Raw genomic sequence first — 168,910 nt, forward strand, 5'->3', positions numbered from 1 at the left:
TGGTTTATTACGTTCAAACTTAGCCTTAGCCATGAGTTTTTCCTTTATAAACTGCTCATGAGGATCTCTCATGAGCGCTTGGTTTTTTAACTAAAAATTAGTTTGGGCTTATAGTAATCGAAAGATTACTCATCGTCACCTTTTTTACCGCCTGACTGGAACTTAGAAATAATGCCTTCAGCCACGTTACGTGGTGTTTCAGCATATTTAGCAAATTCCATTGAGTATGTCGCACGACCTTGAGACATAGAACGCATTTGAGTTGCGTAACCAAACATCTCAGCAAGTGGAACTTCTGCTTTAATTGCTTTTGTTCCGCCAGGAAGGTCATCCATACCCTGAACCATACCACGACGACGGTTTAAGTCACCCATGATATCGCCCATGTAGTCTTCTGGAGTTTCTACTTCAACTTTCATGATCGGTTCAAGCAAAATAGGATCTGCTTTCATGAAACCATCACGGAAGGCATAAGAACCAGCCATTTTGAACGACAATTCGTCAGAGTCAACGTCATGGTAAGAACCGTCGAATAATGTCGCTTTAATGCCTACAACTGGGTAACCAGCCAAGACACCATTCTTCATACGTTCTTGAATACCTTTGTCAACTGCGCCAAAGAATTCTTTTGGTACAACACCACCAACAACTTCTTCAACGAATTGGTATTCTTTACCAGCTTCTTCAACATCAAGCGGTTCAAGACGGACATATACGTGACCGAACTTACCTTTACCACCAGTTTGACGTACGAACTTACCTTCTTGTTCAACTGACTTTTTGATTGTTTCACGGTATGCAACCATTGGTTTACCAATGTTTGCTTCAACACCGAATTCACGTTTCATACGGTCAACGATGATGTCAAGGTGAAGCTCACCCATACCCGCAATAATCGTTTGACCAGATTCTTCATCTGTACGAACGCGGAATGATGGATCTTCTTTCGCCAAACGACCTAAAGCAATTGACATTTTTTCTTGGTCAGCTTTAGTTTTTGGTTCAACAGCCAATGAAATTACTGGCTCTGGGAATTCCATACGTTCAAGAGTAATGATGTTTTTCTCATCACACAATGTATCACCAGTGGTTACGTCTTTAAGACCTACACACGCTGCGATATCACCTGCACGGATTTCATCAAGATCTTGACGCTCATTCGCATGCATTTGCACGATACGACCAATACGTTCACGCTTAGACTTAACTGGGTTATATACTGGGTCACCTTGTTTAAGGACACCAGAATAAACACGTACGAAAGTCAAGTTACCTACGAATTTGTCATTCATGATTTTGAATGCAAGTGCAGAGAACGGAGCTTCGTCAGATGCTTCACGAGATGCTTTAGTTTCAGCTTTGTCGTCAAGGATACCTTCAATCGCTTTCACTTCTGTTGGAGAAGGTAAGAATTGAATAACAGCATCCAACATACGTTGAACACCTTTGTTCTTGAATGCAGAACCACAAAGCATAACCTGAATTTCTGATGCCAATGTACGTGCACGAAGACCTGCAATGATCTCTTCTTTAGAAAGATCACCTTCTTCTAGGTACTTGTCCATTAACTCTTCAGAAGCTTCAGCAGCTGCTTCTACCATGTTGGTACGCCATTCGTTTGCAATATCAACAAGATCAGCTGGAATTTCACCGTATTCAAACTTCATACCTTGAGATGGTTCATCCCAGATAATCGCTTTCATTTCGATTAAGTCAACAACACCTGCAAAGGTGTCTTCTGCACCGATTGGCACAACGATTGGCACAGGATTACCGCCTAAACGGGTTTTAACTTGTTCAACAGCACGGAAGAAGTTAGCACCAGTACGGTCCATCTTGTTTACAAACGCCAAACGAGGCACTTTATATTTATTTGCCTGACGCCATACAGTTTCAGACTGAGGTTGTACACCACCAACTGCACAGTAAACCATGCACGCGCCGTCAAGGACACGCATAGAACGCTCAACTTCGATTGTGAAGTCAACGTGTCCTGGGGTGTCAATTACGTTAATACGGTGTTGGTCAAACTGATTTGCCATACCAGACCAGAAACAAGTCGTAGCAGCAGAAGTAATGGTAATACCACGTTCTTGCTCTTGTTCCATCCAGTCCATTGTTGCTGCACCGTCATGTACTTCACCAATTTTGTGAGATACACCTGTGTAGAACAAAATACGTTCAGTTGTTGTAGTTTTACCTGCATCGATGTGAGCAGAAATACCGATGTTACGGTAACGGGTAATCGGGGTTTGACGAGCCATGATGACTTACATTCCTAAATATTATGTTTAAAACAGGACGCACCAATACAGGATTGATGCGCGCGAATACTCACAGTGGGGGCAACTTAAATACCCGCAAATCCCCCGCTAGGGTAAAGTGCGATGTTAAATCGAGATGCGGTACGCATGAGTATTCTCCTGATAAGGGACTGTTTTATCCGCTTAGAAACGGTAATGAGAGAAGGCTTTGTTCGCTTCAGCCATACGGTGCACGTCTTCACGTTTTTTGATTGCAGCACCTTTGCCTTCAGCTGCATCAAGCAACTCGCCAGCAAGACGTAAAGCCATAGTTTTTTCAGAACGCTTTGCAGCAGCGTCTACTAACCAACGCATCGCTAGGGCAGTACGACGGGATGGGCGTACTTCCATAGGGACTTGATAAGTAGCACCACCAACACGGCGTGCTTTTACTTCGACCATAGGACGAACTTTTTCAAGCGTAGCTTCAAAAAACTCAACTGGGTCTACTTTATTTTTTTCTTGAACGCGGTCTAAAGCACCGTAAACGATACTTTCTGCAATCGATTTTTTACCGTCTTGCATAACGTGGTTCATAAATTTAGCGATTGTTTGGCTGCTGAATTTTGGATCTGGAAGGATCTCACGAGCAGCGACTACGCGACGTCTTGGCATTTTAAAACTACCTATAAATATGACACTTCAGGCTGATCCAGCAGATTGTGCAAGTGTCATGCACGCTACGCTGGCCTTACTATACGTCGCTTGAATTTCAATTTGAAATCTGGACAAGCGAAACGCTAAAGGATTGCAGCATTAAACGACTTAAGAATTACTTCTTAGGACGTTTCGCGCCGTATTTAGAACGAGACTGGTTACGATCTTTCACACCAGCACAGTCTAAAGAACCGCGAACGGTATGGTAACGTACACCTGGTAAGTCTTTAACACGACCACCACGGATAAGAACAACACTGTGCTCTTGTAGGTTATGACCTTCACCACCGATGTAGCTAGAAACTTCAAAACCAGAAGTTAAGCGAACACGGCAAACCTTACGCATTGCTGAGTTAGGTTTTTTAGGTGTAGTGGTATAAACACGTGTACATACACCACGACGTTGTGGACAAGCCTTCAACGCAGGAACTTTGGATTTTTCAACCAAAGTTGTGCGACCCTTACGGATCAACTGATTTGTTGTTGCCATATGGCAATTCTCCCGTTAATAAAAAACCTCAAAAAGAAAACACCTCTTTTTGAGGGCATACAATTGTAAGCCAAGATATAAAAATGGTCAACATTGGCAGTGTTCGCAAATGTTGACCATTTCTTGCATTGCTATGCTTTTTATTGTTCAGCACCCTAACAAGGTTTGTTTAAGTTTTGATGACAAAAATAAAGTTACTCAGCTTTAGGCTTAACCGTACGTTTGCGTTTTGGTTTAGTCGCTGCGACCTGTACTTTTTCATCAGTTTCTATAGCATCTAATTCTGCTACAACCGCAGTTTTTTCAGTCAATGCGGGTTGCTGTTCCGTTTGTTCATGCGGTTCGACATATTGTTCAGCCAACGAATGAATACCTTCTTCAACCTTTTGCGCTGCATCCTGTTGTGTTTTTGCTGTACGAGGTTTCCGCGGTTTAACTGTCACCTTTTTTATACTTTCTGAAGTTATTGGTACAACAACTTCTTCTTTTATTGCTTTGGTTTTAGATTCATCTAAATGTTGCGAAATAGTCTGAGTATTTGGGCTGATCAACGATGGTTTTGCTTGCCCAATTTGCTGTTCTAAAGCCAGATACGCATTGAGTGGTGAAATTTGTGCATGTGGATGTTGCAGTAGATAATGGCGAGCGCCACCAAAGATCGCCTGAGATTTTTGTCCTGCATCTTCAATTAAACGCCAACTATAAATCGCACTGACAGCTGCCCCTGCCACAGGACTTAATTTTCCAATCACAGAGAATTTGGAAAACCCATTTAACCATTTGTATTTAAACTGTCCCTGATCATCAACCAACCATTGCTTTAAGAACTCGGTATCATTACTTGAGCCTAATAGTTGCTGAAATTGGGATAAATCATGGGTTTGTAGCATATTTTTTAAAGTCTTGATTGCCATAAGCAATGTTTGCTTTTCTGCAACCAATCCCAAATCAATTTCTTTAAAAATAAATTCAACAATGTCCTGCTCTTGTTGTTGATTCAGTTCAAATCCATGCGCCCGCCCAGTCTGATAGATCGTTCTTAAAGCCAGTGCAAGCGAAAAAGGCACATCTACAGCAGCGCCGACTATACCTGTTGCACCACTGACTGCACCCTGAGCAACAGCTAAAATTTTATTTTGTTCAATCAAAGCCTGACTAATACGTTGCGAACGATCAGGATTTTTGCTCAGCTCTTCAAGACTTTTCGCACCTGCTTCTTCTAAAACTTTTTTTGTAGAACTGGTTTGCTCTGTAAAATCATTTAAACGATCAAATAAATAATCTGAAATTTTTTCATTAATATCTGGAGATAAAAAACTAGCGACACTATAAACTCGGTTGTAATGACGACCCAAAAGCTGCTGCGACACTTTAGGTAAGTGCTGACGCATCATTTGCTGTGGATTTTCGTATTGTTCAACTTCCAATGGGTTCTTTACTCGTGCATTACCCTCTATTGTTCGTGTCGCATCAATGGTCGTATTTATCTTGGAAACAGTGCCGGGTGCAACATGACTTAATGCATTTAAACCACTGGAACTGAGCTTTTTAGCCACTCCAAAAGCAGTACCAAGCAAACTTTGCGATTGATTATTATTAGAATTTGTCATCAAGTACCTCTATGTTTTGATTCTTGCATTTAGTTATAAATACTAGGTGTAGTGTGGACTTATCTCAACTTTAATCTGTTTCTTTTGGTAAAGCATTGTCTCAAATAACCTACATACCATATGATTTTTGTCTTTGTGTAATGCGCATAAAATTTGCCATAAGAATTGAAAATTCTTTCTGTTATCATGATATCAATCTCAAACATGAGTGACGCAATTCTTCGGGCTTTAATCTCCCATCAATCAATAATGTCGAATTTCGTTGAACTCAAAACCATCACCATATAAGGGATCTGTAGATGAAACGTGTTGTAATCACTGGCATGGGGATTAACTCATGCATCGGTAACTCCTTGGAAGAGGTCACTCATTCACTTCAAAATGGAATCTCTGGGACACGTTTTAACCCATCTTATGCTGAACTAAACTTTAAGAGTCATGTTAGTGCGGCAGCGGAACAAAACTTTGATCATATTGATCGTAAAATTAAACGGTTTATGGGCGTATGCGCCATGTACGCATACAATGCAGCTGTAGACGCTGTTCAACATGCTGGCTTAAAAGTCGAAGATTTAGCAGGTAATCCGCGTTATGGTATCGCGGGTGGTAGTGGTGGCAACTCAACCCATTCAGTCGTTGAAATGGTTGAACTGCTTGAAGAAAAAGGTGCGCGTAAAATCGGACCATTCTTTGTACCACGTAATATGAGTAACACCATCACTGCAAACGTGGGCGTTGCTTTTAAATTGCAAGGTGTTGCTCACTCTATTACCAGTGCTTGCGCAACTTCTGCCGATGCGATTGGTTATGCATTTAACCTGATTCAACTTGGCAAACAAGATTTAATGCTTGCGGGTGGTGGTGAAGAAGACCACTGGTCACAAAGTTTATTGTTTGATGCCATGGGCGCATTATGTTCAAAATACAATGATACGCCTGAAACTGCTTCTCGCCCCTATTCAGCAGATCGTGATGGTTTTGTCATTGCCGGTGGTGGCGGTTTCGTAGTTCTTGAATCACTTGAACACGCTCAAGCACGCGGTGCAAACATTCTTGCTGAAGTTGTAGCATATGCAGCGAACTCTGACGGAGCAGACATGGTTGCACCAAGCGGTGAAGGTGCAACACGTTGTATTCTTATGGCGCTTGATGAAGCCAAACAGCATGGTGTCGAGAAGATTGACTATGTAAATACACATGGTACTTCTACACCAGCAGGTGATGTTACCGAGCTTAAAGCAATGGAACGCGCGTTTGGTGAAGGTCAAGTTCCAGCGATCAGCTCAACTAAATCTATGACAGGTCATAGCTTAGGCGCAGCAGGTGTACAGGAAGCTATTTATTCTGTCCTAATGATGCAAAATGACTTTATCGCACCGAACATTAACGTGACTGAACTAGATGAAGGCGCCAAAGGCTTTGATATCGTACTTGAAAAACGTGATGCAAAACTGAATACTGTGATGAGTAACAGTTTTGGTTTTGGCGGCGTAAATGCCTGCCTCATTTTCAAGAAGTGGGATGTTTGATATCCCACTAGGGATAATCGATGGATGCACCTTCTGATGCTTTCCTCTGGGTAAAAGCATTACATATTATTGCTGTCGTTTGTTGGTTCGCGGCATTGTTCTATTTGCCGCGCCTATATGTCTATCATGCCATGAGCGAAGATACGATTAGTCATCAACGCTTTGAAGTGATGGAGCGCAAACTGTATCGTGGAATTATGTGGCCATCCATGATTGCCACTTTAATTACTGCACATTTTTTGGTGGATTGGGGTGATGCCACTCGACATTATCACCAAGCTTTGTGGTTTTATCTCAAGGTTGCTTTAGTTGCGCTTTTAGTGATTTATCATTTTGTCTGTGGCTACTATCGCAAAAAACTAATTGGCAATGCGCATTATAAATCACACAAATTCTGGCGTTTTTTTAATGAAATGCCAACCCTGATTTTATTTGCTGTTGTCATTTTGGTTGTTGTTAAACCGCAATTTTAAAATAGACTATACACATCGAAAGCCTCAGTTGATCTGAGGCTTTTTTGTGATCCATTTCTGTCTAATCCTCTCATTTAAAGGCGTAGAATAATATTTTTCAATTAACCAACTGAGCGCAAATGTGGTCACTAAAAAGATCACCAGTAACATAATTTTCTGATCGGGTAATGTCATTTTAGGAATATACAAAACCTTGATCAATCCCAAAATAATCAGATGAAATAAATACATTTCGTAGCTGCGTTGTCCAATCCAAACCATGATTTTTGAAAAAATCGAAGTTGCTGGGGCTTGTGGACATTGAGCAAAACAGAAAATCAAGATTGCTGTTAATAATGCAAATACAGTCACACTCCATGTACTCACCTCTTTAATTGGTGCATAGAGGTATAAAATGCTCATCAATAACACTAAAACAGGTATCACCCATTTTACTTTTGTAAGTTTGATCGAAAATTTCTGGGCAAATAAAGCCGTCAAACAGCCTAGTGCAATACCATCAAAACTGGAGAAATAATGATAAAGATATGCCCCACTTTCTTCACCAAAATGTAGTGAACGGAAATATGGTGCATAGGCAATCATCAATACAAGAAATAAAACAAAGGCTTTGCCTCTAGCCAATGTTAAACATAACAAAGGGAATGCGAGATAAAAAACCTCTTCAACCGACAATGACCACAACACACCTAACGCATAGTTCACCCAGCCATATTCAATAATCAGAATATTCATCCAGAAGGTAAAAGCTGCAAATATCGTTAAACCATAAGACACTTCAAGTCCATTCGGTGCTTGATTTAAAAATGGCTTGAGTCCTAAGTACCCCAAGATGGTCACCATTGCAACCAAAAGTACCAAACAGGGAATAATCCGTGCTACACGTCGAATATAGAAATTTTTAAGCTGGATTTGTGTAAGACTACCGTTTCTTTGTAAGGTATGTTGGGTAATTAAAAAACCCGAAATGACAAAAAACATCGTCACACCATAATTACCATTTCGAGCAATTAAAGTGCTCAATGGCTCTCCAAAAACAGAAATTCCAAACCATGTATCATATAATTTATAAGGAATATTAAAATGATGCAGTAACACCAAAAGAATAGAAACACCTCTTAAAATGTCAATTTTATAATTACGCATAAGCTTCAAGTTGTTTCAATTAAACGCAGTAAATGTCTTTTCAATTTATTCAAAAAATATTAATTCACTCAAAGTTTTTTTATGGCGCTTGATAGATAACAAAACCAATCGCTTGTGCCTGAGCTAATTGTTTTTGATCAATACTAAAAATTGCAATTTTTCCATCTGGCGCTCCACACATCTGAGGTCGCATCATGCCATCATGTCCAACAGATTCGGCATAGACGTGGATATGTTTTGTCTGCAATTGTTGTTTCAATATCGAAATATCTAAACCTTGCTGTTCGCACTGTTTACCTTGAAGTGATTTAGCAACCTGCACACGTTCAACCGAATTAGTCGTCGGAAATGCATGGCAAGCCGCCAAACCCAACACGAGCACACCACTTGAGGCCATTTTTTTTAACATAAGAAGCTCCATCACATTTATGATTTCTTATGGCGATCATCATAAAACAATGTCTGGAGGCATGCTGTTCGGGTTTGGTATCACTAAATTTAAAGTAATATATCAAGTACCTGATTAAAACTTTTGATTTTATACTTTGGCGCTGCCAAATTAAGTTCTTGCTCAGAGCCATAACCATATTCAACTGCAATGGTTTCAATACCATTACGACGCGCACCCAAAATATCATGCTCACGATCACCCACCATAATACATTCGTCGGGATTCAATCGTTCTGTTTCGAGTATGTATGCGATCAAATCGCCTTTATTAGTACGCTCACCTGTCAACTCACTTCCATAAGGATGAGTAAAATATTGCAGCAACTCAAAATGTTCTAAAATACGAACTGCATAGACATGTGGCTTTGCTGTTGCCAGATATAATTGATAGCCACTTTTTTTAAGTGCATCCAAAGTATTCGCTACATCGGGATATAATTCATTTTCAAATAAACCCGTGTCTGCAAAACGCTCGCGATATCCTAATAAAGCTTGTTCAGCCAAATCATGAGTTACATCGACATTCATAATTTTAGCGAGTGAAGCTTTCAAAGGTGGCCCAATGATCCAGTCAATATTTTCATGATCAGCAATAGGGTAACCCACTTTATTTAAACCATAACGGGCTGAAGTAGTAATCCCTACTTTCGGGTCAGTCAAAGTTCCATCCAGATCAATCAAAATATGTTTTACTTCGTTCACAGATTACACTCAAATCAAAAACAGTTAAGACCCATAAAACTCTATTAAAAATAGGGTCGAGACTTTGCTCAAACTTGCCTATACTAACCCAAGTTGAACACTTTAAGGATACTAACTGTGCGCCCAACCGTACTTTGTTTCTCTGGTCTTGATCCTTCAGGCGGAGCTGGATTACAAGCCGATATTGAAGCCATTGGACAAAGTGGTGCACATGCCGCGATCGCCTGCACAGCACTGACCATTCAGAACTCACAACAAGTTTTTGGCTTTGAAGCCACATCCAAAGAATTGTTACTCGCTCAGGCGAATGCTGTTGTTAAAGATTTACCAATTAAATGCGTCAAATCTGGCATGTTAGGCACAACAAATAATATCGCGGCACTTGCTCAATTTTTACGTGAGCACCCAGATTATCTTTATGTACTTGATCCTGTTTTAGTCGCCAACAGTGGTGGTTCTTTAGGAGATCAGGCTACTTTGGTCAAAGCATTTGTTGAGCTTATTCCACTTGCCACAATTTTGACACCAAATACAGTGGAACTACGTGCGTTAACAGGACTGGATGACTTAGAAGCAGCGACCCAAAAATTATTTGAAATGGGTGCAAAAGCTGTTTTAGTCAAAGGTGGGCATGAAGCCACACCAGACTATATTCGCAATATTTTATATATTAATGGTGAACGTGTAGCTGAAAGCACTTGCCCCCGATTGGAAGGTGAATATCATGGTTCAGGTTGTTCTCTGGCAAGTTATATTGCAGGTCGTCTAGCTTTGGGTGATGATTTAAAAATTGCAGTACAACATGCCGAAGTATGGCTATTTGGCGTGTTAAAAAATGCAGAGAGTCCCATTCCCGATGGGCAAAAGATTCCAAAACGATTTTAAAATTTAGATAAAAAAACAGCGCATCTTAATGATATGCGCTGTTTTTTTATTCAGATCATTCGCTTATTGCGGAATACGCAACACCTGACCTGGAAAAATATCATCTGCATCTTTTAGTAGCGGCTTATTGGCTTCAAAAATTTTATTGTATTGGTTTGGATCACCATAATATTCTTTTGAAATTTTCGATAAATTATCACCAGATTTAACCGTATAAAATTTACTTTCAGGTTCTGGCGTTTCAACCGTCATTTGATCATCCACTTTCGCAACGTGATCAATATTACCCACTGCTAATACAATTTTTTCTTTATCGGCCTGACTTTTAACCTTACCTTGGATCGTAGCCAAATCTGTAGTGCTATTATAATTCACCACCAAACCTTCAACAGGTAAACCTAAACTTTTAATATGCGCCAAAAGCTGATTTGCAACCTCTTGAGCTGTAGGTTCAGCGGGCGTTGCGGCGGGTTGTTCTGTTTTCGCCTGATTTTTTTTACCAATGCCTTTTACAAAATCAAAAAGACCCATGATTGTCTCCTATAATGATTATTTTCATCATGAAATAAATTTAAAGCCCTTATAGTTATACTCAAAAAATGAATGATTTATGGTGTCAGTTCGCTTCAATCAAGTAACGATATGTAATTTATTTGATCGTATTTTTATTACAGACGTCATTTTTATAGCCGACATAAAAAAACCACCTTACGGTGGTTTTTTTCAACAATGATCAATTAACCAAGTTTTTTGGTTACATAATCAATTGCTGATTGAACAGTTGTGATTTCGTTAGAATCTTCATCAGGAATCGTGATGTCGAAGTCATTTTCGAAAGACATAACAAGTTCAACTAGATCAAGAGAGTCAGCACCCAAATCATCCATGAAAGATGCTTCGTTTTTGATCTCTTCAACTTTCATACCGAGTTGTTCTGCAACAGCTTGCTTAACACGTTGTTCGATATCGCTCACAGGAATTCTCCTCATTGCTTGTGGCGTTTTTAATTGCCGTTAGTTTAATTGAATATTGAATATTTTAAAAGTTTATCCATCAGCCTTAGGCCATGTATAAACCACCATTTACATGTAATACCGTACCAGTAATGTAACTTGCTTTATCTGAAGCGAGGAAACTTACTGCATTTGCGATATCTTGTGGTTCGCCAAGACGACCTAGCGCAACCTGATCACTCATTTTTTTGCGAAGATCTTCGCTGAGTGTATCTGTCATTTCAGTTGCAATAAAACCGGGTGCAACACTGTTTACCGTAATCTGGCGACTACCCATTTCCTTGGCAAGACTGCGACTAAATGCCTCAATACCTGCTTTGGCTGCTGAGTAGTTGGCTTGACCTGGATTCGCAAAATGCGCAACCACTGAACTCACATTGATAATACGTCCAAAACGGGCTTTGGTCATGCCTTTTAGCACACGTTTCGATAAACGATAAACCGCTTTTAAATGAATATTTAAAATGTCGTCCCAGTCATCTTCAGACATACGCAGTAATAAATTATCGCGCGTAATACCTGCGTTATTGACCAGTACCAAGACAGGACCATAGTTCTGCTCAATGTTTGAGACAACTGCTTCAATTTGATCCAGATGACGAACATCGAGTGCCAACCCTATGCCCTGCTCTGCAAATTGTGCTGTTAATTTTTGAGCACCTGATTCACTTGTTGCCGTGCCCACTACAAAAAAACCGTCTTGAAGAAGTTGCTGTGCAATTGCCGCGCCGATACCACGGCTCGCACCTGTCACCAAAGCAACTTTACGTTGTTGTGTCATGCAATTTTTCCTTCAGCCACTAAAACTGCGCTTAGGGCATCTTCCATACGACCTTTGGTATCGATCGCAAATGCTTTTTCAATATTTGGCAAACGTTTCGCAAGGTTACTCAGCACTGTACCCGGACCACATTCCACCACATACTGAACCCCGTGATCTTGCAGGTATTGCATGGTGCGTGTCCATTGTACTGACTGATACAATTGAGCCGTTAATGCCTGACGCAATTGAGCAACATCGGTCGCGATTGCCGCGTTGACATTTTGTATTACAGGTATATGAGGTAGCTCAATGGCAGTTTGTTCCAATGCTGCTGCGAATTGTTCTGCCGCAGGTTTCATTAATGAACAATGTGATGGTACAGACACAGGTAAAGCAATGGCTTTACCAGATTGTTCTTTTGCAAGCGCCATAACATCATTGACCAATGCAGTCGAACCCGCGATGACCACTTGACCTTGTGCATTGTAATTTGCGGCTTCAACCGAACCCTGTCCAGACGCAGATACGGTTTGGCATAACTCAATGACATTTTCATCAGGCAGCCCCAAAATTGCAGCCATTGCGCCTTGTCCTTGAGGTACAGCACTTTGCATCAGCTTGCCACGTAGGTTGACCAGTTTTACAGCATCAGCAAGGCTTAGAGCTTCTGCTGCAACTAATGCACTGTATTCACCCAGTGAATGTCCTGCCAGATATTTAGGTGCAATACCGCCTAGATCTAGCCAAACACGCCACAAAGCAATACTTGCAGTAAGCAATACAGGCTGAGTATTTTCAGTTTGATCTAAACCTTCACCGCTTTGTGCAATTTGCCACAAATCGAAACCAATCGCTTGTGAAGCCTCAGCAAAAGTCTCTTGCACACCGCTAAACTGTTCAGCAAGTTCAGCGAGCATGCCGACTTTTTGCGACCCTTGACCAGGGAACAAAAATGCAGTTTTGGTTGCTTGAGCCACTTGCTCGAGTCGTTTAGCAGACATATAAAAATCCTTTATTTCGTCTTAGCTCGTTTACGAGGCGGAAATTTAACACTTATTGAGTCGTTTGATAATTGCGAAAAGCAACAAAAAAAGGGAGCTTTCGCTCCCATTTTTTCTACACTAAGCATCACGCTTTAATGCAAATTCACTAAATTATTCAGCATCAGCTGCTTTAGCGAATAATTGACGACCACGATAAAAACCATCTTTAGTCACGTGGTGACGACGATGAGTTTCACCTGTAGTTTGGTCTACAGTTAATGCATTCTCGGTTAAAGCGTCATGTGAACGGCGCATGTCACGGCGAGAGCGACTTTTACGGTTTTGCTGAACGGCCATGATGGCTCCTTACAAAGATCGAAAAAATGGATCAGAACAAATTTAGTTGTCTTAACTCAACATAATAACACAAATTGTGTTATGAATTAAGTTTGCCTTTCAAACCTGCCAAAACGTCAAATGGATTATCACGTTTTTCTTCGACAATGTTTTCAATGGCTGGTTGATGCTTATGCTCACAAGACACATGCTTAGGAGACAAAGGCATCAACAATAACAATTCATCCTCTATTAGAGAAAGTAAATCAACAATGGCAGGAGTGGCAAAATCACCCTTTGTTGAAGATTCACTTTCGCCCAAGACGATGAAATCAGCATCCTCATCCAAGCGCTCTATCAGTGACTCATCATCGACCAGTGCTAGATGGAAATCTGAAACAAGAGAAATCTCCACAGGTTCCAGACAACGCTGACATTCCAATGGAACTTTTGTTTCGGCATGACCATCAAACCAGACAACGCGATGATACGCATCCATTGATAGCTTACAGTCTATAGAGATCAATTGATGATCAATTGATCCAACAGCTTCACGAGCAATACGAACAAAGCGAGACAATGGCAGTGTTCCTGACCATGTAAAACCTTGTTCAGCCCATTTAAACGGCTCAATCTGTGCCGGAAAGGTATTTGCTGACATAATTAAGGCGGCAATTCTACAAATTCATCGGTACTCTGTCAAAGATTAAGATACAATTTTGTACTAATTTAGACAGAACTCATGGTAACACAGCAATGCACCTGTTGCAGCCGCAACCTGAAGTAACAACTTCATCACTTGTTAGCACCCACTCAACCCATCAGTCTGCCCTGTCGTCTAATACAGTGCAACTCTCACCGTGGCAAAGCCTACAAACAGAACACGATCAGGTTGAGTGGCTTATTTTACACTTTAATCACTGGTTTTCCCATCAAAATGTGACGTTAGTCAAAGGAGATTTTGAACCAGAATATTTTCCTGCGCAAAATCAAGCACCAGCCAGAATTCAGTTTGCACATGGTTTTTTTAATAGCGCATTACATGAAATTAGTCATTGGACGATTGCAGGGGCAAAACGGCGCTTATTACCCGACTTGGGCTATTGGTATGCACCGGATGGTCGCACACTTGAACAACAGCATCTTTTTGAGCAGGTCGAAATTAAACCTCAAGCGATTGAATGGTTATTTTCAACAGCTTTTGGTCGAAAATTTCGAGTATCGTTAGATAATCTAACAGGTCATAGTGGAAATGGAGCTGTGTTCAAAGATCATGTTTTTACGCAGGTACAACATTTTTTTTCAGGTGAGTCAAAACTACCAAAGGATGCGGCTTATTTTATTCAATCTATCTGTTCATGTACCCGTGATGGAAAAGTTTTGCAATTAAATGAATTCACACGTGAATTAATTGATTAAACCTGCATTCAATTACACAACCTCAACTTGTATTAACCTATTGAATATCTTCAATGTGTTTAAATAGAATGTGTAATTGAATAAAACTGTCACTTTACAACAATAACATTTTATTCAGGAGGATCCAGACATGTTGCATTTGCATATTCATCCAGAAAATCCGCAAGCTCGATTGATTCATCAAGCAGTTGAACGTATACGCGCAGGCGATGTTGTGGTTTATCCAACTGATGCAGCGTATGCGATTGGTTGTCAAATTGGTAATAAATCTGCCATGGAACGTATTGCTCAAATTCGTGGTCTTGGACCAAAGCATCAATACGCGATTATGTGTTGTGATTTATCAGATATTGCAACTTATGCTAAAGTTGATAATGCCATGTATCGCTTGCTTAAAGCCAATACTCCCTCAATTACCACTTATATTTTGCCTGCTACCAGCGAAGTTCCAAAACGTTTGATGCATCCAAAAAAGAAAACCATTGGACTACGTATTCCCACCAATCCAATCTGTCAGGCATTGTTACAAGAACTTGGCGAACCCATTTTGACGAGTACCTTGATTTTACCTGGTCAGGAAGATCCACTTGATGATCCATATGACATTGAAAATCAGTTGAGCAAACGCATTGATGTGTTTATCGATGGTGGATTCGGTACACTGACAACCACCAGTATTGTGGATTTGTCAGGAGATAATCCTGAAGTTATTCGTCAGGGGGCTGGGGATGTAAGTGCGTTTGAATAAACAAAATACCTGCTCCAAAATCAATGCCAACGCATCATCGAATATGCTATTCATGATGCCTAGCTCCCCTATCTTGCTCTAAAATCGGCAAGTCGTTGTTTTTGTTTACCATATGTATCGAAGTTAACTGGGCTTAACCACGCCTCATAAGCAGATTTCAATTCAGTCCATTCTTCATCAATGATTGAAAACCATGCCGTATTACGGTTACGTCCCTTTGTTACTCGATCTTGGCGAAACAATCCTTCAAAACAAAAACCAAAGCGTAAAGCAGCACCTTTGGATGGCTCATTGAAATCGTCACACTTCCATTCTACTCGCCGAAAATTCTGATCAAAACAATGTTTAAGCAGTAGAAATACTGCTTCTGTTGATGCAGTTGTATGCTTCAAGCGGTGTGAAAAATACACATTGCCAATTTCAATTGCAGCATATGCCAAACGTGGATTTAGCAATGCAATCCAACCAACGATTGTATGATTCATCTTAACCAGATAATGGTATGAAGGATGAAAGCCAAAAAGATTTTGTAATGCAAATTTCAACTGATCACGACTGTTAAAACCTTCGTAGGGTAGATAAGTCCAACAACGCGCATCTGGTTCAGTAACCATTGTTTGCCAAAGTTGTTCTAATTCCAAGTCTTTAGGACTGCTATCTATAATTGGAATAAGTTCAACGAATTGCCCTATTAAATTTTCATGGCGGTAGTTTACAGGTAAGAACTGATCGACCAGATCGCCAACAGGTTGCTGAAAAACATTGAATCCTGATTTCGAATCATCTTTCATATTTATTTTTACACCTAACGCTTCATATTTATAAGGTGATATTTCTATTCAAAATACCACTATCATATAAACCACAACCTATTTAGACATAAAATAGTGCTTATTTATTTATGGTTTTACTACTTTTAACAATTTATTAAACTCTGAATTTCAATTAGAATGGAGTACATTCTGATCTCCTTCTCTTTATGGCATTTGTGCTCACTATGCCTAAAGTAACTCATGCTTTTGAAAATTCGCGTGGCCTATAACTGTAATGAACCAAGCTTTGAATCATTCCACGGAAGCCTTGCCGCAGATTCGTGTATTAGACGAATGGCAAGATGTTATCCCTGAAGATTTATACATTCCGCCTGCTGCTTTTGAAATTTTACTCGAACATTTCGAGGGACCACTCGACTTTCTCATTTACCTCATTCAAAAAAACGGTTTTGATTTACTACAACTCGATATTGCACCTATTGCAACCCAATATCTCTCTTATATGGATGCAATGAAATCTCTCAATATTGAGCTCACCGCTGACTATATGGTGATGGCAGCATTATTAGCAGATCTCAAATCACGTTTGCTCCTTCCTAAACCTGCGTCCATCACCCTTGAAAAAGACCCTAAGCAAGAATTAATTGATCGTCTGGAAACCTATTTACGCATTAAACAAGCTGCTGAACGTTTAGGTCAATTCCCTGTACTAGATCGAGACACTTTTAGCCCCAATGTTGGTTTAGGTCATACTGCGCCTGTTTATGAAGGGTATGATGTCGAAAGTTTACGCGATGCACTGTTTTGTGTATTTAATCGCCCCGAACCTGTAATGCATACAGTGGAACAGGAGGCTGTACTGCTTGAAGAACGTATTGCTTTTATTCAGCAAAAAATTGAATCTGGAAATGTTTTAGCATTCCATGAGTTATTAAATCCTGTACAGGGTCGTATGGGAATGGTTGTCACATTTATGGCTGTTCTAGAACTGACGCGCCAACAAATAATTAGAATTGTTAGCGCAGGTATTGAAGCTCCTTTGACTATTCAGGGAGCGCATGTATGACTCTCGATCAACAACTGGCAATGTCACCTGAAGACATGCATCATGATGTGTTATTGCAAATTGAAGCGATTTTATTTGCCAGTGATGCTCCTGTTTCGCTTGCCAGATTAAAAGAAGCCTTTCAAGATCAATATAACAAATCCCAATTACGTCAATTTTTACAACAGCTTGCAGTATTACAGCACGGGCGTTCAATCGAATTAATTGAAACAGCCCAAGGCTTTCGGTTTCAGGTTCGCTCAAAATATCGTAATATAATCACACAAGTTTGGCCCGAACGTCCAACCAAGCTCTCACCTTCACTGCTCGAAACCGTTGCGGTGATTGCGTACCATCAGCCCGTTACACGCGCGGATATTGAACAGATCCGTGGTGTTTCAAATAATAGCCAGATATTACGCACATTATTTGACTGGAACTGGATTAAAGAATCGGGATTTAGAGATTTACCCGGAAGACCTGCGTTGTTAATTACAACGCCCCAATTTTTGAACGCTTTTGGCCTAGCATCTTTAGGTCAATTGCCTCCCCTACAGGATGCCAAGGAAGCTTTCATGACACTGGATGCAAATGCAGCCAAGTCTTGAATAGGTGAACTGTTGACAATTATTTCTAAGGTTGTGCTGTCATGAGTGAAAAGTTACAAAAAGTATTAGCGCGAATCGGTCTCGGTTCTCGTCGATATATGGAAGAGGTTATTGCCGCAGGTCGCGTCAGTGTAAATGGCCAGATTGCGCAGGTCGGCGAACGCATCGAACCAGGTGATGAATTACGTATTGATGGTCGTAAAGTTCAATTTCAGGTCGAAGATGAAATTCGTCGCCGCGTCTTAATTTACTATAAACCTGAAGGCGAAATCTGTTCTCGCAACGACCCTGAACAACGTCCAACCGTGTTTGACCATTTGCCACAAATTGCGAATGATCGTTGGGTCATGGTGGGTCGCTTAGACATTAACAGTACAGGGCTTTTGCTTTTCACAAACGATGGTGAACTTGCGAATCGTTTAATGCATCCTTCCAATGAAGTTGAACGTGAATATGCCGTTCGTGTCATGGGTGAAGTTACGCCACAAATTCGTCAAACACTATTAAGAGGCGTGGTTCTGGATGATGGCCCAGCCAAATTTGAGTCTTTCTCAGAACTAGGTGGAGATGGGATTAACCGTTGGTATCAAGTCGTAGTTAAAGAAGGTCGTAACCGTGAAGTACGTCGTTTATTTGAATCACAAGGATTAAAGGTCAGTCGTTTGTTACGTACCCGTTATGGTACTGTAATTTTGCCACGTGAACTACGTACTGGCCGCTGGATGGAACTAGATAAAGCAGATATTGACAATCTGACTAAACTGGTTGAACTCAAACCACGTCAAGGTACTGGTCTGTATGGTATGGCAAAACGTCGTACTGAACGTATGGTAGAAAAACCTCTGGCTGCACGTCGTGGAGGCTATTTACGCCAACAAAAGCGTGATACGGACGATCAAACTGAGAGCCAATCTAAACCATTTTCTCCACGCAAAAGCTTTGGTCAGAATAAAACGTTTAAAAAGTTTTAATCACTAACACTTAACTAGATTGAAGAGTCCATATATGGGCTCTTTTTTTTCATTTAATGCTAATTTTTTTGTGAATTTTACTATTTTATAGATAGACAGTTTTGTATATAATCCACACAAAATGAAACAATCCAACAACAATAGGTTCATGATGATGAAAAAAATATCTTATTTAGCAATCGCAGTATCTTTAGCGACTTTAGCAGGCTGTGGGGGTGGTGGATCAAGTGATTCTGGAATGACTTCTGGATCAAATAATTCCAATACTGGAAATAACAATTCATCTGGTAATACTGAATTAAAATGTGATCGTGGTATTTTACTTAACTCCAATTTAACAGCTAAATCTATTTTTGATGATTCTCTGTATAGCATCGATTATTTGAACATCATGCAAAGAGATTCATCTGGATTTATGGAGACCAAAAAAAATGGAATCTATGCGGAGAAAATTTCTCTTAGTGGACAAATGTTATATTCAGAATATCTTCCAATTTATAATCTTAGTCTTACAGAAATTGAAACTGATGAACAAAGTAAACCCGTTGATTATAATTTAAATTCATCAGGTCTCTATACCACTAAAACATATCAAAAACAAAATAATGGCTGGCCTCTGGGTTATCTTACTACATCAAATAACTTAAAATTATCACTAGCATCATTTAATGACAAATGCAATTTCTCTGTAGATAAGTTAGATTATACGTTTGAGAGCATTGATTTATCTGGTAAAAAAATTAAAGACATTTTACCAAATAATATTTTAACTAACTATCCAAAAACAGTTGAATATACCTATATTAATGATCAAGTTGGGAATATTCTAAAGCGTGAAGATAAGGCTTTAAATAATCTAATTAACAGTACTGATACCTTCCCACAAGGTTCAATTATTTATCTGCCAAAATCTGCCATTTATGATGACAATCAATTTAGTTTTTCCGAAGATAATGCAACTAAGTTTCAAACTCTAGATGAATGGTTTAATGCACTTTATGGAAAATCACCATATAAATATAAACACGATAAAGTAGGCGGCTTAAATGTAATTTATAGCGTTGATAGCAATGGTAATGCAGTATTTAGCTTTGGCGCGGATCCAGCAATTGAAAAAGATGGCAAAATTTATGATGGGGAGTGGAATATTAAAGGTGATGTTCTTTCATCAAATTATGGTATACCAGCGATTAATGGATTTGCAAACAATGATTCTTCTGGCGAACATACTCTCTTTAATAAAACTGCCTATGAGTTTATCTCTGCACAAATCCAAACCTACTATAAATAATTTGATCTAAATTATTTATCAAAAAAGGCTTTATCTTGTAGATAAAGCCTTTTTTCTTTGATTAAAACTTCTGTTATAACTTAGGAATATCGATCCATTTTGCTTCTGAAAAATATTGTTTTAAATAATTTTTTAAATACCGTGCTGTATCTTTTGAAATGATTTCATCCTGAGATTCATCATTAAGATTATAAGCCAAAGCAAACAAAGATAAACCACGTTGTTTTAAAGCTTCCAGACTTAGTAAAGTATGATTAATACTACCCAAGCGTCCTGAACTTACCAAAATTACAGGCAACTTTTTTTGTGCGATATAATCTATGGTTAGTAGTTCTGTCGTTAAGGGAACCATTAACCCACCTGCCCCTTCTAATAACACCACATCAAAGCGTTGTTGCAAGATTTCAGTCGCTTTTTCAATCTTTTCAAAATCAATGTCTCGACCATCAAGTTGCGTAGCCAAATGAGGAGACGCGGGATAACTAAAAATCTCAGGCATAGTCAGTTTTTCAAGATCTTCTGGCAACCAACCTGTTCCCATAATTTCACGATGTTTTTCAATATCTTCAGACTCATCTACATTTCCAGTCTGAATCAACTTTTGGGTAATTGTAGACTTCCCTTGTGTATTCCATAACTTTGCCAGATAGCCCGTGGCATAAGTTTTACCAATCCCTGTATCAATCCCACTGACAAAATAAACTGAAGCACTCATTCTTTTCTCCGCGCGATACAATAAACTGGATGGTAAGTTAAAGTGTATTGATCATTTTCCAACTTAAAATTTTGATAATTTTCATAAAAATCTATGAGGGATTGTTTTGTCCAGCGTTGTTGCTGTACAGATGCTCCTGTCACACCCGTCGCTTTAAGATGTTTGAGTACTGCTTTTGGTGATTCAAATTGCATGCTTAAATGTTGCTGTTCGAGCAAAATTACATCGAAACCCAACTGCTCAAGCTGTTGTCGCCAGTCATTTATAGACCAGTACTCTAAACCTTGCCCAGTAAGCTGTTTAATCTCGGTAAAATTATCAATCCCAAAAGTCGAAAAACATAACCAGCCTTGCTTCTTTAAAGCAGCATGACAGCGCGTTAATAATGCAGGTAAATCATTAATCCACTGAAGGGCTGAACTCGAAACAATTGCATTTAAGTCCAATGGTAAATCGAGTGTTTCAATATCACCAATCATCCATTGACTTGGTAAATTACCTTGAAAGTGCTGTTGAACTTGTGGATATAAGTCATTTAAATACCATTGTTCAACTTGAAAATTCGATGCCAATTGTTGAGTTAAATTTCCAGATCCACAACCAATTTCTAAAATATGTGGCAAATGTTCAGGACAATAGCCTTGCATCAATTGGCACAAATGTTGACTGATTTGCTTTTGAATAATCGCTTGCTCTGTATAACTTTGACCTGCTTTGGCAAAGCGTTGGGCAATCAGGGATTTATTTAAATTCACAAACACGCTACCAATCGTTGTAGATCATCGGGTTGAATAAGAGAGGTTAATGAAACTCTTAAGCGTGCGCTATGCTGTGGCACTGTTGGGGGACGAACGGGCATAGCATAAAAACCTTGTTGCTGTACGCTATGAGATTTTTCCACCGCTTTTTGACTTTCCCCGATCATGATCGGCACAATATGACTGGTCGAAGGACTACTATAACCTTTTGCCACAATCTCAGATTGTAGATATTTGCTAATCTTGTGCAGATGTAAGCGCTCAGTATTGGCTGCCATGACTTTTTTAAAGATAAAATCAGACCATGCAATATTCATTGGCGGCAAAGCGGTACTAAAAATCAAAGGCCGCATGGTATTGATTAAATAGCTGCGAATGATCGGATCACAAATTAAATACCCTCCCACCGAAGCACAGGCTTTACCCAAAGTCCCGACTAGAAAATCAATATCCTTAATCACGTTGTATTGCTCTGCACAGCCCAAGCCTTGCTCACCTCGAACACCGATCGCATGGGCCTCATCGACGTAGAGCATAACTTTGTTAAAATACTGTTTGATCTGAACCAATTTAGTGAGATTCGTTTCATCTCCATCCATACTAAAGATACTTTCTGTCACCACAATAATTCTTTCAATATCAGTATCATCATGATATTTTTCGAGCAATTGAGTTAAATGCTGTAAATCGTTATGTCGATAACGTATATATTTAGCAGACGATAAACGAATTCCATCGATCATACTGGCATGTACCAATTTATCTGCCAGAATCAGTGTTTTACTGTCGCTTAAAGCAGGTAAAATTCCGATATTCATATGATAGCCGCTATTAAAAAGCAGTGCCGCACGACCTAAAAATACTTGACTTAAACTGGCTTCAAATTGTTCATATTCTGCACAATTGCCTGTCAGCAAGCGCGATGAAGATGAACTAAAATAACTGCGCTGAATGGGTTGCTGATCTAAAAATTCCTCACGTAGCTGAACATTTGCAGCCAAGCCCAAGTAATCATTTGAAGAAAGATTCAGCATATTTCTTCCAGCGATTTTAATATAAGCGCCTTGCTGCTCATTGGCGGTAAACTGGCGCAAATTTCCAGTCTGTTTAAGCTGATCAAGTTGCTGTTGATAATGATCAAGCAATGCCATGTTGCACCTCAGCTTGCATCTGTTGTACCACGCCAATCAATTGTTTAATCAAGAAATTGAGTTCATCTTTGGAAATGACATACGGTGGCATCAGATAAACCAATTTACCAAAAGGGCGCACCCAAATGCCGCGTTCAACAAATTGTTGTTGCAGGGTTTTCATATCCACATTGAACTTGAGCTCCACCACACCAATCGCCCCCAAAATTCGTACATCGGCAACATATTCTAATTCGGACAATATTTGTAGTTGTTGTAATTGTTCAGAAATCCGTTGAATATTCTCCTGCCAATCCTGTTCAAGTAAAAGTTGCGTACTTCTGAGTGCTACCGCGCAGGCCAAAGGATTTGCCATAAAGGTTGGGCCATGCATAAATACTCCTGCTTCCCCACGACTAATGGTTTCTGCAACTTGTTTAGTCGTGAGCGTAGCTGATAGCGTCATATAGCCGCCTGTCAGTCCTTTACCAATACACATAATGTCAGGTTCAACCTGTGCATGTTCCCATGCAAATAGCTTACCTGTACGTCCAAAACCCGTCGCAATTTCATCAAAAATCAGCAGTAATTGGTATTTGTCACACAGTGCACGTAATTGTCTTAAATATTCAGGGTGATAAAAGCGCATTCCACCTGCACCCTGTACAATCGGTTCAATAATAAATGCAGCTAATTCTTGATGATGTTGTTGTAAAAGTTGTTCAACTTCATCAAGTTCATGCGAATTCCATTCTCTACCAAAACAACTTTGCGGTGCTGATACAAAAATACGTTGCGCTAAACTACGCCCAAAAATCTGGTGCATGCCTGTCACAGGATCACAGACCGACATTGCATTCCATGTATCGCCGTGATAACCCGAACGTGTCGTAATAAAATTAGTCTTTTGTTTGAGGCTTGTGTCCGATTCGGCTTTTGAAGACCCCGCTCTTGAAGACCAATACTGAACCGCCATTTTTAAGGCGACTTCCACCGCAACTGAACCTGAATCTGCATAAAAAATTTTATCCAGACTAGGTGGCGTGATTTTGAGTAGTAATTTTCCAAGTTCAATTGCAGGATCATGGGTGAGACCACCAAACATGATATGTGCCATATTGTCTAATTGACGCTTCACAGCAAGATCAAGTTCAGGATGATGATAACCATGAATCGCACACCACCATGAAGACATGCCATCAATAAGCTGTCGACCATCCTCAAGTTCAATGGTTGCACTATAGGCACGTTTAACTTTAAAAGTCGGCAATGGATGTAACATCGAAGTGTAAGGATGCCAGATATGCTCCAAATCAAACTGATCACTCATCCATTTACTCCATTGTCTAGGCTTTTCGACATTGTGCTACATGTTAAACTTGTAGGCTTTTAAAATAAATTGCGATAAACACCATTCCGTTTAAAGCTTAAACATCCAAGTTGATAAAATTTACGATTTCCTTGCACGTTTTCTCAACCTGAATAAAAGGGAAACTGTGTGCCGTATTTTCAAGTTCCACTATTTTAATAGATTTTGCACGTATCTTTTGCATATCTTCAACAATTCGGTAAGGAACAAGTGCATCATGATCAGCAAATAGATGAAGCTGTCGACCTGTATAATTTTTAAGAATATCAACTAAATTAAATTGTTCAAGTATCTCCAATCCTTGTTTTAGCAATGATACTGGCTGTGCTTTAAGCATCATCTGCATGGTATTAAAATCGGTTTTTGCTGTTTCAACGCCTTTAGTCACTAGTAAACCAAAACGTTTTAGAGTTGTGATGGCATCCTGTTCAAATGATTGTTTGAACAGGGCAAAATCATCAGCAGACATAGCATGTGACCAATCATCATGTGCCACAAAACTCGGATTAGAAGCCATCGTGATAAGTGTCTTAGCCTGACCTGTTTTCTCTGCCACTTCATATGCCAAACGCATTGCTAACTCGCCACCTAATGACCATCCTGCAATCACATCAAATTTTATTGCTCGATCAATCTGTTGTTCCAAGACTTGCTGATCTAATGCATTGAAAATATTACTCAGCTCAACATCATAATCCTGTTGCTCAAGTGCTTGCTTAAGTGGGTTCAATAATTTTTCACCACCGCCCCATCCTGTAATAAGGAGAATACTTTGTTTCAATGTCTTGTCCTGTTTATTTCACCTGAAAAAAGTATACCCAGTTTTATTCAGCGTTTGGATTGCTAGGCTGCTCATTGTTTTTAAGATCAAGGCTTATCTGATCTCCATTATCCAGATCAAGCAATAATGTCGCAGGGATGACTTTATCCCAACTGTCACGTTTAAACTGTTGGTGAACTTGATCAATTTCAAAAGGACTGGACTTTGCAATCTGCTGAGCTTTGGCTAAATCGACTGCACGCATATAAGCAATTAAATAGTCTTGCGCTTCGATCTGGACATGAAACCATGATTCAACTGTAACACCTTCGGCTTGAAGCGTTTCAATCGCTTCAACTTTGCGCTGCTCAAGCTGTTGTTGCCATTTTTCAACCTTTGACCATGTATGGGGTTTTAATTTAATCAGTGCTGCACCTACATCCATTTTGTTCACTTTGTATCATTTTGAATTTACTTAATATGAATATAAAGGATCACAAAAGCAAAGCAATTTCTTCACACATTTCAAAGTTGATTTTGTTAAACTAAAACTTAGGCTTTTTACAAATAGGCTTTTAGATCATGATGAAAATTTTGCGAACAATAACAATATTAAGAGCGGGTTTAGTGAGTCTCAGTTTGGCAACAGGACTTACCCATCTAGCTCATGCTGAAACTGATGCCTTTTCAAAATCGAGTGCTGATCAGAAACAGTGGGTAGGTCAACCCGCACCAGCTTTTCGTCTGCAAGATCAAAATGGAATTTGGCATCAGCTAAAAGACTTCCAAGGCAAATGGCTCGTTTTATATTTTTATCCAAAAGATGACTCTCCTGGCTGTACTCAAGAAGCGAATCGTTTTAAAGCCCTTTCTTCCCAGTTTACTCAATCCAATACCGTTGTGATGGGCGTTAGTCTGGATGACGTTGCTTCTCATAAAAAATTCTCGGATAAATTAGGACTAACTTTCCCAATTCTGGCAGATAGTGATCATCAACTGGCAGAAAAATTTGGAATTGTGCGTAATATGGGGATTATGAAAATCGCAAAAAGAGAAAGTTTTTTAATTGATCCCAAAGGTACAGTGGTCTATCACTATAGCAGTGTGAACACTCAAACCCATGCCGATGAAGTGCTTAAAGATGTGAAACGCTTACAGCAAAAACCATGAGTATAAAAAAACTCAGCCTAAGCTGAGTTTTTTGAATCTTACATTTGTGATTGAATATAGTTTTGTAAGCCCATCAACTCAATCAAGCGCAATTGTTTTTCTAACCAATAGGTGTGGTCTTCTTCTGTATCTGACATTTGTGCGCGAAGCATATCACGGCTGACATAATCAGCTTTCTCTTCACACAATTTTACACCTGTAGCCAGTTTTTGACGAACTTCATATTCCAGTGCCAAATCAGCTTTTAAGCAAGATACAACATCTTCACCTGTGACAATATCGTCACGATCCATATTCGGCGTACCTTCAAGGAATAGAACACGACGAATAATCGCATCAGCATGAGAGGCTTCTTCTTGCATTTCATGGTCGATGCGTTCGTAAATTTTGCTTAAACCCCAATCTTCATACATACGTGAATGGATCAGGTATTGGTCACGGGCAGCCAGTTCGCCACCGATCAACATATTTAAATAGTCTATGACTTCTGGATTGCCGCGCATTTGAAATTCTCCTCTCGAATGCCTTTATTATGGTCAAATTTAAAAATGATTGCAAAGTAAAAATACCGTAAGTTTATGATTTTTATAAAATTAAAATGAGAAACATACGCATTTACAGTTTTAATTGGAAAAATTTATTCAAAAAAAATAAATGCTTGGATGCTTTTCACTTAAATAAATATTCCGAATACATATATTTTTTTGTTTTTTTTATTTTGTAACTAAAGACAATGCTTCTTATTTCATTCATTGTTCTAAAAATAGATGAAGCTGTCATTGTATATATTTGAGAAAATCCGTTAAATAAAGGACAGTTAAAAATACCATCAGGCGGGAATATGAATAAGAACACACCGATTCTGGTTACTGGCGCGACAGGCTACGTGGCTGGCTGGATTATTGAACGATTACTTATGCAAGGCTACATCGTGCATGCAACTGTTCGTGATCCTGCAAAAACTGAAAAACTCAAACACTTAAATCAAATTGCCGAAAAATCATCAGGGCAAATTCATTTCTTTAAAGCGGATTTACTTACTCCAAATGCCTTCGACCAAGCAATGCAAGGATGTGAAATTGTCATTCATACAGCTTCCCCTTTTGTCATTTCCAATTACAAAGATGCAGTGAAAGAGATTATTGAACCTGCGGTCAATGGCACAATCAATGTGCTTGATTCAGTCAATCGCACTACGTCTGTGAAACGCGTCATTGTCACCTCTAGTATTGCTGCAATTTGTGGAGATGCGATTGAAATCGAAGACACACCCAATCATGAATTTGATGAAAGTCATTGGAATAATAGCAGTAGCACCACACACCAGCCCTATTCTTACTCGAAAGTTGCAGCAGAGCGCAAAGCTTGGGAAATGGCACAGCAGCAGGATCGTTGGTCATTGGTCTGCATCAACCCTGCTTTAGTCATGGGACCCTCCCTAACGGCATCCAGTCAGTCTGGTAGCATTGAACTCCTTGAACAGTTTGCAAACGGTACGATGTTGTTAGGTGTGCCTGCTATCTGGATGGGAATTGTTGATGTTCGCGATGTGGCGGATGCGCATGTGGCTGCGGCATTTTCTGCACATGCAACCGGACGTTATATCGTGTCTGGTGGAACATTGAGTTTATTAGAAATCGGTCAGACTTTAACGCAACGCTTTGGTTATCGTTACCCATTCCCACACTTTACAGTTCCAAAGAGCATTTTTTCATTGGCCGCACCTTTGTTTGGTCAGTCACGTCAATTTGTAAGTAAAAATGTGGGTTATCCTATTTATTTTAATGCAACGCGTAGTCAGGAAGATCTAGGCATTCACTATCGGGATATCCGTGAAAGTGTAAGTGAGCATTTTCAGCAATTACTCGATGATGGTTTAATTAAAAAACGCGGATAAGCTTTGGCATTTTGAATGACGTTCATTTGAAATCAAATGAACGTCGACTTTTTAGATTTAGGCTTCGTACTGTGCTAAAAATTCTAGAAACTCTTGTTCATTCATGACACGAATTTCAAGTTTTTCGGCTTTATCCAGTTTACTTCCTGCTTTTTCGCCAGCCACCACACATTTAGTTTTCGTGGAAACACTACCACTGACACGCGCCCCCAAAGCTTGTAAACGCTGTGTCGCTTCATCACGACCCATGGTAGAAAGTGTGCCTGTCACGACCCAACTTTCACCATTTAAAGGCTGACGGGTTGGTGCTATGGGTGCATCCCAATGGATTCCAGCAGCCAAAAGTCGATCAAGTACTTCAATATTATGTGTCGCCAAAAAGAAATCAAAAATCCATTCAGCGGTAATCTCACCGACATCTGGCGTTTTTTTCAAAGCTTCTATATCGGCATTCTTTAATGCTTCAAAAGTCTGAAATGTATTGGCGAGCATTCGAGCTGTCGTCTCACCCACGCCACGTATTCCAAGTGCATAGATAAAACGTGCAAGCGTGGTTTTTTTACTGGTTTCTATCGCATCCATCAAATTCTGGACAGATTTTTCACCCATTTTTTCAATGCCCAGTAAAGTGTCACGATGTTCATGCAAATGGTAAATATCAGCGACATCTTTAAGAAGGTTCAAATGCAATAAAGATTCAACCCAGCGATCCCCCAAGCCATCTATATCCATCGCTTTACGGGATACAAAATGCCGAATCGCTTCAATACGTTGCGCAGCACAATATAATCCACCAGAACAACGTGCCAGAGCCTCACCTTCTGGCATCACTACAGGAGATGAACACACTGGACAGTTTTCTGGTAATTGAACGATTTGTGCATCGCTCGGGCGAAACTCAGGCCAGACTCTTTCAACTTTTGGAATGACGTCACCACTACGATATACACTGACCTGATCCCCCACTCGGACATCAAGACGGTGAATTTCTCCAATATTATGTAAAGTCACATTCGACACAGTCACACCGCCAACTAAAACAGGCTGCAAACGTGCTACAGGAGTCAATGTTCCAGTTCGACCAACTTGCCAATCAATATTTTCAACTGTCGTACGGGCAATTTCAGCAGGAAATTTATAAGCCGTCGCCCAACGTGGTTCACGGCTTAAAAAACCAAGTTGCTGTTGTTGTTTCAGATCATCGACTTTGATGACCATACCATCAATTTCAACAGTCAGATTCGGACGTTCGTGTTGGATTTGCTCATAACGCTGCTGAACTTCTTCAATCGAGGAACATAAAAATTGGCGTTCAGCAATTTCAAAACCTAACTGGGTTAACCAATGCAAGCTTTCATGCATGCTTGCCAAACCATGATGCGGCTCACATTGCGCAATACCATAAGCATAAAAGGCCAATGGACGAGATGCTGCAATATTTGGGTCAAGCTGTCTTAGGCTTCCCGCTGCGGCATTACGCGGATTGGCAAAGGTTTTTTCGCCTTTCGCTTCATTGGCTGCATTTAAACGCTCAAAACCCTGTTTTGGCATCAGCACTTCACCACGAACCTCCAGCAAACGTGGAATTTCAACGGGATTATGGCTTAAAAATTTAGGCAAATTACGAATGGTTTTGACATTTTGACTGATGTCCTCACCTGTTTCACCATCACCACGAGTCACGCCTCGAATCAATACGCCATTTTCATACCACAATGAAATCGCCAAGCCATCCAATTTAAGCTCTACATCATATTCAATTTGCTGATTGGGTAAGCGTTCTTCAATACGTCGTGCAAAAGCAAACAGATCTTCTTGATTAAAGACATTTCCTAATGACAGCATCGGAACTGCGTGAGTGACTGTTTCAAATTTACTTAACGCCTGACCGCCGACTTTATTGGTTGGGGTATCGGGTTGTAATAGATCAGGATATTGTTGTTCCAAGTCTTTTAACTGATGAAATAGCTGATCGTATTCATTGTCACGAATGATAGGTTGATCCATCACATAATACGCATGATTATGTTTTGCAATCAGTTGAATCAATTGACGCATTTGCGCAATGACGTCGCTATTATTCACCATAAAAATTCACCATGTAAAAGGGCGGAAAATCCGCCCTGAGTTGCGATGATTATGCATCGCAATAAAGCACTAAAAATAGTTAAGCTGTTTCCTGTGTCGAACGATAGTCAATCACATGATGACGCCAATGTTCCTTCAGCTGAGGGGTAAATTCAAGATTGTTTTCATCAAAAACTTTTCCATCCACTTCACGTGCGATCAGCCCTGCAATACTGGTCATCATATCGAAACCTTTTAAAGCATCCTGATGTGGTAATGCAAGGAAAAATGCCAAACCCTGTACCTGTTCGCTTGATAAAGTCTCAAGATCAAAGCCCGCAGGCCCATTGTCAGTCATGCGTAATACTGAAAACATCAATGGACTTGGCTCATCGGTTTTCTCATAACGATGAAAACATGCCATTTCACCAAAACGCAAACCATATTTGAGCAACACTTTGAGTGTTTTATCGCCAGATAAAGCACGACGTGGATTGGGATAAACATTCAATGCGACAATTTCCAGTGCAGTCGCCAAAGCACTTTCATCATCAAAACGCTGTTGCTCGTGTAAATGTACATCTAGCAGACTGCTTTCGCCATCGAACTCTGCAATGGTTGCCGCTTCTACATCAGGATTAAGCTGAAACTCATCAATTTTTTTTGAGTGTTCAGTTGGAGTGCTTTCATCAAGCTGCACCATAGTTGTCGCTTTGACAGTATCAGCATCTTGTTTATATGCTGTTTCAACAACATTAGCCACAGCCGTTTGCGGTTCTATAGGTTGTTCAATCGATGGCTGTGCCTGTACAGGTTCAATGTCTACCGAGGCAACTTCTTTATCTAACTTATCTTCATCCAACTCAGGCGATGTCAAAGTTTGAGTCGACTGATCGTCTAATGTTTCTGGAATATCCTGTAAAGCAGGTTCTCGACGTTCAAGCTCTTTTGATTGCGTTTCGGCAGGCAATTGATCACGCACATGCCGTGGAATAATTGGTTTATTACTCTCAGGATCGATATGTAATTCACTGTCTAATGAGGGTTCGGTCGGAGTTGGTTTTCTAAGCACCATCCTTAACCCGATAATCATGGCAATAATAGCAACAATAATGCCGATGATGGTTGAAACTTCCATACTATGACTCCGTGACTAACCCATATTCTTTTGCTTGTTCCAAATTAACAGTGACCAGTTTTGAGGTGCCGGGTTCTGGCATGGTTACCCCTAATAAATCGGTCGCCATCGTCATTGCAAGTTTATTATGTGTAATGTAAATGAATTGCACCTGTTCAGAAAGCTCTTTTACCAAATTACAAAACCGCTGCACATTGGCATCATCCAGTGGTGCATCAACTTCATCCAATACACAAAATGGCGCTGGATTGAGTCTAAAAATCGCAAACACCAAAGCCAGTGCGGTCAACGCCTTTTCACCACCAGATAACAGCGCTAATGAGCTATTACGTTTTCCCGGTGGTCGTGCCATTAGTTTTACACCTGATTGCCAGTCATCTTCAAGACTTAAACTTGCTTCTCCACCACTAAATACTTTAGGAAATAATTCCTGAAGCTCAGTATTGACCTGATCAAAGGTTGTCATAAACAACTTTCTGGTTTCTTGGTCGATACTTTTCATCGCATCTTTGAGTTGAGATACCGTATTTTCCAAATCCTGAATCTGGTGACTAAGTTCTTCAAAGCGTTTTGAAACTTCTTCATATTCTTCAGATGCCGCCAAATTAACAGCACCAAGTTTTTCAAATTGACGTTGTGCTTTTTCCAGAGCTTGCTGATGTTCCGTTAAATTCAGTTTTAAATCCTTTACCAGATCACTCCCCAAATCTTTGATTTGCTCCTGAAAATGCTCCAGATCAGATTTGGCAGATTGCCAACTCAAACGCTTTTGTTCCAGTTGCTCTCGCAATTGTTCATCACGTTGTTGGGTTTGATGACGCTGTTCAGTAAATAGTTGCTGCTTTTCCTGTACATTATTCAGTTCAATTTGCCATTCATTCCAACTTTTTTTGAGTTGTTCAGTTTGCTGAAATTGTTGCGAAAATTCGGACTCAAGGGATGGTAGTTCAAGCTGAATCGGATCGACAAACTTTTTTGCCTGCTCCATTTGCTCAATAATCTGACGATATTGAGTTTTTAAAAAAGATAAATCTTTTTCTAGCAGTTCAATTTGCTGCTGAGTTTGCGAAACTAGGCGGCGTGTATTTTCACGTTCTTGTTGCTGCTGTTGCAATTGCTGCTGCTGATTGTCCAATTGCTCTGCAAGAGTTTCGAGCTGAAATTGTTGAGTTTTATAATCTGGTAAGCTCACTTCAAGTTTTAAATTCAAAGCGTGTAAATCAATATCCAGATCATCACGCTGCATTGCATCATCTTCAAGCTGGGCTTCGAGTTGTTTCAGTTGTTCTTGTAACTGTTGTTTTTGCACCACAAAAGCTTGAGCTGCGCTTTGGTGTTTCGTGATCGTTAATTCTAGTTGTTGCTGTTGCTGTTGCTGTTGTTTTAACTGATGTTTGTATTGTTGAGTTTGCTCAAACTGTATATTTAGTTGCTGTTGTTGTGCTGTACTTTTTAATTCTAGTTGTTCTAGTTCAGGTTCTAATCTTAAAAGAAGCTGTGCAATTTCGTCCAGACGAATGCGATGACTTAACACACCACTATTTTGGCTATCTTCGTCATAATCAAGTGCAATCACCCAATCTGGCCCGACATGGTAAGCATCTATTGTCACAATGCTTTGCCCAGATTGAAGCTGCGCCTGCAAAGCCAATGCTTGATCCAGATCATCTGCCAGCCAAATATTTTGCCATATGGATAACTGCGGCGTTTCAACCCACTTTGCTATAGGCGATAAACCCAATTGAGGTGCCGACATATTGATATTTGATAATTTAATCTGTCGTGGAATCTGTGCTTCAAAATCAACGTCACTGTCCAGATAATGTGCATCCATCCATTGACTCAGTAATTTTTCGATCAGGCTAGCATGCGCTTTGCCCGATTCAGTTAACTGCAATATTGACATCAAACGCACAGCATCTGATTGTTTTGGCGTTTGTTTCGCCACCAACTGATTCAGATTTTTTTGTTCGGCCTGTAATACCTGTATCTGGTTTTTGTGATGCTGAATTTCACTTTTTAATTGATTCTGTTGTTGCTGCTGTATCTGTAAATGTTGTTCAAGCTGTTCAATCTGCTGTTCAAGTGCACATATTTCTGGTTTCAGTTGCAGTAATTGTTGCTCTAAACTTTGTAACTCGTCATCCTGAACCTGTGCTGCAATTTGCGATGTTTGAGCTTCCAATGTCTGTTTCTGCTGCGTAATACGCTCTATGCTTTTGGATAATTGTTCAAGTTGCAGCGACATCTGGTTTTTCTGTTGTTGTTGCTTTTCAACCTGCTGCTTAATGCTGTCAAACTGTTGCAGTGCTTGTTTATGTTGAGACTGTAAATCCTGATAACTGCTTTCGCTATGCTGAGTATTTTTCTCAAAATTATTGAGATGTTCGGTTTGCTCATCCAATTGCGTCAATAAATTTTCAAGCTGTAATTCACTCAGTTGCAATCGTTCTTTGGTCTGAGATTTTTGTTGTTCTAGCTGTGTCAAAGTTGTACTGTTTTGTTGATACAAACTTTGTTTTTGCTCTAGTGTCATTTTCAGTTCGGCTAGTTTTTTCTCAGCCTGTTGCCATTCATTTTGTAGTGGTGTCGACTGTTGAATTAGCTTTTGAAATAATGAACTACTGGCTTCAAGCTCATGTTCAATGGTATTTAATTCAGAGCGAACCAACTTAAACTCTTCGCCTAAAGCAGTCATTTGCACTGTATATTCTTGTTGAAGCTGACTCGACTGCTCCGACTGAAATGATAAAATTTCAATTTTTAGGGTTCTAATCTGTTGCTCAAATTGTTTGTAATGAATCGCAGCTTCAGACTGGCGTTTGAGTGTTTTAAGCTGTGATTTAAGCTCCTGTGCAATGTCTTCCAGACGCGACAAATTCTGTTCAGTATGTTCCAGATGTTGCAAGGTTTCACGACGACGCGCCTGATAACGCGATACCCCTGCTGCTTCTTCAATAAACACCCGCATTTCTTCAGGTTTGGCATCGACCAGTCGGTTAATCATGCCCTGTTCAATAATCGCGTAAGAACGTGGGCCTAAACCCGTTCCCAGAAAAATATCAGTAATATCACGACGGCGACAACGCGTTCCATTTAAAAAATATTCAGATTTTCCATCACGATTGACCTGACGGCGTACCGCCAATTCATTATAGGCATTATAAGCCCCGCCGAGCTTGCCATAGGTATTGTCAAAGCGCAGTTCAACACTGGCAACACTGACAGGTTTACGTTTTGCAGTTCCCGTAAAAATAACATCCTGCATACTGCCACCACGTAACTGACGTGCGCTGGATTCGCCCATGACCCAACGAATGGCATCAATCACATTGGATTTGCCACAACCGTTCGGGCCAACAACCGCAGTACGATTCGCCTTAAATTGTAGGGTGGATGAGTCAGCAAATGACTTAAAGCCTGCTAGTTTTAAACTGCTTAAACGCATAATGTCCTGATCAAAAGTTTTTTATTATTTGCCCATCTATTTCAATTTGACAGGCACAATAGGATATCAATAGCGGCTTATTTTAAAATGAATGTCGTTGAATAGGGGCTTTTTTTAAGATCAAGTTGAACAATTTTATCCAGAAATAAGGCGATCAGTTAAAATATCGCCAAACTTTCAGGTTATTTCAGCTTAAGGATATTTTTCCGTAGCGAATCTATCCATATTAACGACGTGAACGACGCGCCCAAGCCAACTCAATTTGCTTCATTCGAGTTAATGAATCGAGAACCAGATTACGTAAATGTCGGCAAAAGTCTTCCATGAACAATGTCGCCTGATGTGATTTTCGGATCAAAATAGCATCTGCCACCAGTTTAAATAATGCCAGAGATTCTTGTAATTCACGACGTGAAGTATTCAGAGTTAAAAAGTAACTCCGTTGCAATGAAGGCAATAACTCTTTATAGAACTTCATCAGGTATGGATTTGACACCATATCATGTTGTAAAGCCAGATATTGAAAAACACCATCATAAAATTTTTCGGTATCGCCTATTTTCACCTGCTCAGCTAAATGCTCCATTAACTGTTGCAGTTGTTCAGCTTCATGCACACGCCATGTTTCACTAATACGCTGCACAATATAACCCAGTATCAATACACTGGTATCAAACAAAGCCTTGACTTGTTGAGATGACATTTCCGAAACAATCGCACCACGACGTGGATAAATATGAATCAAGTGGGTTCGTTCAAGTAATAGTAATGCTTCGCGTACTGAACCACGACTGACATCCAGTTCTTTGGCAATACGTAATTCCTGAATACGTTCACCTTCTACAAGTTCACCCGTAATAATCTGATCGCTAATATGTTTTGCGATTTGCTCCGACAGGCTTTCTGTCTCTTCAAGTTTCATGAATCACCTGTTTTGATTTTTACTTTAGCGTTCCACTGCTATTTATTTTGATTGTTTTAACTGATTTTATTGATTGTTGACTATGTCATTGTCTAACAATTTTATTGCATTTTGAGCCAATTCGACATTCAGACTATCGGAAATGTCATCTTATTTTTCTGCCCTTTCAATCGCTAAAACATATGTTTTAATCTTCATTTTAGCGATTTAGGATTTATTATTTTATAGCGTTTTTTATTTACTAAGACCCTGATAAATAAAATAAGTTCCAACCACAGTCAATAAACAGGCAAAACATTTTTTTAACATCGCAGGTGATAACATATGCGCAACTTTGGCACCAAGTTTTGCAGTGACAAAACTCATGATACTAATCCCGATAAATGCATAAATATGGATATAACCAATTGCATTGGGCACGTGTACATGCTGTTTTACACCAAACCACATAAAGCCAATCGCACCAGCAACCGCTATCGGTAAACCACATGCAGCCGAAGTGGCGACTGCTTTTTGCATCACCACACCATTACGGTTTAAGTAAGGCACAGTCAAGCTACCGCCTCCAATCCCAAAGATTGCAGAAGCAATGCCAATACCACCGCCTGCTAACATTTGCATAGGCGCAGATGGTAAATGTCGGCTTTCATCCACAGTGACATTTGCACCTTTGAACATGCGATAAGCAACCCATATTGCAAATATACCAATAATAATTTGCAAGTTCTGCCCAGATAAGAGATCGGCTACTCCTGCTCCCAAAAATGAACCAATCACCAAACCCGGAGCCAGATTACGAAACACATGCCATAACACAGCACCGCGTTTATGATGTGCCATCACCGAACTGATTGAGGTCACAATAATGGTCGCCAGAGAAGTTCCCAAAGCCATATGCATAATAACAGCGGGATCATAATGAAGCTGGGTAAATACGATATAGAGAATTGGGACAATAATTAATCCGCCACCCACGCCAAACAAGCCCGCAGCGAATCCAGCGATTGCGCCGATAGCTAAATATATGATTAACTCCATACCTGATTTTCCAACTTTATAAAATTGAACATGGATGCAGAAACTCGTCAACTAAGACAACGCTTAAGCGATGCTGGACAAGTTCCTGACATTGTTATTTTGAAACAAACGACGACATCGACCAATGACGATGTTCGCGAATTGGCTCAACAGAATATTGCATCCATTTTGATCTGTAGCGAAACCCAGACACAAGGGCGTGGTCAACATCAACGCCAATGGATTTCCCCAAAAGGCAATATTTATTTCAGCACTTTGATCAATTCCCGCACACCACTAGATGGTCGCTTAGCACTTGAAGTTGCACTGAATATCTTGCAAATGCCAAAACTACAGGGTCTAAATCTGCAAGTCAAATGGCCGAATGATTTATATAGCCAACAAGGTAAATGGGGGGGGATTCTGGTTGAACCCTTATCACCGCATCAGGCTATTGTGGGTGTAGGGATTAATTTGTTCACACCCGAATCACAAGATCCATTACAACCGATCAGTTCGCTCCACGATTTTGGCTTGAACAATCTTGATCGTATAGAAGTTATTGCACAACTTTATCTCGCAATTCAGCAAGCTGCTCAATGGTTTGAGCATGGTTGTTATAATCTTGCAGATCGTTTTAATCATCATGCTGCGTTTATACAGCAACAGGTTCAGTTCGAGTACCATCAGGGTATTCTAACTGGCCGTTTTGATGGCATTAATCAAGACGGCGCTGTACTTATTTCAAGCAGTGGACAACAACAGGCATTTTATCAAGGTCGGATGCGCCGCAACACAGCAGAGGATAGTCAAGCATGAAACAACTTTGGCTGGATGTTGGAAATACCCGTCTTAAATACTGGATTACAGATTCAGATCAAATCATTGAACATGCTGCGGAATTACATTTACAGTCGCCTGCTGATTTATTATTGGGTTTAATCCAACATTTTAAAAGTCAAAAATTACAACAGGTTGGACTTTCTTCAGTACAGGATAAAATCAGTAATACTCGAATTCAGACGATTCTGAGTCTACTCAATGTGCCCATTGTCTTTGCTCAGGTTCATCATGAATATGCAGGCTTACGTTGTGGTTATGATCATCCAGAACAACTGGGAATCGATCGTTGGTTACAAGTGTTAGCATTGGCAGAACCAGAGCGAAATTTTTGTATTATTGGCTGTGGTACAGCACTCACGATTGATTTAAGTACAGGATTGGAACATTTGGGCGGCTATATTTTGCCTAATCTGTATTTGCAACGTGATGCCCTCATTCAAAATACTAAAGGCATTAAAATCCCCGACTCAGCTTTTGATAACCTTGAACCGGGAAAAAATACAGTGGATGCTGTACATCACGGTATTTTATTGGGTTTATTGAGCAGTATTGAACATATTTTAAAACAATCTTCAAGACAACTGGTACTTACAGGCGGAGATGCTCCACTTTTTGCCAAGTTTTTGCAGGATTACCACCCCCGAGTTGAAGAAGATTTATTACTTAAAGGGTTACAACGATATGTCGCTCAAGACTCCATCACTAATGGACGCAGCACATCCCAAAGCTGAGGAAACGCGGCATAACCATCTTCTTGCATAAAATGCCCTGCTTGTTTAATTTCTAATATCTGTGCATTCAGTCGCTGCCCCAAACGAATCGTCAACGGCGGTGGTACTAGAGGGTCATTACTCGATAAAAGAACATAACGGCGCAGAATCTTTTGGCGTAGCAATTTATCATCAAGTGTTTGTGCTTCAATAAAATCATCTAATTCAGGAATGGCTTTGAGTTTTTCGGTAAATCCTGATACAAAAATTCCTGCTGCTATTGTTGTGTTCTGCAAGGCTTTACTCAAGAAGCTTAAACTCGATATGCAACCTAAACTATGTGCCACGATAATTGTATTTTCAGTCAGTACGCTACACTGCGCGCTTAAACATGCTTGCCAGACTTCTGGATCTGGATACGCAGAATCTGCTAGAAAAACCCGCTCTGCTGTGGCTCCTGCTTGCTGAATATGTTGCTCTAGCCACTCAAACCAATGATCTTCAGGCACCGCCTTAAAACCATGAATAATATATACATGCTTCATTGTAATTATGTTCCCCAATACAGGATGATTCTTATTTATTACATTCAGTTTAAAGTACACATCACCTGAAAAAAGTAGTGATTTTGTTGTGATAAAAAAAGGCGCATCAAGCGCCTTTAGTTGTATGGAAAAAGTCCATTACTTCTTATCATCATTGCCGCCAAAAAGTGGTCCCATACCGCCACCACCGCCGCCAAATTGTTTCTGCATACCGCTTAATGAACGTAACATTTTGCTCATCCCAGATGGATTGGCAAATTTTTTCATCATCTTGGCCATTTGGCTATGTTGTTTCAGCAGTTTGTTAATCTCTGAAACATCCATGCCACAGCCTGCTGCAATACGTTTTTTACGGCTTGGGTTAATGATGTGTGGATTTTTACGCTCTTTAGGCGTCATCGACTGGATAATCGCTTCCATCTTTTTGACTTGCTTTTCAGGATTTGCTTGCTCAATCGCCTGCTGAATGCCTGAATTACTCATTCCTGGAAGTTTATCCAGAAAGCCCATCATGCCGCCCATTTTTTTCATTTGCTCAAATTGCATTAGCATGTCTTCCAGATTGAAAGACCCGCCTTTTTGCAATTTTTTCGCCATTTTTTCGGCTTTATCTCGGTCGATTTTACGTTCGACTTCTTCGACAAGCGAGAGTACATCCCCCATGCCCAAGATACGCTGTGCTACACGTTCAGGATGAAATGGCTCAAGTGCATCTAGCTTTTCGCCCATCCCCAAGAACTTGATCGGCTTGCCCGTAATCGCACGAACTGAAAGCGCAGCACCACCACGCGCATCACCATCAGTTTTGGTCAAAATAACGCCTGTTAAAGACAAGGCATCATTAAATGCTTTAGCAGTATTGGCTGCATCCTGACCTGTCATGGCATCAACGACAAACAGCGTTTCAGTTGGTTTTACTGCTGCATGTAGTTCTTTAATTTCGCCCATCATGTCTTCATCGACATGCAAACGACCTGCTGTATCGACAATCAATACATCAGCAAATTGAATTTTTGCCTGTTCAATCGCACGATTGACAATGTCAATCGGCTTTTCTGAAGCATCGGACGGAATAAAGTCGGCTCCGACTTCAGCGGATACCGTTTGTAACTGTTTAATCGCTGCTGGACGATACACATCCGCAGAAACGGTCATTACTTTTTTCTTTTGACGTTCTTTTAAAAATCGCGCCAGTTTTGCCGCAGTTGTGGTTTTCCCTGCACCTTGTAAACCTGCAAGTAATACAACAACTGGAGGTTTGGCAGATAGATCAAGACTTTCATTCGCCTCGCCCATCATCTTGGTCAATTCGTCATAAACGATTTTGACAAAGGCCTGACCCGGGGAAAGCTGAGTCATGACTTCCTGACCCAATGCCTGTTCCTTAACTTTCGCGATAAATTCACGAGTTACAGGTAACGCAACATCAGCCTCAAGAAGGGCCATACGCACTTCGCGCAAGGTGTCTTTAATATTGTCTTCGGTCAGCTGCCCTGAGCCAGTAACATTTCTTAAACTCTGCGTGAGTCGTTCTGTTAAGGTATCAAACATTGCAAAATCCGCTAAAAATGGCCAGTTGCAAAAAAATCTTTCTCAAAATAGAAAATTTATGCATAGATGCTATAGGATACTGTAGTTCGCCGCGAATTTATATCTTATGTAGATGAATTTTAGGGTCTGATGATATTCATTTATAATTAACACTGAATGATCAAATGAAGCTCCAACTCCTGAATAAAGGTTTGACATGATTAGTCTCCCATTGGTTTACACCATTTTGGCACTCATCGCATATACCACTGCGTTTTGGTATCTGTTTATGAACCTGATGTCAAAACGTGAACCAAACCATTGGTTTTTAGGCTTAATACTGGCTTTAGGTCTGATCCTGCATGCAGGTGTGCTATCTCAGGATATGCTGACACCACTGGGGATTAATTATGATGTATTTAACCTCATGTCATTTACTTCGGGTTTAATGTTGGTCTTAAGTTTGATCTTCAGCACATTCCGTCCGACACTTGCACTCAACCTGATTGGTATTCCTGTAGCTGCCACAGGTCTGATTCTTGGATTCGCCTTTAGTCAGCCTAATCAATTTATAGAGCAACATTCATTAGGTCTAGATTTACATATTATTTTGTCACTATCTGCCTATGCTGTTTTACTCATGGCAACCATTCATGCCATCTTGATGTGGCTTCAAAATCAGGAACTTAGAAAGAAACAAAAAAGTCGTTTTTGGGTCAATTTACTACCCTCATTTCAAGCGATGGAATCTTTATTGTTTGATTTGCTCAGGACTGGCTTTGTACTACTCACCATTGCTTTACTGTTTGGTTTCTTTACCATCGATGACTTTTTTGGTCAGCATCTGGCCCATAAAACTGCATTTAGTATTATTTCATGGTTCATCTATGGGGCTTTATTACTGGGTCACACCAAGTTTGGCTGGCGTGGACAAAAAGCCATTCGTTTCACTCTGATTGGGTTTATTCTCTTGGCAATCGGGTTTATTGGCAGTAAATTTGTGCTAGAAATGATTCTACATCGGTAATTTTTTAAATTTACAGCACACACTAGACAGCGTTATACAGATGCCGTATAAACGCTGTTTTTATTTTCAGGTAATGTTGCCGTGAAGCTAGTTCTTGCACCAATGGAAGGATTAACCGATCCAATTATGCGAGATGTGCTCACACATACAGGTCATTTTGACTGGTGTGTGACGGAGTTTATTCGTGTCACAGAAAGTATTTTACCTGATCATGTCTACTATAATTATTGTCCAGAACTTCTCACCGATGGCAAAACAGCCGCAGGTACACCTGTCCATGTACAGTTTTTGGGAAATCATCCTGAAATGTTGGCTGCCAATGCCGCCAAAGTCGTAGAGTTAGGAGCACCTGCCATCGACTTAAACTTCGGTTGTCCTGCTAAAACGGTCAATCGCCATCGTGGTGGTTCGATTTTATTAGATGAACCTGATGTCGTTCATCTACTCGTCAAAGCTGTTCGAGATGCGGTCCCTGCACATATTCCTGTTTCCGCCAAAATGCGTTTGGGTTATCTGGATGAACACCATACGCTAGACAATGCACACGCGATTGAAGATGCAGGCGCAAACTGGCTTACAGTACATGCACGTACCAAAGCAGATGGTTATACCCCACCTGCATATTGGGAAAAAATTCAGCCCATTCAGGAAGCATTAAAAATCAATGTCATTGCCAATGGTGAAATCTGGAACAATGCAGATGCCAAAGCTTGCCAGCAGCAATCTGCCTGTCAGGATTTGATGATTGGTCGTGGTGCTGTGACAACACCAGATTTAACCTTATGTATTCGTCAAAATAGGGATGAAGCACTGCTCTCTTGGCAGGAACTGGTCGAATTACAACTACGCTTTGTCAACGGTGCATTTAAGACTGAAATTGGAATGGTCGGACGTTATAAGCAATGGCTTGGAATGATGAGCAAAGCTTATCCTGAAGCCAAAGCCCTTTGGAATGAGATAAAACGGTTAAAAACACTTGAAGAAATTGTAGGAAAATTACAATCGAATTGATAAAAGTCTCACTTTTTCAAGATCAAGAAACTGAACGGGTTATCGAAACGTAGGTTGGTAATTGCCATGCGCCTTTAGGAAAACCTTTACAAAGTCCCGTTGTAGCCAAATAACTGACAACAAATTTCTGCCCATTCCACGCCCACTCTTTAATCGATTCACAATCATTTCTACTTTGAGGTGAATGTCTTGCAAAAATATGGCCTTCACTATAGCTAGAACCCGACAGCGTCACTAACTGCTGGATCGATGTAAATTGAGCATCCATCACCCAGTAAACCAACTCGGACTGATTTTGATGCTTACATGGACTTTCCACCAGAACTTGATTTTGAGTAATGGGATAAATCGATATTCGGGTATTTTCTGGAAAATGAGTCTGTAATAATAAAGGGCAATCCTGCGCAGAAATTACTTTTTTTAGCTGCCCCAAAAGTTGTTGCGATTGAGAGCTTTCAATCGGAAAATGTTGGGTCGGTTTTCGTATAAAACCATACATCACTATTTCTGGAATTTGCCCTCGAAGATTAGATTCAATGCGGTTTTGAGGTTGCTTATTTTGAAGCATCGCTGAAGATGAATAGCTTTCTTCATGTTGGATTTCATTCATTTTTTGCAGAACCTGATCCCCACCTCTGCTCGATAATTCCCATTGTTTTTGAGCCATCTTAAACTTGATCTTTTGCTTCAATTTCACCGCTTTTATCATCGCATTGGTTTGCGATAGAGTTAAACGCCCAGTTTGTGGAATAGAGTCTTGAGCAATCGTTCCGTAGTTTTTGTTTTGGATATACAACGTGACTTTACGATCAGAAAATGCCTGACTTAATCCTCCTGATAAATCTTGATCAAGGATTTTAATTTGTGCAATCGAAGCTGTATCACGCCCCAAATATCGTGTGAATAAAATAGAAACTGCATAGTGGCTTGCATCATTTTGATACCCTGCCATTCGACAGGTTTTCGTATTATCACATGCAAGCACCCAGTCACCCGACTCAAGATAGTTTCCAGACTGAGGAGCAGCATAAGTATTGGATAAAACAATACAACCCAACATACTCATCAGCAGAATTTTTTTCATCAATATCCTTAGGTCAATAGAGTGAACTCAATGCGATTGTGGTTTAGAGCTTCGATCTTCCAAATAGCATTTTGAAAAGATCAATCGCAATGCATACACGATTGCCATTAGAAAAACGCCTAAACCAATATTTGGAGAAATTGCAGGAATACAAAAAATAATCAGCGCTGTAATCGGATATAACCAGCGTCTGAATCCGGACAAATAGGCAAACTCATTCAATAGCCAAAGACTAGTGGTATAACCCAGTAAAGTGACAGCAACCGTATATTGCATAAATTGAGGACTAATTTCTGAACGACCTAAAGCCACATCTACCGCAGCGGCCAATGCAGCACCTACTGCCGCAACACTGATAAAAATAAAATAATGTCCATATCCCCATAAAATGCATGTTTACTACTTTTGAGTAAATGGTGGGCATCTCGATCAAAATAAGCCCACCACATGGTAAACATCATCATCAGACCACCTACCATTAATAAAATGATATCTGGATGAACAATATGAGTGGCTAAATCATCTTGAATGGCTTTATAGCAAGCGACAACAGACTCACCCAATACAATAATAGTCAGTAATGAATAACGCTCTGCGATATGATGAGGATGCCATGAGGTCGGATTTCCCCATTCTGCAAAAATCGGAACACTTAACTCAAGCACGAGCAATAATAAAAATAGCTCAAAAGTAAAATTGATAGGTGAAAAATGAAAAAACAGCCAACCAATTTGAACAAAAATAATGCCAAAGCCATAACGTAGAGCCACAGTACGATGTGCAGGATCATGCCGTGCTGCACGAAACCATTGACTCACCAAAGCCAAACGCATAATGACATAACCAATAATAATGATATCAAAATCATGATGATGAAAGACATCAGGGATACCTGCCGCCATCACCAAAGAACCCACAATCTGCACAAAAGTCATGAGTCGATAAAACATATCATCATTGTCATAGGCGGAAGCGAACCAAGTAAAATTCATCCATGCCCACCACAGAGCGAAAAAAACCATAAAGTAATATGGCAATGCGCTCCATAGATGATTTTCAATAATCGCATGATGTAGTTGCTGACCCGCCTCAGCAATTGCGACCACAAAAATCAAGTCAAATAATAATTCAAGCGGCGTTGCCACTCGGTGATTCTCATGAGGATCACGTGCAGCCACTGGACGTAATGCCAAATGTTTAAATGTTTCGAATAAGCTCATTATTTACGTTTCTTTTGTTTTTTGTGACTTAAGCTGAATATTCTAAGTGAAATGAGATTGAAGTTTTAACTATTTTCATCATCGCTATTTCAAGTTTTATCTGGTTGAATCAAGGCTCAGCCAAAATGTAGAGCGGTTGTTGTTTTTCACAATCATAAGGCATTGAAATATGTTCGTGTACCACTTTCCATTTTTCTGATTCTTTATAAAAGCCCACAGTCGTACGACACCACGGTATATCATCAGCCGAAGTTTGGGCATCCCCTAATACTTTGGAATAACAATGTAAAAAAACAATATTGTCATCAGCATAGATTTTGAGTCTGCGTCGCTGAACTTGAATATTGTCTCCAAAATAAGGAAAACACTGTTGCCAAAGTTTACGATAAGCCTGTATATCATCTACTTGTAAAGCAACATCAAAAACACTGACTTTGTCTGAATAGTCCTGAGTCATGGCGTGAAGATCATGCTCCTGTAAGCCTTGATCCCATATTTGTATAAGAGCCAAAATTTCTTCAGCACGGTCTTTATTCCCAATAATTTCGAACTCCACTGACTTCCCCTTTATTGTTCTTATAACCGAATTAGCTTGGCAAAAAATGGGGGAATCCACCAGTTAAAATTTGTGCAATTCAGGTAAATTACATCTTTCTATCAAAAAAATGGGACAGAAAAACCATCGCAAGGATGGTTTGATTTATATGCTGAATTTACTAAGCGTCAGTTGTCGTTAAATCTTTGACAGTAGTGGTCGCACCATTGGTTTTCACTGAATCAATGCCTTTATCTCTTGACTGTTCAGAAGCGTAAAACTGGCTTGTTCCAATAACCTGATGATTTGCAGCTTTAAGATTAAAATAAGGTTTATCATTTTTTGCAGTTAATTTTTCATAGCGAGCATCATCGCTACTATTGTTTTGCACCGAAGTAATACCATTTTCAGCAGAAGCTTTAGCTTTGTAAAGCTCACTGGTTAAAATAATCTCACCATTGCCTGCCTTGAGTACAAAACGAAACTGACCATCTTTTGCCTTGCTCAACTCATACCATCCCGCCATGACGCACCTCTTGTTGTGTTTTGTTTTATGCTTTATTTTTAAAATCTCATTATGAAATATAGATGATTTTTCGTTCAAAATCAGCTTATTTTTTATTCTTTTTGTAGTTTAACGATGCCCATTCATAAAAAAACTAGAGTGATTAAAACTTTCTAAATACAACATCCCCACTAAAATTCAGGCTGTCTTGAACACGTTGTTTTTGAATAGGGCTTAATTCATCTAACTCAAAAAAAGCGTATTGTGAATGTTCATCACTTAGTTGAATCTGGGCATAATCATCAGGCAAATGACAGCGAAAAATACTGACATGAGCATTAATATCTCTATGCAAATAAATTCCAGATAAATAATCTACACAAACGACCAAGCCCAATTCTTCTTCGCATTCCCGTTGCAATCCCTGCAATATAGTTTCGTCAGGATCTATACCACCACCTGGCAAACCCCACGCAAAATTTCCGTAATTGGCTTTGAGCAATAGAACTTTTTTATCTGCATTGGTAATGACAGCATGCGCCCCAACCCGATACAGATCAGAAAAAGCCATAAACTGCTCCATCAAAACTATCTATCAAAACTATCTATCAAATAAAAGGGAGAACTTATCTCCCTTCGTTCACTGATCATTATGCTTTTTTTACAAACTCAGATTTAAGTTTCATTTGACCAAAGCCTTCAATTTTACAATCAATATTGTGACCATCTGCTGCATCTGGAACCAGTCGGATTGTTTTTACTTTTGTTCCAACTTTAACTACAGAGGATGATCCTTTCACCTTTAAGTCCTTGATGACTGTAACGCTATCACCATCAACCAAAACATTACCATTGGCGTCCTTAATAATAGTACTCGCATCGTCCTGATGGGTTTCACCTTCTTTCCACTCATTCGCACATTCTGGACAAATTAACAGGTCGCCATCTTGATAAGTATATTCTGATTGGCATTTTGGACAATGAGGTAAAGACATAAAAAAACTCTAAAAGCCTTATTATGACGTGATTTCAGCTAAAGATCAAAAAACCATGTTTTTTGTAAGGGTAAACATCTAGCCGATTTACCTATCTATCCTAGTACTTAAATTGCCGATCTATACTCTGTAGATCAAACAACCTATTAAAAGAATGATGATTTACCTAAACTACAAAGCTTACAGAGGAGTTACGATTAGCAATTCCTCTTAAAATTATATTCATCTGATTAACTTTCTAGATGTTCATCATCTTCATATTCATACAAATAGCTCATACACCCCCAACCATCGTACTCACCATTAAATTCTTGTGCAATGCGGTTAAACCACTCTTCAAGATCCTGTATGTCTTCGTACTCTGGAATCATGGTCACATGAATATTTAATATCCAAAGATCGGAACCATCGATATGTTGGTCTTCCTGAAAAAAAGAAACTTTTTGTTCCTGATGCAGTAAATGCAAAGCGCATTTTTCAATCTGTTCCTGCGTTTTAAATACAATGCTGAATTCGAATTCATGTGGCTCAGTAAGATCGTTGCCATCTTCAATCATTTGCCAAAGTACATTGCCATTATCATCGTCTGGAAAAAGTTCGTAATTGCGGCTCATTGTCGTTATCCATTGTTATGATTGTGATAGCTCAATAGCTTAACCCAGTTTTATGTCAGTTTGGAGTTAATTTATACGCATTTTGTTGATCAATTTTAAAAACTATTTAACCGAAATAGCAGCCTAAAAAGGGACACTAATCTCAAGGTTTAGCTCAATCCCAGAGAAAGGCTGTGTAAAACTAAGACAAGCTGCATGTAAAGCCATGCGCGGCAAATAAAATGCCAATGGATCTGGATGATACAGCTTGTCCCCCATAATCGGATGTCCAAGATGTTGCATATGCAGCCTTAGCTGATGAGAGCGTCCAGTTACTGGTTCCAATAAAACCCGACTATATTGATGCTCAGGATCATAGCCTAATAATTGATACAAAGTTTTAGCCGGCTTACCTTGTTCAAAATCTACTTTTTGTTTGGGACGATTGGGCCAGTCTGTAATTAGCGGAACCTCTACACAACCTGTATCAGCAATTTCCCCTTGTACCAATGCGATATAATATTTTTTAATTTTCCGAGTCTGAAAAACTTTACTCATTGCGATTTCAGCTTGGCGATGCTTGGCAAATAACAACAAACCAGAAGTTGCCATATCTAAACGATGCGTGACTTTCGCATGTGGATACTGCTTTAAAACACGTAAATAGGCACTGTCCTGATGTTGTGGTAAACGTCCCATCACCGACAATAAACCTGCGGGTTTATTCACGACAATCAAATCAGCATCTTCATAAACCGTCTCCAAAGGCTCAAGCGGCGGTTGATAAATGAAATGATGTGAAGACATACGAATCACAAAACAATAAAAATTTCGCGCAAGATATCAATGCCAATTTAGCCTGTCAAGATTGATTAGCGCAGACCAAAGCATATAAAAAGCTGCCCGAAAGCAGCTATAAAAAATCATCTATTTAGCTATAGCTCTATTGTAATTGTAACTTCTGTTGACGCATTGCAAAGGCAGTTTCGATGTCACCAATTTTCTTCATGGCTGCGGTTTCACCTGAATAAATCGTGTTTTCACGTTCCTTCACATCAAAAATATGAGCTTTTTCATGCAATTCAGGCTGAATCACAATATCAGCATGTTTCAATTCTTCTGTGGCCAACCGATTCTGCATAATATTAATATTTTGATTGAATAAACCCCAGATATTAGAAGTCGGTGTATATGCAGGCTGCGCTAAAATATCAACAGCAATGACAATATCTGCACCCAACTGACGAGCAACATCAACAGGAACAGGGCTAACTAAACCACCGTCGACATACTCTTTATGATCGATTTCAGTCGGGACAAACATGCTTGGAATTGAAATTGAAGCACGAACTGCTTGTCCCGTATTACCATAGTTAAACACTGTTTTTTTGCCATTTTTTAACTCGGTCGCCACCACATACATCGGGATTTTAAGTTTTTCAAGCGGCGTATCATTCACCTGCTGATTAACAAAATCCTCAACTTTTTGGCCATCAAAAAAACCTTTCCGATCAAACGTAATCTCACGCACATCGCCGACTTTCATATTTAAAGCGATCTGCTTTAGTTCTTGCGCATTTTTACCGCTAGCATAGATTGCACCCACAATACTTCCAGCACTGGTTCCCACAATAAAATCAGGATGAATCCCATGCTGTTCCAACACCTCAATCACCCCAATATGCGCATAACCACGTGCTCCTCCACTACCCAACACTAAAGCAATTTTAGGATGTTGCTTTTGTTCTGTTTGCATTGGTGGCATAAACAGTGCAGATTCCTGCGCATTTTTTAAAGCTTGTACGGCATTCGTTGTTTGAGAAGATGCTGGCATATGCTGACAACCAACCAACAGACAACTTAAGCCCAAAATCCATGTATTGAGATACTTCATTTCACGATAAGACCACAATTTTTCTGGATAGATTTTATGCCGATCTTTTTTTAAAAGCTGTATCAAATTATTTAAAACGTCATATTTATATGTTAATCATTGAATATTTTAACTTTTTTATTATCTTCACTTTCATCTTGATTAACAGCACATAGTACATCTTGAGCAATCTTAGTCTGATAAAGAACAACAGTACCCACCAAAAAACCAATAAACCATTGAATTTAAATTTTAAAATATATACTTTAGCTTAAAATTTTTTCTATTTATAAAACTTAAAGCCGCCAGACAAGCCCTAGCCTGCCTAGCACAGCATGTGATTCAATTCAGAAATTACCAAATATCGGAATCAACTTTTTTCTTCATCTCAGGATGCTGATCTATTTTGAATTCTGGCTGTTTGATGCCTTTTTTCAATTGAAGGGTATAATCTTTTAATAAGGATCGAACAAACGGCGTTAATAATAAAATCGCAGTTAAGTTAATGGTGGCCATAATACCCATAAATAAATCAGCCATTGACCAAACTAACGGCACACTACTAATCGCCCCGAAATACACCATCACCAAAACAAACACCCTAAAGATAAACATCACTTTAGGATTATTATTAATAAACTGCATATTCCCTTCAGCATACGCATAATTACCCAGTACAGCCGAATAACAGAATAAAAATAATAAAATTGCAAGGAAGTCTCCACCCCAACTGCCTAGTTCATTTTCTAAGGCACGTTGCGTCATTTCTACCCCTATCGCACCCCCATCATGATAGACACCTGAAATCAGAATAATCATAGCGGTGGAGGTACATACAATAAACGTATCTACAAACACCCCTAACATCTGTACCAAACCCTGATCTACAGGATGTTTTACATCAGATGCAGCTGCGGCATTTGGTGCTGAACCCATCCCCGCTTCATTGGAAAATAAACCGCGCTTAATTCCCTGCATCATTGCCATCGAAATCATGCCACCAAAGAAACCACCTGCCGCTGCTTTAAATGCAAATGCCTCAGTAAAAATCAGCTTGAATACTTCAGGCACAACTTCATAATTAATGAGAGCAATATACAAAGCGGCAGCCAGATAAAGACCCGCCTTGATGGGTACAAACATCTCAGCAAATTTAGCAATTCGTTTGATTCCACCAAAAATGGCAATTGCAACCAATACAACCAGCGCCAGACCAACCCAAGAAATTTCTAGATCAAGTCCACCTAAAGGTAACATGAGATTGGCTTTGTCCCATCCCCATGAATGTGATGTTGCATTGGCAATCGCATTAATCTGGACTGAATTAAAAACAAAACCGTAAGTAAAGATTAATGAAATGGCAAATACCATTCCAAACAACTTACTCTTTAAGCCCTGCGTAATATAATAAGCTGGGCCACCGCGAAATTGCTTGGTTTCGCTGTCTCGAACCTTGAAGAGTTGCGCAAGTGTCGATTCGGTAAAAGCAGAACTCATGCCTAAAAGTGCAGTGACCCACATCCAGAACACAGCGCCTGGTCCACCAATCGCAATTGCAATCGCAACCCCTGCAATATTTCCAACCCCAACACGACTCGCTAGGCCTGTAACAAAAGCCTGAAATGGGGTAATACCATGTTCATCATCGCCTTCTTTACGACTACCTTTCATGACCCTGACACTTTGCCAGAACATGCGAATTTGTACTGCTTTGGTGGCGATAGTATAAAACGTACCAGCAGCGAGTAAGAAGATAACGAGAAAATCCCACAAAGGATCATTAAAAAAACTGACCCATGACATTAGGGTTGTAGTTAACTGTTCATTCATATTCGAAGCACTTTATTGTTGTCATATAACGATGACATCTATCCTAAAAAACACTTAACAAACAAAAAAGCCTCTAAGCATAGAGACTTTGTTGTTAAAAATTTGCGAATTAAACATATCTTAAATCAGTTTGAAGTATTACACAAAAAACTTAAGAATGACTTGAATGACAGTCGCATTAATTAAATCTACAAAAAAAGCACCACAAAGCGGTACAATTAAAAAGGCTTTATGTGATGGACCATACATGTTGGTAATGGCTTGCATATTGGCAACGGCGGTTGGTGTAGCGCCCATTCCAAAGCCACAATGACCCGCAGCAAGCACCGCAGCATCATAATCTTTACCCATTACTCGGAAAGTCACAAATGCCGCATATAAGGCCATCGTAAGTGTTTGCGCTGCAAGAATAATCACCAAAGGGCCAGCAAGATCTACGAGTTGCCATAACTTTAGCGACAATAATGCCATAGCAAGATAAAGTGATAAGGATGCATTTCCAAACACATCAATGGCTCGATCAAAAATATCTACTCGGAATACGCTTTCCAGTACATTTCTTAAAATTACACCACCACCCAATGCCCAAACAAAAGTTGGTAATTCAAACCACGTACCTTTGCTATAGCCCGTCATAAATTCAGCAAAAGCCAGACAAGCCGCAAACATCCCCAAAGTGGTAATCGCATTATCTGCGGTAATTAAACGAACCTGATGCGGATTTTCAAATGGAGCCAAATCATCTGGATGGGCATCAAGATGAGTGTCACGGTCTTTTATTTCAGCATCAGTTTTGGCATAAGATAACTGGTAACGATTAATTAGAACCTTAGCTAGAGGGCCGCCAATCACGCCTCCAATAATCAAACCAAATGTAGCACTTGCCATACCCAGAGCTAATGCGCCCTGAATACCATGTTGGGTTTCTAAAATTTCTCCCCATGCTCCTGCTGTACCATGTCCACCCGTTAAGGTAATCGAACCTGCAATCAATCCAATTAAAGGATCTAAACCAAGTAACTTAGCCAAACTCATACCAACTACATCTTGGACAACAATAAAGGAAGCCACACATAGAAGAAAAATAACTAAACCAACGCCACCTTCTTTAAGTTTAGCAAAATGCGCACTTAACCCTATAGATGCAAAGAAAATCAGCATAAAACTTGTTTGTAATTCGCCACTAAAAACAATGCTGTATCCCCAGATGGAGTGGACAATTAAAGAAACTATAGCTGCAACCAGACCACCAGCAACAGGTTCAGGAATGTTGTAGCGTTTTAAAAAATCAATGTGATTAACGAGAAATCGCCCTAACAGTAAAACAATGACTGCTGCAATAAGCGTATAAAATGCATTGAACGTAAATTCCATATTTTTCCCTTTTCATATTCAGTCAGTTGGCGAAATGCTCAGCACCTCTAACTTTTGTAAGGAACATATCGAAGTAGATGTAGCCCTTTAAAAAACTTTTACTTTAAGTATGTATAAGTAAAAAATAAAAACAGATAAACCACCTAAAGCTTGCCTGATCTGAAACTAAATCAAAATTTAGAAATTGTAACGAAATGCCATAACAGTATGATTTTTATTTTTTTACTTATAAAAAAACCACAGAACGGATTGATCTGTGGTTTTTAAAATCAAATATGAATGATCAATACATTAGAAACTATAACGAGTTAAGAAGTTAATACGAGAAAGATCACCTTTGTCACCCGCAAATGTTTCACGCTGACCGTAAGTGTACTCTGCTCCAAGATCTACGTTTTTAACAGGCGTGTAGATGATGTTAGCAATCGCATTGTAAAGTGTCTTGTTATAACCTTGATTATTTTCAGCATAGGTATTGTCATCTTTAAACCACATGCCTGCTAAAGAAAATGCAGAACGTAGTTTTGGAGACCAATTGCGCTGATATCCGATTTGAGCCGTATCAAACTCATTATTGTGAATATCATAATCAATCGTCTTACCATCTCCAGTAGTCGTATACGCAGTGTTAGTTTGACCACTATAAAGGATATAACGTGAGTCGCCTTTGACATGGTAATAGTTTGCCATGATGGCATCTTTTGGCGTGAATTGATACTTACCACCTACACCAAGACCCCAACCCCATTTTTCTTCGTCATTAGAATCATTGGTTGATACACGATTTTCATGTGCTAAACCATGAACTTGTAATAGACCTTTAGAGTCACTGGTTTTAATGTCATATCGTGCGGTCAAAGCAGGGAAACGACCACCACCAGCTGTTTTACCATTTTCTACATCGCCGCCCTCAAGTGCGACTAACACTTTCTGATTTGCATCAATCGGCTGAGTATAACGAACTTGAACATTACGTTGAGTACCACCACCCATTGGGCCTGTGAAGTCAATAAGATCAGGTGATGTATCTGTATTCACAAATGGAGAGGTCGTTTGACCTGCCAACCACTTTCCTAACGACGCGTAAGCATGACGGATACGAAGTTTCCCATCGCCGTTTGATGTGCCATCACCCCAAAAATCTGCTTCAATTTTACCTGTCAATTCGCCCAAATTGGTTTGACGTGCAATATCAAGCCCTATACGTGTAGGAGCAGCAGAAACATTTAAAGAATCTTCAGTTGGATTATCTTTGTTTAAAGGAACCTGACCTGTTTTATTGTTGATACCGCCTGTAGTCCCTTTAAAGTCATAGGCCGCATCAACACGTACGTTTCCATACAACTTCACTTGTGTTTGCCCATCCGGCAAAGTTAACCAACCTGGTTTTGCATTGGCAGGCGCTGGTGCAGCTTGTGCTATAACAGGTGCTGGTGGCGGAGTAGCAATAACTGGTCGAGCCTTTTGCTCTGCCACGATTTGTTTTTGGGTAACTGCCTGTTGTTGAATCAATGCGCGAAGTTCTGCGACTTCTGCACGTAATTGTTGTATCTCTTGCTGCTCACTTGTCCCCGCATAAGCTGTAGATGCCATAATTGAAGCGGTTGCAACTGCAAGACCGTGCTTAATAAACTGTTTTCTGATGAGGGGTAAACTCATGTACGAACTTCCTTCATTGTTATTGGTTGGTTAATCATGAACCGTTTTTTCATCCTGTGGAGCATGAGATTTCTATCATCTCTTTCTCCCATCACGAGTATGGAGATTTCGTCACAATTAAAAAAGAGGCGCATTATGCAAAAAAATGATGTTTTTTATTTATTTTCTACTATCAAATTGCATAAAATATTAAAAAAACGTCTTAATTAATAATTTTAATAATTAAAAATCAATAGTTTGTAAATTTTCAAAGAAAGCTAATTCATATAAAAACACAAATATGATATTAGACTAATTGATTAATTTTTTTTGGAAATACTATGAAGGAAATTTAATCATTCGTTCAATTTAATTGCGAATGATAAGCAAATATGCTTTTCTAGGCCGTTTTAAAATCCTTAAGACCGCGATACAAGCTCTAAGAAAGCAAATATATCGGTCGTATTTTTTATCAAATAATCAATTTGGCAGAAAATATATTAAAAAATACATCTGCATCCTTTATAGTCTGTACATGTTTTATGACTTAATGAGAAAGGAACTCCTATGAATCCCGAGCAAGTTCAACTCGTGGACAACGCCATTCGTTCAAGACATTCTGTTCGCGCTTTTTTACCAACATCGATTGACTCACAAACCATCAAGGATATTTTAGAGGTTTCATGCCGCGCGCCTTCTGGAACCAATACTCAGCCGTGGAAGGTCTATGTCGTTACAGGCAAAAAACGTGACGAAATGATTAATCAGGTTTGTGAAGCTCAACTTGCGATCTATGCCAACCCAGAGAAAGCAGCCGAATATCAGGAAACCTTTCCTTATTATCCTGAAAAATGGATTTCTCCCTTTATTGACCGTCGTCGTGAGAACGGTTGGGGACTATATGGATTACTAAATATCCAAAAGGGCGAAAAGGAAAAAATGGCGGCGCAACAATTGCGTAATTACAAACTGTTTGATGCACCTGTCGGGCTATATTTTACTGTCAACAAAGCCATGGGAATTGGTTCAAAAATGGACATTTCCATGATGATTCAGAATGTCATGGTTGCAGCCAAAGCTCGTGGACTTGATACCTGCCCACAAGCAGCATGGAATCATTTTCATCCGATCGTACTCGATGTACTGGGTGCTTCTGAAGATGAAGAGTTAGTCTGTACAATTGCACTCGGTTATGCCGATCCAGATGATATTGTAAATACGTTTATTACACCACGTGAACCCGTTGAGAGTTTTGCCGTATTTCTTAATGAATAAATCTGAATGGATATAAAAATAGACCTGTTATTAGGTCTATTTTTTTCTTTCACGATGCTCGAACTTGATCTTGATTAATTTGTTTAGCAATCGTCGCAATTGCCCACAATCCTGCCCCCGTAAAGATTACCATCATAATTCCCATATTTAACAAGGAATTCCAGAGCAAAAAATTCAGCAGTAAACCACCAAACAAACCTACAGCAAATTGCATACTTCCCATAATTGCACTGGCAGTTCCTGCCCTCGCGCCTTGCTCTGACATTGCAAGTGCCATCGCATTGGGGCCAGTAAAACCTAAACCAGATACTGTGAAAAATAAGCCAACCATCACTATTGTTAATGGTGCATGTGACAACAAACCACTTGCTAGCACGATCACTGCACCTGAAAACTGAATTGTTCCACCCAGTTTGAGTCGCTGAATCGTACTGAGTCTGGTAACTAAACGTTTATTGATTGATGAGAAAATAATAATTCCCATCGCATTAAAGCCAAAGGCATATGCAAATTGTTGCTGATTTAAACCATACATATCCATAAAAACTGGAGAAGCTGAACTGATATAGCTAAATAAAGCGCCACCAGTGAGACAGCCTGCAAACATAGGAAATCGGAAACTTTTGTCTTTTAAAATAGCGGCGTATAAGGTTAAAACCTGATCGAAACTTAGTTTCAAGCGGCGTGATGGCTGTAATGTTTCCTTAAAGAAAAAGTGTACGCAAAGCAAACTGATACAACCGATTATTGATAAGCAAATAAACACCGCATGCCAGTTAAAGAAATATAGAATCCATGCACCAAGTGTCGGTGCTGCAATCGGTGCAATTCCCATCACGATCATCATACTGGAAAATGCCTGAGCCGATCCTTGTACATCTAAACGATCACGGATCGCTGCTCGAGCAATCACCACGCCAACGCAGCCCCCCAATGCCTGTACAACACGTAAGACGATCAGGCTCCACTCACTGCTAGCAAAGATACAAAGTAGACTTGCAATGGCATATAAACTCAATCCCACATAAAGTGGTTTTTTACGTCCAATTCGATCACTAATTGGACCGTAAAGTAACTGACCGATTGCCAAACCAAAAAAATAAGCAGGAAGTGTATTTGCCATCATTTGGGTACTAACCCCAAAATCATTTGCCATTTGTGGTAAAGCAGGCAAATACATATCAATCGATAACGGCCCTAGTGCAGTCAATAAAGCCAGCAGCATGATCCAAGCGGATGAATATTGCTGCCGTGATCCATTTTCAGACATATCTATATTTCAATTTTAAATAGTGGGTGTAAAGACAAGCCAACACTGTCCATAGTATGATTCAGGCTATAGAACAAGTATTTTCCAAACGTAATTGCTGGGGCTTGCCTAACTTTAAGCCCGTTTTACATTTGTTACAAAGGATTCGCTTTGAAACCCTTATTCGCGCATGTCAGAAGAGCCACCTATAATACGACATTAATGTATAACCTGCGCATGTTAATTGCGTTTACAGGTACAGCATTTGTTCCCTATTTTTTGAATTTTCAGCTCGCCACTATTCCTTTGACTTTAGGCGTTGTCGCTGCTGGCTTAAGTGATATTGATGACCGCTTTTCTGTGCGGATAATGAATCTGGTGTATACCTATATTGGATTTTTTATTACGGCGGCATCTGTTCAGCTACTTTTTCCTTATCCATTTTTGTTTGCAATTGGACTGATTGCCTCGTGTATCGGTTGGATTTTGTTAGGCTCTTTAGGGCGGCGCTATGCCACCATCTCTTATGGATGTCTGGTCGTTTCAGTTTACTCCATGCTAGGTGTACACTTATTTGATGAATGGTACATGCAGCCACTGTTATTGGTCGTTGGTGCAGCATGGTATGGTTTGATTTCAACTATTAGTTTTCTGCTTTTCCCTGTACGACCATTACAGGACAAACTGAGTGCCTGCTATGCGTCATTAGGCGATTTTCTATTTGCCAAGTCCAATTTATTTGATGTGGATATGACCCCTGAAAGCTATCAACAGAGCATGATTGATCTTTCACTGGAAAATGGCAAACTGATCGGAATATTCAACGATACTAAAACTGCGCTACTTACACGCCTTAAAGGTGATCGTGGTCAAAAAGATACCCGTCGTAGCTTGCATTATTATTTTGTGGTTCAAGATATTCATGAACGTGCAGATTCAGCACACATCAATTATCAGGAACTATCCAAAGTATTCCAACACAGTGATATTTTATTTCGCTTCCAACGTATTTTATCGATTCAGGGCAAAGCCTGTCAGGATTTGAGCCAAAGTATTCTTAAACGCCAACCTTATATTCATAACAAACGTTTCAAACATGCTTTTGAAAATTTAAAACTTTCCCTCGAAAAACTACAAAAAGAACAGTTTTATGATCAAGTCTGGGTTAATGCCTTATATGCCTTGTACCAAAACTTAAAATCGATTGATGCACAACTACGTAATTTAGAAACAGAACGCAACACCAGTCTTGAAAAAAGTAAGCAATTTGAACAACAGTTAAAAGATGATGATTTAAAAGGTTGGAATGATATTGTTACGCGAATCAGACAAAATCTGACCCCAGAATCTGTTTTATTTCGTCATGCCATTCGACTATCAATTGTGTTATTAATTGCCTACATTTTAGTGCAGATTACTGGTATTAAATATGGTTACTGGATCCTGCTCACTGCTTTGTTTGTCAGCCAACCAAATTTCAATGCCACTAAAAGACGATTAAGACTCAGAGTCGTTGGAACGCTTGTCGGTATTGTGTGCGGTCTCGCTATTTTATATTTCGTACCATCATTAGAAGGACAATTGCTTCTATTGGTGATTAGCGGTGTCTTATTCTTTGAGTTGCGTAGTAAACAATATGCTCAGGCGACTGCTTTTATTACTATTTTGGCTTTAATTAACTTTAATCTGGACAGTTCAGGTTTCTCTGCGGGCTTCCCTCGCCTGATCGATACTCTGATAGGTTGTGCTTTGGCTTGGTTTGGTGTCAGTTTTATCTGGCCAGACTGGAGGTTTCGTCGCCTGCCCCGCACCATTCAACGTTCTTTACAAGCACAGTGTAATTATTTAAAAGATGTCGTACGCCAGTATCATGAAGGCCGTGATAACGGACTAAACTATCGAGTGGCTCGTCGTGCAGCACACAATACCGATGCAGAAGTAGCATCTCTTATTTCTACCCTAGCCACTGAACCCGATTTTGATGCTTATCAAAAAAGTCTGGCATTTGAGTTTTTATGCCTAAATCACACCTTTCTTAGCTACATTGCTGCATTGGGTGCGCATCGTGAGCAAAGTCAGGATCAGGATATTTTAAATTTACTCGATCAAGCATTAGATGATATTCAAGGCGCTTTATTACGTGATGAAGTTCCAGACCTCAGCTCACAAAATATGTTACAGACCATTCGGCAGCGTTTAAAACAAAATAGTCAGGAAGATCAAACATCTTTAATTATTTTGCAGCAGTTGTCATTAATGCTAAGCATTTTAAATCAATTGAGTCGACTTAAACAAAGTCTAAGTCACGATCGTGATAATGATGCCACTGAGTTAGGATCCTTATAATTCCCTGTAAAATGGCAGAATATATTCACGAGATTGGCTAAATTAATGCTAAACTTCAACCAGTTTGAAACTCACTATTTGCACTATGACCGCGAAATCTCTATACGCTTATACATTACAGCCTGTTAACTACGAAGTTTCTGAAGCTGAGCAACGCAATGTCCAACTGATGATTTGGCGTAGCACCAATAAAATCAGTACCAAAGCATGGATCATTATGGCTGCCGTTGTCGCACTATCTCTTGCTGGTATTATTTTATTAAAAAACTATTCCACTATATTTTGCTGGGTCGCCATCGTCTGTGTGGTGCTCTACTTTTTAATCCGTAAATACGGTCTTGAATGGTATGTAAAACGCAAAATGAATGAGTTTCCTGTTCAGGAAATTAAAGGAATTCGCTTAGGTGTACAACCTCATGGAATTGTTATGCGTCAGCAAATGGGTGGACAAGAAGGCGTAGGCACAATTGGCTGGAAAGATATTTATGAATGGTATAACACACCAGATTTTATCTTGATGAACTTCAAGGTAAAAGGTCAACAAGGTGCATATATTTTACCTAAACGTATGGATTCTAGAAACTTTTCATTTAATACTATTCGCAAACATTTAACTGAAAGTGTAGGCGAGCCGAAAACAATTTAAAGCTCAATCTTAATTAAAACCTCCTGCACGGAGGTTTTTTTAACCCAATTAATAAATGATAATGAAAATTAATATTATCTACAAAATCCATATTATCTTCGCATTGTTCCGTTATAATTTGCTAACTTTTGCCTCTTAAAATATTTTCTATCATCATGTTTAAAAAAACGTTTTTCCAGATTCACTGGTTTTTAGGGATTACAGCAGGGCTTATTCTTTCTCTAATGGGTGTAACAGGAGCCATTTACTCCTACGAACAACAAATTTTAAAATGGATCAATCAAGACAGTTATATCGTACAGGCACAACCGCAGGCCAAACTCACCCCTGTTCAGCTTTATCAGCATTTTTCCAATCAAGATCCCAACATAAAAATTAATAGCATTACCATTGCCAAAGATCCAACTGCTTCATCGACCGTGAATATTGCCAAGGAAGGCGAACGTCGCGGCTATAATATGATGATCAATCCTTATACCGCTCAAGTACTCCCTGAAATCAAAGGACGAGACTTTTTCCAGTTTGTACAACAACTTCATCGCACTCTCACCTTTGGCCCTGTGGGTAAACAGATTACAGGTGCATGTACCCTCATGCTCATTTTCTTTGTGCTGAGTGGTCTGTATTTACGTTGGCCAAAAAAGCATTCTCTGCGCCAATGGCTCTTTGTAAAACCCAAACTTAAAGGACGTAATTTTATTTGGGATTTACACGCAGTCGTCGGAACGTGGGTGGTGGTGTTTTATCTTATTTTGGCATGTACGGGGTTATATTGGTCATATGACTGGTGGCGCAGTGGCATGTTTAAAGTCATGGGCGTTGAGCAACCTAAACCACAAATGCAGGAAGGCAATAGAGAGCGTACGGGCCCTCAACGTAATCAAGAACAAAATGGTCGACCACAGTCTGCAAATGACAAAGCTCAAACAATGCAACAAAATCATCGTCAAACGAATACCCAAAGAACTGGCGATAGACAAACAGATCGAGAGCAATCAGCGTTATCCCCTGTTCAAATACAGCAGGCACTTCAGCAGACTTGGACAGACTTTAATCAAAAAATCGGTCGTGATTATTCAACCTTAACCATTAACTTACCAAAAAAGCCAGACGGTTCAATTGAACTCAGTTTTGTCGATCCTGTTGCACAACATGAACGCGCCCGTAATAGTGCAACTTATAATTATCAAACGCACAAAATTGAAAAACTAGAACTTTACGAAGATAAAAAGCTGAATGAAAAAATCATGAGCAGCATGTTACCTGTGCATCGTGGTAGTTTCTTTGGTCCTGTTTATCAATTTTTTGCCATGTTGGCGTCATTGGCAATGCCTTTATTTTTTGTGACAGGCTGGATGTTATATCTAAAACGCCGTAAGCAAAAACGCCTCACTCAAGCAGCACGTAATCAACTCGCAGATCACTATATTGACCCAAATGCAACACCATGGCTTATTACCTATGCTTCTCAGACAGGTGTATCCGAGCAACTGGCGTGGCGAACAGCCACCAGTTTACAAGAAGCGCATCAACCCGTAACGGTTAAACCTGTACAACAATTGACTGAGGATGATCTTAAAAACGCATCACAAACTTTATTTGTTGTTAGTACCTACGGCACTGGTGAAGCCCCTGATTTGGCTAGCAGTTTTGAGAAAAAGTTTTTAAGCTCAAATCTGGACTTAACTCATATGCATTATGCCGTATTGGCTTTAGGTTCAGATGAATATCCAGACACTTATTGTAGTTTCGGGCATCGAGTAGATCACTGGTTGAAACAATGTGGGGCACAAGCTTTATTTGACTTGATTGAGGTCAACAACGCCAACAATGAAGATGTGCAACGATGGAATAACGCCTTAGCCAAAGCAAGCAAGTTAGAACTTCAATCTATGAGTATTGAAAAGACATTTGATACATGGACACTAGATAAACGTACACTTCTTAATCCGCAAAGTCTCGGAGCACCTGCTTACAATATTGAGTTAACACCTAAACACGAAGTACATTGGCAGGCGGGTGATATTGCAGAAATTCAACCTGGCAATAGTTCAGCCCGTATCGAACAATTTTTGCAAAAATATCAAGTACATCCTGAAACTCTGGTCGATTCTTTATCTATTTCTATTCAACAAGCACTTTGGGATAAAGACTTGACTGTAGAGATAGAACCTTTCGCCAATATGGAACATTTACTTGAACAACTTCCAACATTACCAACACGTGAATATTCCATAGCCAGCATTCCAACCCAGTTATTTTTAAGACTTACAGTTCGTCAACAATATGATCATCAAGGTCAACTTGGGCTTGGTTCAGGATGGCTTACCGAACATACTCAAATCAATGATACACTTGCTTTACGGATTCGCACCAATGAATCTTTCCATTTGATTGATGATAATCGCCCAATTATCTGTATTGGAAATGGCACAGGTATCGCAGGTCTAATGAGCTTATTACATGCGCGTACCCGTCAGGATTACGCAGAAAACTGGTTAATCTTTGGAGAGCGACAACATCATTGTGATTTCTTCTACCAGACGACAATTGAGGCATGGCACAACATGGGCATGCTCAAACGACTAGATTTAGCCTTCTCACGTGATCAGGAACAACGAATTTATGTGCAGGACATCTTAAGACAACAAGCTGATGAACTGAAAGCATGGATTGATCGTGACGCTGTAATCTATGTCTGTGGCAGTATTGATGGTATGGCGAGCGGAGTCGATCAGGTACTCAATGAAATTTTGGGTGAGACCAAGATGGATGAATTACGTTTAGATGGACGTTACCGTCGAGATGTTTACTAAGTTTAATCGCTAACTATCGCAATGAAAAAAGGATATTCCAAATCACTGGAATATCCTTTTTTATTCGACTCAAACACATGAAATTGATACAGTTCATTATGATTATTGATGCACTCACCCTATATAAGAACATTTGATATGTCCGCTAGTCTTTTTATTCGTCTCAGCTTGTTTGTGATTGGTTTGATTTTATCTGCTGATGCGGTATTACTTTTATCCTATCGAAAAATTCATTTAGGAATAATATTACCTCTCCTCATAGGCTTTGTTTTCTGCATATATGCCTTGTTTTATGTTCAAATTCAACAATGGCTCAATCAACATATCAAAATAAAAAAACTCTGGCGCTGTGGATGGGCAATATTCGTTGTCTGGTTAATGACGCTTTTTGCTTTTTTTGCTTTTTTAATCTTACAAATCAAAGATAATCAATCCATACCTCCTGTAAAATCAATTATTGTACTGGGTAGCGGTATCGAAAATGGACAACCTTCAGCTGCTCTGGCTAAACGCTTGGATACAGCTGCGCCTATTGCCAAGGCACAACCAGACGCGTTGCTCATCCTTACTGGTGGATTGGACTTTGGAGAAACACATACCGAAGCCGCCATCATGGCGAATTATTTACAGCAGCATTATTCGCTACCATCTACACAAATGATGCTAGAAAATCAAAGTACCAGTACGGAACTTAATTTAAAAAATAGTCAGATCATTCTCAAGCAGCATCAAATCCATTTGAATAACCCGATTGTAATTGTCACCAGTGACTTTCATACTCTTCGAGCTAAAGCCATTGCACAAAAACAAGGCTATTCTCATGTATATATGGTCTCAGCACCCACCCCATTGCTAATCCGTTACAATGCATGGTTAAGGGAATATTTTGCCTACTTAAGTGGATGGATTTTGAATGAATATTAATTCAATTTAGCCGAATCGAACGCGGTAAAGGTAATTTTAAATCGGCAAAGATTTCGGGCTTTTGCAAATAAAGTTGATACAGAAAACTTTTAATATCTGCCAAAAAACTTTCAGGTTTGACCAGTAAATTCTGCCCTTCTGGCGTTAGGTCTAAAGAAAGTAGAGTATTTTGTTCGCGTAAATAAGGAATAAGTTTCTGTACGAGAGTTACAAGCGAAATTTCTTGGAGCTCATAACTTTGCCAACTTCCTTTTTGTAGAAGCGTTGCCAAACTCTTACTGTGCCAGAGAGCGAAAGCTTGCTGCCCAGTTGGCGTTGCACATAAAGCCCAACCATCATCATACAAACCGATCACATGATTTTGAAAAACAATCGTTTCAATAAATTGTTTATATACGTTTTTTGGATCATTCTTCAGATGAGATGACGTAGATATAACAGAACGTCGATAGGGATTTCGCATATTGTAGTAATAATAAAGCAGAATGAAACTAAAGCTTAGAAAAATCAAAGAAAAAAAGCAAGATAAAGGAGATATGGTGGGCGCTGACGGGATCGAACCGCCGACATTCTGCTTGTAAGGCAGACGCTCTACCAACTGAGCTAAGCGCCCTGAGTGAGGATTAGAAAAGCATTGCTTTTCCCGAACGCAAGAGAAAAATCCATGATTTTTCTGACAAGTTTCGACTCAATTTTACGATACAAGACAAACGCAATACGAAAATCTTGAACAAATATTTTCTTAAATAGAAGATTAAGAAAATGGCGCAGCGGACGGGGCTCGAACCCGCGACCCCCGGCGTGACAGGCCGGTATTCTAACCAACTGAACTACCGCTGCACATAATACTTTAAAAAAGTATAGGTCACAAATGTGGTGGGCGCTGACGGGATCGAACCGCCGACATTCTGCTTGTAAGGCAGACGCTCTACCAACTGAGCTAAGCGCCCGCAAAAGTGTTTGTTAAAAGTGGCGCAGCGGACGGGGCTCGAACCCGCGACCCCCGGCGTGACAGGCCGGTATTCTAACCAACTGAACTACCGCTGCACTTTCACAAAGTCACTATTGTGGCAAACGATATTAAAACTTAAGTGGCGCAGCGGACGGGGCTCGAACCCGCGACCCCCGGCGTGACAGGCCGGTATTCTAACCAACTGAACTACCGCTGCACTAAAGTCTTAACGTAAAGGCTTGGTGGGCGCTGACGGGATCGAACCGCCGACATTCTGCTTGTAAGGCAGACGCTCTACCAACTGAGCTAAGCGCCCTTAACGTCTTCATCGTTTGTGAGGTGCATTATAGAGAATCTAATCAGCGTGTCAAACGCTTTTCCCGTTCTTTTCTTAAAATCCAGTGTGAATGATTAAAAAATAAGTAATTCGATAGAAAAACCTGAAAATTCTGTGTTTTATTTAAACATTATATGTTTATTTCTCACCTTTAGAAGCCACTTGGTCACCCGATTTTAAAACAAAAATACACTCTTAAAACCTATGAATCTGCATGTAGAGGAATAAATGTGTCAATTTTAGTTTCAGATAAATAAACTAAAGCGCCTTGTTGCATTAAATCAAATACCTCTACAACATCTTGATTACGCATCCGAATACAACCATGCGAAACTGGTATTCCCATAGGTTCAATATCAGGCGTTCCGTGAATATAGATATATCTTTGCTTACTATCACAGCCCTGCCCATGATTAAAACCCTGCTCCAGACCTTCTAACCAGAGGATTCTGGATAAAATCCAATCGCGTTGTGGATGCTGTAATGCCAACGATGGAGAATAAATTTCACCTGTAGGCTGCCGCGCAATAAAAACCGTATTCATAGACAAATTTTCACCAAATTTTTCAGCAATTTGATGCCAACCGCGCGGTGTTTTACCCGAGTTTTCCTGCTCTCCAACTCCATTTTTACCCGAAGAAATCAAATATAATTTATTATGCTTGGGTAAATATAAAAGTTGTTGTTCTAAATCAATCAGAATATCTGCCTGTTCTAACGTATAAGACATTTCACTTCTCTATTTTGAATATTCGAAATTGAGGAATAATTTCTTAAATTTTTGTTCACATAAACAACATTAAAAGAGATGTATTAAGTTTTTTAACGGTTTCACTCGAGCATAGCCCTCACCTTGCGCACCTAAAAAACCTTAAAGCGATACTTTAAGTTTTTTTAACGGTTTCACTCGGGCATAGCCCTCGCCTTGCGCACCTAAAAAGCCTTAAAGCGATGCTTTAAGTTTTTTTAACGGTGCTCAGGACGTAGCCATAACCACACAGCAACAATCAACATAATGCTATCAGTAAAAACTTTTACCCAAAATGGTGCATTGGTAAACAACATAATAATGCCACTAATCAGCATCATTATACTGGCAATCCATTTAGCTCTACGAGGAACTGTGCCATGTTCACGCCAATTACGTAAGGTCGGACCATATTTAGGATGATTGAGCAACCATGCATCCATTTGCGGCCATCCCTTTGATGCAGCCCATGCCGCTAGGATTAAAAATACTGTTGTTGGCATACCTGGCAAAATTGCACCAATAATACCAAGTGTGATAAATATCACCACAAGGCTTCGCCAAAACAACGTTTTCATACTGAATCCTAAAATTGCTTATGCGCGCCTAGTATAAAAGTTTTATAGGCTGTTTGCTTACTCTTACTTTAAATTATTAAATCAGGTTGTTATGCCCCATCCTCTTTTCATGACAGAATATTTTGAACCCTGGTTGCAGTTTAAACAGCCAAGTGTACGTCAACTGGCCTTTTGTTTAGCCAGTCCAAATATTATTAAAAGTATCCCAGAACAATTGAATATCAAGCATGAATTTGATCTACATACTCCGCATTTCTGGCAAACGCAATTTATCGCTTATCAGCAACGCTTGCTAAAGCTGGATCAGCATCCAGAACCTCTATTCGATTTTCTAAATCAATTGAAAAGCACACGTTTAGGTTTACGATTTGAATATTTACTCTGGTTTTGGCTACAAGACTATGAGTATCACTCTTACCAACTTCTAGGCCACAGTATCCAGAAAATACAAGGTGCAAAAACATTAGGCGAACTTGATTTCGTTGTTTTAAATACAGATACAAGCGAAATTGAGCATTGGGAAGTTGCTTTAAAATATTATTTGGGGGAAGCAGATTTCTCCTTACCTTATTGGTTTGGATTAAATCGTGACGATACTTTATCTAAAAAACTGAATCATTTTACCCAACGACAATTCCAGTTTAAACAAATAGAGCATTATCTCATTCACAAACGTTATGCTGTGCTTAAAGGACAGCTTTATTTACCTGAAACGGCATCAGCAACAGATCCAAATTTGAACTGGATTCAACCCCAAAGGCGAGTTGGCACATGGGGAAATCAAATCAAGAAAGGTTATTATCGATTAACGCGTCATGAATGGATCTGCCCTAATTATTTTGCAAGCTCAGCAGAAGCAAGATGGTGGACAAATGGTTTATACAGGAGACATGATCAACCGATGAGATTCTATATGTATCGTCAACACTTACTGACCTATAAATAACTTATTTACAAGAATAATTCTCTATTGAAACATTTTTTAACACATTTACTATCAAACACCCATGTTCATTTTTACGATTAGTTTTTAATCTTTTAAGTACATCAGAATTAAATCTAAAGTGGAGATAGATGATGAAAAAAATCTTAGTTGCATCAGTAATGGTTGCTTTTGTTTTAACGGGTTGTAATACTTTTAAAGGTATGGGACAAGATGTGTCTAAAGCAGGTGATGCTGTAACAAACACTGCTGAAAAAACACAAAATAAAATGTAAGCTGCTGGTTTACACTTTGAAACCTTATCAATTGATAAGGTTTTTTCATTTATACATACCCAGATAAAGCCGTTTAGCCTATTATAACAATCAGTTTTTCATTGCCAATATTTTTTCATATATGACTTCTTCAGATACCTTAGATCTTAGTTTAGAGCTTCTTCGTCAGCCTTCTGTCACTCCGATTGATCATAATTGTCAAAATATTATGGCCGACCGTCTTGCTCAAGCGGGTTTCCAAATCGAACATATGCGTTTTGAAGATGTTGATAATTTATGGGCACGTCGTGGCACACAAGCGCCCGTCTTCTGTTTTGCAGGTCATACAGATGTTGTGCCAACGGGTAACTTACAAGCTTGGGAAACAGATCCCTTTCAACCCCAAATTCGTGATGGAAAACTTTATGGACGTGGTGCGGCAGACATGAAAACTGCTTTAGCGGCAATGGTGATAGCCACTGAGCGTTTTGTAAAAAAACATCCAGATCATAAAGGTTCAATTGCTTATCTGATTACTTCTGATGAAGAAGGCCCTTCCATTAATGGAACGGTTAAAGTAATTGAAACACTTGAAGCGCGTCATGAGAAAATAACATGGTGCTTAGTGGGTGAACCCTCAAGTACGCATCAATTAGGCGATATTATCAAAAATGGGCGTCGGGGGTCACTCAATGCCATTTTAACAGTTCAAGGCAAACAAGGTCATGTAGCTTATCCGCATCTGGCTCGTAATCCTATTCATTTAGCTGCCGCTGCTATTCATGAACTGTGTGAAACTGTCTGGGACGAAGGTAATCAATATTTTCCAGCGACCACTTTCCAAATCTCTAATATTCATTCAGGAACAGGAGCAACTAATGTTGTACCTGGCACACTTGAAGTTACCTTTAATTTTAGATATTCCACAGAAGTTACAGCAGACGTTTTAAAGCAGCGTGTTACAGATTTGCTTAATCGACACGGGCTTGAATATAGCATCGACTGGACATTATCGGGTTTACCCTTCTTAACCCCAGTTGGAGAATTGGTCAATGCTGCGAAGCATGCAATTAAAAAAATCACAGGCACCGAAACTCAGCTCTCTACCACTGGAGGCACCTCAGATGGACGCTTTATTGCTCCAACTGGCGCACAAGTTTTAGAGTTAGGCGTATTAAATGCTTCAATCCATCAGATCAATGAAAATGTGAATGTCTCAGATTTAGAACCCTTGGCTGAGATTTATGAAGAAATGCTGATACAACTCCTCACCTAATCCAACCTAATGATAAAAATGCACTCTTTTGAGTGCTTTTTTATCGTATATAGCAAATACAAATAAAAAAAAGCAGCTCGAAAGCTGCTCTTTTTACTGTCAAAGACTCAGATTATTGAGCTTGTTGACCAGGTTGAGCTACTACGGTACGGCTACCAGTAATTGTAGCAAATACACGACGGTTCATTGCACGACCTTCTTTAGTGCTGTTGTCAGCAATCGGTTGATCCCATGCAAAACCTTGAGTAGATAAACGAGATGCATCGATGTTGTATTCGTTTACAAGAGCTGATTTAACAGAGTTAGCACGAGCTAAAGATAAACGTTCGTTCAACTTACGAGGACCAGTATTATCTGTGTGACCATCAATACGTGCAGTTGCGTTAGGGTATTCAACTAACTTCTCAGCAACTTTAGCAATTTCTGGTTTGTATTGGTCTTTGATATTTGATTTGTTAGTATCAAAGAACACACGAAGTTCCATGTTAAGATCTTCAGTCAACTCTTGAGGTTGAGGCTGAACTGGAACTGGCTCAACTGGAGCAACTTCAACAACTGGCGCAGCTGGTTTCAAATGACCACCAAGAACTACGTTTAAACCAGCAAGAGCAGTATAGCTCCAGAATTTTTCGTCAAAGTCATAAGTACCACGAGCTTCAGTACGAAGTGACAATGCATCATTTAGACGCCAGAAAGCACCTACACCAGCGTTACCGATAGTGTCTTTCTTATCAGCTAAACCATCCATTTCGTATTTTGCTTGACCAGCACCAAGTAATACGTAAGGCTTGATTTTGCTATCGTAGTTTTTAGTAATAAGGTCAGAAGTAGCGTAGAAGTTACCAACAATGTTTTGTTGTTTGTATTCTGCACCAGGATTACCAGGAATACCGTCAAGATCACCCTTAACTTGAGAGTATTCAGCTTCAAAACCTAACCAAGGAGTTAACTCTACACCCAATCCAGCACCAACGAATAAATCGTCTTGTAGTTCAGGACCAGCAGTAAGCTTGTCATTGTTGTGGTCTGTATCATACCAAGTATAACCCAACAATAACGGAGTAACGGTTACGCCAGCATTTGCAGCAGCGAATGGTGCAGCAACAAGCATAGTAGCAAGTGCAATACGACTCAATTTCATGGATATCCTCCAGAGATAAACAAATTGTTTGTTGTTCAAGCTCAGCCTAAAATTTTTATGGCCCTGAGATAACTTTTTATATACCCCAGTATTATTTTTAAGCTACTCACGTTGAATCATACAAACACTTAAACTGATTTCCAAGTGCTTGATAACTTTAATCAAGTAAATTATTGACAAAATTACTTACAATTTCCGTTGTAATTAGGTAACTTTCTACTCAATTTATTATTGTGAATAGCTTATCTTCACGCTTTCTTTATTTTAACAGCATTCAAACGCTTAAAGTAATAAATATTTCAACTCAAACTTTTTTTCAATCTTTTTTGCTTAATCTGCTGTTAAAAAACAAAAAAAGTTACATAAGACGGACGTATCTTTAACATGAAAAACAAAAATATTGGCTTTTCGTTAATGGAAATAAGTATTGTATTAACGATCATGGCAGTCATTGCTTCTTTTGCTATCCCATCCTACCATCAGTACATGGCTTCACAAGAGGCAAAAAAAGTACCTCAAATACTCACACTTCATATACAAAAAGCCAAGCATGAATCTTTGCTCTCCAAGCAAAACATTATTTTATGTGCAAGCAGTACATTTAAGGAGTGCGATAATAATTGGACGAATGGTTATATTTTGTTTGTCGATCAAAATAAGAATCGCAACTATGATCCGAATGAAACGGTATTAGCTGTAGAACCCTTACAGTTAAAGTACGGTTCATTATCTTGGCAAGGATTTGGTAATAAAAAAATCATTTTTGAAAGTACTTCAGGGCTTCCCTTAGCTTCAAATGGCACTTTTCGTTATTGTTCAGCGCAATACTCTCATCATCGCAAGCTTACACTCAGTAGAATGGGACATGCGCGTAATGAATCTTTAAAGACTTGCTAGGAAAACTGATCAGTCGAAGTTGTGGTCTTTTAAGTCACTTTTATCAATCCATTTTTTTATTATACTGCTTTAAAAATGTAATTCTTAAGTAATTTCAGGAGAAATGATTGTGACCGATATTGTTATTGTGAATGGTGCACGCACAGCAATGGGCGGTTTTCAAGGTGCTTTGTCGTCTTCTACCGCGCCTGAACTTGGTGCAGTGACCATCCGTGAAGCAGTCCAACGAGCAGGCTTAGCGCCTACTGATGTTGAAGAAGTGATTATGGGCTGCGTGTTGCCTGCGGGTCTTAAGCAAGGCCCTGCCCGTCAAGCGATGCGTAAAGCAGGTCTACCCGATTCTACTGGTGCTGTGACTATTAACAAGCTATGTGGTTCTGGAATGAAAGCCGTAATGCAAGCCACAGACATGATTAAGGCTGGTAGTGCAGGTATTGTCGTTGCTGGCGGTATGGAATCGATGACCAATGCACCTTATATTTTACCCAAAGCTCGTGCAGGTTATCGTATGGGCCACGGCGAAATTAAAGATCATATGTTTTTTGACGGTCTTGAAGATGCGGAAACTGGTCGTTTAATGGGTTCTTTTGCTCAGGATATGGCAAATACTCGTGGTTATACTCGTGAACAAATGGACGAGTTTGCCATCCGTTCGCTTAAGCGCGCTCAAACAGCGATTACATCAGGCTATTTTAAAGATGAAATCGTATCTGTGACTGTTTCATCACGTAAAGGCGACGTTATTATTGATCAGGATGAGCAACCTTTAAATGCCAAAATTGACAAGATTGCTTCTTTAAAACCCGCTTTTGCTAAAGACGGTACAATTACAGCAGCCAATGCAAGTTCAATTTCGGATGGTGCTTCAGCCTTAGTTTTAACTTCTAGCGAGATTGCAGCACAACGTGGTTTACAACCATTAGCCAAAATAGTAGCCACTGCATCAAACTCTCAACACCCATCAGAGTTCACAATTGCACCTGTTGGTGCGATTGACAAAGTCCTGAAAAAAGCAGGCTGGGATGCTCAGGACGTTGATCTGTGGGAAATCAATGAAGCATTTGCAATGGTTACCATGTGTGCAATTGATGATTTCAAACTTGACCCTGAAAAAGTTAATATCAATGGTGGTGCTTGTGCTTTAGGACATCCGGTTGGTTCAACGGGCTCACGTATTATTTTGACATTGATTCATGCTTTAAAACGCACAGGTGGCAAAAAGGGCGTTGCTGCCTTATGTATTGGCGGTGGTGAAGCAACCGCAGTAGCCATTGAACTACTTTAAAATTATTAAACTTATACTTAATCCCGTCGCTTTGGCGGGATTTTCTATGCTAAATAGATACAAAATTAGACTGTATTTTATTTAACTCTAAATTAAAGTGATGAAGTAACAATAAAAATAATCAGGACAATTATTATGCAACTTAATCATTACCTCAACTTCAATGGTGAAACCGAATCAGCATTTAACTTTTATCAGTCTGTTTTTGGTGGTGAGTTTTCCATGTTGACCCGATATAAAGATCTCCCAACAGAAGATGGTGTATTTTTATCGGAATCACAAAGAAGTCTGATATTGCATGTCTCACTACCTATTAATGAGTTTACCGTCCTGATGGGTTCAGATGTACATGAACAGTTTTGCAGCCCTGCAAATGCTGTATTAAATAAAGGTAATAATCACTATATTTCAATTAACTTGGAACATGATGAAACAGAAACCCGTCGTCTATTTAATCTTTTATCGATGGGAGGCTTAGTCGAAATGCCGCTACAAAAAACCTTTTGGGGAGCATTATATGGTGCTTTTACTGATCAGTTTGGAATTAAGTGGATGGTCAATTGTCAGCTAGAAAATGAGTAAAAGTTTTCTTTTTATGTATTACTCAATTCAAATTTCAATAAGAGGTCTTTGATAGCTCCTACTCAATAAAGCCTTTTTTGCCTCTTCAACCCCCTCTTATTTCTCACAACTAAAAAACAAAAATAATAAAGCTTAAATTAAACTTAAATTAAAAGTGTAAAAAACAATCTATTCTTCAATTTATTGGACATTAAAAATACAAATAGAAATTTTTATTCTAATAAAAAACCAAAAATCTTTGACTATCGCGTCTACTTTTTTAGAAAAAAAGACAATTTTCAAATTTGATAAAATTAATTAAGTTATTAATATATATAAATTTATTAATAATTTTAATTTTAAATACCTCTTAAAAAATAGTATCAAATAATTACTAACCTTATTTTTTTCACATTTACAGCCTTATAGAGCATTTACTCTTGTTTAAATTGTGTTATTTTTGTTGCATGGAGTGAAGATGAATACAGATACATTAAAACTCATTTCTCCAAAACTAAAAATGTAAATGCTTGGAAATAAGCAATAAATTATTTTGTTGTTCAAGGAAAGATTTAAATGAAATTAAAACATTTAACAACCGCTATGATCTTGGCATCACTACCTGCAACAGGGGCTTTTGCGGCAGCACTCGATCGCTCTGGACAATCAATGTCTGCTTTTTTGCAACCAGGTAATTATTTTGAGGCAGGCATCTCATTTCTAGATCCAAATGTCTCAGGTCAAGAAGCTGGCACCAGTGAAACTCGACGCAACATTGGCGACATGGCTGAAGATTATTACTTTCCAAATGGTGCCATCAAACTACAATTAACAGATAATTTTTCTTTTGGTCTTCTTTATGATCAACCTTTTGGAGCAAAGGCAGAATATTCAGGGAGTAACGTATTTGTATCTAATCCTGCAACAGATACGATCTTGCCGGCAGAACGTTTAAATGCAATCCGTGATAATACAATTAACACAACATTTAATGCATTGAGTTCAGAACAACGAGTAGGCCTAGCTCTACAGGCACAAGGTGTTGATCTTTCGACTCAACAAGGTCAGGCCGTCTATCAGCAAACACTTAATGCCTACAACAATGTTCCAGCTGTAAAAACTCAAATCGATACAGGTGTAAAGCAAGGTATTACAGATAAAGTCAATGCGGGTATTGATGCTGTAAACAATACCTTGGGTAAAGGCAATACCAAAGTTGAAGTAGATACTCAAAATTTATCAATGGTTTTTGGTTTCCAACCGAATCAAAACTGGAACATCTATGGTGGCCCAGTTTATCAAACCGTTAAAGGAAATGTCAGCCTACGTGGTCAAGCTTACAGTCTTTACAATGGTTACGATGCAAATATTAAAGAAACGAGTGGTGTGGGCTGGTTAGCAGGTTTAGCATTTCAAATTCCAGAAATTGCTTTAAAAGCATCGTTAACTTATCGTTCTGAAATTGATCACGACGTCAACATTAACGAAAATATTCCGACCTTACCGGCACTTGCACTATTAGGAGCTAGCGGTGCTGCAGCAGCTCAAAACATTGCAGCGGCGTCTGGTAAAACTAAAATTACAACCCCGCAATCTGTTAACCTTGATTTCCAGACTGGTATCATGGCAAATACAGTTGCGTTTGCAAATGTACGCTGGGTGAACTGGAAAGATTTCTCAATTCAGCCATATAAATTTGGTTTAATCTCAGAAGCGATTGGGCCTTTAGTAAATCGTCCAAATGGTTTCAATCTGGTTCAATATTCTGATGATCAATGGTCTGCAAATGTCGGTGTGGGTCGTAAACTAACTGAGAAATGGGCAGGGAATGTTTCTGTTGGTTGGGATTCTGGCTCAGGTAATCCAGTTACGACTCTAGGCCCAACTGAGGGTTACTGGAACGTTGGTTTAGGCGTTCAGTTTAGTCCAGCGCCTAATTACTTTATTGCAGGCGGTGTAAAATATTTCTGGTTGGGTGATGCTAAAGCTCAAACAGGTGCTCAAGCTGGTGGTGGTGAATATGTTGCAGAATTTAAAGACAATGATGCACTTGCTTATGGTTTAAAAATCGGCTATCGCTTCTAAATATTCAGCAAAAATAAAACTTAAAATAAAAGGCGCTTTAAGCGCCTTTTATTTTATAAATTAAATATTTAAGCAGGAATATTACGCTGAGAAACTGAACGGATTGCTTCTTTTAATGCAGCATAGCCATGAATCGCTGGAAATTGAGGGAATTCAGCAATCACGTTGTCAGGTGCATCAAATAAGAAACCATGATCCGCCTCTCCTAACATGGTTGTATCATTATAAGAATCGCCCGCTGCGATCACACGAAAATTCAAACCATGTAAAGCTTTAACTGCTTCACGTTTTTGATCTGGTTGACGAAGTTTATAAGCAGTGATCATGCCTTTTTCATCTGTCTCTAACTTGTGACAGAATATGGTTGGCCAACCTAATTGTTGCATTAGTGGATGTGCAAATTCATAAAATGTATCTGACAGAATGATCAACTGAAAATGTGTACGCACCCATTCAACAAACTCTTTCGCCCCCGGTAATGGCCCCATATCTGCGATTACAGCTTGAATATCGTTTAAACCTAAACCATGCTGTTTTAAAATATTTAAACGCTGTGTCATTAATACATCATAATCTGGAATATCGCGTGTGGTGGCTTCAAGCTCTTTGATCCCCGTTTTTTTTGCGAAATTAATCCAGATTTCAGGAACCAAAACACCTTCCAAGTCTAAACAAACGATTTCCATACTCACTCCAGCAGATTTTTAAATTTGCATTAGTTTAACATGTAGATTTTCCATCACACATGATCTTTTAGGTTCAAATTGAATGATTATTCAGGTTGACGCTGCGAAATAGATTATAATAATCTGCGAAATGAGTTGATATCTAATAAGGTAACACGAGAATGAGTTTAGATTTAGATCGTATCAATGCAGAGTTAGGCAATGATGCTGAAAAGTTGATTGAATGGGCACTGAGCCTAAATGAAAAAGCCATTGTCACCACCAATTTTCGTCCGTTTGAAGCGGTGATTTTGCATATGCTCACACGTGTTAAACCAGACATCCAAGTCGTATGGATGGATAATGGCTACAACACCGAAACAACCTATAAATATGTTGATGAAATTACTCAATTACTCAACCTAAATCTACTCACCTATCTACCGAAACGTTCTCGTGCCCATCGTGAAGCTTTGGAGGGAACAGTACCTGCACTGGATGATCCAAAGCATGAAGCATTTACTGCTGAAGTTAAATTAGAACCATTTGAACGTGCGCTACGTGAAACTGCACCTAAAGTTTGGTTCACTGCATTACGTGCAACAGATACCGCAGTTCGCGCCGAGATGGATGCGGTCAGCATCAATCCTGATGGTCTTATAAAAGTTGCTCCTTTACTTAAATGGACAGCGAAAGACCTTTGGGAATATATGCAAAAGCATAATCTGCCTGATAATGAGGATTATTTTGATCCGACCAAAGGTGAAGAACACCGTGAATGCGGTTTGCACCTCAGTCACTAATTTGACAACAACAATACTTCACACCTCGAAACAGTCATTCAAATGGCTGTTTTTTTGCAACATAATGAAATTAAAAATAAATTTTTATTTTTTGTGTCAATAAAAAGTCTATTAAATAACATCTAAAATTATAAAAAAAGATAGATTTTTTTATAACCCTGCCATTTCTCACATTTTATTGGCTTTATGCACATTTTTGCTTATATACTAGTCATACACTTATATTAGACATGTGTTCTATAATTCTAAAAACGTAGCTCATCAAGGGTTATTGATATAATTGCAGTGAGGCAATCCAAGCTATGCGCCCATTACATCCCATCGACTTTATTTTCTTATCACTTGAAAAAAGACAACAACCTATGCACGTAGGTGGCTTATTTTTATTTGAAATTCCAGAAAATGCGCCAGACACATTTATGCAAGATCTGGTCGATGATATTCGTAAATCTAAATCAATTCCTGTTCCACCATTTAATAATCGCTTAAGCGGTCTTTTTTGGGATGAAGATGAGGAGTTTGATCTGGATCATCATTTTCGGCATGTTTCTTTACCTCAACCGGGACGGATCCGCGAGTTATTAGTTTATTTTTCTCAAGAACATAGTACGCTTATAGATCGTGCGAAACCACTCTGGACGTGTAATATTATTGAAGGGATTGAAGGTAATCGTTTTGCCATGTACTTCAAAATTCATCATGCAATGGTGGATGGCGTTGCAGGTATGCGTTTAATTGAGAAATCTCTATCTCATGATCCAACTGAAAAAAGTATCGTTCCACCGTGGTGCGTTGAGGGAAAACGAGCAAAACGTTTAAAAGAGCCTAAAACAAGTCGCATTAAAAAAATTATGACTGGTTTTAAAGGACAATTGGAAGCTGCACCACGTGTTATGCAAGAACTATCTCAAACGTTATTGAAAGACTTTGGTCGCAATCCAGATTATGTTTCAAGTTTTCAGGCACCTAGCTCAATGCTGAATCAGCGAGTGAGTTCTTCGCGACGTTTTGCTGCGCAATCGTTTGAATTGGATCGCTTTCGCAATATTGCCAAAGCACTCGATGTCACTATCAATGACATTGTTTTAGCTGTTTGTTCTGGTGCTTTACGTGAATATCTTATTAGTCATCAAAATTTGCCAAATAAACCTTTAATTGCAATGGTTCCTGCTTCATTACGCAGTGATGATTCTGATGTAAGCAATCGTATTACCATGATTTTGGCAAATTTGGCGACACATAAGGATGACCCTTTAGAGCGCCTTGAGATCATTCGTCGTAGCGTCCAAAATGCTAAACAACGCTTTAAACGTATGACCAGTGATCAGATTTTAAATTATAGTGCTGTGGTATACGGTCCTGCTGGACTCAATATCCTCTCAGGTATGATGCCAAAGCATCAGGCGTTTAATCTGGTCATTTCCAATGTTCCTGGCCCACGTGAACCACTTTACTGGAATGGTGCCAAATTGGATGCACTTTACCCTGCTTCTATTGTCCTTGATGGACAGGCGCTGAACATCACCATGACCAGTTATCTTGATAAACTTGAGGTCGGCTTAACCGCTTGTCGTAACGCGCTGCCGCGTATGCAAAATTTATTGACGCATCTAGAAGATGAAATTCTTCGTTTTGAACAACTGATTGCAGAAAAAGAAAGTATGCAACAACGGGAAAAAGAAATGACGGCAACGGGATAATTTTATAGAAAACCGAATAAGATAAGGGGCTTATAGACGCCCCTTATTTATTTTTTAATAGTACGACATTGTTTGAGTAATTGATGACACACTGAGCGAATCATCGCGGTGGTAATTTGTACTTCTTTACCTTGATCGTCCACCATATAACATGTATTTACAACATGGCTGCTGTCTATCACATGCTTCAAACCTTGACCAAGTAATCTTTCACTTACATTCATGCTAGAGAACCTCTACTTGCTAAGACTTCTAAAAGGGAGAATTTGTCTTTGGCTACTGGATGTGTCTAGTATTTAAAATTTGCAGGCGAAAGTAAAATTTCAGTTGTAACAAGGATTAAGCGAAATCCTGTTACAATTTCAACTTAAAATGATGTCATATTGCTCTTGCGTATATAAATTTTCGACTTGAAATTTTATGACACGATTCACGAAATGTTCTAAATCCGCGACAGCAGTAGCTTCTGCAGTTAATAACCGATCAATCACTGCTGGATGGGCAACAACAGTAAAGCCACTCTTGGATTCAAAGGCGCGAGTATATCTTAAAATTTCTCGAAATATCTCGTAACACACTGTTTCTGCTGTCTTCACATAACCCCGCCCCTGACAGGTCGGACAGGACTCACAAAGTAAATGCTCAAGAGATTCACGAGTACGCTTACGAGTCATTTCCACTAAACCAAGCTCAGAAACCTGAGTAATCTTGGTCTTGGCATGATCACGCTCCAGCATTTTTTCTAGCTGACGCATGACTTCTTCACGATGTGTTATTTCCTGCATGTCAATAAAATCAATAATAATAATGCCACCCAGATTGCGTAGGCGTAATTGACGTGCAATGACCTGAGTAGATTCCATATTGGTTTTAAAAACCGTGTCTTCCAGACTACGACCACCCACATAAGAGCCTGTATTGACATCAATAGTGGTCATCGCCTCAGTCTGATCAATCATCAAATAACCGCCAGACTTAAGCGCAACCCGAGTCTGTAAGGCTTTTTGAATATCTTCTTCGACATTATATAAATCGAATAATGGACGCTCACCAGGATAATGAATTAGTCGATCTTTGATATTGGGTACAAATTCTTCAATAAACTCAACTAGTTTTGCATGAATCTCACGCGAATCTACATAAACTTTTGAGGTTTCTTCATTGGCTAAGTCTCGGATTACACGTTGTGGTAAAGGTAATTCTTCAAAAATTAGATTTGGAACGACCCCACCTTTTTGCTTACGTTGAATAAACTCCCATAGCTTTGCCAGATAACACATATCTTGCGCAATAGAAGCTTCATCAATACCATCAGCCGCAGTTCGAACAATCACGCTCCCTGGTAAATTGTGTTCTTTTTGGATACGCTCAATCATGCTACGAAGGCGGTCGCGTTCTTCTTCGGACTCAATTCGTTGTGAAACACCAATATGATTTCCATAAGGCATGAGAACCAGATAGCGTGAAGGAATGGACAGATCCGTACTCAGACGCGCACCTTTGGTTCCTAGCATATCTTTCATCACTTGAACCGTGAGAATTTGTCCGGGATGCAAAAGTTCAAAAACATTGGGAGTAGGTTGTGAACGTGGCCAAACCATATCATTGATATGTAAAAATGCTGTACGAGATAATCCAATATCCACAAAGGCGGCCTGCATTCCTGGTAAAACCCGAACGACTTTTCCCGTATAGATATTACCCACCAAGCCACGCTTTACTGTCCGTTCAACAAATAATTCATTGACCGTTCCGTTCTGAATTAATGCCACCCGACACTCCATAGGCGTGACATTAATAAGTAGTTCTTCCGACATACTAAAACTCAAATGTTATAAAAATTCTTGTTCCAGAGTTAAAGGAGATGATGTGTCTAATCAAATAGATGCTCAAAGCCACTATTCTTCCCCTATGACTTTAACTCTTTTTAATAACTGTACTGTCTCGTATAAAGGCAAGCCAACCACATTGCTATAGCTTCCTTCAATTCGAGGAATAAATTGGGCAGCTATTCCCTGTATGGCATATGCACCAGCCTTACCGACAGGCTCCCCTGTTGCCCAATAATTTTCCATATCTGTTTGTGTTAAATGTTGAAATTCAACTCGGGTCTGTACAACTTCACTGAAAAAATCGGTCGCGGTTGCTACACAAATTCCAGAAAAAACATCATGCTGGCGACCTGACAATGCTTTCCAAATTTCAAAAGCATGTGTTTTTGACTCTGGCTTTCCAATGATCTTACCATCAAGTCCCAAGCTAGTATCGGCAGCCAGTATAACCGCATCTGGAAATTTTGTGAGAATCAGTTTGGCTTTTTCTTGCGCCAGTCGCTCAACATAACGAGAAACTGACTCATGTTCCTGTTGTGATTCATCAATATCAGGACAAACAACATCGAACTGCAAACCCAGTTGTTGAAGTAGTTGTTGTCGTCTAAGCGAGCTTGACGCTAAAATCAAATTCGCCATTTATGTAAACAATAATAAATAATGGGCCAACATAAAATACTGCTGATCAATGGCTGCCAATGACGTGCAATGGAAAAGTGAAAACCACCCATAATCAACGCCATCCAGATAAAAAACAAATGGGCAATCAATGCTAATACAACTATCGTCCACAAATTCATAAACGTTAAAATCCGTCTTTCACGGGTAAAATAACGCACAATGAAAGTGATCAACACAAAACTGAGCGCATTAAGCCCCAATGGCGAATCAATCAGCAAATCGGTAAATAATCCAATCGCAAAAGCGAACCAGATACCACACCAAGTAGGTTGACACAATACCCAAAACAGCATAACCATGAACATAATCAATGGTCGCCATCCTGAAACATCATAAGACAATGGATAAACCATCAAAACCGAACTGATCACAATTGAAATAATAATGATGATCAGCGGGTCTTTACGTTTTTCAAACTTTAATTTAGCGATCGGCATAGGGTTGCTCCATCGCTAATGATTCAGAAAACAACACCACAACATGATGTCCACTGGCTAACTGTGCTGCTGGAGTCACATCAATCTCAGAAAACTCACCAGAATTATGTCGGCGTACCTGGGAAACCGTTCCAACCAGATAACCTGCTGGAAAATGCTCACCTAAACCTGAACTATAGACCTTGTCGCCAATTTTCACATTCGCACTGGTTGGGACATATTCCATTTTCAAACGCCCCAGATCACCTGTTCCTGACACGATAGCGCGCATGCCTGTACGTTCTAAACGCACAGAAAGTGAATGTTCTTTATCAGAGAGCAGCATGACTCGTGAACTATGCGGATAGACATTAATAATCTGCCCCATAATCCCCTTATCATCCAGTACAGTTTGACCCACTTTGATCTGATTGGTTGCGCCGCGATTAATAATAATGATATGACGTAATGGATCAGCATCCGTTCCAATCACTTCAGCAATTTCCATACGCCCATCTATAATTAAAGGCGTATCTAAAAGCCCTCTTAAACGGGTATTTTCCGCAGAGAGTTCTGATAACTTTTGTAACCGGACCTGTGCCTGAAGCAATTCAGCCTGCATCGCTGTATTTTCACGACGTAACTGAGTTTCAGACTTGGTTTGTTGGTTTAGCCATTCGCGCGACAGTACTGGATAACTGGCTAGTGCATATATAGGATTATATGCAGCATAGATCACATCCCTCGCAGGCTTAATTACATAAGGCATGCGCCAGTTCACAAATAGCACTACCAGACAAGCAATAACCGCGATAACAAACGAGCGAAAAGATGGCGGTTGTCTTGAAAAAAGATTCGGTTGCACCGCCTCGTCCTTAAAAAGTATTAACCAACAAAAAGCATGTCATGATTCGGATTATCAAAGAACTCAAGCACTTTGCCGCCACCACGTGTGACACAAGTCAGTGGATCTTCTGCAACAACAACAGGTAAACCTGTTTCCTGAGCCAATAATTTGTCCAGATTCCGCAGTAAAGCACCGCCACCTGTCAAGACGATACCGCGCTCAGCAATATCGGAAGATAATTCAGGTGGTGTTTGTTCAAGTGCTGATTTTACTGCACTCACGATGCTTTGTAATGGATCAGAAATGGCTTGCATGACTTCATCTGAAGTGACCGTAATCGAACGAGGCACACCTTCTGCAAGGTTACGACCACGAACTTCAATTTCTAAGGTCTGACCATCAGAAACCGCCATACCCACTTCTTTTTTGATAATTTCAGCCGTCGTTTCACCAATCACACAGCCATGCGCCTTACGCACATAATGAATAATCTGTTCATCGAACACATCACCACCAATACGTAGTGAATCGGCATATACACAGCCTTGTAACGAAATGATGGCAATTTCAGTTGTACCACCACCGACATCAACAACCATTGAACCACAAGCCTGCTCAACTGGCATACCTGCACCAATAGCAGCAGCCATAGGCTCTTCGATTAAGCGCACATCACGCGCACCAGCATTAAATACGGCTTCACGGATGGCACGGCGCTCGACCAGTGTCGATTTACACGGTACACACACCACAACTCGTGGCGCTGGCGGGAATAAGCGTTTTTCATGTACTTTACCAATAAATTGGTTCAACATGGTTTCGGTTACTTCAAAGTCGGCGATTACACCGTCTTTCATTGGGCGAATCGCGGAAATATTGGCTGGCGTACGACCTAACATTTGTTTAGCATCGAGACCTACAGCAGCAACAATTTTCTGCGAACCACTGTGACGAATCGCCACAACGGTCGGTTCATTTAATATAATGCCTCGGCCTGGTGCATAAATAAGTGTATTTGCTGTACCTAAATCAATGGCTAGATCTGGCGAAAACAAGCCAATTAGTCGTTTTAGAATCACGGGTCGTTCTCAGTTAAACTATATATGGACGCAAGTTGGCAACTTTAACTAAATGTGATGCTTTGAACAAGTCAATCGCTTATTATAAGCCATATTATTTGCAAATTTTTAATACAGACTTAGGTGATGTTATGTCTACATCGGATGCACAGCATTCAGATTTAAATGCACAAACCGTATCGCAAATTGCCAATCTTGCTCGATTGTCGCTTAATGATACGCAATCTAGCGACTATGCTCAAAGTCTAAATAAAATTTTAGACATGATGGAAAGCCTAAAAAGCATTGATACTGATGGTGTTGAACCCCTAAAAAGTCCATTTGACAATCCGCAACCTTTACGTGTTGATGTGGTGACTGAAAGTAACCATCGTGATCAATATCAGGCAGTTGCACCTGAAACGCAAGATGGACTTTACTTAGTTCCACGCGTCATTGAATAGTTAAAACAGATGAATCCTCTTTTATTCATCTCCTTATATTTTAGAATTTGACGATAAAGAATTTTTACCTATGACTGATTTACACCGCTTATCCGTTCGTGAACTTTCCGAAGGTCTAAGCCAGACGAAATTTTCTTCACGCGAATTGACTCAACATTATCTTGATCGTATTGCCAAACTTGATGCCCAGATTCAAAGTTATGTGACTGTCACGCCTGAACAAGCACTGGCTGAGGCAGATGCAGCCGATACAGCACTAAAATCAGGCAATGCCACAGTATTAACAGGCATTCCGTTAGCACATAAAGATATTTTTTGTACCCAAGGCATTAAAACTACTGCTGGTTCAAAAATGCTAGATAATTTTATCTCACCTTATGATGCCACCGTGGTCGCTAAAGCCAAAGCTGCGGGTCTTGTGACTTTGGGCAAAGTGAATATGGATGAGTTCGCTATGGGCTCAACCTCAGAAAGCTCCTATTTTGGTGCGACTAAAAATCCGTGGGCCTTAGATCGTGTACCAGGGGGTTCATCGGGCGGTTCAGCGGCGGCAGTTGCGGCTGATCTTGCACCTTTTGCAACAGGAACAGATACAGGCGGCTCAATTCGTCAGCCTGCCTCATTTTGTGGTTTAACGGGTTTAAAACCGACTTATGGACGAGTATCTCGCTTTGGTATGATCGCCTATGCATCATCGCTCGATCAAGGTGGCCCAATGGCACGTTCAGCCGAAGATTGTGCTTACTTGATGAATGTCATGGCAGGTCATGATGCAAAAGATTCAACTTCGGTCGATAAAGAAGTCGATGACTATGTGGCAAACTTAAATGCAACAGCGCTGAAAGGCTTACGCATTGGGATTCCAAAACAATACTTCAATGTGGCAGGCTTAGATGCTAACGTCAAAGCACGTGTTGAAGAATCTTTGAAAAAGCTTGAAGACATGGGGGCGATTTTAGTTGAGATTGACCTCAGCATGACTGAAAGCTATGTGCCTACCTATTATTTGATTGCCCCTGCTGAAGCATCTTCGAACCTATCACGTTATGATGGTGTACGTTATGGCTACCGCTGTGAAAATCCAGTCGATTTGATGGATTTATACAAGCGTTCACGTTCTGAAGGTTTTGGTGCTGAAGTACAACGTCGTATCCTCATCGGGACTTATGCCCTTTCTGCTGGTTATTACGATGCCTATTACGTTAAAGCACAAAAAGTACGTCGTTTGATCCAACAAGACTTCTTAAAAGCATTTGAAACAGTCGATGTGATTGCAGCACCATCTGCACCAACGACTGCGTACAAGATTGGAGCTGATTTAACCCCTGTTGAAATGTATTTGGGCGATATTTATACCCTTGCAGTGAACTTGGCAGGTTTACCCGCGATCAACGCACCTGTGGGTTTAGACAATAACAACTTGCCAGTGGGCTTACAATTGATTGGAAATTATTGGTCAGAATCACAATTGCTCTCAATTGTGCATCAATACCAACAAGATACAAACTTCCACACTCAACGTGCGGCAATTGCTGAGGAGACTGCATAATGAACGATACTTCTAAAGCAGCTCAAAAGTTAAAGCTGATTGACGGTTGGGAAGTCGTAATTGGAATTGAGATTCACACGCAACTTGCAACCCAATCTAAAATTTTCTCAGGTTCATCGACTGAATTTGGTCAAGACCCAAATACACAAGCGAGTCTTGTCGATTTGGCTATGCCAGGCGTGCTGCCAGTGCTGAATGCCGAAGTGGTGAATCTTGCCATTCGTTTTGGTTTGGGCATTGATGCCTATATCGATCAAGCTTCAGTCTTTGCGCGTAAAAACTACTTTTACCCAGACTCCCCTAAAGGCTATCAGATTAGCCAGATGGACAATCCAATTGTTGGCTTGGGTCATATCGATATTCAGCTTGAAGATGGTGAAGTTAAGCGTATTGGCGTGACACGTGCGCATCTTGAAGAAGATGCCGGCAAGTCAATACATGACCAGTTTGAAGGTCAGTCGGGAATTGACTTAAACCGCGCTGGTACACCATTACTCGAAATTGTATCTGAACCAGATATGCGTTCAGTTGATGAAGCAGTCGCATATATTAAATCGATTCATACGCTTGTACGTTGGCTTGGTATTTCGGATGGCAACATGGCGGAAGGTTCGTTCCGTGCGGACTGTAATGTGTCACTGCGTCGTCCGGGTCAGCCGTTTGGAACACGTTGTGAGTTGAAAAACCTCAACTCATTCCGTTTCATTGAGCAAGCGATCAATGTTGAAATTGAACGCCAAATGGAAATTTTGGAATACGGCGGTTCGATTGATCAGGAAACCCGTTTGTTTGATCCAAACAAAATGGAAACCCGTTCAATGCGTTCTAAAGAAGAAGCAAACGATTACCGCTACTTCCCAGATCCAGATTTGTTGCCTGTGATTATCGCCGATGAGCAAATTGAAGCCATTAAGGCCACCATGCCAGAATTACCTGCTGCACGTCGTGAGCGTTTTATCGCTGATTTTGCTGTGACTGAATATGATGCGCATGTGCTCACGCTTTCACGCGAAATGGCAGATTTCTATGAAGCAGTGGTTGCAGCTTCTGGCGGTGCTGCACAAGGTAAGATTGCAGCAAACTGGGTGATGGGTGAATTCTCGGGCGCTTTAAACAAAGCGGGATTAGAATTGGCTGAATCTCCTGTATCCGCTGAGCAATTGGGCGGCATGATTGCGCGTATTGTGGATAACACCATTAATGGCAAAATCGCGAAGCAAGTATTTGGCTTTATGTGGGAAGCAGAAGGTAAATCTGCCGATGACATTATTAGCGAAAAAGGCTTAAAGCAAGAAACCGATACAGGTGCGATTGAAGCGATTATCAAAGACGTACTTGCAGCCAATGAAAAAATGGTTGAAGAGTACAAGTCTGGTAAGGAAAAAGCCTTTAACGGTCTTGTTGGTCAAGTCATGAAAGCTGCAAAAGGTAAAGCCAACCCAGCCCAAGTGAATGAATTGATGAAGAAATTGATTGGTTAGGCTGATCTAATTTCAAAAGAAAACCCGCTTTAGAGCGGGTTTTTTTATTAAGAGAATTTCTTCATACTATCTCTAAGAATTTCCAAAAATATATGATTGCGATTTTTTGCATCATTTACGATTGCATCAAAAGACATAATAAAAGTTGGTGTAGGTACTAAATGACCATTTGATTTTTCTGTTTTAAACTCTTGATAGAAAACTTTACCTCTAGAATATAATGGAGACCAATTTTGCTGACGTAATCCGATTGCCATCTCATCATTCACTTGAATCACAGCATAGAACCAAACTCTTTGGATTTTCGGACAAAATTCTACTAGTTTCCTAGCACGTTTCATCAGCTGATTAACAGCATATTGATTTTCTTTTTCATCATCAGTTTTCTTCTTGATTTCAACGACCACAACATCAACCGCTTCTACGTCTAATGGATCAGCTGAGAAGATCATTGTTATATCTGGACGTCCATTATCATTTACTTTTTCGTCATCTAAACGAATAGCATTTATAACCTTGTCCATTCTTTTTTCACTAAGAATAGTTCTAAACACCATGAACTTATCATCTAAAAGCCAAGCATTATTTTGATAGACATTTGAGCTAACGTCATTTCCACAATACTCACTAAATTTTGGCACAATGAGATCATGAATTTCAGATTCTTTATTTTCTTCTGAAAATTCTGTCATTTTATCAATTATTTTTTCACGATATAAAATGTACTCCGTTAAAGTTCTTGATGATAACTCTAAAGCTTTTTCATAATTTCTATCACTCAAATGTTCACTCTGTAAAACTTCTTTCTGTTTTTGAAAAAACTTTTGTTGCGCAGTATTAAGAGCAGAATCTTTATCTATAAGACCTATTGTATCTGTCTCAAAAAAACCTAAAAGATGGGGAAACTTAGCTTCAAACTCTTTTTGAGTATTCTTATTAAGTTCATTAATATGAGGAATTTTTTCAGATAAAATTTTACCTATTTCCCCTCTAAGAATTTGATATAGTTTTTTTTCATCAATATGATCAGGAAAAATTATTTTTTGACGAGAGCTATCTGAATGTGAATTAAATAATTCTGACTCGAATAGAAATATACAATGATGATCAGAAGGAAATGAAGAGGGAGGGATTAAATTATTGATAGGAATTGTGCGCCCATCAATACTGAATGCTACTAATGAAGTACCCTTAGCTTTAGCATCTAAGTTTACGTGGTAATAAATTTTAATATCTGAGTGAAGATCCAGTCCATGATCTTCAACAATAAGCTCACTCATTCGAGGTAAATCATCTGCAGTTATTATCTCCTCATGAGAGAAAAATCCTCTCTCAAAATTTTTATCTTGCGTATTTAATTTTACAGTAATTCTGAAATCTCTTTTTTGGTTTTTGAACGAAATCAAAGTAGGTAAAAAATGATTTATTATTTCTGACTTTAATACTGAAGGTCTTAAGTCATCATAAGATTTAATTTTTTTATTTGAAAAACCAGTAAAAAATAGTGTTGTTTTATTTTCTTGAGAAAAGTTTAAAGTTGTTAAAGTTGATGCACCATCAAAACCATCTTTAAAAATAAATTCTCTTCGAAATTTATCCCATGTACTAACAATTTCTACTTTCTTGAAGTATTTCAAAAAAACTAAACGACCTAATCCCTTATGTAGATCATCACGAGGTTTCAATAGAGTTTTAAATCTAATAAAATTTTCTTCATTAAATCCTATTCCATTATCTATAATTTTTATACTCAATCTTTCAGCTGATTTAAATAATGGTATATCCACTTCAACTTGAACTTCAGTTGCATCAGCATCTAAAGAATTAGCAAGTGCTTCAAAGTAAATCAATTGTAAGGAGGAGTTGTGGAAAAACAATCTAATGGCACTACTTGTTTCGATTTCCATAAACAATTTCTCCATAAAGTTAAAAAGCTATCACTAAGTTTTTTATAATAATTCAATATTGACAAAATTATCATATGTTAAAATTTGGAACGATAATCTATGACGCTTAATTTTTTCAGATATAGATATTACCAACCTATTTTTAAAACTAAGTGATTACATCAAAGATGCTTTTAGAAGACAATGCCAACAGAATAGAAACCACATCAATCCATAAAAAAACCTAAGCTATTGAATATTAAACATAAAAATCCTCTGTTTTTTACAATCACTCCCCTCTTAACACACCCAACTTACCCAAGACATCAGGCGTCAAAAACGTCATCGCAATCTTATTTAAATCAATATAACGAAGCGTTCCTTGTAACTGCTGATTCACCGCAGGGTCTTTAATAATGCTTTCCCCTGCATCACGCCCTAACTGCTGAAAACTCTGTCCAACCGCCTGCAATCCTTCAGTCTGAATCACCGCTTTGGTCTGTGCCGAACATTGTTCAACAATGATTCGCTGTAAAACTTGAGCAAGTTTCTGATCAAGCTGATCTTTTTGTGTAGGCGTAATATTACTAAACGCTTTTAAATCTGGATGTACCGATAATGCTGCATAAGTCCACTGTAATACAGTCGTTTTATCTGTAGCAGTCGTCGATTTGACCAAACAATCACTCAATTGATCGACAGCGGGACCAGCACTCGCGATTTGAGTTCCACCCAAACTACTTAACAGAACAAGTGAAGTTCCAAGAATAGAATATTTACGGCGAATCACAGCATATAGGCGAGACATTCATCTAACTCCAATCAACAATTTCCTATTTCTATCATAGTTAGATTCCTTGCATCTGTAACTTGGCTGTAAATAAGTGCTTATCCTTGCCCTGCATAATTCCAATCATCTGGAATATTTGGCTGGTGTGGAGCCTGATTTAAATCAATATTTAGATTACGACTGCCTTTATAAGACTTCTCACCCGAATCTGATACAGGTGAGACATCTAAATGGTAGTGATAACGAAATTGCCACAACATCGGTTTTATCGGGCGAATATCCAGACTTAAACCATCCTCATCATGACAATTTCCTTTTGAAGTTGCATAATCCTGTTCTGATAAACAAGCACGAATCATTCGACTAAAACTAAAAGGATAATCTGTGATAAAGCGTTGTGTTTTTCCATGCTCAAGCAACTCATAAAAACTAGCGCGCTCAATGCTCGCGCCCCCACCTGAATACATTTCTGAAAAAGGTGAAATGATCGCAATGGCATAGCGCGTTGGTGTCATTAGAAAAAGTTTAGGGAATATAAATGATGGGTCATCATCATTTGTATCTTCTACAGCAAGCGGAAGCTGCCATTGACCATCAAGCTTTAAACCTGATTGAGATGAATGAAAGACAGCAATGCGATCATTCTTAAGCAACCACAACTTATGATCGGGTGTTTTAAGACTACGTAATTGTTCAGTCTGATCACAAAGTGGTTTTAGTTGTGTACAAATTTGCGTTTGTTCAATTGTATTTAACTGATTTTTCTTAAACTCAAGAATATTTAATGGAGCTGCTGAAGTTGAAATTGTGATAGCACTTGTCAATATTGCCCAAATACATTGTTTTGAAGTTTTATTATTATAATTCATATTTTATACACTCTTTTAGTTCACATTTTCTTGACGCAAGATTTAAGCAACATTCAGTCATATTATCTTTATGACTTTTTTTAGAAAGACAAAATAACGCAATAGCATTCGACTAAAGAGACAAGAGGAATAACTTAAAGCATCAAGGCGGTTATGCTATGGTTGATACACGCTTGATATCAATTTTTATGCTTTTTTTCTTGGCAATAAACACAACAAAAGAGGATTAACGCATGTCCAAACAAATTTTAATGCTCGTCGGCGATTATGCTGAAGATTATGAAACGATGGTCCCTTTTCAATTTCTGACCGGCTTAGGATATATCGTACATGCGGTTTGTCCTGAAAAGAAGGCGGGTGATCATATTGCAACCGCAATTCATGATTTTGAGGGTGATCAAACCTATAGTGAGAAACGTGGCCATAACTTTGCCATTAATTATGATTTTAACGCCGTTAATACACAAGATTATGTCGGGCTTGTGATCCCTGGTGGGCGTGCGCCAGAATATTTACGAATGAATGAACGCGTGGTCGCCATTGTCCGTGAATTTGACAGCGCACAAAAACCGATTGCAGCTGTTTGTCATGGTGCTCAGTTATTGGCCGCAGCAGATGTAATTCGTGGTCGTTTATGCTCAGCTTATCCTGCATGTGCAGCCGAAGTAAAATTGGCGGGTGGTCAATATGCAGATATTGCGGTCACAGAAGCCGTAACCGATGGACATTTCATCACTGCCCCTGCTTGGCCTGCACATCCCGCATGGCTTTCTCAGTTTGTCAAAGTGCTTGGAGCCAAAATTACCCTGTAGAACGGCGATAAGTATCATTGAATATCGCTTTTTCGTTTGAGTTTGGCATATGGCAAATACAACAAACTCAAACGAAGCCTCCTGAGCCTTTGAAAATTATTGAATCTGTTTCAACATATTTTTTGCACCTGCATGATTCTGGTTATGAGCCAAATTTTGTAAAATCCCAATGGCTTTTTCTTTAGAATTGCTAAAACGGCTTTTGTAAGCAGATACATGGGTTAGGCATTTTGCAACCAATACGCCAGATTCAGCATATACATTACTTCCATTGGTATTATACAACTTGCCATAACTATAGGCTTTTTCTGCATTATTGCAGGCAACAATCTGGTTTTTCCCCTTGCTCAAATCTTTACGTGCAGCGACATAGTATTTTAATTGTTCTGATTGAGGTGTTTCCGTCACTTTTTCTGGTGTCTTGGTTGAAGCGATTGGTGCAGGCTTCGTCTCTTTTTTTGCATCTATTTCTTTTTTAAGATCAGCTTCTTTTTTAGCTTCAATCTCTTTGTCGACCTGATGTTTCATATTTTTGGTCGAAGACAGGTTAATCACTGCTTTTTTAGGTGAAATAGCAGAAACAGGATTGGCTTTACTATAAAAAGTTTTACTTTCTTCAAGCGTCATTATTCGAGTTTGTAAACTCACGACACTGGTTGCATTTTGATCTAGACTTTTACGTTGTGCAGTCGGTTCAATCGAAACAATCCAGCTTTTTTCAGTCCCATAATCACATTGATAAGCTCCTATTCCCTGCTTCACATTTGGATGAGATGCCAATATTTTTTTAGTTGAATGATCTTTAATTAAACTCAGATTGCTATGACGCAATACAGAAAATTTCCCGCCATTGGCATGACAATATTGACTTAAATATTTCCGTGGATAAAGTGATTCTGGTTCAATATTGGGTTGTTGTTGTCCCCAGTCATAGATATATTCACGTGAAATTCCTGTTGCACCATTCAATTGTTTTTGGTCAATCAAATCTTGAGGAGATGCAAAAAGCTGCATTGAATCAGCATGATTTTTAGGTGTAGATGCACATCCGTGCAACAACAATACATTCAACCCGATCCATATCCATAATTTAGATTTCACGTTACTTTTTCTCAGTTCTTTTTTTATCGCTAAAATATAGCAAAAAATATAATTAAATAAATCTAATGATTTGATTTTTATTAAAATATAAGTAAAACCAAATTTGATGACGTATTCAAAATTGGGACTAAAATGCCAACCTTTTTCTATTCATCCCATAAACAATGAAATATGTATCACTCAGATAGATGAAGTTTTTATAGAAGTAATTGATCGTGTAGTAAGTTTATTCGCTTTAATGCGACTTGTAATGATCGATTGTTTGAATCCTACATAACAGATGAGTTACTTAAGCACTGTCATATTGCGGGCTAATTTCACCCTTTCACTTAAACCTTATTACTTACCATACGAAGCTTGAAGTAAGGATAAAATATGCTGAACCCGAATATTCATCTGGTCTGCACGGTAGATAGCATAGATCGGTGCAATACACGGTTTTTTGGCTTCAAGTACTTTATAAATAATCTGCTTGTTCCAGAAATCTTGAATCGATGCAGGCACAATAGACAAACCAATGCCTGCCGCAATCAAGTTTAAACTGGAAGTCAAGCGAGGGGCTTCCTGTACCACGTGAGGACTAAATCCAGCTTGATAACAACTTGCCATAATATTATCAAATAAATCCTGCCCGCCTAAACGCCGATAAAGAACAAACTCGTAAGGTTCCAAGTCAGATAACTGAATAACGCTATCAGTTTGAGCTAAACGATGATTATTGGGTAAAGCCACCATTAAGGGCTCATTCAATACATGTTGACTATGCAATTTTCGCTGCATTGGAGCAGGTTTACGTAAAAATACAATATCTAGTTTTTCATTAATGACCGCATCAATTAAGGCACTACTACTTTCTTCTTCCAGATAAATAGAGACTTGAGGAAATTGATCACGAAATGCTCTTAACACCGTAGGCAAAAAGGGATGCAATCCAACAGAATGAGTAAACCCCACATTCAGTTGCCCCTCTTTGCCCTGAGCAATATTTTGAACGCGTCTAGGGATTGACTGTGCATGAGCTAAAATAGTAACCGCCTCTTGATAAAGCACTTTACCTGCTTCTGTCGCTTCCACCCCACGTGGCAATCTTTTTAAGAGCTGCGTATCAAGTTCCTGTTCCAAACTTTGCATCAATCTGGTCAAAGGAGGCTGCTGCATATGCAGCCTAACCGCAGCTTTAGATATATTACTTTCTTCAACCACAGCAACAAAAGCATTCAGTTTATGTACATCAATCATAGCTATACTTTTTGAGTATGTTTCATGCCAAAAATAGCATTGGTAAATATATCATAATCGGCTCATGCTATGCCCATCAGCTTAGACGATAAAAGGTGACGCAGTGAAGATTCAAGCCATGCCAATAGCGAGTGAACAATCGATAACTCCTGATTGCAAGGCTTTATTTAGCGGATTTATGAAGTTGGGTTTGATGGGTTTTGGTGGCGTGTTACCGCTGGCACATCGTATGATTGTGGAGCAACAAAAATGGTTGGATGAAAGCCAATTTACCAACTTACTGGGCATTTGCCAGTTATTGCCTGGTGGCAATATCATTAATATGTCAGTGGCAATTGGCATGCAGTTTCAAGGCATTAAAGGCGCCATCAGTTCGGTATTAGGACTGATTTTTGCTCCAACTGTAATCGTCTTAATGATCTATCAGGTATATGAACATTTTCAATACTTAACGGTAGTAAGACATCTTATTCAAGGATTAGCCGCTGCGGCAGCAGGACTTTTGTTCGCCACAGGCTTTAAAATGCTTCGTCCTATATTAAAAAGCAAACTCACCCTTCTGACGATTACGCTGACATTTATCTTTATGCTGTTATTTAAGCTACCACTGGCGTTGACCCTACTTATTCTACTCACCATTAACTTTTTGATTCTGGGAGTAAAAAAATCATGATCTTGGTACTCATAACTCTAGCCTTAGTCTTTACTCAACTGTCTGTTTTGGCCTTTGGAGGTGGCAACGCCATTCTTCCCGAAATGCAGCATCAGGTGGTAAATATTCATCACTGGATGAGCGCTGAACAATTTAGCTCATTGTTTGCAATGGCACAGGCTGCTCCAGGGCCAAATATGATGATTGTTCCTCTTATTGGCTGGCATGTCGCAGGCCCTGCTGGATTGTTGGTAACTTCTATCGCTAAATTTGGCCCGTCATCGATAATTACAGTCTATGCACTCAAATTTTGGCAACGTTTTAAGGATCATCCTTTTAGAAGCCGCTTTGAGCAAGCGTTAAAGCCAATTACCGTAGGTTTAGTACTTGTCAGCGCATGGATGATTGCCCATGCATCTGCCCAAAATACGATACTGGTCATGATTGTTATCTTAACTACACTTTTGGGTTTATTTAAAAGAATCCATCCTCTTTGGGTCATGTTGCTTGGTGCAGGTTTGGGTATTGTGCTGCTATAAATCAGAACAGACATAAAAAAACCCGCTTCTGCGGGTTTAAGTTTTTATTTATCCAAAATTGACTCAAAGGCTTTTAAACGCTTATGAATGGAGAGTAATTCAATAATCGTTTTCCAAGAATTAATCAAATATTGAAAAGAATCACGGACTTTACCAAATACTCCGCCTATTTGATTAATCAGACCTAGAGTTAACTTTCCTGCGGCAATCGATGGAAATAAGACCACCAAATTGTAGAGAACATCCAGTTGCCCATACCATGTTGCCGTTAAATTAAAATAAGCATAATGAAAATAAAGTCGAAAATAGTTTTTGCGTACTCGGCTAAATAATTCTTTTAAGGTTGCTGGTTGCGCACGATCTGCATGATCTTCTCCATAGACCAATTCTTTCCGATACGCCGCTTCAACTTTTTGATTATTAAATTGTAGACCAGGTAATTTAATCCCAACGACCATTAATAATATTGTACCAAATACTGCCCAGACAATCGCTGCCCAAACCAATGAGTGATTCAACTCTCCAACAATAGGAATAACAGGAACATATTTTGAAAGTTGAAATAAGAGAGGTAGAAATGCAATCAAGGTCATCATGGCCTTCACCAGTTCGACACCCAAATCTTCCATAATCGTGGCAAAACGCATGGTATCTTCCTGTACACGTTGCGAAGCACCCTCGATATGTCTGAGTTGATCCCAATTGGCCGTATAATATTCGTTCATTGCGGTACGCCAGCGGAATACATAATGACTGGTAAAAAAGGCATTGATCACCGCAAGCGTTACTCCAACCATAGCAATATAAAGAAAAACCATCGTTTCTTTATATAAATCCATTATGTTTCCGCCACCATTAGTCAACATATTTTGAATTAAATCCCAAAAAGGCACATACCAAGCATTTACCGCAACACTCACCTGCACCCCAAACCAGATATTAAATAAAATAAAGGCAGATCCCCAGACTGACCACCGCTGCCAGCGATTATCTGAAAATACTCGCCAGAACCCTGCAAATAAAGCAGTTGCCACAAAAAACCATAAATAAAACCATAAAAATGCAGGTGACCAAAAGCGACTCACGCCTACAGGAAGTTCAGCATCGGCATATCCTTTTGGAAAACCCAAAAATTCGCCCCACTCTTTGCCGCCTGAATACCAAAGCGCGATATTGACAATAAACCAAAATATCAGTGACCAAAAAAACCATTTTGGTTTTGGAAAAAATGACTTGAACATGAAGTTGCGATATTCCTTTTTCTACGCACTATCGTTGGGATAGAAATTAAGATAGAAATCTTAACTTCAGCCTAAATAACTGTTTGTTCTTTGTTATTTATATAGCTCTATATAGCGCTTTTTATTGCGATGATACAAGTCACCTCAGACATTCATAAAAATGAATTTGAGTTTTCAAGGATAGGATTTGGTCAGTTTGTGTTTAACTAAGCGTTCTGTTGTTAAAAGCCAAGCGATCTTTCTATCTTAAAAAATTTCTCAAATAAAATAAAAATACAAGATTAAGGATAATATATGAATGATTTGTTGGTTTTAATAATGTTCCCTATATCTCTTTAAAAATTATGGTATTAAATTTGCTGACTGAGTACAAAAAAATTAATTTTTTCGTCGAACTTAACGCATTAATCATTATATTTTGCTATACAATAATTACAGTATAAATGCATAAAAATTGGGACATATCCTTATGGATTTAAAAGCAATTGAACTGATCGAAACCATTACTTTACATAAAGATAATTTTGAACCTAAGATTTTTGAAAAAGGGACTGTACTCAAAGTCATTATGCCAACGCCGACTTCTTTACTTGTATCTGATGATGATGGTTTTTCGTTCACAGTGGCTTTAGATCAGGAAGATAAGACATGGCATAAACTCTAAATGTGTGATTGATCTTAACTTGAAGTTTTTTAAATTTTTATCTGTTGCTGCGTAATTTGTATTATTCAGAAATTTAATTTTTTAGGTTAAGGGGTTTACTTCAACACTCATGACTTTGTAAGCCACAACCTTTGCCTATAAACTTTTGATCTATAGCGTCCTAAGCCGAATCGAGACCTTTTGGGTGGGTACACACTCGCGTTGTACGCTTTGGTGCATGCTACTCTTTTCGATCCCCTGTGGAACTTTTGTTCCTAACCTTGTAAAACAGTTTAGATAACATAGAGAGAGATTGTTTCCCGAATTTTCATTTTTCTTCATTGTAATTGGAAATATATATCGAAATATGACAAATTTCAGAGAAAAATTTTCTTATTTATTTATGTTTATCATTTTTTTAATCTAAATTCTGCGCAATATCGAAAATTATTCAAATATTTAAAATGTAATTTTTTAGTTTAAAGTAACCACACCAATGCTCTCACCTGTTCTGGTTGAATCAAATTTTTAGCTGAGATTCATTTTCATTTAGTCACCAAATCCTGAGTCAATAAAGCTGATTTTTTTTCTGAAATGGCGCAGAATATAAGGCATTCTTGGTATTAGATTATGGGCTGTAAATCATCTTATGAGCAATTTAGCTTTCTTCTCATTTTCGTTAAATGGTATTGATGCACAAAAATTTTTACAAGGTCAAGTCACGGTCAATGTAGAAGCTTTACCAGAAAATAGCACCCGTTATACTGCTATTTGTGATTTGAAAGGTCGCATACATTTTGGATTATGGTTAAAAAAACAATCTACCGAAAGCTTTCAAATTGTAACGACGCAAGATCAAAGCGAGGAGTTTGCTAAACATATTCGTAAATACGGCGCTTTTTCTAAAATGAAGCTAGAGGATGCAGGAATTGTATTTCCAACTCTAGTAGAGAAAAGCAGCGAATTTTCAACGACTGAAACAGATATTAATGCTTGGCAGTTACAAGCCATCGAAACAGGTCAGGCATGGATTGCTCAAAGCACTGAACATGAGTTTCAACCCCAAGAACTCCGTTTACATCAACGTGAAGGTGTTCACTACGACAAAGGCTGTTATTTAGGTCAGGAAATCATTGCTCGTCTGTGGTTTAAAGCAAAACCTAAACATTGGCTACATTTGGTACTGGGTCAAGGCGAAGTTCCTGCACCTGCAACAAAATTAAGTCATGATGTTGAAGTGGTCAATAGTATTGCGGTTGATGGTGGCTATAAAGCATTGGTTGTCGGCAAACCCGTAGCAATCGAAGAATTAAACTTAACCGTACTGGATTTACCTGAATATTTAAGCGGCGATGTTGCAAGACCACAATAACTAGCTATGAATGCCCTATTTATTTGTAGTAGAAATCAATGGCGTAGCCCAACAGCAGAACGTGTATTTTCAAAACACATGAATACGCGTTCTGCGGGAACGAGTAAGCAAGCCAAACGGGTGGTTTCAGCACGAGATATCGTATGGGCAGATCATATTTTTGTGATGGAATATCACCATAAACAAAGATTGGTTGAACAATTCAATAAGAATCTGCGAAATAAAAAAATTACCGTCTTAGAAATCCCAGATGAATATCATTTTATGCATCCAAACTTGGTTGAATTGTTAAGCCAAGCCATGCAGCCTTATTTATAACTAAACACATTTCTTCACTATTGTTTTTCATCATTTTTTGGCATGATCAAACGGCTTTTTATCGTGGAATAGATCATGAAGTTTTTATTGAGCGCACTTACGCTAAGTTTATTTAGTATCTCCCTGACTCATGCCAATATTGCAACTGTTCAGCAGAACCTAAAAAAGAATTTCCCAGATATCGCTGTGCAATCCGTACAAACTACACCGCTAAAAGATATTTATGAAGTCTATATGGGGGGACAAATTGTCTATACCAATGATGATGCAACTTACTTTTTCATCGGCAATCTAATTGACAATAAAAACCAAAAGAACTTAACCGAAGATAGTTTGCAAAAACTTGAAAAAATTGATGTTTCTACGCTACCACTTGATCAAGCCATTAAACATGTTAAAGGCAATGGACAGCGTACACTTTACTTATTTAGTGATCCAGATTGTCCTTATTGCCAACGCTTAGAAAAGCAAATGACATCGGTCGATAATGTCACGATTTATTTATTTTTATATCCTCTTAAAAGCTTGCATCCTAATGCAGAAAATATTGCCACCCAAATCTGGTGTGCCAAAGACCAATATGCTGCTTGGGAAAATTATCTGCTAAACAAAAAAGCACCCGTAAGTGCTGCGAGCTGCCAAACACCTATTCAGAAGAATCTGGAATTAGGCAAACGCTTAAAAATCAGTGGCACGCCCACTATGTTCCTCAAAAACGGCAACAGAATCACAGGTGCGATGGATGCCGATGAATTAAATCAGCTTTTAGATAAAACCAAATAAATTTTTAGGGCGGTTTAAAATATTTAAGCCGCCCTCTTTTAATAAACTATTAAGAAAATTTCGGTAAAAATTTAAACACTCAATCGCAATTTTTATATTTACATTCCTCATAAAGCTTTTATGATAATTATTCACCGCGTAATACCATATTGCGCATCAATGGAATGATGTGAGTATGACAACAGGATTTAAAATGAAAAAACTTCTTCTTACTAGCCTAATTGTTTTATCTTCAACTGTTTTTGCTGCGGAAACTGCACCGCAAGCCAATTCAGCAAATAACCCTTTTGCCAAAGCGGAGCAGCTTTATAAAGATAAAAATTATAATGCGGCTTATCAAGAAATGGATCGTTTAGCAAAAACAGGCAATGCTCAGGCGATTTACAATCAGGGATTTATGAGTGAATTGGGTCAAGGTACTGCTCAGGATTCCAAAAAAGCATTATCCGCTTATGAAGAAGCCTCCAATAAAGGTTATCCAGTCGCCACTTATCGTCTTGCTCAAATTTATATGGCAGGTGAGCTAGGCGTCACTAAAGATGAGAAAAAAGGACGCGAATATCTGGAAAAAGCATCAAATGCAGGTTTGGATGAAGCAACTGTAGAACTTGCAGTCTTGTTGTTTGCCGAAAACAAAGATGCATCAAATAAACTTGCCTTACAAAAACTTCAGCCCTTAATTAACAAAAATAATTATCGTGCCATACACCTAAAAGCAATTTATGACATTAGTAATGGTTTTAAAACCAAGAATGAAGCCGCAGTTAAAGTCGGTTTAGCCAGTATCGAGAGTTTGGCTAAAAAAGGTTATATCCCTGCGCTAATGGCAGTTGGAAATATGATGACCAATGGCAATATTGTGCCGCAAAATCTGCCTGAAGCACGAAAAATCTTTGCTGCTTTAGCACAGGATAATGTTCCTCAGGCCAAAGAGTCACTGGCTGCGGTAGATAAACTGATCGCGGAAAAAGCGAAAGCACCGACCACCAAAGCAAAAAGCTAGATCAATCAACATATGATTTTGCCTCACTCCCTGAGGCAAAATTATTTACCACCAAAGCATGATTAAACCACTAATGCCAGCAAAACCCAAAATCGTACTTAGCATTAAGGGAGTTAAAGCACGTTCATTTAGACCATAAGCCTGTCCAAAAATTCCAAAGGCAATCGGCATCGGTAATGCAGCTAGAATGGTTCCCGCATATAACATTTCTTGGCTCACATCTGGCAAAATCCGCAGTAAGCAATAGATCATTAAAGGCATCAGGATAACTTTAAAAGCCACTAACAAACCACTTTGCAGATTCAAAGCACTCATACCCATTCCAACCAAACTTCCACCAATCACAAATAATGCTAAAGGCGATGCTGTTTTCCCTAATAAGGCTAAAGATTGATCAACTAAAGTAGGCAAGCGGATATCTAACAAGATACAACTCATCCCCAAAATAATGGCAATAATCACAGGATTTTTAAGCAGGCTTTTCACTGTTTTCTGCATCAGCGCCCATACTTTTTGTTGTTCTTGTTGCCCTGCTTCTGCTAATGCCAGAACCAAAGTCAATATCAATAAATTTTCCAGAATAAGTGTCAATGAAATATAAATCGCAGCATGTGACCCCATCAACAAACTCAATACAGCCGTTCCAATAAAACCTGTGTTTGACATTGATGCACCCATTGCCAAAACAGCAGTTGGTGTCAGGTCATATGAAAAGCAATAACGATAACAATAAAATGCCAATCCAAAGATAATTAAAGAACCGCCACCATAGGCGATAAAATAAGAAGGATGCCAAATATCATTTAGGCTTTTATTGGACAATGCATACAATAGAAAAGCAGGTAAGGCAATTTTGATAATAAATGCACTCAATGCTTTGATCTGATCAGGTGTAATCAGCCGAATTGAAACACTCAAGTAACCTGCCAACAATAATAGAAAAATTGGTACGATGACCTGTACAACCACATTGGCATCCTTTTTATCAAAACAAAAAGACGCAACCAAGTGCGCCTTTTGCTAAAAAAATTAGTGGTTAAATGGTTTGAATAATTCTTTTAAGCCATGCGGTTGGCAACGCAAATATTGTGGTGAAATCTCAATTTCAGCACCTAATGCAGCAGCTGCATGCCAAGGCCAGCGTGGATCGTATTGAATAGCTCTTGCCAGTGCAATCGCGTCAGCCTGATCGTTTTGCAAAATAGCTTCAGCTTGTTCTGGCTCTGTGATCAAACCCACTGCAATCACAGGAATTGAAACTTTAGATTTAATCTGCTGGGCAAAAGGCACCTGATAGTTGGCACCAATTTTAATGTCCTGAAGCTCATGTAAACCGCCACTGGAAACATGAATATATACAGCACCTAATTGCTGCAAAGCCAAAGATAAACCAATGCTGGACTCTACATCCCAACCATGCGCAGGCTGCATCCAGTCTGTCGCAGAAATACGGATACCCACGGGAAAATCCTGAGGAACTGCGGTTTTAATCGCTTGCAGAACTTCTAGTGTCATCCGAATCCGATTTTCAAATGCCCCCCCATATTCATCCGTACGCTGATTCGACAACGGCGATAAAAACTGATGTAACAAATAACCATGTGCCGCATGAACTTCGATGAGTTGAAAACCTGCTTCCACAGCACGAACTGCCGCAGCAGCAAAGTCTGCCTGAATCTGTTTGATCTCATCAATACTTAATGAATGCGGGAGCAAGTCATGAGCACCAAATGCAATTTCACTCGGTGCAACCGTTTGCCAACCATGTACATGATCTGGAGCAATTTGTCCTTTACCTAACCACGGTTTATCGGTAGACGCCTTACGCCCTGCATGAGCCAGTTGTATACCAAATGGAACTGGGGACAGTTGCTGGATTTTCTCCAGTAACGCCTTGATTTTGTCTCGTTGATTATCATTCCAAAGTCCGACATCGGCATAACTGATTCGCCCTTGAGATTGAACGGCAGAGGCTTCAATAATACAAAGGCCTGCTCCTGACAATGCATAACTCGCCCATTGCTGCTCATGCCAATAGGTAATTTCACCATGATCAGTTGCAGAATATTGGCACATCGGTGCAATCACAATTTTATTGCTAAGTTGCAATGAACCAAACGCGATACTTTCAAATAATTTTGCCACTTGTCACCTCTATGCATATTGATTTTGATCAAAATTGTTTACTTACTCGTAATCCTGCACTCCAGTTACGTCCATCCGCAGGTTCAAAAAAGCGTGAGTTACCGTCATTCACAATGACAGATCCGACATAGTCTTTGTCCAATAAATTATCGACACGGCTGAAAATATTGACTTTCCAGTCCTGTAACTGCCATGCATAACCCGCATACGCTGCTAACACTGTATAGCTTGGTGCTGTATCTGTATTTTGGTCATCGACATAGATTTTATCGTTGTATTGGGCATCGACCCCGCCATAAAAACCAGTTTGCGGCTTCCATGACAATGCGAGATAGGCCTGATTTTTGGCAATACCTGGAATGTAAGCATCTTTATCAATCGCTTTTGCTACAACTTTGCCATTTTTGTCATAGATTGCTGCAGTGTTGCTATCAAATTTTGCATCCAGATAAGCATAACTTGCAGTCGCAATCAGATCACGCCAGAGCTGTTTATTCCAAGAAAATTCGATACCTTCACGTAGGGTCTGATCTGCATTACGAAAAGTAGAACGTCCATCAACACTACCCGCTGAAACAATGTCATCTTTGGTTTTGGTCTGAAAAACAGCCAAAGTAAAATCACCGAGCAGATTTTGTGACTTTAAGCCTGCCTCGTAGGTATCACTATTGGATGGTTTTAGATCAAAGTTAAAACCTGAAATGCTTACATCCGTGTTATAGGCCATTTCGGTAAAGGTTGGTGTTTCAAACCCTTTGGCGTAACTGACATAAGCCAAAAGTTCAGGAATGATTTGCCAACTTAAAGCCGCCGAAGGTAAAACCTTAGAATAATCTGTCTTACCACTGTCATCTGGATTGCTTACAGTGATGTAATTATCATCCGATTTATAATGGACATTACTATAACGCACGCCTGTATCTAAACGCCATGTAGGTAAAAACTGCCATGACGCCTGTAAATAAGGATCAATATTCCATAATGTATTGTCTTCATCACGGCGTAAAGTACCTTTAACCCCATAACTCGGCTGATTGTTTATTAAGGTAAAATTTTCATAACCTTGACGATCCTCATCCATCGCATCTAAGGCCACGCCTGCACTCACGGTGATATTTGGAAGAAGTTCTTTGCCAGTCCAGCGTAGATCTGCGCCATAATAATTACGTTCAAAATCAATCACACCACCTGCATGACGTGGATTGGTTTGTGCAGATCTAGGAATAGATTGATACTGTGTCACTTCACGATGACCAAAGTAAGCCATCGCATACAATTCATTTTTATCATTTAATGGCTTTAACCAAGTCAATCCTGTTTGTGTCTGTTCAATTTCTTTGCGCACATCGTAGCTATTATTGGCATCATTGACTTGTTTTGGATTGGCCTTCCATTGGTCACGTGTCAATCCTTGCGGATCATCAGCATTAATTTTTAAATAATTGGTAATCCAGTTAATTTTAGAACCATCTTCAAGATTCCACGTGAGTTTGGCATTATTCAAAACCTTATTGGCAGCGCTATGATCTCGGTAACCATCGGTATCGAAGTATGATGAACTAATCACATAGCTCGGTTGATTGGCTTGTTTTTCACCGCCCTGCAACACTATTCCTGCACGATTTTTATCATGACTTCCCCCCGAATAACTCAGTTCAACAGAGTCTTTGCCTTGACCTTCTTTGGTGGTTGTCAACAAAGTACCACCTGATGAATTACCATATATTGAAGAAAAAGGCCCTGTTAAAACTTCAATATGATCCAAACTGCTCAAATCGATATTGGACGTTTGCCCCTGACCATCTGGCATCGTAGCAGGAATACCGTCCACATATAAACGAATACCACGCACACCAAAAGTTGAACGCGCACCAAAACCACGCATGGAAAGTTGTAAATCCTGTGCATAATTCTCACGATTATGTAGTTGCAAACTTGGAATACCTTTGACAACTTCTGTCAAATTGACCTGTGAGCTTTCATCCTGCTTGGGCGCATCAATGCGAAAAACCGAAGCAGGAGTTTGCAAATACGTTGTATCAGTACGAGTTGCTTCTACTTTAATGGTCGGCAATGCAACTGGTTCTTGCACTTGTGCCCACGCAGAACCGCTAATACTGAAACCAGAAAGTAAAAACATGGAAGAATATAATGTATTGAATTGCATAAAGCGCATTCAGTTATCCTTTAATATCTATGATGAGCCAAAAAATATTTGTTATATAATTTAGTATCTAAAGTTTAACATATCGACAAAAAGCGATTTTAATCAATCACGCTCATTTTCAATATATCAATTTGGTTATTTTGATTGATCGGTCAAAATTTTAGCGGCTTAAACTGGGATGATCTTTCCAGCAATAGCGTTCCAACCAGTCTTTTGCTTCCTCGGCATAGTCGATTCCAATCCGTTTTTCTCGAACGACTTCTGGCTGAAGGGTCTTATTTTCCACCCATAACCCTGTTTCGACACCTAATGTTTTGCCTTTAAATCTGTCTGAAATACCTAATCGTTTAGTCAATTTTCCAGGACCAGATAAATGCTTGAAGTCTGTTTTAGAAACGGCATCTTCGAAAAAAGCAGCTCTAAGCATCACTCCCTCAGGTTCACGTTCAGTCTGCGTAATTAAATTAAGCATATGATGAATACCATAGATAAGATAGACATAAATATGCCCGCCAGATCGATACATCACCTCGGTTCGGGCAGTATGTCGTCCACCGTAGTTATGACTGGCTTTATCGCGAATTCCTAAATAAGCTTCTGTTTCACTGATGATACAACGTAGAATTTCACCATTGTCCTGACGTACACAAAGCTGACAGCCAATTAATTGTTCAGCCACAATCGATGTATCACGTTGAAACCATGTTAATGGTAAAATTTCTGACATCTCAGTTCCAAAAGTGAATTAAATGAAAGGAAATGACACAATATTTATAGATGACACAACCGCTCAGGTTTGTCATTGATGTAATCATCCCCATATTAACACCGAATGATTTTATCGAGCCGTAAATGCCAGAATTACCTGAAGTTGAAACGACAAAAACCAGTTTATTGCCCTTATTAGAGCAACGTGTACTAAACGTTGAAGTTAGAGAGTCACGATTACGCTGGCCAATTCCAGAAGATATTTCTCGGCTGAAAGGACAGCGTTTATTGGGTTTAAAAAGACGTTCCAAATATATTCTGGCTGAGTTTGAGCAAGATCAGATGCTATGGCATCTGGGCATGTCGGGCGGTTTTCGTCTGGCTACAGCTCAGGATGAATTACGCAAACATGATCATTTGATGATAAGTTTTGAGGATGGTACGCAATTACGTTATCACGATCCACGTCGTTTTGGCTGTATTTTATGGCTCAATGATGAGTCCCAAACCAAACTACTGAATCCACTTGGCCCAGAACCGTTAAGTGATGATTTTAATGCTGATTATCTTTATCAAAAGCTTAAAAGCAAACAAGTCGGCATAAAAATTGCAATTATGGATAATCACGTAGTGGTGGGTGTAGGTAATATTTACGCGACTGAAAGTCTGTTTAACTTAGGCATTCATCCCGCTCAACCCGCGCATAGTTTAAGCAAAAAGCAGATGAGCCAATTGGTCATTGAAATCAAGCGCATTTTAACCTCAGCCATTCAGCTAGGTGGTTCAACTTTGCGTGACTTTACCAATGCAGTCGGTGAAAATGGCTATTTTCAGCAAACTTTATTGGCGTATGGTCGTGCAGGAGAAATGTGCGTAAACTGTGAAACAGCACTGGAAAATCTCAAACTTGGGCAACGCGCCAGTGTGTTTTGCCCCCAATGCCAACCTCTAAAACGTGTCAAAGTTTAAAATTTGTCCTCAACAGATTCGGGAGCCTTGCCCATGCAAACTGCAATTGTTCGACATATTCTGGTTAAAGACAAAGATCTTGCGGAACAGCTAAAAAAGAAAATTTTATCTGGTGCTGATTTTTCAAAAATCGCAAAACAGTATTCAACCTGTAACTCTGCCAAACGTGGCGGAGAACTTGGCGAAGTTAAAAAGGGTCAATTGGTCCCTGTGATTGACAAACTTGTGTTTACTGCTGCCGAACGAATCTTGCATGGCCCAATCAAAAGTCAGTTTGGCTTTCATCTGGTCGAAGTTAAATTTAGAACTGAATTTGCTTAGTCTGTGTTTTAGCAGGGCTTAAAACTTAAGTCCTGCCCTGTGTTTGCTCTTTTTTTGCATGCGGATTCATTTGGTATGTCCAGCTTTCAATCATTTCACCTGTCTCTAGCTCAACCATTACCTTGACTCGCTGATATTGAAAACCTTCAAACTCATCTAGCATTGCCCAATGATCGGCCAGTTTATCGGTACTAAAAACTAATCCCGATACTTTAGGTGAATTTTCATCCAGAACAAGTGCTGGCAAGCCCTGATCTGGTCCCCAATCCAGTGTATGAACAACACCTGAGACCGAAGCCTTACGCCATTCTCCTCCAATATCTCTCAGAATATGTGCATTTTCACGATCTGGACATAAGGTTCCATAGGCAAAAAGTCGGTTCATGTCGGAGTAATCCTATTGTTAGCGCATGTTTCAGTCGCTTTATTTTAAGGATTCTGATAGAAAGCTCAAGTCACTGACATAACTAGAATGTTAATTGACATGCTCATCTATAAAGCATAAAAAAACGGCATAAAATTATGCCGTTTTAAAAACTGATCCAAATTAAGATTGTGGACGTTGTTTTAACTCATCACGAATTTCACGCAACAATTGAATATCCTCAGGTGTAGCAGCAGGAGCTTCTTCTTCCTTGCGGCGCATACGATTAATCAATTTCACCATCAGAAACACGACCCATGCCAAAATCAGGAAGTTAATTAAAATGGTCAGGAAATTACCGTAGGTCAACACATTGACACCTGCTTTTTGCAAAGCATCCAATGATTGTAAATTATTAGGATTTGCACCAAGCACAATATATTTCTGGGTAAAATCTACACCACCACCTGTAATCACACTAATCAAAGGCATAATGATGTCTTTCACTAATGAATCAACAATTTTACCAAATGCTCCACCGATGATGACACCGACAGCTAAATCAATCATATTGCCTTTGACAGCAAATTCTTTGAATTCTTGAATAATACTCATGTCAATTTTCTCCAGACGGGAACCGCTATTCCCTTAATTTTTGTTTTCATTACGGCTGATTAACGCTGTTAATGAATGATGTACTAATGAATGTTAATTTAATGTTTTTCCAAAAAAAAGAAAGTTATTTCACACTTTAACAACATTTTTTATTTGAATGAAAATATGAACTTAAGCATGCTTAACAAAACATTTTATTGCAAATAAAAAACCGCTAAACGAATTTAGCGGTTTACTTACTGATCTTAGATCAAAATCAAATTATTTATCGCGATTACGTTTACGTTCATTTTCAGTCAAATAACGCTTACGGATACGAATTGATTTAGGAGTAACTTCAACTAACTCATCATCTTCAATGAATTCAAGTGCTTGTTCAAGCGTGTATTCAATTGCAGGTGTTAAAGTTAACGCATCGTCTGTACCAGAGGCACGAACGTTAGTCAGTTGTTTTGCTTTAGTTGGGTTTACTACCATATCATCTGAACGAGAGTTAATCCCGACGATCATACCTTCATAAACTTCTAACTGTGGTTTAGCGAACAAACGACCACGGTCTTGCAAGCTGAACAATGCATAGCCCAAGCAAGTCCCTTGAACCATTGAAATCAATACACCGTTTTGACGTTTCGCAACAGTACCTTGTTTAACAGGACCATAATGCGAGAAGCTTGATGTCATAATCCCTGTACCAGAAGTCATGGTTAAGAATTCTGAACGGAAACCAATCAAACCACGTGAAGGAACAGTCGCTTCAATACGGATACGGCCTTTACCGTCCACTTCCATATTGGTCATTTCGCCTTTACGATGACCCATTTGCTCCATGACTGCACCTTGATGTTGTTCTTCAACATCAAAAGTCACGTTTTCGTATGGCTCTTGTTTTTCACCATCAACTTCTTTGATGATGACTTGTGGACGTGAAACGCCCATCTCAAAGCCTTCACGACGCATGTTTTCAATCAAAACAGAAAGGTGAAGTTCACCACGACCAGATACTTTGAAACGGTCTGGACTGTCTGTATCTTCTACACGTAACGCAACGTTATGAATCAATTCGCGATCAAGACGTTCACGAATATTACGTGAAGTGACAAATTTACCTTCTTTACCCGCAAACGGTGAGTTGTTGACTTGGAATGTCATCGATACCGTTGGTTCATCTACAGATAATGGAGGTAATGCTTCAACATTTTTCGGATCACAAATAGTGTCAGAAATGTTTAATGCATCGATACCTGTAATACATACGATGTCACCCGCAGATGCTTCTTCAACATCAATACGCTCTAAACCGTGGTAACCCATGATTTTTAAGATACGACCATTACGTGTCTTACCTTCTTTATCAATCACAGTCACAGGAGTATTCGTTTTAACTGAACCACGTTGAATACGACCAACACCGATCACGCCAACGAAGCTGTTATAGTCAAGCGATGAAATTTGCATCTGGAAAGGACCATCAGCATCAACTGCTGGCGGCTCAACGATATCAACAATCGTTTCAAACAACGGAGTCATGTCTTCAGCCAATTCTTCTGGCGCTGGACCTGCAACACCACGTAAGCCTGAAGCATAAACAATTGGGAAATCTAACTGTTCGTCAGTCGCACCCAAGTTATCAAATAGATCAAAAACTTGATCGATCACCCAGTCTGGACGAGCGCTCGGTTTATCTACTTTATTGATAATCACGATTGGTTTAAGACCACGTGCAAAGGCTTTTTGTGTCACAAAACGTGTTTGTGGCATTGGGCCTTCCTGAGCATCTACCAGAAGCAATACGCAGTCTACCATTGAAAGTACACGTTCTACTTCACCACCAAAGTCGGCGTGTCCCGGGGTATCCACGATATTGATACGGTAAGTAATATCAGTACGTTTATCTAACCAAGTGATCGAAGTATTCTTTGCAAGAATAGTAATACCACGTTCACTTTCAAGTGCGTTCGAGTCCATGACACGCTCAATCTCGCCTGCACGATCACCTAAAGCACCTGATTGTTGTAGAAGTTTATCGACAAGCGTGGTTTTACCATGGTCGACGTGTGCAATAATTGCAATATTGCGGAGATTTTTGATATCTGACATGAAAATTCGATAAGCCTAAAACTTGAGGGCAAATTATACAGAAAAATCCTACATAAAAGTAGTGACAGTTTATTGACATCTGCTCGTTTTTTTCATGTCTTTGTCTTTTTCTCTTGGGTTAAAGAGATTATCTCGATTAGAATAGCGCCAATTTGAAGTTTAAGATTTCTCTTCCCATGGCTGATTTACAAGACTCTACGCCCAAATTAGGTGACAAACTTGACCTAATTTATGGACTAAATGACCGACCTACTCCATTTGTCTCTTTTCTTGCAGCCCTGCAACATCTTTTAGCAATTATTGTCCCTATTGTTACACCAGGGCTACTGATTTGTCTGGCACTGGGTGTTTCTCGCGAAGAAACCAACATGATTTTATCCATGTCTTTGGTTATTTCGGGGATTGCGACTTTTTTACAATGTAAGAAAGTGGGACCTTTTGGCGCAGGCTTACTCATTGTTCAAGGCACCAGTTTTAACTTTATCGGCCCGATTATTGGAATTGGTAGCGCGATGGTGGCCGCAGGAACGCCTGTCAATCAAGTTATGGCAGCAATTTTTGGGGTGGTCATTGCGGGATCATTCATTGAAATGGGTGTATCTCGTATTCTACCGTGGGTAAAGAGACTGATCACACCACTGGTCACAGGAATTGTGGTACTTCTGATTGGCTTAACCTTAATCAAGGAAGGCTTGATCAGTATGGGCGGTGGTTATCAGGCGATGCAAAACCAAACCTTTGCGAGTACAGATAACCTGATTATGTCTTGTACAGTACTTGGCTTGATCATCCTGCTGAATCGTATTCAGATTATCTGGATTAAAAGTTCTGCAATTCTGATTGCACTCATTGCAGGTTATGTTCTGGCAGGTTTCATGGGACATCTGGATTTTTCAGGTTTACACGAAACACCCATCATACAGATTCCAACGCCAATGCACTTTGGTTTAAGCTTTTCTTGGAGCTTATTCATCCCCATGGCTTTTATTTATCTGGTGACTTCTTTGGAAGCAATTGGTGATATTACTGCAACCAGTAAACTCTCCAATGAACCTGTAAATGGCCCAAAATGGATGGAGCGTATTAAAGGTGGCGTACTGGTTAATGGTGCAAATTCTCTGCTTGCAGGTTTATTTAATACTTTCCCAAGTTCAGTTTTTGCACAGAATAATGGTGTTATCCAACTCACGGGTGTAGCCAGTCGCTATGTCGGTATCTGGATTGCTATTTTATTGATCATACTCGGTTTATTTCCGATTGTTTCTGGTGTAATTCAAGCCGTACCTCAAGCAGTATTAGGTGGTGCTGTCATGGTCATGTTTGGAGCTGTTGCTGCTTCAGGTATCAATATCTTGTCTAGTATTCATCTGGATCGTCGTGCGCTACTGATTATTGCGATTTCATTGGCATTAGGACTCGGTGTTGCACAAGTACCGCAAATTCTTGAACACTTACCAGAGTTATTTAAAAATATTTTTAGTTCAGGTGTAGCGACAGGTGGTATTGCGGCACTCATTTTAAATATTGTATTACCTGAGCATAACCAATCTGAACAACAACCATAGATTGGGCAATTTGATACATTTGCCCAGTTTAACTGGGCTTTATTATTCTTGAGAGATGAACATGGATCCACGTAGTGAAGTGGTACTTCGTCAGCAACAATTTCTATCAGGCAAGCTGTTACTGATCAATGCACCTGCTGATCATTTGAGTCATGAATTATCTAAAAATTTAGATGTTTCGATCTGGACATGGAACTTTGCTGATCATCAATATTTCGAGCAGCAGCAGTTTGATACGCATTTTTCAGTTGAATTTCCAAAGACCGATATCGATCAAGTCATCATCTTTGTACCAAAATCAAAAGAGTTACTCAGCTATATTTTGCATGTTGTTGCGAGTCATCTTAAGCAAGGTCAATCGATTTTTCTGGTGGGTGAGAAAAAAGGCGGTGTGGAACGTGCTGCCAAACAACTACAACCGTTAGGTAAAAATCTTAAACTCGATAGCGCACGTCATTGTCAACTTTGGCAATGTATTTTGGAAAAAACAGACACACTAAAGCCGCTACAAAATTGGGTAAAAACCTATACCTTACACATCAATCAAACCGAACTTCATATCTGTGCCCTACCGGGTGTATTTAGCCAAAATCATCTTGATGTTGGTACAGCCATTCTTTTACCTTATCTAAATAATATAAAATCAGGTAAACTTGCCGACTTTGGTTGCGGTGCAGGCGTAATAAGCGCATATCTGGCGAAATTAAATAGCAAAAATGAAATTTATGCGCTAGATGTCGATGCCTTTGCCCTATGCTCTACCGAAATGACATTTCATCGAAATGGACTTAATTTAGAACAGCTTCATATTCAGGCAGTCACGGGGATTCATGACGCGCCACAACAATTGGATGCGATTGTCAGTAACCCTCCTTTTCATCAAGGGATTCATACAGACTATGCCGCCAGTGAAGGGCTATGTAAGCAAGCCAAAAAGCACTTAACCCTCAATGGGGAGTTGTGGATCGTGGCAAACCGTTTCTTAAATTATGCTCTTTTGATCGAACAACAATTTGGTTGCTGCAACGTCCTTGCGGATCAACAAGGATTCAAAGTGCTCTATGCCCAAGCGTCTTAATGACGAAGGAATTTTCATGACTGAAACGATTCAACCTGAAAAGCTTCAGCGTAAGCTCGGTGCTCGTCATTTAAATATGATCGCGATTGGCGGTTCGATCGGCACAGGCTTATTTCTTGCCTCAGGTTCAACCATTGCCAATGCTGGCCCGGGTGGAGCATTGCTTGCCTATGCCTTGATTGGCATCATGATTTACTTTCTGATGACCAGTTTGGGGGAGCTCGCCACCCACAATCCAACTTCTGGCGCCTTTTTTACTTATGGTAGCCGTTACGTCGAAGATGGTTTTGGTTTTGCATTAGGCTGGAACTATTGGTACAACTGGGCGATTACGGTTGCCTTTGAGTTGGTTGCGGTTCAGCTCATCATGAAATTCTGGTTTCCAGACTTGCCAGGTTTCTACTGGAGTGGCATTTTTCTGGTGGTGATCTTTGCCATCAATGCTATGACAGTCAAAGGTTTTGGTGAAAGTGAATTTTGGTTTTCTATGGTCAAAGTCGTCGCAATCATTGCCTTTATTATTATTGGATTTTCCATGATCATCAAAATTATGATGACACCAGGAATGGCGACTTTTGGTAATTGGACCTATAAAGACGCACCTTTTGTCGGCGGATTACAAGCGATGATTGGCGTAGCAATGATTGCAGGATTCTCTTTTCAGGGGACTGAAATGGTCGGCGTTGCCGCAGGTGAATCCAAAGATCCGAAACGCACTATACCGCTTGCCATCAAACAGATTTTCTGGCGAATTTTACTGTTTTATATTGTGTGTATTTTTATCATCGGCACTTTAATTTCCTATGATGATCCGCGTTTATTACAAGCGGCATCTAGTAGTGATATTGCCTTATCTCCATTTACCTTACTCTATGAAAAAGTCGGTTTTGCATTTGCCGCCAGTCTAATGAATGCCGTGATTTTAACTGCTATTTTATCAGCAGGTAATTCAGGCATGTACTCTTCAACTCGTATGCTATTTGACATGGCTCGTGAAGGTCGTGCACCGAAGTGGTTTTCAAAACTAGATACGCGTGGCGTACCAATGAATGCACTTTATGCCACGACAGCCATTGCAGCATTATGTTTCCTGACCACCTTTATCGGAGAGCAAGCCGTTTTTAACTGGTTGCTCAATATGTCAGGCATGTGTGGTTTTATTGTTTGGCTCGGCATTGCCATTTCGCACTATCGTTTTCGCAAAGGCTATCTGGCTCAAGGTCATAAACTGGAAGATCTGGCGTACCGTGCCAAGTTTTTCCCTTTTGCACCGTGGTTTGCATTTATTTTATGTTCAATCATTATTTTGGGACAAAACTACCAAGCAGTTTTAGGTGGTAAAGTTGACTGGATGGGCTTACTTTCTACCTATATCAGTATTCCATTATTTTTAGTGATTTGGTTAAGCTATAAATGGAAATATAAAACCAAATTAGTGCCTTATCATGAGATGAATATCAAACCAGATCAGGAATAATTTTTGAATTTAATAATGATTGTCCATTCCTTGACTTTTAAAGCGAAAGGATTATGATGACGATCAATATTCAATCATCTATGCAGTTCTTCAAAGAATTGCAATTTTATAGGAGTCACAACGTGCCAACTTTACAGGATCATCCTTACTAATTATTGGCATGTTGTCAGCTCACGGACAAATGTCAATCATCATTTGTCCGAATGCATATCAAACCTAGCATTCGCTAGGTTTTTTTATACCTCTATAAGTTTGTTGATTGTAAAAAGAGCGACATAGACAAATGAATATCATCCGATTATTCACTGATGTTTAAAACGTAAAATACGAGGATTACTTCATGAAACTTAAACAGACATCACAAATCAAAGTTAGAAATCAGGTGGCTCTATCACCGTTGCTGCATAAGGGTGGAATGCATGAAACTGAAAAGCCTCAAGCACAGCATCGACGCAACCGCAAACAAACCAAACAATGGTTAAAATCTTCTGCGTGGGATTAACCGATTCATATCAAAATATGATCAGGAGTACAGTATGAAAAAACGAATACATGATGATCGTCATTGGGTCTTAACTAGCCAAGACCAAGACAAAAAACAAACCCCAGTTATTTCAACTGGGGTTTGTTTTTTTAGAGCAATTCAAACTATAAAATGCCTAGACTTTTCTGAATATTTTCCAGATGAGGCACATGAAAATGCTGATCTGCGATTTTCACCCATTTAAAAACCATTGGATCAGATTCAATCATTTCTTCATCTACCACTTCTGAAATACGTAAACGAATTGACTGCGGCATCGTGTTACACATCAATGCAAAACGCTGTGCAACATCCTCCGCTTCTATAACCAATGCCACGCCTTGAATTGTTGTAGGATCGTTTACAGCATATACAGGCAATTTTAGATCATGCCACTCAATCGTTTGTGCATCGACTTGAGTATCTAATGCAGACAAGACAATATTTTGTGGTAATAGCATCGGCACCCGATCATGACACTCAATAATATAAGCATCGATAAATCCAGTTGAAACTGTAATTAAATGTTGAAGTTCCTGTTGATCAATTTGTGGTACTGCGGTGTTATCTGTATTCATCAGTAACTCCCTAAACGTGTATCAAGTAAGGCTTCAATATTGGCAAGCAGTTCTGCTTCTTGGAAAGGTTTACCCATATAATGACTCACACCAAGTGACAATGCTCGTTCACGGTGCTTTTCACCTGTACGTGAAGTAATCATAATAATTGGCATGTCTTGATGTAATTCATGATGGCGCACCAAATTCGTGACCTCAAAACCATCCATACGAGGCATTTCGATATCTAGCAACATCAAATCTGGTTTGACATTTTCAAGCTGCTCCATCGCATCGACACCATCTTTGGCAGTGACCACATCAAAGCCTTGACGCTCTAATAAACGCGAAGTGACTTTACGTACAGTCACAGAGTCATCCACGATCATCACTAAACGACGTTCATCGGTATGACGCGTTTTTTCCCTGCCATCAATAGATTGTTTATTACGTTGTGTTGCCTGAATCTGTCTGGCAATATTTTGTCCATCCAAGATTAGACAAACATGACCATCCCCCAGAATTGTGGCACCCGCCACTGTTCCAATACTTGCAAATTGCTGACCAATAGGTTTAACCACGATTTGCGCACGTGAACCTACCAATTGATCTACCAATAGCGCAATGGTCTGACCATGCGCGCCTTTTACCAGTAACACAGGTAATGAATGTGCTACCCCTGATAATTTTGGAATAGGCTGATTGGCTACAAATTCAGCTAGATAACGTAACCGATAAGATGTGTTGTCGATATTAAAATAGTCTTCCTGACTATTAAAATATTGCTCTAAAGTTGAAGGTGCAATTCGTACGATCCGATCAATCTGTGCCAAAGGCAATGCAAATTGCTGATCGCCAACTTTCACCATAAGGGCATCACTTACAGCGACGGTCGTTGGAACACGAATAGTAAAGGTTGTTCCTGAGCCAAGTTTAGACTCGACTGTGACATGACCACCCAGTGTTTTGATGCCACTTTGCACCACATCAAGTCCGACTCCACGACCCGAAATTTGGGTTACAGCCGTAGCTGTACTAAATCCAGGATGGAAAATGTATTGTAGAATTTCCTGTGCATCAAGTTTTTGATCGGAAGTCATTAGACCATTTTGTAAGGCTTTGGCTTTAATTCGCTCAACATCAATACCTTTACCATCATCGCTAAAACTCACCAGAACATCCGTTCCCTGACGGCTGATATTCAGTTCAATACGCCCTGTTTCAGGTTTACCCAGTTTCAAACGTTCTTCACGATCTTCTAAACCATGATCGACTGCATTACGCAACATATGCTCAAGTGGCGTAACCAAACGTTCTAGAATATTACGATCCAGTTCACCTTCGGTATTCTGAACAATTAACTCTGCAGGACGATTGAGTGTGGTTGCAGTCTGACGCACAATCCGTTGTAAACGTGGCAATAATCGTGAAAAAGGTACCAGTCGGGTACGCATCAAACTTTCCTGAATCTCGGCCTGAATGCGCGACTGTTGCAATAATAAACCTTCGGTATCACGAATCTTGTCTGATAATGTCGTTTTAAAGTCCACCAGATCCGACGCAGATTCGGCAAGCGATTTTGACAATTGATTCAGAGATGAATATTGATCCATTTCTAACGGGTCAAAATCGGTATAACGCGAATTTTCCGTGCCATGTTTGGCAATGATCTGACTTTCTAGCTCACCTTCCATACGACGTAACTGATCTGCCAGACGTTGGATAGCAAGTTCCATTTCCACCAGTGTATTGCCCAATTGTCCCAAATCCATTTCGATACGGGAACGGTTAATGGCATTTTCACCAGACAGGTTAATCATTTTTTCAATCAGATCGGCAGAAACACGAATCATCTCATTTGAATCATCGACCTGTGTCGTATTATCCCATTCACCTAGCATAGAGGGTGGTTCTGTACCATCACCCTGTACAAACTCCATCACCTGTTCTTGCAAAAATAAATCTGCACGAGCGAGTTTACTCGGAATTTGAGCATTGGTATCGACAAACTCAAGTCGTTCCAAGGTATGCTTTAGACCATCATAGTTATTATATGAACGTTCAAAAATCGCCTGTTTTAACCATGTAAATGCTGTTAACAATAAATGGTCATAGACATTTGAATTAAAGTTTTTCACAGCAAACTGTTCAAACGCATTTTCAAGATGTGAAGCAATGACAGCAACAGGTTCTAGTTCTGCCATACGTGCACCGCCTTTCAGACTATGCACTGCACGTTGTAACTGAAGAAGTAGACTACGGTTTGAACGATCATCAAACCAGCGAAGAAGCAACTGATTCGCCGTTTCAAGTAATTCTTCGGCTTCTTCATAAAATGTTGCTTCAACTAGAGATTGCACATCATCTAGCTCAGATTGCTGATCATATTTATCAGCTGCTATTGTGGTCTCAGACTCTTCAATAACCGCTGGCTCACTGATGGATTCAGGCTCAATAAAATCAATAGCTGTTTCACTGACAGAATCTTTATTCTGTGCATCAATGATGTCATCTGGCAATACAGTTTCGGCAGGTTCATTCTGACTTGAGATATCAGGCTGAGACTGCTGAGATACACCTTGTAAAACTTGTTCAATATTTTTAAGTATTTCAATTACCTGTGTTGCAGGATAATCGATTGCCTGATCACGCAAAGTTTGGATACGATCGGCAATATCATCTTGCACCAGACGAATAATCTGGATGAGATTTGCAGAGGAATGTATTTGCCCATGGATTAAACGTTCATAGATCGTTTCTAACTCATGTGCGATCAAGCCCATGTACGTTGCCTGAACCATATTCGCACCACCTTTTAAGGTATGCAAATAACGCATCAGATTATTCAACGCTGAAGTATTAGTTTGTTGCTGCGACCAAGTATTTAAATCTGCATCAATACCCGCCAGTAGTTCATCCGCTTCTTCCAAAAAGATATCAAGAAGATCCGCATCAAAATTACGATTGGCTTGTTCAGCTTCAATATGCTGATGATCCTGTTGAATGCGTGCAGAAATTTGCGATAAATCAAACTGTGGGCTTGCTGGTTCAGACGCAGGCACGACTTGCTCAATTCGCGTATTTTGCTGTTCCACCGTTGAAGTTGACGGCTCAACAATAGATGTTTCAATATCTTGTTGAACAAAATCCTGCAATTCATTCAGAATATTTTGTTGCTCTTGTCCAAGATTGACACGTTGGCCTGCTGCTAGCGTATCGAATAAATGAATGACCTGTTGATGTGCTTGCCCAAAAATATCAAAAGCGAAATCGATATGCAGTAATTCTGGTTTTTGCAGTAGTGATTCATATGCGGGTTTTAATTGCAATAAATAATCATGCACACCCTGCGAAGCACGATTATGAGTATGTTCAATTAAAGACATTGCCTCTTGAATCAACTGCTGAATATAAGCAGGAAATTCATGTTTGGCACGCTTTTCAAACTCATAATCGGCATTTAGCAGGTTGTCGATTTCTAGCTGTAATAACGATGTAACCACGCCTTGCGGGTGTTGCGCTTCATGTGCAATTTCTTCGATATTAAAGCCATAATTTTCCCACGCCTGATTGAATTTTTGATCAATTTTATCAAGCTGTTGCTGAGACCCTTGCTGATGCAAGGTATGCAAATAATCACGAACGAATTCAGCATAATGAGTCAGTAAAGCGGTTTCATTGGATGTAGATTCCAATTCATCCTGCATCAATGTCTTAAATAGCGTTTCAACTTTACTACTGGCATCAAACACTTGCTGAATATGAGCCATCGATGAACTGCCGCGTAAAGTATGCAAAGCACGAATCAATTGATTATAGCTTTGATCGGTTGGCTCATCTTGTTGTAAGAAAGCATCCACAGTTTGTAAATGCTCTTCTGCTTCTTCAAGGAAAATTGCCAGTGTTTCCTCAATTAAACCTTTATCTTGGGTATTTACAGATTCAACACTCAAATCAGCAATCGCTCTAGACTCAAGTTCAATTGGCTTTTCAGTTTCAGTAAACTGTTCTTCCTGAATTTCAAGACCTGTATTTACAGAGGTAGCGTTCAACCGTTCAGCTAAAATGAGCAACTCCTCCAAAGCAGGCTCTACACTTTGCTGTTGTTGAAGTTGTTGTCCTAATAAAATCAAAGGACGAATATCTAACGCATGTGCCTGAATTTGTTTAAAATCGTCATAAAATTTAAAGCGATACAAATTAAATACAGCGTGTACATAGCGCTGTAAATCCAGAGTCAATGGTAATGTTTTCGCAATAATTCGATTCAGTGTTTCTTCAACTGTCCAAGCCAACTCACTAGATGACTTGGCTCCCACCATACGCCCAGACCCTTTTAGCGTATGAAAATGGCGGCGGACTTCCACCAAAGACTGGTGTTCATCTGGCTGAGCCATCCATTGCGGAATAAGTTGATTCAGTTCTTGAAAAATTTCTTCTAGTTCTTCAATAAAAATTTCAAGAATTTCTGGATCCTGATCAAGATAACTGTCTTCAGGTAAGTTTATTGTTTCAACAAGATGTTTTAATATTTCTTTCATAACGAAGGCTTCTTTCGTTTATCCACCTTTGATGGTGAAACATGATCTACCACCATCACGCAAGTGACTTCCCTCTCAAGAAGTCATCTTGACGATGCATTTTTTATTTGGGACAGCTCAAAGTCTATCCCAAAGTATAACTCAAAGTTTAATCAGGTAGTTTAAAGTCTGATACAGACTCACGTAATGACTCCGCCATATTCGCCAGTTCAGAAACCGAACGTGCCGTATCAAAGGTTGCCGTCGTGGTTTGTGAGGTAATTTCCTGTACGACATTCATCGTATTGGCAATATGGCTGGCCGATGCAGACTGAAGTTTTGCAGCATTGGAAATGTTTGCAATCAGTTTTGCCAAGTTATTCGATACGCTTTGAATTTCATCAAGTGCAACACCCGCATCTTTCGCCAAATTAGCACCACGCACAACCTCAGACGTCGTTTGTTCCATTGAAATTACTGCTTCATTGGTATCTGTCTGAATGGTTTTAACCAAGCCTTCAATCTGTTTGGTTGCAGAAGCCGAACGCTCTGCAAGGCGCTGTACTTCATCGGCAACCACGGCGAAACCACGTCCTGCTTCCCCTGCCATCGATGCCTGAATCGCGGCATTCAATGCCAGAATGTTAGTTTGGTCAGCAATATCGTTAATCAAAGAGACAATGTTTCCAATTTCCTGAGAAGACTCACCCAAACGTTTAATACGCTTAGACGTTTCCTGAATCTGTTCACGAATGGTATCCATCCCGACAATAGAACGGTTTACAACGTCTGCACCATTAGATGCAATTTTTACTGAACGCTCGGCAACCTCAGCAGATTCGGCAGCATTGGCAGATACCTGATCGATCGAAACCGCCATTTCGTTAATTGCAGCAGATGCACCCGCAATTTCCTGTGCCTGATGCTCAGATGCCTCAGCTAACTGATTGGTAATGGTCTGGGTATCTTGCGTATAACGTGCCACTTCCTGAGACGTATCGGTAATACGAGAAACCAGATCACGTAACTGATCAATCGCAAAGTTAATCGAGTCAGCAATTGCTCCTGTAAAGTCTTCCGATACTGTTGCATACGAACGCAAGTCACCGTCTGCCAAATCTGCAATTTCATCCAGTAAACGTAAAATTGCATTCTGGTTACGGTCATACTCATCTTGTAAGCGAGTTACACGCGTTTTATCCATTGCACTACGCAAAGATAAAAGTTTGAGGATGGTATATGTAAAACCACCAAGGAATAACAGTAATAAAACCGCTGGAATAATACTTGACCAACCAGAATCGGCTTTATCTGAAAGATTATTCAATGATTTGAGCATGTCATCAGATTGAGAAAAAATCTGAGAAGATGCTTGACGGACTTTTACAATCTGGTTGGCATTTTTAAATACTGTAGATGCTGCTGTTTTTAGTACTTCATCATATTCAGATTTAATACTTTCTACAGATTCACGTAAGGTTGAATCACCAATACGCTCTACACCCAAATCTGTACTGCCGTTTAACTGAGCATTGAGATAAGCACCAAAAGTTTCAATATCGGCACTAAAATCATCTGCCGATGCACGAGCATTTTCTGTGCCAACCAATACCGAGCCAATCGAACGAAGAATACGCTCTGCAATGAATACTTGGTTTTTAGCAATCACCACCTGACTACTTGGCATATTTAAACGTGCCATTTGGTCAACCATCAGGTTGTATTCAGCCTGAATCCCTGGAATTGATTCGCCAATCGCAATATTGGTGTCATAGAGTTGATTAATAAGTTTTTGTTGCGAAGTAATCAAATCTACATTGGTCGAAACATTTTTCCAGAGTTCGTCTACTTTTTTATACTCATCTGAAGATGTTCCATAAATATCTTGGACATTTTCCAGATTTTGCGCAAATTGCTCTTGTGATTTTTTCAGGTTCGCAATCATTTCAGGTGAACCAGAGGCAGTTGCATCTGTAGCCTGACGTGGAATGGTCTGTGACAATAGGCGTAATTGTCCCAGACTCCGTGTCAATTCGTTGTTACGTGGTACGCTATAGAACAAGTAAATCAGCGTTAGGATTGCCAAAAATAAAAAGATAATGGCCGCATAAATGATCGGTTTAGATTTTTCACTTTCCCCAAACAGTCGTGAAAATTGATCAATCTGAGCCTGTATTTTGGCAAAAAATGCAGAACCGTCTTTTTTAACCGCACTTTCAGCTGTGTTTTTCTTTTTTAGTTTAAAGCCCATGCAGCTTTTCTCCTGAATACGCTTGATTGACTTGATTGCGTAGGAATTTAATTTATAAATCTTGCTGAAGCATTCATATACTGTGGATTTTTCAGTAGCTGACTAAATAAAAAAACATGCCAACGCTGGTTATGTTGATAAAAATAACCCTGACAATAATCTTTTAATTTTTGATCTAGCTCATCACTTTTAGAAAAAAAACTGCGTTTATTAAAGTGCTGAATCCCCAGAACCTGATCTACAACCAAACCGACATAATGGTCATTGTGACTGATACATAATACTTTTTGTGTAGGTGAAAACTGAGACCGTTGCCCAGATACAAAATGTGTTAAATCAGACACCGAGAGTAGTCTCCCCCGAATATTCGCCAGTCCCCTTACCCATACTTGAGCATTGGGTACTGGTGTATATTTTGGAGGATAAATCACTTCTGTGACTTCCCCCAACGGCGCAACAAAATATTGCCCCATCATCTCAAAGGCAATACCTGACCATCGGTTTACTTCGTTTTGATTGGAAGCGTAGCTTCGATTGCCACGTTTTGCCAATCGAAGCAATTCGATAAATCCATTTGCTGCCATAGTGACTATCCTAGATTGAGATTTTGCTGAATCACTTCAATCAATTTATTTTCATCAATCGGTTTGGTCAGATAATCTCGAGCGCCCTGACGTTTCCCCCAGACACGATCCGTTGCCTGATCTTTGGTACTCACAATTACAACTGGAATATGTTTGGTATTCTCACCACGACTGATTTCACGAGTCGCCTGAAAACCATTTACGCCAGGCATAACTACATCCATGAGCACCAAATCTGGCTGCTCTGCTTGAGCCATGGTCACACCATCCGCCCCATTAGATGCTTCTATGACTTCAAAACCATGTTTTGTTAATATTTCTCTAAAGCGAAATGTTTCAGTTGGTGAGTCATCTACAATTAAAATACGTGCCATTTTATTCCCCAACGTTTTCTTTAATTTATGTATTTACGTGATTTCGAATAGCGTTTAATAGTTCATCTTTACTAAAAGGTTTGGTCAAATATTCATCCGACCCCACAATACGGCCTTTGGCTTGATCAAATAACCCATCTTTACTAGACAGCATGATGACTGGAATATTTTGATAGTTCTGTGAGTTCTTGATCAACGCACAGGTTTGATAGCCATCTAGACGCGGCATCATGATATCAACAAAGACAATATCAGGATTGGTTTCGGCAATTTTTGAGAGCGCTTCAAAGCCATCAACTGCGGTAATAACCTCACAACCTTCACGTTGCAGTAAAGTTTCGGCCGTACGACGAATGGTTTTTGAATCATCAATTACCATGACTTTAAGATTTTGAAATTTATCTTCCATTTAACGACCCTTTTCCCCATTTATTTAATACAGACAATAATTAAAAATGATTATAGTCGATCATCGGGGCTTTCATTGTTTTTACAGATTATGACCTTTTTTAACATATAATTACTTGCGTTTTCAATGAAGGTTTTTTGATGTTTAAACACACTTTTAATAAATATCTCCAAACCAATCACACTTTATAGCAACTTATGATTTTTTTTTGAGTTATTCCTATTTTTAATTGGATAATTTACAACTAATATAAAGATATTATTATTTAAAAATAAGTAAATTAGTCACTTTTAAATTGGGGAAAAGGATGAACAATGGGGTGAGATGTCAAAAGCTTCTGGAACAATCCAAACAGATGACTCGTCGTTCCATTATTGCATTTGGACTATTTTTGTGGATGCCTATTGCGAATGCGAGTAGTGAACAGCCTCATGCTGTTTGGTATCGTTATTATGATCAAAAAGGTATTGCCAATATTAGCAGCTCTGTAACACCTGCGCATATCCGTTATGGCTATGAAGCTTTAGATCGCAATATGCAGGTCATTCGCCGTAATAAACCTTATAATGCTGAAGCAGATTTGCGTCAGTCCCGCCAAAGAGAAGCACTGGCTCGTCAGCGGGAGCAAGATTTAAAACTCAAACGTGCCTATGGAAATGTAGCCATTGCAACCGAAAAGCAAAATCAGGCTTTATCAGGTATTAAAAAACAAATCATGTCACAACAAGATCAGCTTAAACAATTACAAAGTGACCGAATTACGTTTAAACGTCAGGAAATGGAGTACTTGCGCAAGGGAGAAAGTAGCATTCCTCAACGCTTAAAAGATCAACTCGATCAGAATGATCAGAACATGGCGAATCTGAAAAAAAATATCTCAAGCCTGCAAAATAGTTACCGTACAACGCAAGAACATTATTCCAACATTATAGACCGCTTAAAAACCTTGGAATAATCGTTATAATCCTGACACCAAATAAAACAATGAATGTCATTTATTTAAGGATGGGTAGGCATGCGGAAAGTGTCACGCACTACATTTTATATCCCTGTACTCTGTTTAATTAGCTTCAGCGTTATTCTAACTGGCTGTAATCGCTCTACATCTACAGACACCTCGAAAGCTCACGCGCCTGAAACAGTCGAGATGATCCCACAAGATCTAACACAGGTTTCTACAGGTACACTGGAACGTAAAACAGCTTTTACAGGAACAATTCGAGCCATCCAACAAAGCTCAATTCAGGCACAAGTTTCTGCAACAGCGACACAGGTCAATGCCGATGTCGGACAACAAGTCAAAAAAGATCAGGTTCTTGTCCGTTTAAATAATCAGGATAATGCTGCTCGTTTAGCTCAAGCGCAGGCAAACCTTGCATCCGCTCAGGCTCAGGCTGAACTTTCATATAATTTGATGCAACGTAAAAAAAGACTTTTAGATCAGGGTTTTGTTTCACGTGTTGATTATGAACAAAGTCAAGTCGACTACAAAGCTCAACTTGAAACAGCGAATGCACAAAAAGCGAATCTGGAAATTGCACGTAAAGCAGATCAGGACGGTATTATCCGAAGCCCTCTTACAGGTGTCATTACCAAACGCAATGTCGAACCCGGTCAAACCGTTTCAGCAGGACAAACTCTATTTGAAATAGTGAATCCTGAACAACTGGAAATTCAGGCTAAATTACCATTAGAACAACAATCTGCGCTACAAATCGGCCAAAAGATTCAATACACAATTCAAGGCAATTCAACTCCATTAAATGCAGTTTTAACACGTGTTTCACCTGTAGCTGATCAAGTAAGTCGGCAAATCGAGTTTTTTGCGAAACCTATTGAAAGGATTAATTCACTGAGTATCGGTGCTTTTGTCGAAGGTTTTATCTTAAATAAGGATCAAATTCAGGGTCAAATTATTCCTTTGGATGCTATTCAAAGTATCGATCATGCCCCTTATGTTTGGGTCGTTCGCCAACAAAAATTGCGTAAAATTCCTGTTCAGGTTGTTGAAAAACGTTTTGCCGAAAACAAAGCCATTATTTCAGGATTACAAACAACCGATGCCGTGAGTCGAGTTAAATTTGATAATCAGGATGAAAATAAATCTGTTGTATTTTCAAACTCAGCTCAAGTTACGTCAAACAAAGATAAATAAAAGAACGATTTTCAGGATTAAGTTTATGTGGTTTACCCGAATTAGTGTCAAATACCCAGTCTTTACCATCATGATGATGTTTTGTCTGATGGTTTTGGGTTTGGCATCATGGCAACGCATGGGGGTAGAAGAATTTCCTGATGTCGATTTTCCTTTTGTTGTGGTCTATACCAATTATCCTGGCGCATCTCCTGAAGCAGTCGAATCTGAAATCACTAAAAAACTCGAAGACCAGATCAATACAATTTCAGGCTTAAAACAGATTACCTCACAGTCCAGTGAAGGGCTGTCGATGATCATTGCCGAATTTAATCTGGAAGTTCCATCCAGTGTCGCTGCGCAAGATGTCCGTGATAAAATTGCAGTGGTTAAGTCAGATTTTCGAGATGAAATAGAAGATCCTGTCGTAGAACGTTATGACCCCGCCAGTAATGCCATTATGTCGGTGGTATTTGAATCAGGTTCGATGTCTTTGCGCGATTTTAGCTCTTATCTGGATCAGCGAATTTTACCTCAACTTAGAACCGTTCCGGGTGTAGGAACCGTGAATTTACTGGGGGATGCTAAACGCCAGATTCGTATTGAAGTCAATCCTCAACAACTACAAAGTTATGGCATTGGGATTGATCAAGTCATTAGTACTTTAAAAAATGAAAATATCGAAATTCCAGGCGGCTCACTAAAACAATCCGATTCTGAATTAGTCATCGAAATTCAATCTAAAGTGATCTATCCACATGGTTTTGGTGATTTAGTCGTTGCCAATAAAAATGGTGTACCAATTTATCTTAAACAGATTGCTAAGGTTGAAGACAGTCAGGCAGAGCTTGAAACTGGTGCATATTTAAATGGGAAAGCAGCCGTTGCGGTTGATATTTTACGTAGTTCAGATGCCAATGTGATTCAAGTGGTGGATAACACCTATAAAGTGCTAGATAAAATCAAGACCCAACTCCCTGAAGGGGCTAGTTTAAATGTCGTTGTCGATAGCTCAAAAGGGATTCGCGCCTCGATTAAAGATGTAGCGCGTACCATTATTGAAGGTGCATTACTGGCTGTTCTGATTGTTTTACTATTTTTAGGCTCTTTCCGTTCAACCATCATCACAGGTTTAACTCTTCCCATTGCCCTACTTGGAACCTTAACTTTTATCTGGGCATTTGGTTTTAGCATCAACATGATGACGCTTTTAGCATTATCACTTTGTATTGGTTTACTCATTGATGATGCAATCGTAGTACGTGAAAACATTGTTCGCCATAGTGAAATGGGCAAAGATCATGTCACTGCGGCACTGGACGGAACGAAGGAAATTGGGTTGGCTGTTTTGGCAACCACACTGACCATTGTCGCGGTTTTTTTACCTGTCGCGTTTATGGGTGGCATTATTGGGCGTTTTTTCTATCAGTTTGGGGTGACGGTCAGTACTGCTGTTCTCATCTCTATGTTTGTTAGTTTTACCCTTGACCCAATGCTATCAGCACATTGGCAAGAGAAAAAAACCAATAAACCACCAAGTCGGATTAAACGCTTCTTTAATTGGATTTCTCAAAAGCTCGACAACTTAAGTCATGTTTATGAGCATTTACTCAAACTTGCCTTACGATTTCGTTTTATCACGATTTTAATTGCAATTGCATCGTTAATTGGGGCATTAGGATTATCCAAGCTTATTGGAACCGAATTTGTACCAACGCCAGATAAAGGCGAGATTCGCATTAAATTTGAAACCCCAGTAGATGCCTCCTTGCAATATACCCAAGCAAAGCTTGATCAGGTCAATCAGATTATTCGCCAACATCCACAGGTCAAATCAACCTATGGCGTAATCAATGGGATTACAGATCAGGGTAAAAACCATGCCAGCCTAAGAGTAACCGTGACGCCAAGGCAGCAACGTAGTCAAACCTTAACTGAATTAAATAATGAGTTTCGTGAGCGGTTAAAACGTGTAGCAGGCATTAGCGTCACTTCTGTTGCCTCGGCGGATGAAACCGTATCTGGTGGTCAAAAACCCATTATGATTTCAATCAAGGGACCAGATCTAAATGAATTACAAACTATTTCAGATCGCTTTATAGCTGAAATGGAAAAAATAAAAGGTGTGGTCGATCTAGAAAGTTCATTAAAAGAGCCAAAACCGACCTTATCGATTCAAATTAATCGTGTTTTGGCGAGTGATCTGGGTTTATCAGTCAATCAAATTGGCAATATCATACGTCCTTTGGTTGCGGGCGATGATGTCACGACTTGGCAAGATGAACGCGGCGAAACCTATGATGTCAATTTACGGCTTGCAGAACATAGCCGTGCCTTACCTAGCGATCTGGAAAATCTTTACCTTACTTCCTCTAAAACTGATACCAATGGTCAATCTATTCTGGTTCCGTTTGCTACGGTTGCAAAGTTTGAACAAACCTTAGGGGCATCACAGATTAATCGGCGTGATCTGGCTCGCGAAGTGTTGGTCGAAGCCAATACTTCTGGTCGTCCAGCAGGTGATATTGGTAAAGATATTGAACAGTTACAGAAGAACTTTAAGCTTCCAGCAGGTTATAGTTTTGATACACAGGGTGCAAATGCAGACATGGCTGAATCGGCGGGTTATGCACTGACGGCCATTACTCTATCAATCGTGTTTATATATATTGTACTCGGTTCACAATTTAACAGTTTTATCCACCCTGCCGCGATTATGGCATCCTTACCCTTATCTTTGATTGGGGTATTTCTGGCGTTATTTTTATTTCAAAGTACCATGAATCTGTTTTCTATTATTGGCATCATCATGCTCATGGGTCTGGTCACCAAAAATGCAATCTTACTCATTGATTTCATAAAAAAAGCAATGGAACGTGGTGAAACTCGTTATGATGCAATTATTCAGGCAGGTAAAACCCGTTTGCGCCCCATCTTGATGACCACCAGTGCGATGGTCATGGGCATGATTCCATTGGCTTTAGGGCTAGGCGAAGGCGGCGAACAAAGTGCGCCGATGGCACATGCAGTGATTGGTGGTGTGATTACCTCTACCCTGCTGACTCTTGTGGTGGTGCCTGTGATTTTTACTTATTTGGATGATCTGAAAAATTTCTTGTTGCGTCAAACCCGTAAATTAATGTCATAATCTGGTCTTTGTTGAATGAGATGAAATATTCATCTCATTTTTTATCGTATAATCTTGTGTTTTTATCGTGCTCTGTTAAAGAGCCCACTTTTAGGACAGTTTCCATGCGCGCAAGCCGCTTTTTATTTGCAACGTTAAGAGAAACCCCAAATGATGCAGAAGTGATTTCGCATCAGCTCATGCTTAGAGCTGGGATGATTCGTAAATTGGCTTCAGGTTTATACACTTGGCTGCCGATGGGTGTACGTGTGTTAAATAAAGTTGAAGCGATTGTTCGTGAAGAAATGAACCGTTCAGGCGCACTTGAAGTGTTTATGCCCGTGACTCAACCTGCAAGTCTATGGGAAGAATCAGGTCGTTATGTGCAATATGGCCCAGAACTTTTACGCTTTAAAGATCGTCATGATAATCCGTTCGTACTTGGTCCAACGCATGAAGAAGTGATTACCGATCTGGCACGTAACGAACTCAAAAGTTATAAACAATTACCTATTAACTTCTATCAGATTCAGACCAAATTCCGTGACGAAATCCGTCCACGTTTTGGGGTGATGCGTTCACGTGAATTTATTATGAAAGATGCCTACTCTTTCCATGTTGATCAGGCATCGCTACAAGAAACTTATGACAATATGTATGACACCTATTGCCGTATTTTCACCCGTTTAGGACTCAATTTCCGTCCTGTTCAGGCAGATACTGGCTCCATTGGTGGTTCAGGTTCGCACGAGTTTCACGTACTAGCAGACAGTGGTGAAGACGATATCGTATTTTCAAGCGAATCAGATTATGCAGCCAATGTAGAAAAAGCCGAAGCGGTACTTGTCGGTGAGCGTGCTGTACCAACTCAAACATTGACGATTGTTGACACGCCAAATCAGAAAACCATTGCTGATGTCTGCGCATTTTTAAAGGCAGATGCAAAGCAATCTGTTAAAGCATTGTTAGTACAGGGCAATCCAGATGCTGCTGGCAAAGTGCCTGTGATTGCGCTATTTTTGCGTGGTGATCATGAACTAAATGAAATTAAAGCGGAACATCACCCATTGATTGCCGCACCTTTAACCTTTGCCACTGAAACGCAACTCCAAGAACTAGGCTTAACTGCTGGCTATGTTGGCCCTCAAGGCTTAGTTGAAAAAGGCGTGACTGTAATTGTAGATCGCGCTGCATCTGTATTATCAGACTTTATTGCAGGCGCAAATGAAACTGATAAACATGCCACAGGTGTGAACTGGCAACGCGATGCACAGTTCAGCGAAGTTTATGATCTGCGTAATGTGGTCGATGGTGATCCATCTCCAGATGGTAAAGGTGTATTGCAAATTAAACGCGGTATCGAAGTTGGACATATTTTCCAATTGGGTCAGAAATACTCAGAAGCATTGAACTGCACTGTTTTGGGCGATGATGGCAAGCCAGTCACGGTAACCATGGGCTGTTATGGTATTGGCGTGACTCGTGTTGTGGCATCTGCAATTGAACAAAACTATGATGATAAAGGGATTATCTGGCCTTCTGCTATTGCCCCGTTTGAAGTGGCAATTGTCCCGATGAATGCACACAAATCACCAAAAACCCTTGAAGCGGCAGAAGCACTCTATTCTGAATTACAGGCTCAGGGCTATGATGTGCTGCTTGATGATCGTAATGAACGTCCTGGGGTTAAATTCTCTGACCTTGAATTGACAGGTATTCCACATCGTATCGTCATTGGTGAAAAAGGCTTGGATGCAGGAACGTTTGAATATAAAGGACGTACCGATGCAGAATCGATCAACCTCAGTAAAGAAGAATTACTGGCGAAGTTAAAAGCTTAATCTTCACCAGTAAAATCAACCGTATTCTTTTGAGAGTACGGTTTTTTTATTACCTCAAAAATAGCCCAAACAAAAAAAGCCAAACCGAAGTTTAGCTTTTCCATCAAATCCTACCGATTTAATTATGCGCCAGTTTGATATTCCGCTTGTACCACCGCAGTTGAAGCCTGATACGGATGTTTAAAATCATTTAAACCTGCCGCAGCCTCATGAATATCCTTACCTTCTTTCACCACAAAACTATCAAAGCCAGAGCGCTTTAAATAATTCAGGACATCTTTAAAAATGTCACCTACTGCACGCAATTCGCCTTGATAACCTTGACGGCGTAACAGCGCAGCAAAGGAATAACCACGACCATCATTGAAACCCGCAAACTCGATAAAAATGGTATCAAAATCATTGAGCGGAAATTCGTGTGTTTCAGGAGAATCATCAACGGTGATATACAGCGCTTTTTTACCCTGAATATTTTCCAGTTGATCGAGTTGCGCTGTGGTCACAACAACATCGCCTTGAGGAATAGTGCCATCCTCACCAATCAACTGATAGGTATTATCTACGATCGTGCCATCTTTAAGCAGCACCTGTAAGGCTGGATTAAGCATATGCACGCTCCTTAAATGGTTGAATGCCGACACGACGATAAGTATCAATAAAGCGTTCTTCGCCAGTACGCAAATCGAGATAGGTATTCAAAATTTCTTCGATCACATCAGGCACTGCTTCTGCTGCAAATGATGGTCCTAAAATGTCACCAATTGAAGCATCATGATCTGAGTTTCCACCTAACGTGATTTGATAGAATTCAGCACCTTTTTTATCGACACCCAAAATCCCGATATTCCCCACGTGATGATGACCACATGCATTCATACAACCTGAGATATTTAAATCTAGTTGACCTAGATTATAAATGGTATCTAAATCTTCAAAACGACGCGTAATCGCTTCTGAAATTGGAATCGATTTAGCGTTGGCTAATGAACAGAAATCACCCCCTGGGCAGCAAATAATATCGGTCAGAAAACCAATATGCGCGCGCGCCATGTTGTTCTGCTCAAGGGTTTGCCATAATTCAAATAAATCTTTTTGTGGAACATCGACTAAAGAAATATTTTGTTCGTGCGTAGTACGAAACTCGCCAAACGTATATTTGTCTGCCAGATCAGCAATCAAATTCATCTCTTCTGTGGTCATGTCACCTGGCGCAACCCCTGCACGTTTTAAGCTAATCGTCACAATACGATAGCCTTTGACTTTATGTGCATTGGTATTGACATTAAACCACTGCTTAAACTTTGGATATTCAGCAAATAATGTTGTGAAATCCTGATCATCAAGATTCTGATAATCAAAAGGTGTAAACACCTCATCCAGTTTTTTCAAAATGTCTGGCTGAATTTTTAGAGGCTCGCGAGTATGTGCAAATTCTGCTTCTACTTTTTCAGCAAACACTTGGGGGGTCAACGCTTTCACCAAAATCTTGATTCGCGCTTTATATTTATTATCACGGCGACCATGCAAGTTATACACACGCAATACCGCTTCCAAATACGCAATGAGATCTTCACGTGGCAAAAATTCACGAATAAAGCTACCGATGACTGGGGTACGACCTAAACCACCACCCACTTTGATTTTATAACCAATTTCGCCTGCATCATTTTTGACAATATATACGCCAATATCATGAAACGAGGTTGCTGCGCGGTCTTTTTCTTCCAATGCAGACACTGCGATCTTGAATTTACGTGGTAAAAACGCAAACTCAGGATGGAAAGTACTCCACTGACGAATCAACTCACACGTTGGGCGTGGATCTGCAATTTCTCCCGCGACCACGCCTGCGTATTGGTCAGTAGTGGTGTTACGAATACAGTTACCACTGGTTTGAATGGCATGCATCTGTACGGTTGCCAATTCAGCTAGAATATCAGGTACATCTTCTAGCGCAGGCCAGTTCAATTGAATATTCTGACGTGTTGATACGTGTGCATAGCCACGGTCATATTCCGTCGAAATCTCGGCAATTTTACGTAATTGTTTTGAGTTCATTAAGCCATACGGCACAGCAATACGAAGCATTGGTGCGTAACGTTGTACATAAAGACCGTTTTGCAGACGCAATGGGCGGTATTCATCTTCAGTAAGCTTTCCAGCAAGATAGCGTTCTGTTTGATCACGGAACTGAGCAACACGTTCATTGACCAGTTGTTGATCGAAATCAGTATATAAATACATGGCGTATGGCTAGTAGATTCATTGTAAAGGCGGATAGCATAACGAGCTTTGATTCATCAACAAAATGCTTTTTTTGGATATTTAATAACGATTTTATTGATAAGACATTTTATGAGTTGATTTCAATGAAAAAGCCCAGATTCAATCTGAGCTTTTTCATTTATTTTGGTATAAGAATGATTACTTTGTATCAGGTAAAGCATAAGCCACTAGATAGTCGCCCATCTTGGTGCCAAATGAACCATGACCACCCGCCATAATCACCACATATTGTTTACCATTAATCTCATATGTCATTGGTGTTGCCTGTCCGCCTGCTGGCAAACGTGCTTCCCAGAGTTTCTTACCATTACTCACATTAAATGCACGTAAATAGTTATCCTGAGTTGCACCCACAAACATGACATTTCCTGCTGTGGAAATCGAACCACCTAGACCCGGCACACCAATTTTAACTGCTGGTAACTGGAACAGATTTGGCAAGCTGTCACGGATCGTTCCAATCCGTTTTTTCCATACCACTTGATGGGTGTTTAAATCCACACCAGCCACATAGCCCCAAGCAGGTTGTTTACACGGCAAACCAATTGGAGAAAGGAACGCACTGATTTCAACACCATATGGAACACCATACATGGGTTGAACACCTTGTTCAGTTCCCGCACCTTTGGCTGTTTCCGCACGGCTTGGATCCTCTGGAATTAGACGACTCACAAATGGCAAGCCAATTGGATTCATGACCGCAACCTGACGGTCAGGGTTCACTGAAATACCACCCCATTCAAACACGCCAAGATTACCTGGGAATACCAACGTACCATTTTCAGATGGCGGTGTGTAAATACCATCATAATTTAAGCGTTTAAATTGAATACGGCAGACCAGTTGATCAAACATCGTACCACCCCACATATCTTTATCTGTGAGCTTGTTTTGTGGTGCTAAATCTAGATCAGAGAAAGGCTGTGTTGCCGAATAATGTTCGCCTTTGGTTTGAGGTCCACGTTTTACGGTTTGTGGTACAGGACGTTCAGTAATCGGTACGATCGCCTTACCATCACGGCGATCCAGTACAAAGACATTACCTGTTTTGGTGGTGACATATACCGCAGGCACCATTTGACCTGATTTATCTTTTACATCAGCCAATGTTGGTTGTGATGGTACATCCATATCCCACAAATCATGATGTGTGGTTTGGAAATGCCAAATTAATTTCCCAGTCGAAGCATTTATGGCCAACACAGAGTTGGCATAACGCTCTTTCAGCGCAGTACGATCACCGCCCCAGATATCAGGCGTACCCACACCTGTTGGAACAAAAACCACATCTGCTTTGGCATCATAAGCAAGCGGTGCCCACGCATTTGGAGAGTTATGTACAAAAGTCTGACCTGGTGCAGGAATTGCATTTGGATCTTCTGCACCTGTATCAAATACCCAAAGCAGTTTGCCTGTATTGACATCATAACCACGAATTACGCCAGACGGCTCTTTGCTTGAGTAGTTATCGGTGACAGAACCCGCAATAACAATTGTTGTTCCTGTGACAACTGGTGGAGAAGTTGGGTTATAACCACCTGGATAGGCATAAGGCATATCTTTTTGAAGATCAACCTGACCATTCGTACCGAAGTCAGAACATGCTTTACCCGTGTCTGCATTGACAGCAACCAAACGACCATCATTGACTGGTAAAATGATCTTACGTGGACATTCAGTTGAACTCGATGTTTTGTTTTGCAAACTGGTCGCAAAACCATCGGTATTTGCTGCATCAAAATAAGAAACGCCACGACAAGTTAAATGCTGGTAGCTTTTATCTGCTTTAAGTTTTGGATCAAAGCGCCATTTTTCTTTACCTGTTGCAGGATCTAAAGCAATCAACCATTGATGTGTCGTACACATATACATGTCATTGCCAATTTTGATTGGCGTGACCTGATTGGTCGTTTCTCCAGAGTCATTGCCACTTTTTAAATCGCCAGTACGGAATGTCCAAGCAACTTTTAAATCTTTAACATTTTGTTCATTAATTTGATTGAGTGGTGAATAACGAACACCTGCTTGGGTACGCCCATAAGCTGGCCAGTCTTGTTCAGCCACACCATCCACTTTTTGAGCAGTTGCAGGTTGTTGATTTTGAATGACACCATTAATTTCCTGTGGATCATTAAAAATCGAATACACCATCACCGCAATGGCAATGACCAGTGTTGAAGACAATACAATCTTGCTTGGCGCAACATTGACCATACCGCGGGTAATGGCTGGAATAAGCAACCACAAACCGAATAACCCTAAAATATCTAAACGTGGTGCAAGTGCCCAGAAGTCTGTTCCGACTTCCCATATCGCCCAGATAGTTGTACCCAGCATGAGTGCTGCATATAACCAGATTGCTGAAACAGAACGCTTGCCAAGCAAAATTGCAAAGGCAATAAACAATAGTCCTATTACTACATAATAGAAAGACCCACCTAAAAAGGTAAGCCAGAGACCTCCAGCGAGCAGGACAAGCCCAAATACCATTGCAATAATAACGGTAAAGGTTCTGAGCCCTGAGTGTGAAGATGGTTGAGTCATAATACCACCCTATTCATTTGTGTTTTTTATATAGAAATTAAAAAGCTGTTTGCAATTTAATGCCGCCAACCCATGTGTTATCGCCATTTTTATAGGCACCTACATGGCGTACGTATTGAATATTTGGACGAATTGTTAACCAATTATTGGCATGAATACCGTAATAAAGCTCAGTATTATATTCTTCATCCTGATTGGTATCTAAATCACCGTTCACCTCAATACGCGCAAAACCAATTGCGACATCATCTTGTGGACGTTGCTCAAATGGCCCTTTATAAACGAGGCCGATATTTTGCATATTTTTAACCGTATTGGTATCCGAATCATGCAGCGTTAGGTTAATAAAACCGCTGAGACCGCGATCTGATTGATCATTCACTCGAGTAAGCTGTTGTTTGGCAACCAACCAGCCACCCTGTTTATGTGAAGTTTGTTGCGGATTATTAATTTCTGCGGCATCCGCAGTACTGTAATAATAGCCCAGACGGTATTCTCCATTGAGTGCTTGTGTACCCAATTTAGGAGACCAAACCACCTCAGCAGGAATAATCGCGCCATGTGAACCATCGGTACTCAGGTTAAAACCTTTACCGCGCTCCAAATTTTCTGGATTATATTCATATACCCCAATTTGAGTATATAAATCGGGCTGCCAATTGTATTTAACGCGTAATGCCCACTGACTCACTGGCCAGTTATACCATTGATCGCCGACCCAGTTACCCACTTGCGAACCACATAAAGCAAGGTTTTGAAAATCGCAGTCGAAACTATTAAAGTCTTCGCCCTCACCAAAACGACCAACTTTGATATCCAACGCCTGATCAAAAAATTTCTTTTTAATCCAGAGGTCGGTTAAACGCCAAGTTTGACCACGTCCCCAAATTTCTTGTGTTGAACTTAGATGACCATCTAAAGCCGACGAAGTTTGAGAAAGTGAATGTCCATTACGTTCAGTTATGGTGATTTGTGCTTCAGTATCATCCCAACCCGCTATTTTACTTAAGTCAAGATGAGTGCCCAACGAAAACTGATCGGCATATTCTGTACCGTGATTCGAGGTTTTTTTTGAATCCAGAACATTTGCCAATTCGCCCGTATAACCAAAACTAAAGTCATATCCTTGTTGCTGTAACTCAGTACGTTTTCCATTCCAGTCACCAAACATCCACGGACTTGAAGAATCAAAAGCGGAAGCAGCATGCGAGGTTTGGAAAATACTTAATGTTAAGACAGATAAACAAGAAACAACTAAAGATGAATTAATTGTCATGTTTACGTAACCTTTTTTTAAGTTTGTACTTAAAAGGTTACGCTAAATTAAATCATAAGAATTTATTCAAAATGTTAATTTATTGATTAAAATCACATTTATAAATAATAGTGCTGCTTAATTCCTCACCATTGACCCTGACCTAACCCTTGTCCAATAAAATCGTAGCGCAGTTTTGATCTTGAAAACTTAATCGGACAGCCCAATTGAGGCTCGGTTTTATCAAGTTGTTCGGACAATGGAACATCGACAACCCAACCACGCTCGACCGCAAGTGGAGTATGTAATGCCTCTTCTAAACTTAGGACAGGTTCAACACAGACATCTAGCCCAGCAAATACATGATGCCAATGCGCATAATCTTGGGTTTTAAATTGATCTGCCAATGCTTGTTTAACCAATTGTCGATCTTCTGGATGAAATGAAGCACCTTTTTCTAATAAAATTGGTAAATCTAGTGCCGCCGCAAGTCCTGTCATAAATTGTGGTTCAAGACTGCCTACCGAAACATAGCGTCCATCTTTGGTGAGATAATAATCATAAAAACTGCCGCCATTTAAAGTACTCTGTTCAGGCTGCTGTGCGACATCTGCTGCAAGACTCGCCGAAGCTGCCATACTATTGAGTCCAACCACGCAATCCGTCATGGAAATATCAATATATTGCCCTTGTCCACTTTGACTTCGCTCTACCACAGCTGCCAAAATACCAATCACTGCATGTAACGAACCGCCTGCAACATCGGCAATCTGAATGCCCAAAGGCGGTGGCCCGCTCTGTAACCGCCCACTATGCCCCATAATGCCTGACAGTGCTAAATAGTTAATGTCATGACCAGCCCGATCTTTATAACTACCCGTTTGTCCATAACCTGTAATGGAGCAATAGATCAAACGGGGGTTGATTGCTGACAGAGTGGCATAATCCAAACCAAGACGTTGCATCACACTAGGGCGAAACTGTTCAACCACGATATCAAATTCTGAAATACGAGATTTGATCAATTCAATACTGGCAGGATCTTTCAGGTCTAGTGCAATAGACTGTTTATTACGATTGAGATAGCTATGCGATGTCGCCTGACCATTAGCATAAGGTGGCATAATCCGAACCAGATCGGGACGGGTTGGTGATTCGACATGAATCACTTCTGCCCCCATATCTGCCAGATACATCGTAGCAAATGGCCCAGGTAACAATGTTGAAAAATCCAGTATTTTCAGTCCGTTTAATGCCGTTGTCATCGTTATTTTCATCCTAAAACTATTGTGTTTTTAGTCATCTTAGGGATATAAAAGAATCAAAACAATGTCATGTTCAGCCATTTACCTTGATCATTTCGGCAATTTAACATGTAAAAAGTGATTTACAGTTGTTGTAAATCGCCAATTGAACATTTTTTAGAGTCATTTAGGTCAATCAAAAGTGAACATAAAAGAGACTGAAGGATTTAACATGAGTCGCGATACCATTAGTATCCATTTCGTGAATGCGGCTTTGACTGGTGTTAAACGCCTAGGCATGGATGTCGAAACCCTGCTTTCTCACGTTGGAATTGAAGCAGAATTGTTACGTCAACCCAAAGCGCGTATTTCGCCAGAACAATATACACGTTTCATCAAAATGCTCTGGATGGTCACTCAGGATGAACATGTTGGCTTTGATGTTCAACCACGCCGTTTAGGCACTTTTGCCATTATGTGTCAGTTGATTATTCATGCAAAGACATTGGGCGAAGCGCTAGATTTATCTTCTCAATTTTATAAACTTTTTGGTGATGAGTGGTCTGTAACTTTAGAACGCGACAAACATGAAGCGCGCTTGGTTCCGATGATTCCTAAAAGCCTTGATCCCGATCATTTTATTACCGAAAGCATGCTGATGATTTGGCATGGTTTGGCTTCATGGTTGATCGAACGTCGTCTGCCACTTGAACGTGTTCATTTTGGTTATCCTCGACCTGCACATGCAGATGAATACGACGCATTATTTTTCGCCCCTGTCATGCAATTTGATATGCCACGTACCGAAATTACCTTTGCAGCAGATTATCTCGATTTACCTATTCGCCAAAATGAAAATACCTTGGAAGAATTCTTAAAAGCTGCACCTGCACAGCTTTTAGTGAAATTTAAAAATACCAACTCACTCACCTCACGTATTCGTGATGTCCTTAAAAGTCAGATTGGTGAGGAAATGCCAACATTGAATGATGTTGCCTCTATGCTGTACCTCTCACCACAAACCTTACGTCGTCGTCTAGCTGCGGAAGGTAAGAGTTACCAAGGTGTCAAAGATGCATTGCGTCGTGATGCCGCCATTCACTTGTTACTGAACCCAGACCTGACCCTTGAAGATGTTGCGCAGCAAGTCGGTTTTAGTGAAACCAGTACCTTCCACCGTGCATTTAAAAAATGGACTGGGGTTACGCCAGGCTTATATCGTCAGTTGCACGGATATCATTAAGGTTTAGAATTCTAATAATAAATAGACAGTCTAAAGATTAGGCTGTCTATTTACTCACAGCCATTGCTCTATTCCTTTTGGATAGACAGGATATTGTTCCGAAGCAAGCTGCTGTAAAGTCATCCATTGAGCAATATAAGTTGAACCATCCGTTTCATACCCGCGTATTTCAGTCTGGCTATATAATGTTGGATCAACAAACTCTGCTTCATACACAAAAACAACTTCATGCCCTTGCTGACCATTAAAACTAAATAAATTTTCCAATACGCCTAAAAGTTTTGGATGGATAATTTGTTGATTAATTTCTTCAAGCACTTCTCTTTCTATTGCTTGTAAGGAGGTTTCTCCAAATTCAATACCACCTCCAATCGGTCTTAGATAATGCTTATTTATGCTTGGATCATATCCAAAAGAAAGCAAAGATTTATTCTCATATCGGAAAATACACAAGGCTTTTGCTTTAATATTAGCCATTACATAACCCTACTCGGTTTAAGAATTCTTTTGTCTGCTGAGGCGAAGTGAGTCGAATAAATTGAATATGTTGATAGTCAGGGTTTTGCATCATGGCGAGATATCTTCGTTTATTTTGAGGATATTTTTGCAACATCCATAGGAAAATTGATTTTTTAGAAAACATTATTTTCCAACTTTCTTTGTTATTGGAGTTTTCCCATAATGTTTTTCGACTGATCGCACGCCATAAGGTACGTTTAGTCAGCCTGAAAAAATTAATATGAAATGCATAATCTAGCCAAATAACCGTATCGGCTTGTGTCAAAATCATATCAATACTTCGGGTATAAAGATTATCAATCACCCAGCCTTCTGAAGCCGCATTTATACTCGATTTTAATTTGCAAAAAAATTCCTCATTGGAGGATTCTTGCCAATTATCTAGCCAAAGTAAATTATCCAATTCAATATAATGTAATTTTCGTTTTTGAGCCAATTTTCGGGCAAGTGTAGATTTACCTGAACCTGTCGTGCCAATAATATTAATAAATTTCATACAAATAGATTGTTTTTTTATGGCTGCATAGTTTACGCATCAAGCGATACTTGATCAAGTTTCTATAGCAGACAAAGCATTGGCAAAAATCATCATCCACCAGATGACCTTATCGTCATTGTGTTGGGTCTAAAATCAATTACACTCAATTTATAAAAATATTTAAGGTCATAAAAGGAAGAATGATGAGCGAGGCTTATATCATCGATGCCATTCGTACTCCACGCGGGAAAGGGAAAAAGGATGGCTCACTCTACGAAGTCAAACCCATTACTTTGGTCACGACATTACTTCATGAGCTACAACAGCGTCATCAATTTGATACCTCAAAAGTTGATGATATTGTTTTGGGCTGCGTGACCCCTATAGGCGATCAGGGTGGTGATATTGCAAAAACCGCAGCAATTGCCGCAGGCTGGAATGATGATGTTGCAGGGGTTCAAATCAATCGTTTCTGCGCCTCAGGCTTAGAAGCAGTAAATTTAGCAGCTCAAAAAGTCCGTTCAGGTTGGGAAGATTTGGTCGTTGCTGGTGGGGTTGAATCCATGTCACGCATCCCGATGGGATCTGATGGCGGTCCATGGGCGCTTGATCCTGAGACCAATTTAAAATCCTCCTTTGTACCGCAAGGCGTGGGTGCAGACTTGATTGCAACTTTAGATGGGTATAGTCGAGCAGATGTAGATGCTTTTGCTGTCAGTTCACAACAAAAAGCTGCGACTGCACAAATAAAGGGTTACTTTGATCAATCAGTTGTCCCTGTCAAAGATCATTCAGGTGTCATGATTTTAGAAAAAGATGAATTTATTAGAGGTTCTACCACAGTTGAAGGCTTGGCAAAACTTAATGCCAGCTTTGAAATGATGGGACAAATGGGTTTCGATGCGGTTGCTTTACAGAAATATCCAGAGGCTCAAAAAATTAATCACGTTCACCATGCAGGCAACTCATCAGGGATTGTTGATGGTGCTGCTGTGGTGTTATTGGCCTCTGAAAAAGCAGTCAAAGAACAAGGCCTAAAACCACGTGCCAAAGTGCTTGCAACAGCATTGGTCGGTACAGATCCAACCATCATGCTCACAGGTCCTGCGCCTGCTGCACGTAAAGCATTGGAAAAAGCAGGCTTAACCATTGATGACATCGACCTATTTGAAGTCAATGAAGCTTTTGCTGCCGTAGTAATGCGTTTTATCAATGAACTGAACGTTCCAAGCGATAAAGTCAACGTCAACGGCGGCGCAATTGCGATGGGACATCCATTGGGTGCAACGGGTGCCATGATTTTAGGCACTTTGCTAGACGAGTTAGAGCGTCAAGGCAAGAAACGCGGTTTAGCCACATTATGTGTGGGTGGTGGGATGGGGATTGCCACCATCATTGAGTTGGTATAAAAACTGGCTGCATTGATCTTGCTACGTTGGAAACACTTTCAAAAATGCTCATTTACACATCGTAAACTGCGCTTTTTTCAAATATTTCTGCCTCGCAAGCTCTGCTTCGCCAGCGTTTTTAAGAAATAAATTTAGGACGATGATGTATGAGCGCTATTAAATACGAAAAAAACGCTGACAATATTGTAATTCTTACCCTTGATTCATCGGGTCAATCTGCGAATACCATGAATGCAGAATTTCGTGATTCACTAGATGAAGTCAGCCAAAAGCTCAAAGCTGAAACTGATCTCAAAGGTATTATTTTCCGCTCAGCCAAGAAAACGTTTTTTGCAGGCGGTGATTTGGACGAACTTATTCAGGTTCAACCTGAACATGCCACTGAATTTTTCAAGATGATTGAAAAACTCAAAGGTGACCTACGCACGATTGAGACATTAGGCGTTCCTGTTGTAGCTGCGCTGAATGGTACTGCATTAGGCGGTGGTTGGGAAATTGCTTTAGGTTGCCATTACCGCATTGCAATCAACGACCCTAAAACCAAGTTTGGTTTACCTGAAGTCACTTTAGGTCTGCTACCAGGTGGTGGTGGTATCGTTCGTATGGTACGTCTGCTCGGTTTACAAAATGCATTTCCATTCTTAATGGAAGGTAAGCAATTTGGCGTGGATAAGGCAAAATCTCTTGGTTTGGTGCATGACACGGCTGAAAATGACCAAGAGCTATTAGATAAAGCCATTGCATGGGTGAAAGCCAATCCAAAAAGCCAGCAACCTTTTGATGTCAAAGGCTACAAGATTCCGGGGGGTGATCCGAAAACCCCTGCGGTGGCACAAGTGCTTGCGATTGCACCAGCGATGTTGCGCGACAAAACCAAAGGTTGCTACCCTGCCCCTGAAGCAATTATGGCTGCGGCAGTTGAAGGTGCACAGGTGGATGTGGATACGGCTTTGCGTATCGAATCACGCTATTTCACGCAACTGACCGTGGGTCAGATTTCCAAGAATATGATTGGTACATTCTGGCATGGTCTTAATGCTATTAAGTCAGGTGCAAGTCGCCCTGACGATATTGCAAAATGGCAAGCAACCAAAGTTGGCGTTTTAGGTGCAGGAATGATGGGTGCAGGTATTGCCTATTCAACTGCGATCAAAGGCATTCCTGTCGTCCTTAAAGATGTATCAGTTGAAAATGCGGAAAAAGGCAAAGCTTATTCGCAAAAGTTACTCGACAAACGTGTTTCACAAGGCCGCATGACCGCTGAAAAACGTGATCAAATCCTGTCTTTAATTACCGCAACGGCCAATGCAACTGATCTACAAGGCTGTGATCTAATCATTGAAGCGGTATTTGAGAATCAAGAACTTAAAGCCAAAGTTACACAAGAAGCTGAACAATATTTGGCTCAAGGTGGAATCTTTGCATCAAATACTTCGACTTTACCCATCACTGGCCTTGCGACAGCCAGTAAAGATGCCAAAAATTTCATTGGTTTACATTTTTTTAGCCCAGTCGATAAAATGCAATTGGTTGAAATCATTAAAGGCAAACAAACCTCTGCTGAGACCTTAGCAAAGGCTTACGATTTTGTTCAGCAAATTGCCAAAACCCCAATTGTGGTGAATGACAGTCGCGGCTTCTTTACTAGCCGTGTATTTGGCACATTTATTCAGGAAGGCATGCGTTTACTTGCTGAAGGTGTGCATCCAGCCAAAATTGAAATGGCAGCATTGAAAGCAGGTATGCCCGTTGGCCCACTGGCGATTCAAGATGAAGTATCTCTAAGCTTAACTGAACATGTTGCCAGTGAAACACGCAAAGCGTTACAAGCTGAAGGCAAAGATCTGCCAAAAACTCCTGTGGATGAGGTCGTGTATAGCATGATTCATGAGCTCAATCGTAAAGGCAAAGCGGCAGGTGCAGGTTTTTATGAATATCCTGAAAATGGAAAAAAACATTTATGGGATGGACTCAGCCGTTGGGCCAAAGACCATGATATTTCTGAGCAGGACATGATTGATCGCTTCCTGTTTGTTCAAGCATTAGATACTTTGCGCTGTTATGAAGAAGGCGTTTTAGAGTCTGTTGTTGATGCCAATGTCGGTTCAATTTTTGGCATTGGTTTTGCTCCGTGGACAGGTGGTGCGATTCAATTCCTTAATCAAAACGGACTTGAAAAGTCACTACAACGTGCCGAACAACTCGCTGAAAAATATGGTGAACGTTTCAATCCACCGCAGTTATTGAAAGACAAAGCACAAAAGAGTGACATCATTCACTAAACATATGCTTGCTCATCACAACGCACACCAGATTTAAATCTGGTGTGCGTTTTTTATATTATTGTATTTATTATACTTTATATTTAAATTCTCTCTTTTTTTGAATTTTATGCTATAACAACCACTTATTTTTCTTTGTTTATTTTGACGGTTGGACTCATTTATGAGTAAATCATCTTCTGGCAATGATTCGGAATCAACAGCTTTAGGCTGGAAATTTATTATCATTGTGGCAGCGATTACCACGATTTTTTTTACTTTTTTATATTTAGCCATGTCTAGTGAACCTGACTATATGCCCAATCAGGAAGCTAAAAAAGGCCATTACCAGCTCAAAACAACACCTCAGCAAGCGCCTGAAAATCAGCAAGACCATGAAGCAACGACTCAACAGTCAGCGCAGGCGGATGAACATTCGCAACATCAACAACATAGTCAATAAGTCTGGAAAATGTCATGTCACAAATGCAACGTAATGCATTAATCGTTGAAGGCGGTGGTATGCGCGGTGCTTTTACCGCAGGTGTCCTCGATGCCTTTCTGGAACAACAATTTAATCCTTTTGATCTATATGTTGGTGTTTCATCAGGTTCAACCAATCTTGCTAATTATTTAGCAGGTCAAAAAGGTCGTACACTCAATTTTTATCTTGATCATTCTTTGCGTCCAGAATTTATTAGTTATAAACGCTTTTTGAAGGGCGGTGATTTACTTGATTTAGAATGGATGTGGCAAATTGGGGAAGCGGAACATCCTATTGATCAACAGAAACTATTTGCACAAAATCCAGATTTTTATATGGTCTTGACTCATGCGCTCAGTGGTCGTGCAGAATATTTACGAGCAGGTCAAGACAATCTACTGGATGCTTTACGTGCATCGAGTACTATTCCTGTATTGACTCGTCATCCTGTCCAAATTATGGGTGAGCCTTATTTTGACGGCGGTGTAGCAGATGCGTTGCCTGTGCAGTGGGCAGCTCAACAAGCAGACGTCACCAAACTCATGGTGATTCGCACTCGCCCACAGCAGTATTTTAAAGCCAGCAGTAAAGGCGATCAGTTTTTGGCAAAGTATATTGTCAGGAATAATCAAGGCTTTGCATTGAGTCTAAAAGAACGCTGTAATCGTTATAATGATTCAGTCAGTTTTTTACGTCAGTCACCTTCGCATCCAAATCCAAAACAGATTCTGGAAGTGTGCTTACCAGATAAAAAGGGTCTGGCGAATCGTCTGTGTAAAGACCGAAAAAAATTACAGTACACCTATCAAGTCGGTCTAGAAACAGGATTTGCAGCCATTGAACAATGGAAAACCATGCCCTAACTGATTTAAAGATCAGGCGGTTTCTGCCTGATCTTTCCAAAACACTAGACGATTTAAAAATGGATCATTGATCGATAATTCCAAATTTCCCCACGGTACAGTTTCGATCTGTGGTTTGGCAAATCGGGCATTTTTATCTGTAAGCTGTTGAGCAAATTGTTCTAAATTCCCTGAATGTAAACGTACCAATGCACCTGGACTGCAATCTCCATAATGCTCTGTTAAATGCAGGCAATATTGATCTTTAGAAATTTGCATATAAAGCGGAAAGTTGTCTTCAAATTGATGCGTCCAATCCAGTTGAAAACCCAGAAAATCAAGATAAAAGTCTTTCGCTTTTTCCACATCAAAAATACGTAAGACTGGAATAATATTTTGGTTTTGATTCATTTTTTCTCAAACTCGTTTTTATTGTGAATACAATTATCCTCAACTTCAGTCAAATGTTTATTCACTTAAAGATAAAAACATTTCAATATGAGGAATACCACAGTCATCATAGATTTCGCCACGTTGCTGAAAACCTAATCGCGCATAAAAACCTGTTGCATACACCTGTGCAGACAATTTTAAATCAGGCAAATCTTGTTGTTTGGCATAATCAATAATGGCTTGCATCATCTTATTCCCAATATTTAGCCCTCGATAAGGCTTTAAAACCGCAACCCGACCAATACTTCGATTTTGCAGTAAGCGTGCTGTGGCGATTGGTTGAGCATCATGATACATCATGAAATGCTGTGAGATTGCATCATGAGCATCCCATTCTTCTGTCTCAGGAATTTGTTGTTCCTCAACAAAGACCTGTGCCCGAATCAATTTAGCATCTTGTTGTAAACTGTTCCAGTCACCTATTTCGATATTAAACGTAGCATTCTCAATCATTTAACATTTACATCCTACATTCTCAATCGCAATTTGATCGTTCAATAATAATTCGAGTGTTTGTTTTTCGATCCCATACATCTGTTTTAATGCCTGAATCTGCCCCAGAATTTGTGCATCAGGTTGATCGATATCTTTACGCTTTGTGGCCAAAATCATTTTATTTTTACTGGTATGCTCCAGTGATACAAATTCAAAAACCTTAACTTCATAACCATACGCTTTAAGTAATAAAGCACGTAAAGAATCGGTCAGCATTTCAGCTTGTTGTCCTGCATGAATACCAAACTGTAACATCGGTTTTAACACTGATGGACTTTGCAACTGTGGTCTTAATTCTTTATGACAACACGGCGCGCACATGATCATCGAAGCATTTAAACGAATGCCTGTATGAATCGCAAAATCTGTTGCAATATCACAAGCATGCAAAGCGATCATGACATCAAGCTGCTCGGTCTGATAAGTTCTGACATCCCCTTCAAAAAAATCAAGATGATGAAAACCTGACCGTTTAGCAACATCCTCACAAAACTCAACCAGATTAGAGCGCAATTCAACGCCTGTGACTACAGGCTGAGTCGCTGTTTGCTGCTGCAAATAATCGTATAAAGCAAATGTCAGATAACCCTTGCCTGAACCAAAATCGACAATATTAATCTGATCTTTTTTTACCTCAATTTGATCATAAGCATGAGAAAAAATTTCAATAAATTTATTAATCTGTTTCCACTTACGCGCCATCGCAGGAATAATTTTTCCACTGGCCTCTGTAATTCCTAAATACTGTAAAAATGGACTGGCCTGATCAACATAGCGCTCTTTTTCACGATTATGTTGCTGAGTCGGTTTCGAATGCTCCACACTCGGTTTCGTTTGTTGTTGAATATTCAAAACAGCTTTCTTCTTGTTCATTTTGAGTTGAGCTTCAACATTGTGCGCAAATAAATTAGCTTGCTTGCATAAATGTACAAGTTTCTCAATCACATCAAGTGATTCTTTTAACTCATAATTTTTTGTCACAACTTTAGTTTTGTAATGATATAAGGCACTCAGTTTAGCTTGTTGCTGTAACTCCACTACCCGAAAAGTTATTTTTTCAAGCTCCGCTTCTTCACCTTTATATTGACTCAAGATCAGTCGTTCAAATTGCTGACTTTGAATGGTTTGTTGTATCAATTCAATAAATTGCTGCTCTTGAGGAGAATCGATTACCAAAGCGGACATAGTAAAAACCTTATTTATTTGCAGCTACAGTTTAAAACGTCTTACTTTAAAAACAAAATTGAATTACTATACAAATGTATTTTTAATAAAACTTATAACCAAATGTCTCAAAGCTCTGTGTTTGATTATGATCCTCTGGAAGAACAGCTCAATGCATGGAGCCATGCGGCTGGTGCTGTTTTAGCAATAATTGCATCTATTTTTCTCTTGATCAAAGGACATGATCTCTCTCGCGGTCAATGGATTGGGCTGTGGGCATATTGTTTAAGCCTGATTTTAGTGTTTAGTAGTTCTGCGCTTTACCATTTTGCAAAAACCAAAGAAAAACGCCATTGGTATAAAAAACTGGATCATACTGCTATTACTATCTCATCGCAGGGACTTATACCCCCTTTCTCAGCATTGCCATTCCAACCGCAAAAGCACATTACTTACTGATTGCTCTTTGGTTAATTGCTTTTATTGGTACACTTTTCAAATTAATTTTCATACATCGATTTCAAAAGATTTCGCTTATCGCATATTTATTGATGGGTTGGGCCGCTGTATTACTTATTCATGATATGCAACGATATTTAAGCAAAGATGCACTCATTTTTTTAGTGACAGGCGGCTTAGCTTATACCATCGGGGCATTGTTTTATGCGCTAAAAAAGGTAAGATATACCCATGCAATCTGGCATGTTTTTGTATTGATGGGCGCGGGATTACAATTCCTTGCGATCTATTGGTACGTGATCTAGTTTATTTTTAATACTATTATCAGCGACCCTGATCAGTATTGAATATTTGGACTACTCTCGTTATTTTTTTAAGAAATTACGCCTTTTTTAAAAAGATTACGCTTTTAAAAACAAATTTTTTTATTTTTACGAAGTGTAAGGTTCCTTTATGGCGTCATCCTCTACCTCTGCAACCACAGCACCCGCTGTTGCCACTAACTCAAAATTCCGTGTCTTAACTGCGAGTCTCGTTGGAACAACGATCGAGTTTTTTGACTTTTATATTTATGCCACAGCGGCAGTCCTTATTTTTCCACATCTGTTTTTCCCTGCAAGTAGTGGCAGTGCTGCAATGTTACAGTCACTAGCCACATTTGCGATTGCCTTTATTGCCCGCCCGATTGGTGCTGCATTATTTGGACATTTAGGTGATCGTATTGGCCGCAAAGCAACTCTTGTTGCTGCCTTACTGACAATGGGAATTTCAACTGTCTGTATCGGCTTATTACCTACTTACGCTCAAATTGGCATTGTTGCGCCCCTATTGCTTGCATTATGTCGTTTGGGTCAGGGCTTAGGATTAGGCGGTGAATGGAGTGGCGCTGTACTCTTGGCAACTGAAAATGCCCCAGAAGGTAAACGTGCTTGGTATGGCATGTTTCCACAGCTTGGCGCACCCATTGGTTTTATTTTAGCGGCAGGTTCATTTCTAACGCTTGGCGCGTTGATGCCAGATGAAGCATTTATGCAGTGGGGATGGCGTATTCCATTTATTGCCAGTGCAATTTTAGTGTTAGTCGGTTTATATATCCGTTTAAAATTGCATGAAACTCCTGCTTTTCAGAAAGTATTAGATAAGCAGAAAGAAGTTAATATTCCATTTACCGAAGTCGTCACCAAGCACACCAAACAACTGGTACTGGGAACTATCGGTGCGGTATGTACCTTTGTTGTTTTCTACTTAACCACTGTATTTGCCTTGAACTGGGGAACCACCCATCTTGGTTATGCACGTGGACAATTTCTGGAAATGCAATTATTCGCGACTTTATGTTTTGCCGCATTTATTCCCCTTTCCGCTATTTTTGCTGAAAAATTTGGTCGTAAAGCAACATCGATTGGGGTTTGTATCGCTGCTGCTATCTTTGGTTTATTCTTTTCTGATCTACTTGCATCTGGCAATACCCTAGTCGTATTTTTGTTCCTGTGCATTGGTTTGTCTATTATGGGACTAACCTATGGCCCAATTGGAACTGTGCTTTCAGAGTTATTCCCAACTTCGGTACGTTATACAGGTTCAGCATTAACCTTTAACCTTGCTGGTATTCTAGGAGCATCTTTTGCACCGCTAATTGCCACCAAATTAGCTGAAACTTATGGCTTACAGGCAGTCGGTTATTATTTAACAGCCGCTTCAATTTTATCGCTGATTGCATTTTTGCTCATCCGTGAAACTAAAAATGACGATGTAAATAACCAGATTTAATCGAATCCAATAAAAAAACCAGCAATTGCTGGTTTTTTATTTTTAATGTCTGTCTTACAAGAAATAAGAAGAAAATTATTCTTCTTCCATCATTGATGCACTCATACCGACTGTATTGAAACCTGCATCAACATACATAATTTCACCTGTAATCCCCGAAGCCCATGGTGAACACAGAAATAATGCAGCATTGCCAACTTCTTCAATGGTGACATTACGTTTTAGTGGAGAAATTTTTTCATTTGCATCTAACATCTTACGAAATGATTTAATACCTGATGCAGCCAAAGTACGGATTGGGCCTGCTGAAATCGCATTGACACGAATACCGTCTGCACCCAAACTCGATGCTAAATAACGCACACCCGCTTCAAGTGAGGCTTTTGCCATTCCCATGACGTTGTAATTTGGCATCACACGTTCAGAACCTTGATAAGTCAAAGTCAGTAAACAGCCCTGACGAGCCTGTAACAAAGGTTTCGCAGCACGTGCCATTGCTACAAAGCTATAAGCACTGATGTCATGCGCAATACGGAAACCGTCACGATCTGTTACATCGGTAAAATCACCATCTAATGTATGTGCTGGTGCAAAACCAATTGAATGAACAACGCCATCCAGACCATCCCAGTGTTTAGCCAGCTCTACAAAAGCATTATCAATTTCAGCGTCTACAGCAACATCACAAGGAAATACCAGTGATGAACCAAATTGTGCGGCAAAATCATCTACACGTTTTTTTAATTTTTCATTCGGATAGGTAAATGCCAATTCTGCGCCTTCACGATGCAAAGCTTGCGCAATACCAAAAGCGATTGATAATTTACTCGCAATACCAGCAATCAAAAAACGTTTACCAGCTAATAGTCCTTGTGCCATGGGTAACTCACCTGAAAAAATTTATATGCATAATGCCAAGCTTCTGACATTTACGAAATTGCATAATGCACCTTTTTTATATCTTCATAAAAAAATCGCTCTATTGGGAGCGATTTCCTAACAACACAAAATTCAAACGCAGTTCTTTAGTCATTCGACAAAATACCAATTAAACGTAAGAACGAAATATACATCCAGACTAAGGTAGACAACAAAGCAATACCACAAACCCATTCAAAAGCTTTAGGTGCATGTTGTGCAGCCGCAGATTCAATTAAATCAAAATCTAAAATCAGATTGAGCGATGCAATCACAGCGACAAAAGCAGCAAATCCAATTCCAAGCCAATTACTTTCAAAAATATAAGGAATGGCAGAAGAAAAAGCCAAACTCATGACCAGCTGTACCAAAAATACGATGGCAATTGCGATAGTTGCAGACATCACTACAGCTTTAAATTTTTCAGTAGCACGGATAATTTGAAACTTATACAAGCCAAACATCACCAGTGTGGTTACAAAGGTTGCCAGTAAAGCTTGCAAAGGCGCACCTGGAAATTTCGCCTGAAACATAAACGAAATACCACCTAAAAATGCACCTTCAAATAAAGCATAAGGAATCGCGAGTGTTGGTGCTGTATTGGGTTTAAATGTCGCAACCAAAGCGAGAATAAGACCACCAATTGCCCCCACCCACGTTGCAGCAGAAGCAAGCGCAAAATTTAAGCTAAAAGCGCAATAGAAAAACACGGCAAGACCTGTAATAGCAGCAACAATCGTCAATCCAATCGATTTTTGTACAGCGCCAGCGACTGACATAGACTGACTAAAGTCACTGTAGGTTTCAACCCGAGTTAAAATAGGGTTATTACTTTGCATAGTTATCTCATTGTTTTAATAAAATTAATCATATAAATATTGTAAGGGCGTTTTATAAAAAACCAATGTCACAAAAATGTGTTTTTGTAACTTTATTTAGTCAAAAGAGATAAAAGTAATACTCCACTCTTTTGACGAATTGAAAATAATTAAGGCGTCGTTTTCGTTTTAGTTCTTAATGAAAAAGTATTCACGATAATATTTAAGTTCAACAATCGAATCTCGAATATCATCCATCGCCAAATGCGAGGCATTTTTCTTCAAACCGCTCATGATTTCTGGACGCCAACGTTTAGCCAATTCTTTAACACTAGAAACGTCTAAGTTACGATAATGAAAAAATTGCTCAAGCTCAGGCATAAGACGATGCAAGAAACGACGATCTTGACAGATAGAGTTTCCACACATAGGCGAGCTTTTTGGATTGACCCATTTTTTTAGAAATTCAAGCGTTTGCTGCTCTGCATCCTGAGCTGTTAACTTGCTACGGCGCACACGCTCAATCAAACCAGATTGTCCATGTTGGCGAGTGTTCCATTCATCCATAGCATTTAAAATACGATCTGGCTGGTGAACTGCCAAAACAGGGCCTTCTGCCAAGATATTTAAATGATCATCTGTAATAATTGTAGCAACTTCAATAATCTGGTCATTATCTGTATCTAAACCAGTCATTTCAAGGTCAATCCAGATTAACCGTGTATCTAATGTGCTGCTCATGAATATGAAATCTTAAAGGCTTGAAAAACATCAATAGTAGCAAATTTATTGCATCTTGGCTGTAATTCCATAGTCAGTTCATGCTATTTTTGCCACCTCAATCAGTGGGTTTTAAAAATGAATGGCTCTAATTCGTAAACGTCGTTTAACCGAGCAACAACAACGCCGTATAGACAAACAGCATAAGGCGCGACAGGAAGATATCGATACATCTCATGATCTCGAAGGTCTGGTCGTGCAGCATTATGGTCGGCAACTTGAAGTTCAGGCTTTATCTGTTCCCAAAACCCATCCAGAAAAACCAGTCGTTGCTGAAGGTGAGCCAGAACCTTTTTGGAAACCCATTGAAATTGGGAGTGTCTGGCGTTGTCATACGCGGACTAATCTTGAGCTTTTAGTCACAGGAGATCGAGTGAAGTGGCAGGCCGATCCCAATACAGGCTTAGGCATTATCACTGCGATTCACCCACGACAATCGTTATTAACGCGTCCAGATCGTTATCATAAGGTCAAACCTGTAGCGGCTAATATTAGTTTGATTGTAATTGTATTCGCCCCATTACCAGAACCAGCCCCTAGCCTGATTGATCGCTATTTAGTGGCTTGTGCAGATGCCAATATCCCTGCACTTTTGGTTCTTAATAAATCTGATTTACTCAAAGACAATGATCCAATTTTGACTTTATTGGATGAATATAATGCACTGGGTTATGAAAGCCTGATCTGTCACGCCAAGGGAGATTTATCGACCTTACGAGAGCGTTTAGATGATGAAACAGTGGCATTTGTAGGGCAGTCTGGTGTGGGTAAAAGCTCACTCATTAATGCTATCGTGCCAGATGCTGAACAGAAGACCAATATCATTTCAGAAAACTCTGCTTTGGGACAACATACCACGACTTCAACACGTTTGATCAGTTTTGGTCAAAATGGTGCATTGATTGACTCGCCAGGAATTCGTGAATTTGGGTTATGGCATTTAAATGCCGATAAAATCCGTGAAGGTTTTCCAGAAATTGCCGCACATTTGGGGCATTGCCAATTTCGCAATTGCACGCATACCCATGAAAAACAGTGTGCACTCAAAGCTGCGGTTGCAACAGGTGAAATTTTACCGCGTCGTCTGGAAAGTTATTTACGTTTAAATGAAGAAATTCAGGATGCACAACAAAAAAGTTAATTTTCTCGCAAAATTACCCTTGAACTGGTGATTTTGATCACCATGTATATGAGCTATACTCTACGTCAATTTTGAGCTTAATTAGGTGACATGTGGAACGCTGGTTAGAGTTTATGGGGAATCACCCCTTTTTGTTTGGAATACTTGCCGTCTTAATCGTACTGTTCTTTGTTTTTGAAGGGCAACGGAATGGTCGCAAGATTTCTCCACAATCACTTGGGATTTTGGTAAAAGCTAAAAATGCCCAATTGATCGATCTACGTGATGCGGGTGATTTTCGCGAAGGTCATATCAGCGGTAGCCGTAATATCCCTTATAGCCAACTGACAAGCCATGTTGATGAATTAAAATCAAGTGATCGCCCATTGGTATTCATTTGTAATTTAGGTCAAGTTGCAGGTAGCGCCCTGCAAAAAGTAGGTCATGCTGACAGTTATCGTCTTGATGGCGGTATTAGTAACTGGAAAGCACAAGGTCTACCACTGGTAAAAAGCAAAGCCAAAGCTTAAGGAGAAATATATGTCTGCAAATATCACGATTTACTCGACCACAATGTGTCCGTATTGTGTCCGTGCAAAACAGCTTCTTGAGCGTAAAGGCGTTGAGTATAAAGAAATTAATTTGTCCAATGAAGCACCTGAAGTACGTGTTGAGCTGATGCAACGCACTAAGCAACGTACTGTGCCTCAAATTTTTATTAATGATCAGTTTATTGGTGGTTTTGACCAACTTTATGCTTTAGAGCGTGATGGTAAACTCGACCCGTTACTGGCCTAAATCTGCTTAAATAGTGAAGGAAAAAAGAATGAGTGAAGAACAACAAACTCAACCACAACTCGCTTTAGAACGTCTTTATACCAAAGACATTTCATTTGAAGTTCCTGGGGCACAAGTATTTACTAAACAATGGCAACCAGAGTTGAATATTAATCTTTCATCTGCTGCTGAGAAAGTTGATCCAACTCACTTTGAAGTGTCATTAAAAGTTGTGGTTCAAGCCAATAATGATGGTGAGACTGCGTTTATAGTAGATGTTACTCAAGCAGGTATTTTCCTGATTGAAAATATTGAAGAAGAACGTCTTCCTTACATTTTAGGCGCTTACTGCCCAAATATTTTGTTCCCATTCTTGCGCGAAGCAGTCAATGATATGGTTACAAAAGGCAGCTTCCCTCAATTGTTGTTAACTCCTATCAATTTTGATGCGGAGTTTGAAGCCAATATGGAACGTGCTCAGGCAACCGTTGCTGAAGGTCAGGCTTAACTGCTCAAATAAAAAACCACCGTTTGGTGGTTTTTTTATGTCTAATATTCGGTCAGGCTTCATTTAAATTTCTTATGATTTTCATTACGAATATCTAACAAGTGTTTACCTTCAACTTTTGCCTGAGCCAATTGATTGGCCTTGACCAAACCAGACGTTTTATCAATCTCGGCAACCAATTGATCAAGTCCAGCCTGATAGGCTTTAACATCAGCGCTATTATCTGGCTGATTTTTTAATTTATTGGGTTTCGATGTTTTAGAATCAAGCGCAGCCATTCGCATTTTTGTCAGTGCAGAATTAGCATCGCTGGCATTAGTCGATTTATTAAAATCTGCATAAGCAGTTGCAATTGTTACCATGTTGTCATGTAAAGTGGCTGCCGTCGCAAGGTGGCTAAATCCAAAACAACTTAGAAACAATGCACTGAACCATACTTTCTTCATCGGTGCATTCCCTGTTTAGTCAATCATTTGACTGCTCAAACATAACCAAGTTTCAAAAAAAGAAAAAGCGCCTTTTGTTGGAGCTTTGTCTCAAATTTAGCTGTATAAACACAGGCGGTTTAAATTTTACGTTTTAAAGCATCTGCAATGGCTTCGACCAATTGCTGCGAAATTTCCTGTTTAGAGGCTTTTTCAAGCTCACGTTTCTTCATATGATAGCTTTGTGCAAAAAACACCGTCATGGCATTTTCATCTGAAGCAAAACCAATATCTTTACGTGAGACATCGTTACAAGCAATCATATCCAGTTTTTTTGCAACCAGTTTACCTGCTGCATATTCTTCAACATTTTGCGTTTCTGCGGCAAAACCCACCATAAATGGGCGTTGTTCTTGCTGCGCAATCGTCGCGACAATATCTGGATTTTTAATCAGGGAAACTGCCAACTCATCGCCTGCTTTTTTAATTTTTTGATCTGCCACTTGTGCTACACGATAATCGGCCACCGCAGCTGTTGCGATGAAAATATCACAACCTTCATCTAGCGTTTGCATACTCGCATCTAACATTTGTATAGCTGAAGCAACATTGACACGTTGCACCCCATTTGGTGTATCTAGTGTCACAGGCCCTGCAATTAAGGTCACTTTCGCGCCTGCTGCATAGCAAGCCGCCGCAAGCGAAAACCCCATTTTGCCTGTACTATGATTGGAAATATAACGCACAGGATCAATCGCTTCGCGTGTTGGTCCAGCGGTAATCACCACATGCTTACCTGCCAATAATCCAAATTTTTCTGCGATGGCACGTTGGGCTTTATGAAAATATTCGCGCACCTGATAAGCCAATTGTTCAGGCTCAGGCATACGCCCCAGACCAACATCTCCACAAGCTTGCGAACCTGCATCAGGCATGATCACATGCACACCATCTTCTACCAATATTTGTAAATTGCGCTGCGTGGCTTTTGCCGCCCACATTTGCTGATTCATGGCAGGTGCGACCCAAACAGGCGCTTTAGTCGCAAGATACAGTGTACTCAGTAAATCATCCGCTAAGCCATGCGCAAATTTAGCTAAAGTATCGCAACTTGCAGGTGCAACTAAAACCAAATCGGCCCAACGAGCCAACTCGATATGCCCCATTCCCGCTTCTGCTTCAGGATCCAACAATTCAGTATGTACAGGATTACCCGAAAGTGCCTGAAAAGTGAGAGGAGTAATAAATGCCTGTGCGCCATGTGTCATGACCACACGAACATTAAATCCATAATCTTTTAGACGGCGAACAATAATGGCACTTTTATAAGCAGCGATGCCGCCAGTAACCGCTAAAATAATGTTTTTATGAGGAATAACACTTAGATCAAAGCTCACGAACAGCTTACCTTTCTGTTGCAGTGGCGCTCACAATATCATTAAATACGCGCATACCCAAGTCATTGGTTATGAAAAATCAGAACTAAAACAATGGATATAAGTGACTTTTATAATGAATCAATCAATTAAACAATCTATCAAAGCTTGGCCACAACAAGAACGTCCTCGTGAACGCTTACTAGAACAAGGGGCAACCAGTTTATCTGATGCCGAACTGTTGGCAATTTTTTTACGTTCAGGTTCCAAACAACATTCAGCAGTTGAACTAGCAAGACTACTCATTCAGCATTTTGGTGGTCTTAATCCTGTATTTGATGCTTCACAAGAAGAAATTTGTCAATTTCACGGGATGGGCGCCACCAAATATTCACAGTTGATGGCGGTGAAAGAATTAGGCAGACGCTATCTCAATAATTATTTTCATCAAGACAGCCTAAATCTGGATTCTTCACAACTTGTATTGGACTATCTTCGTTATGAACTACAAGGTGAAGCTCAGGAAGTCTTTGCAGTCCTGTGTCTGGATAGCCAGTTACGCAAATTACATTTTAGAAAATTGTTTTTTGGTTCAACTAATTTTTGTAGCGTTTCGATCAAACAGACCTTACGTTATGCCATTCAACAGCATGCCAGTTGCATTGTGATTGCACATAATCATCCTTTTGGAGAAGTTCAGCCCTCGACTACAGATATTGAAATGACCGCGCAATTAAAAAATGCCTGTGAATGTGTCGAGATTAAACTTATTGACCATATTATTATTGCCAAGCATGCGACATTTTCATTTGCTGAACAACAACTGCTCAATTTATAAAATCAGACTGCAATGATATTGACAAAGCTTAACCAAGTGGTAAAGATCAGTAAAAAATTAATGCCTGCTGAACCATGATTGTACGCGACCAAACCGATATCATAAAACTACTGTTTTCTTGGCGCGGAACCATTTTACCTAAAATTTTACCTGCGTTAGGCGTAGTCATGCTGCTCTCAGCAATTGTTGGTGGGCTTGAATATACTCAGATTTATCATTTTCCAGACTTACCTTTAGTCGGTTTTACTCTGATTGGTGTGGTGCTTTCGATCTTTTTAGGCTTTAAAAATAATGCCTGTTACGACCGTTGGTGGGAAGGTCGTAAACTTTGGGGAGCTTTAATTGCCAATGCACGACATTTTGATCGGGATTGTCGTATTTTGCCTCAAGGGCGACGTGAACGTGTCATTCAACATGTGATTGTTTTTGCCAATACCCTTCGCGATCGCCTGCGTCATCAAACCGCACATCCCACTGAACTCACAGAAACCACGGGAATGAGCCAACAGGCCCTGACTCAGCTTTATCAGCAACATAATGCACCACAATACACATTAAGCCTGATCCAATGGGAGTTGATGCAAGCGCTTAAAGAAGGTGAAATCAGTGATATTATTTACACGCAGTTAAATCGTTATGTCACCGAACTCAGTTTGGTACAGACGGGTTGTGACCGCATTGCCAACACTCCTATTCCTTTCGCTTATTCGGTTTTACTGAATCGGACTGTTTTCTTTTTTTGTTTTATGTTGCCTTTTAGCGTTGGTCCCATTTTAGGTTTGGGTACACCGTTATTGGTCGGAATTTTGACCTATACTTTTTTAGGGCTGGATGCTTTAAGCTCTGAAATTGAAGAACCATTTGGCACACAAAGTAATGACCTGCCACTAGACTCGATGGTACGGCTCATCGAAATTGAGTTATTGGGCACTTTAGGCAGACCGACCCCACCACCGATTCAAGCACAAGATCATAATTTGCTCTGATCTTTTTATAAACTAAAATGAACGAAAACTTTCCCAAATTCCCTGCTGACCTACTTTAGGTACAGGGGTATTCCCAAGTTTAATCCACGGCATGTTGTCTCCGTGAAAATCGCTGCCAATGGATACTTTCAAATCAAATTGTTCAATCATTCGATCGACCATGCCACGTGTCGATAAAGGCTCACTATTTGAGGGTAACTCAACTGCATCACCTTTTAATTCTGAAAATAATTCAATCAAATAACGAACATTGGTTGCAGATAGATCATAACGAGTCGGATGTGCCAATATTGCATAGCCTTCGCTTTGGTGAATAATCTGAATGGTATCTGCCAAACTTAAACCATCAAATTTTACAAAAGCACGTTTCCCTTCTTTTAAAAAACGATCAAAAGCCTGTTGAGGACGAGACACTATTGCCTTTTCAACCAAAGTCTTCGCAATATGCGTTCGGGTAATCCGATCTGCCTCACCATCTACTTGAGCCAGTACATTTTCATAAATATCCTGCCCAATACAATTTTTAAGCAAATGACAAATCTGCTTGGCACGTTCAGCACGAATCTTTTTTTGTATCGCAAGTGCATCTAGTAGTGGCTCTGGTTGTTGCATATCCAGTGCTACAATATGCACGCCATAACTCTTTTTGGTGGCTGGGCGTGACCATTGACTGGATATTTCTACACCAGAAATGATTTGAATATCATGATCTTGAGCAGTTTTTCTAACAAGTTCCACCCCATCCATTGTATCGTGATCAGTCAAAGCCAACATACGAATACCACACTCAACTGCCGATTTGACCAATGCATCTGGTGACAAAGTTCCATCAGAAATATTGCTATGTGTATGTAAATCTATGCCTTGCATCTTTATACTATGCCACTTCGTTGATCCAGTTTAGATACTCTAACATGAAAGCACTTTTAGACTTTGTGCCCCTCATTATTTTCTTTTATTTATATAAAACCGTTGATCCCAAAGATACGCAACATCCGTTATTGCAATTGATCGGTTCTGCGGGCGGTGTCGATAATAATAACATCTTAGTCGCCACGACAGGTCTGATTATTGCCATGTTGATTATCTATGGCGGTTTGTTCATCACCCAGAAATTTCGTCTGGAAAAACAGCAATGGATTGTGCTGTTTATGACGGTGATTTTTGGTGGCATTACCCTCATGCTCAGCGATGATTTTTATATTCGTTTAAAAGCCGTGATTTTAAATCTGATTTTTGCAGGTGCTTTTTTACTTTCACCGATGTTCAGTAAAGATAAAAAACCACTTATTCAACGTTTATTTGGCCCTATTTTTGAACTCGGCGCACAAGGCTGGAAGAACCTGAATTTTGCATGGGCAGCGATGTTTGTTGTGATGTCACTATTACATTGCTTTTTTGCCTTTATTTTTATGCATGGCAAATATTGGGGTGAATTTACAGCATTTGGTGACATGATTGTCATGTTTTCCTTTATCATTATTCAGTTTATTGTATTGCGTAAATACTTTAAATCGCCTGATGCCTAAATCACCTCAAAACTGAAAACTGAGATCGACTCATGCCATTATTTGTAGTCACTTGCACCGACAATGACGGAACTTTAGAAAAACGTTTGGCCATTCGCCCAGAACATCTTGAACGACTACAAAAACTAGATGACGAAGGTCGTCTGATTGTGGCGGGTGCTATGCCTAAAGATCCTACTAACCCTCAAGCGGGTTTTTATGGTAGTACTATTATCGTTGACTTCGAAAGTCGTGAAGCACTTGATGCATGGCTTCAAGAGGAACCTTTTCTACGTAAAGGGATCTATGCGAAAATTGAAGTCAAACCGTTCAATAAAGCGTTTCCTAAAGAGTAAAACTATGTCAGCTATCTCGAAAGCGCTTTTTGCATTGCCATTGTTATGTTCAGTCGCATGGGCTGTGGAACCTGCATCTAATACAGCGCCAACAACATCTGTAGCAGCGGTGACAGCCACACCCGCAAAAACTGTCGCTGCCAATAATGCAACTGTTGCAGATCCCAATACTGAAACTAAACCTTTAACTGCTGAACAAATTGCAAAAGCCAAAGCCGATCAAGACAATAAAATCAAGGCATTGGTAAAAGATCAGGAAGGACGACTAAAACAACTGGAACAAGCCAATCTGGATGCACTCACTCAAAATCAGGAATTACAACTCAAAAATGATAATTTACTGGTTCAGGTTCAAGTCTTACAAAGTGAACGCAGCGCACAAATGTTTCTGTATGGCGGAGCAACATTAGGCGTTGGCGTATTACTTGGTTTCCTAATCGCCAGTTATATTCATACCAAACGTCGTCGCCAGTGGTAAGATTATTCCTTTAAATCGGTTTTAAAGGTTTTTCAGGTGATAAGCTCTGGTATTGAAACGGCTGAACTGGATTGGGAATCTATCGATGGTATTGATATTCCCATTTCTAGACAGTTTGGTGATGTTTATTTCTCCAAAGCCAATGGTTTACTTGAAACCCGACATGTGTTTTTAAATGGCAATGATCTCAATACACGTTTAAATCAATTACAACCATTTCAATATTTTTGTGTTGGTGAAACTGGCTTTGGTACGGGTCTAAACATTCTGACTTTGTGGCAACAATGGCAACAGGTACGTTCAGATAATCAGAGCCATTTACATGCAATTAGTGTTGAAAAATACCCTTTAAGCAAAGCCGATTTGATCCGTGCATTAAATGCATGGCCAGAACTCAAACCACTTGCCGATCAACTCATTGCACAATATCCCCTACCGATTGCGGGCTGTCATCGCCTAAACTTTCCACAAGAACGGTTTAGTCTGGACTTATGGCTTGGGGATGCCCACGATGTTTTTCCCGTAATTGAAAAAACCAAAGCAGTCGATGCATGGTTTCTGGATGGTTTTGCGCCTTCATGTAATCCTGAACTTTGGGAAGATAATGTTTTAAATCATATTGTTCGACTTTCAGACATTGGGACAACATTTGCATCGTTTAGCGTTGCAGGGGTACTCAAACGCGGTCTTAAAAAGCATGGTATTACAATTTCCAGACCCAAAGGGTTTGGTTACAAGCGTGAAATGCTCAAAGCAATCTGGACAGAAACAGAAAAGGAAATAGATCAGCCTGAACAATACTTTAAACAGCAACAGATTGCGATTATTGGCGCAGGAATCGCAGGTTTAAGTATTGCATGGACTCTTGCTCAACGCGGGCATCAAATCACGATTTATGAGCAAAATAAGCCACTTTCAGGTGCATCGGGTAATCCTTTGGCATTACTCAACCCTAAACTGTGTCCGATTGAACAGGCGCATGAGCATTTAATGACGCTGACATGGCAGTATGCTTTAAATTTTTATCCAAAATTTGATGCCTTCCGTGCGATTCAGGTCAATCAACTCGCACAAAAGAAACCAGAAGATTTACTTGGTCTTGCAGTTCAATATCCAAAAGGCGTTTTACAACAACAAATGTCTAATCAAAACGCCATGGGCACGATCTATTCAAGTTTAAAATTAACGCAGGCAGGTGCAGTTTCTCCACATCAACTGCGCGATCAAATTCTGCAACATACAAATATTGATCTTAAAATCGCCAAAGTTACCCAATTGATCGAAACTGAATCGATGGTTCAACTCATGCAGGATCAAGATTGTTTAATGCAGGCTGATCAAGTCGTTGTTTGTTGTGCTAGAGCAAGTGAAATGCTGTTTGAACATTATCCTTCGCTCAAACCGATCCGTGGACAAGTCAGTTGGCTCAACAATGCAACACACCCTCTCAAAATGGATCAGGCTTATAGCTATGGCGGCTATTGCATGCAACTTGATCCTGAACATTTAATTTTAGGTGCATCTTTTTATCCAAATCGGGATGATGACGATGTGCTAGCAGAAGATCATGTGCATAACTTCAATTTAATCCACAGCGTGTTTCCCGAATATGCAGGACAATTACCTGATCTTCAACATTGGCAAGGACGTGCTTCAATCCGTGCGCAAAGTGCCGATTATTTTCCTTTAGTCGGTCAGCTACAAGAAAAATCCAAAATATTTACTTTTACAGGTTTAGGTTCTAAGGGTTTTTTATTTGCGCCACTGTGTAGTGAGGTATTGACTGCACTGATGTTAAATGAAGCTTGCCCAGTACCGACTACTTTATTGCAAAAGCTTAATCCGCGTCGTTTCTTCAAAAAAATCAAAAGCAAGGAGCCTTATTATAATGCGACAAGCCCTTTGCTTAATGAATCATCACGGTCTTCTTCATAACCCATTCATCACAACATTTAGAACCATATCATCATAAAAAAGCGCCCGAAGGCGCTTTCTTATTAATTGCCATGTTCTAAAGGCAAACCTGCATCCTTAGCAGCGCGAGTTCCACCCATTAGGATCACGTACTCCCGTCCAGCATCTAAACCGTCCAACAATTCAGCTGCTCGCGGTGCTTTACTACCACCACCACATAAAATATAAATTGGCTGATCCGCAGCCACCTGAGTCAGACTGTCGGCTTTTAAATCATTAATTGGCTGATTTATCGCGCCTTTAACATGCCCTTCAGCATATGATTTCGCGTCACGGACATCCCAGATAATGGCATTTTCTGGGAACTCAAATGTCGTAATTTCTTGTTTACGGATCATTGCGCACTCCTTTGATGTAAACAACACTTGGCAAATGAAGAAAACATCCCTAGCATCTCAGATATTCTTTCACTTTGCAAAGGTCTAGACGATGCCATCTTTCGATATTGTTTCTGAATTAGAGTTATTTGAAGTTAATCATGCGGTTCAAAATACCCAAAAAGAAATCGCGACACGTTTCGATTTCCGTGGACAGGATGTCTCTATTGAACTGAATGAAAAATCTAAAGAGATCAAAATTAGCACAGAAAGTGATTTCCAGTGTGAACAAGTCTATAACATGTTGGAAAACCACTTTTATAAACGTAAAATTGATGTTCAAGCCCTTGACCCTCAAAAAGCATCTGCTTCTGGGAAACACGTGGTACAAGTGGTAAAACTAAAAGATGGACTTGACTCAGATACCGCAAAAAAAATTAATAAAGCCATTAAAGAAAGTGGCATCAAGGCGCAATCTTCTATTCAGGGAGACAAAATTCGCGTGACGGATAAAAAACGTGACACTTTACAACAGGTCATGAATTTTTTACGTGAGCAGCAATTTGGACTTCCATTGCAGTTTAATAACTTTAAAGATTAAATTTAAGCGCTGTTTTTTATACAGGATGCACTATGTCACAGACCAATCGCTTATCAAAACTGGTGAAAGCCACGTCAAAATTTCCGAAAAGTATTCGTAGTACGCTCTGGAGTAAAGCCTTTGGCCGTGTTGTACCGATGGTCGGGACAGCCAATATTCGTTATCTGGAAGTTGAACAGGATCACGTTATCGTACGTATAGAAAATCAGCGTAATATGCAAAATCATATTAAAGGTGTACATGCCGCTGCAATGGCGTTACTCGCTGAAACTGCAACAGGTTTTTTAACAGGGCTACACGTACCTGATAATCGAATTTTGCTCATTAAATCATTACACGTCGATTATTTAAAAGTAGTGCAAGGCGGTTTAACTGCTACAGCCACTTTATCACCTGAACAACAAAAATTTATTGCAGATCACGAAAAGGGCGAATTATTAGTTCCTGTCACAGTGATCGATGATGGTTCCAATGAGCCAATTCATTGTGAAATGCTCTGGGCATGGTTACCGAAACGTCCTAAATAGCTCATCTGTGTAACAACTAAAGCCCAAACCTATGTTTGGGCTTTTTGATTTTTTGAGCGATTACCTAGATCATTCAATAAACTGCTCTACAATACCAACCACTTGTTTTAAATACTGAGCATCTACTTCATCAAAGCGATCTAATATATCACTGTCAATATCTAATACTGCAACACATTTACCCTGCTTCATGACAGGTAAAACAATTTCAGATTTTGAGTCAGAGCTGCAAGCAATATGTCCTGGAAATTGCTCTACATCTGGTACAATTAGGACTTGCTGCTGCTGCCATGCAGTTCCACAAACACCACGTCCTTTGGCAATACGTGTACAGGCAATTGGTCCCTGAAACGGCCCTAGAACTAATTCATTTTCTTTCACCAGATAAAAGCCTATCCAAAACCAGTTAAATTGTTGTTTGAGCGCAGCACAGACATTCGCGAGATTGGCAATCACATCATTTTCATCTGCAACAATCGCTTGAATCTGTGGGATGAGACCTTGATACTGTTCTGCTTTATTGCCTTGTTGTAATGATAGCTCTTCTGCCATGTGACTTATCCAAATCAAAACATTGTATCGGATGAAATCTCATTGGTTTTATCAATTTATGTGAAAAGTAAATAGTTGAATGTTTTTAACGCAAATTAAAGTACATAAAAAAAGTTCAGCATCAATACTGAACTCTTTTCCAAAATAAATAGCATCAAGGTTATTTAATCAGCCAAAAATTTCTGCTTAAGTTCTTCAGGAATTTGACGTTTATTACCTTTAACATCTACCGCCACAAAGGTAAAAATTCCCTCAGTGACTTGTTTAGGTTGACGAGATTCATCGTGACTATCCCAAACTTCAATCTGGATCTGAATTGAAGTATTCCCCACTTTTAAAATCTTGGTATAACAACTAATCACATCTCCGACTTTAACGGGCACAAGAAAAGTCATTTGATTAATTGATATTGTTGCACAACGCCCTTTACTAAAACGTTCCGCATGAATTGCGCCAGCCAAATCCATTTGTGAAACAATCCAACCGCCAAAAACATCACCACTCCAGTTGGTATCGGCAGGCATTGCAATGGTTTGAAGGGATAAAGTTCCTTCAGGCTTTTTGAGAGATTCTGACACATTAACTCCGGGCTTGGGCTTGTAATTGCTGATCTAGCCACTGCTGTAACTCGCTAGATCGAAGCGCGCCACTTATTCTACCAATTTCGTTGGTTTTATTCATCAAAACAAGCGTTGGAATACTACGAACATGAAAAGCCTGACTTAAACGTGGTGAAGCCTCCGTGTCAATTTTAGCAAAAATCACATTTGGATTATTGGCTGCAACTTGTGCAAAATGTGGTGCCATCATTTTGCATGGACCACACCAGTCCGCCCATAAATCAATCAATATTGGCAAATCACTATTGCTTACATAATGACTGAAGTTCTGCTCATTCAGCTCAATTGGCGCGAGTGGAATCAGTGCTGCATGACACTGACCACACTTAGGGTCTGCATTTAATTTTTCTTCTGCTACCCGATTTTTAGCACTGCAGCTTGGACAAACGATAATCATATTACGCCACTCCAGTATGTTGATGTAAAAATTCTAATTGGGTTGCCACTGCTTTTTCAAACCATTTGCCATGATAAATATCAAAATGATACATATCCCATTCATGATACGTCACAAACGGTGCAATATTGGTCGCAGCTTCCCGACTGGAATCGATAGGAACTAGACTATCCTGTTTCGCCACAATGAATAAAACTGGGATACTAATATCACGCACATTCTGAATCGGGCGGTAACGAATAAGCTGAAATAATGCACGAGCTGGAACTTCGCCACTCCAATAATAATCAGGATTTACGATCGATAAGTAGCCTTGATAGCTATCACTGGTTGGAAAAAAGGAAAGTTGTTGTTGTGCAACAACGGGCAAGGTTCGTGGATTTAATCCTACCTTTGATCCCATGTAGTCCTGACTGGATAATTTCAGTGCTTTAGGTAATTGCTGAATAGGGTAAATTTTGGCGGTTTCAGCCCCATCAACAAAGGGCACTTGTACCATAATTGAAGAAATATTTTTTAATTCACTGGCAAGATTAAGTACATAGCCACCACTTAGACCTGTTCCCCAAAGTACAATACGTCGCTGATCTACCCATTTACAGCTACTTATATGCTGAATAACTGTTTTCCAGTCTTCGATCTGATCTTTGAGTGAAATAAGTTCTCTGGGCTTTCCTGTACTTCCCCCCCAATAGCGATAATCAAATAGCACCACAGCATAACCCGCCTGAGCAAATTTTTGGGCGTATTGAATCAATTTAAACTGGCGTAATGCGGCAAATTCATGTGCCATGATGATCACGGCAGGTTTTCTGTCTGCTTTTGGGCGATAAAAGTCAGCAGCAATGGTCTCTTGACCAATTGGGACATACAGCGGCTCAACTGTATAAGCAGGCATACGCGCTCCAATGCGTTATATTTTGGTTATCGGCAGTTATAAATTTTAAAAGCACCCTTTAATCTGACATGGTGCTTAGTGCTATGATACAGCATAAACGTTTTTTTAAATTTTGGAGTGACGAAATGACGGATAATGTTGGTTTTGCAGGTCAAATTGGCCCAGAACATGTCGAACAAGTGGTCGAAAAAGGCTTTAAATCCATCATTAACAACCGGCCTGATCTAGAAGGTGGCCCAGACCAACCGACCAGTGCACAAATAGAAGAAGCTGCGCGTAATGTTGGACTCGACTATGTGTATCAACCTGTCGTTGCGGGTCAAATCACCGAATTAGATGTGCGTAATTTTGCCAACCATTATAATGAATTACCTAAACCGATTTTAATGTTCTGTCGTACAGGCAATCGTTCGAATAATTTATATCAGTTGGCTAAACAAATGGACTTATTGGATGACTAAGGTTTTATGTTTTAGCCTGATGTGCTTCTGTATGACGTTCACTGCTTGTAGTACTGTGAATGTACGCCCCACAGCAAGTGTGATGGTGGGAACTGGGATATAAAAAAACAGCGCCGAAGCGCTGTTTTTTTATATAAATTTTATTATCGAGTAAATCTGAATGTTGTCGTTTTATTAGGCGCTGCTACTGCCACAAGAATATTATCACTCGCAGCACAACCCGTGAGTTGAACTTTATATTTAGTGATACTGCTGCTACTAAATGTTGATGGTGCCATCAAATCTAAAACGGTAGGTACAGGATTACTACCACTAATAATTTCAGCTGAACACGATAAATTATTACCGTCTGTATTATCTTTTGTAGTAACGCTGATTGAGGTTCCTGAAGGCATTGGTACAGTTAACATACTATTTCCAAATAATTGGAATTCAAAATTATCACTAACAGTAGCACCATTGATACCAGAATTTGCAACGAAAGTTGGGGTATCAGAGGCAAAAGAAAAGATCATTTGCTTACGTAAAGTTGTTGCCAATTGATCATCACAAGTATAAGCAATATTTGGTTGCTCAACTGTCGAAATTGCACAAGTATTCGTACTGTATGGTGAGGCAACACGCTTATATAGAAATTCTCCAGTGCTGCTATCATAACTAGCATTTTCATTGTCATCGCGGAAAAAATTACCAATATTGCTAACAAGCGTATCAGTACCACCTGCACTTACTGGAGTATAAACACCATCGCCATCTTTATCGAGATATGACTTATCCCCTTCAACATAAGCAAGTACAGTGACACGACCATTCGAAGGTCGAGGATTCTGCGTTCTCAAAGTAACACTACATTGACCATCAACTGTTTTACAACTTCCATCAACTTTGCCACCTTCTGCAACAAAGTTAACTACTGTTCCATCGGGAACACTATTTGAGTTTCTATCAGCTAACATCGCTGTAATTGTAGCTGTATCTCCGTCTTTATCGGTTTGTAAAGACTGTTTACTTGTTGATAAACTAAAACTATTTTGGGTCGCTCGTCCTGTGGTCACTGTTACATTTTTAGATAATGCACTTAAACCATTTGGTAGGCTCGCCTTAATCTCTACAGGCCCAGGAAGATTTCCAGGATAAAGAGTTACTGTTACTTTACCTGAGCTATCACTTTTTACGTTTTGTGTAGTGCGATTGCCTAAACTAATAAAACTCAAATCTGTAGGAGCTTTTTCAAGACTAAGTGTAATATTTTGATTTTTAAGAACTGTACCATTCGAATAAACAGTAAATTCAATTTGGCCAGATGATGAAGAGCCACTTGAATTAATACCTAATTGAACAGCATCTTTTGTAGTATAGACAACAGACGTTGCTATTGCTTGAGCAATGGATACAGACGTACTATTTGATGTGCCCGTTGATGTTGTTGCTATAATTTTCTGATTACCATCACAAAGATTGCCATTTGAATCAAAGGCATAGTATGTTGTAGCAACATTACCCTGATTAGATGAAGTGATACTACTGCTGCTAAAACTGCCACAATCAGCAGTAAAATTCACAGCAACATTATTCTGATAATCTCCTTTAGAGTCCTGAGTAACTAAACTAACTAATGTAGATCCTCCAGATTCTAGTGTAGAACTTGCAGCAAGTATGTTTGCAATTACAATATCTTGTTTTGAAAAAACGATATTTAAAGTTGATGCTGTGGAATTTGTGTTGTTATAACTAGCAGAGGCTGATAATGCATAAACGCCTGTTACAGTAGAATTCGTAGGTAAAACAGAAATTGTAGCTACACCTTCTGCATTTGTAAGCGTTGTAGCATTTGATGTACCAAAGGTCATATTTTCACCCGTGAAAGTGACCACCGCCCCACTAATAGCTTTTCCGCTTCCGTCTTTAACAGTTACTTGCGCAGTTGCACCCTGACTCGATATTGAAGTAACCGCATTACCGTTAGAATCTGTTAAAGAAATAGCACTAACATTGACTGTCGACACAGTCGTACTACCACCGTTAGAGCTATTACCAGAGGCGTTATCACCATAATAACCGCCACCTCCCCCACCACAACTCGCTAACAGAATTGATACAGCGATAGCGGACAACTTCATTGTAAGTTGTTTCTTATTCATAACACTTCCTTAATTCCCCAATCCATCCCAAAATGGAATAAGATATTTTGTATTTATTCAGTGTGAATGAAAGCATATCCTTTCATTTATGTAAATATTAATTATCTTATGTAGTGTAATGTAATTACCATTTTTTCATGAAAAGGAAAATATGTACGATCTCATTATCATCGGTGCAGGTACAGCAGGTATCAGTGCATATAAAGCAGCAGTTAAATATACTCAGAATATTTTAGTGATTAATGATGGTCCATGGGATACTACTTGCGCACGAGTTGGCTGTATGCCAAGCAAGATACTTATCTCATCTGCCAACCGTATGTTTGATAGTCAAAATATTACTCAGGTTGGCATTTCGACTGAATCATCATTTGACACCACTCATGTAATGTCACATGTTCAGGCATTAAGAGATCGTTTCACTACAGCAACCATTAAAGATGTACAAAGTTGGCCAAAACAACATCGATTATCTGGCAAAGCAACTTTTATCAATTCTAAGACGGTTGAAGTCGATGGAAAACATTACCAAGCTAAATCTTTCATACTTGCAGTAGGTTCAAAGCCTGTAGTCAATCAGGAATGGAAAGATATTCTAAAAGAAAAATTTATAACATCAGATGAAATATTTGAGCTTAAAAAACTTCCATCCTCTTTAGCAGTTATTGGAAGTGGAGTTATTGCAATCGAGTTAGCCCAAGCCTTTTCAAGACTCGGTGTTAAAACCACTATCTTTGCGCGTAGTAAACGAATTGGTATCTTAAGTAGCCCTGCTTTACAGGCGTTAGCTCAACATCAACTTTCAAAAGAGTTAAATATCTATTTTGAAACATTACCTATTTCTGTAAATTTGATTGACAGCCAAGTTGAGTTAAATTTTAAACATGATGGAGAACAACAAACAGAAATGTTTGATTATTTACTCAATGCAACGGGTCGTTCGAGTTTATTAAACGCCTTAAATCTTGATAAAATTGATTCACAATTTTCTGATATAAAAAAACTCCCTATTCACCCACAAACGAAACAACTATTAAATTTACCTATATTTATTGCTGGTGATGCTTATACAGATACTCCTCTTCAACATGAGGCAGCAAATGAAGGCCGAAAATTAGTAAGTAACTGTTTAAACTACCCTAAAATTGAAAGCGTAAAAAACTTAACCTCTTTAGGTATTGTCTTTTGCTCACCAGAAATGGCGATTGCTGGACAAAGTTATAAACAACTTTACGAGCAAAATATTGATTTTATAACAGGTTTTTCTTCTTATGAGAAACAAGGTCGTGCTTTAGCCTTAGGTAAGAATATCGGTGGGGCTGAAGTTTATATCGATAAAAAAACACGGAAATTACTTGGTGCAGAATTATTTGTAAATTCAGCAGAACATTTAGCACATTTACTGTGCTGGATGATTCAACAAGAAATCACACTAGATGAAATTTTAGAACAGCCATTTTATCATCCAACACTTGAAGAAGGTCTCAGAAGTGCACTTAAGCATGCACGTCGTCAATTAAGTTCAATATAGTCTATTAATTTAAATACCATCATGAGGATATAAATTGTTTTAATCCGTTGAAAGCGATTATAAAAGAACTATGCGATACATAGTTCAAGATTGTCTAAAGAGTAATATCAATTTTCTTTTTTAATTACAGCTTGAACATTTTCAATCCCACCGAGCAAAAAAAAGCACCCTAACCTGTTTAAAGATTAGGGTGCTTTAGATTTAAAAGCTGGCGATGACTTACTCTCACATGGCCAAGGCCACACTACCATCAGCGCGAAGAGGTTTCACTTCTGAGTTCGGGAAGGGATCAGGTGGTTCACTCTTGCTATTGTC

At 39.7% G+C, this 168,910-nt stretch carries 161 protein-coding genes, 6 tRNA genes, 1 rRNA gene and 3 pseudogenes; 71 read left to right on the forward strand and 100 right to left on the reverse strand.

Annotation, left to right across the window (positions count from 1 at the left end):
* Nucleotides 1–125: 125 nt before the first annotated feature.
* The 4 genes from fusA to A7A69_RS04540 form a co-directional block, all read right to left on the reverse strand.
* Nucleotides 126–2,264, reverse strand: a complete 2,139-nt coding sequence (gene fusA / locus A7A69_RS04525; RefSeq protein ID WP_151981357.1) for an elongation factor G — start codon at nt 2,262–2,264, stop codon at nt 126–128.
* A 183-nt stretch (nt 2,265–2,447) separates the two neighbouring features.
* Nucleotides 2,448–2,918: a 30S ribosomal protein S7 gene (rpsG, locus tag A7A69_RS04530; protein WP_004901967.1), complete on the reverse strand. Its 471-nt coding sequence runs from the start codon at nt 2,916–2,918 to the stop codon at nt 2,448–2,450.
* 157 nt (nt 2,919–3,075) lie between these two features.
* The gene (gene rpsL / locus A7A69_RS04535) at nt 3,076–3,450 is read right to left on the reverse strand and encodes a 30S ribosomal protein S12 (protein WP_000246374.1); all 375 of its coding nucleotides are present in this window, start codon (nt 3,448–3,450) and stop codon (nt 3,076–3,078) included.
* 194 nt (nt 3,451–3,644) lie between these two features.
* Entirely contained in the window at nt 3,645–5,060 is a 1,416-nt protein-coding gene (locus A7A69_RS04540; protein ID WP_152876415.1) for an EcsC family protein, read from the reverse strand.
* Nucleotides 5,061–5,359: 299 nt separating this feature from the next.
* Here A7A69_RS04540 and A7A69_RS04545 point away from each other — a divergent pair, with 299 nt between their 5' ends.
* Together A7A69_RS04545 and hemJ are read left to right on the forward strand one after the other, a co-directional pair.
* On the forward strand, nt 5,360–6,589 hold the full coding sequence (locus A7A69_RS04545) for a beta-ketoacyl synthase N-terminal-like domain-containing protein (RefSeq protein ID WP_120370799.1): 1,230 nt from the start codon (nt 5,360–5,362) through the stop codon (nt 6,587–6,589).
* 20 nt (nt 6,590–6,609) lie between these two features.
* A complete protein-coding gene (hemJ, locus tag A7A69_RS04550; RefSeq protein ID WP_120370798.1) occupies nt 6,610–7,062 on the forward strand; it encodes a protoporphyrinogen oxidase HemJ in 453 nt (150 codons plus the stop codon).
* 24 nt (nt 7,063–7,086) lie between these two features.
* On the opposite strand, the gene A7A69_RS04555 is transcribed toward hemJ, so the two are convergent.
* The 3 genes from A7A69_RS04555 to A7A69_RS04565 all read right to left on the reverse strand — a co-directional run bounded on the left by A7A69_RS04555 (nt 7,087) and on the right by A7A69_RS04565 (nt 9,360).
* Nucleotides 7,087–8,208, reverse strand: coding sequence for an acyltransferase family protein (locus A7A69_RS04555; RefSeq protein WP_152876416.1), 1,122 nt, complete (start codon nt 8,206–8,208; stop codon nt 7,087–7,089).
* A gap of 79 nt (nt 8,209–8,287) precedes the next feature.
* Nucleotides 8,288–8,617: a hypothetical protein gene (locus tag A7A69_RS04560; protein WP_152876417.1), complete on the reverse strand. Its 330-nt coding sequence runs from the start codon at nt 8,615–8,617 to the stop codon at nt 8,288–8,290.
* An 89-nt stretch (nt 8,618–8,706) separates the two neighbouring features.
* Nucleotides 8,707–9,360 carry an HAD-IA family hydrolase gene (locus tag A7A69_RS04565; RefSeq protein ID WP_120370795.1) on the reverse strand — a complete coding sequence of 218 codons (654 nt, stop codon included), beginning with the start codon at nt 9,358–9,360 and terminating at the stop codon, nt 8,707–8,709.
* Between the two features lie 117 nt (nt 9,361–9,477).
* Here A7A69_RS04565 and A7A69_RS04570 point away from each other — a divergent pair, with 117 nt between their 5' ends.
* A complete protein-coding gene (locus A7A69_RS04570; protein ID WP_187349165.1) occupies nt 9,478–10,245 on the forward strand; it encodes a PfkB family carbohydrate kinase in 768 nt (255 codons plus the stop codon).
* 63 nt (nt 10,246–10,308) lie between these two features.
* Here the strand turns inward: A7A69_RS04570 and lysM are convergent, their stop codons facing one another.
* From lysM to A7A69_RS04600, 6 genes are all read right to left on the reverse strand, one after another.
* On the reverse strand, nt 10,309–10,776 hold the full coding sequence (lysM, locus tag A7A69_RS04575) for a peptidoglycan-binding protein LysM (protein WP_120370793.1): 468 nt from the start codon (nt 10,774–10,776) through the stop codon (nt 10,309–10,311).
* 206 nt (nt 10,777–10,982) lie between these two features.
* Nucleotides 10,983–11,219: an acyl carrier protein gene (gene acpP / locus A7A69_RS04580; protein WP_004991077.1), complete on the reverse strand. Its 237-nt coding sequence runs from the start codon at nt 11,217–11,219 to the stop codon at nt 10,983–10,985.
* 85 nt (nt 11,220–11,304) lie between these two features.
* Nucleotides 11,305–12,039 (reverse strand): 3-oxoacyl-ACP reductase FabG, encoded by a 735-nt coding sequence (gene fabG / locus A7A69_RS04585; protein WP_120370792.1) that lies wholly within the window; start codon nt 12,037–12,039, stop codon nt 11,305–11,307.
* Nucleotides 12,036–13,022, reverse strand: a complete 987-nt coding sequence (fabD, locus tag A7A69_RS04590) for an ACP S-malonyltransferase (RefSeq protein ID WP_152876420.1) — start codon at nt 13,020–13,022, stop codon at nt 12,036–12,038. Before fabD ends, fabG begins: the two co-directional genes overlap by 4 nt.
* Nucleotides 13,023–13,175: 153 nt before the next feature.
* A complete protein-coding gene (gene rpmF, locus A7A69_RS04595) occupies nt 13,176–13,361 on the reverse strand; it encodes a 50S ribosomal protein L32 (RefSeq protein WP_004723964.1) in 186 nt (61 codons plus the stop codon).
* 79 nt (nt 13,362–13,440) lie between these two features.
* Nucleotides 13,441–14,001 carry a YceD family protein gene (locus A7A69_RS04600; protein ID WP_152876421.1) on the reverse strand — a complete coding sequence of 187 codons (561 nt, stop codon included), beginning with the start codon at nt 13,999–14,001 and terminating at the stop codon, nt 13,441–13,443.
* Nucleotides 14,002–14,096: 95 nt separating this feature from the next.
* Between A7A69_RS04600 and A7A69_RS04605 the strand changes: the two genes are divergently transcribed.
* Complete coding sequence (locus A7A69_RS04605) at nt 14,097–14,759, forward strand: elongation factor P hydroxylase (RefSeq protein WP_152876422.1); 663 nt, start codon at nt 14,097–14,099, stop codon at nt 14,757–14,759.
* Nucleotides 14,760–14,889: 130 nt separating this feature from the next.
* Nucleotides 14,890–15,507, forward strand: a complete 618-nt coding sequence (locus A7A69_RS04610) for an L-threonylcarbamoyladenylate synthase (protein ID WP_120370788.1) — start codon at nt 14,890–14,892, stop codon at nt 15,505–15,507.
* Between the two features lie 68 nt (nt 15,508–15,575).
* Here A7A69_RS04610 and A7A69_RS04615 read toward each other — a convergent pair whose 3' ends face one another.
* Nucleotides 15,576–16,298 carry a GNAT family N-acetyltransferase gene (locus A7A69_RS04615; RefSeq protein ID WP_152876423.1) on the reverse strand — a complete coding sequence of 241 codons (723 nt, stop codon included), beginning with the start codon at nt 16,296–16,298 and terminating at the stop codon, nt 15,576–15,578.
* A gap of 256 nt (nt 16,299–16,554) precedes the next feature.
* Here A7A69_RS04615 and A7A69_RS04620 point away from each other — a divergent pair, with 256 nt between their 5' ends.
* The 4 genes from A7A69_RS04620 to A7A69_RS04635 all read left to right on the forward strand — a co-directional run bounded on the left by A7A69_RS04620 (nt 16,555) and on the right by A7A69_RS04635 (nt 20,195).
* Entirely contained in the window at nt 16,555–17,346 is a 792-nt protein-coding gene (locus A7A69_RS04620) for a segregation and condensation protein A (RefSeq protein ID WP_152876424.1), read from the forward strand.
* Nucleotides 17,343–17,933 (forward strand): SMC-Scp complex subunit ScpB, encoded by a 591-nt coding sequence (scpB, locus tag A7A69_RS04625; RefSeq protein ID WP_120370785.1) that lies wholly within the window; start codon nt 17,343–17,345, stop codon nt 17,931–17,933. The genes A7A69_RS04620 and scpB overlap by 4 nt, the downstream gene beginning before the upstream one ends.
* Nucleotides 17,934–17,974: 41 nt before the next feature.
* A complete protein-coding gene (gene rluB / locus A7A69_RS04630; RefSeq protein ID WP_120370784.1) occupies nt 17,975–18,904 on the forward strand; it encodes a 23S rRNA pseudouridine(2605) synthase RluB in 930 nt (309 codons plus the stop codon).
* A gap of 151 nt (nt 18,905–19,055) precedes the next feature.
* Nucleotides 19,056–20,195 carry a hypothetical protein gene (locus tag A7A69_RS04635; RefSeq protein WP_171500784.1) on the forward strand — a complete coding sequence of 380 codons (1,140 nt, stop codon included), beginning with the start codon at nt 19,056–19,058 and terminating at the stop codon, nt 20,193–20,195.
* Between the two features lie 73 nt (nt 20,196–20,268).
* Here the strand turns inward: A7A69_RS04635 and bioD are convergent, their stop codons facing one another.
* The 6 genes from bioD to A7A69_RS04665 form a co-directional block, all read right to left on the reverse strand.
* Nucleotides 20,269–20,910 (reverse strand): dethiobiotin synthase, encoded by a 642-nt coding sequence (gene bioD, locus A7A69_RS04640; RefSeq protein ID WP_152876425.1) that lies wholly within the window; start codon nt 20,908–20,910, stop codon nt 20,269–20,271.
* Nucleotides 20,907–21,671 carry a malonyl-ACP O-methyltransferase BioC gene (bioC, locus tag A7A69_RS04645; protein WP_338325117.1) on the reverse strand — a complete coding sequence of 255 codons (765 nt, stop codon included), beginning with the start codon at nt 21,669–21,671 and terminating at the stop codon, nt 20,907–20,909. The genes bioD and bioC overlap by 4 nt, the downstream gene beginning before the upstream one ends.
* Nucleotides 21,662–22,819, reverse strand: a complete 1,158-nt coding sequence (locus tag A7A69_RS04650; protein WP_152876426.1) for an 8-amino-7-oxononanoate synthase — start codon at nt 22,817–22,819, stop codon at nt 21,662–21,664. Before A7A69_RS04650 ends, bioC begins: the two co-directional genes overlap by 10 nt.
* Entirely contained in the window at nt 22,806–24,128 is a 1,323-nt protein-coding gene (gene bioA, locus A7A69_RS04655; RefSeq protein ID WP_152876427.1) for an adenosylmethionine--8-amino-7-oxononanoate transaminase, read from the reverse strand. Before bioA ends, A7A69_RS04650 begins: the two co-directional genes overlap by 14 nt.
* A gap of 97 nt (nt 24,129–24,225) precedes the next feature.
* The gene (locus A7A69_RS04660) at nt 24,226–24,948 is read right to left on the reverse strand and encodes an alpha/beta hydrolase family protein (RefSeq protein WP_152876428.1); all 723 of its coding nucleotides are present in this window, start codon (nt 24,946–24,948) and stop codon (nt 24,226–24,228) included.
* Nucleotides 24,949–24,991: 43 nt separating this feature from the next.
* Nucleotides 24,992–25,372 carry a DUF6176 family protein gene (locus tag A7A69_RS04665; RefSeq protein WP_152876510.1) on the reverse strand — a complete coding sequence of 127 codons (381 nt, stop codon included), beginning with the start codon at nt 25,370–25,372 and terminating at the stop codon, nt 24,992–24,994.
* A 140-nt stretch (nt 25,373–25,512) separates the two neighbouring features.
* On the opposite strand from A7A69_RS04665, the gene A7A69_RS04670 reads away from it, so the two are divergent.
* The gene (locus tag A7A69_RS04670; RefSeq protein WP_151981359.1) at nt 25,513–26,097 is read left to right on the forward strand and encodes a peroxiredoxin; all 585 of its coding nucleotides are present in this window, start codon (nt 25,513–25,515) and stop codon (nt 26,095–26,097) included.
* 38 nt (nt 26,098–26,135) lie between these two features.
* Here A7A69_RS04670 and ftn read toward each other — a convergent pair whose 3' ends face one another.
* Entirely contained in the window at nt 26,136–26,600 is a 465-nt protein-coding gene (gene ftn / locus A7A69_RS04675) for a heteropolymeric bacterioferritin subunit Ftn (protein WP_120370778.1), read from the reverse strand.
* Nucleotides 26,601–26,938: 338 nt separating this feature from the next.
* On the opposite strand from ftn, the gene A7A69_RS04680 reads away from it, so the two are divergent.
* Nucleotides 26,939–27,994, forward strand: a complete 1,056-nt coding sequence (locus tag A7A69_RS04680) for an SDR family oxidoreductase (RefSeq protein WP_152876429.1) — start codon at nt 26,939–26,941, stop codon at nt 27,992–27,994.
* 57 nt (nt 27,995–28,051) lie between these two features.
* Here the strand turns inward: A7A69_RS04680 and ligA are convergent, their stop codons facing one another.
* From ligA to A7A69_RS04705, 5 genes are all read right to left on the reverse strand, one after another.
* A complete protein-coding gene (gene ligA / locus A7A69_RS04685) occupies nt 28,052–30,082 on the reverse strand; it encodes an NAD-dependent DNA ligase LigA (protein WP_152876430.1) in 2,031 nt (676 codons plus the stop codon).
* 79 nt (nt 30,083–30,161) lie between these two features.
* On the reverse strand, nt 30,162–31,199 hold the full coding sequence (locus A7A69_RS04690) for a cell division protein ZipA C-terminal FtsZ-binding domain-containing protein (protein WP_152876431.1): 1,038 nt from the start codon (nt 31,197–31,199) through the stop codon (nt 30,162–30,164).
* Nucleotide 31,200: 1 nt separating this feature from the next.
* A complete protein-coding gene (gene smc / locus A7A69_RS04695; RefSeq protein ID WP_152876432.1) occupies nt 31,201–34,647 on the reverse strand; it encodes a chromosome segregation protein SMC in 3,447 nt (1,148 codons plus the stop codon).
* 226 nt (nt 34,648–34,873) lie between these two features.
* Nucleotides 34,874–35,569 (reverse strand): GntR family transcriptional regulator, encoded by a 696-nt coding sequence (locus tag A7A69_RS04700; RefSeq protein WP_120370773.1) that lies wholly within the window; start codon nt 35,567–35,569, stop codon nt 34,874–34,876.
* Between the two features lie 234 nt (nt 35,570–35,803).
* A complete protein-coding gene (locus A7A69_RS04705) occupies nt 35,804–36,607 on the reverse strand; it encodes a sulfite exporter TauE/SafE family protein (protein ID WP_152876433.1) in 804 nt (267 codons plus the stop codon).
* Between the two features lie 30 nt (nt 36,608–36,637).
* Here A7A69_RS04705 and A7A69_RS04710 point away from each other — a divergent pair, with 30 nt between their 5' ends.
* Nucleotides 36,638–37,405, forward strand: coding sequence for a biotin--[acetyl-CoA-carboxylase] ligase (locus A7A69_RS04710; protein WP_152876434.1), 768 nt, complete (start codon nt 36,638–36,640; stop codon nt 37,403–37,405).
* Complete coding sequence (locus A7A69_RS04715) at nt 37,402–38,160, forward strand: pantothenate kinase (protein WP_152876435.1); 759 nt, start codon at nt 37,402–37,404, stop codon at nt 38,158–38,160. The genes A7A69_RS04710 and A7A69_RS04715 overlap by 4 nt, the downstream gene beginning before the upstream one ends.
* On the opposite strand, the gene A7A69_RS04720 is transcribed toward A7A69_RS04715, so the two are convergent.
* Together A7A69_RS04720 and ffh are read right to left on the reverse strand one after the other, a co-directional pair.
* Nucleotides 38,118–38,684: an RBBP9/YdeN family alpha/beta hydrolase gene (locus A7A69_RS04720; RefSeq protein WP_152876436.1), complete on the reverse strand. Its 567-nt coding sequence runs from the start codon at nt 38,682–38,684 to the stop codon at nt 38,118–38,120. The genes A7A69_RS04715 and A7A69_RS04720 overlap by 43 nt on opposite strands.
* 138 nt (nt 38,685–38,822) lie before the next feature.
* Nucleotides 38,823–40,235, reverse strand: a complete 1,413-nt coding sequence (gene ffh, locus A7A69_RS04725) for a signal recognition particle protein (protein WP_152876437.1) — start codon at nt 40,233–40,235, stop codon at nt 38,823–38,825.
* A 196-nt stretch (nt 40,236–40,431) separates the two neighbouring features.
* Between ffh and A7A69_RS04730 the strand changes: the two genes are divergently transcribed.
* Both A7A69_RS04730 and A7A69_RS04735 read left to right on the forward strand, forming a co-directional pair.
* Nucleotides 40,432–41,241 (forward strand): cytochrome C assembly family protein, encoded by an 810-nt coding sequence (locus A7A69_RS04730; protein WP_120370767.1) that lies wholly within the window; start codon nt 40,432–40,434, stop codon nt 41,239–41,241.
* Nucleotides 41,242–41,322: 81 nt separating this feature from the next.
* Nucleotides 41,323–42,252 carry a tRNA dihydrouridine synthase gene (locus tag A7A69_RS04735; RefSeq protein ID WP_151981311.1) on the forward strand — a complete coding sequence of 310 codons (930 nt, stop codon included), beginning with the start codon at nt 41,323–41,325 and terminating at the stop codon, nt 42,250–42,252.
* A 22-nt stretch (nt 42,253–42,274) separates the two neighbouring features.
* Here A7A69_RS04735 and A7A69_RS04740 read toward each other — a convergent pair whose 3' ends face one another.
* The 12 genes and pseudogenes from A7A69_RS04740 to A7A69_RS04795 form a co-directional block, all read right to left on the reverse strand.
* Nucleotides 42,275–43,336 carry a DUF1176 domain-containing protein gene (locus tag A7A69_RS04740; RefSeq protein ID WP_152876438.1) on the reverse strand — a complete coding sequence of 354 codons (1,062 nt, stop codon included), beginning with the start codon at nt 43,334–43,336 and terminating at the stop codon, nt 42,275–42,277.
* A gap of 27 nt (nt 43,337–43,363) precedes the next feature.
* A pseudogene (locus A7A69_RS04745) lies at nt 43,364–44,556 on the reverse strand (low temperature requirement protein A).
* A gap of 109 nt (nt 44,557–44,665) precedes the next feature.
* The gene (locus A7A69_RS04750; protein ID WP_187349167.1) at nt 44,666–45,112 is read right to left on the reverse strand and encodes a nuclear transport factor 2 family protein; all 447 of its coding nucleotides are present in this window, start codon (nt 45,110–45,112) and stop codon (nt 44,666–44,668) included.
* 160 nt (nt 45,113–45,272) lie between these two features.
* Nucleotides 45,273–45,617, reverse strand: coding sequence for a YegP family protein (locus tag A7A69_RS04755; protein WP_120370762.1), 345 nt, complete (start codon nt 45,615–45,617; stop codon nt 45,273–45,275).
* Nucleotides 45,618–45,759: 142 nt separating this feature from the next.
* The gene (locus tag A7A69_RS04760; RefSeq protein ID WP_152876440.1) at nt 45,760–46,167 is read right to left on the reverse strand and encodes an NUDIX hydrolase; all 408 of its coding nucleotides are present in this window, start codon (nt 46,165–46,167) and stop codon (nt 45,760–45,762) included.
* 79 nt (nt 46,168–46,246) lie between these two features.
* Nucleotides 46,247–46,591 (reverse strand): zinc ribbon domain-containing protein YjdM, encoded by a 345-nt coding sequence (locus A7A69_RS04765; protein ID WP_120370760.1) that lies wholly within the window; start codon nt 46,589–46,591, stop codon nt 46,247–46,249.
* Between the two features lie 230 nt (nt 46,592–46,821).
* Nucleotides 46,822–47,205 (reverse strand): ribonuclease E inhibitor RraB, encoded by a 384-nt coding sequence (locus tag A7A69_RS04770; protein WP_120370759.1) that lies wholly within the window; start codon nt 47,203–47,205, stop codon nt 46,822–46,824.
* A 123-nt stretch (nt 47,206–47,328) separates the two neighbouring features.
* Nucleotides 47,329–47,991, reverse strand: a complete 663-nt coding sequence (locus A7A69_RS04775; RefSeq protein WP_152876441.1) for a pseudouridine synthase — start codon at nt 47,989–47,991, stop codon at nt 47,329–47,331.
* 136 nt (nt 47,992–48,127) lie between these two features.
* Nucleotides 48,128–49,078 (reverse strand): patatin-like phospholipase family protein, encoded by a 951-nt coding sequence (locus A7A69_RS04780; RefSeq protein WP_120370804.1) that lies wholly within the window; start codon nt 49,076–49,078, stop codon nt 48,128–48,130.
* Nucleotides 49,079–49,411: 333 nt separating this feature from the next.
* Nucleotides 49,412–50,887 carry an alanine/glycine:cation symporter family protein gene (locus A7A69_RS04785; RefSeq protein WP_120370757.1) on the reverse strand — a complete coding sequence of 492 codons (1,476 nt, stop codon included), beginning with the start codon at nt 50,885–50,887 and terminating at the stop codon, nt 49,412–49,414.
* A 138-nt stretch (nt 50,888–51,025) separates the two neighbouring features.
* On the reverse strand, nt 51,026–52,261 hold the full coding sequence (gene gltS, locus A7A69_RS04790) for a sodium/glutamate symporter (RefSeq protein WP_152876442.1): 1,236 nt from the start codon (nt 52,259–52,261) through the stop codon (nt 51,026–51,028).
* A 291-nt stretch (nt 52,262–52,552) separates the two neighbouring features.
* On the reverse strand, nt 52,553–53,920 hold the full coding sequence (locus A7A69_RS04795; protein WP_120370755.1) for a DcaP family trimeric outer membrane transporter: 1,368 nt from the start codon (nt 53,918–53,920) through the stop codon (nt 52,553–52,555).
* A 546-nt stretch (nt 53,921–54,466) separates the two neighbouring features.
* Here A7A69_RS04795 and A7A69_RS04800 point away from each other — a divergent pair.
* The gene (locus tag A7A69_RS04800) at nt 54,467–55,174 is read left to right on the forward strand and encodes a nitroreductase (RefSeq protein WP_120370753.1); all 708 of its coding nucleotides are present in this window, start codon (nt 54,467–54,469) and stop codon (nt 55,172–55,174) included.
* A gap of 49 nt (nt 55,175–55,223) precedes the next feature.
* Here the strand turns inward: A7A69_RS04800 and A7A69_RS04805 are convergent, their stop codons facing one another.
* Nucleotides 55,224–56,444, reverse strand: a complete 1,221-nt coding sequence (locus A7A69_RS04805; protein ID WP_152876443.1) for a multidrug effflux MFS transporter — start codon at nt 56,442–56,444, stop codon at nt 55,224–55,226.
* A 150-nt stretch (nt 56,445–56,594) separates the two neighbouring features.
* On the opposite strand from A7A69_RS04805, the gene yccS reads away from it, so the two are divergent.
* The 4 genes from yccS (at nt 56,595) to A7A69_RS04825 (ending at nt 63,155) form a co-directional block, all read left to right on the forward strand.
* Nucleotides 56,595–58,769 carry a YccS family putative transporter gene (yccS, locus tag A7A69_RS04810; RefSeq protein ID WP_152876444.1) on the forward strand — a complete coding sequence of 725 codons (2,175 nt, stop codon included), beginning with the start codon at nt 56,595–56,597 and terminating at the stop codon, nt 58,767–58,769.
* 85 nt (nt 58,770–58,854) lie between these two features.
* Entirely contained in the window at nt 58,855–59,415 is a 561-nt protein-coding gene (locus tag A7A69_RS04815) for a YcxB family protein (protein ID WP_120370750.1), read from the forward strand.
* A 155-nt stretch (nt 59,416–59,570) separates the two neighbouring features.
* A complete protein-coding gene (locus A7A69_RS04820) occupies nt 59,571–62,231 on the forward strand; it encodes a PepSY domain-containing protein (protein ID WP_152876445.1) in 2,661 nt (886 codons plus the stop codon).
* A 138-nt stretch (nt 62,232–62,369) separates the two neighbouring features.
* The gene (locus tag A7A69_RS04825) at nt 62,370–63,155 is read left to right on the forward strand and encodes a YdcF family protein (protein WP_152876446.1); all 786 of its coding nucleotides are present in this window, start codon (nt 62,370–62,372) and stop codon (nt 63,153–63,155) included.
* A 1-nt stretch (nt 63,156) separates the two neighbouring features.
* Here the strand turns inward: A7A69_RS04825 and A7A69_RS04830 are convergent, their stop codons facing one another.
* The 9 genes from A7A69_RS04830 to A7A69_RS04870 all read right to left on the reverse strand — a co-directional run bounded on the left by A7A69_RS04830 (nt 63,157) and on the right by A7A69_RS04870 (nt 65,770).
* Entirely contained in the window at nt 63,157–63,618 is a 462-nt protein-coding gene (locus A7A69_RS04830; protein ID WP_152876447.1) for a DUF2750 domain-containing protein, read from the reverse strand.
* A gap of 74 nt (nt 63,619–63,692) precedes the next feature.
* Nucleotides 63,693–63,768, reverse strand: a tRNA-Val gene (locus A7A69_RS04835).
* 150 nt (nt 63,769–63,918) lie between these two features.
* Nucleotides 63,919–63,995 (reverse strand) — tRNA-Asp (locus A7A69_RS04840).
* Between the two features lie 34 nt (nt 63,996–64,029).
* A tRNA-Val gene (locus A7A69_RS04845) sits at nt 64,030–64,105 on the reverse strand.
* A gap of 20 nt (nt 64,106–64,125) precedes the next feature.
* A tRNA-Asp gene (locus A7A69_RS04850) sits at nt 64,126–64,202 on the reverse strand.
* A gap of 45 nt (nt 64,203–64,247) precedes the next feature.
* Nucleotides 64,248–64,324: transfer RNA gene (locus A7A69_RS04855), tRNA-Asp, on the reverse strand.
* Between the two features lie 23 nt (nt 64,325–64,347).
* Nucleotides 64,348–64,423: transfer RNA gene (locus A7A69_RS04860), tRNA-Val, on the reverse strand.
* A gap of 223 nt (nt 64,424–64,646) precedes the next feature.
* Nucleotides 64,647–65,174 carry a cell wall-recycling L,D-carboxypeptidase ElsL gene (gene elsL / locus A7A69_RS04865; protein WP_152876448.1) on the reverse strand — a complete coding sequence of 176 codons (528 nt, stop codon included), beginning with the start codon at nt 65,172–65,174 and terminating at the stop codon, nt 64,647–64,649.
* Between the two features lie 236 nt (nt 65,175–65,410).
* Nucleotides 65,411–65,770, reverse strand: coding sequence for a YbaN family protein (locus A7A69_RS04870; protein WP_120370745.1), 360 nt, complete (start codon nt 65,768–65,770; stop codon nt 65,411–65,413).
* A 91-nt stretch (nt 65,771–65,861) separates the two neighbouring features.
* Here A7A69_RS04870 and A7A69_RS04875 point away from each other — a divergent pair, with 91 nt between their 5' ends.
* The 3 genes from A7A69_RS04875 to dapE all read left to right on the forward strand — a co-directional run bounded on the left by A7A69_RS04875 (nt 65,862) and on the right by dapE (nt 68,243).
* Nucleotides 65,862–66,716, forward strand: coding sequence for a DUF1853 family protein (locus tag A7A69_RS04875; RefSeq protein WP_152876449.1), 855 nt, complete (start codon nt 65,862–65,864; stop codon nt 66,714–66,716).
* Nucleotides 66,717–66,844: 128 nt separating this feature from the next.
* Complete coding sequence (locus tag A7A69_RS04880) at nt 66,845–66,988, forward strand: entericidin A/B family lipoprotein (RefSeq protein WP_120370743.1); 144 nt, start codon at nt 66,845–66,847, stop codon at nt 66,986–66,988.
* A 121-nt stretch (nt 66,989–67,109) separates the two neighbouring features.
* Nucleotides 67,110–68,243, forward strand: a complete 1,134-nt coding sequence (gene dapE / locus A7A69_RS04885; protein WP_120370742.1) for a succinyl-diaminopimelate desuccinylase — start codon at nt 67,110–67,112, stop codon at nt 68,241–68,243.
* Nucleotides 68,244–68,355: 112 nt separating this feature from the next.
* On the opposite strand, the gene omp38 is transcribed toward dapE, so the two are convergent.
* Nucleotides 68,356–69,384, reverse strand: a complete 1,029-nt coding sequence (omp38, locus tag A7A69_RS04890) for an outer membrane protein Omp38 (protein ID WP_151981289.1) — start codon at nt 69,382–69,384, stop codon at nt 68,356–68,358.
* Between the two features lie 384 nt (nt 69,385–69,768).
* Between omp38 and A7A69_RS04895 the strand changes: the two genes are divergently transcribed.
* The 4 genes from A7A69_RS04895 to A7A69_RS04910 all read left to right on the forward strand — a co-directional run bounded on the left by A7A69_RS04895 (nt 69,769) and on the right by A7A69_RS04910 (nt 74,212).
* Nucleotides 69,769–70,281 (forward strand): GspH/FimT family pseudopilin, encoded by a 513-nt coding sequence (locus A7A69_RS04895; RefSeq protein WP_120370740.1) that lies wholly within the window; start codon nt 69,769–69,771, stop codon nt 70,279–70,281.
* Between the two features lie 109 nt (nt 70,282–70,390).
* A complete protein-coding gene (locus tag A7A69_RS04900) occupies nt 70,391–71,566 on the forward strand; it encodes an acetyl-CoA C-acyltransferase (protein WP_187349168.1) in 1,176 nt (391 codons plus the stop codon).
* A gap of 135 nt (nt 71,567–71,701) precedes the next feature.
* Nucleotides 71,702–72,148, forward strand: coding sequence for a VOC family protein (locus tag A7A69_RS04905; protein WP_152876451.1), 447 nt, complete (start codon nt 71,702–71,704; stop codon nt 72,146–72,148).
* Nucleotides 72,149–72,703: 555 nt separating this feature from the next.
* Nucleotides 72,704–74,212, forward strand: a complete 1,509-nt coding sequence (locus tag A7A69_RS04910) for an outer membrane protein transport protein (RefSeq protein WP_152876452.1) — start codon at nt 72,704–72,706, stop codon at nt 74,210–74,212.
* 68 nt (nt 74,213–74,280) lie between these two features.
* Here the strand turns inward: A7A69_RS04910 and thrH are convergent, their stop codons facing one another.
* Nucleotides 74,281–74,898: a bifunctional phosphoserine phosphatase/homoserine phosphotransferase ThrH gene (gene thrH / locus A7A69_RS04915; protein ID WP_120370737.1), complete on the reverse strand. Its 618-nt coding sequence runs from the start codon at nt 74,896–74,898 to the stop codon at nt 74,281–74,283.
* Nucleotides 74,899–75,059: 161 nt separating this feature from the next.
* On the opposite strand from thrH, the gene A7A69_RS04920 reads away from it, so the two are divergent.
* Both A7A69_RS04920 and A7A69_RS04925 read left to right on the forward strand, forming a co-directional pair.
* The gene (locus tag A7A69_RS04920) at nt 75,060–75,680 is read left to right on the forward strand and encodes a phosphoadenosine phosphosulfate reductase domain-containing protein (RefSeq protein ID WP_120370736.1); all 621 of its coding nucleotides are present in this window, start codon (nt 75,060–75,062) and stop codon (nt 75,678–75,680) included.
* A gap of 302 nt (nt 75,681–75,982) precedes the next feature.
* Nucleotides 75,983–77,380 (forward strand): WS/DGAT/MGAT family O-acyltransferase, encoded by a 1,398-nt coding sequence (locus A7A69_RS04925; protein WP_152876453.1) that lies wholly within the window; start codon nt 75,983–75,985, stop codon nt 77,378–77,380.
* Between the two features lie 47 nt (nt 77,381–77,427).
* Here A7A69_RS04925 and A7A69_RS04930 read toward each other — a convergent pair whose 3' ends face one another.
* The 6 genes from A7A69_RS04930 to A7A69_RS04955 form a co-directional block, all read right to left on the reverse strand.
* Nucleotides 77,428–77,604: a PA1571 family protein gene (locus tag A7A69_RS04930; protein ID WP_120370734.1), complete on the reverse strand. Its 177-nt coding sequence runs from the start codon at nt 77,602–77,604 to the stop codon at nt 77,428–77,430.
* Between the two features lie 138 nt (nt 77,605–77,742).
* The gene (rng, locus tag A7A69_RS04935; protein ID WP_120370733.1) at nt 77,743–79,197 is read right to left on the reverse strand and encodes a ribonuclease G; all 1,455 of its coding nucleotides are present in this window, start codon (nt 79,195–79,197) and stop codon (nt 77,743–77,745) included.
* Between the two features lie 81 nt (nt 79,198–79,278).
* On the reverse strand, nt 79,279–79,851 hold the full coding sequence (locus tag A7A69_RS04940) for a Maf-like protein (RefSeq protein WP_152876454.1): 573 nt from the start codon (nt 79,849–79,851) through the stop codon (nt 79,279–79,281).
* Nucleotides 79,839–80,330, reverse strand: a complete 492-nt coding sequence (gene mreD, locus A7A69_RS04945) for a rod shape-determining protein MreD (protein ID WP_152876455.1) — start codon at nt 80,328–80,330, stop codon at nt 79,839–79,841. The genes A7A69_RS04940 and mreD overlap by 13 nt, the downstream gene beginning before the upstream one ends.
* Nucleotides 80,317–81,174 (reverse strand): rod shape-determining protein MreC, encoded by an 858-nt coding sequence (gene mreC, locus A7A69_RS04950; RefSeq protein WP_120370730.1) that lies wholly within the window; start codon nt 81,172–81,174, stop codon nt 80,317–80,319. Before mreC ends, mreD begins: the two co-directional genes overlap by 14 nt.
* A gap of 20 nt (nt 81,175–81,194) precedes the next feature.
* The gene (locus tag A7A69_RS04955) at nt 81,195–82,235 is read right to left on the reverse strand and encodes a rod shape-determining protein (protein WP_004992581.1); all 1,041 of its coding nucleotides are present in this window, start codon (nt 82,233–82,235) and stop codon (nt 81,195–81,197) included.
* 131 nt (nt 82,236–82,366) lie between these two features.
* Between A7A69_RS04955 and gatC the strand changes: the two genes are divergently transcribed.
* From gatC to gatB, 3 genes are all read left to right on the forward strand, one after another.
* Nucleotides 82,367–82,678 (forward strand): Asp-tRNA(Asn)/Glu-tRNA(Gln) amidotransferase subunit GatC, encoded by a 312-nt coding sequence (gatC, locus tag A7A69_RS04960; RefSeq protein WP_151981134.1) that lies wholly within the window; start codon nt 82,367–82,369, stop codon nt 82,676–82,678.
* A 70-nt stretch (nt 82,679–82,748) separates the two neighbouring features.
* Nucleotides 82,749–84,227, forward strand: coding sequence for an Asp-tRNA(Asn)/Glu-tRNA(Gln) amidotransferase subunit GatA (gene gatA, locus A7A69_RS04965; RefSeq protein WP_152876456.1), 1,479 nt, complete (start codon nt 82,749–82,751; stop codon nt 84,225–84,227).
* Complete coding sequence (gene gatB, locus A7A69_RS04970) at nt 84,227–85,708, forward strand: Asp-tRNA(Asn)/Glu-tRNA(Gln) amidotransferase subunit GatB (RefSeq protein WP_120370728.1); 1,482 nt, start codon at nt 84,227–84,229, stop codon at nt 85,706–85,708. Before gatA ends, gatB begins: the two co-directional genes overlap by 1 nt.
* 47 nt (nt 85,709–85,755) lie before the next feature.
* Here the strand turns inward: gatB and A7A69_RS04975 are convergent, their stop codons facing one another.
* The 3 genes from A7A69_RS04975 to A7A69_RS04985 all read right to left on the reverse strand — a co-directional run bounded on the left by A7A69_RS04975 (nt 85,756) and on the right by A7A69_RS04985 (nt 89,253).
* Nucleotides 85,756–87,615, reverse strand: coding sequence for an ATP-binding protein (locus tag A7A69_RS04975; RefSeq protein ID WP_152876457.1), 1,860 nt, complete (start codon nt 87,613–87,615; stop codon nt 85,756–85,758).
* Nucleotides 87,616–87,883: 268 nt separating this feature from the next.
* Nucleotides 87,884–88,402 (reverse strand): hypothetical protein, encoded by a 519-nt coding sequence (locus tag A7A69_RS04980; protein WP_152876458.1) that lies wholly within the window; start codon nt 88,400–88,402, stop codon nt 87,884–87,886.
* 80 nt (nt 88,403–88,482) lie between these two features.
* On the reverse strand, nt 88,483–89,253 hold the full coding sequence (locus A7A69_RS04985) for a hypothetical protein (protein WP_152876459.1): 771 nt from the start codon (nt 89,251–89,253) through the stop codon (nt 88,483–88,485).
* Nucleotides 89,254–89,486: 233 nt separating this feature from the next.
* On the opposite strand from A7A69_RS04985, the gene A7A69_RS04990 reads away from it, so the two are divergent.
* Complete coding sequence (locus tag A7A69_RS04990; RefSeq protein WP_151981141.1) at nt 89,487–90,065, forward strand: DJ-1/PfpI family protein; 579 nt, start codon at nt 89,487–89,489, stop codon at nt 90,063–90,065.
* A 96-nt stretch (nt 90,066–90,161) separates the two neighbouring features.
* Here A7A69_RS04990 and A7A69_RS04995 read toward each other — a convergent pair whose 3' ends face one another.
* Entirely contained in the window at nt 90,162–91,166 is a 1,005-nt protein-coding gene (locus A7A69_RS04995; protein ID WP_187349169.1) for a hypothetical protein, read from the reverse strand.
* A 339-nt stretch (nt 91,167–91,505) separates the two neighbouring features.
* Complete coding sequence (locus tag A7A69_RS05000) at nt 91,506–92,405, reverse strand: LysR family transcriptional regulator (RefSeq protein ID WP_152876461.1); 900 nt, start codon at nt 92,403–92,405, stop codon at nt 91,506–91,508.
* Nucleotides 92,406–92,508: 103 nt separating this feature from the next.
* On the opposite strand from A7A69_RS05000, the gene A7A69_RS05005 reads away from it, so the two are divergent.
* Together A7A69_RS05005 and A7A69_RS05010 are read left to right on the forward strand one after the other, a co-directional pair.
* The gene (locus tag A7A69_RS05005) at nt 92,509–93,078 is read left to right on the forward strand and encodes a chromate transporter (RefSeq protein ID WP_034699555.1); all 570 of its coding nucleotides are present in this window, start codon (nt 92,509–92,511) and stop codon (nt 93,076–93,078) included.
* A 2-nt stretch (nt 93,079–93,080) separates the two neighbouring features.
* On the forward strand, nt 93,081–93,596 hold the full coding sequence (locus tag A7A69_RS05010) for a chromate transporter (protein ID WP_171406802.1): 516 nt from the start codon (nt 93,081–93,083) through the stop codon (nt 93,594–93,596).
* Between the two features lie 44 nt (nt 93,597–93,640).
* On the opposite strand, the gene sbmA is transcribed toward A7A69_RS05010, so the two are convergent.
* Entirely contained in the window at nt 93,641–94,837 is a 1,197-nt protein-coding gene (sbmA, locus tag A7A69_RS05015; RefSeq protein WP_152876462.1) for a peptide antibiotic transporter SbmA, read from the reverse strand.
* 469 nt (nt 94,838–95,306) lie between these two features.
* Here sbmA and A7A69_RS05020 point away from each other — a divergent pair, with 469 nt between their 5' ends.
* The 5 genes from A7A69_RS05020 to A7A69_RS05040 all read left to right on the forward strand — a co-directional run bounded on the left by A7A69_RS05020 (nt 95,307) and on the right by A7A69_RS05040 (nt 98,956).
* The gene (locus tag A7A69_RS05020; RefSeq protein WP_151981146.1) at nt 95,307–95,501 is read left to right on the forward strand and encodes a hypothetical protein; all 195 of its coding nucleotides are present in this window, start codon (nt 95,307–95,309) and stop codon (nt 95,499–95,501) included.
* A gap of 628 nt (nt 95,502–96,129) precedes the next feature.
* Complete coding sequence (gene ygfZ / locus A7A69_RS05025; protein WP_152876463.1) at nt 96,130–96,852, forward strand: CAF17-like 4Fe-4S cluster assembly/insertion protein YgfZ; 723 nt, start codon at nt 96,130–96,132, stop codon at nt 96,850–96,852.
* A gap of 6 nt (nt 96,853–96,858) precedes the next feature.
* Nucleotides 96,859–97,170 (forward strand): low molecular weight protein tyrosine phosphatase family protein, encoded by a 312-nt coding sequence (locus A7A69_RS05030; RefSeq protein WP_152876464.1) that lies wholly within the window; start codon nt 96,859–96,861, stop codon nt 97,168–97,170.
* Nucleotides 97,171–97,245: 75 nt separating this feature from the next.
* On the forward strand, nt 97,246–97,953 hold the full coding sequence (locus A7A69_RS05035) for a DsbC family protein (RefSeq protein ID WP_152876465.1): 708 nt from the start codon (nt 97,246–97,248) through the stop codon (nt 97,951–97,953).
* 193 nt (nt 97,954–98,146) lie between these two features.
* Nucleotides 98,147–98,956 (forward strand): tetratricopeptide repeat protein, encoded by an 810-nt coding sequence (locus A7A69_RS05040; protein WP_151981149.1) that lies wholly within the window; start codon nt 98,147–98,149, stop codon nt 98,954–98,956.
* A gap of 45 nt (nt 98,957–99,001) precedes the next feature.
* Here the strand turns inward: A7A69_RS05040 and A7A69_RS05045 are convergent, their stop codons facing one another.
* From A7A69_RS05045 to A7A69_RS05060, 4 genes are all read right to left on the reverse strand, one after another.
* Complete coding sequence (locus tag A7A69_RS05045; protein ID WP_187349170.1) at nt 99,002–99,925, reverse strand: AEC family transporter; 924 nt, start codon at nt 99,923–99,925, stop codon at nt 99,002–99,004.
* Between the two features lie 60 nt (nt 99,926–99,985).
* Nucleotides 99,986–101,101, reverse strand: coding sequence for an oxidoreductase (locus A7A69_RS05050; protein WP_187349171.1), 1,116 nt, complete (start codon nt 101,099–101,101; stop codon nt 99,986–99,988).
* A gap of 28 nt (nt 101,102–101,129) precedes the next feature.
* Nucleotides 101,130–103,277, reverse strand: coding sequence for a TonB-dependent receptor family protein (locus tag A7A69_RS05055; RefSeq protein ID WP_152876467.1), 2,148 nt, complete (start codon nt 103,275–103,277; stop codon nt 101,130–101,132).
* 151 nt (nt 103,278–103,428) lie between these two features.
* A complete protein-coding gene (locus tag A7A69_RS05060; RefSeq protein ID WP_152876468.1) occupies nt 103,429–103,995 on the reverse strand; it encodes a DNA-3-methyladenine glycosylase in 567 nt (188 codons plus the stop codon).
* A 125-nt stretch (nt 103,996–104,120) separates the two neighbouring features.
* On the opposite strand from A7A69_RS05060, the gene mutM reads away from it, so the two are divergent.
* Complete coding sequence (gene mutM, locus A7A69_RS05065) at nt 104,121–104,945, forward strand: bifunctional DNA-formamidopyrimidine glycosylase/DNA-(apurinic or apyrimidinic site) lyase (protein ID WP_152876469.1); 825 nt, start codon at nt 104,121–104,123, stop codon at nt 104,943–104,945.
* A gap of 33 nt (nt 104,946–104,978) precedes the next feature.
* Entirely contained in the window at nt 104,979–105,266 is a 288-nt protein-coding gene (locus A7A69_RS05070; protein WP_120370896.1) for a peptidylprolyl isomerase, read from the forward strand.
* A gap of 25 nt (nt 105,267–105,291) precedes the next feature.
* On the opposite strand, the gene A7A69_RS05075 is transcribed toward A7A69_RS05070, so the two are convergent.
* From A7A69_RS05075 to typA, 3 genes are all read right to left on the reverse strand, one after another.
* Nucleotides 105,292–105,651, reverse strand: coding sequence for a gamma-glutamylcyclotransferase family protein (locus A7A69_RS05075; RefSeq protein ID WP_152876470.1), 360 nt, complete (start codon nt 105,649–105,651; stop codon nt 105,292–105,294).
* Nucleotides 105,652–105,813: 162 nt separating this feature from the next.
* Nucleotides 105,814–106,245, reverse strand: coding sequence for a large conductance mechanosensitive channel protein MscL (gene mscL / locus A7A69_RS05080; RefSeq protein ID WP_004994937.1), 432 nt, complete (start codon nt 106,243–106,245; stop codon nt 105,814–105,816).
* A 261-nt stretch (nt 106,246–106,506) separates the two neighbouring features.
* Entirely contained in the window at nt 106,507–108,342 is a 1,836-nt protein-coding gene (gene typA, locus A7A69_RS05085; RefSeq protein WP_004992487.1) for a translational GTPase TypA, read from the reverse strand.
* Nucleotides 108,343–108,518: 176 nt separating this feature from the next.
* On the opposite strand from typA, the gene A7A69_RS05090 reads away from it, so the two are divergent.
* The 4 genes from A7A69_RS05090 (at nt 108,519) to A7A69_RS16560 (ending at nt 112,964) form a co-directional block, all read left to right on the forward strand.
* Nucleotides 108,519–109,907, forward strand: coding sequence for a uracil-xanthine permease family protein (locus A7A69_RS05090; RefSeq protein ID WP_151981156.1), 1,389 nt, complete (start codon nt 108,519–108,521; stop codon nt 109,905–109,907).
* Between the two features lie 61 nt (nt 109,908–109,968).
* Nucleotides 109,969–110,985, forward strand: a complete 1,017-nt coding sequence (locus A7A69_RS05095) for a class I SAM-dependent methyltransferase (protein WP_152876471.1) — start codon at nt 109,969–109,971, stop codon at nt 110,983–110,985.
* 16 nt (nt 110,986–111,001) lie between these two features.
* Nucleotides 111,002–112,462: an amino acid permease gene (locus A7A69_RS05100; RefSeq protein ID WP_120370953.1), complete on the forward strand. Its 1,461-nt coding sequence runs from the start codon at nt 111,002–111,004 to the stop codon at nt 112,460–112,462.
* 340 nt (nt 112,463–112,802) lie between these two features.
* On the forward strand, nt 112,803–112,964 hold the full coding sequence (locus tag A7A69_RS16560; RefSeq protein WP_171500781.1) for a hypothetical protein: 162 nt from the start codon (nt 112,803–112,805) through the stop codon (nt 112,962–112,964).
* A gap of 146 nt (nt 112,965–113,110) precedes the next feature.
* Here the strand turns inward: A7A69_RS16560 and A7A69_RS05105 are convergent, their stop codons facing one another.
* From A7A69_RS05105 to pilG, 6 genes are all read right to left on the reverse strand, one after another.
* Entirely contained in the window at nt 113,111–113,563 is a 453-nt protein-coding gene (locus tag A7A69_RS05105) for a hypothetical protein (protein ID WP_151981158.1), read from the reverse strand.
* Nucleotides 113,563–118,083: a hybrid sensor histidine kinase/response regulator gene (locus tag A7A69_RS05110; protein WP_152876472.1), complete on the reverse strand. Its 4,521-nt coding sequence runs from the start codon at nt 118,081–118,083 to the stop codon at nt 113,563–113,565. Before A7A69_RS05110 ends, A7A69_RS05105 begins: the two co-directional genes overlap by 1 nt.
* 148 nt (nt 118,084–118,231) lie before the next feature.
* On the reverse strand, nt 118,232–120,313 hold the full coding sequence (locus A7A69_RS05115) for a methyl-accepting chemotaxis protein (protein ID WP_151981160.1): 2,082 nt from the start codon (nt 120,311–120,313) through the stop codon (nt 118,232–118,234).
* A gap of 47 nt (nt 120,314–120,360) precedes the next feature.
* Nucleotides 120,361–120,897: a chemotaxis protein CheW gene (locus A7A69_RS05120; protein WP_120370903.1), complete on the reverse strand. Its 537-nt coding sequence runs from the start codon at nt 120,895–120,897 to the stop codon at nt 120,361–120,363.
* Between the two features lie 5 nt (nt 120,898–120,902).
* On the reverse strand, nt 120,903–121,271 hold the full coding sequence (locus A7A69_RS05125) for a response regulator (protein WP_120370904.1): 369 nt from the start codon (nt 121,269–121,271) through the stop codon (nt 120,903–120,905).
* 25 nt (nt 121,272–121,296) lie between these two features.
* Nucleotides 121,297–121,680, reverse strand: a complete 384-nt coding sequence (pilG, locus tag A7A69_RS05130) for a twitching motility response regulator PilG (RefSeq protein WP_120370905.1) — start codon at nt 121,678–121,680, stop codon at nt 121,297–121,299.
* Between the two features lie 307 nt (nt 121,681–121,987).
* Here pilG and A7A69_RS05135 point away from each other — a divergent pair, with 307 nt between their 5' ends.
* The 4 genes from A7A69_RS05135 (at nt 121,988) to A7A69_RS05150 (ending at nt 128,782) form a co-directional block, all read left to right on the forward strand.
* Entirely contained in the window at nt 121,988–122,635 is a 648-nt protein-coding gene (locus A7A69_RS05135) for a hypothetical protein (RefSeq protein WP_120370906.1), read from the forward strand.
* A 60-nt stretch (nt 122,636–122,695) separates the two neighbouring features.
* The gene (locus tag A7A69_RS05140) at nt 122,696–123,835 is read left to right on the forward strand and encodes an efflux RND transporter periplasmic adaptor subunit (RefSeq protein WP_152876473.1); all 1,140 of its coding nucleotides are present in this window, start codon (nt 122,696–122,698) and stop codon (nt 123,833–123,835) included.
* A 25-nt stretch (nt 123,836–123,860) separates the two neighbouring features.
* Nucleotides 123,861–126,962, forward strand: a complete 3,102-nt coding sequence (locus A7A69_RS05145; protein ID WP_152876474.1) for an efflux RND transporter permease subunit — start codon at nt 123,861–123,863, stop codon at nt 126,960–126,962.
* Between the two features lie 104 nt (nt 126,963–127,066).
* Entirely contained in the window at nt 127,067–128,782 is a 1,716-nt protein-coding gene (locus A7A69_RS05150) for a proline--tRNA ligase (RefSeq protein ID WP_152876475.1), read from the forward strand.
* A gap of 122 nt (nt 128,783–128,904) precedes the next feature.
* Here the strand turns inward: A7A69_RS05150 and A7A69_RS05155 are convergent, their stop codons facing one another.
* From A7A69_RS05155 to A7A69_RS05175, 5 genes are all read right to left on the reverse strand, one after another.
* Nucleotides 128,905–129,390 (reverse strand): DUF934 domain-containing protein, encoded by a 486-nt coding sequence (locus tag A7A69_RS05155; RefSeq protein ID WP_151981165.1) that lies wholly within the window; start codon nt 129,388–129,390, stop codon nt 128,905–128,907.
* Nucleotides 129,383–131,026, reverse strand: coding sequence for a nitrite/sulfite reductase (locus A7A69_RS05160; protein WP_152876476.1), 1,644 nt, complete (start codon nt 131,024–131,026; stop codon nt 129,383–129,385). Before A7A69_RS05160 ends, A7A69_RS05155 begins: the two co-directional genes overlap by 8 nt.
* A gap of 180 nt (nt 131,027–131,206) precedes the next feature.
* On the reverse strand, nt 131,207–133,612 hold the full coding sequence (locus tag A7A69_RS05165) for a glucose/quinate/shikimate family membrane-bound PQQ-dependent dehydrogenase (protein ID WP_152876477.1): 2,406 nt from the start codon (nt 133,610–133,612) through the stop codon (nt 131,207–131,209).
* A gap of 37 nt (nt 133,613–133,649) precedes the next feature.
* Nucleotides 133,650–134,888 carry a carbohydrate porin gene (locus A7A69_RS05170; RefSeq protein WP_151981167.1) on the reverse strand — a complete coding sequence of 413 codons (1,239 nt, stop codon included), beginning with the start codon at nt 134,886–134,888 and terminating at the stop codon, nt 133,650–133,652.
* A gap of 125 nt (nt 134,889–135,013) precedes the next feature.
* Nucleotides 135,014–136,132: a CaiB/BaiF CoA transferase family protein gene (locus A7A69_RS05175; RefSeq protein WP_152876478.1), complete on the reverse strand. Its 1,119-nt coding sequence runs from the start codon at nt 136,130–136,132 to the stop codon at nt 135,014–135,016.
* Between the two features lie 211 nt (nt 136,133–136,343).
* On the opposite strand from A7A69_RS05175, the gene A7A69_RS05180 reads away from it, so the two are divergent.
* Nucleotides 136,344–137,354 (forward strand): AraC family transcriptional regulator, encoded by a 1,011-nt coding sequence (locus A7A69_RS05180; RefSeq protein WP_120370915.1) that lies wholly within the window; start codon nt 136,344–136,346, stop codon nt 137,352–137,354.
* Between the two features lie 54 nt (nt 137,355–137,408).
* Here A7A69_RS05180 and A7A69_RS05185 read toward each other — a convergent pair whose 3' ends face one another.
* Both A7A69_RS05185 and A7A69_RS05190 read right to left on the reverse strand, forming a co-directional pair.
* Entirely contained in the window at nt 137,409–137,831 is a 423-nt protein-coding gene (locus A7A69_RS05185) for an NUDIX hydrolase (RefSeq protein ID WP_152876479.1), read from the reverse strand.
* A complete protein-coding gene (locus A7A69_RS05190) occupies nt 137,824–138,369 on the reverse strand; it encodes a shikimate kinase (RefSeq protein WP_152876480.1) in 546 nt (181 codons plus the stop codon). The genes A7A69_RS05185 and A7A69_RS05190 overlap by 8 nt, the downstream gene beginning before the upstream one ends.
* A gap of 185 nt (nt 138,370–138,554) precedes the next feature.
* On the opposite strand from A7A69_RS05190, the gene A7A69_RS05195 reads away from it, so the two are divergent.
* From A7A69_RS05195 to A7A69_RS05210, 4 genes are all read left to right on the forward strand, one after another.
* Nucleotides 138,555–139,760, forward strand: a complete 1,206-nt coding sequence (locus A7A69_RS05195) for an acetyl-CoA C-acetyltransferase (RefSeq protein WP_152876481.1) — start codon at nt 138,555–138,557, stop codon at nt 139,758–139,760.
* A gap of 146 nt (nt 139,761–139,906) precedes the next feature.
* Nucleotides 139,907–142,042 (forward strand): 3-hydroxyacyl-CoA dehydrogenase NAD-binding domain-containing protein, encoded by a 2,136-nt coding sequence (locus tag A7A69_RS05200; RefSeq protein WP_152876482.1) that lies wholly within the window; start codon nt 139,907–139,909, stop codon nt 142,040–142,042.
* 163 nt (nt 142,043–142,205) lie between these two features.
* Nucleotides 142,206–142,484 (forward strand): hypothetical protein, encoded by a 279-nt coding sequence (locus A7A69_RS05205; RefSeq protein WP_151981174.1) that lies wholly within the window; start codon nt 142,206–142,208, stop codon nt 142,482–142,484.
* Nucleotides 142,485–142,498: 14 nt separating this feature from the next.
* Nucleotides 142,499–143,368, forward strand: coding sequence for a patatin-like phospholipase family protein (locus tag A7A69_RS05210; protein ID WP_120370921.1), 870 nt, complete (start codon nt 142,499–142,501; stop codon nt 143,366–143,368).
* A gap of 12 nt (nt 143,369–143,380) precedes the next feature.
* On the opposite strand, the gene A7A69_RS05215 is transcribed toward A7A69_RS05210, so the two are convergent.
* Genes A7A69_RS05215 through A7A69_RS05225 form a run of 3 tightly spaced genes read right to left on the reverse strand, consistent with a single transcriptional unit; the run spans nt 143,381 to nt 145,480 of the window.
* Entirely contained in the window at nt 143,381–143,758 is a 378-nt protein-coding gene (locus A7A69_RS05215) for a glyoxalase superfamily protein (protein ID WP_152876483.1), read from the reverse strand.
* Nucleotides 143,759–143,815: 57 nt separating this feature from the next.
* The gene (locus A7A69_RS05220) at nt 143,816–144,253 is read right to left on the reverse strand and encodes a GNAT family N-acetyltransferase (protein ID WP_152876484.1); all 438 of its coding nucleotides are present in this window, start codon (nt 144,251–144,253) and stop codon (nt 143,816–143,818) included.
* Nucleotides 144,254–145,480: a class I SAM-dependent methyltransferase gene (locus A7A69_RS05225; RefSeq protein WP_152876485.1), complete on the reverse strand. Its 1,227-nt coding sequence runs from the start codon at nt 145,478–145,480 to the stop codon at nt 144,254–144,256.
* Between the two features lie 102 nt (nt 145,481–145,582).
* Between A7A69_RS05225 and trhA the strand changes: the two are divergent.
* Nucleotides 145,583–146,223: pseudogene (trhA, locus tag A7A69_RS05230) on the forward strand (PAQR family membrane homeostasis protein TrhA).
* A 148-nt stretch (nt 146,224–146,371) separates the two neighbouring features.
* A complete protein-coding gene (locus A7A69_RS05235) occupies nt 146,372–147,688 on the forward strand; it encodes an MFS transporter (protein WP_151981179.1) in 1,317 nt (438 codons plus the stop codon).
* A 75-nt stretch (nt 147,689–147,763) separates the two neighbouring features.
* Here A7A69_RS05235 and A7A69_RS05240 read toward each other — a convergent pair whose 3' ends face one another.
* The 3 genes from A7A69_RS05240 to orn form a co-directional block, all read right to left on the reverse strand.
* Nucleotides 147,764–148,567: an enoyl-ACP reductase FabI gene (locus A7A69_RS05240; RefSeq protein WP_152876486.1), complete on the reverse strand. Its 804-nt coding sequence runs from the start codon at nt 148,565–148,567 to the stop codon at nt 147,764–147,766.
* 146 nt (nt 148,568–148,713) lie between these two features.
* Entirely contained in the window at nt 148,714–149,445 is a 732-nt protein-coding gene (locus A7A69_RS05245) for a Bax inhibitor-1/YccA family protein (protein WP_152876487.1), read from the reverse strand.
* 168 nt (nt 149,446–149,613) lie between these two features.
* Nucleotides 149,614–150,165 (reverse strand): oligoribonuclease, encoded by a 552-nt coding sequence (gene orn, locus A7A69_RS05250; RefSeq protein WP_120370928.1) that lies wholly within the window; start codon nt 150,163–150,165, stop codon nt 149,614–149,616.
* Nucleotides 150,166–150,286: 121 nt separating this feature from the next.
* On the opposite strand from orn, the gene rsgA reads away from it, so the two are divergent.
* From rsgA to secB, 4 genes are all read left to right on the forward strand, one after another.
* Nucleotides 150,287–151,345: a ribosome small subunit-dependent GTPase A gene (gene rsgA / locus A7A69_RS05255; protein WP_152876488.1), complete on the forward strand. Its 1,059-nt coding sequence runs from the start codon at nt 150,287–150,289 to the stop codon at nt 151,343–151,345.
* A gap of 92 nt (nt 151,346–151,437) precedes the next feature.
* Nucleotides 151,438–151,854, forward strand: a complete 417-nt coding sequence (locus tag A7A69_RS05260; protein WP_120370930.1) for a rhodanese-like domain-containing protein — start codon at nt 151,438–151,440, stop codon at nt 151,852–151,854.
* A 10-nt stretch (nt 151,855–151,864) separates the two neighbouring features.
* Nucleotides 151,865–152,122, forward strand: coding sequence for a glutaredoxin 3 (grxC, locus tag A7A69_RS05265; RefSeq protein WP_151981182.1), 258 nt, complete (start codon nt 151,865–151,867; stop codon nt 152,120–152,122).
* A gap of 28 nt (nt 152,123–152,150) precedes the next feature.
* Nucleotides 152,151–152,609 (forward strand): protein-export chaperone SecB, encoded by a 459-nt coding sequence (secB, locus tag A7A69_RS05270; protein ID WP_120370932.1) that lies wholly within the window; start codon nt 152,151–152,153, stop codon nt 152,607–152,609.
* Nucleotides 152,610–152,668: 59 nt separating this feature from the next.
* Here the strand turns inward: secB and cybC are convergent, their stop codons facing one another.
* Nucleotides 152,669–153,055, reverse strand: a complete 387-nt coding sequence (cybC, locus tag A7A69_RS05275) for a cytochrome b562 (RefSeq protein ID WP_152876489.1) — start codon at nt 153,053–153,055, stop codon at nt 152,669–152,671.
* 119 nt (nt 153,056–153,174) lie between these two features.
* Nucleotides 153,175–154,431, reverse strand: coding sequence for a bifunctional phosphopantothenoylcysteine decarboxylase/phosphopantothenate--cysteine ligase CoaBC (coaBC, locus tag A7A69_RS05280; RefSeq protein ID WP_187349172.1), 1,257 nt, complete (start codon nt 154,429–154,431; stop codon nt 153,175–153,177).
* A gap of 115 nt (nt 154,432–154,546) precedes the next feature.
* On the opposite strand from coaBC, the gene radC reads away from it, so the two are divergent.
* A complete protein-coding gene (gene radC, locus A7A69_RS05285) occupies nt 154,547–155,248 on the forward strand; it encodes a RadC family protein (protein WP_151981185.1) in 702 nt (233 codons plus the stop codon).
* Between the two features lie 74 nt (nt 155,249–155,322).
* Nucleotides 155,323–156,234, forward strand: a complete 912-nt coding sequence (locus A7A69_RS05290) for a bestrophin family protein (protein WP_120370936.1) — start codon at nt 155,323–155,325, stop codon at nt 156,232–156,234.
* A gap of 12 nt (nt 156,235–156,246) precedes the next feature.
* Here A7A69_RS05290 and A7A69_RS05295 read toward each other — a convergent pair whose 3' ends face one another.
* Entirely contained in the window at nt 156,247–157,104 is an 858-nt protein-coding gene (locus A7A69_RS05295) for a PHP domain-containing protein (RefSeq protein WP_152876491.1), read from the reverse strand.
* A 44-nt stretch (nt 157,105–157,148) separates the two neighbouring features.
* On the opposite strand from A7A69_RS05295, the gene A7A69_RS05300 reads away from it, so the two are divergent.
* From A7A69_RS05300 to mnmC, 4 genes are read left to right on the forward strand one after another with little or no spacing between them, the layout of a single operon-like run.
* The gene (locus A7A69_RS05300) at nt 157,149–157,763 is read left to right on the forward strand and encodes a septation protein IspZ (RefSeq protein ID WP_151981187.1); all 615 of its coding nucleotides are present in this window, start codon (nt 157,149–157,151) and stop codon (nt 157,761–157,763) included.
* A 32-nt stretch (nt 157,764–157,795) separates the two neighbouring features.
* Nucleotides 157,796–158,098 carry a YciI family protein gene (locus A7A69_RS05305; RefSeq protein ID WP_152876492.1) on the forward strand — a complete coding sequence of 101 codons (303 nt, stop codon included), beginning with the start codon at nt 157,796–157,798 and terminating at the stop codon, nt 158,096–158,098.
* Nucleotides 158,099–158,102: 4 nt separating this feature from the next.
* Complete coding sequence (locus A7A69_RS05310) at nt 158,103–158,576, forward strand: SH3 domain-containing protein (protein WP_152876493.1); 474 nt, start codon at nt 158,103–158,105, stop codon at nt 158,574–158,576.
* Between the two features lie 36 nt (nt 158,577–158,612).
* Nucleotides 158,613–160,511: a bifunctional tRNA (5-methylaminomethyl-2-thiouridine)(34)-methyltransferase MnmC2/FAD-dependent 5-carboxymethylaminomethyl-2-thiouridine(34) oxidoreductase MnmC1 gene (mnmC, locus tag A7A69_RS05315; RefSeq protein WP_187349173.1), complete on the forward strand. Its 1,899-nt coding sequence runs from the start codon at nt 158,613–158,615 to the stop codon at nt 160,509–160,511.
* Between the two features lie 62 nt (nt 160,512–160,573).
* Here the strand turns inward: mnmC and A7A69_RS05320 are convergent, their stop codons facing one another.
* Nucleotides 160,574–160,888 (reverse strand): rhodanese-like domain-containing protein, encoded by a 315-nt coding sequence (locus A7A69_RS05320; protein WP_120370942.1) that lies wholly within the window; start codon nt 160,886–160,888, stop codon nt 160,574–160,576.
* A gap of 91 nt (nt 160,889–160,979) precedes the next feature.
* On the opposite strand from A7A69_RS05320, the gene A7A69_RS05325 reads away from it, so the two are divergent.
* Nucleotides 160,980–161,468 (forward strand): YajQ family cyclic di-GMP-binding protein, encoded by a 489-nt coding sequence (locus A7A69_RS05325; protein WP_151981191.1) that lies wholly within the window; start codon nt 160,980–160,982, stop codon nt 161,466–161,468.
* 32 nt (nt 161,469–161,500) lie between these two features.
* Complete coding sequence (locus A7A69_RS05330) at nt 161,501–161,995, forward strand: DUF4442 domain-containing protein (RefSeq protein WP_120370944.1); 495 nt, start codon at nt 161,501–161,503, stop codon at nt 161,993–161,995.
* 69 nt (nt 161,996–162,064) lie between these two features.
* Here A7A69_RS05330 and A7A69_RS05335 read toward each other — a convergent pair whose 3' ends face one another.
* The 4 genes from A7A69_RS05335 to A7A69_RS05350 form a co-directional block, all read right to left on the reverse strand.
* Nucleotides 162,065–162,547 (reverse strand): GAF domain-containing protein, encoded by a 483-nt coding sequence (locus A7A69_RS05335; protein WP_152876494.1) that lies wholly within the window; start codon nt 162,545–162,547, stop codon nt 162,065–162,067.
* Nucleotides 162,548–162,711: 164 nt separating this feature from the next.
* Nucleotides 162,712–163,125 carry an acyl-CoA thioesterase gene (locus A7A69_RS05340; protein WP_120370946.1) on the reverse strand — a complete coding sequence of 138 codons (414 nt, stop codon included), beginning with the start codon at nt 163,123–163,125 and terminating at the stop codon, nt 162,712–162,714.
* Nucleotide 163,126: 1 nt separating this feature from the next.
* Entirely contained in the window at nt 163,127–163,564 is a 438-nt protein-coding gene (trxC, locus tag A7A69_RS05345) for a thioredoxin TrxC (protein WP_151981194.1), read from the reverse strand.
* A gap of 1 nt (nt 163,565) precedes the next feature.
* Complete coding sequence (locus tag A7A69_RS05350; RefSeq protein WP_152876495.1) at nt 163,566–164,462, reverse strand: alpha/beta hydrolase; 897 nt, start codon at nt 164,460–164,462, stop codon at nt 163,566–163,568.
* 125 nt (nt 164,463–164,587) lie between these two features.
* Between A7A69_RS05350 and A7A69_RS05355 the strand changes: the two genes are divergently transcribed.
* Complete coding sequence (locus tag A7A69_RS05355; RefSeq protein ID WP_120370955.1) at nt 164,588–164,923, forward strand: protein tyrosine phosphatase family protein; 336 nt, start codon at nt 164,588–164,590, stop codon at nt 164,921–164,923.
* A 2,044-nt stretch (nt 164,924–166,967) separates the two neighbouring features.
* On the opposite strand, the pseudogene A7A69_RS17030 reads toward A7A69_RS05355, so the two are convergent.
* Nucleotides 166,968–167,064 (reverse strand): annotated as a pseudogene (locus A7A69_RS17030) (hypothetical protein); the annotation flags it as partial.
* A gap of 151 nt (nt 167,065–167,215) precedes the next feature.
* Here A7A69_RS17030 and A7A69_RS05365 point away from each other — a divergent pair.
* Nucleotides 167,216–168,595: a dihydrolipoyl dehydrogenase gene (locus A7A69_RS05365; RefSeq protein WP_152876497.1), complete on the forward strand. Its 1,380-nt coding sequence runs from the start codon at nt 167,216–167,218 to the stop codon at nt 168,593–168,595.
* Nucleotides 168,596–168,801: 206 nt separating this feature from the next.
* Here A7A69_RS05365 and rrf read toward each other — a convergent pair.
* A 5S ribosomal RNA gene (gene rrf, locus A7A69_RS05370) occupies nt 168,802–168,910 on the reverse strand; the annotation flags it as partial.

Source organism: Acinetobacter guerrae (genome assembly GCF_009372255.1).
Classification (GTDB): Bacteria; Pseudomonadota; Gammaproteobacteria; order Pseudomonadales; family Moraxellaceae; genus Acinetobacter; species Acinetobacter guerrae.

What these genes read in the sequence shown, in the direction of transcription:
- fusA (WP_151981357.1), bottom strand. Translation starts at nt 2,264, where the DNA reads ATGGCTCGTCAAACCCCGATTACCCGTTACCGTAACATCGGTATTTCT.
- rpsG (WP_004901967.1), bottom strand. Translation starts at nt 2,918, where the DNA reads ATGCCAAGACGTCGCGTAGTCGCTGCTCGTGAGATCCTTCCAGATCCA.
- rpsL (WP_000246374.1), bottom strand. Translation starts at nt 3,450, where the DNA reads ATGGCAACAACAAATCAGTTGATCCGTAAGGGTCGCACAACTTTGGTT.
- A7A69_RS04540 (WP_152876415.1), bottom strand. Translation starts at nt 5,060, where the DNA reads ATGACAAATTCTAATAATAATCAATCGCAAAGTTTGCTTGGTACTGCT.
- A7A69_RS04545 (WP_120370799.1), top strand. Translation starts at nt 5,360, where the DNA reads ATGAAACGTGTTGTAATCACTGGCATGGGGATTAACTCATGCATCGGT.
- hemJ (WP_120370798.1), top strand. Translation starts at nt 6,610, where the DNA reads ATGGATGCACCTTCTGATGCTTTCCTCTGGGTAAAAGCATTACATATT.
- A7A69_RS04555 (WP_152876416.1), bottom strand. Translation starts at nt 8,208, where the DNA reads ATGCGTAATTATAAAATTGACATTTTAAGAGGTGTTTCTATTCTTTTG.
- A7A69_RS04560 (WP_152876417.1), bottom strand. Translation starts at nt 8,617, where the DNA reads ATGTTAAAAAAAATGGCCTCAAGTGGTGTGCTCGTGTTGGGTTTGGCG.
- lysM (WP_120370793.1), bottom strand. Translation starts at nt 10,776, where the DNA reads ATGGGTCTTTTTGATTTTGTAAAAGGCATTGGTAAAAAAAATCAGGCG.
- fabG (WP_120370792.1), bottom strand. Translation starts at nt 12,039, where the DNA reads ATGACACAACAACGTAAAGTTGCTTTGGTGACAGGTGCGAGCCGTGGT.
- fabD (WP_152876420.1), bottom strand. Translation starts at nt 13,022, where the DNA reads ATGTCTGCTAAACGACTCGAGCAAGTGGCTCAAGCAACCAAAACTGCA.
- rpmF (WP_004723964.1), bottom strand. Translation starts at nt 13,361, where the DNA reads ATGGCCGTTCAGCAAAACCGTAAAAGTCGCTCTCGCCGTGACATGCGC.
- A7A69_RS04600 (WP_152876421.1), bottom strand. Translation starts at nt 14,001, where the DNA reads ATGTCAGCAAATACCTTTCCGGCACAGATTGAGCCGTTTAAATGGGCT.
- A7A69_RS04605 (WP_152876422.1), top strand. Translation starts at nt 14,097, where the DNA reads ATGCACCTGTTGCAGCCGCAACCTGAAGTAACAACTTCATCACTTGTT.
- A7A69_RS04610 (WP_120370788.1), top strand. Translation starts at nt 14,890, where the DNA reads ATGTTGCATTTGCATATTCATCCAGAAAATCCGCAAGCTCGATTGATT.
- A7A69_RS04615 (WP_152876423.1), bottom strand. Translation starts at nt 16,298, where the DNA reads ATGAAAGATGATTCGAAATCAGGATTCAATGTTTTTCAGCAACCTGTT.
- A7A69_RS04620 (WP_152876424.1), top strand. Translation starts at nt 16,555, where the DNA reads ATGAACCAAGCTTTGAATCATTCCACGGAAGCCTTGCCGCAGATTCGT.
- scpB (WP_120370785.1), top strand. Translation starts at nt 17,343, where the DNA reads ATGACTCTCGATCAACAACTGGCAATGTCACCTGAAGACATGCATCAT.
- rluB (WP_120370784.1), top strand. Translation starts at nt 17,975, where the DNA reads ATGAGTGAAAAGTTACAAAAAGTATTAGCGCGAATCGGTCTCGGTTCT.
- A7A69_RS04635 (WP_171500784.1), top strand. Translation starts at nt 19,056, where the DNA reads ATGATGAAAAAAATATCTTATTTAGCAATCGCAGTATCTTTAGCGACT.
- bioD (WP_152876425.1), bottom strand. Translation starts at nt 20,910, where the DNA reads ATGAGTGCTTCAGTTTATTTTGTCAGTGGGATTGATACAGGGATTGGT.
- A7A69_RS04650 (WP_152876426.1), bottom strand. Translation starts at nt 22,819, where the DNA reads ATGGCATTGCTTGATCATTATCAACAGCAACTTGATCAGCTTAAACAG.
- bioA (WP_152876427.1), bottom strand. Translation starts at nt 24,128, where the DNA reads ATGAGTGATCAGTTTGATTTGGAGCATATCTGGCATCCTTACACTTCG.
- A7A69_RS04665 (WP_152876510.1), bottom strand. Translation starts at nt 25,372, where the DNA reads ATGGATGTAGGTGCAGCACTGATTAAATTAAAACCCCATACATGGTCA.
- A7A69_RS04670 (WP_151981359.1), top strand. Translation starts at nt 25,513, where the DNA reads ATGAAAATTTTGCGAACAATAACAATATTAAGAGCGGGTTTAGTGAGT.
- ftn (WP_120370778.1), bottom strand. Translation starts at nt 26,600, where the DNA reads ATGCGCGGCAATCCAGAAGTCATAGACTATTTAAATATGTTGATCGGT.
- A7A69_RS04680 (WP_152876429.1), top strand. Translation starts at nt 26,939, where the DNA reads ATGAATAAGAACACACCGATTCTGGTTACTGGCGCGACAGGCTACGTG.
- ligA (WP_152876430.1), bottom strand. Translation starts at nt 30,082, where the DNA reads ATGGTGAATAATAGCGACGTCATTGCGCAAATGCGTCAATTGATTCAA.
- A7A69_RS04690 (WP_152876431.1), bottom strand. Translation starts at nt 31,199, where the DNA reads ATGGAAGTTTCAACCATCATCGGCATTATTGTTGCTATTATTGCCATG.
- smc (WP_152876432.1), bottom strand. Translation starts at nt 34,647, where the DNA reads ATGCGTTTAAGCAGTTTAAAACTAGCAGGCTTTAAGTCATTTGCTGAC.
- A7A69_RS04700 (WP_120370773.1), bottom strand. Translation starts at nt 35,569, where the DNA reads ATGAAACTTGAAGAGACAGAAAGCCTGTCGGAGCAAATCGCAAAACAT.
- A7A69_RS04705 (WP_152876433.1), bottom strand. Translation starts at nt 36,607, where the DNA reads ATGGAGTTAATCATATATTTAGCTATCGGCGCAATCGCTGGATTCGCT.
- A7A69_RS04710 (WP_152876434.1), top strand. Translation starts at nt 36,638, where the DNA reads ATGGATGCAGAAACTCGTCAACTAAGACAACGCTTAAGCGATGCTGGA.
- A7A69_RS04715 (WP_152876435.1), top strand. Translation starts at nt 37,402, where the DNA reads ATGAAACAACTTTGGCTGGATGTTGGAAATACCCGTCTTAAATACTGG.
- A7A69_RS04720 (WP_152876436.1), bottom strand. Translation starts at nt 38,684, where the DNA reads ATGAAGCATGTATATATTATTCATGGTTTTAAGGCGGTGCCTGAAGAT.
- ffh (WP_152876437.1), bottom strand. Translation starts at nt 40,235, where the DNA reads ATGTTTGATACCTTAACAGAACGACTCACGCAGAGTTTAAGAAATGTT.
- A7A69_RS04730 (WP_120370767.1), top strand. Translation starts at nt 40,432, where the DNA reads ATGATTAGTCTCCCATTGGTTTACACCATTTTGGCACTCATCGCATAT.
- A7A69_RS04740 (WP_152876438.1), bottom strand. Translation starts at nt 43,336, where the DNA reads ATGAAAAAAATTCTGCTGATGAGTATGTTGGGTTGTATTGTTTTATCC.
- A7A69_RS04755 (WP_120370762.1), bottom strand. Translation starts at nt 45,617, where the DNA reads ATGGCGGGATGGTATGAGTTGAGCAAGGCAAAAGATGGTCAGTTTCGT.
- A7A69_RS04760 (WP_152876440.1), bottom strand. Translation starts at nt 46,167, where the DNA reads ATGGCTTTTTCTGATCTGTATCGGGTTGGGGCGCATGCTGTCATTACC.
- A7A69_RS04765 (WP_120370760.1), bottom strand. Translation starts at nt 46,591, where the DNA reads ATGTCTTTACCTCATTGTCCAAAATGCCAATCAGAATATACTTATCAA.
- A7A69_RS04770 (WP_120370759.1), bottom strand. Translation starts at nt 47,205, where the DNA reads ATGAGCCGCAATTACGAACTTTTTCCAGACGATGATAATGGCAATGTA.
- A7A69_RS04775 (WP_152876441.1), bottom strand. Translation starts at nt 47,991, where the DNA reads ATGTCTTCACATCATTTCATTTATCAACCGCCGCTTGAGCCTTTGGAG.
- A7A69_RS04780 (WP_120370804.1), bottom strand. Translation starts at nt 49,078, where the DNA reads ATGAAGTATCTCAATACATGGATTTTGGGCTTAAGTTGTCTGTTGGTT.
- A7A69_RS04785 (WP_120370757.1), bottom strand. Translation starts at nt 50,887, where the DNA reads ATGAATGAACAGTTAACTACAACCCTAATGTCATGGGTCAGTTTTTTT.
- gltS (WP_152876442.1), bottom strand. Translation starts at nt 52,261, where the DNA reads ATGGAATTTACGTTCAATGCATTTTATACGCTTATTGCAGCAGTCATT.
- A7A69_RS04795 (WP_120370755.1), bottom strand. Translation starts at nt 53,920, where the DNA reads ATGAGTTTACCCCTCATCAGAAAACAGTTTATTAAGCACGGTCTTGCA.
- A7A69_RS04800 (WP_120370753.1), top strand. Translation starts at nt 54,467, where the DNA reads ATGAATCCCGAGCAAGTTCAACTCGTGGACAACGCCATTCGTTCAAGA.
- A7A69_RS04805 (WP_152876443.1), bottom strand. Translation starts at nt 56,444, where the DNA reads ATGTCTGAAAATGGATCACGGCAGCAATATTCATCCGCTTGGATCATG.
- A7A69_RS04815 (WP_120370750.1), top strand. Translation starts at nt 58,855, where the DNA reads ATGACCGCGAAATCTCTATACGCTTATACATTACAGCCTGTTAACTAC.
- A7A69_RS04820 (WP_152876445.1), top strand. Translation starts at nt 59,571, where the DNA reads ATGTTTAAAAAAACGTTTTTCCAGATTCACTGGTTTTTAGGGATTACA.
- A7A69_RS04825 (WP_152876446.1), top strand. Translation starts at nt 62,370, where the DNA reads ATGTCCGCTAGTCTTTTTATTCGTCTCAGCTTGTTTGTGATTGGTTTG.
- A7A69_RS04830 (WP_152876447.1), bottom strand. Translation starts at nt 63,618, where the DNA reads ATGCGAAATCCCTATCGACGTTCTGTTATATCTACGTCATCTCATCTG.
- elsL (WP_152876448.1), bottom strand. Translation starts at nt 65,174, where the DNA reads ATGTCTTATACGTTAGAACAGGCAGATATTCTGATTGATTTAGAACAA.
- A7A69_RS04870 (WP_120370745.1), bottom strand. Translation starts at nt 65,770, where the DNA reads ATGAAAACGTTGTTTTGGCGAAGCCTTGTGGTGATATTTATCACACTT.
- A7A69_RS04875 (WP_152876449.1), top strand. Translation starts at nt 65,862, where the DNA reads ATGCCCCATCCTCTTTTCATGACAGAATATTTTGAACCCTGGTTGCAG.
- A7A69_RS04880 (WP_120370743.1), top strand. Translation starts at nt 66,845, where the DNA reads ATGATGAAAAAAATCTTAGTTGCATCAGTAATGGTTGCTTTTGTTTTA.
- dapE (WP_120370742.1), top strand. Translation starts at nt 67,110, where the DNA reads ATGACTTCTTCAGATACCTTAGATCTTAGTTTAGAGCTTCTTCGTCAG.
- omp38 (WP_151981289.1), bottom strand. Translation starts at nt 69,384, where the DNA reads ATGAAATTGAGTCGTATTGCACTTGCTACTATGCTTGTTGCTGCACCA.
- A7A69_RS04895 (WP_120370740.1), top strand. Translation starts at nt 69,769, where the DNA reads ATGAAAAACAAAAATATTGGCTTTTCGTTAATGGAAATAAGTATTGTA.
- A7A69_RS04905 (WP_152876451.1), top strand. Translation starts at nt 71,702, where the DNA reads ATGCAACTTAATCATTACCTCAACTTCAATGGTGAAACCGAATCAGCA.
- A7A69_RS04910 (WP_152876452.1), top strand. Translation starts at nt 72,704, where the DNA reads ATGAAATTAAAACATTTAACAACCGCTATGATCTTGGCATCACTACCT.
- thrH (WP_120370737.1), bottom strand. Translation starts at nt 74,898, where the DNA reads ATGGAAATCGTTTGTTTAGACTTGGAAGGTGTTTTGGTTCCTGAAATC.
- A7A69_RS04920 (WP_120370736.1), top strand. Translation starts at nt 75,060, where the DNA reads ATGAGTTTAGATTTAGATCGTATCAATGCAGAGTTAGGCAATGATGCT.
- A7A69_RS04925 (WP_152876453.1), top strand. Translation starts at nt 75,983, where the DNA reads ATGCGCCCATTACATCCCATCGACTTTATTTTCTTATCACTTGAAAAA.
- A7A69_RS04930 (WP_120370734.1), bottom strand. Translation starts at nt 77,604, where the DNA reads ATGAATGTAAGTGAAAGATTACTTGGTCAAGGTTTGAAGCATGTGATA.
- rng (WP_120370733.1), bottom strand. Translation starts at nt 79,197, where the DNA reads ATGTCGGAAGAACTACTTATTAATGTCACGCCTATGGAGTGTCGGGTG.
- A7A69_RS04940 (WP_152876454.1), bottom strand. Translation starts at nt 79,851, where the DNA reads ATGGCGAATTTGATTTTAGCGTCAAGCTCGCTTAGACGACAACAACTA.
- mreD (WP_152876455.1), bottom strand. Translation starts at nt 80,330, where the DNA reads ATGCCGATCGCTAAATTAAAGTTTGAAAAACGTAAAGACCCGCTGATC.
- gatC (WP_151981134.1), top strand. Translation starts at nt 82,367, where the DNA reads ATGTCTACATCGGATGCACAGCATTCAGATTTAAATGCACAAACCGTA.
- gatA (WP_152876456.1), top strand. Translation starts at nt 82,749, where the DNA reads ATGACTGATTTACACCGCTTATCCGTTCGTGAACTTTCCGAAGGTCTA.
- gatB (WP_120370728.1), top strand. Translation starts at nt 84,227, where the DNA reads ATGAACGATACTTCTAAAGCAGCTCAAAAGTTAAAGCTGATTGACGGT.
- A7A69_RS04975 (WP_152876457.1), bottom strand. Translation starts at nt 87,615, where the DNA reads ATGGAAATCGAAACAAGTAGTGCCATTAGATTGTTTTTCCACAACTCC.
- A7A69_RS04980 (WP_152876458.1), bottom strand. Translation starts at nt 88,402, where the DNA reads ATGTCTCGCCTATATGCTGTGATTCGCCGTAAATATTCTATTCTTGGA.
- A7A69_RS04985 (WP_152876459.1), bottom strand. Translation starts at nt 89,253, where the DNA reads ATGAATTATAATAATAAAACTTCAAAACAATGTATTTGGGCAATATTG.
- A7A69_RS04990 (WP_151981141.1), top strand. Translation starts at nt 89,487, where the DNA reads ATGTCCAAACAAATTTTAATGCTCGTCGGCGATTATGCTGAAGATTAT.
- A7A69_RS05000 (WP_152876461.1), bottom strand. Translation starts at nt 92,405, where the DNA reads ATGATTGATGTACATAAACTGAATGCTTTTGTTGCTGTGGTTGAAGAA.
- sbmA (WP_152876462.1), bottom strand. Translation starts at nt 94,837, where the DNA reads ATGTTCAAGTCATTTTTTCCAAAACCAAAATGGTTTTTTTGGTCACTG.
- A7A69_RS05020 (WP_151981146.1), top strand. Translation starts at nt 95,307, where the DNA reads ATGGATTTAAAAGCAATTGAACTGATCGAAACCATTACTTTACATAAA.
- ygfZ (WP_152876463.1), top strand. Translation starts at nt 96,130, where the DNA reads ATGAGCAATTTAGCTTTCTTCTCATTTTCGTTAAATGGTATTGATGCA.
- A7A69_RS05030 (WP_152876464.1), top strand. Translation starts at nt 96,859, where the DNA reads ATGAATGCCCTATTTATTTGTAGTAGAAATCAATGGCGTAGCCCAACA.
- A7A69_RS05035 (WP_152876465.1), top strand. Translation starts at nt 97,246, where the DNA reads ATGAAGTTTTTATTGAGCGCACTTACGCTAAGTTTATTTAGTATCTCC.
- A7A69_RS05040 (WP_151981149.1), top strand. Translation starts at nt 98,147, where the DNA reads ATGAAAAAACTTCTTCTTACTAGCCTAATTGTTTTATCTTCAACTGTT.
- A7A69_RS05055 (WP_152876467.1), bottom strand. Translation starts at nt 103,277, where the DNA reads ATGCGCTTTATGCAATTCAATACATTATATTCTTCCATGTTTTTACTT.
- A7A69_RS05060 (WP_152876468.1), bottom strand. Translation starts at nt 103,995, where the DNA reads ATGTCAGAAATTTTACCATTAACATGGTTTCAACGTGATACATCGATT.
- mutM (WP_152876469.1), top strand. Translation starts at nt 104,121, where the DNA reads ATGCCAGAATTACCTGAAGTTGAAACGACAAAAACCAGTTTATTGCCC.
- A7A69_RS05070 (WP_120370896.1), top strand. Translation starts at nt 104,979, where the DNA reads ATGCAAACTGCAATTGTTCGACATATTCTGGTTAAAGACAAAGATCTT.
- A7A69_RS05075 (WP_152876470.1), bottom strand. Translation starts at nt 105,651, where the DNA reads ATGAACCGACTTTTTGCCTATGGAACCTTATGTCCAGATCGTGAAAAT.
- mscL (WP_004994937.1), bottom strand. Translation starts at nt 106,245, where the DNA reads ATGAGTATTATTCAAGAATTCAAAGAATTTGCTGTCAAAGGCAATATG.
- typA (WP_004992487.1), bottom strand. Translation starts at nt 108,342, where the DNA reads ATGTCAGATATCAAAAATCTCCGCAATATTGCAATTATTGCACACGTC.
- A7A69_RS05090 (WP_151981156.1), top strand. Translation starts at nt 108,519, where the DNA reads ATGGCTGATTTACAAGACTCTACGCCCAAATTAGGTGACAAACTTGAC.
- A7A69_RS05095 (WP_152876471.1), top strand. Translation starts at nt 109,969, where the DNA reads ATGGATCCACGTAGTGAAGTGGTACTTCGTCAGCAACAATTTCTATCA.
- A7A69_RS05100 (WP_120370953.1), top strand. Translation starts at nt 111,002, where the DNA reads ATGACTGAAACGATTCAACCTGAAAAGCTTCAGCGTAAGCTCGGTGCT.
- A7A69_RS16560 (WP_171500781.1), top strand. Translation starts at nt 112,803, where the DNA reads ATGAAACTTAAACAGACATCACAAATCAAAGTTAGAAATCAGGTGGCT.
- A7A69_RS05105 (WP_151981158.1), bottom strand. Translation starts at nt 113,563, where the DNA reads ATGAATACAGATAACACCGCAGTACCACAAATTGATCAACAGGAACTT.
- A7A69_RS05110 (WP_152876472.1), bottom strand. Translation starts at nt 118,083, where the DNA reads ATGAAAGAAATATTAAAACATCTTGTTGAAACAATAAACTTACCTGAA.
- A7A69_RS05115 (WP_151981160.1), bottom strand. Translation starts at nt 120,313, where the DNA reads ATGGGCTTTAAACTAAAAAAGAAAAACACAGCTGAAAGTGCGGTTAAA.
- A7A69_RS05120 (WP_120370903.1), bottom strand. Translation starts at nt 120,897, where the DNA reads ATGGCAGCAAATGGATTTATCGAATTGCTTCGATTGGCAAAACGTGGC.
- A7A69_RS05125 (WP_120370904.1), bottom strand. Translation starts at nt 121,271, where the DNA reads ATGGCACGTATTTTAATTGTAGATGACTCACCAACTGAAACATTTCGC.
- pilG (WP_120370905.1), bottom strand. Translation starts at nt 121,680, where the DNA reads ATGGAAGATAAATTTCAAAATCTTAAAGTCATGGTAATTGATGATTCA.
- A7A69_RS05135 (WP_120370906.1), top strand. Translation starts at nt 121,988, where the DNA reads ATGAACAATGGGGTGAGATGTCAAAAGCTTCTGGAACAATCCAAACAG.
- A7A69_RS05140 (WP_152876473.1), top strand. Translation starts at nt 122,696, where the DNA reads ATGCGGAAAGTGTCACGCACTACATTTTATATCCCTGTACTCTGTTTA.
- A7A69_RS05145 (WP_152876474.1), top strand. Translation starts at nt 123,861, where the DNA reads ATGTGGTTTACCCGAATTAGTGTCAAATACCCAGTCTTTACCATCATG.
- A7A69_RS05150 (WP_152876475.1), top strand. Translation starts at nt 127,067, where the DNA reads ATGCGCGCAAGCCGCTTTTTATTTGCAACGTTAAGAGAAACCCCAAAT.
- A7A69_RS05155 (WP_151981165.1), bottom strand. Translation starts at nt 129,390, where the DNA reads ATGCTTAATCCAGCCTTACAGGTGCTGCTTAAAGATGGCACGATCGTA.
- A7A69_RS05160 (WP_152876476.1), bottom strand. Translation starts at nt 131,026, where the DNA reads ATGTATTTATATACTGATTTCGATCAACAACTGGTCAATGAACGTGTT.
- A7A69_RS05165 (WP_152876477.1), bottom strand. Translation starts at nt 133,612, where the DNA reads ATGACTCAACCATCTTCACACTCAGGGCTCAGAACCTTTACCGTTATT.
- A7A69_RS05170 (WP_151981167.1), bottom strand. Translation starts at nt 134,888, where the DNA reads ATGACAATTAATTCATCTTTAGTTGTTTCTTGTTTATCTGTCTTAACA.
- A7A69_RS05175 (WP_152876478.1), bottom strand. Translation starts at nt 136,132, where the DNA reads ATGACAACGGCATTAAACGGACTGAAAATACTGGATTTTTCAACATTG.
- A7A69_RS05180 (WP_120370915.1), top strand. Translation starts at nt 136,344, where the DNA reads ATGAGTCGCGATACCATTAGTATCCATTTCGTGAATGCGGCTTTGACT.
- A7A69_RS05185 (WP_152876479.1), bottom strand. Translation starts at nt 137,831, where the DNA reads ATGGCTAATATTAAAGCAAAAGCCTTGTGTATTTTCCGATATGAGAAT.
- A7A69_RS05190 (WP_152876480.1), bottom strand. Translation starts at nt 138,369, where the DNA reads ATGAAATTTATTAATATTATTGGCACGACAGGTTCAGGTAAATCTACA.
- A7A69_RS05195 (WP_152876481.1), top strand. Translation starts at nt 138,555, where the DNA reads ATGAGCGAGGCTTATATCATCGATGCCATTCGTACTCCACGCGGGAAA.
- A7A69_RS05200 (WP_152876482.1), top strand. Translation starts at nt 139,907, where the DNA reads ATGAGCGCTATTAAATACGAAAAAAACGCTGACAATATTGTAATTCTT.
- A7A69_RS05205 (WP_151981174.1), top strand. Translation starts at nt 142,206, where the DNA reads ATGAGTAAATCATCTTCTGGCAATGATTCGGAATCAACAGCTTTAGGC.
- A7A69_RS05210 (WP_120370921.1), top strand. Translation starts at nt 142,499, where the DNA reads ATGTCACAAATGCAACGTAATGCATTAATCGTTGAAGGCGGTGGTATG.
- A7A69_RS05215 (WP_152876483.1), bottom strand. Translation starts at nt 143,758, where the DNA reads ATGAATCAAAACCAAAATATTATTCCAGTCTTACGTATTTTTGATGTG.
- A7A69_RS05220 (WP_152876484.1), bottom strand. Translation starts at nt 144,253, where the DNA reads ATGATTGAGAATGCTACGTTTAATATCGAAATAGGTGACTGGAACAGT.
- A7A69_RS05225 (WP_152876485.1), bottom strand. Translation starts at nt 145,480, where the DNA reads ATGTCCGCTTTGGTAATCGATTCTCCTCAAGAGCAGCAATTTATTGAA.
- A7A69_RS05235 (WP_151981179.1), top strand. Translation starts at nt 146,372, where the DNA reads ATGGCGTCATCCTCTACCTCTGCAACCACAGCACCCGCTGTTGCCACT.
- A7A69_RS05240 (WP_152876486.1), bottom strand. Translation starts at nt 148,567, where the DNA reads ATGGCACAAGGACTATTAGCTGGTAAACGTTTTTTGATTGCTGGTATT.
- A7A69_RS05245 (WP_152876487.1), bottom strand. Translation starts at nt 149,445, where the DNA reads ATGCAAAGTAATAACCCTATTTTAACTCGGGTTGAAACCTACAGTGAC.
- orn (WP_120370928.1), bottom strand. Translation starts at nt 150,165, where the DNA reads ATGAGCAGCACATTAGATACACGGTTAATCTGGATTGACCTTGAAATG.
- rsgA (WP_152876488.1), top strand. Translation starts at nt 150,287, where the DNA reads ATGGCTCTAATTCGTAAACGTCGTTTAACCGAGCAACAACAACGCCGT.
- grxC (WP_151981182.1), top strand. Translation starts at nt 151,865, where the DNA reads ATGTCTGCAAATATCACGATTTACTCGACCACAATGTGTCCGTATTGT.
- secB (WP_120370932.1), top strand. Translation starts at nt 152,151, where the DNA reads ATGAGTGAAGAACAACAAACTCAACCACAACTCGCTTTAGAACGTCTT.
- cybC (WP_152876489.1), bottom strand. Translation starts at nt 153,055, where the DNA reads ATGAAGAAAGTATGGTTCAGTGCATTGTTTCTAAGTTGTTTTGGATTT.
- radC (WP_151981185.1), top strand. Translation starts at nt 154,547, where the DNA reads ATGAATCAATCAATTAAACAATCTATCAAAGCTTGGCCACAACAAGAA.
- A7A69_RS05290 (WP_120370936.1), top strand. Translation starts at nt 155,323, where the DNA reads ATGATTGTACGCGACCAAACCGATATCATAAAACTACTGTTTTCTTGG.
- A7A69_RS05295 (WP_152876491.1), bottom strand. Translation starts at nt 157,104, where the DNA reads ATGCAAGGCATAGATTTACATACACATAGCAATATTTCTGATGGAACT.
- A7A69_RS05300 (WP_151981187.1), top strand. Translation starts at nt 157,149, where the DNA reads ATGAAAGCACTTTTAGACTTTGTGCCCCTCATTATTTTCTTTTATTTA.
- A7A69_RS05305 (WP_152876492.1), top strand. Translation starts at nt 157,796, where the DNA reads ATGCCATTATTTGTAGTCACTTGCACCGACAATGACGGAACTTTAGAA.
- A7A69_RS05310 (WP_152876493.1), top strand. Translation starts at nt 158,103, where the DNA reads ATGTCAGCTATCTCGAAAGCGCTTTTTGCATTGCCATTGTTATGTTCA.
- A7A69_RS05320 (WP_120370942.1), bottom strand. Translation starts at nt 160,888, where the DNA reads ATGATCCGTAAACAAGAAATTACGACATTTGAGTTCCCAGAAAATGCC.
- A7A69_RS05325 (WP_151981191.1), top strand. Translation starts at nt 160,980, where the DNA reads ATGCCATCTTTCGATATTGTTTCTGAATTAGAGTTATTTGAAGTTAAT.
- A7A69_RS05330 (WP_120370944.1), top strand. Translation starts at nt 161,501, where the DNA reads ATGTCACAGACCAATCGCTTATCAAAACTGGTGAAAGCCACGTCAAAA.
- A7A69_RS05335 (WP_152876494.1), bottom strand. Translation starts at nt 162,547, where the DNA reads ATGGCAGAAGAGCTATCATTACAACAAGGCAATAAAGCAGAACAGTAT.
- trxC (WP_151981194.1), bottom strand. Translation starts at nt 163,564, where the DNA reads ATGATTATCGTTTGTCCAAGCTGCAGTGCTAAAAATCGGGTAGCAGAA.
- A7A69_RS05350 (WP_152876495.1), bottom strand. Translation starts at nt 164,462, where the DNA reads ATGCCTGCTTATACAGTTGAGCCGCTGTATGTCCCAATTGGTCAAGAG.
- A7A69_RS05355 (WP_120370955.1), top strand. Translation starts at nt 164,588, where the DNA reads ATGACGGATAATGTTGGTTTTGCAGGTCAAATTGGCCCAGAACATGTC.
- A7A69_RS05365 (WP_152876497.1), top strand. Translation starts at nt 167,216, where the DNA reads ATGTACGATCTCATTATCATCGGTGCAGGTACAGCAGGTATCAGTGCA.